The organism is Pseudomonas vranovensis (genome assembly GCF_040438935.1).
GTDB lineage: Bacteria > Pseudomonadota > Gammaproteobacteria > Pseudomonadales > Pseudomonadaceae > Aquipseudomonas > Aquipseudomonas vranovensis.
The window spans coordinates 2,575,889-2,804,265 of record NZ_CP159259.1 but is presented as its reverse complement, the minus strand read 5'-3'; the positions used below and the strand labels follow the sequence as shown (position 1 = coordinate 2,804,265).

The 228,377-nt window shown below is 63.6% G+C and carries 204 protein-coding genes, 4 pseudogenes and 1 riboswitch (1 of these 209 cut by a window edge); of the genes and pseudogenes, 111 read left to right on the top strand and 97 right to left on the bottom strand.

Annotation, left to right across the window (positions count from 1 at the left end; genetic code table 11):
- Positions 1-139 precede the first annotated feature (139 nt).
- Positions 140-1,042 (top strand): hypothetical protein, encoded by a 903-nt coding sequence (locus ABVN19_RS12880; protein WP_028944283.1) that lies wholly within the window; start codon positions 140-142, stop codon positions 1,040-1,042.
- A 63-nt stretch (positions 1,043-1,105) separates the two neighbouring features.
- Here ABVN19_RS12880 and ABVN19_RS12875 read toward each other — a convergent pair whose 3' ends face one another.
- From ABVN19_RS12875 to yghU, 5 genes are all read right to left on the bottom strand, one after another.
- On the bottom strand, positions 1,106-2,143 hold the full coding sequence (locus ABVN19_RS12875; protein ID WP_028944284.1) for an ABC transporter substrate-binding protein: 1,038 nt from the start codon (positions 2,141-2,143) through the stop codon (positions 1,106-1,108).
- Positions 2,144-2,496: 353 nt separating this feature from the next.
- Positions 2,497-2,721, bottom strand: coding sequence for a hypothetical protein (locus tag ABVN19_RS12870; protein ID WP_028944285.1), 225 nt, complete (start codon positions 2,719-2,721; stop codon positions 2,497-2,499).
- A gap of 26 nt (positions 2,722-2,747) precedes the next feature.
- Entirely contained in the window at positions 2,748-2,957 is a 210-nt protein-coding gene (locus ABVN19_RS12865) for a hypothetical protein (protein WP_028944286.1), read from the bottom strand.
- 29 nt (positions 2,958-2,986) lie between these two features.
- Positions 2,987-3,649 (bottom strand): histidine phosphatase family protein, encoded by a 663-nt coding sequence (locus tag ABVN19_RS12860; RefSeq protein WP_256585859.1) that lies wholly within the window; start codon positions 3,647-3,649, stop codon positions 2,987-2,989.
- A 4-nt stretch (positions 3,650-3,653) separates the two neighbouring features.
- Positions 3,654-4,493: a glutathione-dependent disulfide-bond oxidoreductase gene (gene yghU, locus ABVN19_RS12855; RefSeq protein ID WP_105642090.1), complete on the bottom strand. Its 840-nt coding sequence runs from the start codon at positions 4,491-4,493 to the stop codon at positions 3,654-3,656.
- Between the two features lie 224 nt (positions 4,494-4,717).
- On the opposite strand from yghU, the gene ABVN19_RS12850 reads away from it, so the two are divergent.
- Positions 4,718-6,166: an ATP-binding protein gene (locus ABVN19_RS12850; protein WP_105642089.1), complete on the top strand. Its 1,449-nt coding sequence runs from the start codon at positions 4,718-4,720 to the stop codon at positions 6,164-6,166.
- Positions 6,167-6,178: 12 nt separating this feature from the next.
- Here ABVN19_RS12850 and ABVN19_RS12845 read toward each other — a convergent pair whose 3' ends face one another.
- The 6 genes from ABVN19_RS12845 to ABVN19_RS12820 all read right to left on the bottom strand — a co-directional run bounded on the left by ABVN19_RS12845 (position 6,179) and on the right by ABVN19_RS12820 (position 11,613).
- Complete coding sequence (locus ABVN19_RS12845; protein ID WP_105642088.1) at positions 6,179-6,853, bottom strand: polysaccharide lyase family 7 protein; 675 nt, start codon at positions 6,851-6,853, stop codon at positions 6,179-6,181.
- A gap of 238 nt (positions 6,854-7,091) precedes the next feature.
- On the bottom strand, positions 7,092-8,444 hold the full coding sequence (locus ABVN19_RS12840) for a glutamine synthetase family protein (RefSeq protein WP_105642087.1): 1,353 nt from the start codon (positions 8,442-8,444) through the stop codon (positions 7,092-7,094).
- Positions 8,445-8,467: 23 nt separating this feature from the next.
- The gene (locus ABVN19_RS12835; protein ID WP_028944292.1) at positions 8,468-9,025 is read right to left on the bottom strand and encodes an XRE family transcriptional regulator; all 558 of its coding nucleotides are present in this window, start codon (positions 9,023-9,025) and stop codon (positions 8,468-8,470) included.
- 12 nt (positions 9,026-9,037) lie between these two features.
- Positions 9,038-10,327: an FAD-binding oxidoreductase gene (locus tag ABVN19_RS12830; RefSeq protein ID WP_028944293.1), complete on the bottom strand. Its 1,290-nt coding sequence runs from the start codon at positions 10,325-10,327 to the stop codon at positions 9,038-9,040.
- Positions 10,328-10,408: 81 nt separating this feature from the next.
- Entirely contained in the window at positions 10,409-11,092 is a 684-nt protein-coding gene (locus tag ABVN19_RS12825) for a S24 family peptidase (protein ID WP_028944294.1), read from the bottom strand.
- Between the two features lie 71 nt (positions 11,093-11,163).
- The gene (locus ABVN19_RS12820) at positions 11,164-11,613 is read right to left on the bottom strand and encodes a multidrug/biocide efflux PACE transporter (RefSeq protein ID WP_105642086.1); all 450 of its coding nucleotides are present in this window, start codon (positions 11,611-11,613) and stop codon (positions 11,164-11,166) included.
- Positions 11,614-11,706: 93 nt separating this feature from the next.
- On the opposite strand from ABVN19_RS12820, the gene ABVN19_RS12815 reads away from it, so the two are divergent.
- Entirely contained in the window at positions 11,707-12,594 is an 888-nt protein-coding gene (locus tag ABVN19_RS12815; RefSeq protein WP_028944296.1) for a LysR family transcriptional regulator, read from the top strand.
- Between the two features lie 116 nt (positions 12,595-12,710).
- Here the strand turns inward: ABVN19_RS12815 and ABVN19_RS12810 are convergent, their stop codons facing one another.
- Complete coding sequence (locus tag ABVN19_RS12810) at positions 12,711-13,877, bottom strand: GGDEF domain-containing protein (RefSeq protein ID WP_105642085.1); 1,167 nt, start codon at positions 13,875-13,877, stop codon at positions 12,711-12,713.
- Positions 13,878-14,014: 137 nt separating this feature from the next.
- On the opposite strand from ABVN19_RS12810, the gene ABVN19_RS12805 reads away from it, so the two are divergent.
- From ABVN19_RS12805 to ABVN19_RS12795, 3 genes are all read left to right on the top strand, one after another.
- A complete protein-coding gene (locus ABVN19_RS12805; protein ID WP_028944298.1) occupies positions 14,015-14,902 on the top strand; it encodes a LysR substrate-binding domain-containing protein in 888 nt (295 codons plus the stop codon).
- A 93-nt stretch (positions 14,903-14,995) separates the two neighbouring features.
- Positions 14,996-16,108 carry an agmatine deiminase gene (gene aguA / locus ABVN19_RS12800; protein WP_028944299.1) on the top strand — a complete coding sequence of 371 codons (1,113 nt, stop codon included), beginning with the start codon at positions 14,996-14,998 and terminating at the stop codon, positions 16,106-16,108.
- The gene (locus tag ABVN19_RS12795) at positions 16,105-17,199 is read left to right on the top strand and encodes an extracellular solute-binding protein (protein WP_028944300.1); all 1,095 of its coding nucleotides are present in this window, start codon (positions 16,105-16,107) and stop codon (positions 17,197-17,199) included. The genes aguA and ABVN19_RS12795 overlap by 4 nt, the downstream gene beginning before the upstream one ends.
- On the opposite strand, the gene ABVN19_RS12790 is transcribed toward ABVN19_RS12795, so the two are convergent.
- Positions 17,188-18,408 carry an amidohydrolase family protein gene (locus tag ABVN19_RS12790; RefSeq protein WP_105642084.1) on the bottom strand — a complete coding sequence of 407 codons (1,221 nt, stop codon included), beginning with the start codon at positions 18,406-18,408 and terminating at the stop codon, positions 17,188-17,190. The genes ABVN19_RS12795 and ABVN19_RS12790 overlap by 12 nt on opposite strands.
- 101 nt (positions 18,409-18,509) lie before the next feature.
- Entirely contained in the window at positions 18,510-19,199 is a 690-nt protein-coding gene (locus ABVN19_RS12785) for a GntR family transcriptional regulator (RefSeq protein WP_028944301.1), read from the bottom strand.
- A gap of 507 nt (positions 19,200-19,706) precedes the next feature.
- On the opposite strand from ABVN19_RS12785, the gene ABVN19_RS12780 reads away from it, so the two are divergent.
- Together ABVN19_RS12780 and ABVN19_RS12775 are read left to right on the top strand one after the other, a co-directional pair.
- On the top strand, positions 19,707-21,236 hold the full coding sequence (locus ABVN19_RS12780; protein WP_036989906.1) for an NCS1 family nucleobase:cation symporter-1: 1,530 nt from the start codon (positions 19,707-19,709) through the stop codon (positions 21,234-21,236).
- A gap of 24 nt (positions 21,237-21,260) precedes the next feature.
- A complete protein-coding gene (locus ABVN19_RS12775; protein WP_105642083.1) occupies positions 21,261-21,989 on the top strand; it encodes an aspartate/glutamate racemase family protein in 729 nt (242 codons plus the stop codon).
- Between the two features lie 90 nt (positions 21,990-22,079).
- Here ABVN19_RS12775 and ABVN19_RS12770 read toward each other — a convergent pair whose 3' ends face one another.
- Together ABVN19_RS12770 and ABVN19_RS12765 are read right to left on the bottom strand one after the other, a co-directional pair.
- The gene (locus ABVN19_RS12770; protein WP_028944304.1) at positions 22,080-22,499 is read right to left on the bottom strand and encodes a glycine zipper domain-containing protein; all 420 of its coding nucleotides are present in this window, start codon (positions 22,497-22,499) and stop codon (positions 22,080-22,082) included.
- Positions 22,500-22,552: 53 nt separating this feature from the next.
- Entirely contained in the window at positions 22,553-22,804 is a 252-nt protein-coding gene (locus ABVN19_RS12765) for a hypothetical protein (protein WP_105642082.1), read from the bottom strand.
- 264 nt (positions 22,805-23,068) lie between these two features.
- Here ABVN19_RS12765 and ABVN19_RS12760 point away from each other — a divergent pair, with 264 nt between their 5' ends.
- Entirely contained in the window at positions 23,069-23,242 is a 174-nt protein-coding gene (locus ABVN19_RS12760; protein ID WP_156905616.1) for a hypothetical protein, read from the top strand.
- On the opposite strand, the gene ABVN19_RS12755 is transcribed toward ABVN19_RS12760, so the two are convergent.
- Together ABVN19_RS12755 and ABVN19_RS12750 are read right to left on the bottom strand one after the other, a co-directional pair.
- Entirely contained in the window at positions 23,243-24,580 is a 1,338-nt protein-coding gene (locus ABVN19_RS12755) for an ATP-binding protein (RefSeq protein WP_028944306.1), read from the bottom strand.
- Positions 24,577-25,287, bottom strand: a complete 711-nt coding sequence (locus tag ABVN19_RS12750) for a response regulator (protein WP_105642081.1) — start codon at positions 25,285-25,287, stop codon at positions 24,577-24,579. Before ABVN19_RS12750 ends, ABVN19_RS12755 begins: the two co-directional genes overlap by 4 nt.
- A 164-nt stretch (positions 25,288-25,451) precedes the next feature.
- Between ABVN19_RS12750 and ABVN19_RS12745 the strand changes: the two genes are divergently transcribed.
- Together ABVN19_RS12745 and ABVN19_RS12740 are read left to right on the top strand one after the other, a co-directional pair.
- Complete coding sequence (locus tag ABVN19_RS12745; protein WP_051270552.1) at positions 25,452-25,775, top strand: hypothetical protein; 324 nt, start codon at positions 25,452-25,454, stop codon at positions 25,773-25,775.
- Positions 25,768-26,475 (top strand): DUF3313 domain-containing protein, encoded by a 708-nt coding sequence (locus ABVN19_RS12740; protein WP_028944309.1) that lies wholly within the window; start codon positions 25,768-25,770, stop codon positions 26,473-26,475. Before ABVN19_RS12745 ends, ABVN19_RS12740 begins: the two co-directional genes overlap by 8 nt.
- Here the strand turns inward: ABVN19_RS12740 and ABVN19_RS12735 are convergent.
- A complete protein-coding gene (locus ABVN19_RS12735; protein ID WP_028944310.1) occupies positions 26,447-28,276 on the bottom strand; it encodes an SLC13 family permease in 1,830 nt (609 codons plus the stop codon). The genes ABVN19_RS12740 and ABVN19_RS12735 overlap by 29 nt on opposite strands.
- 199 nt (positions 28,277-28,475) lie before the next feature.
- Here ABVN19_RS12735 and ABVN19_RS12730 point away from each other — a divergent pair, with 199 nt between their 5' ends.
- The gene (locus ABVN19_RS12730) at positions 28,476-28,826 is read left to right on the top strand and encodes a hypothetical protein (RefSeq protein WP_028944311.1); all 351 of its coding nucleotides are present in this window, start codon (positions 28,476-28,478) and stop codon (positions 28,824-28,826) included.
- Positions 28,827-28,829: 3 nt separating this feature from the next.
- Here ABVN19_RS12730 and ABVN19_RS12725 read toward each other — a convergent pair whose 3' ends face one another.
- The 7 genes from ABVN19_RS12725 to ABVN19_RS12695 all read right to left on the bottom strand — a co-directional run bounded on the left by ABVN19_RS12725 (position 28,830) and on the right by ABVN19_RS12695 (position 37,512).
- A complete protein-coding gene (locus ABVN19_RS12725) occupies positions 28,830-29,528 on the bottom strand; it encodes a YoaK family protein (RefSeq protein WP_028944312.1) in 699 nt (232 codons plus the stop codon).
- A 19-nt stretch (positions 29,529-29,547) separates the two neighbouring features.
- The gene (locus ABVN19_RS12720) at positions 29,548-30,633 is read right to left on the bottom strand and encodes a helix-turn-helix transcriptional regulator (RefSeq protein ID WP_105642080.1); all 1,086 of its coding nucleotides are present in this window, start codon (positions 30,631-30,633) and stop codon (positions 29,548-29,550) included.
- A 145-nt stretch (positions 30,634-30,778) separates the two neighbouring features.
- Positions 30,779-31,750 carry a PDR/VanB family oxidoreductase gene (locus ABVN19_RS12715; protein WP_028944314.1) on the bottom strand — a complete coding sequence of 324 codons (972 nt, stop codon included), beginning with the start codon at positions 31,748-31,750 and terminating at the stop codon, positions 30,779-30,781.
- A 59-nt stretch (positions 31,751-31,809) separates the two neighbouring features.
- Positions 31,810-33,258: an NAD-dependent succinate-semialdehyde dehydrogenase gene (locus tag ABVN19_RS12710; RefSeq protein ID WP_105642079.1), complete on the bottom strand. Its 1,449-nt coding sequence runs from the start codon at positions 33,256-33,258 to the stop codon at positions 31,810-31,812.
- 51 nt (positions 33,259-33,309) lie between these two features.
- Entirely contained in the window at positions 33,310-34,431 is a 1,122-nt protein-coding gene (locus ABVN19_RS12705; protein ID WP_028944316.1) for a ring-hydroxylating oxygenase subunit alpha, read from the bottom strand.
- Positions 34,432-34,626: 195 nt separating this feature from the next.
- Positions 34,627-36,225 (bottom strand): BCCT family transporter, encoded by a 1,599-nt coding sequence (locus ABVN19_RS12700; RefSeq protein WP_105642078.1) that lies wholly within the window; start codon positions 36,223-36,225, stop codon positions 34,627-34,629.
- Positions 36,226-36,420: 195 nt separating this feature from the next.
- Positions 36,421-37,512 carry a tartrate dehydrogenase gene (locus ABVN19_RS12695; protein WP_028944318.1) on the bottom strand — a complete coding sequence of 364 codons (1,092 nt, stop codon included), beginning with the start codon at positions 37,510-37,512 and terminating at the stop codon, positions 36,421-36,423.
- Positions 37,513-37,610: 98 nt separating this feature from the next.
- Between ABVN19_RS12695 and ABVN19_RS12690 the strand changes: the two genes are divergently transcribed.
- Positions 37,611-38,525 carry a LysR substrate-binding domain-containing protein gene (locus tag ABVN19_RS12690; RefSeq protein ID WP_028944319.1) on the top strand — a complete coding sequence of 305 codons (915 nt, stop codon included), beginning with the start codon at positions 37,611-37,613 and terminating at the stop codon, positions 38,523-38,525.
- A gap of 106 nt (positions 38,526-38,631) precedes the next feature.
- Here ABVN19_RS12690 and ABVN19_RS12685 read toward each other — a convergent pair whose 3' ends face one another.
- From ABVN19_RS12685 to lpxO, 4 genes are all read right to left on the bottom strand, one after another.
- A complete protein-coding gene (locus ABVN19_RS12685) occupies positions 38,632-40,773 on the bottom strand; it encodes a TonB-dependent receptor (protein ID WP_105642077.1) in 2,142 nt (713 codons plus the stop codon).
- Between the two features lie 106 nt (positions 40,774-40,879).
- Positions 40,880-41,086: riboswitch (cobalamin riboswitch) on the bottom strand.
- 85 nt (positions 41,087-41,171) lie between these two features.
- Entirely contained in the window at positions 41,172-41,729 is a 558-nt protein-coding gene (locus ABVN19_RS12680; RefSeq protein ID WP_105642076.1) for a GNAT family N-acetyltransferase, read from the bottom strand.
- 83 nt (positions 41,730-41,812) lie between these two features.
- Complete coding sequence (locus ABVN19_RS12675) at positions 41,813-42,157, bottom strand: carboxymuconolactone decarboxylase family protein (RefSeq protein WP_105642075.1); 345 nt, start codon at positions 42,155-42,157, stop codon at positions 41,813-41,815.
- A gap of 131 nt (positions 42,158-42,288) precedes the next feature.
- Entirely contained in the window at positions 42,289-43,188 is a 900-nt protein-coding gene (gene lpxO / locus ABVN19_RS12670) for a lipid A hydroxylase LpxO (protein ID WP_028944323.1), read from the bottom strand.
- A gap of 176 nt (positions 43,189-43,364) precedes the next feature.
- Here lpxO and thpR point away from each other — a divergent pair, with 176 nt between their 5' ends.
- Positions 43,365-43,913, top strand: coding sequence for an RNA 2',3'-cyclic phosphodiesterase (thpR, locus tag ABVN19_RS12665; RefSeq protein ID WP_105642074.1), 549 nt, complete (start codon positions 43,365-43,367; stop codon positions 43,911-43,913).
- A 141-nt stretch (positions 43,914-44,054) separates the two neighbouring features.
- Here the strand turns inward: thpR and ABVN19_RS12660 are convergent, their stop codons facing one another.
- From ABVN19_RS12660 to ABVN19_RS12645, 4 genes are all read right to left on the bottom strand, one after another.
- Positions 44,055-46,496 (bottom strand): TonB-dependent siderophore receptor, encoded by a 2,442-nt coding sequence (locus tag ABVN19_RS12660; RefSeq protein WP_105642073.1) that lies wholly within the window; start codon positions 46,494-46,496, stop codon positions 44,055-44,057.
- Between the two features lie 94 nt (positions 46,497-46,590).
- Positions 46,591-47,568, bottom strand: coding sequence for a FecR domain-containing protein (locus tag ABVN19_RS12655; protein ID WP_105642072.1), 978 nt, complete (start codon positions 47,566-47,568; stop codon positions 46,591-46,593).
- A complete protein-coding gene (locus tag ABVN19_RS12650; protein ID WP_028944327.1) occupies positions 47,565-48,071 on the bottom strand; it encodes a sigma-70 family RNA polymerase sigma factor in 507 nt (168 codons plus the stop codon). Before ABVN19_RS12650 ends, ABVN19_RS12655 begins: the two co-directional genes overlap by 4 nt.
- A 122-nt stretch (positions 48,072-48,193) precedes the next feature.
- Entirely contained in the window at positions 48,194-49,396 is a 1,203-nt protein-coding gene (locus ABVN19_RS12645; RefSeq protein ID WP_028944328.1) for an NAD(P)/FAD-dependent oxidoreductase, read from the bottom strand.
- 297 nt (positions 49,397-49,693) lie between these two features.
- Here ABVN19_RS12645 and ABVN19_RS12640 point away from each other — a divergent pair, with 297 nt between their 5' ends.
- A complete protein-coding gene (locus ABVN19_RS12640) occupies positions 49,694-50,236 on the top strand; it encodes an Rrf2 family transcriptional regulator (protein WP_105642071.1) in 543 nt (180 codons plus the stop codon).
- A gap of 30 nt (positions 50,237-50,266) precedes the next feature.
- Here ABVN19_RS12640 and ABVN19_RS12635 read toward each other — a convergent pair whose 3' ends face one another.
- On the bottom strand, positions 50,267-50,881 hold the full coding sequence (locus ABVN19_RS12635; protein WP_105642140.1) for a cell wall hydrolase: 615 nt from the start codon (positions 50,879-50,881) through the stop codon (positions 50,267-50,269).
- 137 nt (positions 50,882-51,018) lie between these two features.
- On the opposite strand from ABVN19_RS12635, the gene ABVN19_RS12630 reads away from it, so the two are divergent.
- Positions 51,019-51,870: a CAP domain-containing protein gene (locus ABVN19_RS12630; RefSeq protein ID WP_028944331.1), complete on the top strand. Its 852-nt coding sequence runs from the start codon at positions 51,019-51,021 to the stop codon at positions 51,868-51,870.
- A gap of 5 nt (positions 51,871-51,875) precedes the next feature.
- Here ABVN19_RS12630 and ABVN19_RS12625 read toward each other — a convergent pair whose 3' ends face one another.
- Positions 51,876-53,321: a SulP family inorganic anion transporter gene (locus ABVN19_RS12625; RefSeq protein WP_028944332.1), complete on the bottom strand. Its 1,446-nt coding sequence runs from the start codon at positions 53,319-53,321 to the stop codon at positions 51,876-51,878.
- Positions 53,322-53,422: 101 nt separating this feature from the next.
- Between ABVN19_RS12625 and ABVN19_RS12620 the strand changes: the two genes are divergently transcribed.
- Entirely contained in the window at positions 53,423-53,770 is a 348-nt protein-coding gene (locus ABVN19_RS12620) for an SH3 domain-containing protein (RefSeq protein ID WP_028944333.1), read from the top strand.
- A gap of 159 nt (positions 53,771-53,929) precedes the next feature.
- Here the strand turns inward: ABVN19_RS12620 and argC are convergent, their stop codons facing one another.
- A complete protein-coding gene (argC, locus tag ABVN19_RS12615; protein ID WP_028944334.1) occupies positions 53,930-54,856 on the bottom strand; it encodes an N-acetyl-gamma-glutamyl-phosphate reductase in 927 nt (308 codons plus the stop codon).
- 112 nt (positions 54,857-54,968) lie between these two features.
- Here argC and ABVN19_RS12610 point away from each other — a divergent pair, with 112 nt between their 5' ends.
- Positions 54,969-55,856: a LysR family transcriptional regulator gene (locus ABVN19_RS12610; RefSeq protein ID WP_028944335.1), complete on the top strand. Its 888-nt coding sequence runs from the start codon at positions 54,969-54,971 to the stop codon at positions 55,854-55,856.
- Here ABVN19_RS12610 and ABVN19_RS12605 read toward each other — a convergent pair.
- Complete coding sequence (locus ABVN19_RS12605) at positions 55,853-56,572, bottom strand: GNAT family N-acetyltransferase (protein WP_105642070.1); 720 nt, start codon at positions 56,570-56,572, stop codon at positions 55,853-55,855. The genes ABVN19_RS12610 and ABVN19_RS12605 overlap by 4 nt on opposite strands.
- Before the next feature lie 181 nt (positions 56,573-56,753).
- Between ABVN19_RS12605 and ABVN19_RS12600 the strand changes: the two genes are divergently transcribed.
- The 4 genes and pseudogenes from ABVN19_RS12600 to ABVN19_RS12585 all read left to right on the top strand — a co-directional run bounded on the left by ABVN19_RS12600 (position 56,754) and on the right by ABVN19_RS12585 (position 60,366).
- Complete coding sequence (locus ABVN19_RS12600; protein ID WP_028944337.1) at positions 56,754-56,951, top strand: hypothetical protein; 198 nt, start codon at positions 56,754-56,756, stop codon at positions 56,949-56,951.
- Positions 56,952-56,966: 15 nt separating this feature from the next.
- Positions 56,967-58,313, top strand: coding sequence for an iron-containing redox enzyme family protein (locus ABVN19_RS12595; RefSeq protein WP_028944338.1), 1,347 nt, complete (start codon positions 56,967-56,969; stop codon positions 58,311-58,313).
- A 10-nt stretch (positions 58,314-58,323) separates the two neighbouring features.
- Positions 58,324-59,275, top strand: a pseudogene (locus tag ABVN19_RS12590) (class I SAM-dependent methyltransferase).
- Positions 59,272-60,366 (top strand): carboxylate-amine ligase, encoded by a 1,095-nt coding sequence (locus tag ABVN19_RS12585; RefSeq protein ID WP_084167967.1) that lies wholly within the window; start codon positions 59,272-59,274, stop codon positions 60,364-60,366. Before ABVN19_RS12590 ends, ABVN19_RS12585 begins: the two are co-directional and overlap by 4 nt.
- 33 nt (positions 60,367-60,399) lie before the next feature.
- Here ABVN19_RS12585 and ABVN19_RS12580 read toward each other — a convergent pair whose 3' ends face one another.
- On the bottom strand, positions 60,400-60,582 hold the full coding sequence (locus ABVN19_RS12580) for a DUF1289 domain-containing protein (RefSeq protein WP_028944340.1): 183 nt from the start codon (positions 60,580-60,582) through the stop codon (positions 60,400-60,402).
- Between the two features lie 3 nt (positions 60,583-60,585).
- Positions 60,586-60,957: a hypothetical protein gene (locus tag ABVN19_RS12575; RefSeq protein ID WP_028944341.1), complete on the bottom strand. Its 372-nt coding sequence runs from the start codon at positions 60,955-60,957 to the stop codon at positions 60,586-60,588.
- Between the two features lie 129 nt (positions 60,958-61,086).
- Here ABVN19_RS12575 and yghX point away from each other — a divergent pair, with 129 nt between their 5' ends.
- Entirely contained in the window at positions 61,087-61,974 is an 888-nt protein-coding gene (gene yghX / locus ABVN19_RS12570; RefSeq protein ID WP_105642068.1) for a YghX family hydrolase, read from the top strand.
- Between the two features lie 101 nt (positions 61,975-62,075).
- Entirely contained in the window at positions 62,076-62,795 is a 720-nt protein-coding gene (locus tag ABVN19_RS12565) for an SDR family oxidoreductase (protein WP_105642067.1), read from the top strand.
- A 130-nt stretch (positions 62,796-62,925) separates the two neighbouring features.
- On the opposite strand, the gene ABVN19_RS12560 is transcribed toward ABVN19_RS12565, so the two are convergent.
- Both ABVN19_RS12560 and ABVN19_RS12555 read right to left on the bottom strand, forming a co-directional pair.
- The gene (locus ABVN19_RS12560; protein WP_028944344.1) at positions 62,926-64,230 is read right to left on the bottom strand and encodes an MFS transporter; all 1,305 of its coding nucleotides are present in this window, start codon (positions 64,228-64,230) and stop codon (positions 62,926-62,928) included.
- Positions 64,231-64,247: 17 nt separating this feature from the next.
- Positions 64,248-65,231 carry a flavin reductase family protein gene (locus ABVN19_RS12555; RefSeq protein ID WP_028944345.1) on the bottom strand — a complete coding sequence of 328 codons (984 nt, stop codon included), beginning with the start codon at positions 65,229-65,231 and terminating at the stop codon, positions 64,248-64,250.
- A 176-nt stretch (positions 65,232-65,407) separates the two neighbouring features.
- On the opposite strand from ABVN19_RS12555, the gene ABVN19_RS12550 reads away from it, so the two are divergent.
- Together ABVN19_RS12550 and ABVN19_RS12545 are read left to right on the top strand one after the other, a co-directional pair.
- Entirely contained in the window at positions 65,408-66,844 is a 1,437-nt protein-coding gene (locus ABVN19_RS12550) for a coniferyl aldehyde dehydrogenase (protein WP_028944346.1), read from the top strand.
- Between the two features lie 52 nt (positions 66,845-66,896).
- The gene (locus ABVN19_RS12545) at positions 66,897-68,477 is read left to right on the top strand and encodes an amidase family protein (protein WP_028944347.1); all 1,581 of its coding nucleotides are present in this window, start codon (positions 66,897-66,899) and stop codon (positions 68,475-68,477) included.
- A 12-nt stretch (positions 68,478-68,489) separates the two neighbouring features.
- Here the strand turns inward: ABVN19_RS12545 and ABVN19_RS12540 are convergent, their stop codons facing one another.
- The gene (locus ABVN19_RS12540; RefSeq protein ID WP_353632814.1) at positions 68,490-69,638 is read right to left on the bottom strand and encodes a DUF6708 domain-containing protein; all 1,149 of its coding nucleotides are present in this window, start codon (positions 69,636-69,638) and stop codon (positions 68,490-68,492) included.
- Complete coding sequence (locus ABVN19_RS12535) at positions 69,638-72,283, bottom strand: T6SS effector BTH_I2691 family protein (protein WP_353632813.1); 2,646 nt, start codon at positions 72,281-72,283, stop codon at positions 69,638-69,640. Before ABVN19_RS12535 ends, ABVN19_RS12540 begins: the two co-directional genes overlap by 1 nt.
- A gap of 261 nt (positions 72,284-72,544) precedes the next feature.
- On the opposite strand from ABVN19_RS12535, the gene ABVN19_RS12530 reads away from it, so the two are divergent.
- From ABVN19_RS12530 to ABVN19_RS12520, 3 genes are read left to right on the top strand one after another with little or no spacing between them, the layout of a single operon-like run.
- On the top strand, positions 72,545-74,254 hold the full coding sequence (locus tag ABVN19_RS12530) for an FAD-binding protein (protein WP_028944818.1): 1,710 nt from the start codon (positions 72,545-72,547) through the stop codon (positions 74,252-74,254).
- Between the two features lie 8 nt (positions 74,255-74,262).
- Entirely contained in the window at positions 74,263-75,984 is a 1,722-nt protein-coding gene (locus ABVN19_RS12525) for an FAD-binding protein (protein ID WP_105642774.1), read from the top strand.
- Positions 75,981-76,739: an SDR family oxidoreductase gene (locus ABVN19_RS12520; protein ID WP_105642773.1), complete on the top strand. Its 759-nt coding sequence runs from the start codon at positions 75,981-75,983 to the stop codon at positions 76,737-76,739. Before ABVN19_RS12525 ends, ABVN19_RS12520 begins: the two co-directional genes overlap by 4 nt.
- A gap of 76 nt (positions 76,740-76,815) precedes the next feature.
- Here the strand turns inward: ABVN19_RS12520 and ABVN19_RS12515 are convergent, their stop codons facing one another.
- Positions 76,816-77,601 carry an enoyl-CoA hydratase gene (locus ABVN19_RS12515; protein ID WP_028944820.1) on the bottom strand — a complete coding sequence of 262 codons (786 nt, stop codon included), beginning with the start codon at positions 77,599-77,601 and terminating at the stop codon, positions 76,816-76,818.
- 134 nt (positions 77,602-77,735) lie between these two features.
- On the opposite strand from ABVN19_RS12515, the gene ABVN19_RS12510 reads away from it, so the two are divergent.
- From ABVN19_RS12510 to ABVN19_RS12460, 11 genes are all read left to right on the top strand, one after another.
- Complete coding sequence (locus ABVN19_RS12510) at positions 77,736-78,521, top strand: SDR family oxidoreductase (protein ID WP_028944821.1); 786 nt, start codon at positions 77,736-77,738, stop codon at positions 78,519-78,521.
- A 56-nt stretch (positions 78,522-78,577) separates the two neighbouring features.
- A complete protein-coding gene (locus ABVN19_RS12505) occupies positions 78,578-79,558 on the top strand; it encodes an OB-fold domain-containing protein (RefSeq protein WP_028944822.1) in 981 nt (326 codons plus the stop codon).
- Positions 79,555-80,688 carry an acyl-CoA dehydrogenase family protein gene (locus ABVN19_RS12500; RefSeq protein ID WP_028944823.1) on the top strand — a complete coding sequence of 378 codons (1,134 nt, stop codon included), beginning with the start codon at positions 79,555-79,557 and terminating at the stop codon, positions 80,686-80,688. The genes ABVN19_RS12505 and ABVN19_RS12500 overlap by 4 nt, the downstream gene beginning before the upstream one ends.
- Positions 80,660-81,079, top strand: a complete 420-nt coding sequence (locus ABVN19_RS12495) for a MaoC family dehydratase (RefSeq protein ID WP_028944824.1) — start codon at positions 80,660-80,662, stop codon at positions 81,077-81,079. Before ABVN19_RS12500 ends, ABVN19_RS12495 begins: the two co-directional genes overlap by 29 nt.
- 17 nt (positions 81,080-81,096) lie before the next feature.
- Positions 81,097-82,275, top strand: a complete 1,179-nt coding sequence (locus ABVN19_RS12490) for a lipid-transfer protein (protein ID WP_028944825.1) — start codon at positions 81,097-81,099, stop codon at positions 82,273-82,275.
- Between the two features lie 10 nt (positions 82,276-82,285).
- Complete coding sequence (locus ABVN19_RS12485; protein ID WP_105642772.1) at positions 82,286-83,455, top strand: acyl-CoA dehydrogenase family protein; 1,170 nt, start codon at positions 82,286-82,288, stop codon at positions 83,453-83,455.
- A 39-nt stretch (positions 83,456-83,494) separates the two neighbouring features.
- Positions 83,495-84,700, top strand: coding sequence for an acyl-CoA dehydrogenase family protein (locus ABVN19_RS12480; protein WP_028944827.1), 1,206 nt, complete (start codon positions 83,495-83,497; stop codon positions 84,698-84,700).
- Positions 84,697-85,851 carry an acyl-CoA dehydrogenase family protein gene (locus ABVN19_RS12475; protein WP_105642771.1) on the top strand — a complete coding sequence of 385 codons (1,155 nt, stop codon included), beginning with the start codon at positions 84,697-84,699 and terminating at the stop codon, positions 85,849-85,851. The genes ABVN19_RS12480 and ABVN19_RS12475 overlap by 4 nt, the downstream gene beginning before the upstream one ends.
- 12 nt (positions 85,852-85,863) lie before the next feature.
- Positions 85,864-87,552, top strand: a complete 1,689-nt coding sequence (locus tag ABVN19_RS12470; protein ID WP_028944829.1) for a class I adenylate-forming enzyme family protein — start codon at positions 85,864-85,866, stop codon at positions 87,550-87,552.
- A gap of 80 nt (positions 87,553-87,632) precedes the next feature.
- The gene (locus ABVN19_RS12465) at positions 87,633-89,015 is read left to right on the top strand and encodes a DUF1329 domain-containing protein (RefSeq protein ID WP_028944830.1); all 1,383 of its coding nucleotides are present in this window, start codon (positions 87,633-87,635) and stop codon (positions 89,013-89,015) included.
- A gap of 627 nt (positions 89,016-89,642) precedes the next feature.
- Complete coding sequence (locus ABVN19_RS12460; RefSeq protein ID WP_028944831.1) at positions 89,643-90,353, top strand: TraX family protein; 711 nt, start codon at positions 89,643-89,645, stop codon at positions 90,351-90,353.
- A gap of 106 nt (positions 90,354-90,459) precedes the next feature.
- On the opposite strand, the gene ABVN19_RS12455 is transcribed toward ABVN19_RS12460, so the two are convergent.
- On the bottom strand, positions 90,460-91,800 hold the full coding sequence (locus tag ABVN19_RS12455) for an MFS transporter (RefSeq protein ID WP_028944832.1): 1,341 nt from the start codon (positions 91,798-91,800) through the stop codon (positions 90,460-90,462).
- A 242-nt stretch (positions 91,801-92,042) separates the two neighbouring features.
- Between ABVN19_RS12455 and ABVN19_RS12450 the strand changes: the two genes are divergently transcribed.
- The 6 genes from ABVN19_RS12450 to ABVN19_RS12425 all read left to right on the top strand — a co-directional run bounded on the left by ABVN19_RS12450 (position 92,043) and on the right by ABVN19_RS12425 (position 100,012).
- Positions 92,043-93,128: an alkene reductase gene (locus ABVN19_RS12450; protein ID WP_028944833.1), complete on the top strand. Its 1,086-nt coding sequence runs from the start codon at positions 92,043-92,045 to the stop codon at positions 93,126-93,128.
- On the top strand, positions 93,125-94,978 hold the full coding sequence (locus ABVN19_RS12445; RefSeq protein WP_028944834.1) for a long-chain-acyl-CoA synthetase: 1,854 nt from the start codon (positions 93,125-93,127) through the stop codon (positions 94,976-94,978). The genes ABVN19_RS12450 and ABVN19_RS12445 overlap by 4 nt, the downstream gene beginning before the upstream one ends.
- Positions 94,971-96,056, top strand: a complete 1,086-nt coding sequence (locus ABVN19_RS12440; protein WP_105642769.1) for an MBL fold metallo-hydrolase — start codon at positions 94,971-94,973, stop codon at positions 96,054-96,056. The genes ABVN19_RS12445 and ABVN19_RS12440 overlap by 8 nt, the downstream gene beginning before the upstream one ends.
- Before the next feature lie 69 nt (positions 96,057-96,125).
- A complete protein-coding gene (locus tag ABVN19_RS12435; protein ID WP_028944836.1) occupies positions 96,126-97,793 on the top strand; it encodes a DUF1302 family protein in 1,668 nt (555 codons plus the stop codon).
- A gap of 60 nt (positions 97,794-97,853) precedes the next feature.
- On the top strand, positions 97,854-99,065 hold the full coding sequence (locus ABVN19_RS12430; protein ID WP_105642768.1) for a thiolase family protein: 1,212 nt from the start codon (positions 97,854-97,856) through the stop codon (positions 99,063-99,065).
- Between the two features lie 5 nt (positions 99,066-99,070).
- The gene (locus ABVN19_RS12425) at positions 99,071-100,012 is read left to right on the top strand and encodes an OB-fold domain-containing protein (RefSeq protein ID WP_105642767.1); all 942 of its coding nucleotides are present in this window, start codon (positions 99,071-99,073) and stop codon (positions 100,010-100,012) included.
- Here ABVN19_RS12425 and ABVN19_RS12420 read toward each other — a convergent pair.
- Positions 99,981-100,475, bottom strand: coding sequence for a transposase (locus ABVN19_RS12420; protein ID WP_084167998.1), 495 nt, complete (start codon positions 100,473-100,475; stop codon positions 99,981-99,983). The two genes, ABVN19_RS12425 and ABVN19_RS12420, sit on opposite strands and share 32 nt — an antisense overlap.
- Before the next feature lie 535 nt (positions 100,476-101,010).
- Here ABVN19_RS12420 and ABVN19_RS12415 point away from each other — a divergent pair.
- The 5 genes from ABVN19_RS12415 to ABVN19_RS12395 all read left to right on the top strand — a co-directional run bounded on the left by ABVN19_RS12415 (position 101,011) and on the right by ABVN19_RS12395 (position 107,484).
- Complete coding sequence (locus tag ABVN19_RS12415; RefSeq protein WP_028944839.1) at positions 101,011-101,982, top strand: YCF48-related protein; 972 nt, start codon at positions 101,011-101,013, stop codon at positions 101,980-101,982.
- Between the two features lie 10 nt (positions 101,983-101,992).
- Entirely contained in the window at positions 101,993-104,410 is a 2,418-nt protein-coding gene (locus ABVN19_RS12410) for an efflux RND transporter permease subunit (protein WP_105642766.1), read from the top strand.
- A gap of 156 nt (positions 104,411-104,566) precedes the next feature.
- Entirely contained in the window at positions 104,567-105,802 is a 1,236-nt protein-coding gene (locus ABVN19_RS12405; RefSeq protein WP_028944841.1) for a helix-turn-helix transcriptional regulator, read from the top strand.
- Positions 105,803-105,871: 69 nt separating this feature from the next.
- Positions 105,872-106,639, top strand: a complete 768-nt coding sequence (locus ABVN19_RS12400) for an SDR family oxidoreductase (protein ID WP_028944842.1) — start codon at positions 105,872-105,874, stop codon at positions 106,637-106,639.
- Positions 106,640-106,650: 11 nt separating this feature from the next.
- Positions 106,651-107,484, top strand: a complete 834-nt coding sequence (locus ABVN19_RS12395) for an SDR family oxidoreductase (RefSeq protein ID WP_028944843.1) — start codon at positions 106,651-106,653, stop codon at positions 107,482-107,484.
- Between the two features lie 121 nt (positions 107,485-107,605).
- On the opposite strand, the gene ABVN19_RS12390 is transcribed toward ABVN19_RS12395, so the two are convergent.
- The 12 genes and pseudogenes from ABVN19_RS12390 to ABVN19_RS12335 all read right to left on the bottom strand — a co-directional run bounded on the left by ABVN19_RS12390 (position 107,606) and on the right by ABVN19_RS12335 (position 113,691).
- Entirely contained in the window at positions 107,606-107,761 is a 156-nt protein-coding gene (locus ABVN19_RS12390) for a hypothetical protein (RefSeq protein WP_353632812.1), read from the bottom strand.
- A 121-nt stretch (positions 107,762-107,882) separates the two neighbouring features.
- A pseudogene (locus ABVN19_RS12385) lies at positions 107,883-107,996 on the bottom strand (acetyltransferase); the annotation flags it as partial.
- Positions 107,997-108,159: 163 nt separating this feature from the next.
- Positions 108,160-108,315, bottom strand: coding sequence for a hypothetical protein (locus ABVN19_RS12380; RefSeq protein ID WP_353632812.1), 156 nt, complete (start codon positions 108,313-108,315; stop codon positions 108,160-108,162).
- A 121-nt stretch (positions 108,316-108,436) separates the two neighbouring features.
- Complete coding sequence (locus tag ABVN19_RS12375; protein WP_353632811.1) at positions 108,437-108,592, bottom strand: hypothetical protein; 156 nt, start codon at positions 108,590-108,592, stop codon at positions 108,437-108,439.
- Positions 108,593-108,713: 121 nt separating this feature from the next.
- On the bottom strand, positions 108,714-108,869 hold the full coding sequence (locus tag ABVN19_RS12370) for a hypothetical protein (protein ID WP_353632811.1): 156 nt from the start codon (positions 108,867-108,869) through the stop codon (positions 108,714-108,716).
- A gap of 121 nt (positions 108,870-108,990) precedes the next feature.
- Entirely contained in the window at positions 108,991-109,146 is a 156-nt protein-coding gene (locus tag ABVN19_RS12365; protein WP_353632811.1) for a hypothetical protein, read from the bottom strand.
- 121 nt (positions 109,147-109,267) lie between these two features.
- Positions 109,268-109,423: a hypothetical protein gene (locus tag ABVN19_RS12360; RefSeq protein ID WP_353632811.1), complete on the bottom strand. Its 156-nt coding sequence runs from the start codon at positions 109,421-109,423 to the stop codon at positions 109,268-109,270.
- A 121-nt stretch (positions 109,424-109,544) separates the two neighbouring features.
- Entirely contained in the window at positions 109,545-109,937 is a 393-nt protein-coding gene (locus ABVN19_RS12355) for an ACT domain-containing protein (RefSeq protein ID WP_105642765.1), read from the bottom strand.
- Between the two features lie 127 nt (positions 109,938-110,064).
- Positions 110,065-111,087 (bottom strand): 4-hydroxy-2-oxovalerate aldolase, encoded by a 1,023-nt coding sequence (gene dmpG, locus ABVN19_RS12350; RefSeq protein ID WP_028944921.1) that lies wholly within the window; start codon positions 111,085-111,087, stop codon positions 110,065-110,067.
- 10 nt (positions 111,088-111,097) lie between these two features.
- On the bottom strand, positions 111,098-112,024 hold the full coding sequence (locus tag ABVN19_RS12345; RefSeq protein ID WP_028944920.1) for an acetaldehyde dehydrogenase (acetylating): 927 nt from the start codon (positions 112,022-112,024) through the stop codon (positions 111,098-111,100).
- Positions 112,025-112,054: 30 nt separating this feature from the next.
- A complete protein-coding gene (locus ABVN19_RS12340) occupies positions 112,055-112,846 on the bottom strand; it encodes a fumarylacetoacetate hydrolase family protein (protein ID WP_028944919.1) in 792 nt (263 codons plus the stop codon).
- 71 nt (positions 112,847-112,917) lie between these two features.
- Positions 112,918-113,691 carry a glucose 1-dehydrogenase gene (locus tag ABVN19_RS12335; RefSeq protein ID WP_028944918.1) on the bottom strand — a complete coding sequence of 258 codons (774 nt, stop codon included), beginning with the start codon at positions 113,689-113,691 and terminating at the stop codon, positions 112,918-112,920.
- An 860-nt stretch (positions 113,692-114,551) separates the two neighbouring features.
- Between ABVN19_RS12335 and ABVN19_RS12330 the strand changes: the two genes are divergently transcribed.
- The 5 genes from ABVN19_RS12330 to ABVN19_RS12310 all read left to right on the top strand — a co-directional run bounded on the left by ABVN19_RS12330 (position 114,552) and on the right by ABVN19_RS12310 (position 121,434).
- On the top strand, positions 114,552-115,739 hold the full coding sequence (locus ABVN19_RS12330; protein WP_105642764.1) for an acyl-CoA dehydrogenase family protein: 1,188 nt from the start codon (positions 114,552-114,554) through the stop codon (positions 115,737-115,739).
- Positions 115,740-115,795: 56 nt separating this feature from the next.
- Positions 115,796-116,818, top strand: a complete 1,023-nt coding sequence (locus ABVN19_RS12325) for a ferredoxin--NADP reductase (RefSeq protein ID WP_028944916.1) — start codon at positions 115,796-115,798, stop codon at positions 116,816-116,818.
- Between the two features lie 5 nt (positions 116,819-116,823).
- A complete protein-coding gene (locus ABVN19_RS12320) occupies positions 116,824-118,422 on the top strand; it encodes a FadD3 family acyl-CoA ligase (RefSeq protein ID WP_028944915.1) in 1,599 nt (532 codons plus the stop codon).
- A 146-nt stretch (positions 118,423-118,568) separates the two neighbouring features.
- Positions 118,569-120,200, top strand: a complete 1,632-nt coding sequence (locus ABVN19_RS12315; protein ID WP_028944914.1) for a DUF1302 family protein — start codon at positions 118,569-118,571, stop codon at positions 120,198-120,200.
- Between the two features lie 16 nt (positions 120,201-120,216).
- Positions 120,217-121,434, top strand: a complete 1,218-nt coding sequence (locus ABVN19_RS12310; protein ID WP_028944913.1) for an NADH:flavin oxidoreductase — start codon at positions 120,217-120,219, stop codon at positions 121,432-121,434.
- Between the two features lie 679 nt (positions 121,435-122,113).
- On the opposite strand, the gene ABVN19_RS12305 is transcribed toward ABVN19_RS12310, so the two are convergent.
- A complete protein-coding gene (locus ABVN19_RS12305) occupies positions 122,114-122,947 on the bottom strand; it encodes an alpha/beta hydrolase (protein WP_105642763.1) in 834 nt (277 codons plus the stop codon).
- Positions 122,948-123,212: 265 nt separating this feature from the next.
- On the opposite strand from ABVN19_RS12305, the gene ABVN19_RS12300 reads away from it, so the two are divergent.
- Genes ABVN19_RS12300 through ABVN19_RS12290 form a run of 3 tightly spaced genes read left to right on the top strand, consistent with a single transcriptional unit; the run spans position 123,213 to position 125,369 of the window.
- Entirely contained in the window at positions 123,213-123,956 is a 744-nt protein-coding gene (locus tag ABVN19_RS12300) for an SDR family oxidoreductase (protein WP_028944911.1), read from the top strand.
- 10 nt (positions 123,957-123,966) lie between these two features.
- Entirely contained in the window at positions 123,967-124,740 is a 774-nt protein-coding gene (locus ABVN19_RS12295; RefSeq protein ID WP_028944910.1) for an SDR family NAD(P)-dependent oxidoreductase, read from the top strand.
- Positions 124,740-125,369, top strand: coding sequence for a nuclear transport factor 2 family protein (locus ABVN19_RS12290; protein ID WP_028944909.1), 630 nt, complete (start codon positions 124,740-124,742; stop codon positions 125,367-125,369). Before ABVN19_RS12295 ends, ABVN19_RS12290 begins: the two co-directional genes overlap by 1 nt.
- Positions 125,370-125,440: 71 nt before the next feature.
- Here ABVN19_RS12290 and ABVN19_RS12285 read toward each other — a convergent pair whose 3' ends face one another.
- Entirely contained in the window at positions 125,441-126,628 is a 1,188-nt protein-coding gene (locus ABVN19_RS12285; RefSeq protein WP_105642762.1) for an acyl-CoA dehydrogenase family protein, read from the bottom strand.
- Entirely contained in the window at positions 126,625-127,794 is a 1,170-nt protein-coding gene (locus ABVN19_RS12280) for an acyl-CoA dehydrogenase family protein (RefSeq protein WP_105642761.1), read from the bottom strand. Before ABVN19_RS12280 ends, ABVN19_RS12285 begins: the two co-directional genes overlap by 4 nt.
- A 185-nt stretch (positions 127,795-127,979) precedes the next feature.
- Between ABVN19_RS12280 and ABVN19_RS12275 the strand changes: the two genes are divergently transcribed.
- The 10 genes from ABVN19_RS12275 to ABVN19_RS12230 are packed head-to-tail and all read left to right on the top strand — an operon-like array spanning position 127,980 to position 137,665.
- On the top strand, positions 127,980-128,870 hold the full coding sequence (locus tag ABVN19_RS12275) for a VOC family protein (RefSeq protein WP_028944906.1): 891 nt from the start codon (positions 127,980-127,982) through the stop codon (positions 128,868-128,870).
- 11 nt (positions 128,871-128,881) lie between these two features.
- Positions 128,882-129,757: a CoA-transferase gene (locus ABVN19_RS12270; RefSeq protein ID WP_105642760.1), complete on the top strand. Its 876-nt coding sequence runs from the start codon at positions 128,882-128,884 to the stop codon at positions 129,755-129,757.
- 12 nt (positions 129,758-129,769) lie between these two features.
- The gene (locus ABVN19_RS12265) at positions 129,770-130,567 is read left to right on the top strand and encodes a ketoacid CoA transferase (RefSeq protein ID WP_028944904.1); all 798 of its coding nucleotides are present in this window, start codon (positions 129,770-129,772) and stop codon (positions 130,565-130,567) included.
- Positions 130,568-130,583: 16 nt separating this feature from the next.
- Positions 130,584-131,504, top strand: a complete 921-nt coding sequence (locus ABVN19_RS12260) for an enoyl-CoA hydratase (RefSeq protein WP_028944903.1) — start codon at positions 130,584-130,586, stop codon at positions 131,502-131,504.
- Positions 131,501-132,625 carry a nitronate monooxygenase gene (locus tag ABVN19_RS12255; protein ID WP_028944902.1) on the top strand — a complete coding sequence of 375 codons (1,125 nt, stop codon included), beginning with the start codon at positions 131,501-131,503 and terminating at the stop codon, positions 132,623-132,625. Before ABVN19_RS12260 ends, ABVN19_RS12255 begins: the two co-directional genes overlap by 4 nt.
- The gene (locus ABVN19_RS12250; protein ID WP_028944901.1) at positions 132,622-133,374 is read left to right on the top strand and encodes an enoyl-CoA hydratase family protein; all 753 of its coding nucleotides are present in this window, start codon (positions 132,622-132,624) and stop codon (positions 133,372-133,374) included. The genes ABVN19_RS12255 and ABVN19_RS12250 overlap by 4 nt, the downstream gene beginning before the upstream one ends.
- A 9-nt stretch (positions 133,375-133,383) precedes the next feature.
- Positions 133,384-134,547, top strand: coding sequence for an acyl-CoA dehydrogenase family protein (locus tag ABVN19_RS12245; protein ID WP_105642759.1), 1,164 nt, complete (start codon positions 133,384-133,386; stop codon positions 134,545-134,547).
- Between the two features lie 9 nt (positions 134,548-134,556).
- The gene (locus ABVN19_RS12240) at positions 134,557-135,615 is read left to right on the top strand and encodes an acyl-CoA dehydrogenase family protein (protein WP_105642758.1); all 1,059 of its coding nucleotides are present in this window, start codon (positions 134,557-134,559) and stop codon (positions 135,613-135,615) included.
- Between the two features lie 3 nt (positions 135,616-135,618).
- Positions 135,619-136,770 carry an acetyl-CoA C-acetyltransferase gene (locus ABVN19_RS12235; protein WP_028944898.1) on the top strand — a complete coding sequence of 384 codons (1,152 nt, stop codon included), beginning with the start codon at positions 135,619-135,621 and terminating at the stop codon, positions 136,768-136,770.
- 16 nt (positions 136,771-136,786) lie between these two features.
- Positions 136,787-137,665, top strand: coding sequence for an SDR family oxidoreductase (locus ABVN19_RS12230; RefSeq protein ID WP_028944897.1), 879 nt, complete (start codon positions 136,787-136,789; stop codon positions 137,663-137,665).
- An 880-nt stretch (positions 137,666-138,545) separates the two neighbouring features.
- On the opposite strand, the gene ABVN19_RS12225 is transcribed toward ABVN19_RS12230, so the two are convergent.
- The gene (locus tag ABVN19_RS12225; protein WP_028944784.1) at positions 138,546-138,851 is read right to left on the bottom strand and encodes a DUF3077 domain-containing protein; all 306 of its coding nucleotides are present in this window, start codon (positions 138,849-138,851) and stop codon (positions 138,546-138,548) included.
- A gap of 300 nt (positions 138,852-139,151) precedes the next feature.
- On the opposite strand from ABVN19_RS12225, the gene ABVN19_RS12220 reads away from it, so the two are divergent.
- The 8 genes and pseudogenes from ABVN19_RS12220 (at position 139,152) to ABVN19_RS12185 (ending at position 149,123) form a co-directional block, all read left to right on the top strand.
- On the top strand, positions 139,152-139,937 hold the full coding sequence (locus tag ABVN19_RS12220; protein ID WP_028944785.1) for an SDR family oxidoreductase: 786 nt from the start codon (positions 139,152-139,154) through the stop codon (positions 139,935-139,937).
- A 10-nt stretch (positions 139,938-139,947) separates the two neighbouring features.
- Positions 139,948-140,418 carry a MaoC family dehydratase gene (locus tag ABVN19_RS12215; protein ID WP_028944786.1) on the top strand — a complete coding sequence of 157 codons (471 nt, stop codon included), beginning with the start codon at positions 139,948-139,950 and terminating at the stop codon, positions 140,416-140,418.
- 8 nt (positions 140,419-140,426) lie between these two features.
- Positions 140,427-141,635 carry an acetyl-CoA C-acyltransferase gene (locus ABVN19_RS12210; RefSeq protein WP_028944787.1) on the top strand — a complete coding sequence of 403 codons (1,209 nt, stop codon included), beginning with the start codon at positions 140,427-140,429 and terminating at the stop codon, positions 141,633-141,635.
- 115 nt (positions 141,636-141,750) lie between these two features.
- Positions 141,751-142,725, top strand: coding sequence for a YCF48-related protein (locus tag ABVN19_RS12205; RefSeq protein ID WP_028944788.1), 975 nt, complete (start codon positions 141,751-141,753; stop codon positions 142,723-142,725).
- A gap of 7 nt (positions 142,726-142,732) precedes the next feature.
- On the top strand, positions 142,733-145,108 hold the full coding sequence (locus tag ABVN19_RS12200) for an efflux RND transporter permease subunit (RefSeq protein ID WP_028944789.1): 2,376 nt from the start codon (positions 142,733-142,735) through the stop codon (positions 145,106-145,108).
- A 139-nt stretch (positions 145,109-145,247) separates the two neighbouring features.
- Positions 145,248-146,456 (top strand): helix-turn-helix transcriptional regulator, encoded by a 1,209-nt coding sequence (locus ABVN19_RS12195; RefSeq protein WP_028944790.1) that lies wholly within the window; start codon positions 145,248-145,250, stop codon positions 146,454-146,456.
- A gap of 88 nt (positions 146,457-146,544) precedes the next feature.
- A complete protein-coding gene (locus ABVN19_RS12190; RefSeq protein WP_084167993.1) occupies positions 146,545-147,945 on the top strand; it encodes a DUF1329 domain-containing protein in 1,401 nt (466 codons plus the stop codon).
- A 136-nt stretch (positions 147,946-148,081) separates the two neighbouring features.
- A pseudogene (locus ABVN19_RS12185) lies at positions 148,082-149,123 on the top strand (Rieske 2Fe-2S domain-containing protein).
- A gap of 423 nt (positions 149,124-149,546) precedes the next feature.
- On the opposite strand, the gene ABVN19_RS12180 reads toward ABVN19_RS12185, so the two are convergent.
- The gene (locus ABVN19_RS12180) at positions 149,547-150,437 is read right to left on the bottom strand and encodes a LysR family transcriptional regulator (protein ID WP_105642756.1); all 891 of its coding nucleotides are present in this window, start codon (positions 150,435-150,437) and stop codon (positions 149,547-149,549) included.
- Positions 150,438-150,533: 96 nt separating this feature from the next.
- Here ABVN19_RS12180 and ABVN19_RS12175 point away from each other — a divergent pair, with 96 nt between their 5' ends.
- The 4 genes from ABVN19_RS12175 (at position 150,534) to ABVN19_RS12160 (ending at position 155,289) form a co-directional block, all read left to right on the top strand.
- Positions 150,534-151,772 carry a 3-hydroxyacyl-CoA dehydrogenase gene (locus tag ABVN19_RS12175; RefSeq protein ID WP_105642755.1) on the top strand — a complete coding sequence of 413 codons (1,239 nt, stop codon included), beginning with the start codon at positions 150,534-150,536 and terminating at the stop codon, positions 151,770-151,772.
- Positions 151,769-153,559 carry an acyl-CoA dehydrogenase C-terminal domain-containing protein gene (locus tag ABVN19_RS12170; protein WP_105642754.1) on the top strand — a complete coding sequence of 597 codons (1,791 nt, stop codon included), beginning with the start codon at positions 151,769-151,771 and terminating at the stop codon, positions 153,557-153,559. Before ABVN19_RS12175 ends, ABVN19_RS12170 begins: the two co-directional genes overlap by 4 nt.
- A gap of 99 nt (positions 153,560-153,658) precedes the next feature.
- Entirely contained in the window at positions 153,659-154,087 is a 429-nt protein-coding gene (locus ABVN19_RS12165) for a thioesterase family protein (RefSeq protein ID WP_105642753.1), read from the top strand.
- A gap of 17 nt (positions 154,088-154,104) precedes the next feature.
- On the top strand, positions 154,105-155,289 hold the full coding sequence (locus ABVN19_RS12160; RefSeq protein WP_028944797.1) for an acetyl-CoA C-acyltransferase: 1,185 nt from the start codon (positions 154,105-154,107) through the stop codon (positions 155,287-155,289).
- A 6-nt stretch (positions 155,290-155,295) separates the two neighbouring features.
- Here the strand turns inward: ABVN19_RS12160 and ABVN19_RS12155 are convergent, their stop codons facing one another.
- The gene (locus ABVN19_RS12155; protein WP_028944798.1) at positions 155,296-156,315 is read right to left on the bottom strand and encodes an AraC family transcriptional regulator; all 1,020 of its coding nucleotides are present in this window, start codon (positions 156,313-156,315) and stop codon (positions 155,296-155,298) included.
- Complete coding sequence (locus ABVN19_RS12150; RefSeq protein WP_105642775.1) at positions 156,312-157,232, bottom strand: LysR family transcriptional regulator; 921 nt, start codon at positions 157,230-157,232, stop codon at positions 156,312-156,314. Before ABVN19_RS12150 ends, ABVN19_RS12155 begins: the two co-directional genes overlap by 4 nt.
- A gap of 97 nt (positions 157,233-157,329) precedes the next feature.
- On the opposite strand from ABVN19_RS12150, the gene ABVN19_RS12145 reads away from it, so the two are divergent.
- Entirely contained in the window at positions 157,330-158,172 is an 843-nt protein-coding gene (locus tag ABVN19_RS12145) for an AraC family transcriptional regulator (RefSeq protein WP_105642752.1), read from the top strand.
- Between the two features lie 688 nt (positions 158,173-158,860).
- Here the strand turns inward: ABVN19_RS12145 and ABVN19_RS12140 are convergent.
- From ABVN19_RS12140 to ABVN19_RS12120, 5 genes are all read right to left on the bottom strand, one after another.
- On the bottom strand, positions 158,861-160,843 hold the full coding sequence (locus ABVN19_RS12140; protein WP_105642824.1) for an alkyl sulfatase dimerization domain-containing protein: 1,983 nt from the start codon (positions 160,841-160,843) through the stop codon (positions 158,861-158,863).
- 104 nt (positions 160,844-160,947) lie between these two features.
- On the bottom strand, positions 160,948-162,660 hold the full coding sequence (locus ABVN19_RS12135) for a diguanylate cyclase (protein WP_028944802.1): 1,713 nt from the start codon (positions 162,658-162,660) through the stop codon (positions 160,948-160,950).
- 88 nt (positions 162,661-162,748) lie between these two features.
- Positions 162,749-164,182: a coniferyl aldehyde dehydrogenase gene (locus ABVN19_RS12130; RefSeq protein WP_028944803.1), complete on the bottom strand. Its 1,434-nt coding sequence runs from the start codon at positions 164,180-164,182 to the stop codon at positions 162,749-162,751.
- Between the two features lie 3 nt (positions 164,183-164,185).
- Positions 164,186-165,805: a GMC family oxidoreductase N-terminal domain-containing protein gene (locus ABVN19_RS12125; protein WP_028944804.1), complete on the bottom strand. Its 1,620-nt coding sequence runs from the start codon at positions 165,803-165,805 to the stop codon at positions 164,186-164,188.
- 40 nt (positions 165,806-165,845) lie between these two features.
- Positions 165,846-166,532, bottom strand: a complete 687-nt coding sequence (locus tag ABVN19_RS12120; RefSeq protein ID WP_028944805.1) for an OmpW family outer membrane protein — start codon at positions 166,530-166,532, stop codon at positions 165,846-165,848.
- Positions 166,533-166,666: 134 nt separating this feature from the next.
- On the opposite strand from ABVN19_RS12120, the gene ABVN19_RS12115 reads away from it, so the two are divergent.
- Entirely contained in the window at positions 166,667-167,716 is a 1,050-nt protein-coding gene (locus tag ABVN19_RS12115) for an AraC family transcriptional regulator (protein ID WP_105642823.1), read from the top strand.
- A gap of 164 nt (positions 167,717-167,880) precedes the next feature.
- Here ABVN19_RS12115 and ABVN19_RS12110 read toward each other — a convergent pair whose 3' ends face one another.
- Genes ABVN19_RS12110 through pchA form a run of 4 tightly spaced genes read right to left on the bottom strand, consistent with a single transcriptional unit; the run spans position 167,881 to position 172,013 of the window.
- Entirely contained in the window at positions 167,881-169,449 is a 1,569-nt protein-coding gene (locus tag ABVN19_RS12110) for an FAD-binding oxidoreductase (protein WP_028944807.1), read from the bottom strand.
- Positions 169,450-169,460: 11 nt separating this feature from the next.
- Positions 169,461-170,153 (bottom strand): hypothetical protein, encoded by a 693-nt coding sequence (locus ABVN19_RS12105; protein WP_342418295.1) that lies wholly within the window; start codon positions 170,151-170,153, stop codon positions 169,461-169,463.
- Positions 170,154-170,163: 10 nt separating this feature from the next.
- Positions 170,164-170,499, bottom strand: a complete 336-nt coding sequence (locus tag ABVN19_RS12100; RefSeq protein ID WP_028944809.1) for a cytochrome c — start codon at positions 170,497-170,499, stop codon at positions 170,164-170,166.
- Between the two features lie 38 nt (positions 170,500-170,537).
- On the bottom strand, positions 170,538-172,013 hold the full coding sequence (pchA, locus tag ABVN19_RS12095; RefSeq protein ID WP_105642822.1) for a 4-hydroxybenzaldehyde dehydrogenase: 1,476 nt from the start codon (positions 172,011-172,013) through the stop codon (positions 170,538-170,540).
- 330 nt (positions 172,014-172,343) lie between these two features.
- On the opposite strand from pchA, the gene ABVN19_RS12090 reads away from it, so the two are divergent.
- Entirely contained in the window at positions 172,344-174,182 is a 1,839-nt protein-coding gene (locus ABVN19_RS12090) for a sigma-54-dependent Fis family transcriptional regulator (RefSeq protein WP_028944811.1), read from the top strand.
- 12 nt (positions 174,183-174,194) lie between these two features.
- Here ABVN19_RS12090 and ABVN19_RS12085 read toward each other — a convergent pair whose 3' ends face one another.
- A complete protein-coding gene (locus tag ABVN19_RS12085; protein WP_105642821.1) occupies positions 174,195-175,118 on the bottom strand; it encodes a transporter in 924 nt (307 codons plus the stop codon).
- Between the two features lie 522 nt (positions 175,119-175,640).
- On the bottom strand, positions 175,641-176,516 hold the full coding sequence (locus ABVN19_RS12080) for a helix-turn-helix domain-containing protein (RefSeq protein WP_028944813.1): 876 nt from the start codon (positions 176,514-176,516) through the stop codon (positions 175,641-175,643).
- Between the two features lie 187 nt (positions 176,517-176,703).
- Between ABVN19_RS12080 and pobA the strand changes: the two genes are divergently transcribed.
- Positions 176,704-177,891 carry a 4-hydroxybenzoate 3-monooxygenase gene (gene pobA / locus ABVN19_RS12075; RefSeq protein WP_028944814.1) on the top strand — a complete coding sequence of 396 codons (1,188 nt, stop codon included), beginning with the start codon at positions 176,704-176,706 and terminating at the stop codon, positions 177,889-177,891.
- 17 nt (positions 177,892-177,908) lie between these two features.
- A pseudogene (gene tatA / locus ABVN19_RS12070) lies at positions 177,909-178,052 on the top strand (twin-arginine translocase TatA/TatE family subunit); the annotation flags it as partial.
- A gap of 70 nt (positions 178,053-178,122) precedes the next feature.
- Here the strand turns inward: tatA and ABVN19_RS12065 are convergent.
- Positions 178,123-178,755: an ankyrin repeat domain-containing protein gene (locus ABVN19_RS12065; RefSeq protein WP_256585952.1), complete on the bottom strand. Its 633-nt coding sequence runs from the start codon at positions 178,753-178,755 to the stop codon at positions 178,123-178,125.
- Between the two features lie 123 nt (positions 178,756-178,878).
- Here ABVN19_RS12065 and ABVN19_RS12060 point away from each other — a divergent pair, with 123 nt between their 5' ends.
- Positions 178,879-179,760: a LysR family transcriptional regulator gene (locus ABVN19_RS12060; RefSeq protein WP_028944816.1), complete on the top strand. Its 882-nt coding sequence runs from the start codon at positions 178,879-178,881 to the stop codon at positions 179,758-179,760.
- On the opposite strand, the gene ABVN19_RS12055 is transcribed toward ABVN19_RS12060, so the two are convergent.
- The gene (locus tag ABVN19_RS12055) at positions 179,708-180,394 is read right to left on the bottom strand and encodes an START domain-containing protein (RefSeq protein ID WP_084167995.1); all 687 of its coding nucleotides are present in this window, start codon (positions 180,392-180,394) and stop codon (positions 179,708-179,710) included. The genes ABVN19_RS12060 and ABVN19_RS12055 overlap by 53 nt on opposite strands.
- Positions 180,395-180,582: 188 nt before the next feature.
- Between ABVN19_RS12055 and ABVN19_RS12050 the strand changes: the two genes are divergently transcribed.
- Both ABVN19_RS12050 and ABVN19_RS12045 read left to right on the top strand, forming a co-directional pair.
- Positions 180,583-182,007: a PAAR domain-containing protein gene (locus ABVN19_RS12050; RefSeq protein WP_264653036.1), complete on the top strand. Its 1,425-nt coding sequence runs from the start codon at positions 180,583-180,585 to the stop codon at positions 182,005-182,007.
- Positions 182,004-182,396: a hypothetical protein gene (locus tag ABVN19_RS12045; RefSeq protein WP_028944846.1), complete on the top strand. Its 393-nt coding sequence runs from the start codon at positions 182,004-182,006 to the stop codon at positions 182,394-182,396. The genes ABVN19_RS12050 and ABVN19_RS12045 overlap by 4 nt, the downstream gene beginning before the upstream one ends.
- 186 nt (positions 182,397-182,582) lie before the next feature.
- On the opposite strand, the gene ABVN19_RS12040 is transcribed toward ABVN19_RS12045, so the two are convergent.
- Positions 182,583-183,419 (bottom strand): bifunctional allantoicase/(S)-ureidoglycine aminohydrolase, encoded by an 837-nt coding sequence (locus ABVN19_RS12040; RefSeq protein ID WP_028944847.1) that lies wholly within the window; start codon positions 183,417-183,419, stop codon positions 182,583-182,585.
- A gap of 285 nt (positions 183,420-183,704) precedes the next feature.
- Here ABVN19_RS12040 and ABVN19_RS12035 point away from each other — a divergent pair, with 285 nt between their 5' ends.
- Together ABVN19_RS12035 and ABVN19_RS12030 are read left to right on the top strand one after the other, a co-directional pair.
- A complete protein-coding gene (locus tag ABVN19_RS12035; RefSeq protein WP_105642808.1) occupies positions 183,705-185,405 on the top strand; it encodes an amidase in 1,701 nt (566 codons plus the stop codon).
- A gap of 15 nt (positions 185,406-185,420) precedes the next feature.
- Positions 185,421-186,152 carry a phytanoyl-CoA dioxygenase family protein gene (locus tag ABVN19_RS12030; protein ID WP_028944849.1) on the top strand — a complete coding sequence of 244 codons (732 nt, stop codon included), beginning with the start codon at positions 185,421-185,423 and terminating at the stop codon, positions 186,150-186,152.
- 236 nt (positions 186,153-186,388) lie between these two features.
- Here the strand turns inward: ABVN19_RS12030 and ABVN19_RS12025 are convergent, their stop codons facing one another.
- From ABVN19_RS12025 to ABVN19_RS12005, 5 genes are all read right to left on the bottom strand, one after another.
- Positions 186,389-187,624, bottom strand: coding sequence for a saccharopine dehydrogenase family protein (locus tag ABVN19_RS12025; RefSeq protein WP_028944850.1), 1,236 nt, complete (start codon positions 187,622-187,624; stop codon positions 186,389-186,391).
- Between the two features lie 26 nt (positions 187,625-187,650).
- Positions 187,651-188,748 (bottom strand): carboxynorspermidine decarboxylase, encoded by a 1,098-nt coding sequence (locus ABVN19_RS12020; RefSeq protein WP_028944851.1) that lies wholly within the window; start codon positions 188,746-188,748, stop codon positions 187,651-187,653.
- Between the two features lie 193 nt (positions 188,749-188,941).
- Positions 188,942-190,729, bottom strand: coding sequence for an IlvD/Edd family dehydratase (locus tag ABVN19_RS12015; protein ID WP_105642809.1), 1,788 nt, complete (start codon positions 190,727-190,729; stop codon positions 188,942-188,944).
- A gap of 33 nt (positions 190,730-190,762) precedes the next feature.
- Positions 190,763-192,151 carry an MFS transporter gene (locus tag ABVN19_RS12010; protein ID WP_051270613.1) on the bottom strand — a complete coding sequence of 463 codons (1,389 nt, stop codon included), beginning with the start codon at positions 192,149-192,151 and terminating at the stop codon, positions 190,763-190,765.
- Between the two features lie 48 nt (positions 192,152-192,199).
- Complete coding sequence (locus ABVN19_RS12005; protein ID WP_105642810.1) at positions 192,200-193,381, bottom strand: fumarylacetoacetate hydrolase family protein; 1,182 nt, start codon at positions 193,379-193,381, stop codon at positions 192,200-192,202.
- Positions 193,382-193,496: 115 nt separating this feature from the next.
- Here ABVN19_RS12005 and ABVN19_RS12000 point away from each other — a divergent pair, with 115 nt between their 5' ends.
- From ABVN19_RS12000 to ABVN19_RS11975, 6 genes are all read left to right on the top strand, one after another.
- Entirely contained in the window at positions 193,497-194,456 is a 960-nt protein-coding gene (locus ABVN19_RS12000) for a LysR family transcriptional regulator (RefSeq protein WP_028944854.1), read from the top strand.
- A gap of 97 nt (positions 194,457-194,553) precedes the next feature.
- On the top strand, positions 194,554-196,137 hold the full coding sequence (locus ABVN19_RS11995) for an aldehyde dehydrogenase (NADP(+)) (protein WP_105642811.1): 1,584 nt from the start codon (positions 194,554-194,556) through the stop codon (positions 196,135-196,137).
- 85 nt (positions 196,138-196,222) lie between these two features.
- Positions 196,223-197,599: an MFS transporter gene (locus ABVN19_RS11990; RefSeq protein ID WP_028944856.1), complete on the top strand. Its 1,377-nt coding sequence runs from the start codon at positions 196,223-196,225 to the stop codon at positions 197,597-197,599.
- A complete protein-coding gene (locus ABVN19_RS11985; RefSeq protein WP_028944857.1) occupies positions 197,596-198,336 on the top strand; it encodes an SDR family oxidoreductase in 741 nt (246 codons plus the stop codon). The genes ABVN19_RS11990 and ABVN19_RS11985 overlap by 4 nt, the downstream gene beginning before the upstream one ends.
- A gap of 28 nt (positions 198,337-198,364) precedes the next feature.
- On the top strand, positions 198,365-199,213 hold the full coding sequence (locus tag ABVN19_RS11980; RefSeq protein ID WP_105642812.1) for an ureidoglycolate lyase: 849 nt from the start codon (positions 198,365-198,367) through the stop codon (positions 199,211-199,213).
- 9 nt (positions 199,214-199,222) lie between these two features.
- The gene (locus tag ABVN19_RS11975) at positions 199,223-200,131 is read left to right on the top strand and encodes a 2-hydroxyacid dehydrogenase (RefSeq protein WP_105642813.1); all 909 of its coding nucleotides are present in this window, start codon (positions 199,223-199,225) and stop codon (positions 200,129-200,131) included.
- Between the two features lie 32 nt (positions 200,132-200,163).
- On the opposite strand, the gene ABVN19_RS11970 is transcribed toward ABVN19_RS11975, so the two are convergent.
- Positions 200,164-200,715 (bottom strand): AAA family ATPase, encoded by a 552-nt coding sequence (locus ABVN19_RS11970; RefSeq protein ID WP_105642814.1) that lies wholly within the window; start codon positions 200,713-200,715, stop codon positions 200,164-200,166.
- A 261-nt stretch (positions 200,716-200,976) separates the two neighbouring features.
- Between ABVN19_RS11970 and ABVN19_RS11965 the strand changes: the two genes are divergently transcribed.
- Positions 200,977-201,711: an OmpA family protein gene (locus tag ABVN19_RS11965; protein WP_245219098.1), complete on the top strand. Its 735-nt coding sequence runs from the start codon at positions 200,977-200,979 to the stop codon at positions 201,709-201,711.
- Positions 201,712-201,735: 24 nt separating this feature from the next.
- On the opposite strand, the gene ABVN19_RS11960 is transcribed toward ABVN19_RS11965, so the two are convergent.
- Together ABVN19_RS11960 and ABVN19_RS11955 are read right to left on the bottom strand one after the other, a co-directional pair.
- The gene (locus ABVN19_RS11960; protein WP_028944862.1) at positions 201,736-203,112 is read right to left on the bottom strand and encodes an MmgE/PrpD family protein; all 1,377 of its coding nucleotides are present in this window, start codon (positions 203,110-203,112) and stop codon (positions 201,736-201,738) included.
- Positions 203,113-203,229: 117 nt separating this feature from the next.
- Positions 203,230-204,156, bottom strand: coding sequence for a LysR family transcriptional regulator (locus ABVN19_RS11955; protein ID WP_105642815.1), 927 nt, complete (start codon positions 204,154-204,156; stop codon positions 203,230-203,232).
- 127 nt (positions 204,157-204,283) lie between these two features.
- Here ABVN19_RS11955 and ABVN19_RS11950 point away from each other — a divergent pair, with 127 nt between their 5' ends.
- A complete protein-coding gene (locus ABVN19_RS11950) occupies positions 204,284-205,411 on the top strand; it encodes an alkene reductase (RefSeq protein ID WP_105642816.1) in 1,128 nt (375 codons plus the stop codon).
- Positions 205,412-205,463: 52 nt separating this feature from the next.
- On the opposite strand, the gene ABVN19_RS11945 is transcribed toward ABVN19_RS11950, so the two are convergent.
- The gene (locus ABVN19_RS11945) at positions 205,464-206,267 is read right to left on the bottom strand and encodes an alpha/beta hydrolase (RefSeq protein ID WP_028944865.1); all 804 of its coding nucleotides are present in this window, start codon (positions 206,265-206,267) and stop codon (positions 205,464-205,466) included.
- A gap of 178 nt (positions 206,268-206,445) precedes the next feature.
- On the opposite strand from ABVN19_RS11945, the gene ABVN19_RS11940 reads away from it, so the two are divergent.
- On the top strand, positions 206,446-207,060 hold the full coding sequence (locus ABVN19_RS11940) for a dihydrofolate reductase family protein (RefSeq protein WP_028944866.1): 615 nt from the start codon (positions 206,446-206,448) through the stop codon (positions 207,058-207,060).
- 221 nt (positions 207,061-207,281) lie between these two features.
- The gene (locus ABVN19_RS11935; protein WP_028944867.1) at positions 207,282-208,094 is read left to right on the top strand and encodes a class I SAM-dependent methyltransferase; all 813 of its coding nucleotides are present in this window, start codon (positions 207,282-207,284) and stop codon (positions 208,092-208,094) included.
- A 62-nt stretch (positions 208,095-208,156) separates the two neighbouring features.
- Here the strand turns inward: ABVN19_RS11935 and ABVN19_RS11930 are convergent, their stop codons facing one another.
- The 5 genes from ABVN19_RS11930 to ABVN19_RS11910 all read right to left on the bottom strand — a co-directional run bounded on the left by ABVN19_RS11930 (position 208,157) and on the right by ABVN19_RS11910 (position 213,730).
- On the bottom strand, positions 208,157-209,365 hold the full coding sequence (locus tag ABVN19_RS11930; RefSeq protein ID WP_028944868.1) for an MFS transporter: 1,209 nt from the start codon (positions 209,363-209,365) through the stop codon (positions 208,157-208,159).
- 70 nt (positions 209,366-209,435) lie between these two features.
- Positions 209,436-210,482: a DUF3445 domain-containing protein gene (locus tag ABVN19_RS11925; RefSeq protein ID WP_028944869.1), complete on the bottom strand. Its 1,047-nt coding sequence runs from the start codon at positions 210,480-210,482 to the stop codon at positions 209,436-209,438.
- Positions 210,483-210,499: 17 nt separating this feature from the next.
- Positions 210,500-211,465: a PDR/VanB family oxidoreductase gene (locus tag ABVN19_RS11920; RefSeq protein WP_105642817.1), complete on the bottom strand. Its 966-nt coding sequence runs from the start codon at positions 211,463-211,465 to the stop codon at positions 210,500-210,502.
- Entirely contained in the window at positions 211,462-212,067 is a 606-nt protein-coding gene (locus ABVN19_RS11915) for a dimethylamine monooxygenase subunit DmmA family protein (RefSeq protein ID WP_028944871.1), read from the bottom strand. Before ABVN19_RS11915 ends, ABVN19_RS11920 begins: the two co-directional genes overlap by 4 nt.
- Before the next feature lie 238 nt (positions 212,068-212,305).
- Positions 212,306-213,730: a gamma-aminobutyraldehyde dehydrogenase gene (locus ABVN19_RS11910; RefSeq protein WP_028944872.1), complete on the bottom strand. Its 1,425-nt coding sequence runs from the start codon at positions 213,728-213,730 to the stop codon at positions 212,306-212,308.
- A 252-nt stretch (positions 213,731-213,982) separates the two neighbouring features.
- On the opposite strand from ABVN19_RS11910, the gene ABVN19_RS11905 reads away from it, so the two are divergent.
- Both ABVN19_RS11905 and ABVN19_RS11900 read left to right on the top strand, forming a co-directional pair.
- Entirely contained in the window at positions 213,983-214,735 is a 753-nt protein-coding gene (locus ABVN19_RS11905) for an FCD domain-containing protein (RefSeq protein WP_028944873.1), read from the top strand.
- 57 nt (positions 214,736-214,792) lie between these two features.
- Positions 214,793-215,542, top strand: a complete 750-nt coding sequence (locus tag ABVN19_RS11900; RefSeq protein WP_028944874.1) for a cache domain-containing protein — start codon at positions 214,793-214,795, stop codon at positions 215,540-215,542.
- A 618-nt stretch (positions 215,543-216,160) separates the two neighbouring features.
- On the opposite strand, the gene ABVN19_RS11895 is transcribed toward ABVN19_RS11900, so the two are convergent.
- Positions 216,161-216,619 carry an NUDIX domain-containing protein gene (locus ABVN19_RS11895; protein WP_105641953.1) on the bottom strand — a complete coding sequence of 153 codons (459 nt, stop codon included), beginning with the start codon at positions 216,617-216,619 and terminating at the stop codon, positions 216,161-216,163.
- 109 nt (positions 216,620-216,728) lie between these two features.
- Here ABVN19_RS11895 and ABVN19_RS11890 point away from each other — a divergent pair, with 109 nt between their 5' ends.
- From ABVN19_RS11890 to ABVN19_RS11880, 3 genes are read left to right on the top strand one after another with little or no spacing between them, the layout of a single operon-like run.
- A complete protein-coding gene (locus ABVN19_RS11890) occupies positions 216,729-217,397 on the top strand; it encodes an ABC transporter ATP-binding protein (protein WP_028945983.1) in 669 nt (222 codons plus the stop codon).
- Complete coding sequence (locus ABVN19_RS11885; protein WP_105641954.1) at positions 217,394-219,856, top strand: FtsX-like permease family protein; 2,463 nt, start codon at positions 217,394-217,396, stop codon at positions 219,854-219,856. Before ABVN19_RS11890 ends, ABVN19_RS11885 begins: the two co-directional genes overlap by 4 nt.
- Complete coding sequence (locus tag ABVN19_RS11880; RefSeq protein WP_028945985.1) at positions 219,846-220,907, top strand: lipocalin-like domain-containing protein; 1,062 nt, start codon at positions 219,846-219,848, stop codon at positions 220,905-220,907. The genes ABVN19_RS11885 and ABVN19_RS11880 overlap by 11 nt, the downstream gene beginning before the upstream one ends.
- 405 nt (positions 220,908-221,312) lie before the next feature.
- Here ABVN19_RS11880 and ABVN19_RS11875 read toward each other — a convergent pair whose 3' ends face one another.
- Positions 221,313-222,338, bottom strand: a complete 1,026-nt coding sequence (locus ABVN19_RS11875) for a substrate-binding domain-containing protein (protein WP_028945986.1) — start codon at positions 222,336-222,338, stop codon at positions 221,313-221,315.
- Positions 222,339-222,592: 254 nt separating this feature from the next.
- Between ABVN19_RS11875 and ABVN19_RS11870 the strand changes: the two genes are divergently transcribed.
- From ABVN19_RS11870 to ABVN19_RS11850, 5 genes are all read left to right on the top strand, one after another.
- Entirely contained in the window at positions 222,593-223,942 is a 1,350-nt protein-coding gene (locus tag ABVN19_RS11870; protein ID WP_105641955.1) for a uracil-xanthine permease family protein, read from the top strand.
- A 21-nt stretch (positions 223,943-223,963) separates the two neighbouring features.
- Positions 223,964-225,361, top strand: a complete 1,398-nt coding sequence (locus tag ABVN19_RS11865) for an amidohydrolase family protein (protein WP_028945988.1) — start codon at positions 223,964-223,966, stop codon at positions 225,359-225,361.
- Between the two features lie 21 nt (positions 225,362-225,382).
- The gene (locus ABVN19_RS11860) at positions 225,383-226,096 is read left to right on the top strand and encodes a sulfite exporter TauE/SafE family protein (RefSeq protein WP_028945989.1); all 714 of its coding nucleotides are present in this window, start codon (positions 225,383-225,385) and stop codon (positions 226,094-226,096) included.
- Between the two features lie 47 nt (positions 226,097-226,143).
- Positions 226,144-227,400 carry an OprD family porin gene (locus ABVN19_RS11855; RefSeq protein WP_028945990.1) on the top strand — a complete coding sequence of 419 codons (1,257 nt, stop codon included), beginning with the start codon at positions 226,144-226,146 and terminating at the stop codon, positions 227,398-227,400.
- A 153-nt stretch (positions 227,401-227,553) separates the two neighbouring features.
- Entirely contained in the window at positions 227,554-227,985 is a 432-nt protein-coding gene (locus ABVN19_RS11850; protein ID WP_028945991.1) for a glycine zipper domain-containing protein, read from the top strand.
- A 25-nt stretch (positions 227,986-228,010) separates the two neighbouring features.
- Here the strand turns inward: ABVN19_RS11850 and ABVN19_RS11845 are convergent, their stop codons facing one another.
- On the bottom strand, positions 228,011-228,377 hold the 3' portion of the coding sequence (locus tag ABVN19_RS11845; protein WP_028945992.1) for an N-acetyltransferase. 140 nt of this gene lie beyond the right edge of the window; the window shows 367 of its 507 coding nt (coding positions 141-507); the start codon falls outside the window, past its right edge — the gene reads right to left on this strand; it ends in the stop codon at positions 228,011-228,013.

The window sequence follows — 228,377 nt, the reverse complement described above, 5'->3', positions numbered from 1 at the left end:
TTGAACTCCGGCAACGCTGCCTGGGACGGACGTTGCAACATGTATTAGGAATCGTCCTATATTCTGCATTGTTACAAGGTGCGGATAGACAGCCGAGGATGGAGATATAAGGATTTGGCCTTCATGCGCACAGGGATGGATGAAGGTGTTATCTGATAAAGAACGCTGGGCGGGTGAGTGGCTCAAGGAGAAATTCAGGCGTAACAGGGCAAAAAAAATCAACAATGCAATGATTAAGGAAGGTGCCCTGTGGTATCAGAATTTCATCACTAATCACTCGGCGCTGGATTTTCTCGCCGTATTGATTCCAGGGGTCAGGTTTGGAAATGGGCTAAGCGACTTCAGTGATTTGGCAAATAATAACTACGGCTCGCTTTTAAAGGCCCTTGGCCCGCTGGACTGCGAAGAATCGCTTTTTTTTGATGCCTTCATGCGGTCAAGTTTCTATGCGTGTCACTCCACCAACAGTCCAGCAGTCGTCAATGCTCAAGGCGACTTGGTCTTGTATTCAAGGCGTAAGTTGATTGAGGGTAATGTGGCCCTGGCGGTAGAGCATACGTGCCACAGCGATATTGTGGGTCTGGCCAATGATGATAATGTCTTTTTCTCTTTGGAATGCGGTGTATCGCCCAAGAAAAGTGTCGTCAATGGCAAGGGCAGCCGATTCGGTAGCACTGTCTATAAGGTTGCGTTTCAACACCCCGTTTTTTCATCGGCCTCCATGGTGCTGTTTGATCAACTTATAATGAATGTTCCGCCGTGCAGGCTGCCGGGGATTAGTGAAGAGGCGAAGACATTGATAAAGGGGCGGGCCTATACCCGGCGATCGATCTGTTTTTATGGGCGCAAGTCATTGCCCGCGCTGGCACTGTCGGTGATTTCTGTCGCCAGGCTACTTGCAGAAAAAGACAGGATGATCCTGCTGGGCTTCCGGTCGGAAGGCGACTTGAACGAGCTGGTCCGCAACCTGTTCAGGGTGGAGATCCGGGTTCCAAGAATGGTGGGGATCAGAGGCGGCGAGTATTACAAGTTCGAATGCTGATGGGCATAAAAGAGCCCGCGCAGAGGCGGGCTGGATTTCGATCATGAATCACCGTTCAGCGCATCAGCGTGAAGCCCAGGCATTGAAGCGTTGCTCCAGGTGCTCACCGTGGTCCGCCCAGAACAGCGCATCGACTGGAATCTGCTGGGCAAGGTTCTCGGGTGCGGTGGGCAGTTCGGCGATACGCGCCTTGTCGAGCAGCTCCATGGCCTGCAGGTTGGCAGCGCCGTAGTCGATGGCCTCGGCGAAGCTTTTCTGTTGCGTCGGTTCCAGCGAGAAGGCGATGAACTCGCGGGTTTTTTCCTGGCTGGAGGCGCCGCGCGGTATCGCCCATGAGTCGAACTCGTAGAGCCCGCCCGACCAGACGATCTTCAGGTCATAGGTTTTGCGCTGCTCGGCCGAGAGGCGACCGTTGTAGACCGAACTCATGACCACGTCGCCGGCAGCAAGGTACTGCGGAGGCTGCGCACCCGCCTCCCACCACTGGATGTGCGGCTTGATCTGGTCCAGTTTGGCGAAGGCGCGGTCTTGCCCGGCCTCGGTCGCCAGCAATGTGTAGACCTCTGCCGGTGCAACACCATCGGCGATCAGGGCGAATTCCAGGGTCGACTTGGCCAGCTTGCGCAAGCCGCGCTTGCCCGGGAATCGTTCGACGTCCCAAAAGTCTTTCCAGCCGGTAGGTGTTTCTTTCAATTTGCTGGCGTTGTAGGCCAGTACGGTCGAGTACACCAGGAAGCCGATGCCGCAGGGCTGGATAGCGCCGGGGACGAAGTGTTCGGTGTCGAGGCCGATCTGGGCGGGGTCGAGTGTCTCGAACATGCCTTCGTCACAGCCACGGGCAAGCTCGGCGGATTCAACCTCCACTGCGTCCCACGAGACGCTGCGCGTATCGACCATGGCTTTGACCTTGGCCATTTCACCGTTGTATTCCCCAGAAATGATCGTGCTGCCGCTGGCCTGCTGCCAGGGTTTGTAGAAGGCCTTGACCTGAGCCTCTTTGTTGGCGCCCCCGAAGGAGACAATGGTGAGGTCGGCCGCCAGGCCATGACTGGCAGCCATGATCCCCGTTGCCAGCGCTGCGAATTTCAGAGTGTTGATCATTATTGTTATCTCCTACTGTTCAAGGGTGATGACACATCACTCAAGACACCGGGGCTAACGCGGCCTTCCCAGGCGAGAGACATCCGGGTCTCGGTACGTCCGGCGCCGAATGGAGTGCGTGTACCACCCGGCAACGAACAATAGAGGTTTCCTATGGTCCATTTTCTTGCCGTGTAAAGTGGCATGGAACGAAAGGTAGAAAAATTCTACATTTTCTGATGTTTAGATCGGAACTGAATAAACTGATGCGGCGGGCGGGTGTGGCGGTTCACTGCATGCCAACAAGCAGCACAACAAAAAGCCCGCCGAAGCGGGCTGATGCCGGGCGGAAAAAGGGGAAAAGCCCAGCACGTTCAGTGTAGGTTGCTTTTCACCGCAGGCGAATGCATCGCGTCGGTCGACGCTTTGATCTCGACCAGCGCGGCTTCGATGTTCTCCATGGCTTCGGCGATATGCAGCAGTGCAGGCCCCGGATAGCCTTCAGTGCTCGGGGATACGCCCCTCATGCTGGTGGCCAGGGCCAGTTGGGCATCTGCAAGTCGGGAGAGCAGCGATAGGGTGCGTTTGTCTGAAACCATGGGCAGTCCTCCAGGCTTTCCAGGCCTCAATCATTCATCAATTTTGCAACGCCACGGGTGATGAACTCCAGGTTGTCGTCCAGCTTGGCCAAGGCGTTGCGTATCTTGATCGAGCCATCGGCAGGGCCGTGTAGCTGTTCGATCCGGTTGGAGAGTTCCTCGACCGCTTCGGCGATGGCGAGCTGATTCTCGTTGAGCTTGAAGATAATCGAAGGGATGAGGTTGTTGGTAGACATGGCCTGGTCCTCCTGAAGTAAGGGATAGCCTAGCAGGCAGCCAAACGCTCGCGTTGCCTTCCAAGCTGCCAGTCGCTGCCGTTTGTTGTCCTGTGGATCTGGTAACCCGAGCAATTGGCCACAGGGTTCGACAATTCATACGCCCGATAGTCGAGCATGCACCCCTGCGCAACAGATTCAGCCTTGCCCTCAAGCAACCAGGCAACGGCATTGATGAACTGTCCATGGGAAAACACGGCGACGTCGCGGGGGCAGCTTCCCAGTGCATCAAGAAAATCCCGGGCACGCTGGGTGAACTCCCTGAACGTTTCTGCGCCGGGGCCATCGCGGTAGTCGGGGTCGGCTGTGCGCCAATACGCTTGCACCCAGGCACGGCGCTCCTGGGCCGTGGTGTTTGCGCAGCGGCTGGGCTCCAGGTAGGTGAACTCGTGAATCGGCCACACCTGGACTGCCGTCTCGGGAAACAGGCCCGCGGTGGCTTGCGCCGTGCAATGCGCCCTGATGAAGGGCGACGTCACGATCAGCCCGGGGGCCTTCAGGAATGTCTGGGCAACGCGCCGGGCTTGCTCCACACCCTGTTCGGTCAAGGGAATGAGCGCAGGGTCGTCAGTGGCCGCTCCGATGTTGGCCGCGCTTTCGCCATGGCGAATGAGCCTGACGACCTGCTGCCGAGTGGTGTTCTCCGATGCCAAGGGGCTAGTCCAGGTCTGCTGCGTGATGCCGCTCTGGCACCTGGCTGGCGTCGTCTCCCCAGGTTCGGTTGACGCGCAAGCCACGGACAACCGCAGGTCGTTTGGCGATCTCCTGTGCCCAGCGTTGGACATGGGTGTATTCATGCACGCTCAAGAACTCGGCTGCCGAGTACACGTTGCCCAGCGCCAGTTGGCCATACCAGGCCCACACGGCAATATCGGCAATGGTGTAGCTGTCGCCGGCAAGGTAGGGGCTTTCGGCCAGGCGGCGGTCGAGCACGTCCAACTGGCGCTTGGCTTCCATGGTGAAGCGGTTGATCGGGTATTCGAATTTTTCCGGGGCGTAGGCATAGAAATGCCCGAAACCACCGCCCAGATAAGGAGCGGCGCCCATTTGCCAGAACAGCCAGTTCAGGGTTTCGGTGCGCCCGGCCAGGTCCTTGGGCAGGAAGCTGCCGAACTTCTCTGCCAGGTAAAGCAGGATCGAGCCGGACTCAAATACGCGGATGGGCGGGTTTTCACTGCGGTCCAGCAGGGCGGGGATCTTCGAGTTCGGGTTGACGGCAACAAAGCCGCTGGAAAACTGGTCGCCCTCGCCGATACGAATCAGCCAGGCATCGTAGTCGGCCGCGGTGTGCCCCAGTGCCAGCAGCTCTTCGAGCAGGATGGTGACCTTCACGCCATTGGGGGTCGCCATCGAATACAGCTGCAACGGATGCTTGCCCATCGGCAGGGCCTTGTCGTGGGTGGGGCCTGCGACGGGGCGGTTGATGTTGGCGAATTCGCCGCCATTGGGCGCCTCGTGTCGCCAGACCTTGGGGGGAGCATAGGGTGCCTTGCTCATGTGACGAACCTCCTGGTGGGCAATGCGAAGGGCAAAAGTGTGCGCTCGACAGCATACCTTCGGCAATGGCGACAGGGGCAAAATAGAGCGCGCGCGGTTTCTTTTCCGGGTTCGATGCAGGCCAAATGATGTCCAGCTAGAGTGTAGGAAAAAGGTGGGTACGGGCTTGGCCAACGTCAGCCACAACGCACGATCATTGCCGTTACAGTTGGCGAGCCGATTCCATGAATGCAGCGTCATCCTGGTTCAAGCACCTGCCGTTTCGAGCATTCACGCCCACTACAGCCCTGGGGCAGTTCAACCTGCTGCGCTGGTTCTCGGTGATCAGTTTTATCATCATTGGCGCCGTGGCTATTGGCCTGGGCTCACTGTCGACGCGCTTCTTGATGAACGAAAGCCTGGAGCGCGATGCGTTGCTGTCGGCCCAGTTTATCCAGGCGGTGGCCGTCGGCGAAATTCGCCATCACGATCTGACCGGCATGCAGATGGGCGCCATCCTGGTGTCGCCCATGTATGCCATGTTGAACGAGCAAACCCTGAGTAACCGGGCACGGTCGCGCTCGGAGTTCCTCGATCACCTTGCCCACCTTCCCGATTCGCTGCTGGCCACCATTTACTCGCCCCGGCGGGTGGTGGTGTGGTCGACCAATCCTGCGTTGATAGGGCGCAAGATCATTGATGATCCGGCCCTTGAGGCGGCATTCACGACCCGGGGCCAGGTGTCGGCCAAATACAACGAGGTCCAGCAGCAACGGCTTGACCAGCAGTTCATGCAACCACCCCGGGCGTTCTTCATCGAAAACTACATTCCGCTCCACGATGAGCAAGGCAATGTGTTGGCCATGGTCGAGATCTATAAAGAGCCGGTGGACCTGATCGAGCGGGTCAACCGCGGCTTTCGTCTGATCTGGATGGCCACCGCGCTTGGCGGCCTGGCCATTTACGTAGGGTTGTTCTGGATTGTCTGGCGCGCTTCCAAACTGTTGGCCTCGCAGCAAGACCAACTGGTGGCCAACAAGACCTACGGCGGGCTGGTCGAGATGTCGACCGCCGTGGCACACAGTATGCGCAACCCACTGGCGAGCATCCGCACCAGTGCCGAACTTGCCCAGGGTCTGCCAGGGCAGCCGGCGGGCAAGTACATCGACGACATCGTCAGCCAGGTCGACCGCATGTCGATCTGGGTACGGGACCTGTTGCTGTGTCTGCGACCGCTGCGCGGCGAATCAGAGCAGGTCGAGCTGATCGATGCGGTGCGAGGCACATTGAAGGGTTTTGAACAGCAAATCGAGCGGTCGAGAATCCAGCCGAGCTTTGATCTTGTGCCCGTGCCCCTGGTAGTCAGCCACCCGTTGCTGCTGGCGCAGGTGCTGAACAGCATTATCGCCAATGCCATCGAGGCGATGCCCGAAGGCGGCCGCTTGCACATGGCGACCTCCCTGTCTGCCGACGGGCACACGGTTTATCTGTTCATCAACGACACCGGCAAAGGCATGACACGACAGCAGGAAATGGCGGCCTTCAAGTCGTTCTATACCACCAAGCAAGGCGGGCTGGGCATCGGCCTGATCATGGTCCGGCAGATCATGGAGCGGTTCGGCGGAGAGGTTCAGCTCGACAGCCGCGAACAGGAAGGCACCCGCGTGTGCCTGTGCTTCAACGTCAGCGCGTGAACGCGGCGGGCCTTAGACGTGGCGTAGTTGCAGGGTGCTGAGGATGCACACCGAGGCGTCGTCGGAGGCGGTCGAGCTGGTGTAGTCGACCTGGTTGTAGACCCCGCCATGGAAGTTGAAGGTGCGCGCATTCCAGCTGCTGTCCATTTGCAGCACGCCGGTGCTGGCGCTCAGCCCATTGCACCGGGCCGTGAGGGTCAGGGCACCTTTTCCGGTCAGTTCCAGCGTCACCGTAAAAGCTGCCCCCAAAGGCACGTTGTTCAATAGCGTGATGCTGGCGGGCGCCGCCTGGTTGAAGCTTTGGCGAAAGCCGTAGCTGATCTTGCCCTTGTTCCAGAACACCTTGAGCGCGGGGCTGTCGTCGTTTTTGACGTGCAACTGCGAGATCACCACCTTTTGTGCGTGGTTGACCCGGGTCAGGGTCATGACCTGATGGTTGCGGTGCAGGTCGGCACTGTCGAGGGGCCAGTAGAGCGGTTCTTTCCATTCGCAGCGGGTACGGTGAGTGCTTTTGCTGGAGGCGCCTTTGGTGGGCGCAGTGAAGCGTACCGAACCGTCGGCGAGGGTGGCGAGTACTGCCGGGTAGCGTTCCAGGGCCTGGACGCCGGTGAGCTCCAGGGCGACGGGATCGGTGACGGATTTGGGAACGGGGAGGGTGATGGTGAGGGTGTTGATGTTTACGGACATGGTTTTTACTCCTGAATGCGCGACAGAATGCGTCGCGCTCAGGCATAAAACTAGCTTCAAGCTAAATATGCGTCAATGCATAAAGCTAAATTAATTTAGCCGTGATAGGTATCCGTACCACCACGTAGCCGCTGCCGCCAGGCTGCGATCGACTGCGTAGCAGTCGCCATCTACCGTCTAGGACCGCTTTGCGGTCGATCGCGGCCTGGCGGCAGCGGCTACGAAAGCGGCAGGGTCTTCAAAGAAACCACCGATACTCCCGCGCACTGATGTCATGCAAAAAGGCCAGGTGGTCCTGGCGCTTGTTCTCGCAATACACCATCACGAACTCGCTGCCCAAGCCTTCATTGACCGCCGGATGCTGGCGCATGGCGCTGACGGCGGTGAGCATGTCCTTGGGGAAGTCGATGCCACTGGCGCGGTCTTCATTGAGCGGGGCAATCGGCTCACGGCCGGCGTCCAGCCCGTGCTCCATGCCACACAGGATGGCTGCCAGGACCAGGTACGGATTGGCGTCGGCGCCGGCCAGGCGATGCTCGATACGCAGGTTGCGCGGGTCGGACTCGGGAATGCGGATGCACGCATCACGGTCTTCGTAACCCCAGCTGGCGCGGCTGGCAGCGTTGACCATGGCACCGTAGCGGCGCATGGCGTTGTGGTTGGCGGCGAAGATCGGCATGCAGTGCGGCAGCAGTTCCAGGCAGCCCGCCACGGCATGGCGCAAGGGTTGTTGGTCATTGGCGGCCAGCAGGTTGTTGCCATCCCGGTCGTACAGGCTGATATGCACGTGCATGCCGCTGCCCGGAGCCTGCAGGTAAGGTTTGCTCATGAAGCTTGCACGCATGCCGTGCTTGAGCGCCACGCCACGGGTGCTGCGGCAGAACAGGGCCGCCCAGTCGGCGGCACGAAGACCGTCGTCGCAATGACCGAAGTTGATCTCGAACTGGCCAGGGCCAAGCTCTGCGGTAATCACGTTGGCGTCCACGCCTTGCTCATTGGCTGCCTCGACCATCTCGCGCAGTACGTCGGAATAGCGCGACAGGCGCTCGATATGCATGTTCGGTTGATCGTCGGCGTCATCGCTGAACGGGTCGCGAGGGAACTGCGGCAGGCCGTCCTTGAGGCTGCGGTCGAACAGGTAGAACTCGAGCTCGAACGCTACCACTGGGCGAATGCCGCGCTGCTCAAGGCGCTGCAGCACCCGGGCGAGTACTTCCCGGGGCTCGAACTCGATGGGCGCGGGGGTGCCATCGGAACTGATCAGCATCTGCCCCAGGGGCTGGTTTTCCCAGCGCACCGGCTTGAGGGTGCCAGGGATCAGGCGGCGCGGCGCATCGGGGTCGCCGTCGTTGAAACAGTAGTCGCCAATCGGGAACAGCCCGCCCTGAACGCCCAGCAGCACGCAGTTCTGTGGCAGTTTCAGGGGGCTGCCGGCGGCGACTTTCTCGAGCATGTCGATGGGGTAGCGCTTGCCATAAAAATGCCCGGGAATGTCCAGGCTGATCAGGTCGACATAGCGCACCTCGGGGAATCGGGCGCGAAATTCACGGACTTCAGTGAGCAGATCGGGAAAGCTTTTTGTTGTTGTCATCGATTGCGATCCTGCAGCGTTGTTCAACGAAATACCCAGAGTACCCGGGTCGGTTGGTCGGTCAGGTTGGCGTAGCGGAACTGGCTGTGTGGCGGTAGCTGGAAGCTGTCGTTGGGGTTCAGGGTCACGGGTGCCTCGCTGTCGTCGAGCCACAGGCTCAATTGCCCTTCGAGGACGAAGCCGCCTTGCTCGGAGCTGTCGTCCAGGTGGCCCTCACCGCTGCTGGCACCCGGCGCCAGGTGGCTTTCGAGCATGGAGAAGCCGCCAGTGAGCTTGGGCGAGACCAGCACGTCGGTAATGCCGCCGGCGTAGTACAAGGTGCGGCGCTCACCGGGGCGGGTGACCCAGTCCAGCTCCCGAGGTTTGCTCAGGTTGTAGAAGTAGGTGGTGGGCACATCCAGGGTTTCGCTGATGGCAGTCAGGTCGGCCACGGTGGGGCGCGACAGGCCGCGTTCGACCTGGGACAGAAAGCCCACCGAGCGGTCGATACGCTGGGCCAGCTCGCCCAGGGTCAGGTTGCGGTGCTTGCGCAGGTCACGGATCAGGATCGCCAGGCCTTCGATTTCATCCTGCATGTCCATGGTGCTGTCCTCTCAAAGGTTGTCGCGCAGGCGGTACCAGGCCTTGGCTGCCGCTTCCAGCGGGGCGGCGAGCACGTCGCCGCCGGGGAAGCGGCCGTTGTCGATGGCCTGGTACAACGCCAGCAAGTCGGTGTCGCCGAGAATGGCATCGCTGACGGCGCGGGCGCCGGCCAGGGTCGGCAGTACGCCATGCCCGGAAAAGCCCTGCAACCAGTAGCGTTGGCCACTGTGACCGATATCCGGGGTACGCCGCAGGCTGCAGTCGATGTGCCCGCCCCAGGCGTGTTCGATGGCCACGCCACGCAGTTGCGGGAAGGCGCGCTCCAGCACCGGGCGGGTAGCGGCGGCCACATCTCGTGGAATGCCGCCCAGGTAGGTGCAGCCGCCGCCAAACAGCAGTCGGTGGTCGGGGGTCAGGCGAAAGTAGTCGGGTACGAACTGGTTGTCGATCACACAGCTGTTGCGCGGCAGCAACGAGTGGGCCAGTTGCGGATCAAGGGGTGCAGTGGCCACCTGGTATGAGCCCACCGGTAGCAGGCGGCGCGACAGTTGCCGGTCCAGGCCGTCGATGTAGGCGTTGCAAGCCAGCACCAGCACGTCGCTGCGCACCTCGCCGTGTTCGGTGCGGGCCACATAGCCTTTTGCGGTTTCGCGGTAGTCCAGTACCCGGGTCTGTTCGTACAGGCGCCCGCCGGCGGCCTCGATGGCAGCAGCCAGGCCCTGGGCCAGTTTCAGCGGGTTGAGATGGGCGCCCTCAGGGTCATACAGCGCGGCCTGGTAGCGGGGGCTGTCGATCCAGTCGGGTAACTCGCCGCGCTCGATCAGGCGTAGCTTGTCGTAACCCCACTTGTCTACGGCCTCGCGCTGGGCTTCACGCAGCATCCCGACCCGGCGTGGCAGTACGGCGGTCCACAGGCTGCCGGGACGGTAGTCGATATCAAAGCCGTGGCGCTGGGGCAGGGCGCGCATTTCACCGGCGGCCCAGCACATGCTGTCCCACAGGCGGCGGGCACGCTCATGGCCCAGGGCTTTTTCCAGTGGCGGCATGTCGCACGACCAGCCCAGCAATGCCTGCCCGCCATTACGCCCCGATGCCGCCCAGGCTACCCGGCTGGCTTCCAGTACCGTCACCCGCTTGCCGGCCAGGGCCAGGCGCAGCGCCGTGTGCAGGCCGCTGAAACCGGCGCCGATCACCAGCACCTCGGTGTCGAGGGATTCGTGCAGGGTGGCGCGCAGCGGGATGGCAGTGGGGAAGGTGCGGGCGTAGTAGCTGGCGACATGCTGGGCGGATTGCTTGAACATGGCGGGTCTCGTGAATTTTTATTGGTATATTTTCATGAAAAACTACCAGATAAATTTCACGTATCCAACCCCTATCGGGTTTTACAAGCGACGCGCGTTCCACACCAGCAGCACCCGTGCCTGGATATGCAGCTTCTCCAGGGCGGCGCCTTCGATCATCAGCGGTGGGTACAGGGGGTTATCGGAAATCATCCGCAAACCGCCGCCCGTCAGGCGCTGCAGGCGCTTGACGAACAAGTCGCCTTCGAGGCTGAAGACGTAAACGGCATCGGTGCGCACCTCATCGATGCCACGGTCCACCAGCAGTGCATCACCGTCGTTGAAGGTGCCAGCCATGCTGTCGCCTTCGCCGCTGATGATTGCCAGGTTGGCCAGGCTTGAATAGCTGATGCCCTGGCTGCGCAGCCAGTCCTGGTGCACGGTGAGGTCGCGGATCACCTCGATGTGGCTGGGTGGTGTATTACCGCTGCCCATGGAGCCGCAAATGTCGAGGTGGGAGATGGTGATAAAGCCTGGCGAAGGTGGCATCGGGATGGCTGGCTGCGTGGGCACCTGGTCCTGCAGCACATCCATCCAGCCAGGCGCCAGGCCCTCGGCGGCCTCGATGCGTCGTGCCACCTCGTCACCGAGGTTCTTTTCGGTTTTTTGCGAGAGAATCTGGCTCAAGTGCGCCGGGCTGATGCCCCAGCGTCCGGCGCAGGTCGCCTTGCGCTGGACGCCGATCAGCCGGAGCAGGTTGGTCTTGCGGATGTCGTGAATATTCATGGGCGCCGGCTGCCATCATTTAGCTGTGTGCTAAACAGGCTAAACCAAAAGGCGCCCACCGGCCAAACCGCTCACTGCGCCTGCAGGACTCCGGTCCGGGTTTTGACCAGGCGCTGGCGCAGCAGGTCGTAGGCCCAGTTGTAGGCCATGGTGTAGGGCAGCATGAAGACGAAAAAGCCGATCTCCAGCGTGTACGCCTGCAACAGCGACAGATTGAGCATCAGCGCCGCAATCGGCACGCCGATCACCACGAAGCCGATCTCGAAACCGCTGGCATGCAGGGCCCGGACCTTGACGGTACGGGTCACCCGGTCAGCAGGCCAGAAACGGTCGAACACTGCGTTGTAAAGCATGTTCCAGAGCATCGCCACGGTCGAGAGCACTACCGCCAGCGTACCGACCTCCAGCATCGAGCGGTTCAGCAACCAGCTGCCGATAGGCGCACAGATCAGCACGGCAATGGCCTCGAAGCCCACGGCATGAACAATTCGCTCGGCAAAGGATTTATGGGAGGCAATCATGACAGCACCTGAACGGTTGATTTCGATGGGGTGATTGTCATCGCTTTTTTGCGTATGTTAAAAATAGATTCCATCGATAAAAGCGATACAGCCATGCGTTACTCACCTGAAGCGTTGCAGGCCTTCGTCGAAGCGGTTGCCCTGGGGTCCTTTTCGGCGGCAGCGCGCAAATTGCGCAAGAGCCAATCCACCGTCAGCGCCGCCATTGCCAACCTTGAGGCCGATCTTGGCGTCAGCCTGTTTGATCGCCAGGCCCGCCACCCGGTGCTGACCGAGGCAGGGCGCAAGGTGTTGGGGCATGTGCAGGAAATCCTCGCCGCCAGCGAGCGGCTGGACGAGCTGAGCATCCGCCTGGCCGACAACGTCGAGCCGCGGCTGACGCTCGTGCTGTCCGACATGTATCAACTGAGCCCGGACAACCACGTGATGCGCCAGTTCGAGCAGCGTTATCAAGACATCGAACTCGAATGCATGATCGCCGAGGCGGGGGATGTGTTGAGCTTGCTGCAAAGCGGCCGGGCACATGTGGGGTTGCTGGCGGCGCAATCGAAGTATCCGCCGGACATTGCCGTGCGGCGTTTGCCGGGGCATGCCCAGATGGGAATTTTCGTTGCGCGCGAGCATCCGCTGGCGAGGCTTGAGAACCTGACCCAGGCCAACCTTGCCAGCCACCGCCAGCTGTACCTCAACACCTGGGCCGACAGCGAGAACAAGCCCCAGGGGCGGGTGTGGTCGGCGCCGGATTACCTGTTGCTGCTGGAGATGACCGAGGAGGGTTTTGGCTGGGCCGAACTGCCTCATGGGCTGGTGCAGCAGTATGGACATGGGCAGTTGGTGGAATTGCCCCTGGCTGGTTGGCCGCGACCTATTGCCGTGGACGCGGCGTGGTCGCGATTGACCCCGCCGGGGCCTGCCGGCTTGTGGTTGCTGGACTGGCTGACGCGGGATACCAACGGCAGGGGTGGGGATGCCCCGCGATGAGGCCGGTACCGCTGAACCTTCGACCGCCGGGCAAGCCCGCTCTTGGGCCTGCGCCGAACCGGTAGTCGCGGGCTTGCCCTGCGAGCAGTAGTTCTGACGACACCCATTTGGCAAGCTCACTGCGGCATAAGCCCACCCTCACCATACAACTCCACCCGATTACGCCCCTCATCCTTGGCTCGGTACAACGCACTGTCTGCCATCGACAGCAACCGCGCCAGGTCATGGCCGCCGCTACTGCCGACAATACCGATACTCACACTCAACAACCCTGGCTCCAGCAACGGCAATGCATGAAAGTGGCTGCAGATACGCTGCGCCACCCGCAACGCTTCCGATTCATCGGTGTTGGCCAGCAAACAGGCAAACTCCTCGCCACCAATACGGCCGAACACATCACCTCGACGAATGCACTGGCTGGTCACCCGGCTGAAGGCAATCAACGCCTGGTCGCCCGTCTGGTGCCCATAGTTGTCGTTGAGCCGCTTGAAATGATCCAGATCGCACAAAAGCAGCGCCACCGGCTCACCTCGGCGAGTGCAATCGGCCAACAATTGCGCGCCGTGGGCCAGAAACGCACGACGGTTGCCGATACCGGTCAGCGGGTCGGAGAAGGCCGCCGCCTTGAGCTTGAGCTCGGTGCGCTCACGCACCATCGCCAGCGTCACATAGGCAATGCCGATGGCATACAGCATGGACTCGAACAGCATGAAGGCGAAAAAAGTTGCCGTGGTGCCAGCACCAGAAATGGCATGCTCCAGGGAAATGCCCGGGTCATAGAATGCTCGCACGCCATAGAAACTGGTGTGCATCAACGTCAGCAGCAAGGCGGGCAGGTAGGAGACTTCCATACGCTTGCGGTTGCGCCACAACTCGAACACCGTCAGAGCGCTGTAGCCGCCCACCATCAGCGAATACAGCATTACCCGTTGGGTCAGTTCGTCAAAGAAGCCTGGGGTAGTGCTCCAGGCTATCCAGAGCAACGCTCCGGCCACGATTCCGGGTACATGCGCGGGGCGCCCGCCAAACACGCGCATGGCCGTCCAGTTGAAGGCGGCGCTCAGCAACAGGACGATGTTGCCCAGCACCAGGGCGATGAAATCCAGCCCCATGCCGCGCAGGCTCAGCAGGATCGCGCCAAGGGCTGCGAGCAACAGCATCAGGCCCAGGTAGCCCAGGGTGCATTCGCGTACACCGTGGCGCCAGGCATGCAAGGTCAGTACACCCATCAAGGCAAAGATGAAAGTGGCAACCAGCATCAGGGTCGGGATGCTCAACAGCACGTGTAACGCTCTCCATGCGGCCCCGGCGGGCAATTCAGCGGCATGCTAGCGGAGCAGGTAGTACTTTGCCAGCATTGGGGCGCCTGCTTTAGACCATTGGCTTGCGCTATGCTGCCTGCCGATCCCGGAGCCTGCCCATGCGTCGATTGCCATCACTGACTGCCCTGCGAACGTTCGAGTGTGCTGCCCGCCACGGGCATTTCGGGCGTGCCGCCGCCGAGCTGTGTGTCACCGACAGTGCCGTGAGCCATCAGATTCGCCAGCTTGAAGAACAACTGGGCGTCGAGCTGTTCGTGCGCCAGGGCCGTCAGGTGCGCTTGAGTGCCGAGGCGGGGCGACTGTTGCAGCAGGTGCAGCAGGCGTTCGAGTTGATCGGCAAGGCGTGCGACGAACTACGTGACCCAGCGTCCCAGGCCGTGCTGCGCCTGGCGGTCACCACCGAGCTTGCGCAAAAGTGGCTGGTGGCGCGGCTGGCCGATTTCAGCAACCGCTACCCGCACATCACCCTGCACCTGCACGAGCAGCCCATTGATGCCGGCGCTCCCGCTGCCAATATCGATATCGCCATTACGTATGGCACCAGTGCGCTGGATGCCAGCACTCACTTCGTCCGGCCCTTGCCGTTGCTGCAGTTTTTCCCGGTGTGCAGCCCGGGGCTTTTCAACCTCGGCGGGCTGAAGCGTCCGCGCGACCTGGTGCGTCACTGCCTGCTGCATGACGATCAGGACGGCAAGACCTGGACTACCTGGCTCGCCACCCATGCCGAAGACGCCCAACCCGGACGCCAGCTGTATTTCCCCCACGCAGCACTGGCACAGGAGGCCGCGGCGCTGGGGCAGGGCATGGCCATGGGCGATAACCTGACTTGCCAGGCCGAACTGGTCAGCGGCCGCCTGGTGCGCCCGTTCACTGCCAGTGTCACGGCCCAGGGCCAATATGCGCTGGTGTGCGAACGCCTGCGCCTGGAGCGCGGGGCGGTGGCCGACTTCATCGAATGGTTCACCACTCAAATAGCCGACCCCTGAATTCAATTCATCAATCCGCAAGTTTTCATCGTTGGAAGCCCGGGCGGCGCCGGCGTAGCGTGCAGCTACTCCCACCCGACACAGAGGTCGCTCATGGCTCGTTCCCTCACCACTACCCCCAAGGCCGATGGTTTCCGCTTGCCCGGCGAATTCGAGCACAAGGCCGGCTGCTGGCTCGGCTGGCCGGAACGTCCGGATGTATGGCGCAACGGCGCCAAGCCTGCGCAAAAGGTCTGGGTCGAGATCGTCACGGCCATTGCCTCCAGCGAGCCGGTCACCGTGTGTGCCTCGGCGGCCCAGTACGCCAACGCCCGGCGATTGCTGCCGCCTCAGGTGCGGGTGGTGGAGATGACTTGCAACGACACCTGGTTCCGTGACAGCGGCGCCTGCTTCGTGGTCAACGATGCCAGTGGCGAAGTGCGCGGTGTCGATTTCGAGTTCAACGCCTACGGCGGGCTCGACGGCGGCTTGTACTACCCCTGGGACAAGGATGACCAGATCGCCCAGAAGATCCTCGAAATCGAACACCTCGACCGCTACCGCGCGCCCCTGATCGCCGAGATGGGCGGTATCCAGAGCGACGGCCAGGGCAGCGTGCTGACCACCGAACAATGCCTGCTCAACCGCAACCGCAACGCGCACCTGGGCAAGGAGGAAGTGACCCGCCGCCTGCAGGACTACCTGGGCGCCGAGCAGGTGATCTGGCTACCACGCGGTTGCAAGTTCGACGAGACCGATGGCCACATCGACGACCTGGCCTGCTTCGTGCGCCCCGGCGAAGTGGTGCTGCAATGGACCGACAACCGCGACGACCCGCAGTGGGAAATCTACCAGGAGGCCTACGACATCCTGCGCAGCACCCGCGACAGCCGCGGTCGCACCCTCAAGGTACACAAGCTGCCACAGCCCGATGTGCTGGAGTGGACGGCCGAGGAAGCGGCCGGGCTTGATCAGGTCGACGGCACTCACCTGCGCCAGGCCGGTACGAAAATCTGCGCCTCGTACATCAACTACTATGCCGGCAATTCGGCCATCGTCCTGCCGTTGTTTGGCGATCGCAACGACACCATCGCCCAGGCCACACTGGCTGAACTGTTCCCCGGCCACCGCATCATCGGCATTGAAAATTCCCGCGAGATTCTCCTGGGCGGTGGCAATGTCGCCTGCATCACCATGCCTCAATATTCAGGAGCAAAAGCCTCATGAACCTGCGCGCCTGTGGTCTGGCCCTCGCGCTGGCATGCAGTGCGCAGGCGCAGGCCGCCGACAACCGGCAAGCGACGGTCAACCTGTATATCTGGGGCGAGTACCTGGCCCCGGACACCCTGGCCAACTTTGAAAAAAGCACCGGCATCCGAGTGGTGGCCGATCACTTCGATTCGCTGGAAACCGTAGAGACCAAGTTGCTCACCGGCCGCAGTGGCTACGACTTGGTGCTGACGGCCGGCCAGCACTTGTCGCGGGCGATCAGCAGCGGCGCTTTGCAGCCGCTGGACAAGACCCGGTTGCCGCACCTGGCCGGAGTCGGCGAGGAGTTCCGCCAGCACATGGCGGTGTTCGACCCCGGCAACCGCTATGCCGGCACCTACGCCTGGGGCACCACGGGCGTGGGCTACCAGCAGCAGGCCGTGGAGGCCAGGCTGCCATCGGCACCCACCGACAGCTGGGCGATGCTGTTCGAGCCCGAGGTGGTGTCGAAGTTTGCCAGTTGCGGGGTAAGTCTGCTCAACGACCCCAACGAGGTGTTCGCTGCCGCCATGCGCTACCTGGGCCTGGACATCAACCGGCAGCGCATTGAAGACCTGCAGCAGGCCGAGGCCCTGTTGCAGAAGGTGCGCCCGTACATCCGCTACTTTGACAACGACCGCAACATCAATGACCTGGCCAACGGCGAAACCTGCTTGGCGATGTCCTGGAACGGCAACGTCGCCATTGCCCAGCAGCAGGCGCAACAGGCCAGCAAGGCCGTCACCTTGAACTTCAGCATTCCCCGTGAAGGCACACTGATCTGGCTCGATGCGCTGGTGATCCCCAAGGACGCGCCGCACCCTGAAGCGGCCCTGGCCTTGATGGACTACTTGATGCGCCCGGAGGTGATCGCCCCGATCACCGACAACATCCAGTACGCCAACGCCATTACGGCCGCCGATGCCTTGGTGGACCCGGCGATCCGCAGTGCGCCCGCCACTTATCCGCCTGCCGAAGTACGGGCGCGGCTGTACAGCAAGAACGACAACAGCAAGGCGTTCAACCGGGCGCTGACCCGAGCATTCAGTCGGCTGAAGTCAGGTACCTGAACCCATTGCCTGCGCCGGTTGCACCTCGAACTGCAGTCCGACCGGCGCCGGGCACAGTTGACCACGGCGCACCAGGCGTCGCTCGGAGGGGGCGGCGGCAACCGCTGCAGCTGCATTCGGTGCCTTGATAATGACGAAGGTCGCCTCGTTGCCGACCTTCAGCCCGTAGTCGCGCTTGTCCATGACCGTGGCGCTGGCGGTAGTGGCCATCGCCAGTGCCACATTCAGGTCTTCGTCGCTGTAGAAGCCGGAGCGATAGCCGATGAGCATCGCGCGCTGGAGCATGTCGGCGTTGCCGTAGGGCCACCAGGCGTCCTGGATGTTGTCGTTGCCGGTGAACACGTTCACCCCGGCATTACGCAGTTGCAGTACAGGCGGGAAGGGGTGGTCGCCCGGGGCGTTGGTCATGATCGAGATGCCGGCCTGGGCCAGCGTTGCCGCCGTGCGCTGCACGACGTCCAGCTCCACCTGACCCAGGGCGTAGGCATGGCTGACGCTCACGCGCCCCTGCAAGCCGACTGCGCAGGTGCGTGCGGCGATGCGCTGCAATTGCTCGATGCCCTGCAGGCCAGGCTCATGCAGGTGGATATCGACCTTCACGCCACGGCGTTCGGCAATCCCGAACACCACGTCCAATTGACCCTCGGCGTCACCGTCCAGCGCGGTGGGGTCGATACCGCCAATGACTTCGGCGCCGTCGGTGATGGCCGCTTCAAGCACGTCGGCGGTACCCGGGCACGACATCACCCCGGCCTGGGGGAAGGCCACCAGCTCGATGTCGACGATGCCGCGCCACTGTTCCCGAGCGTGCATCACCGCATGCAGATTGCTCAGGCCTGTGGAGGCATCGACATCAACATGGCAGCGCATCGCCACGGTGCCGAACGACACCGCCTGGCGGATCAGGGCATCGGCGCGTTCGACAATCGGCGGCGCCAGGGCCAGTTCGCGCTTTTCCACGGCCAGACGTTCACGCAGGCTGCCAACGGGTTGGTGCGGGTGCCAGCGGTCGCCGACAAAGCTTTTATCCAGGTGGATATGGCCGTCGACAAAGCCGGGCAGCACCAGGTGTCCGCCAAGGTCGATGCGCTCTACACCTTCAAGGGGGCCAGGGTTTGCGTCGAGGCGAGCGATACGGCCATCGGTGACGGCCAGGGAGAGGGGGCTGCCGTCGGCGGCGACGGCATTGATGAAAACACGATCAAACATTTCAGGACCTCTATGGGGGCCCTCCCACCCTATAAAAAGCCCTGATGCATTTACCAATTAAATATCGGGATCGATATCAGTTGGGTCGTGAATGGCGGGTTTCAGCCACCCAGCAGGTGCTTGAGCGGGTGGTAGTCGGCCTTCAAGGTTTGGGTGGCCTTGAGTATGGCTTCTTCGATGCCCCGCAGGTGCGTACACACCAGCTCGATGGCCGCCGACTGGTCGCCCGCTTCGAGGAACTCGATCAGGCGCAGGTGCTCGTTGCCACGGCAGGCTTCGTGGCGTTCGTCGTCCAGTGTCGAGGCGTACAGCGAGCCGCGTTCGATCAGCTTGCGGAACCAGTCCAGCAACACCGGGTTGTCCAGCACCTCGGCCAGGCGCAGGTGGAACTCACCCAGCAGGTTGACGTAGCGGGCATGGTCGCCTGCATCGGCGGCGGCTTCCTCTGCGGCTACATGCAGGCGCAGGGGGTGCAGCACGCTCTTGTCGGCGCGCCGGCACAGCTCGGTGACGATGCCGATCTCAATCAGGCGCCGGGTTTCGAACACCGAACGAATGTCATCGTCGCTGGGCAGTGACACCCATGCGCCCTTGTTCAGTTCGGTGGAGACCAGGCCGTCGCCTTCGAGTTGCTTGAGCGCCGCGCGCACCGAAGTGCGGCTGACCTTGAAAAGCTCCGCAAGCGACGACTCGCCCAGTTTCATGCCGGGGCGCAGGGTGCGCTTGCGGATCGCCTCGTGGACCCCCAGGTAGACACGCTCTACGGTCGATGCGGGGTGTTTTTCCGTCATTACCAGCTCCGATATTCCTTGACCGCCCCAGCATGCCGTAAATGTGCCTAGACAAAAAGTTGCAGCGTGAAATTGTGCGCCATCGCGGGGCAAGTCGAGGCGTCGCACCGCCCCTCCCACCGGGTGTAGGAGTGGGCTTGCCCGCGATCTCCAGATTGTGTACCGGCGTAGCAGTCTTATGGATACATGTTACGGGTTGTCGTTACGACAATTCACATTTTTGTCACCTGGTCATTTGACCGTTCGATCAGGTAAATGGCTTCTCGGCAGCCTCTTATGAAAGTTTTTAAATAATAAAAATCAATTGTTTATGTGCTCAGAGCGGTAGGCGGCGAATTCCATTTCAACCCCTTTTGGCATACATATTGTTCCGCAAAAATCGTAATACAAAAATTGTATGCAATATTTGTATGCATGGCGCCAAGGCGCCCGACAGCGGTCCCAACTCTGCAAATCCAACAATAATGTGCTGTAGCACTCCTGTGCTGCAGCAGGAGCCCGGGGAACATGCAATTGGATACTTCCAAACATCTGGACAGTGCGTACCTGCCGTCCGACGCTGCCGCCTCTGCACCTGCCTCCGGGCACAGTGCCCTGAGTCCGAAGCTGCACAACGCTGACCTTGCTCCCACCAAAGCCGCAGGCCGGCGCTGGGGCGGGTATAGCATCTTCGCCCTGTGGACCAACGATGTGCACAACATCGCCAACTATTCATTTGCCATGGGCCTGTTCGCCCTCGGCCTGTCGGGCTGGCAGATGCTGGCGGCCCTGGCAGTGGGGGCGGCGCTGGTGTACTTCTTCATGAACCTGTCCGGCTACATGGGCCAGAAAACCGGGGTGCCGTTCCCGGTGATCAGCCGCATGAGCTTTGGCATTTACGGCGCACAGTTGCCGGCTATCGTCCGTGCGGTGATTGCCATTGCCTGGTTCGGTATCCAGACGTACCTCGCCTCGGTGGTGTTGCGGGTGCTGCTGGTGGCCATCTGGCCAGCCTTGGCCAGTTACGACCATAACGCCATTCTCGGGCTGTCCAGCCTGGGCTGGGCCAGCTTCGTCGCCATCTGGTTCGTGCAACTGGTGATCCTGACCTTCGGCATGGAGATGGTGCGCAAGTACGAGTCCTTTGCCGGCCCTGTGATTCTCTCTACGGTGCTGGTGCTGGCGGTGTGGATGTACCTGCGGGTCGACGGCAACCTGGCCTGGTCGGTGGGTGAACCGCTGACCGGCGTCAAGATGTGGACCCAGGTGTTTGCCGGCGGCGCGCTGTGGCTGGCCATCTACGGCACGCTGATCCTCAACTTCTGCGACTTCGCCCGTTCCTCGCCGTGCCGCAAGACCATCCGCGTCGGCAACTTCTGGGGCCTGCCGGTGAACATCCTGGTGTTCGCGGTGATCAGCTTCGTGCTGTCCGGGGCGCAGTTCAGCATCGATGGCACAGTGATCGACAGCCCGACCCAGATCATTGCCGCGATTCCCGACAAAACCTTCCTGGTCCTGGGCTGCCTGGCGTTCCTGATCGTCACCGTGGCGGTGAACATCATGGCCAACTTCGTCGCCCCGGCCTTCGTGCTCTCAAGCCTTGCACCGAGCCGCCTGAACTTTCGCCGTGCCGGCATGATCAGCGCCACCCTGGCGGTACTGATCCTGCCCTGGAACCTCTACAACAGCCCGCTGGTGATCGTCTACTTCCTCTCGGGGCTGGGCGCGCTGCTGGGCCCACTGTACGGGATCATCATGGTCGACTACTGGCTGATCCGCAAAGCCCAGGTCCATGTCCCGGACCTGTACAGCGAATGCGCCAGCGGCACCTACCACTACACCCGCGGGGTCAACTACAAGGCCATCGCTGCCCTGGTGCCCTCGGCCATCGCCGCGGTGATGCTGGCCCTGGTACCGGCCTTCAGCGACCTGACGCCGTTCTCCTGGCTGTTCGGCGCGGCCATCGCCGGTGGCGTGTACTACCTGATCTCCGATCGCAATAAACATTACGTGGACTGTTCTGGTGAGCATTTTGCCGTCGACAGCGCCCACCACTGAGCGTCACGCACAAGGAAATGAGTCATGAGAATACTGGTAGTCAACGTCAACACCACCGCGTCCATTACCGACGCCATTGCTCGGCAGGCACGCAGCGTGGCGTCGCCGGGCACCGAGATCGTCGGGCTGACGCCCCGCTTTGGTGCAGAGTCGGTGGAAGGCAACTTTGAAAGCTACCTGGCGGCCATTGCCGTCATGGAACGGGTGCTCAGCTACGACCAGCCCTACGACGCCGTGATCCAGGCCGGGTACGGCGAGCACGGTCGCGAAGGCTTGCAGGAGCTGCTCAACGTGCCGGTGGTGGATATCACCGAGGCAGCCGCCAGTGTGGCGATGCTGCTGGGCCATCGCTACTCGGTGGTCACCACCCTGGATCGCACCGTGCCGCTGATCGAGGACCGCCTCAAGCTTGCCGGACTGGAGAGCCGCTGTGCGTCGGTGCGGGCCAGTGGCCTTGCGGTGCTGGAGCTGGAGGAAGACCCGGAGCGGGCCATCGAGTCGGTGGTGCGGGAGGCGGAGGAGGCGGTGCGGGTCGACAAGGCCGAAGTGATTTGCCTGGGCTGCGGTGGAATGGTCGGGCTGGATGAGCGTATCCAGGCGCGTACCGGGGTGCCGGTAGTTGACGGGGTGACGGCGGCGGTGGCGTTGGCCGAGTCGCTGGTGCGTTTGAAGCTCAGTACCTCGAAGGTGCGTACCTATGCGCCACCGCGCCCCAAGCAGATTCTGGGCTGGCCGCGGGCGCTGTTGGGCTGACAAGCCAACGGCCGATCGCAGGCTGTCGCCAGCGGCTACATGGGATGATCTGTAGCCGCTGCCAAGGAACGAGGCTGTGATCGATGTGAATCAGCGATGCTTATGCTTGTGTTTATGCTTGTGCTTGTGACCGCCGCCGGAGTCATGGCGGTCATCGTCGGCGATGTTGTTGCCCAGGGCGCCACCTGCGGCGCCACCCAGGCCGGCACCGATGGTCGAGCCGGTCTTGCCGCCCACCTGGTTGCCGATCACCGAGCCACCGGCCGATCCCAGGCCACCGCCAATGGCCGCTTCTGTGCGGTTGCCCTTGCGGGCTCCCACCGCACTGCCGGCCGCGCCGCCAACACCGGCACCAATGGCCGCGCCGGTGCTGCCACCGATCTGTTGGCCAACCACGTTACCCAGCGCGCCACCCAAGCCGCCACCCATGGCAGCGGTGCCGTCACCGGCAGCCAGGACACCTTGGGAGAGCACAAGGCCCAACGTCAGAACAGAAAGTGAAACACGCATGATGTAATCCTCAGGCAATACGGTTGTCAGTCAGGTGAACAGGCAGCTGGCGATCAATCGTCATCGTCGTCGTCATCATCGTCACGGCCGCGGCGGCGGTCATTGTCGTAGTAGCGGGAGCGGTCGTCGTCGCGGTAGCGTTTGTCGTACTTGCGGTGGTCACGGTCACGGTCATCGTCCCAGTCGCGGGAGTAGCGGTGGTCGCGGTCATAACGGTGATCGTCGCGGTCGTAATCGTGGTAGTAGCAACCGGCCGTGGACAGCACGGTGGCGATTACGGCAAAGCGGGCGAAGTGTTTCAGCACTGTGGATCCTTTATCCGCACAGCGGAGGGAAGTTAATGGATCAGACCTGAATTTCAAACTTTTGTTTCAGACCGCCCACAGGCAAAAAAAAGGCTCACGCAAAGTGAGCCAAACAACGTTCTGAAGGGAAGAGCCTGTACCGTAACGCGCCACCGTTAAGTCAGCGTTAAGCCGCGCATTGCTTGTCCAGCAGGAACCCTCAGTGCTCGCTGGCCTCACAGCTTTAGGACTTGCACAACGGCAAGCGCCATGAAGGAGGCTTTCATGAGCAAGCAAAAGACTTCCGACGCCCAGGGCGACTCCACCGAGCCGGTCAAGGCGCCGAACAACCCCCGGCATGACCGCACCGCACGGGACAACGACTACAGCCCGGACTTCAAGTCAGAGCCGGAGAAAAAGCCCAACCGTGACGCCGACATCGACACCGACGGCGGTTGATCACTGGTCGCGTGGCAGCTCGATACGCGCCCGCAAGCCGCCACCCGGCTGGTTGCCCAGGGTCAGCTCGCCGCCTTGTTCGCGGATTACCGTGCGTGCCGCCGGCAGCCCCAGGCCGACGCCACCGGTGTCGCGGTTGCGTGAGCTTTCCAGGCGAAAGAAGGGCACGAACACCTCTTCCAGCGCCGCGCCAGGGATGCCCGGGCCCTGGTCGCTGACGTCGATGAACAGGCTGTGGGCGGTGCTGCTCAAACGGATGGTGGGCGGGGTGGCATATTTGACGGCGTTTTCTATCAAGTTTGTTACTGCGCGTTTCAGGGCCAGCGGGCGCCCGAGGTAAACGAGGTTTTTCGGGCCCTCGAAAGGGATATCAATGTGCTGGTCGCCGTAATCGTCCACCAGGGTTTGCAGCAATTCGGCCAGATCAAACGGGGTGGCGGTTTCCAGGCGGGTCTCGTCGCGAAAGAAGTTCAACGCGGCGTTGATCATGCTCTGCATCTCATCGACATCGCGAAACAGCTTGCGCTGTTGCTCGGCATCTTCAATGAACTCGCCGCGCAGGCGCATGCGCGTCAGCGGTGCGCGCAGGTCATGGGAGATTGCTGCCAACATCTGCGTGCGTTCGGCAATAAAGTGCTGGATCTGCGCCTGCATGGTGTTGAATGCGGTGATTGTCTGGCGCAGCTCATGGGGGCCTTCCAGGCGGATCGGCGGCGCCCGCAGGTCGCTGCCAAAGCGCCGCGCGGCGCGGGCAAAGCGCTGCAGCGGGCCGGCCAGCTGGCGGGTGCCGATCCAGGCCACCAGCAAGGCGGCTATCAGCGCCAGGATGCCAATGATGGTGAAGCGCATCCCCAGGCTCAGGCCCCAGCTACGGTAGGGCGGGGTGAAGGCCAGCCAACTGTTGTCACCCAGTTGCAGGACCAGTTTGTAGTGTGCATCCGGGTCGCCTTCGGGCCAGTCGTCGGGCTTGTAGACCGCCAGTTGGCGCGGCCGGGTGGCCAGCAGTTGCTGCAGCTCCGGTGAGTCTTCAAGGGCCAGCGTTTCACCGCTGTCGGGCAGGTTCAGGGATTCACGTTGGGGGCTCCAGCGCACATGCAGCATCGGATTGCTGGCGGCTTGGGCCAAGTGCTCACGCTGACCCGGCGGGGCTGCCTCGAGTACCCGGGTAACCACCGCCATTTGCTCGATCAGGCCGATCTGGCTCAAGGGCGGGCGCGCCCATACGCCAGCCAGTTGCACAAAGAGGATATTCAATGCCACCGAGGTCAGCATGGCGGCAATGATGGTCAGGGCAATGCGCCGGCTGATGCTGTCGCGGCGCAGGTCCAGGCGGATCACGAGCGGCTGACCTTGGCGTCGAACAAGTAGCCGCCATTGCGCACCGTTCGGATCAGTGCCGGACGCTTGCTGTCGGGTTCGATCTTGCGGCGCAGGCGGCTCACCTGCACGTCGATGCTGCGGTCGTACGCTTCATGGCCCTGGCCCCGTGCCAGATCGATCAACTGCTCGCGGCTGAGGATGCGCTGCGGGTGTTCGAGAAATACCAACAGCAGGTCGAACTCGCCTGCCGAGAGCGGCACCATCACCCCTTGCGGCGTACGCAACTCGCGGCGGGTCACATCCAGTTGCCAGTCGTCGAAGCGGATCAGTGGCCGGGTTTCTTCGCTCTGTGCGCGTAACTGCTCACCGGCGCGGCGCTGAACCGCGCGCAGGCGCGCCAGCAGTTCGCGGGCATCGAAGGGTTTGCCCACGTAATCGTCGGCACCCAGTTCAAGGCCGACGATACGGTCACTCAACTCGTCCATGGCGGTGAGCATGATGATCGGGATGCCGGTGTTGGCGCGTAGTTTCTGGCACAGGTTCAGGCCGCTTTCACCCGGCAGCATCAGGTCGAGGATGATGGTATCCGGGCGCTGCTGTTCGATGGCCGTCCACATCGCCGTGCCATTGGCGGCAAGGTCGACTTCGTAGCCGTGCATCACAAAGAACTTCTTCAGCAGGGCACAAATTTCCACATCGTCATCGACGATCAGCAGTCTGCTCACGTTTGGGTCCAGAGGGGCCTGAAAAGTGCGTATCTAAAACCATTCTGCGCTGCCGGTCATTTATTTCAATCGCGCAACAAAGCTGCAATGGCGATACAAAGCGGACATTTGCCAGCAAAAGCCCTGAGAGATCCTTTGCGCCGTCCATAACAAGGGAATTTTTCATGTCGGCACAACACCCGATCGACGGCCTCGACTGCAGCCAGTCTCTGACCCTTGACCTGCGCACCCAGGATTTGTGGCGCAATGCGCTGCTCAATTACCAGGATTCGCGCCTGGAACTGTGCAGTGAAGGGACCCACGTGATCCTCAGCCATTACTTCGAGCGTTTCAGCCCCGCCAGCAGTCAGTGGATGGAGTACAGCTACAAGGTCCCGCTGGCGGAGCTGGTGCACTGGATCATGGCCAGCGGGCAATTGAACGTCGAGCGCTCGGGCACCGCGTCGCGGCCTGGAAAAAAACACAGTGGGAGTCCACGCCATGCGTAAACAAATGATCGCGCCAGCACTGTGCCTGTCGCTGTTGATGGTGGGTTGCAGCCAGAACAAGGTATCGCCCAAGGAGTATTCCGGCTTCTTGCGCAACTATGATCAGTTGCGCGAGCTCAAGACGGCCTCCGGGGATTCGGTGTTGCGCTGGGTCAGCCCCAACTTGCATATCGAGCGCTACAACCAGGTCTACATCGCCCCCAGCCGGTTCTACCCGCCCCCCAAGCCCAGCGAGCGGATTCCGGCCTCGACCCTGGCGGCAGTAACGACCTACTACGATGCAGCACTCAAGCGAGAGCTGGGCAAGGTGTTGACGCTGGTCGAGCAACCGGGCCCCAACACCTTGATCATTCGCCCGGCGATTACCTCGGTTGGCGCCCACACCCAATCGCTGCATTTCTATGAATACCTGCCGGTGACATTGGTGGCCGCCGGGGTGAGCAGCGCCGTGGGCATCCGCGACCTGGACAGCGAGATCGCCACCGAAGCCGCGTTTCTTGATGGCGGGACCCGCGCGGTGGTAGCCGAAGTGGTCCGCAAGGGCACCGGCCTGCCGCTTGAGAACGACGATCAGGTGATGACCGCCGATAACCTCAAGGTGGTGCTCGATGGCTGGGCGCAGGACTGGCGCCAGGCTGCCGAAATGCTCAAACAGCAGAAAATCGCTGCCCTCACAGCGGAAACACCCATGGCACCATGAATACGCTGACTACCATCACCAGCACGGTAAAGGGCACCCCGACCTTGACGAAGTCGGCAAAGCGGTACTGGCCGGGGCCCAGTACCAGGGTATTCACCGGTGATGAGACGGGTGTCATGAACGCCGCCGAGGCCGCCAGGGCAACGATCATCGCAAAGGGGTAGGGCGAGGCGCCCAATTGCTCGGCGGTACTGATCGCCACCGGCGCCATCAGCACCGCGGTGGCAGTGTTGGAGATGAACAGACCGATGATCGCGGTGATGGCGAACAGGCAGGCCAGGATCATGTAGGGCCCGGCCTCGCCAAGTACCTGCACCAGTCCGTTCACCGCCAGGGTGATACCGCCGGTTTTCTGCAGGGCCAGGGCAAAGGGCAGCATGCCGACAATCAGCACCAGGCTCTGCCAGTGAATGGCTTTGTAGGCGCTGTTCATGTCGATGCAACGCCCGGCGCCCATCAGCAGGCAACCGATCAGCGCGGCGATGACATTGGGCACCACGCCGCTGATCATCAGGCCGACCATCACCCCCAGGCTGATCAAGGCATAGGGTGCCTGGTTCAGGGCCGGGGCCACGTTGTCGACTTCTGCGGGCAGGCTCAATACCAGGAAGTCCTTGGGCTGGGCTTGCAGTTGGCGCACCGCCTTCCACGGGCCAATCACCAGCAGGGTGTCGCCAAGTTTGAGTTTTTCTTCCACCAGTTGTTCTTCGATGGCCGTCTGGCCGCGGCGCAAACCAACCACGTTCAGGTCCCAGCGGCTGCGGAAGTTAAGATCCAGCACACTTTGACCGATCAACTGCGAGCCGGGCACCACTGCCACCTCGGCCATACCCACGGCATGGGACTGGTCGATGAAGTAGGCAGCCTTGAAGTGCAGGGGTTCGAGCTTCATGGTCTGGCACAGGCTGCGCAGGTCGTCGCGCGGGGCGAACAGGTCGAGCAGCAGCACATCACCTTCATGCACGGTGGTGCTGGAGTCGGGGCTGATCACTCGGGTGGTGAACTTGTGCTGGCGCTCGATACCGACCACGTTGGCGCCATGCACGGTGCGCAGCTTCAGTTCGCTCAGGCTGTGGCCGATCAGCGGTGAGCCGGGGCGCACGCGCAGGCGCCGTTCACGGCCGGCCAACTTGTAGTCGATGACCAGGTCAAGCAGGGTACGGCGCGTTTGCGGGCTGCCGTCCTTGCGTACTTCGCCGCTGAGCCAGTGGCGGGTCAGGAGCATATAGCCCACGCCCAGCACGAGTATCACCAGGCCGAACGGGGTGAAGCTGAAAAAGCTGAAGCCCGGCTCACCGTGGCGCACCAGTTCGCTGTGTACCACCACGTTGGGCGGTGTGGCCACCAGGCTGAGCATGCCGCTGATCAAACCGGCGAAACTGAGCGGCATCATCAGGCGGCTGGGCGAGACCTTCATGCGCGCGGCAATACTCAACACCACCGGAATGAAAATCGCCACCACCCCGGTGGAACTCATCACCGACCCCAGGCCGGCCACACAGACCATCAACAGCACCAGCAGGCGCACCTCGCTGTTGCCGGCCCGGTCGGCCATCCACTCGCCAATGCGGTAGGCAATGCCGGTGCGCACCAGGCCTTCGCCAATGACAAACAACGCCGCGATCAACACCACGTTGGGGTCGCTGAAGCCTGCCAGGGCTTCTTGAACGCTGAGAATGCCGGTCAGTGGCAGCGCCACGATCACCAGCAGGGCAACCACGTCCATGCGCGGGCGGTTGGCGATGAACAGGGCCACGCAGGTAAACAGCAACCCCAGCACCCAGAGCAGTTCGTCGTTCATGCAATCTTCCTGATACGTGAAGCTGCAAAGTCTGGCAGAAACTGCGTTTCGGTTTGTTGATTTGTTGCAGGCGCCTGTGGGAACGGCAGTCCAACGTCTCGACTTGCCCCGCGATAGCTATCTCACAGACACATCGCATCGCGGGGCAAGCCTGCTCCCACAGTGGTACAGTCGGCGTTTTTTACGACAGGGGTGTTTCATGCGGGTAGTTATCGCGGTGGTTGCTGCAGCGTTGTTGGCCGGGTGTGCGTCTTCGACCATGGAGGCGGCGCGGGCCAAGGCGCCGACCAAGAGCTTCAGCTCAGCCAAGCCCGCCGACCGCGTGGCCCAGTGCATCCAGTTCGGCTGGCAGGACGAGGCGGTGTTCGGCGTCGACGCCAGCGGCTACCTGGAGCCCAACAAGCAGGGCGGTTTCACCGTCTACACCCGTGAGGCCGAATCGTTCGCCGATATTCAGTCCCAGGGTGCAACCAGTGCTGTCAGCTACTACGCCCAGAAAAACGACAGCGTCGCCCTGCGCCGGATGGCGGCCCTGGCAACTTGCCTGTAAGGCTCAACGCGGCATGTAGCGCAGTTGCCAGCGCCGGGGAATCTTCAACGAGACCAATCCCAGCGCGGCAGCAAGCCCTGCGCTGAACAGCAGGGCGGCAAGGTCGAAGGCCTGCTCCAGCAATACACCGGCGATGGCGCCAACGAACATTCCGGTCCAGGGAATCAGTTGCACCCGCCAGCCTTGCCGGCGCTCGCCCAACAACGCCCGGCCCAGGCCACGGCCGAAACGCGACAGCGCGCCGGTAACGTAGGTCAGGCCGATCGGCAGGCCGTTCACTTCCTCGACCACCGCATTGATCATGCCCATGGCCGTCACTGCCGTGACCAGCGCCGGCAATGGCCAGGCCAGCGGCAGCAGCCCGGCCACCGCCAGCAGGATGGCGATCATCGACAGCAGCGGCCAGGGCCGGCGGCCACTCAAGCGGGCAATCACCACGCCCAGGGCGTTGCCCAGCACGAAGGCCAGCAACAGCGCGCCAATGCGCAGCACCATGCCCCACTCACCTTCACCCAGCGAGACCGCCAGGCGCGTGGTGTTGCCGCTCATGAACGAGACAAAATCGCCGGTGGCCATGAAGCCGATGGCGTCGGTCATGCCCGCCAGCACCGACAGCGCGGCGACGAAGTACAGCCCGACCTTGCCGCGCAGCCTGGCCGTGTGCAACGCCCGGGCTGAGGTGTACGAGGTTCCCGGAAGCATCCGCTGTCCTCCGTGCGGGTCAAACGTTCTGTTGGGCCAGGCGTGCTTCGAGGCTGGTGATGTGTGCTTCGAGGCGCTCGTGTTCGCGGCGTTCGGCACTGATGTCTTCAAACACGCTGATCAGGTGATCCGGTTCGCCATCGGGGCGGCGCTGCAACGACGTGCGGGCGCGGACCCAGATGTAGCGGCCATCCTTGTGGCGAACGCGTTTTTGTACCTCATAGCGGTTGATCTCACCGGCCAGCAGACGCTGCAGCAGTTGCAGGTTGGCGTCCAGGTCGTCGGGGTGGGTCAGTAACTGGAAGGTCAGGCCGTACAGTTCTTCGGCTCGGTAGCCGAGCAACTCGCACAGGCTGTTGTTGACCCGCAGCCAGGTGCCATCGGGGTCGATGTAGGCCAGGGCGCCCCAGGCCAGCTCGAAGATGGCCCGAAAGCGCTCCTCGCTGTTGCGCAGCTTGGCTTCGGCGACCATGCGCTCGGTGTTGTCCATGCTGATGCCGACCATCTTCACCGAGCGGCCGGCGCTGTCACGCACCACGGTCGCGCGGGAAGAAATCCAGCGCTGCTCGCCGTCGGGACGGGTAATGCGAAAATCACATTCGCAGCCGGTACCTTCGGCCACGGCCTGGGCGTACAGCTGTTGCATGTGGGTGATGTCTTCTTCGGGCAGGTGCGCCCAGAAGTCTTCGTTGCGGGTGACCGGCCAGCCGTACACCTGTTCGACGTTGGGCGAGTAGGTGACCTCGTCGCTGATCAGGTTCCACTCCCAGGTGACGATCCGCGCGCCTTCCTGGGCCAGCTTCATGCGGGTTTCGCTCTCCATGATCTCGGCGGTGTAGCGCCGGCGCAGGTCGGTCATTGGCAGCTCGACCACCTGATGCTGCTGGACGTTCTGCAGCGCTTCTTCGCCGTAGCGCAACCAGATCCAGTTGACCTTGAGGAACTCGGCCAGCTTGCGCAGGTTGTCGTAGTCGATTTCGCCGCCACGGGTCCATTTGTGTACTGCCGTGCGGGAGATTCCCAAGGCTGTTCCCACGGCTTGCAGGGTCAGCTTGTGATACTCGAGCAGTTCCTTGAGGCGGAAGGCGAAACTGTTTTCCATCATGGGGCAGGGTGTCCTGATCGGGGCCAAGAGCCTGCCAGTATACCTAAGCTGTAAACTTTGGGTTGACGGTCAAGCTATCGCGGGGCAAGCCTGATCCTGTTGTAGGAGCGGCGGTGCGACGTCTCGACTTGCCCCGCGATAACGATCAAAGATCCAGCACCAAACGCGCCGAACGAGCACGGGAAACACAGAGCATCATGCTCTGCTGCGCCGCTTTTTCTTCATCGCTCAGGTACTGGTCATAGTGCTCGGCTTCACCTTCCAGGATCGCCGTCTCGCAGGTGCCGCACACGCCTTCACGGCACAGACACTCGACCTTGGCAGCCTTGGACTTTTCGATGGCCTGGAGAATGCTCATGCCTTCTTCAACCTGCAGTTCGGTGCCGGAACGGGCCAGCACCAGGGTGAAGGCGCCGCCGGTGACCGGGGCGGCGGCGAACTGTTCCCAGTGTACGCGTTGCTCGGCGATGCCGGCCTTGGCGGCCGTGGCGATCACCGCATCGATCAGCGGCTTGGGGCCGCATACATACAAGTGAGCATCGTCGGCCAGGCCGGCGCACAGGGCAGTGAGGTCCAGCTTGCGCTCGAGGCTGTCGATGTAGAAACGGGTATTGCCTGCATGGGGGCCGCTTTCCAGCTGGTCCTGGAACGCACCGTGCTCGGGGGCGCGGAAGGCGTAGTGCAACTCGTAGTCGGTGCTGCCGCCTTCGAGCTCGTGCAGCTGGGCCATGAACGGGGTGATGCCAATGCCACCGGCGATCATGACGTGGCGACCGGCGCTGGCGTCCAGGGCGAACAGGTTGTTGGGCGTCGAGATGGTCAATTGCGTGCCGACTTCCACGTGCTGGTGCATGAACGCCGAGCCGCCCTTGGACTGCTCTTCCAGGCGCACGCCGATCTGGTAGCTGCGGGTGTCGCGCGGGTCGCTCATCAGCGAGTAGGCGTTGCTGTACTGGCTGCCGTCGGCACCCTGCATCTGCACAATGACGTGGCTGCCACCGGTAAAGGCGGGCATCGCTGCGCCGTCTTCGCGGGCCAGGGTGAAGCGCTTGATCAGCGGGGTTGCCTGCTGTACGTCGGTGACCCGCACGCTGAACATTTCATATTTGTTGGCCATGATTCACCTCGACTTCAGGGGCACGCGGCAGGCCCTGCCGCGTCCCGGAACCGGTGCGCTCAGATGGCGAGGCACAGGTATTTGATTTCCAGATAATCTTCGATGCCGTACTTGGAGCCTTCACGGCCCAGGCCCGATTGCTTGATGCCACCGAACGGCGCGACCTCGTTGGAGATCAGGCCGGTGTTGACGCCGACCATGCCGTACTCCAGCTGTTCGGCCACCTTGAATACCCGGGCGATGTCGCGGCTGTAGAAGTAGGCTGCCAGGCCGTACTGGGTAGCATTGGCCAGGGTAACGACTTCCTCGTCGGTGCTGAAACGCACCAGGGCTGCCACCGGACCGAAGATCTCTTCCTCCAGCAGCTCCATGCCGGGGCCGACATTGGCCAGCACGGTGGGCTCGAAGAAGTTGCCGCCCAGGGCGTGGGCCTGGCCGCCGAGCACCAGCTCGGCACCTTTGCCGACTGCGTCGTCGATCAGGCTGCGTACTTTTGCCACCGCCTTGTCGCTGATCAGCGGGCCGATCTGCGTGCCTTCGACGCTGCCGTGGCCGACGCCCAGCTGGCGTACGCGCTCGATGAAGCGTTCGCTGAACTGTGCATAGACGCTGTCATGGATATAGAAGCGGTTGACGCACACGCAGGTTTGCCCGGCATTGCGATATTTGGCGATCAGCGCGCCTTCGACGGCGGCGTCGATGTCGGCATCACCGAACACAATGAACGGCGCATTACCGCCCAACTCCAGGCTGACCTTCTTGATGGTTTCGGCACACTGGCCCATCAGCAGGCGACCCACCGGGGTGGAGCCGGTAAAGCTCAGTTTGCGCACCGAAGGGTGGCCGGTGAACTGCGCGCCAATGGCCGGAGCATCGCCGGTGACCACGCTGAACACGCCCGCAGGTACGCCAGCACGTTCAGCCAGCTCGGCCAGGGCCAGGGCGCAGAACGGGGTTTCGTTGGCCGGCTTGACCACCATGGTGCAGCCCGCGGCCAGGGCCGGGGCGACCTTGCGGGTGATCATCGCCGCCGGGAAGTTCCACGGGGTGATGGCGGTGCATACGCCGATGCCTTGCTTGATTACCAGCAGTCGCTTGTCGCTGGAGGGGCTAGGGATCACGTCGCCATACACGCGTTTGCCTTCTTCGGCGAACCACTCGACGAAAGAGGCGGCGTAGCGGATTTCGCCCAGGGCCTCGTGCAGCGGCTTGCCTTGTTCGAAGGTCATCAGGCGGGCCAGGTCCTGCTCGTGTTCGAGCAGCAGTTCGAACCAGCGGCGCAGGATCTGCGCGCGGTCCTTGGCAGTGCGCCCGCGCCAGTCGGCCAGGGCGGCTTCGGCGGCCTCGATGGCGCGCACCGCTTCGGCGCCGCCCATCAGCGGCACGTTGCCCAGCAGGTTGCCGTTGGCAGGGTCGGTCACCGCCAGGCTGCGACCGTCATCGGCGTCGCACCAGTGCCCGGCAATGTAGGCCTGCTGGCGGAACAGCTTGTTGTCGTTGAGATTCACGCAAGGTACTCCGAAGCGCGCGGCAGGCTCCGAGGCCTGCCGCGCCGGTTGTCAGTCGTCGAGGTGGGCAACGGCGATCAGGTTGTGGAAGTGGGCGATGCCGTGCTCGCTCATGCCGCTGCGTTCGCGGTCGGCCATGATCCGGCCCTGGCCGCGATACCCGCGGGACTTCAGGCCTTTTTGCACGCTCTCTACCAGGCGCAGGTCTTCAGGGCGGAACACTTCGCGGTACCAGTCGATCAGCTTCTGCTGTTCTTCGGTGATGTCCTTGTTGAGGAAGTAGACGTCGTAGTGCTGCAGCGTGGTTTCGGCATCGACCGGGAACTCGTAGATCACGGTCATGAAGTTCGCTCCTGGCGGCACGTTGAACATGGTGCACGGCCAGGCCCAGAAGCCGGCGAACGAGGGGTCCTTCACCGACTCGTCGAACTTGAACGATTGCTCCGACGGTTTGGCCAGGCCGTACTGCAGGGTCCAGTTGCCGTGCATGCTGTGGCTGTACTGGCCGACGTCCACCGAGTCGGAGAAGCCTGGGTGGGCCGGGGCGCAGTGGTAGCACTCCAGGTAGTTGTCGACGATCGACTTCCAGTTGGCCGGGGTGTCGCTGACGAAGCGCGCGGCCAGGTGCAGGTCGTCGATCACGCCGCAGGCTTCACGCATGCGCGCTTGCAGGCCTGGCAACTGGTCTTCGACGGTGCCGGCGTCCATGTCCATATTGATGAAGATGAAGCCTGCGTATTCTTCGACGCGCAGTTGCACCAGGGTCGAATTCTCTTTGTCGAAGTTCACCACGTTGTCGCAGTTGCGCGCGTGGGCCAGCTCGCCGTCGAGCTTGAAGGTCCAGGCGTGGTACGGGCAGGTGATGACGTTCTTGGCCTTGCCGCTGCCGCTGAGCAACTGGTGGCCACGGTGCGGGCAGACGTTGTAGAAGGCGCGCAGCACGCTGTCGCGGCCACGGACCACGATGATGCTTTCGCCGATCACTTCACGGGTGATGTAGGCATTGTTCTCGGCGACTTCGCTGCGATGGCCGACACAGATCCAGCTACGGGCGAAGATGGCTTCTTTCTCGTGCTCGAATACCGAGGCCTGGGTGTAGAAGTTGGCCGGGATGGTGAACGCCTCTTCGGCGTTGGCGCAGAAATCGGCGGGCAGGCGTTTGAAGTCATTCATGGTTGGGGTCTCACAAGCTCGGTTTTTTAGTTATCAGTTAACGCGTATCTGTCAGTTAACAAGCAAGGCAAAAAAATTTACCTGCCTTTCTACCTGTTAGGAGCGGCGGTGCGACGTCTCGACGTGCCCCGCGATCGGGTCATCACTGACCCATCGCATCGCGGGGCAAGCCCTCTCCCACATCAGGGATGTTTTCTAGTGAACGGCAGCGGCACTGCGTGGCGCTTTCTCGGCAGGTTCCTCACCAGCCATGCGCGCCGCTTCTTCTTCGATGCGGAAGGCCGGCATCTGGCCGTAGTCTTCGAACATCCATTTGAAGAAGCCGTAGATCTTCACCAGCAGGATCACCATGAACGGGATCGCGGTCAGTACCACGGCAGTTTTCATGGTCGACAGCGAAGCCTTGGCAAACAGCATGGCCAGCGGCACCAGGGTCAGCACCACGCACCAGAACAGGCGATGGGTGGGCGTCGGGTCGTCGCCTTCACGCAGGTTGCGGGTGCTGGTGGCCGCCACCGCATAGGCCGCGGCGTCCATGTGCGAGGCGCAGAAGATCGCCATGATGAACAGGTACACGCCCAGGAACACCTGGCCCCACGGCAATGCCAGCAGCAGGTGGGTCACCGCCGATTCGCCGCCTTGCTCGCTGAGCATTTTCGGCACATCCACGGCACCGGTGATGAACTGGTGCATGCTGTAGCTTTCCAACGCGCCGAAGAAGAACCAGCAACCGAAGCTGCCGCCCATCAGCAGGGCCAGGACCACTTCCTTGATCTGCCGGCCACGCGACACGCGGGTCACGAACATGGCCACGCCGGGTGCGTAGGACACCCACCACAGCCAGTAGAACACCGTCCAGTTGCGGGTGAAGGCGCCGTCACCGGCAGGGTCGGTGAACAGGCTCATGTGAACGTAGTTCTGGATCATCAGGCCAATGGAGTTGGCGGTGTTGTTGATGGTGAACTGGGTCGGACCGACCAGCAGTACCACCAGCGCAAACACCAGCGCACCGATGCAGACCATCTTGCTCAGGCGCTGCAGGCCACCGTCGATACCGATGTAGGAACTGAGCGAGAACATCACCGCCACGCCGCCGATCACCATCAACTGCACGGTGAAGGTGTCCGGGGTGCCGGCCAGGTCATGCAGGCCGCGGGTCAGGGTCGAGGCGGTGAGGGCCAGGGATACGGTCAAGGCGCCCATCATGGTCAGCAGGAAGATCAGGTCGACGCTGCGACCCACAGGGCCGGTGGCCTTGAAGCCGGTCACTGCTTCGACGATCGAAGCCAGGTTCAGGCCGCTCTTCTTGCGCACGTGGAAGTGGTAGGCCATGGCCAGCGAGGCGAGGGCATAGATCGACCACGCACTGATGCCCCAATGGAAGAACGAGTAGCTGATGCTGTACTCGAGCGCCTTGGGGGTGGCTGCGGCGATGTTCAGGCCTGGGGTCTGGTAGTAGTAGGCCCACTCCATCACACCCCAGTAGAGGGTCGAGGACCCCATGCCGGCGCAGATGAACATGAACACCCAGGTGGCGGTGGCGTATTCGGGCTTGCCACTGCCCAGGCGGATGTTGCCGTATTTGCTGAAGGCCAGGTACAGCACGGCCAGGGAGCTACCGAACACCAGTACCTGGACGCTGGTACCGAAGGTGCGGGTAGACAGCTCGAACAACTGGTTTGCCGCGCTTTCGGCCTGGCCCGGGAAGGCTGCAAGGCCAATCACGGTGAGCAGCACGGCTATCAGGCTCACGGTGATCAGGAACACATCAATCTTTTTATTCTTGTGCGACATCATCGTCTCCTGGACGTTGGCGTACTTATATACCCGGCAGGCAACCGGGGTGTTGCGGTCTCGCTCCTTCCTTGGCCGTTAACTAAAAGTTAACGTGAATCTTCTGGTTAACAGATTTTGCATTCAATCCACGCCGCTCGCAAGAGGGGCCGGGGCGTTTTGTCAGACAATTCTGATAATCGGCCCCGGCGGACATCACGCCTGGACCAGATCGGTGATCGCCTGACCCACCTGCTGGGTGGATTTCTGGCCGCCCATGTCGCGGGTGGTGTCACCGGCGGCGATGACCTGCTCGATGGCCTTGAGGATGTCGTCGTGGGCGGCGCGGTAGCGCGGGTCGCTGCCGTCGTTGCCGAGGAAGTCGAGCATCAGCGCACCGGACCAGATCATCGCGATCGGGTTGGCGATGTTCTTGCCGTAGATGTCCGGGGCCGAACCGTGGACCGGCTCGAACAGCGACGGGAACTTGCGCTCGGGGTTGAGGTTGGCCGATGGCGCGATACCGATGGTGCCGGCGCAGGCCGGGCCAAGGTCGGAGAGGATGTCGCCGAACAGGTTGGAGGCTACCACCACGTCGAAGCGGTCCGGCTGCAGCACGAAGCGGGCGCAGAGGATATCAATGTGCTGTTTGTCCCAGCTGATATCCGGATAATTGGCAGCCATGGCGGCGGTGCGCTCGTCCCAGTAGGGCATGCTCACGGCCATGCCGTTGGACTTGGTTGCCGAGGTGACGTGCTTGCGCTCGCGGGTCTGGGCCACGTCGAAAGCGTACTTGAGGATGCGGTCCACGCCGCGGCGGGTGAACACCGACTCTTGCAGCACGAACTCGTTCTCGGTGTTCTCGAACATCCGCCCGCCCAGGGACGAGTATTCGCCTTCGGTGTTTTCGCGGATCACCACGAAATCGATGTCGCCTGGCTCACGGCCGGCCAGTGGGCACGGTACACCCGGGAACAGGCGCACCGGGCGGATGTTCACGTACTGGTCGAAGTCGCGACGGAACTTGAGCAGCGAGCCCCACAGCGAGATGTGGTCCGGAACCTTGTCGGGCCAGCCGACGGCGCCGAAGTACAGGGCGTCGAAGTCCTTCAATTGTTCAAACCAGTCGTCTGGCATCATCTTGCCGTGGGCCAGGTAGTAGTCGCAGCTGGCCCACTCGAAGAATTCGAAGCTGATGTCCAGGCCGTGCTTGCGGGCAGCGGCCTCGACCACGCGGATACCTTCGGGAAGAACTTCGTTGCCGATACCGTCGCCTGGGATGGCTGCGATTCTGAACGTCTTGCTCATGGGGGCGCACTCGTTGTCTAGGGAACAGATGCGAGCCATGCTATAAGGGCTTTAATCAGAGATAATCTCGCCTTTCATGGATTCTTAGTGTACGAAACGTGAATAATCTTCCTAGCCTCGACGACCTCAATATCTTTATCCAGGTGGCCAAGCGCGCCAGCTTCGCGGCAGTGGCCGAAGCGCTGGGCATGTCGCCGGCATTCATCAGCAAGCGCATCCGCGTACTCGAACAGGACCTTGACGTGCGCCTGCTGCACCGCACCACCCGACGGGTGACGGTGAGCGAGGAGGGCGAGCGGGTGTACCAATGGGCGCAGCAGATCTTCGACGCGGTGCAACGCATGGGCGACGACATCAGCGCCCAGCACCGCGAGCCGGCGGGCCAGTTGCGTATCGCCAGCAGCCTGGGCCTGGGTCGTCGCTTCGTGGCGCCGGCCCTGTCGGAGCTGGCCGAGCGCTACCCGCGCCTGGATATCCGCCTGGATGTGCATGATCGCCTGGTGGACCTGATCGAGGAGGGCGTTGACCTGGATATTCGTGTCGGCAACGTGATTGCGCCGAACCTGATCGCCAAGCCACTGGCGAAGAATCGACGCGTGCTGTGTGCTTCCCCCGCCTACCTGGCGCGGCGGGGCACGCCAAAGGTGCTGGCCGAGCTTGCCAGCCACGATTGCCTGGTGATCAAGGAGCGCGATCATCCCTTCGGCATCTGGCAGCTGGAAGGGCCCAATGGCGAGGAAAGCGTACGGGTGACTGGCAGCCTGTCGAGCAACCATGGCGAAGTGGCGCACCAATGGTGCCTGGACGGGCGGGGAATCTTGCTGCGCTCATGGTGGGATGTGCATGACAGCCTGGCCGATGGGCGGCTGGTGCAGGTGCTGGGGGAGTATCACCAGCCAGCGGATATCTGGGCGGTGTACACCTCGCCCTTGGCCAGTTCGGCCAAGGTGCGGGTAGCGGTGGAGTTTTTTCGCCAGTACTTCGCCGAGCGGTACAGCCTGCCGTCACTGTAGTGCGGTGTTTGTACGAGCGCTGCGCGGCCACAGGAGCCTGGTCGGCAATCTGTGGCCGCTGCCGAGGAACGAGGTGGCGATGGGCTGCGCAGCAGTCCCGATCAACTCAGAAGCTGTAGTCCAGGGTCGCAAAGTACGACCGAGGCTCACCCATGATCCACTGCTCGCTGCTGTGCGCGACGGCCGCATAACGCCGGTCGAGCAGGTTGTTCAGCTGCAACCCAAGGCGCACATCCGGCAGCACCTGCCACCCCAGGTTGGCATCGACCACGGTAAAGCCTGGTACGGTCTGGGAGTTGGCGGTGTCGGCATAACGCTCATCGACATAACGCAGGCCCATGCCGGCATCCACGCCATGGCCCAACCCTTTGTTCACCCACAGGTTGGCAGTGCGCCGTGGTACGTTGCTCGGGTGGTTGCCGGCGCGTGAAACCGTCTGGCCGCCCACGGTCTGGTCGAAGTCGTCATACTTGGCGCGTACCACCGAGGCATTGGCCGAGACCTGCCACTGGTTGGCCAGGGCCAGTTCCAGGGTGGCTTCCAGACCCTCCGAGGTCTGCTGTCCGGCCTGTTCCTTGAGGTGGGTGACTGGGTTATCGACCAGCAGCTTTTTCTTGACGATATGGTAGGCCGCGAGGGTCCATTCGCCACGGCCGTCCCAGAACAGTTGCTTGAGGCCGAACTCGGTCTGCTTGGCTTCAGTCAGGTCGAAGTTCTGCTGGGTCGGGCTCAAGGTAATCAGGTCGCTGACGCCGTCCTCACTGGTGGAGTACTGACCGTACAGCGACAGTTCGTCCGTAACGGCAAACACCAGGCCGGCGCGCCAGTTGCCACCGCCCAGGCTGCGGTCGCTGCGGGTGTCGTTGACCAGGTTGTCGCGGTCGATGTGGTTCTGGTCGCGGCGGATGCCGGTTACCAGCGACCAGCGCTCCGACAGTTGGGTGCGGTTCTCGGCGAACAGGGCGAAGGTGCGGGTGGTGCTTCGGGTTTGCGGGCGGGTCGGGTCCTGGCTGTGGAAGTAGCCCGGTGCCGGGTTCCACGGGTCGATGTAGTCGCCGCCGATGTCGTTATACGGTGAGTTGCTGTCGATGCCGAAGCGGATGCGGTTGTATTCGGCGCCGACCACGGTCTTGCTGGCCAGGCCGAACAGCGCGTGGTCGAAGGTGAAGCTCTGGCGGTCGCCGATCTGCTCCTGGTGGTGCTTGATCTCCAGGTAACTGCCACGCTCCAGTTGCCCCAGGTCGCTGTGCCAGGTGTAGTCCTCGGCATTGCGCCAGTGGCGACGGCTCTTGATGTAGTACAGCTGGTTGCTGGCGCTGATTGACTCGCTGATGGCCCAGTCGGTGTTCAGGCGGGTCCATTCGTCGTGGTAGCGCTGCACGTCATCGCGCACGTTGTAGTTCTTCTTGCGCAGGCTGTCGCGGGAGTGGCCGTCGATCAGCGGCGTGCCGAAGTCGTTCATCGGCTCGGCATCGCCGCGCTCGTGGGCCAGGGTAAAGCTCAGGTCGTCGCTGGCATCGAAGCGCAACGCTGCGCTCATGGCGCGGCTTTTGGAGTCACCACGGTCGACCCAGCCATTGCCGTGCTGGTCATTGAGGGTGATCCGGTAACTCAGGCGCTCGCTCAGCGAGCCGCCGCTGTCCAGGCCCAGTTGCTGACGGTCGTCGCTGCCGTAGCCCAGGCGCAGGTGGTTGCGGATGTCGCCGGCAAAGGGTTTTTTCGGGATCACGTTGACCACCGCACCCGTAGCACCTTCGCCGTACAGCACAGAAGCCGGCCCCCGGATGATGTCGATACGCTCGACCATCCACGGGTCGACCGGGAAGGTCTGGGTGCCGGCGCCGGTGTACATGCGCGAACCGTCGAACAGGGTCATCACCGAACCGTGGCCGGTGAAGCCGCGCGCCGACAACGCGGTGTTGCCGTTGCCCGGCGTGCCCACAGAGGTGATGCCGGGGGAGCGAGTGACGGCAGCTTGCACGGTGCTGTTGTTGCGACCGTCAATGGCCTCGGCGCCCAGGCTGCTGGTGCTGGCCGGCGTGTCCATGGCGCTCAGGTTCAGGCGTGAACCGGCGGGCAGGGGCGTGGCCAGGCTGATCGGGTCGTTGTCGCTGGTGCTGGTGATGGCCGTTGAAGGCAGGGCCAGGGCAGAAGGACTGTGTTCTTCAGCGAAGGCCGGCAGCGAGAGTGCCAGGCAGGGGGCCAGGGCATTGGCCGCCAGGGAGTGAAGCTTGGAGTTACGGGACATGTCGTTCCACAATCAACAGGAATGAATGAATCCCGGAGGGAACAACGCATGGAGGAATTGCGCGCGCAGGCGAACGCAACCCGGCCTGCGCCCGCCCACCGCGGGGTTGCCAAACAAAGCTTCAGGCCGGTCTCCGGGCTTGCGAGGGTCATGAAGGCCTTCACCTTCCCATGCCGAGGCACAGTGGTGTTTCGAAGGCTTCGCTCGCTTACCGTTGCGGGGGCAGCGCCGGACTAGTCACGAAAGTGACGCACCGGCTTCCCGTTTCACCCTGCGCACGGCGGCGCAGGACACCTGAAACTGGCGCGCATGGGAACATCGAATGCCTTTGCAGTCAATGCGTTACGCGCAAATGCATCGCGGGGCAAGTCGAGACGTCGCCCCACGAAAAATGAGGGTCAGCGTCCGCGCTTTCGCGACACCACCGCCTCGATGTTCTTGCGCCCGATCAGTTTCGGCTGTGCAGGCTCTTCCAGCCACTTGTACATCACCAGGCTGTCCACCAGCCCGAGCCGGGCATGGCGATACGCCCTCGGCAGGCGCCCGACGATTTCAAAACCCAGCTTCTGCCACAAGGCCACGGCCGCTTCATTGCTCGACACCACCGAGTTGAACTGCATGGCCAAAAAGCCCTGCTGGCGTGCCAACTGCTGGGAGTGTTCGCACATCAGGCGTGCCACGCCACGACCGCGGGCGGCCTCGCAGACCATGTAGCCGCAATTGCTCACGTGGCTGCCGGGGCCGGCGGCATTGGCCTTTAGGTAGTAGGAACCAAGTAGTTCGCCATCCTCCTCGGCCACCAGGGTGTGCAGCGGGGACTCCAGCCACAAATGACGCGCCTGTTCCTGGCTCAGGGCCGGTTCGAAGGCATAGGTTTCGCGGGCGCTGACGATGGCCTGGAAGGTCGGCCAGAAGTGTTCGAAATCAGCGGCGGTCATGGGGCGGAGGGTAATCATGGCGGTTCCTGGCAACGTGAACCGCGAGTCTGAAAGTGTTGGAGCCGGCATGCAACTGTTTGTGCAGGCCGGCTCCCATACGTTCAGATGTCGACCTTGCCTACCGCATCCATCGCCCGCGCCGAATACACCAGCGCCGCACCGGCATTCATGGCCACGGCCACGCCCAGTGCCTCGGCGATTTCTTCACGGGTAGCGCCTTGCTTGACCGCCTGCGCCGAGTGTACGGCAATGCAGCCGTCGCAGCGGGTAGTCACGGCCACGGCCAGCGAGATCAACTCACGGGTCTTGGCATCCAGGTGGTTGGTCTTGGCCCCGGCGCCGCTGGCGGTCATATAGCCGTTGACCGTGTCGGGGGACAGTTGCTTGAGGTCGCCGATACCGGCCATCAACTGCTTACGGTAGGCGTCCCAGTCCATCATGCTCATCGTCTTCACCTTGTGCTGTTGGCAACATGAACAGTGAAGCTAGTTTTTCAATCGACGGGGCGCCGTTGGTCGATGGGCCTGAAACGGTAGGACTTTGGTAGGAGACGACGCACCGCCGCTCCTACAGGCCATCAGATGTAGATGAACACCAGCACCAGCGCAGCCACTACCGCCCATTTCTCCAGGTAGTAGCGGGTACGGTTGCGCTTTTTCATCGCCTTGCCACGCTCACGGATCTTGTAGATACGGGTGAACAGGCGGTTGATGCCCCCGGTCTTGTCACCGGCATCGTTGGGGGCTGCCGCAGCAGCCATCACCTTGCGGCTGAACCAGCGGTTGAACGCGGTCGCCCAGCGGTACTTGAGGGGGCGCTCGACATCGCAGAACAGAATGATGCGGTTGTGCTCCGTCTGGTTGCTGGCGTAGTGGATGTAGGTCTCATCGAACACCACCGCCTCGCCGTCGCGCCAGGCATAGTTCTCGCCGTCCACGCAGATATAGCAGGCGTCATCGTTGGGGGTATCCAGGCCCAGGTGGTAGCGGTAGGAGCCGGCATACGGGTCACGGTGGCGAACCAGCTTGGAACCGGGCGGCAGGGTGGCAAACATGGCTGCCTTGACCGTACCGATGCCTTGCAGCAGTTCGGTGGTGCGCGGGCACAGCTTCATGGCCGACGGATGGCTCTCGCCGTACCACTTCAGGTAAAAACGCTTCCAGCCACTCTTGAAGAACGAGTTGAAGCCGACGTCGTCGTAGTTCTTCGAACTCTTGATCTCGCCCACATGCAGCAACTGCTGGGCCTCGGCGCGAATCTCTTGCCAGTTGTCCTGCAACGGCTTGAGTTCGGGAAAGCTTTCGACCGGCAGGTAGGGTTTGGCCGGGAGCTTGGAAAACAAGTAGAGGAAGACGTTTACCGGCGCCAGGAAGCTTGAGTGATCGCCCAGCTGACGGGTGACTTTGTGCCGCACACGACCACGAAAGTGGACGTAGGCAATCGAGAATACAAACAACAGAACAAGAAAAATTTTCATGGGCGGATACTTGTCGATGTGGCGATGCGCCATGGCATAAGCCAGCCAGCATAAACAATCGGGCCTGTAGTTTGTACTAAATGTTACTGATCCAGCGCCCGACATTAGTCCCACACGCAAAGGTTTGCTGTAGCGATTAAGCTCAAGGTTCGAGGCAAACAGGGAGAGAAGAGGTAATGGTAGAAACACTGGAATCCGGCGAACCATTCAAGCGTTTGTTCTTCGCCTTGGCGTGCGAGCCCGCGCAGCGCCGGGACATCGCCCGCTGGCGCAATGAACTGGGCAGCGGCCTTGGGCGGCCGGTTCCATCGGTCAATTTTCACCTGACCCTGATGTTTCTGGGCTCGGTCGCCACGGCGCAATTGCCGGCGATCCTGGCGGCCGCCGCTCAGGTCAAGGTGCCGCAAAAGCCGTTGACGGTGATGCTCGACCGGCTGGAAGTGTGGCGCCCAGCCAAAGCCCTGGTGCTGGTACCAACACAGCCACCTGCCGCCTTGCGCCAATTGGCATACGCCCTGCAGCAGGCCATGTTACCCCTGGGTTTTACCGATGCTCCGCGAGAGTACCGGCCACACCTTACCCTGGCCCGCGACTACCACGGCCCGGTGCCGGAGGCGCAGATCGCGGCAGACTTCATTTTGCGTGCACGGCACTTCACCCTGTACGAGTCGCGCAGGGGTCGCTACCTGCCGCTGGCGCAATGGCCGCTGGAGGTTCAGGCCTGAAGAATGGTTGCCTGAACTGCGACCGTTGCACGGCCGGTCGCAGGCTGTCGCCAGCGGCTACAGGCGCTTGTAGCCGCTGCCGAGGAACGCGGCCGCGATCGGCCGCGCGGCGGTCGTGGTGACGTCTCCCCTCGATGCGATCTAGAACTGCGGGGTGTACTTCACGGTAAACATGAAATTGCGCGGCTCACCGAAGTTGTTGTTGCCATTGAGCTGGTTGTAGGCCGCCACGTAGTAGCGTTTGTCGAACAGGTTCTTGCCGTTGACCGCCAGGCTTACTTCAGGTGTCAGCTGATACGCCACACGCGCATCCCACACGGCATAGCCGGCTACATCGTAGGTGTGCTCGTAGCCCAGGGTGTGGGTTTGCGCGGTAAAACCAAGGCCGGCACTGACCTTGCTCCAGTCGCCCGGCAACTGGTAGTCGCTCCACACCCGCAGCATGTGCTTGGGCGTCCAGGTGCTGAACACCTTGCCTTCGTTGTCCGGGTCATCCAGGTATTTGGTGGTGTTGTAGGTGTAGCCGGCAAACAGTTGCAAGCCGGTCAGTACTTCGCCGCTGATCTCTGCCTCGATGCCCTGGCTGCGGACCTTGCCGGAGGCGGTGGAGCAGTACCAGTCGTCGCAGGCAAAGCCGGACGCGAGGTCCTGGGTCGCGCGGTTTTCCTGGTCGAGGTGGAACACCGCCAGCGAGGTGTTGACCCGTCCGTCGAACAGCTCGCCCTTGATACCCATCTCGTAGTTGCTGCCAATGATCGGCTTGAGCACCGAGCCCGAGGCGTCACGCTCCGATTGCGGCACGAACACGTCGGTGTAGCTGGCGTACGCCGCCCACTCGCGGCTCAGGTCATAGACAATGCCCACGTACGGAGTGACTTCGCCGGACTCCGTGAGGGTGCTTGGTGCGTTGACCGTGGCGGCATGGGTGAAGGGGGCGTAGTTGGTCGATTCGTAGGTCTGGTCGAACCAGCTCACCCGTGTGCCCAGCACCAGCGTCAATGGCTCGGCCAGCTTGACCCGCCAGCTGCCATACAGGCCTTTCTGGCGAACGTCATAGGCACTGCCGATGCCGCGACCACCTGCGTTGGCCAGCAGGCTGTCGTAGTCGATGTCAGGGCGGTGGTGATCGATATCGAAGAGGGTGTCGTCGCTTTCATTGAACGTGCGCGCCATCAGGTCATCGGTGGTCAGCTTGGAGTAGTTGCCGCCCAGGGTGACTTCCTGCTCCAGGCCGAAACCTTCGAAGCGACCGACCACGTTCATGTCCACGCCGACTTTGGTGGAGTCGAAGTCAGTCACCCAGTCGGCGTAGGTGATGCCGCTTCCGTCGAACTCCAGGCCCTCGCCGGTGGTTTGCACACGCTGGTGAGCCGAGGTGTTGGTCTCGCTCATGCGCAGGGCGGCAACACGAAACTTCCAGTCGTCGTTGAAGCGGTGCTCGAGGTCGGCGTACAGGGTGGTGACGTCGATTTCCGAATGGTTCCAGCGCGAACCACTGAAGGTGGAGCGCGATACGTCCAGGGGGCTGCCGTCGGTATAACGCGGCAGGCCGCGCAGCATGGGGCGCGACTCGGCGTCGGAGCGGCTGACAGCCAGGCCCAGGGTAGTGTCTTCACGCACGTCGAAGTCCAGGGCGCCGTAGAGCGAGTGGGTCTTGCTCCACTCGTAGTCGATGAACGAATCGCTCTGGTCTTCATCGGCCACAAAGCGTCCGCGCACGGTACCGGCGTCGTTCAGCGGGCCGCCGGCATCCAGTTGCAGGCCGTAGTGGTCCCAGCTGCCGGCCTTGCCGGTGAGTGTGACGGTCGGGGCGCTCTGGCCGCGCTTGCGCACCAGGTTGACTGCACCACCCGGGCTGCCGGTGCCTTGCAGCAGGCCGGAGGCGCCGCGCAGCACTTCCATGCGGTCGAAGAAGATCAGGTCCTGGGTGGCCCAGTTGCCCAACGAGTAAGTGTTGCGCGGAATCGGTACGCCGTCGTATTGCCAGTCATCGATCTGGAAACCGCGCGAGGAGATGATCAAGCCCGGGCCCACGCCCTGCAGGCCGACCAGACCGGTGGTTTTGTTGACGGCGTCCTTGAGGTCGACGATGTCCTGGTCGTCCATCTGCTTGCGGGTCATCACCGAGACTGACTGGGGAATTTCCTTGAGGCTGTGGCTGCCCTTGCCAATGGTGGTCGCCCGTGCGGCGTAGGAGCCCGAGCCCTCGGTGGTGGCGTCCAGGTTACTGTCGTTGATGCTGGTAGCGCCCAGTTCCAGGGCATCGCCGGTATCAATAGCGGGCAACACACTGAAGTTGCCCTGTTCGGTCACCAGCAACTGCAGGCCGCTGCCGGCCAGGGCTGTTTGCATGGCCTGGGCGGCACTCATACGGCCGCTGACGGCAGGCGCTCGCTTGCCCTGCACCAGCGCCGGGTCGAGCGACACGATGCGCCCGCTCTGGCTGGCGATGGCGTTCAGGGTGCTGGCCAGTGAAGCGACGGGCAAGTTGAAGCTCAGGGTCTGTTCCTGGGCGTGGGTAGCGCTGGCCAGCGTGGCCAGGGCCACGGCGACAGGCAGGGCGTGGGACCAAGGGTTGAGCACGGATTTCTCCCGATTATGTTGGCGTTGTCAGGAGATAGGTGCGACGAGAAATGAAAACCGGACACAAATACGAGTGATTTTCATAAATAGTTGTTCAAGACGGATTTTTCGACCGAATCAACGTTAGCCACGGACTGTAGTGATCGATGCGTACCGGCAGGGTTTCGGCAAGCGCTGCGAAGGCGCGCTGCGGCTCGTCCAGCGGGAATACACCTTGCACCCGCAGCCCGCGTACCTCGGGTTCGACCCGGACAAAGCCCCGGTAATAGGGGCGCAGCGCCTCGACCACCGCGTCGAGTGAGTCATGGAGCACATTCAAGCGCCCATTGAGCCAGTCGGCGCGATAGCCCTCGCCATCGCCCAGTGCTTCGATTCGCTGAGGCAGCAGCAGGGCGGCCTGGCCTTCCTGCACATCGCGCTCGGCGCCATTGAACAGGCTGGCCCGCACACTGTGTTCAAGTACCACCAAGCGGGTCGCCCCAGCTTCCTGATTGACCAGAAAGCGGGTGCCCAGCGCACGCATTTCGCCTTGGGCGGTGCGCACGCGCAGCGGCCGTCGAGGGTCGCTGGCGACCTGGATCACCAGCTCACCCTGGCGCAGAATCAGCAGCCGCTGCCGGTCATCGAATTGCAGGTCGACGGCGCTGTTGGCATTGAGGCTCAGACGGCTGCCATCGGACAGGTTGAAGCTGCGTCGTTCACCACGGACGGTACGCATGTCGGCCAACAGCGATTCGCCCATCTGGCTGCGTGCGCCCAGCCATAATCCGCCACCCAACACCCCGAGGGCGGCAACGCTGCGCAGCACGTCACGGCGTGTCGTGGTGGGTTGCAGCAACACCCGGCGTGCTTCCCCGGCCTGGCCCGGTGCGCGGCGGTCGAGGCTGCGCACGGTCTGGCAGGCACCGCCCAGGCGGTCTTGCAGGCGCTTCCAAGCCAAGGCGTGGCCGGGGTCGCTGGCCAGCCACTGATCGAACTGCGCCTGTAACGTGGCGTCGGTGTTGCCGGCGCTCAGGCGCACCATCCAGTCGATGGCACCTTCGGCGGCCGAGTCCAGGCGCGGTTGGTTCATGGTGCCAGTTCGCTCAGGTAGCACTGCTGCAGGGCCTGCTTCATGTAGCGGCTCACCGTGCGTTCGGAGAGTTCGAGCTTGCGCGCGATGTCTACATAGCTCAGGCCGTCCAGCTGGCTGTAGAGGAAGGTAGCCTTGACGATCATCGGCAAGCCATCGAGCAGCTGGTCGATGGTCACCAGCGCTTCGATCAGCAGCAATTGCTCTTCCGGGGACGGTGCCAGCGGCTCAGGCAGTGCCAACAAGCGTTCAAGGTAGGCCAGCTCCAGTTGCCGGCGGCGGTGACGGTCGAAGATCAGGCGCCGGGCGATGGTCGAGAGGTAGGCGCGCGGCTGCTGGATGCTCTCCGGGTCGACCCGGGCAGCGAGCATCTGGCAGAACGTTTCGGCGGCGGTGTCTTCGGCGTCGGCGCGATTGCGCAGGCGTTTGTGGATGTGCTGCAGGAGCCACCGGTGATGGTCGCTGAAGAAAAAGCCCAGCTTGCGGGTAGACGGGGTTTGCACCGGTTGGTTGTCCAGACGTTAGTGTGAATCGTTCTCAATGCTACCTGTCTCCGGTCTGACAGCGCAATTACTCGATTCCCACAAATGTGAAGGGCCGCATGTGCGGCCCCTCGGCAAGTACTTCAGGCAATCGGGATCAGCGGGTCGGCAGCGGCCAGTGCGGCGGTGCGGTCGGCGGCGGGCGGGTAGATCCAGGTGGTATTGATCTGGGTCTTGAGCTCCTTGGCCTCCTGTTGCAGCAATTTGACCTGTCGGTCCCAGCCTTCGGTATACACCGCGCCCCAGGCGCCCAGGTCGAGGCAGGTGACGTATTTGGGTTGGCTGTACGGGGTTGGGGCCACACCGAGCAGGTCGGCCGCTACGTTGTTGCCGCTGTGGCGGCCCAGGACAATGGCGTGCTGGCACGACATCACGGCGAAATTGCCCTGGTCGTCGGTGGCTGCGTAGGCCACGTCACCGGCGGCATAGACGTGGTCCTGCCCCTTGACCTTGAGGTTGCGGTCCACATGCAGGCGGCCCTGAGGGTCGCGTTCGGCGGGTACTTGTGCAGTCAGGGCGCTGGCCCGTACACCCACCGTCCAGATCACGGTCCTGGCGTCGATGCGCTGGCCGTCGGCAAGGGTGACGCCATCGGCATCCACCGACGCCACCGAGGCATTGACCCGCCATTCCACGCCCAGCGCCTCACAGGCTTCGATGATCGTCGGGCTGATGCCTTCACCCAGCGCCGCGCCGATCTTCGCGCCACGGTCGACGATGATCACCCGTACAGCGGCGTCGGCGCCGAGGATTGCCCGCAGGCGGCCTGGCAGCTCGGTCGCGGTTTCAATGCCGGTGAAGCCGCCACCGGCGACCACCACCGTGTTGCGTGCCGGCGAGTCGGGCAGGCTGGCCAGGGATTTGAGGTGTTGCTCAAGGCGCGCCGCCGACTCGATCTGGTCGACGTCGAAGGCATGCTCATGGATGCCGTCAAGATCGGGGCGCAACACCTTGCTGCCAGCCGCCATCACCAGACGGTCGTAGGCGAGGCTGCTGCGCTGGCCGCTGGCGTCGGTGTAGCGCACGCGCTTGCCGGCCACGTCGATCTCATCGGCCGCGCCCTGGATGAAGTTGACGCCGACGGCGTTGAACAGGTCGATCAGCGGGGCTTTCATCTGGTGCACTTGCGGCTCGTAGAAGCGTGGACGAATGCGCAGTTCCGCTTGTGGCGCCAGGACGCTGATGGCGACATCGCTGCGGCCGTGTTGATCCAGCAGGCGGGCTGCGCTCAAGGCGCTCCAGACGCCACCAAACCCTGCGCCGACAATCAGAATGTGCTGTTTCATTTGCTGCTCCACATAAAAGAGATTGTTGTTTGCGGCCTTGAGGGGAGGCTCCATCAGCGCCGAATAACTACGACTCTATTGATCGTAGTTTGTGCGTGCAAGGATTTTTTCCTGTCGATTCACCGAACGATCCGGGTAACCTTGCCTGCGGACCGCTCTGTTTCTGGTATCTTGCGCAGAATATAGGGCTTTGGCGCGGGGCTGGAAGCCGATGGACGGTCGTTGTGGTAGACGGCTGGATCCCGTTGAGGCGCTAATCGCTGTTAGAATATGCGACAAAGTTAGTCGGAGATTGTCATGTCACTGTACAGCGCTGGGGTGGAGTACGGCATCCACTGCCTGGCTTTTTTGGTCGATGAGCGGGGCGACAGCCGGGAAGCCAGCGTGCGTGACCTGGCCGAGTTGCAAGGCGTACCCCAGGAATACCTGGCCAAGGTTTTCACCAAACTGGCCAAGGCCGGACTGGTGGTCGCCACCGAAGGCGTACGTGGCGGCTTCAGGCTCGCCCGGCCTGCCGATGAAGTCACCGTACTGGACATCGTCACCGCCATCGACGGGCGCAAGATGATTTTCGAGTGCCGGGATGTGCGTGATCGTTGTGCGTTGTTTGAAGGCTCGCCGCCGAGCTGGGCGCAGGAAGGGACGTGCTCCATTCATGCGGTGATGCTCACGGCGCAGAAGCGGATGGAAGAAGCGCTGGCCCAGCAGACCATCCTCGACATCGCCCGGCGTGTGGGGCGCAAGGCGCCGGTGGCGTTTTCCGAGCAACTGGCCAACTGGATGAGTGACCGTCGTGCGGGCAAGGCGGGGGATATCCCGCTGCTGGATGTGTCTGACTGATGCCCAAAGCGGCTTTCCAGGATGCCAAGGCTATCGCGCCGTCCCGTTACGCGGTTTGTAGAACAGAAAATCCCCCGTCTCGGTCGTCTTCACATACGCCCGCGCCCAATCCGGTTTTACATTGCGGTCATGAAAATACAGCGCCCCCTGGGTGCGATCCTCCAGCTGCCGGTTCAGCGCCTTGCGTGCAATCTCCTTGGCAATGGCGTAGCGGGTCTCTTCCAGGACCGAGTCGGAGCGCCCGTCACACCACCAGGAAAATTGGCAGTTGCCGGTTTCCGAGCCCTGCTTGACCATCCCGCACACCGTATCCGGAAACCCTTCATGGCCCAGGCGGTTCATCACCACACTGGCCACCGCTTCCATGTCCCGTGCCTGACCGCCCTTGGATTCCCAGTAGATGCTGCGCGCCATGCAGGTGATGGCGTCGTCCAGTGCTGCCTGACCTGCCGGGTCCACGGCCTGGACTTCGGTCTGGGTAATGGCCTTGCCCTTGGGCGCTGGCGGCGCATCGGGTTGTACAGCCGCCTTGTGCTCCAGCACTTGCGCTTTGTCTTCGGCTACCTCGGCCTTGGGTTCGCTGGCCAGCGCCAAGGGCCCGGCGAGGGCCAGGAAAAGGCAGGTTACAATCGTTATAAGGCGCATGGTCGTGCCCTTGGGTGGCGGTGGAGGGTCAAGACTTCCCGTTACAAGGTCGACCGCACGGCGCTCAAAACATTCCAGCTGTTCGACGACGGGCAACATCGCGCATCATGGGCGTCGTCCGTTCAAGGGAGATTTGCATGCGCGTCCTGCCATCCGTTTTGCGTCTATCCGGCCTGGGCCTGGCCCTGGCGATCGCCACCGCGGTACAGGCCAGCGAGCCGTCGCAATTGATCGATTCGATCAACAGTTACCGTAGCCAGGCCCAGCGCTGTGGCGGCCAGGCCTCGTTGGAGTTGCCGCCGCTGGCCAGCGACCCGCGCCTGGTACTGTCGGCCAGCGGTACCGTGGATCTGCGCGAGGCGCTGGCGCAGGCCACCTACCCGATGGTCAATGTTCAGGCCATCACCCTCAACGGCCCTCGGGATGCCCAGGTCGCGATGCAGGCCGTGCAGGAGAGCTTCTGCCACGTGGTGCTCGACCCGCAGTTCGTCGATATCGGTGTGAGCCAGCAAGGCCGCGATTGGCGCATCGTGCTGGCCCGCCCATTGCTGGCCGGACGGCTGGGCGACTGGCAGGCCGAAGGCCAGAAGCTGCTGCAGTTGATCAACGCGGCCCGCGGCCAACAGCGCCAATGTGGTACCCAGGCCTTTGCCGCCACCTCGCCGCTGGCCTGGAACCCGACGCTGGCCGGCGCCGCCGAATCCCATACCCGGGCCATGGCCAACCAGAACTTCCTCGACCATGTGGACCGAGATGGCCGTACCCCGGGCGACCGGGCCGAGCTTGCCGGCTATGCCGGGCAGCAGACCGGCGAGAACATCGCTGCGGGCCAGGACACTCCGCGCAAGGTGGTCGATGGTTGGCTGGCCAGCCCCGGCCACTGCGCCAACCTGATGAACCCGCAGTACAGCGAGCTGGGCGCCGCCTATGCGGTCGACCCCAAGAGCGATGCTGGGATCTACTGGACCGCGATGTTCGGCGCCCCGTAGCGCCCTTAGCCGTAGTGCAGGTCGGTGCGCTTGAGCAACTGCTTGCAGCGGTCGGAGAGGTGTACCACGCGCAGGTGCTTGCCGTTGTTGCTGTAGCGCTCACGCAGGGTCTTGAGCGCAGCAATGGCTGAATAGTCGACGAAATTCAGGTGCTGGCAGTCCAGGGTGACCTGGTTCGGGTCGTTGGCAGGGTCGAACTGGTTGAGAAACGGCGTGGTCGAGGCAAAGAACAGGGTGCCGTGGACGCGGTACAGTTTGCTGCCGTCGCTCTCCAGGTGGCTGTCGGCGTACAGCTCTCGGGCTTGTTGCCAGGCAAAGTTGATCGCGGCGATGACAATGCCGATCAGCACCGCTGTGGCGAGGTCGGTGAACACGGTCACTACCGTCACTGCGATGATCGCCAGCATGTCGTGGGTCGGCACCTTGTGCAGTACCCGCAGCGAAGCCCACGAGAAAGTCTGCTGCGACACCACGAACATCACCCCCACCAGCGCTGCCAGCGGAATGCGCTCGATCAGCGGTGAGAGAAACAACACGAATAGCAGAATCATCACCCCGGCCACCACGCCCGAGAGCCGGCCACGGCCGCCGGAGCTGAGGTTGATCGCCGTCTGGCCGATCATCGCGCAGCCGCCCATGCCGCCGAACATGCCCGAGGTCATGTTGGCTACGCCCAGTGCCATGCACTCGCGGTTGGGGTAGCCGCGAGTCTCGGTGATTTCGTCGGTGAGGTTGAGGGTCAGCAGGGTTTCCAGCAAGCCTACCAGGGCCATGAGCAGCGCGTAGGGCGCGATGATGCGCAGGGTGTCGAGGTCCCACGGGATGTCCGGCCAGCTCAGCTGCGGCAGGCCACCGGCGATATGCGCCAGGTCTCCCAGGGTGCGGGTGGGCAGGTCGAGCAGGTACACCCCGGCACCGACCGCCAGGATGGCAACCAGCGCTGGCGGCACACTGCGGGTCAGGCGTGGCAGCAGGTAGACCACCGTCATGGTCAGCACCACCAGGCCGATCATCATGTACAGCGGCGAGCCGCTGAGCCAGGCGCCGTCGTGCTTGAAGTGCTCGAGCTGGGCCAGGGCAATGATGATCGCCAGACCGTTGACGAAACCCAGCATCACCGAATACGGCACCATGCGTACCAGCTTGCCCAGGCGCAGCACGCCGAAGGCAATCATGATCAGGCCGCCCAGCAGCACCGTGGCCAGCAGGTACTGCACCCCGTGCTGCACCACCAGCGCGACGATGACCACCGCCATCGACCCCGCCGCTCCGGAAATCATCCCCGGCCGTCCGCCGAGCAAGGCGGTGAGGGTGCAGATGATGAACGCGCCATACAACCCCATCAATGGATTGAGGTGCGCCACCAGGGCAAAGGCGATGCACTCGGGCACCAGGGCAAACGAGGTGGTGAGGCCTGCCAGGACATCGGCGCGGATAGAGCGTGTTTTCATGGGCTACCTGACGAACGGACCGGCAGGGCAGCCGGCGCAAAAAAGCTAGGATGCTACGTAAAATCACGGACGCAGACCAGCGCAAATGGAGGTGCAAACCAATGAAGTACATCGTGACCGAGCAGCATCGCAGCGAGTATCCCGAGCCCATCAGCTTTTCCAAAGGTGCTGTTTTGGCCATTGGCGAGCGCTACGAAGGTAAAGAGGGCTGGGACAACTGGTACTTCTGCACGACACCGGGACACGCGGGCGGCTGGGTGCCGGGGCAGGTGATCGAGCGGCTGCCCGGGGAGGGCGGCAGGGCCCTTGAGGATTACTGTGCGCGGGAGCTGGATGTCGATCCGGGGGAATTGCTGGAGGGTGGTCGGCAACTCAATGGCTGGGTGTGGTGTCACAAGGGTGATCTGGCAGGGTGGGTGCCGTTGGCGGTGGTGCGAAAACAGGATTGATCGCGGGTGTAGAACCGCAGGCACCTTTACACAGTAAACCGGAGACATGGTTTACACATTCAGCCTGTAAACCATGTCCCCGGTTTGTACCGGGGCAAGCCCGCTCCCACCGATGCAAACAATGCCGGTGGGAGCGAGCTTGCCCCGCGATGCCTGCGATCAGCTCAGCGTCGCCAGCATCAAGTCCAGGTTCTGCACCGCCGCCCCCGAGGCGCCTTTGCCCAGGTTGTCGAACACCGCCGTCAACAGTACTTGCCCCTGGTTGGCAAACAGCGCCAGGCGCAGGTCATTGCTGTCATTGAGCGCCTGCGGATCAAGCTGGGTCGTACTGCCGCCTTGCTCCAGCGCTGCCACCTGCACATGGCGGGCACCGTGGTAGTGCTGCTCCAGGCATGCCTGCAACCGTTCGGCAGTCACGCCGGCAGGCAGCAGCCGTTCTTGCAGGGCAATGGTCAGCACGATGCCCTGGCGGTAACTGCCATAGCTGGGCACGAACACCGGCCGCTGCGCCAGACCGGCATGCTGCTGGATCTCCGGCACGTGCTTGTGGTCCAGGTTCAGCCCATACACCAGCAGGCTGTGCGCCGCCTGCACCCCAGCGGCTTCATGACGCTCCACCGCCGCCCGCCCGCCACCGGAATACCCCGACACTGCGTTGATGGTCAGTGGGTAGTCGGTGGGCACCAGCCCCGCCTGCACCAGGGGTTGCAGCAAGGCAATGGCACCGGTGGGGTAGCAACCCGGGTTGCTTACACGCTTGGCCTGGGCAATGCGCTGGGCCTGTTCGTCGTTAAGCTCCGGCAGGCCGTAGACCCAACCCGGCGTGGTGCGATGGGCAGAGCTTGCGTCGATCACCCGTACATTCGGGTTGACGATGGTAGCGGCCGCTTCGCGCGCAGCCTCGTCGGGCAGGCACAGAATGGCCACGTCGGCACTGTTGATCGCCTCGGCGCGGCGCTGCGGGTCCTTGCGCTCGGCCGCTGGCAGGGTCAGCAGGCGCAGGTCGCTGCGACCGTTCAGGCGGGCATGGATCTGCAGGCCGGTGGTGCCTTGGTCGCCATCGATAAAAACAACAGGCTGATGCATGGGGCTCTCAATCAATCAGGTCAGGGAAGTGCTTATCCTCGCGCCGATCTGGACGAAAGAAAATTTGAATATCATGATGCTGACATTCATCAATTCTGAATGTACGGCCTCCATGCGCGAAATCAGCCTCGATCGCCTGCGGACCTTGGTAGTGATTGCCGACCTGGGTTCGTTTGCCCGGGCGGCCCGGGTCCTCAACCTCGCCCCGCCCACGGTAAGCCTGCACATTGCCGACCTCGAGGCGCGCATCGGTGCGCCGCTGCTGTCGCGCAAGCGCGGGCAGATCCACCCCACGGCCATTGGCGAAACCCTGCTCGAACGTGCCCGGCGCCTGCTGGCCGATGCCGAACAGGCGCTCGATGAGGTGCAGCGCCAGGTCCAGGGCCTGAGCGGTCGGGTGCGCCTGGGCGCCTCCACTGGCGCCATTGCCCATTTGCTGCCGCAGGCGCTGGACATCCTCGGTGTGCGACACCCGGGCATCGACGTGCAGGTACAGGTTCTGACCTCGCGGGAGTCCCTGGCCCGCCTGCAGGACGGCACCCTCGACCTGGGACTGGTGGCCTTGCCGCAAGCAGCGGCCAAAGGCGTGCAGATCCGGCCTTGGCGCCGCGATCCGATCATGGCATTCATCCCGACGAGCTGGCAGCCGCCTGCACGTATCACCCCGGCATGGCTGGCCAGCCATGCGCTGATCCTCAACGACAGCACCACCCAGCTGTCACGGGTGACCGGCGAATGGTTCGCCACCGCCGGCCTGCAACCGCAGGCGCGTATCCAGCTCAACTACAACGATGCGATCAAGAGCCTGGTGGCAGCCGGTTATGGCGCAACCCTGCTGCCCCACGAAGCCAGCTCGCCCGAGCCCGACCCACGCCTGTGCATGCGCCCGCTGCGGCCGGGATTGTGGCGTCACCTGGGGATTGCCAGTCGTGAAGGCCAGGTGGAGCAAAGCACCGGCCATGTGTTGCAGGTGCTGATGGCGCTGGCAGGGCAGGCCTAGACCAGGTGAACCCGGGTGCCCGGTTGCAGGGCCGCCGGGTCAAGACGCTCAAGCACGAACGCCTCGGTTTTGCGCTGCAATTGGTCCAGGTGTCGATCCCGCTGCTTCTCGGCATCGACCATGGCCCGCTTGCCATGTTGTTGCAGCAGGTAGGTATGAATCTGCCGCACCTCCAGGGTACGGTAGATCGGCGCCACATCCAGCATCGCCACCTGGCCGTCGCTGGCGTGATCGCGGGTGTTCATCAGCACCTGCGGCCCCCGTAAGCCGATCACCCGGAAACCCAGCGCCTCGAAACACGCGACCTTGCTCACCGCACACGCCAGTTCGGCGTGGGGATAGCGCGCGGTCATCTGTTGCACCAAGGCCCTGGCGATGCCCTGGCGGCGGTAGTCCTGGTCTACGGCGATATACGCCAGGGTGCAGGCGTCGGGGTCACCTTGCACCGGCAGGTAGAGGGCAAAGCCGGTGACCGTCTGCGGGTCGTCCAGGTCGGTGGCGATCAGCAGCTCGACCCTCAATTCGCCGTTGGCCTTCATCGCCTCCAGGTACAGGTGAACCTCAAAGCCGATGCCGTACTGGTACAGGTTGTAGAGCGGGTTGCTCGGCGTGATGCCGATGGCGCTGATGTCGGTCAGGTTATCGACCACCAACTGCAGGACCTGGCTTTTGGTCGCCTCCTCGGGTGGGGCGACAACGTGGTGGGTGACGGGCATCGGGGCACACTCCAAACAGTAAAAGGCCGGTGACTTGGCGCGGGGTGCAAGTCTACAGGTCTGCGCGGGCGCCTGCTTGCGACCTTCCATCCTGCGTCGGCGCAATTGCGCTGAACTTCAGCGCGCGACCGGCCTCATCTGCATAACAGGGCATCTTTGCCCGGCAACCGAGACGGCCGTCATGAAACTACGTTACCTGCTTGGCCTGCTGTGCAGCCTGTTCCTCCTCCAAGGCTGCTTCGACCGACCCGATCACGCCGCAACCGATGCGGACCAGAGCAAACCCTCGCTGCAAATGCAGAAATCCGATGTGCCTGCACCGGACCCACAGCCGGGGCCCGAGCCAAAGCCGCAACCCAACCCCGAACAGGACAACTGACGGCAGGAGCTCGCCATGACTGCGTTGACTGCCTCGACTGCGCCCACTTCAATCGCCTTCACCGGCCGCTCGCCCATGGAACAGCGTTATCACACCTTGCTGCAGGGGCGCCCCGGCGAGGGGCTGGAGTGGCTGCAGGAGCAATTACAACTGGCCGACGCGCTGCCTGATGACCTGCCCGGCGATCCCGCCCAGTTGGGCCCGTGGTCAAGCTATCGTGCAGGCGAAGTGGCCCGCTGTTATGCCGCCTACCTTGAAGGGCGCAAGGCCGGCGCGTCCCGGCGCTACTTCAGCAATCGCGCCCACGCCCTGTATTTTCTCCAGCACGTGGCGCCGACCAAGGCGGTGGACGGTGCCTGGTTGGCTGGCACATTGCGCCATTGGCCCGACCCGCGCTTTCATGGCCTGATCCGTACCTACCTGGAGGAACTCGGTGACGGCGACCCGGCGTGCAACCACGTACTGATCTTCCAGCGCCTGCTCAGCGAGCTGGGCTGTCACGAGCAACTGCCCCTGGGTGCCGACCGCTATCTGCAGGGCTGCGTGCAGCTGGCCCTGGGGTTGAATACCGAAGCGCTGCTGCCCGAGGTGATCGGCTACAACCTGGGCTACGAGCAACCGCCGTTGCACCTGTTGATCACGGCCTTCGAACTCGATGAACTGGGGATCGACCCGCAGTATTTCCGCCTGCATGTCACCATCGACAACGCCAGCAGCGGGCATGCCTGCAAGGCATTGCACGCGCTGCAGCACGTGTGGCCCGAACACGGCAGCACAGCGTTCTACCAGCGCGTATCGCGCGGCTACCGGCTCAACGACCTGGGGCCGGGGGCGCTGGCGATCATCGACAGTTTCGACCTTGAAGCCGAACTGCTCGCTGCCCTTGAGCGCAAGCGCAGTTTCGGCCAGCACATGCACTCCGATTACTGCCGCTTCGAAGGGAAAACCGTCAACCAATGGCTGGCCGAGACCAACCTGTTGTCGGGTTTTCTCGCGGTGTTGCAGCGCAAGGGCTGGATCAAACGCCATCAGGACCCGGCGCACAGTCGCTTCTGGCAACTGATCGACGGGCCGGCCGCGGCTATGTTCGGTGTGTTCAGCCCGTATGAGAAACAGCTGCTGCAAGACTGGATTGCCGGTAACTGGAAACCTGCTGCAGGCCAGCGCCATGCCCTTCTGGTCAAGGCCGAGCCACTGCACGACGAAGCGCAAGGCCAGGCGCTGGAGGCCGTATTGCAGACCCTGCCACCCGAAGCCCGCGTCGACCTGTTGATTGAAGAAATGGCTGGCAACCGCCATGCCTTGCCCCGTGGTCTGTGGGCAACGCGGCGTTTTGCCCGGATGACCGGCCTCAACCGCTAAGGAGTACCGGATGCAATTGAGCCAGACACAACGCCAGGCCGATCAGGCCTTGTTGCAACTGGGGCAGCGGCTGCAGGCCGACGGCTACCGCTTCACCTGCGTCACGCCGCTGACCCAGGCGCGTAACAACGCCCGGCCGGGCGCCGAGCAGGCGAGCACGCTGCGCGATATCTTCGGCTGGAACCGTCCTTTCGAGGCATCGCTGTTGTCGCCTGACGAACTGGAGCAATTGCAACGGGCCGGGTTAGTCGACCGCGAAGGTAAACGGCTGCGCAGCCGGGTGCGCTGGTCGAGCCTGGATGATGCGTTGTTCGTGCATTCAAGCTTCCCCACCGACAGCGTCGACGCGGTGTTCTTCGGCCCCGACACCTATCGTTTTGCCCGGCTGATCCAAGCGCACCTGCAAGACAGCACCGCGCCTATCAATCACGCCGTGGACATCGGTTGCGGCGCAGGTGTGGGGGCGGTATTGATCGCCAGGGCGCGCCCGGCACGCACAGGTCAGTGCCGTGGATATCAATGACCAGGCCCTGCGCATGACGGCCATCAACGTCGCTCTGGCCGGGCTTGCCAATGTCTCGGTGGAGCACAGTGATGTGCTCCAGGGCATCACCGGCCAGTTCGACCTGATCGTGGCCAACCCTCCCTACATGCTGGATGCCCGCGAACGCGCCTACCGTCATGGTGGCGGGGCGCTCGGCGAGCAGTTGTCGTTGCGGATGGTCGAAGAGGCGCTGCCACGTCTCGCGCCGGGCGGCACATTGTTGCTGTACACCGGTGTGGCGATGGTCGAAGGCCGTGATCCGTTCCTGGCGGCCCTGCACAAACCCCTCGCCGATACCCGTTGGGCCTGGCGTTACCAGGAGCTTGACCCGGATGTGTTCGGCGAGCAGCTACTGGAACCGGGATACCAACAGGTCGAACGCATTGCCGCGGTGGCGCTGAGCGTCAGCCGCCGATGAACAGCGCCTGCACGTTCGGCATCGAGGAGGAGTACCTGCTGGTAAGCCTGGACAGTGGACAGGTGCTGGCCAGGCCAACCTCGGCGGTCATCGACCTGTGCCGCCAGGTACTCGGCGCCCACTTCGCCCAGGAAATGTTCCAGAGCCAGATAGAAGTCGCCTCGCCTGTATTCAGCAACCTGGCCCAGGCTGGCGAGTTTTTGCGCCAGAGTCGGCAACGGTTGTTGCAGGTGCTGGCTGGGGAAGGTGTCGGTGTGATCGCGGTGGGCAGTCACCCGATGGGAGGCTGGCACCAGCAGTTGCCCGCCGACGAGGAGCATTTTCGTCAATTGTTCGAGGACTACCAGCAGGTGGCCCGACGCAGCCTGTTGTGTGGCTTGCATGTGCATGTCGGCGTCGCGCCAGGGCACGATCGGATCAAGCTGATCAACCAGCTGCTGCCGTGGATACCGCTGCTGTTGGCGTTGAGTGCCTCGTCACCGTTCTGGGAGGGCCAACCCACCGGCTACCAGAGTTACCGCCAGGTGGCGTGTGGTGAATGGCCGCACATGGGCCTGCCGCAACGGCTGGGCGACTGGCAGGCCTACGAGCGTTACCTGGCGTTGCTCAAACGCACCGGTTCGTTGCGCGAGGGCAACGATTGCTGGTGGGTGATCCGCCCATCGCGTCACTACCCAACGGTGGAACTGCGCATCGCCGATGCCTGCCCGCGGCTCGAGGATGGCCTGTGCATTGCCGGACTGTTTCGCTGCATGGTCGAGCATTGCCTGCGTCACCCGCAGAGCGCACCGTTGACGCGCGAGCAATACTGGATCACTGAGCAGAATTACTGGCGGGCCATGCGCTATGGGCGGCATGGGCAGTACATCTGCCAGGGGAACCAGGGGCAGGGGAGCGCCTTGCAATGGCTGGCCCAGGCACGGGCCTTGTTCGAGGTTGCCCCCTGCGACAGCGAGCGCAGTTTCGAGTGGGCTGAAGTGATCTTGCGTGACGGCACCAGCGCGGATCAGCAGTTGGCGGACTATGCGCGGTGTCGGCAGCGGCCGGAGCAGGCGGTGGTGAAGGGGCTGCTGGGAGCGATGGCAGTGTGATCCAGAGCAAGACCGTTGCTCTGGCCCGCACCCTCAGGATTTCTTCTTCTGCACGCTTTTCATGCGTACTCGCGCGCGTTGCACCGCAGCCATTTTTTCTGGTCGCTTCATGCGTTTCCACTGGCGGATGTCCTCTTTGCTGCGCCCGCAACTCAGGCACAGGTCGCCGCTTAGCTGGCACACGGCAATGCAGGGGTTTTCGATGTCCTTGGCCATGGGTCAACCTCGCGAGGCGTACACGCGTGCCAGACGCTGGGGCCAATTGCCGGCGTTGGCGCGCTGGCACTGCTGTTCGGAATCAAAGTGTACAAGCGCGTCCACCCGTTCGAGGGTCAGGTCGCAGGCCTGCAGGGCCATGGCTGTCAGCTCGACCATGTAGCGGTCCTGGCCAGCGGCCAGGGCGCGATCCTGGTCTGCCTGGGTCTCGAATACCCAGATCACCTTGAGGCTGGTGGGGAAGCGTGCATAGTCGACCACGTGCGTCAGCCAGGAAAACCCGATGACCTGTGCCTTGGCCGTCTCGCAGGCCTCGGTCAGGGTCGCTACCAGGCGTCGCTCAAGCTGTGCCTGTTCGCGCTTGCTCATCTGCATGGGGGCCTTCAATCGTTCGTGGGGCAGGGCGCGCATCATACGCGATCGCGGCGCCTGGGCCAGGGTGCGCCTGGCCTGCTTTAATGAATCAGGCTTGTTTCCTTGTCACATCCGACAGAGTGCGCATCCATGGAACGTCTGACTGCCAAAGACTTTGCCCCTGAACTGCTCGAACTCTACGACTACTATGCCCATGGCCGGATCGACCGCCGCGAGTTTCTTGACCGGGCGGCGGCGTTTGCCTTTGCCGGCATGACCGCCGGGGCCTTGCTGGCATCCCTGAGCCCAGACTATGCCTTGGCCGAGCAGGTGTCTTTCACCGACCCGGACATCGTCGCCGACTACATCCTGTATCCCTCGCCCAAGGGCCACGGCCAGGTTCGCGGTTACCTGGTGCGTCCAGCCAAGGCCCAGGGCAAGGTACCCGGGGTTGTGGTGGTGCATGAGAACCGTGGCCTGAACCCCTACATCGAGGATGTCGCCCGGCGCCTGGCCAAGGCAGGCTTCGTGGCCCTGGCACCCGATGGCCTGACGTCGGTGGGTGGCTACCCTGGCAATGACGACAAGGGCCGCGCGTTGCAAGAGAAGGTCAATCCGGAAAAGCTCATGAATGACTTCTTCGCCGCCATCGAATGGCTGATGAAGCAGGACATCATCACCGGCAAGGTCGGCATCACCGGCTTCTGCTATGGCGGCGGCGTGGCCAATGCCGCCGCCGTGGCGTACCCCGAACTGGGCGCGGCAGTCCCGTTTTATGGTCGCCAGGCCGATGCCAGGGATGTGCCGAAAATCAAGGCCCCCTTGCTGTTGCACTACGGCGAACTGGACACCCGTATCAACGAAGGCTGGCCCCCCTACGAACAGGCGCTCAAGGCTGCGGGCAAGACCTACGAGGCCTACTTCTACCCCGGCGCCAACCACGGTTTTCACAACGACTCCACGCCGCGCTACGACGAAGCGGCGGCGAACCTGGCCTGGGAGCGGACTCTGGCCTGGTTCCGGCGTTACCTGGCATAGGCTGAACAGGCACACATCCTGATACAAGCTCCGATTTGCCAAGTCATCAATGCCCTGTTTGCATGCCGGGTCTTTCAGCAAGCCACGTAAGGAAACAGGCGATGAAGATCATGGTGGTAGGTGCCAGCAAAGGATTGGGCAGGGCATTGGTCGAGGGCCTGGGAGGGGCAGGCGATACCTTGATTGGCGTGTCGCGCAGCCAGCCTCAGGGGCTGGTGATGCAAGCCGGCGTACAGGTGCAGTGGGTCGAGGCTGACCTGGCCCATCCGCGCGACGCCGCGCAGCGCCTGGAGCAGGCCGTGGCCGGGCAAGGGCTGGACACGCTGATCTACAACCTGGGCATCTGGGAAGAACAGGCCTTCTCGCCGGCGTATGACTTTCAGGGCGATGACGACGGGCAGATCGAGGCCATTGTCAGCTGCAACATTACCTCGCCCCTGGTCCTGATCAAGCGCCTGTTGCCCACCCTGCTGCAAAGTGCCCGTCCGCGCATCATCCTCACCGGTTCAACCTCTGGCCTGACCCAGAGCGGTCGGCCCGAAGTCACCTTCAGTGCCTCCAAGTTTGCCCTGCGTGGCATGGCCGATGCCTTGCGCGAAGGCTATCGAGAGCAGCAGTTGGGCGTGACCTGCCTCAACCTGGGCTACTTGAATACCGACGACCCACTGGCGACCCCGCGCGAGCTGGCCGAGCAGCGAGGCGGCGGGCAGTTGATCCCGGTGCATGATGTGGTCCAGGTGGTGCGCCTGGCCCTGAGCCTGTCGGCGGCCAGCTTCGTCAAGGAGCTGACCCTGCCGTCGATAGGAGATGAGCGGTTCTAGCCTCATGTAGCCGCTGCCGCCAGGCTGCGATCGGCCGCAAAGCGGCCGTAAACCCTGAGCGCCTGCTGCGCAGTCGATCGCAGCCTGGCGGCAGCGGCTACACCGTATGCTGTCTGTGAAGGCCGCTGTTTCAAAGCCCCCGGCCATAGCCATGTTTGCCCGCATGCATCGCCGTACGCCCCAGCAACGCCACCGATCCGAGCAACGGCAAACTCACCAGCACCAGTGCATAACGCAGTGACTGCTCGGCAAACTGCGTCACCAGCAGATCACTGAACAGCCCGGTCAACAGTGGCCCGATCCCCACGCCGAGCAAGGTGCTGACAATGGTCTGCAAGGCCATCGCAGTACCACGGCGGCTGGCGGGCACCAGTTGGGTCACCAGGTTGTACGAAGGTGCCACCCACCACACCACAAAGAAGCTGTACAACGCACACCAGAGCATGGCGACAGGAATGGGCACGCCCGCGAAGTGGGTCAGCACGCCTGCCGGCCACAACAGGTAGATGATCAACGCCGTCAGGGCAATCAGGTTGCCCAGCACCGGGATGAGGATCTGCCAATGTGGGCTGCGGTGGCTCAGGCGGTCGTTGAGCCAGCCGGCGAACAGGCCGCCGATACCGGCCGCTACGCCGCAGATCACGCCCGCGAGCATGCCGGCGTGCTGCAGCGACAGGTCATGGGAGCGAATCAGGAAACTGGTGTTCCACATACCGATGGCATAAGAGCTCAAGGTGGTCAGGCCGCCAGCCAGGATCAGGCAACGGTAGGCGGGTAGGGCCCAGAGCTTGCGCGCCTCGCTGCCCAGGCCCAGTACGGGCGTGGCGGGGGCGCTGCTGGCCAGGTCCCAGCGACCGCGCAAGGGATCGCGCACCAGCGCCAACAATGCGCAGAACAGCAGCGCCGGTACGCCCAGGGCTATGAATGCACTGCGCCAGCCATAGTGTTCCACCACCCAGGCGCCGATGCTCAAGCCGATGATCGAGGAAAACGTCGGCGCAGCGGTAAAACAACTGATGGCGAACGAGCGCCGGTGCGGCGGATAAAGGTCGGCGATCAGCGAAAGCGAAGCCGAGGTGGTGGGCGACTCGCTCACCGCCACCAGCATGCGCGCAATCGCCAGCACCATGAAGCTGCCAGCCAGGCCGCAGGCCATCGTCGCCAGTGCCCACAGCAGGCACGACACCGCCAGCAGGCGGGTACGCGGCAAACGGTCGACCAGGCGCCCGGCCGGCAGGCCGAGCACCGCGTACACGGCGGCGAACGCCAGGCCGGAGATCAGCCCCATGGCGGTATCGCCGACGCCGAACTCGGCCTTGATCGGGTCGATCATCACCGCCAGGATCTGCCGGCCGACAAAGTTGTCGGCAAACACCATCGCCAACAACAGCAACAAGCCGTGGCTGCGCCAGCCGACAGCGGCGGACGTCGGCATGCCCCGCGCGTCGGCGGTCAACGCGGTGCCCACAAATCCGGCAAACCGGGGTCACTGACCACGATCAGGCGCTTGAGCAGCACCTTCAGCGCCTGGGCATCGGCAGGACCGAGCTTGGCCGACAGTTCTTCTTCCACCACCTTGGCCAAGGCCAGTTGCTGTAACGACGCCTCGCGGCCGTTGGCGGTGAGCACGAAGCGCAGTTGCCCTACCTCGCCTTCGATGGCCACCAGGTTCTGGCGCTCCAGAAAACGCATGCTCGCCAGCGTCACTGCGTGGCCGGTGTAATTGACGAAGGTGTTGATCTCGTCAAGGGTGAGGTTGTCGCGGATGCACAACACCGAGAGGATGAAGAACGCCTGCTCGTCCAGTTGCTGGTTGTTCAGCAGCAAGCGCAGGGCATTGAGCAACTGGTAATGCGCGCGTCCCAGCAGGTAGCCGAGCAGGTCCTCGGTGTAGCTGCACTCGGGCGGCGGCGGGGTGGTGGCCAGGCGCAATTCACTGCGCGGCTTGCGCGTGGCCAAGGCGTACTGGCCGCTCTGGAAGGCCAGCGGTGCGCGTTCGCTGTGATCGAACGCCAGCACTTCGCCGACAAAAATCACATGGTCGCCGCCTTCATACTGGAACGCGGTGCGGCACTGAAAACGTGCGGTGCAGTCTTGCAGCAGGGGCGCTTCGCTGATCCCGTTGTCGAACTGGATCTCGGCGAACTTGTCTTCGCCCTGGGTGGCGAAACGCCCGGACAACTGCTCCTGCTCGGTCGACAGCACATGCACGTTCCAGTGCTTGCCGCTGCTGAAAATTGGCAGGCTGCGGGCCTTTTTCGACAGGCTCCAGAGTACCAGCGGCGGGTTGAGCGATACCGAGTTGAAACTGTTGGCGGTGATGCCCACTGGCGAGCCGTCTTCGGCCTGGGTGGTAATGATAGTGACCCCGGTGGTGAAGGTGCCGAGCGCGGTGCGAAAGGCCTGGGGGTCGAAACCGATGTTTGGCGTTGCCATGACTGACCTCATGGGGTGGGATTTTCGTGTTGCCAGTATCGATCGCAGGCCTTGTGCAGACATCGTCTTAACGGACTAACGCAATTGCCGGGTTCTCGTCCGATCGGACGAGGCGCAGGCCCTTGTGCCTCGCTAGTGTGGCGCCAGCCGCCACCCACGTGAGCAAGGGGAAATCGATGACTTCAGCACACCCATCCGTAGACCAACTGACCCGCCTGCTGGCGCGCCAGAAGGACGCTTTCAATGCCGCCGGCGCCGTGAGCGCCACCGCCCGCCGCCAGCGCCTGCAGCAGGTGATCGAACTGTTGGTGCGCCACCACGGCGAACTGACCGAGGCTATCGACCTGGACTTTGGCGGACGACCTGCCGGCTTCTCGCTGATGAACGATGTGGTGGGTTCCCTGTCTTCGCTCAAGCACGCCCGCGATCACCTCGAACATTGGATGCAGGACGAGCAGCGGCCGCCGTTTGCCCCCTATGACCAGATGGGCGCCCAGGCCTGGGTGATGCACCAGCCCAAGGGCAGTGTCGGCATCATCGGCACCTGGAATGCGCCGCTGTACACCTTGCTCAGCCCACTGGCCTCGGCCTTGGCGGCAGGCAACCGGGCGATCCTCAAACCGTCGGACGTACTGCCGCGTACTGCGCAACTGCTCGAAAACCTGTTCGCCGAATACATCGACCCGCTGGAGGTGGCCGTGATCACCGGTGACTCTTCGGTGGCCAAGGTATTTTCCGGCCAGGCGTTCGATCACCTGGTCTTTACCGGCAGCACCGAGGTGGGCAAGTCGGTGATGCGCAACGCGTCCCAGCACCTGGTGCCGGTGACCCTGGAACTGGGCGGCAAGTCGCCGGTGATCGTTTCTTCCAGCGCCGACGTTGCCCGCGCCGCCTTCAGTATCGCCGTGGCCAAGGCCAGCAACGGCGGGCAGATCTGCATCAACCCGGACCTGGTCTATGTGCCCGAGGCGAGACTCGAAAATTTCCTCGCCGCGTTGCGCAGCACCTACTGCGAACTCAATCCCACCGTGGCCGGCAATCCGGACGTGGTGGCGGTGGTCAACCAGCGCCATGTGGAGCGGGTCGAAAGCTATGTGCGCGAAGCGCGCGAACTGGGTGCCCGGGTCGAATGCCTGCCTGAAGCCGTGCCACTGGATGCGCGGGATCGCCGGCGTCCCTTGCAGGTGGTGGTCAACCCGCCGCAAGACTGCCTGATCATGCGCGAGGAAATCTTCGGCCCGGCACTGGTGGTGTTGACCTATCAGCACATCGATCAGGTGCTGGCCGAAATCAACGCTCGCCCACGGCCGCTGGCCCTGTACTACTTCGGTACCGACCTCAATGAGCAGCGCCATGTACTGGAGCACAGCCTGTCGGGCGGGGTGACCATCAACGATGTGATGATGCACGCCGCCATGCACGATGCACCGTTCGGCGGTGTGGGTGCCTCCGGCCTTGGGCATTATCACGGGCGCGAGGGGTTCCTTGAATTCAGCCACATGCGTACCGTGTTCAAAGCCCCGGCCCACGACCCACGCCGCGAGTGGGGATTGCTGCCGCCCTATGGCGAGCATTACCTGGCAGCGATGACCGCACTGGTAACCGCCGATTGACCCTGACCGTCCCTTGATGCACGCCTTCAGACCAGCACAGGAAGTAGCACTCATGACCGAGCACAGCACCGCCCCAACGCCTTCGACTCCTGAAGGGCCTGCCACCTGGCCCCGGCGCAGCGTTCTCAAGGCCGGCGCCCTGGCCGCGGGCGTCGGCTTGCTCGGTCGCTTTGCCGATGCACGCGCTGCGGGCCTCTCGGACCGTGAGTACCAGGGCCTGGATGCCTGGGCCATGAGCGAGGCGGTGCGCAAGGGCGAGCTCAGCGGCGAGGACCTGCTCGCCGCGGCGCTGGCCCGCTGCAGTGCTGTCAATGGCAAGGTCAAGGCAGTCAACATGCTGCACGAGGACTACGCCCGCGCCTTGCTGGCCCAACGCCGCCAGGCCGGTACCCTGGCCCAGGGGGCGCTGGCCGGCGTGCCGATCCTGATCAAGGACTTGAACACCTACCTCAAGGGCACCACCACCACCAATGGCAGCCGCCTGTTCAAGGATGCGCCGGCGGCGGCCAGCACAAGCACCCTGATCACCCGCTACGAGCAGGCCGGCGCGGTGCCGTTCGGCAAGACCACATGCCCTGAATTCGGCCTGACCACCACCACCGAGTCGCTGCTCTGGGGCCAGACCCGCAACCCCTGGAACCTGGAACACAGTGCGGGTGGTTCCTCCGGTGGTGCTGCCAGTGCGGTAGCGGCCGGCATCGTACCGGTGGCCCATGCTACCGATGGTGGGGGGTCGATTCGTATACCGGCATCCTATTGCGGGCTGATCGGGCTCAAGCCCAGTCGCTACCGCACACCCAGTGGTCCTGCGCATTTCGAGGGCTGGTTTGGTGCCAGCGTGGGCAACGTGGTTTCGCGCAGCGTGCGCGACATGGCCTTGTTCCTCGACGCAGGTCAGGGGCACGAGGCCGGCAGCCCCTATTGGAGTGCGCCGCTGGCGCGGCCGTATGTCGATGAGCTGGCCCGTGAACCGGGCAAGCTGCGCATTGCCGTGGTGCGCCAATCATTGACTGGGGCGCCGCTGGAGCCGGCCATTGCCGCGACTCTGGAGCAGACCATCAAGCAATTGACCGGCTTGGGGCATGAACTTGAAGAGCTGACACTGGGGGTCGATCCCCGGCAGATGTTCGGGGCACACGGTACGGTGATTGGCACGGCCCTGACCACGTTGGTGAAGGACCGTGAGCAGGCACTGGGCAGAGCGGCCACGGCCCAGGACCTGGAGAAAATCACCCAAGTGGTGCTTGAGCGAGCGCGGGGCACTACCGGCGAAGGGCTGTATCGGGCTCGACAGTCGTTCGAGACCATTGGAGCGTTGATGGAGCGCCATTTCGAGCGGTTTGACCTGATCCTCTCGCCGGTCACCACCAACCTCACCCCACGCATTGGCCTGCTGTCGCTCGACCAACCCTGGGACAGCTATGCCCAGCACGCCATGGGCAGTGCCGGGTTTACCGCGCTGGCCAACGTCAGTGGCCAGCCAGCGATCTCGTTGCCGCTTGGCTGGAGCGAAAAGGGATTACCGGTAGGGATGATGTTCACGGCACGTCTGGGGGGCGAGGATGGGTTGTTGCGCATGGCGCGGCAGTTGGAACAGGCGCAGCCTTGGGCGGGTAAGCGGGCAGCACTTTGAAGAAGCGATAGTTCAAGAGGGCTCAGCCTCGGATTTTCCGCGTCTGCGCCGAGGCTTCTTTTCGGGGCGCTTGCCCGGCCGCATTGCCCACAGGTGCGCGTTGGCCCGCAAGCGTTCCTGGATATGCGGAGGGCGATCGGCGAGAGTGGTCAGCGGTGGGATGGGTTTGCCAGGCAGCCCGGCCTGGCGGATCAGTTTCGGCCAGCGCGGTTTCCAGCACAGCAGCAGGCTTAGCCAATGGCCGAGACCGATGATCAGGAAGGCAGGGCAGATCAGCAGCAGCCCTACCTTGGTTGTTCGGGAGGCACGACGAAAATAGTGGGTGAGCCCTTCGAACTGTGGGGTGAAGGCTTGCCAGGGCCAGGGGAAATGCGAGGTGATGCGGGGCCGCGGCAGGCCTTGGGGGCCTTCGTCCATGAAGCGGCGGATGAACTCCCATTCGTCACGCAGCTCGGTCTGGTTGTTACCGGCCTTGCCGACCCAGGCGCCTTCAGGGTGAAGGGTGCCGGTGACGCGCGGTGACCAGTAGAGTAGAAGTGGCACGCCGATGCCGTCGGCAATTGCGGTGTTTTCACTGGACCCTGAGGAGGTCACGCCTTTCCAGGGCAAGGTCACGATGCCACCGCAGTAGCTGGGGCGGTGTAGATAGACTTGCTGGGTTTTTCGATTGAATCGAATCAACAAGTGGCGGGAGGTGAGCATTTCTAGTCGAGTAAAACGAAAGCCATACTTGAAGTAGAACCAGGAAATCAAAGAAGCCAAGCTGGTAAACAATACAGCAAGGTACAAATGATGACCATAAGGCTCGCTCTGGCCACGAAGCAGTAACAAAACTAATGACTTGGCCTCTACTGCGGCACCTAAGAATCCAAGCGACAACATAGTAATTGCTGTGATGGAAAAAATGCTTACAAGTCCGCGTTTGGCCTCCAGCATTCCGCATCGTATTTCCAGGATGTTTTCATCAAGTGCATAAACCGGTCCTCGAGTCCTCGGTGTTTCGCTGGCGCGCTGCTGCGCTTCTTTCTGACTTTCATCGTCTTCATATTCATAGGCGACTATTTCTTTTAAACCGTATTTTTTTTCTATTTCTTTGTCGCTCTTGCGGTCTTCATCTGTTTCCAGCATGGCCTGCCAGAAGCCCCATTCTGCGAAATTCATTATAGGGTCCCTTCAATGGCATCGAAAAATGCGCTTAATTCATCTTCGGCACTGTTGTAACGGTTGGTCTCTCGACTGCGGCTGAAGCAGCATTCGTCACACCATTTTTCCAGCGCACTCTCATCGAGTATCAGCAATACAATGGTGGCAGTCAGCACGATAAGGCCTCCCACCCAAGCCATACGACCAAGTAGCAGCATGGCAGTCTGGTTGACTGCTAAGCGTGTGGCCCAATGGGACAATACATCTAACAAAACGCCGGGAATAAAGCGGCCACCCTTCAGCGCTAGCCAACGGAAATACGCACCTGCTTGGGAAAAGGCGATCCCACCCTGTCCAGCCATGAGTGCTAATGTTGCAGTCGCTCGAATGGAGTAGGCGCTGGCAAGTGTGGCTCGGCTATTCGGTGTGCCTGTTGATTGTTTCAGCGCCTTGATAGCGTCATTCGCATCCCACCCGATACTCACCAATCCCCCCGCAGCCGCCATCCCCGCCCCCCACAACCGATACCGCCCCAGGCTGATCTGCGCCCCCCGTGCGGTGGCGCTGTTCGGCCCGACATTCGCCAGCGCCTGCCCGGTACCCACTGCCAGCAGTTCCAGTCCTGCCGCCACACTGGTCAACCCCGCCGCAGCCACTTCACTCCAGAAGCGCCGATCCTTGTCGTCACGTCGCCCTTGCAACAGCAACAGGCTGGCCTCCAGCAACAGCAGGCCGCTAGCCACCCGCAGTCGGTAGAACGAGTTGCTGTGGGCATTCTGCAGGCTGGTGGCATAGGCGCTGTCCAGGCGTCGCAGGATTGGGGCGGAAACGCGACCGGAAGATGGCGCCTGGCCCGCTTGGGCAAGTTCGGCCAGGCGCAGGGCCACGGCTTGCTCACCGAGCGAGGCGGTGAGGTAGCTGGCCAGGCGCCGGTGCATCGCCCGATCCAGGCTGTTGGGGGCGCCGGCCCTTGCGGCTTCACGGCCCAGTTGGCCGAGCCAGGCCAGGGCCCCGGCGGCGTTGATATGGCCGTGTCGGGCGATCAGGTCCAGCTGGCCGTCCACCTGGCTGAACAGCGCGGCCAACGCCTTGCTCAGTTTCAGCGCGTTCTCGAACTGCTTCAGGTCGTCGCCCTCAAGGGGCTGGTATTTCAACTGTGTGCGGGTTTGCTCCAGGGCTTCGGCAATGCTGCGCTGGTTGTAGGTGAAGCTGCGCAGGGCCAGGTTGTCGGGGGTCACGCTGTCGGCGCGCCACCAGCGGCTGAGCAGGTCGGCGCCGGCCGGTACGCCCTCCATGCCGATTACGCAGAGGCCGGTCTGGTGGGCGAAGCACAGGCCGTTGATGAGGTCGTCGGGGTCGTAGAGGGCCAGGGCGTCCTGCAGTCGTGGGTGCTGCAGCCAGCTCAGGTGATCCGCCGCCCGGGCTTCGGCCGCGGCCTGGGCCTTGTTACTCTCAATCTCGAACCAGGCCAGTTGTTGCTGCATGGCCGCAAGGTCCACCCGTGGCAGGTAGCGTTCGTCGAACAGCCTGGAAAACTCGCCGGTCTGCGCGCGGGCTTCAAGGTCGCGACGGTGGAGCTCGCTGGTGGCTTCGAGAATCTGTTCCTTGGTGTCTTGCCACCGCTGCGGATCAAGACGCGCCGTCATGGTGTTGTTGCTTTCGTCGAGCCGTTCGCGGATTGCCTGGGTACGTTTGCGTACATGGGCGGCAACCTTGCGCTCACTGAAGTTCCTGTGCAGTTCGGTGAAGGCCTGGGCCACCAGCACCTTGCGCTCGTTGCTGGGCCCGGGGTTGCCCTTGGCGTCGGGAGCCGGGGTGTTTTCCAGCCAGTCCTTCAACTGTTCCAGCCCGGCATTGCGCCAGGCGTTGAGTTCCTGGGTGATGCCGATGGCGTCCTCGACCACGATGGCGATACCGCGGGGGTTGGCCTTGCCGGCAGCGGGTTGGAGCATTTGCTGCGAGGCAACCCTGGAGATCACCTGCGGGCCGCCGAAGAGCTGGGCGTCGAGCAGTTTGCGCAGGGCCGGGTCGCTTTCGGCGGCGAAGTCGACCACCGTGTCGAGCTGGTCGTGGGTCAGCACATGGGGGGCGGGGACGGCGCAGGAGGGAGCGGCGTACTTGCGGATGTCGAGGGCGGGCAGGCTGTCGCGCCGGCGCAGCAGCTGTTGCTGCGCTGCCAGGGTCAGCGGGTCGGGGCTGTAGAACAGCCGCAGTTCGTGCAGGTCGTCGAGGTCGTGGACATTGAACGCCCAGGCGATCTGGCGTCCTGCATCCTGGGCACTGAAGGCCGGGGGTGGTGGGGCATGGGGGAGGCCGGGCTCGGTCAGGGACAGCAAGCCGTTGGCGGCGATGCGGTAGGGCGGGTGCCAGGTGTAGCGGCCGGTGGTCTTGCGTTTTTCGAGGACATAGAGAAAGCCCTCGCGCAGGGTGCGGATGGCATAGCTGGCGTGCTGCAGTTCGCCGACCTGGTGCGGGTGGTGCAGGTGCGCTGGCAGCTCGGGCAGTTGCTGGCGCTGGCCGTGGTTGCCACCGACGACGGCGTAGCGCAGGGGCAGGAGGGTGAAAGTGCGGGTGCAGGTGACGGCGGGGCTGTTGTCGAAGGGTTCGCTCAGCTGTTCACAGAACTTGCGATTGATGGCGAAGATTTCATCCAGGCTGAACATAGGGCGTCCTTGAGCATGCGTGGCACAAGGCACGAACCTTAAATGGCAGGGCGGGGGCAAGTCGTTCCCAGGTGGTCCCAAAAGAATGTAGGAAAGTTCTCTTCTGGCTTGTTCCCCTCTACCAAACACTGTCCTTCCACATCTAGTCCGCTTTGACGATGAGTCCGAATAGGGGGGCGCTGATCATGGAGCACACCCGCCGGTCGCCGTGCGAGGGCGCCGGTAAAACCTCACTGACTCTCAGCCAATGGCATAACAATAATGACAGCTCAAGTTCAGACTCAAAGTGCCTACGACGTGATCGTCGTCGGTTCGGGCGCCGGTGCCATGACTTCAGCCGTGTTCCTTGCCGATCAGGGGTTCAGCGTGCTGATCGTCGAGAAGAGCGACAAGTACGGTGGCACTTCGGCGATCTCCGGCGGCGGTATCTGGATTCCCAACAATCACTACTTCGCCCGCAAAGGCGGTAACGATACGGTCGATCAGGCCCTGACCTACCTCAAGGCCGCTGCGGGCGATCATGTGGACGAAGCGCGCCTGCGTGCCTACCTCGACAACGCGCCGAAGATGATCGAAACCCTCACCCGCACCAGCCGTGTGCGCTACGCAGTGGCGGAGAAGTACCCCGACTACTATCCGCACCTGCCAGGGGCCTTGCCGGGCGGCCGCACGCTGGACCCCGAGTTGTTCGACACCAGCCTGCTGGGCGAAGAGCTGGACAATCTGCGCAAACCTTCACCCTCGACCCTGTTGATGGGCCGCATTGCCTGGACCGCCCGCCACGCCCACAAGGCCATGGCCCGGGGCTTTGGTTGGCAACTGCTGATTCTGCGCCTGATGCTGCGCTACAAGCTGGACTTCAAGTGGCGGCGCAAGAGCAAGTACGACCGCCGCGCCGCCCTGGGCAGTTCGCTGGTGGCATCGCTGCGCCGTTCGTTGATGGATCGCAATGTGCCGCTGTGGCTGAACACCGATTTCTCCGGCCTGGTCAGTGAGCAGGGCCGCGTGACGGGTGTGACGGTGGTGCGTGACGGGCGCGAGATGACGCTCAAGGCACGCCATGGGGTGATACTCGGCTCCGGCGGCTTCGAGCAGAACCAGGCGCTGCGCGAGCAGTATCTGCCGCAGCCCACGCGCATGGACTGGAGTGCCACGCCGCCGGGCAACAACACTGGCGCCGCGCTGCAGGCCGGCCTGGCCCAGGGGGCAGCCACGGCGTTGATGGACTGGGCCTGGTGGGCACCGACCATCGCTGTACCGGGTGAAGAGAAACCCCGTGGCATCTTTGCCGAACGCGCATTCCCCGGTGCCATCGTGGTCAATAGCCTGGGCAAGCGTTTTATCAACGAGGCCGCGCCGTATCTTGAATTCGTTGACGCCATGTACCGCGACAACGAAGTCACCGGCGGCAAGAGCGTGCCGGCCTGGGTGATTTTCGACGGGCACTTCCGTCACAACTACGCCATGGGCCCGCTGATGCCGGCCCAGGTCATGCCCGACAGCCGCCTGCGCAAGGAGTGGCTCAACACCCTGTACTGGAAGGCCGACACCCTGGCCGAGCTGGCGCAGATGATCGGCGTCGACGCCGCCGGTCTGGAAAACACCGTGACCGACGTCAACGATTATGCCCGCACCGGTATCGATCCCGACTTCGGCCGCGGCGGCAATGTGTTCGACCGCTACTACGGCGACAGCAACGTCAAACCCAACCCGTGCCTGGCGCCGCTGCGCAAGGGGCCGTACTACGCCATGCGCATGGACGCTGGTGATATCGGCACCAAGGGGGGCCTGCTGACCAACGCCGATGCCCAAGTGGTGCGCGAGGATGGCCAGCCGATTGCCGGGCTGTACGCCATCGGCAACTGCTCGGCCTCGGTGATGGGCACCAGCTACCCCGGTGCCGGTGGCACCCTGGGGCCGGCCATGACCTTTGCCTACGTGGCTGCCAATCACCTCGCCAGCCAACGCTAGGAGCCGCCATGCAGACGTCCGATACGGTTTCAAGTTGCAGCGCCATCCTGGCGCCGTTACGGGTCAGCGACAGCAAGACGCTGAAATGGGATGAACAGTGCGATGTGCTGGTCATCGGCTGGGGCGCGGCCGGTGCCTGCGCAGCCCTGGAGGCCCGCGCCAGTGGCGCCGATGTGCTGGTCGCCGACCGCTTTACCGGCGGGGGGGCCAGTGCCAAGAGTGGCGGGGTGGTGTATGCCGGCGGCGGTACTCGCCAGCAGCAGGCCGCCGGTGTCACCGACAGTCCGCAAGCCATGTTCGATTACCTCAAGCATGAAACCAGCGGTGTGGTCAGCGATACCACCCTGCGGCGCTTCTGCGACCAGAGCGTTGCCAACCTTGAATGGCTGCAAGGCCACGGCGCGCCCTATGGCCACCAGATGCCACCGGGTGGCAAGACCTCGTACCCGGCCGATGGCTATTTTCTCTACTACTCCGGCAACGAGCTGGTGCCTTCACACACTGACACCTTGCCACCTGCGCCGCGAGGCCATCGTACCGTGGGCAAGGGGCAGGGCGGTGCTGTGCTGTATGGCCACCTCCAGGCCGCGTGCCTGAAGGCAGGTGTGCGCCCGTTGCTGCAAGCGGCGGCGCGGCGGCTGGTGCTCGACGGTCAGGGCCGGGTGATCGGTGCCGAGTTGTGGCGCCTGCCACCGGGCAGTGAGGCGGCCAAGACCCACGCGCGCCTCGCTGCCCGCGCCGAGCGCTGGCAGAACCTGGCGCCAGGGTACTGCGACACGCTGCGCCAGCGCGTCAGCAAGCTTGAGCGCGAGCATGCGCAGCCTTACCGGGTACACGCCCGTCAGGGGGTGGTGCTCAGCACTGGCGGCTTTATCTTCAACCGTGAGTTGATGCGCGAACATGCGCCGGGCTATCGGCGCAACTTCAAGGTGGGGGCCACGGGTTGTGACGGCAGCGGCCTGCGCCTGGGCCAGAGCGCCGGGGCAGCCAGCGGCGGGCTTGAGCGGGTGTCGGCCTGGCGCTTCATCAACCCGCCGCACTGCTGGCCCAAGGGCATTGTGGTCAACCGCGACGGCAAGCGCTTTTGCAACGAGGAAGTGTATGGCGCCACCCTCGGCCAGCCGCTGATGGAAGAGCAGGGTGGCCGTGCCTGGCTGGTGCTCGATGCCCGCTTGCGGGCCAAGGCCATACGCCAGGCGCTGTTCGGCGGCTACTGGTGGTTCCAGACCGTACCGGCACTGGCGCTGATGCTGATCAAGCCACGCAAGGGCAAGACCCCGGCGCAGCTCGCCCAGGCCGCCGGCATGCAGGTCGAGGCGCTGAAGCAGGCGCTGCAGCGCAACAATGCGGCGGCCAGGGGCGAAGCCGAGGACGACTTTGGCAAGTCGTCGGGTAGTCGTCAGGTGCTGGACCAAGGCCCGTTCTATGCCTGTGACATCTCCGTGGGTAATCCTGTTTTTCCGCTGGGGGCGCTGACCCTGGGTGGCCTGAAGGTGGATGAAGACAGCGGCGCCGTGCTCGACGCCCAGGGGCAGGCGATTGCCGGCTTGTATGCCGCAGGGCGCACAGCGTTGGGTATTCCTTCGCACCTGTACATCAGTGGTCTGTCGCTGGCGGACTGCGTGTTTTCCGGGCGTCGTGCGGGGGCCGCCATTGCGGGGCAGACCCACAGCCAGGTAGGAGCGGGCGTGCCCCGCGAAGAACCGCAAACAATAAAAGGTGAAATATGAGCGCACGCGTACAAGGTAAAGTCGCCCTCGTCACTGGTGGCGCCAACGGTATCGGTCGCGCCTGCGCGCGCCTGCTGGCGGCAGAAGGCGCGCAGGTACTGATCAGTGATGTCGATGAACAAGCGGGCCAGGCCCTGGCTGCCGAGATCGGCGCAGCGGCTGCGTTCATCCGTCACGATGCCAGCAGCGAAAGCGACTGGCAGCACGTCATGGCGTTGCTGCGCGACCGTTACGGGCGCCTGGACATCCTGTTCAATAACGCCGGTATCCTGCGCAGCGGCTCGGTGGAAGACACCACGCTGGACACCTGGCACCAGGTCCTGCGGGTCAATAGCGACAGTGTGTTCATCGGCTGTCGCGAGGCCATTTCGTTGATGAAGGCCACGGGTGGCTCGATCATCAACATGTCATCGATTGCGGCGTTGGGCGGACGCGGGGACTACCTGGCCTACAGTGCCTCCAAAGGTGCGGTGGCAGCGTTGTCGCGGTCGGTGGCGGTGCATTGTCGTCAGCGCAAGTACCGGATTCGCTGCAATACCTTGCACCCGGACAGTGTGCTCACCGCCATGACCCGCGGTAGTTACCCAGCGGGGATGGACCCGGAGCGCATGACCATCGACAGTGATCCGATGCAGCGGATGTGCCTGCCTGAGGACGTGGCGGCCAGTGTGCTGTTCTTGGCCAGCGAGGAGTCACGGGCGATCAATGGGGTGGAGTTGCGGGTCGATAGTGGGCAGTTGTTGATGAGTATCTGATGGGTACGCGACGGTCGCGGGGCAAGCGTGCTCTTACCGGGCGGTAGGAGCGGGCTTGCCCCGCGACCGGGTGTGCTCAATGTCCCTCGAACCGCGCCGCCCGTTTTTCAATGAACGCCTGCATGCCTTCCTTCTGGTCCCTCGACGCAAACAGCAGCGCATTGGCCTTGCGCTCCAGTGCCAGGCCTGCCTCCAATGGCGCATCCATGCCATTGAGGATCACTTCCTTGATCTGTTCGGCTGCCAGCGCCGGCATCGCGGCAATCACCCCGGCCAGCTCCAACGCCTTGGCCTGCACCTGGTCATCGTCTACCAGGTCGCTCACCAACCCTGCCACCCACGCCTCTTCGGCACTGATCGGCTGCCCGGTCAGGGCCATACGCATGGCTTTGACCTTGCCCACTGCGCGCACCAGGCGCTGGGTGCCGCCGATGCCGGGCATGATGCCAATGCGGATTTCCGGCTGGCAGAAGCGCGCGCCACGGCCCGCGACGATCAGGTCGGCGAGCATCGCCAATTCGCAGCCGCCGCCATAGGCGTAGCCGCACACTGCGGCGATCACCGGCTTTGGGCAATGCTGGATCGGTGCCCACACCCGTTCGGTATGGCGTTTGTAGATGTCGATGGGCCCGACCCCGGCCATGCTGTTGATGTCGCCCCCGGCGGCAAACACTTTGTCGCCGCCGGTGAGCAGTATGCAGCGCACTCCAGGGTCATCGGCCAGGGTGGTGAAGTGTTGCGACAGCAGCGCCTGCAGTTCAAGGCTCAGGGCATTGGTGGCCTGGGGACGGTTCAGGCGCAGCAGGGCGACGCCGGGCAGCGGGTGTTCGAGCAGAACCGGTGGGGTGGTGGAGTCGTCCATGGGCATCCTTGTGCGCGTAGTCGTTGACCTCCAGTGTCGTGAGCCACCCGGTGCAATTCATCGTCCGTTCAGACGAAGTACGCCTGCGCGGTTGCCCCTAGAGTGACCCTTGTCAAACGAACAAGGAGCACGACATGGGTCAGCACGCGGGGTTGGATTACAGCGGCAAGGTGGTGCTCGTCACGGGCGGCACCAAGGGTATCGGCGCAGGCATCGCCAGCGAGTTTCTCGCCGCCGGGGCCAAGGTGATTGTCTGTGCCCGGCATGCGCCATTGCAGGTACCGACGCATGGCAACAACAGTGCGGCGTTCATGCCGGCGGATGTGCGTGACAGCGATTCGCTACAAGCGCTGTTCGATGCGATCCACCACGAATACGGCCGCCTCGATGTACTCGTCAACAACGCCGGCGGCAGCCCGCGGGCACCGGCTGCCGAAGCATCGCCACGGTTTCACGAGAGCATCATCCGCCTCAACCTGATCGCCCCCTTCAATGTCGCCCAGCACGCCAACCGGCTGATGCAGGGGCAGGCCGAAGGAGGCTGCATTGTCTTTATCGGCAGTATCAGTGCCCTGCGTTCTTCGCCGGGTACCGCCGCCTATGGCGCGGCCAAGGCCGGTGTACTGGCGCTGGTGCAGTCGCTGGCAGTGGAGTGGGCACCGAAGGTGCGGGTGGTGGCCGTCAGCCCGGGGCTGGTGCTGACCGAGCAGGCGCACCTGCACTACGGCACCGACGCCGGGATCGCCGCAGTGAGCGCCGGCATTCCTGCCGGGCGCATGGCTGTGGCCCAGGACATCGCCAACGCCTGCCTGTACATCGCTTCGCCACTGGCCGCTTACGCCAGCGGCTGCAACCTGCTGCTGCACGGCGGTGGCGAGCGTCCGGCGTTTCTGGATGCGGCCGAGGTGCTGCCGACCTGATCGACCCCGGCAGCGCCGGCGTGCCGGTCGCTGCCCTCACTTTGCAGGAGACGACTGTGGCAGATCCACAATTGCTGTCCAATGTGAGCGCCCTGGTGGGGCGCCAATACGGGCGGGTGTATGCCTGGGATGAGGTAAACGCACCGATGATTCGCCAATGGTGCGAGATCATGGGCGTGGACAACCCGCTCTACACCGATCCATGCGCTGCCCTTGAAAGTGTTCACGAAGGCCTGATCGCCCCCCCGGGGATGCTTCAGGTGTGGACGATGGAGGGTTTTCACGCCAACAACTATCCACCCGGTTCCACCGACGAGAACCCCTACGAAGTACTCAAGCTGTTTGAAGCGCACGGCTACAACTCAGTGGTGGCGGTGAACTCCGAACTGAGCTTCAACCGGCCCGTGCGCCTGGGCGAAAAACTCTACTACACCACCCGCCTGGAGTCGGTTGGCGAGGAAAAAACCACCGGCCTCGGCACCGGCTTTTTCGTCACCCTGGTGATGAGCCACTTTGTCGAGAAAACCGGTGGCGATGAGCCGGTGGGCGAATTGCTGTTCCGTGTGTTCAAGTTCCGTCCGGCGGCCCAGGCCCCGGCAGCGCCTGCCAATGAGGCGCCAGTAGTGGCCAAGCGGCCGCTGCCGGGTGTCAGCGACGACACCCGGTTCTTCTGGGAAGGCTGCGCCAAGGGCCAGTTGCTGATCCAGCGCTGCACCGCCTGCTCGACGCTGCGTCACCCGCCAGCGCCGGTGTGCATCCAGTGCCACAGCTTTGACTGGGATACCGTGCAGGCCAGTGGCCGGGGCAGCCTGTATTCCTTCGTGGTCATGCACTACCCGGTGGTGGCGCCATTCGAGCACCCCAACCCCATCGGCCTGATCGAGCTGGAGGAGGGCGTACGCCTGATCGCCGGCCTGGTGGGCGTGGCGCCTGGCCAATTGCAGATCGGCCAGCGCCTGCAGGTGGAGTTCCAAGTCTTCGATGAGCAGCAGACCTTACCGCTGTTCCGACCGGTTGCCGGGCAGGAGGCGTCATGAACTTCGAGCTGAGCGAAGACCAGCGCGCCATCGCCCAAATGGCCGACAGCTTGTTCGCCGATCACTGTGACGACGATGCCCTGCGCCAATGGGACAGCAGTGGCGAAGCGATGATGAGCGATCTCTGGGGCCTGTGCGTGGAAACCGGGCTGCATGCCCTGGCGATTCCCGAGCAGGCCGGTGGCAGCGACCTGGGCCTGACCGAGCTGATGCTGGTGCTCCAGGCCCAGGGCCGCAGCCTGGGCCAGGTACCGCTGTGGCGCCATCAACTGGCAGCGGCAACCCTGGCGAACTTTGCCCTGGGCCAGGCGGCGAGCTGGGCTGAACGGGCCGCATCGGCCGAGGTGATCCTGACCTTGTCCATCGACGCCCGTGCCGGTGCCTGCGGTATCGAACTCAAGGCGCAGCCTTGTGAAGGCGGCTGGTTGCTCGATGGCAGGGTCTCGGCGCTCGCCTTCGGCCAGCAGGCCCAGGCCGCGCTGGTACTGGCCGAGGCCGAGGGCCAGCCACGGCTGGTGCTGCTGGACCTCGGTGCTGCCCAAGTGCGCCGTGTACCGGGCGTACTGACCCATGGCGAGCCGGTGGCCGAAGTCGAGGTCCAGGGCCTGCGCATCGGTGCCGAGCAACTGCTGCCGGGGCCGGCGCTGGACTGGCTGGAGCCGCGTGCCCAGGCGGCCCTGGCCGCCCTGCAACTGGGCGTCAGTGCCGAGCACATCCGCCGCACCGTGGCCTACGTCAGCGAGCGCGAGCAGTTCGGCCGGCCGATCGGCAGCTTCCAGGCTGTGCAAATGAGCATGGCCGATGCCCACATCGCCCTCGAAGCCCTGCGCAGCAGCCTCTGGCAGTTGTGCTACCGACTCGATGCCGGCCTGGGCACTAGCGCCCAAGCCCTGGCCACGGCGTACCTGGCCTGCGAGGCCGGGCACCGCATTGGCCATAACGCGCAGCACGTGCATGGCGGTATCGGCGTGGACCTTACCTACCCGATCCACCGTTTTCTCTATTGGAGCCGCGCCCTGGGCCTTGCCCTGGGGGGATCGGCGGCAAGCCTGGAACGCCTTGGCGACTGGCTGGGCGATAACGACAAGCTGGGATGGAAATATGACCTCGAAGAACACTTTGCGCTTTGAAGACGTGCACCCCGGCGACGCGCTGCCGGAGCTGGTGATCCCGATCACCGTGGGCCTGATCGCGGGCGGTGCGATTGCCACCCGTGACTACTTCCCGGGGCACCACGACCTGGAGGCGGCCAAGGCACTGGGTTCACCGCACATCTTCATGAACATTCTCACCACCAACGGCCTGGTGCAGCGCTTTGTCGAAGGCTGGGCAGGGCCACTGGCGCAGTTCCTGTCGCTGAAGATCAAGCTGGGCGCGCCCAATTACCCCGGCGACAGCATGACCTTCAACGGTAGCGTCGCCAGCAAGGATGCCGACACCGGCACCGTGCAGGTGACCTTGAGCGGCAAGAATTCCATGGGCAATCACGTGACCGGTACGGTCGCGCTGATCCTGCCCTGACAGGCGGAGACACTCAGATGACCGATTCATCGCTAAGCGGGCGCGCCGCCATTGTTGGCCTGGGCGCCACCGAATTTTCCAAGAACTCCGGGCGCACCGAACTGCGCCTGGCCCTGGAAGCCACCTTGAGCGCACTCAAGGATGCCGGTATCGACCCCTCCGAAGTAGAGGGCTTCAGCTCTTACTCGGTCGACAAGGTGCCCGAGTACGAAATCGCCCGCCTGCTCGGTTGCAAGGACGTCAAGTTCTTCTCCCAGGTGCCTCACGGCGGCGGCGCTGCCTGCGGGCCGGTGATGCATGCGGCCATGGCCGTGGCCACCGGCGTTGCCAAGGTGGTGGTGGTCTACCGGGCCATGAACGAGCGATCCTGGTACCGCTTCGGCACCGGCACCTACGGCTTTGCCTCGACACCGATCTTCGAGAACGTCAACTACGGCTGGTACATGCCCCACGGCTTTCACACGCCGGCCGCCTGGGTAGGCATGTTCGCCCAGCGCTACATGCATACCTACGGCGCCACCTCCGAAGATTTCGGCCGGGTAGCGGTAGCGGTGCGCGACTTTGCCGCGACCAACCCGGCAGCGTTCTTCCATGGCAAGCCGATCACCCTGGAAGAGCATCAGGCCTCGCGCTGGATCTGCGAGCCCCTGCACCTGCTCGACTGCTGCCAGGAGTCCGATGGCGCGGTGGCCATGGTCATCACTTCGGCCGAGCGTGCCCGCGACCTGCCGCAAAAGCCGGTGATCATCAAGGCCGGGTCCCAGGGCATCACCGATGGCCAGCAGATCATGACCTCGTTCTACCGCGACGACATCACCGGTCTGCCGGAGATGGGCGTGGTGGCCCGCGAGCTGTACCGCCAGTCGAAGCTGGGCCCGGACGACCTGCAGACCGCAGTGATCTACGACCACTTCACCCCGTTCGTGCTGCCGCAACTTGAAGAATTCGGCTTTGCCCGTCGCGGCGAGGCCAAGGAATTCATTCGCGCCGGTCATCACGCCCGTGGCGGCAAGTTGCCGATCAACACCCACGGCGGTCAGTTGGGCGAGGCCTACATCCACGGCATGAACGGCGTGGCCGAAGCGGTGCGCCAGGTGCGCGGCACGGCGGTCAACCAGGTGGAGGATGTCCACAACGTGCTGGTGACCGCCGGTACCGGCGTGCCCACCAGCGGCCTGATTCTCGGCGCGGCCTAAGGAGCAGCACATGTTCGTCGACCTCACCCCCGAACAACAGGCACTGCGCCACAAGGTGCGCGACTACTTCCAGGCCCTGATGACCCCACAACTGCGCGAGCAACTGCGCGGCCAGGAAGGCGGCGAGCTGTTTCGCCAGACGGTACGCCAGATGGGCCGCGACGGCTGGCTGGCCGTAGGCTGGCCCAAGGAGCACGGTGGCCAGGGTTATGCCGCCACCGAGCAGTTGATCTTCTTCGAAGAGGCCAACATTGCCGGTGCGCCATTGCCGTTCGTGACCATCAGCACCGTAGGCCCGGCCCTGATCGCCCATGGCAGCGCGCAGCAGAAGGAGCGCTTCTTGCCAGGCATTGCCGGCGGCGAAATCATGTTCGCCATCGGCTACTCAGAGCCCGGTGCCGGCAGCGACCTGGCGGTACTCAAGACCACTGCGCGGCCCGAAGACGACCACTTTGTGGTCAACGGCAACAAGCTGTGGACCTCGGGCGCGGAGTCGGCCGACTACATCTGGCTGGCAGCGCGTACCGATCCCACTCAGGCGCGGCACAAGGGTGTGTCGATCCTGATTCTCGACACCCAGTTGCCGGGCTTTTCCAGCACCCTGATCCCGACCACCAGCAACCCCACCACGGCCACCTACTACGACAACGTGCGGGTGCCCAGGGACATGTTGGTCGGCGAGCTGCACGGCGGCTGGAAGCTGATCACCGCCCAGCTCAACCACGAGCGCCTGGGCCTGGGCTCCTGGTCGGACAAGATCGCCGGGCTGTTCCGCCGCGTCTACCTGTGGGCCCGCAGCCAGGATGAACAGGGCCGCCGGGCGATGGACAAGGCCTGGGTGCGCACCTCGCTGGCCGAGTGCTATGCGCGCCTTGAAGCCATGCGCCTGACCAACTTTCGCATTGCTGCCGACCTTGAGAACGACCGTGTGGACGTGGCCCTGGCCTCGACCACCAAGGTCTACGGCTCGGAGTCGGCCATCGAGATCCTGCGCCGGCTGGCGGCCATTGTCGGCGCCAACGGCTCGCTGCGCAGTGGCTCGGCGGCGGCCTTGCTGCATGGCGACCTGGAGTACGAGGTGCGCGCCTCGGTGACCGTGACCTTCGGTGGCGGTACCAACGAGATCCAGCGCGAACTGATCGCCCAGTTCGGCCTTGGCATGCCCCGTCCACAACGGTAGGCCTGGCGGTGTAACCCAACAACAATAAAGGTCAATCTCATGAGCACCATCGAGCAATTTCGGCACGACACCCGGGCGTGGCTTGAGGCCAACTGCCCGCCCTCCATGCGCACCGCCATGGGTGAGGGCGACGTGGTCTGGGGCGCGCAGCGGCCACAGTTCCCGAGCGCCGACGCGCAGTTGTGGTTCGAGCGCATGCGCGACAAGGGCTGGTTCTGCCCCGAGTGGCCCGAGGCGTATGGCGGTGCAGGCCTGAGCGCCGAGCAACTGGCGGTGCTGGAAAGCGAAATGCGCCGCCTCAAGTGCCGACCGCCACAGATCAACCTGGGCGTATGGATGCTCGGACCCGTGCTGCTGGAGTTCGGCAGCGAGGAGCAAAAGCGCGCCTTGCTGCCGCCGATGGCGCGCGGCGAAGTGCGCTGGTGCCAGGGCTTTTCCGAGCCCAACGCCGGCTCCGACCTCGCCAGCCTGAAGATGAGCGCCCGCGATGCGGGTGATCACTTCGTGGTCGATGGCAGCAAGATCTGGACCTCCTATGGCGACAAGTCCGACTGGATGTACGCGCTGGTGCGTACGGATACGGCCGCGCCCAAGCACGAGGGCATCAGCCTGATCGTGCTCGACATGCGCAGCCCCGGCGTGAACCCGGTGCCGATTGACCTGATCAGTGGCAAGTCGGCGTTCTGCCAAGTGTTCTTCGACGGCGTCAAAGTGCCCAAGCACCAATTGATCGGCCCGCTCAACGGCGGTTGGAACCTGGCCAAGCGGCTGCTGCAACACGAGCGCAAGGCCATGTCCAAGTTCGGCGAGATCAGCCTGCCATCCCATGTCGACCTGCTGGCGTTGCTGCGCGAGTACCTGCCGCAACCGCGCAGCCAGAGTGAACTGGTGCTGCAGGGCCGCGCCGTGGCCTGCGCGATGAACGAGCGTGCCTACGACCTCACGGTGCAGCGCATGGGGCAAGCGGCGCAGGCGGGCGACGACATCAGTGGCCTGATGGCGATCATGAAGCTGGTACACACCGAGCAGGAACGCGACAAGTTCGAAGTGCTGCTCGACCTCATGGGTGGCTACGCCATGGGCTGGCAGTCCGAGGCCTTCAACGATCCGCAGTTGAACATTACTCGCAGCTGGCTCAACAGCTATGCCCTGACCATCTCCGGCGGCGCGTCGGAGGTGCAGCTCAACGTAATTGCCAAGCGCGTGCTTGGCCTGCCCGATGCCAAGAAAGGAGTGACGCCATGAACCTGGTCTATAGCGACGAGCAGCGTTTGCTGGCCGACAGCGCGCGGGACTTTCTCGCCGCCCGCAGCCCGGTCAGCGCCCAGCGTCGGTTGCGTGACGAGGCCGGCGGCATGGGTTTCGACCCGCAGCTGTGGCGCGATGCCGTGGCGCTGGGCTGGAGCGCGATTCCGTTTCCCGAGCAACTGGGGGGCCTGGATTTCGGCTGCATGGGCCTGGGACCGATCTTCGAGTCCATCGGTCGCAATCTTGCGGCCACGCCATTGTTGTCCAGCGTGGTGCTGGGTGGCTCGCTGCTGCACCTGGCCGGTAGCGCCGCGCAGCAGGACCGCTGGCTGGCACCGCTGATCGCAGGTGACCTGCGCCTGGCCCTGGCCCTGGACGAACAGGCCCGGCATGCGCCGCAAGGCACGGGGCTGGAAGCCCGTGCCGATGGCGATGGTTATTGCCTTGATGGCGACAAGTACTGGGTGCTCGATGGCCTGGGCGCCGATGCCTACCTGGTGGCGGCACGCGTGGCCGGCATCGCCGGGGACGCGCAGGGCATCAGCCTGTTCCTGCTGCCGGCCAATACGCCGGGGCTGCAGTGCAGCGCCTTGCCGCTGATCGATGCACGCAATTGCGCACGCTTGCGCCTGGAGCAGGTACGGGTGGGGCGCGAGGCGTTGCTGGGTGAGCCGGGGCAGGGCTGGGCCAGCCTGGACCTTGCCCTGGACCGGGGGCGGGCGTGCCTGGCAGCCGAGATGCTGGGCGCTGCCGAGCAGCTGTTCGAGACCACCCTGGACTACCTCAAGACGCGGGTGCAGTTCGACACGCCAATTGGCAGCTTCCAGGCCCTGCAGCACCGCACCGCCCAGCTCTATGTCGACCTGGCCTTGAGCCGCAGCGCGGTTATGGCGGCCTTGTCGGCACTCGATGACCATAGCCTGGACGCCGCCGCTCGTGGCCGCCTGGTCAGCCTGGCCAAGTGGAAGGTCGGCGATACCGCGCTCAAGGTCAGCAATGAGGCGGTGCAGATGCATGGCGGCATCGGTGTCACCGATGAGCTGGATGTGGGCCTGTACCTGAAGCGGGTGCGGGTGGCCCAGGCCTGCCTGGGTGATCGCGACTTTCATTGCGAGCGCTACGCGGCCCTGGCCACGGCGAGCGCCTGAGCGGAGAACACTATGATCGAGCAACGCTGGCAAAGCGCCTGGGAGCAACTGATTGCGCCGGGCTCGCCGTTTGAAGTGGTGACCCCGGCCGACGGCGGCCCGCGCCACTTTCGCCACGCCGCTACCGACCTGCTGCAACTCATCGACGCTGCGCGGGTGCATGGCAACCGCGAATTCGTGGTGTGGCAGGAACAGCGCCTGACGTTCGACCAGTACTTTGACCAGGTCGATCGCCTGGCCGGGCAACTGATCGGCAGTTTCAACGTCAAGCCCGGTGAGCGCGTGGCCATCGCCATGCGCAACCAGCCGGCCTGGCTGGTGGCCTTTGCCGCCATCCAGCGCTGCGGTGCAGTGTGTGTGCCGCTCAACAGCTGGGGCCTGCGCGACGAGTTGCTGCACGGTGTGCAGGACAGCGGCGCCTGCCTGCTGCTGTGCGATGACGCCCGCTTGCAGGTGGTCGCCCAGGACCTGGCCGCGATCAACCTGCCAACCATTGTGGTCGGCGCCACGCCAGGGCTGGCACTGCCCGATCACTGTCGCCGCTACGAGTACCTGCTGGCGGCGCCACCGTTGCCGGTGCCGGCGCTGCAGCCGGACCCGGATGCCGCGGCATTGATCCTCTACACCTCGGGTACCACCAGCCGCGCCAAAGGGGTGTTGTCCAGTCACCGGGCGATCTGCCAGGCGCTGACAGCGCTGGAGTTCCAGGGTGCTCACTGCGCCATGAGCTCGCCTGAGCGCATCGGTGCGGTGATCGACAGCGGCTTTGCCCCGACCAGCCTGATTGCCGTGCCGTTGTTCCATGTCAGTGGCCTGCATGCGCAGTTCTTGTTGGCCCTGCGCACCGGCCGGCGCCTGGTGCTGATGTACAAGTGGGATGTGGAGCGCGCGCTGGACCTGATTCGCGACGAGCACTGCACCCAGTTCAACGGCGCACCGGTGATGATGCAGCAGTTGGTGGACTCGCCGCGCTTTGGCGGCGAGCACACCGCCAGCCTGTTCGGCCTTGGCTTGGGGGGTGGCGCCTCGACGACGGGCTTGCTCGCCAGCATGATCGAGCGCAAACCCGATGCCATTGGCGGCAGCGGCTACGGCCTGACCGAAAGCAACGGCATCGGCGCGGCAGTGGGGGGCGACCAGTTCGTCTACAAACCGACCAGCTGTGGCTGGCCCTTGCCGATCGTCGATGTGCGTATCGGCGACGACCCCCACCAGCCGTTGCCCACCGGCAGCAGCGGCCTGATCTGGCTGCGCTCGCCGACCTTGATGAACGGCTACTGGAACCTGCCAGGCGAAAGCGCCGCCACCTTGCGCGATGGCTGGCTCGATACCGGCGACACCGGCTACCTCGATGAAGAAGGCTTTCTGTGCATCAGTGGACGGATCAAGGATCTGATCAACCGGGGCGGCGAGAAGATCTCGGCGGCCGAGATCGAAGCCTGCATCGGTGACATGCCGGGGGTGGAGGAGGCGGCCGCGTTCGCCATACCGCATCCGCAGCTGGGCGAGGCGGTGGCACTGGCCGTTCGTGCCGTGCAGCACCTCGATGCCCAGGCGATCTGCGCCTACATCGGCGAACGCCTGGCGGCCTACAAGGTACCGGCGCAGGTGTTCCTGCACAGCACACCGTTGCCGCGCAATGCCACCGGCAAAGTGATCAAGAGCGAGCTGCAAAAAACTGCCGCGCAGGCCGATTTTTAGTCTTTGTGGACGATGAATGCTGCGCCAGAACGCGAAGAATGAGCTGTACCCGAAAGCCTTATAAGCGAAGGAGGCAATACATGAAAATAACAACAACAGGTGTCGTGCTCGCGACCGCGATGGTGGTCAATACCGGCCTGATCGGTAGCGCACTGGCACAGGTGTCGCCCCAGGAAGCAGAAAAATTGGGCAAGGAGCTGACCTGCGTCGGCGCCGAGCAGGCTGGCAACGCCGCGGGCACCATCCCGCCTTACACCGGCAAATACCTGGGTGAAGTACCGGGCTGGAACCATGTGAAATTCTCCGGCGACCAGCCGGTGGACCCGTACGCCGCTGAAAAGCCGATTGTGGTGATCACCGCGCAGAACATGGCCCAGTACGAAGCCAACCTTACCGACGGCCAGAAAGCCCTGCTGAAGAAATACCCCACCAGCTACAAGATGAACATCTACCCGGGCCATCGGGACTTCCGCTACCCCGACTACGTCTGCAACCGGGCCAAGTACAACGCCTTGAACGCCAAGCTGGTCAACGACGGGCTGGGTATCGAAGGCCTGGGGCAGATACCGTTCCCGATTCCCAAGAACGGCATGGAGGTGATGTGGAACCACCAGTTGCCAGCGCGGGCCTACACCGAGGAAAAAATCAGCGACCTGGCGTCGGTATTGCCCAACGGCAGCATCGGCTGGGGCCGTGCCCACGCGCGCAACCTGTCCCAGGCCAACTCGCCGACGGTCGAGCCCAAGACCGAGGGCCGGATCCAGGCCATGAGCTACAACACCACGCTCAAGCCCGCACGTGACAACGGCGTGATCAGCATCTCCCACGAACCCTACAACTTCGCCACCGATGCACGTCAGGCCTGGAACTACAGCCCCTCCACCCGTCGTGTGCGGCAGCTGCCGGGCTATGGCTACGACCAACCGATGATCGGCACCAACGGCACCATGATTGTCGACGAGGACCGCCTGTTCAACGGCGGGCCGGAGCGCTACACCTGGAAGCTGATCGGCAAGCGCGAGATCTACAGCCCGGCCAACGCCTTCAAGGCCAACGCTGCCAACGTCAAATACGCCGAACTGCTGACGCCCAACCATCCCAATCCCGAGTACATGCGTTATGAACTGCGCCGGGTATGGGTGGTGGAGGCCGACTTGAAGGAAGGCTATCGCCATGTGTATGGCAAGCGTGTGCTGTTCATCGACGAAGACACCTGGAACGCGGTGATGGCTGACAACTACGATGCCCGCGGGCAACTGTGGAAGCACGCCATGATCAACTATTACTACCACCCGGACATGAGTGGCTGGCAGGCGGGGTCGCAGTTCTTCATGGACCTGAACTCAGGGCAGTACACCGGCTATGGCATGACCAACGAGGCAAAGAAGGGGCCGATTCTCAACGAGTCGAAGTTCACCCCGGACATGTACACCGCGGATGCGGCGCGGGCTATCGGGCGCTGATCCAGTGATATGCCTGCTCCCACCACGGTGTTGTGGTGGGGGTGGGGTTGTTTTGCGATATGCGCCCTTGTGGCGCATTTTTTTTGGGCTTTGAGTCCTGGTGGTGTTGCGGCTGTGGGCTTATCCATTTCATGCGGTGACGCTGCCGGCCCCTTCCGCCTTTACGGCGGCCTACTTTTTTCTTGGAAAAAGTAGGCAAAACCGCCTGCCCCACCAGGGGCCCTACGCTGCGCTTCGGGTCCCCTCACTGCGGTGTCGCTACGGGGCATTGCGAGCTACGCGTTGCAAGCAACGCTACGCTTCGCATCTTCGGCATTCGCCGAAGGCGCTGCGCGCTAGCCCCTCCACGACACCTCCGTTCGGCCCTTCTGGTTAACGGGGGCAGAAGATCAAGATCAAAAGCAAGATCAAGATCAAAAGCACAATTCGCTGCGCTCTTGCTGGCCTGCGCTGGCTGTAGGAGCGGGCCCGCACCCACCGGCAATTTGTTGGTAGCCGCTGCCGAGGAACGAGGCTGCGATCGGCCGCAAGGCGGCCGTAATCCGGAGCACTCCAGATTCCCGCACTTGCGCTGGCCGAGGGTTTTCGATTTGCTGTGGGTTCCACGGTGATCGCTCAAAGGTATTCATGCCCCCCTTCAACCAACGCTCGGCAGGCCTCGATCTGGTCAAGTGGCTGGCCATGGTCACGATGGTGGCCGATCATCTGCGGTTTATCTGGCCCTCGGCCGAATGGCTGTTCGTTGTCGGCCGACTCGCATTCCCGCTGTTCTGCCTGGCCATCGCCGCCAACGTCGCGCGTTCGGTGGTGGGGCAGGTGTTCACCACCGCCAATGGTCGTTACCTGGGCTGGATGCTGGTGTTCTCGGTGCTTTCGGAGTGGCCGTATCACGTGCTGGATGTCGGTACCCGCACGTTCAGCATCATGCCGACGCTGACGTTGGGGTTGCTGCTGGCCTGGGGCGTTCACCACCGTACCCGGCGCATGCGGCTGCTTGCCCTGGGTACGCTGCTGGTGTCGCTGCTGGCGTCGGATGTGCTGATGTACGGCTGGCCAGGCGTGGCGTTGCCGTCGGCATTCCTGCTGGCGTTGAGGGGCGGCCGCGGCACTTGGCTGGTACCGGGGTTTGTGGCGGTGATGGCCAACCTGAGCAACGACTGGCTGCGGGTCAACCTGGGCGAGCCGATCACCCTGATGACGATGACGGCGGCGCTGTTGTCGGCGCCGTTGGGGATAGGGATCTTGCGTGGGCAGTATTCGCTGCGGATCTGGCGGGTAGGGCGCTGGGGGTACGGGTTCTACCCCCTGCACCTGATGCTCATCAAATGTGTGTCGTAGCCGCTGCCGCGAGGCGGCGATTGGGCGCGAAGCGGCCCTGACAGCTGTACATACGGTTTACGCCAGGGCAACTGCTGCGCAGTCGATCGCGGCCTGGCGGCAGCGGCTACGGAGCGGGAGCAAGACCGGTTGTACCAGGGGTCGCTTCGATCACCGGGGCTTTCAATTGGCGGCGATACCCCGGCAGCGCCAACGTCAGGAATATTGCCGCCAACACCAGCATCGACACCGATGCCGCCAGTGCATAGCGCAGTGACTCAGCTCCCAGGGTGGGCAGGAAGAAGTCGCTGAGCATGCCGATCAACAAGGGGCCAACCCCTACCCCGAGCAAGGTCATCGACATCACGAAGATCGCGGTTGCCTGGGCCAGGCGCGTGGCCGGGAACAGGTGGGTGATTGCACCCAGGCACGGTGTTGCCCACCACACGCCAAAGAAGCCGAACACGCTGTAGAACAGGAAGGCCGTCGGAACGTCGATACCGCCGATCTGGAAGGCCGTGCCCTGGGGCCAGAGGAAGTAGGCCAGGGCAAACGGAATGCTGACCAGCGTGCCCAGCAGCGGTACACCGATCTGCCAGCCAACATCGCGTCGGGCCATGCGGTCGGTGACGATGCCGCACACCAGGGTACCCAGGGTCGAGCCGGTGCCCCCGACCACGCCGACCAGAAAGCCGGCCTGCTGGATGTTCAAGCCGTGGGAGCGAATCAGGAAGCTCGGGCTCCAGGTGCCGATGGCGTAGCCGGCAATCGCCGCGGCGCCGCCGGTCAGCACCAGCCACAGGAATGACGGTGTTTTCATCAGTTCCTGCAGGGTCTTCAACCAACCTTCATGTTGCGTGGCCACCAGGTGCGCAGGCACCGGCGCGGTTTTCGGCGTGCGCACGGTAAACAGCAACAGCAGGCCGAGGAAGATCCCCGGCGCGCCGATCAGCAAAAAGGCCAGGCGCCAGCCGTGGTGCTGGGCAATCCAGCCGCCCAGGCCCAGGCCGACGATGGCGCCCAGGCTGGAACCGAGCATCAACACTGCCAGGGCCGTGGAGCGGCGCCGGGCGGGGTAAAGGTCAGAGACCATCGCCACCGAAGGCGCCGTGCCGCCAGCCTCGCCAACCGCCACGCCGATACGCGCCAGCACCAGCATCAGGAAGCTGCCGGCCACTCCGCAGAGCATGGTCATCAGGCTCCAGGCAATGCAGCTCAGAGCAATCACCGGCTTGCGCCCGATGCGGTCGGACAGACGCCCCAGGGGGAAGCCGAACAGGGTGTAGAACACCGCGAATGTCACCCCCGACAGCAGGCCGATGCCGGTGTCGGAAATGCCGAATTCGAGCTTCACCGGCTCGATCAGAATCGCCATCAATTGGCGGTCGATGTAGTTGAACACGTAGATCGCGGCGAGCACGAACAACGCATAGTGCGTGCGCCATGTAACAGGGGTCGAGGTCGTCACAGCGGGTGCTCCCGGTCTTGTTCTAGTCGGCAGATCGTCGGGGGTTGTGCAGGGCATTTCATCGTCCGTTCAGACCAGTTCCGCAGACTTCCAGCCTGTCGGCAAATCTAGTCTCGACGGACGATGTTTCGTCTCGGCCGTGGGTCAATCATTCAACCCATCTTCGGCGTTTCACCAATCCCTGCCGCCGTGCAGCGCGATTCTGGCACAGCCGGAAAATTCCAAGAAGTGAAGGAGCTGACATGAGCATCTTGTTCGAGCCACTGCGCCTGGGCGACCTGCAACTGGCCAACCGCATCGTCATGGCGCCGATGACCCGCAGCCGTGCCGGCAGTGATGCATTGCCGGGCGCCGAGATGGTCGAGTACTACCGCCAGCGCGCCACTGCCGGGCTGATCGTGGCCGAGGGCACCGCGCCTTCGGCCAGTGGCCTGGGTTACTGCCGCACGCCGGCGATCTACAGCACTGAGCAGATTGCTGCCTGGCGCCGGGTGACCGATGCGGTGCATGAGCGCGGCGGCCAGATCGTGCTGCAACTGATGCATGTGGGCCGTGCCGCCAGCCATCACAACAAGCCCGGTGGCGCGGCCACCGTGGCGCCGTCGGCGCTGCGCGCACAAACCCGGTTGTTTACCGACGCCGCTGGAATGGTGGACACCGACACGCCCCAGGCCCTGACCCTGGACGGCATCAACACGGTGATCGGCGAATACCGACAGGCGGCGCTAAACGCCCGTGAAGCAGGGTTTGACGGCGTCGAACTGCATTGCACCAGCGGTTATCTGCCGATGCAGTTCATGGCCTCGGGCAGCAACCAGCGCGAGGACGCCTACGGCGGCAGCGCTGCCAACCGGGTCAGGTTCGTCAAGGAAGTGCTCGAGACCATGGCCGCTGCCATCGGTGCCGGCCGGGTGGGCTATCGCCAGTGCCCGGGCAACCCGTACAACGACATCAGCGACGCCAACCCGGCGGAAACCGCCATTGCCCTGTGTACCGCCGTAGCGCCACTGCGCCTGGCCTACCTGCACATCATGCGCTCGCCAGCGGCACGTCTCGACGCCTTTGCCCTGGCCCGCGAGCACAGTGACTGCGGCCTGATTCTCAATGACGGCTTCGATGGGCCGTCGGCCCAGGCGGCGCTGGAGGCGGGTGAGGGCGATGCGGTGTCGTTCGGTCGCCATTTCATCGCCAACCCGGACCTTGTCGAGCGCCTCCAACATGGCTTGCCGCTGGCCGGCTTCGACCGCCACACCCTCTACACCCCAGGCGTAAAAGGCTACTCGGATTACCCCGCTTATCAGGCCGCCACCCTGGAGGTGACGCCATGAGCCTGGCACAACGGGCGAGCCTGCCGGTCACAGCGCCGGTACCCCGCGAGCACACCCAGGCACTGCTCGACCGCCGCGCCATCGCCAGTGCGCAGATCAAGCCACGGGACCTCTACACCCTGGCCGACCGCTTTGAAGAGCAGGTGCGCGAGCATGGCCAGCGGCCCTTTCTGATTTATGCCGGGCAATCCCTGAGCTACGCCCAGGTCGATGCCCAGGCCAACCAGATGGCCCATACCTTCTACGCCAAGGGCCTGCGCGCCGGCGATGTGTGCGCGCTGGCGATGGAGAACCGTCCGGCGTTTTTCTGCACCTGGTTCGGCCTGGTCAAGCTGGGGGTGGTGGTGGCGTTCATCAACACCCAGGTCAGCGGCCGGGCGCTGTTGCATGCCCTGGACACCACGGCCGCCAAGGCGATGGTGGTGGGCGAAGAATGCCTGGCCAACCTGCAGGCCACCGACAACCTGCCCAATTTGGCCTACTGGCTGCTGCCCGATGCCGAGACCCCCTGGTCCGGCCCGCTGCCCAAGGGCGTGGATGGCCATTTTGCTGCGCGCCTGCACAGCGCGCCGGCCACCACCTTCCCCCGGGAAATGCGGGCCGCAATCGAGGCCCAGGCCACGACCTTGCTGATCTTTACCTCCGGCACCACCGGCTTGCCCAAGGCGGCGCGCTACAGCCACATGCGCTGGATGTCGTCCGGCGATGTGATGGAAGTGACACTGCCGGCCACCTGCGAAGACGTGTTCTATTGCTGCCTGCCGCTGTACCACGGTGCTGCGGCCACGTCGGTGACCTCTACCGCGTTGCGCGCCGGTGCCAGCATCGTGGTGCGGCGCAAGTTCAGTGTGCGCGAGTTCTGGAAGGACGTGCGCCAGCACCGCATCAGCGTGTTCCAGTACATCGGTGAGATCTGCCGCTACCTGCTCAATCAGCCGGTGGTTGCAGGCGAGCGCGAACACAGCCTGCGCTGCATGCTCGGCGCCGGCCTCACGCCCGAGTCGTGGCAGCGCTGGGTCGAACGTTTCGGGCCGATCCAGATCTTCGAGGGCTGGGGCGCCACCGAGGCCAACGCCAACCTGATCAACGTCGACAATTACCCCGGCTCCTGCGGCCGGGTGCCGGACTGGAAGCGCACCAACCTGCGCCTGGTACGCTACGACGTCGAGAACGACTGCCACCCGCGTGACGAACATGGTTTCTACCAGCTGTGCGAAGTGGGCGAGGTGGGCGAGGCCATGGGCTTCATCGTCGATCACCCCGATATCGGCGGTGGGCGGTTCGAGGGCTATACCTCGGCCGAGGCCAGCGAAAGCAAGATCCGCCGCAATGTACTGCGCGAAGGTGATGCCTACTGGAGCTCGGGCGACCTGCTGCGCCAGGATGCCGATGGCTACTGCTACTTCGTCGACCGCATCGGCGACACCTACCGGTGGAAGAGCGAGAACGTCTCGACCCAGGAGGTGGCTGATGCCCTGGGAGACTTCCCCGGCCTTGAACTGATCAATATCTATGGCGTACTGGTGCCTGGTCACGAAGGCCGCGCCGGCATGGCGGCGGTGTTGATGCAGGCGGGGCAGGGCTTCGATCCCGAGGCCTTCTACGCCCTGACCGACAGTTGCCTGCCGCGCTACGCCGCCCCGGTGTTCGTGCGGGTCAGTGCCGCAGCCGACCTCACCAGCACCTTCAAGCTGCGCAAGGTCGACCTGCAACGCCAGGGCTATTGCCCCGATGCCTGCAAGGACCCGCTGTTCATCCGCGACGAGCAGGCGCGTACCTATCTGCCGTATTCGGCCGAGGTGCTGCAACGTGCAGGCCTTGCACCCTTTGCAGGTGCCCATCATGGCTGACCTGGACGCCAGCGGCGCTGAACTGCGCGACGGCCTGCGCTACCCCTGGCCACAACCACCGGCCAATGGCCAGGTGTGCGAAGTGGCCAGCGGGGTGTTCTGGCTGCGCATGCCGCTGCCGTTTCGCCTCGACCACATCAACCTCTACTTGCTTCAGCACCAGGACGGTTGGGTGGTGGTCGACACCGGCATGAACACCGCGCAGACCTTCGAGGTGTGGGAGCAGGTATTCAGCGAGGTGTTCCAGGGACAACCGGTGCAGGCGGTGATCTGCACCCACTTTCATAGCGACCACGCCGGTGTCGCGGCCTGGCTTACCGAGCGCTTCGAGTGCCCGCTGTACATGACTGCCGCGGAGTTCCAGTGGCTGCACGTCCAGGTGCCCTTGGATCAACCGCCAGCCTGGGCTTTTGTCGACTTCTACCGCAAGGCCGGGTTCAGCACCGAGCAGGCCGGCGAGTTTTTTGCCGCCGTGCAGAATAAGCATTTTCATCCCTTGCCTTGCACCGGCTTTCGCCGCCTGCACCAGGACAGTGAGCTGCGCATCGGCGGCCGCACCTGGCAGGTGCTGATCGGCAACGGTCACTCGCCCGAGCACGCCTGCCTGTACAGCGCCGCGGACGGCCTGTTGATTTCCGGCGACCAGGTGCTGCCACGCATCACCTCCACGGTCGGTGTCCAGGCCACCGAACCCGAGGCCAATCCGTTGCGTGACTGGCTGCAGTCGATCGAACGGCTGCGGGCACTGCCCGACACCGTGCTGGTGCTGCCGGCCCACGAGCGTCCGTTTTTCAACCTGCATACGCGCCTGGATCAACTGGCGGCCCATCACCAGGGCCATTTGGCGCGAATGCTCGACAGCTGTGAGGCGCCGCGCGGCGCGCTCGAGCTGATGGCGGTGTTGTTTCCCAGGCTGTCAGGTCGTTTCGACGAGCTGATGGCGCTGGGTGAAACCTTGGCGCATGCCAATTACCTCATGGCCGAAGGTGCCCTGGTGCGCGAGGAACACGGGGGGCTGCTGCGGTACCGGCAACCCCCTGCGGGGGCCACGGCGCCCGACCCGCAACGGGTGTTCTGAGCAATCCGGCGTAGCGGTCATGGTGAACAGTCCAAGGCGGCCTTGGGGTTGCCCTTCAGGAGAGTCAGTGTGAATTACAAGAACAACAATAACTGTACTGGCCCAGGCGCACACGGTGTCCAGGCCGCCAGCCTGGCGATGGCCGTGGCGCTGGCATCAATGCCTGCATGGTCGGGGGAAACCATCGAATTCGACAACGGCGCCACCATCGACTGGTCGGTCACCACCAGCTACGGCCTGGGCGTGCGAGTGGGCAAGCCCAGCGACCGGCTGATGGGTATCAACGCCGACGATGCCAACCGCAACTTCAACCAGGGCAGCCTGACCACCAACCGCATCGGCGCGCTGGGCGAGATGATCCTGCGCAAGGACAACTACGGCGCCGTGGTACGCGCCAGTACCTTCTACGATGATGTCTACCACCAGGACAACGACAACGACTCGCCGCAGACCGTGAACAAGGACGGGCGCAACGACGAGTTCACCAGCCGCACCAAGTACTACAGCGGCGGTCGCACCCGCTTGCTCGATGCCTACGTGTTCGGTGGCTGGCGCTTCGACAACGACACCATGCTCGATGCCAAGGCAGGCCGGCACATCGAGTCATGGGGAGAGAGCCTGTACTACCCCGGCGTCAACGGTGTGCAGAACCCTTCCGATGCGGTCAAGGCGGCCCAGCCTGGGGTCGAGGTCAAGGAGGTCCTCCTGCCCGTGGGGCAGTTCTCGGCGTCATACCGGATCAACCCGCAGATCACCTTTGGCGCCTACGTGCAGTACGAGTGGAAGGGCACCGAACTGCCGCCGGTGGGCAGCTACCTGTCGGGCAGTGACGTGATCGGCCCGGGCCGCGAGTTCATCCGTACCGCCAACGGCAACGTGCGCTACCAGGGCACCGACGAGCCGCGCGACGATGGCCAGTGGGGCGTGCAGGTGCGCTACCGCCCGGTGCCGGCCATCGAATTGTCGCTGTTTCACGTCAACTACCACGACAAAAACCCGGCCACTGCCCTGGTGGGCTACAACGCCGTGCCACTGGGCAATGGCCAGTTCGCCTTCGCCACCAACGGCTATCGCGTCGAGTACTTCGAAGACATCAAGCTCACCGGCCTGAGCTTGTCGACCAAGCTGGGCGATACCCAGATCGGTGCCGAATGGTCGTACCGCGACGGTGCCCCGGTGATGGTCAATACCGGGCTGGGCCCGGTGCCGGCCAAGGGCAAGGGCCAGCAGATGCAACTGTCGGCCATGCGCATCCTCGGTGACCGGCCATGGGCCAGCCAGACCACATTGACCGCAGAGATCATTCACGTACGCGCCGACAGCGTCGACTCGGCCTCGGCCGCCCCGAACCTGCAAGGCGTCAACCTGCTGCCGTCCCTGGCGCCCATGGTTGGAGAATCCGATGACTACACCTACAAGAGCAGCTCAGCCTGGCGAAGCAAAGACTCCAGCGCCTACACCGTCGGTGCCTCGTTCAGTTATCCGGGGGTTTTCCAGGGCTGGGATCTGGAAGTGCCACTGCGATTCTCCAACGTGTTCAGTGGCTCATCACCCATGGCCGGCAGCATCGCCGGCGTTCAGGGCGACCGCCGCTACAGCGTCGGTACCACCTTCAAATACCTGAGCAACCTGGAGGTGGCGCTGACCATGATCGGCTACCTGGGCTCGCCAGACCCGGTAAAGCGGCCGATGGCTGACCGCGACTACGCCACCTTCTCAATGAAATACACCTTCTAACCCTCTGTAGGGGCGGCAGTGCGACGTATCGCCGCCCCTACCTTCACAACTGGGGCACTTATGGGACTCAAAGGACACGCCGCGATTGTCGGCACCGCACAGTACAAACCGGAAAAATACGCCACCGCACCGCGTATGTTCCACCTCGAACAGGTCGCTGACCTGGCAGCCCAGGCCCTGCGTGATGCCGGCCTGCGCGCCGGGGACATCGACGGGCTGGTGATCAACGGCCCGCACTTTCACGAAGCGTCGGTGTTCGTACCGGCCATGGCCGCCGAATACCTGGGACTGCAGCTGAACTTCGCCGAAGTGGTGGACCTGGGCGGCTGCACTGCAGCCGGCATGGTCTGGCGGGCGGCGGCGGCCATCGAGCTGGGGCTGTGCCAGGCGGTGCTCTGTGTGCTGCCGGCACGCATGGCGCCACTGGGCCCGGATGAAGACCCCGCCTGGATGGCCCGGGCCATGCGCTTTGGCGGACACAGCACTGCCTATGGGGCACCGGAGGCCGAGTTCGACCTGCCGTATGGGCACATGGGCCAGAACACCGGCTACGCCATGATCGCCCAGCGCTACGCGGCCCAGTACGGCTACGACCCGCGGGCCATGGCCAAGATCGCCGTGGACCAGCGCACCAACGCCCAGTCCAACGACCAGGCGATGTTCTTCGGCCAGCCCCTGACCATCGAGCAGGTACTGGCGAGCAAGAAAGTCGCCGACCCGTTGCATGTGCTGGAGATCGTCATGCCGGTGGCCGGTGGTGCTGCGCTGATCATCACCTCCCGCGAAGTGGCGGCGCGTGCGCGCAAGCGCCCGGCGTACATCACAGGCTTTGGCGAACACCTGACGTTCAAGTCGCCGTCCTATGCCAAGGACATGGTCCATACTCCCGTCGGCCCGGCCTCGCAACGGGCCTTCGCCATGGCCGGGCTCAAGCCGCAGGACATGCATGCGGCGCAGATCTATGACTGCTACACCATCACCACCTTGCTCACCCTGGAAGACGCAGGCTTCTGCGCCAAGGGCGAAGGCATGGCTTTTGTCCGCGAACATGACCTGACCTGGCGCGGCGATTTCCCCATGAACACCCACGGTGGCCAACTCAGCTTCGGCCAGGCCGGATCGGCCGGGGGCATGTCCCAGGTGATCGAAGCGGTCACCCAGATTGCCGGCACGGCCGGTGAACGCCAGCTATCGCGCTGCGACAACGTCTACGTCTCCGGCACCGGCGGCGTGATGAGCGAGCAGGGCGCATTGATTCTCCAGGGAGCCTGACGACCATGTCCAACAACAAACCCATGCCGCTGGCCACTGAAATTTCCACGCCGTTCTGGGAAGGGCTCAAGGCCCGCAGCGTACTGATCCAGCAGTGCAACGCCTGCAGCCAGTGGATCTTCTACCCGCGTCGGCACTGCCCGGCGTGCCTGGCTCACGACCTGAGCTGGCGTGCAGTGAGTGGCGGCGCGACGCTGTACAGCTACACCGTGACGCGCATTGCCACCTTGCCTGACTTTGCCGACGAAATGCCGCAGAAACTGGCGGTGGTGGAGCTGGACGAAGGCGTGCGGATCAATACCAACCTGGTGGGCCTGGACGAGGACGAAATCCACATCGGCATGCGCCTGCAGCCGGTGTTCGCCGAAGTCGATGCCAAGGGCAATCGGCTGCTGCGCTTTACCGGTACCGACAAGGATGCGGTGGCGTTCGAGTCGTTCGCGGTGGACGACAGCGCGCCGAGTGTGGCGCCTTCAGACGCGCGGCAGATTGCCGTGGATGATGCCGAACGTTTGCAGGCACTGGTCAGTGAGCAGTTCAGTGACTGGAGCAATAGCGTGCTGGTGGACCAGGCCTTGATCGACGCGTTTGCCCAGTTGTCGGGGGATGACTACTGGATTCACACCGATCCGCAGAGGGCCCGCTTGCAGAGCCCGTTTGGCGGCACCATTGCCCATGGCGCACTGGTGCAGGTGCTGCAGTCGCGGATGAAACTGGCGCTGGGGTTCGAGATCACCGGGTTCACTACCCAGATCAACTATGGCTCTGACCGCTTGCGCTTCCCGGCGCCGGTGCCGGCGGGGGCGCGGATCCATGCGCGCGCGCGGGTCAAGGCGGTGCAGGTGCAGCCTCGGGGTACGCAGTTGACGCTGGAGCTGCATACCCACGTAGTGGGGCAGGAACGGCCGTCGGTGATCAATGACCTGGTGATTTTGTACCAGGCTTGATTGCACCTCCTATCCAGGTGGCATCCCAGAGTGGATAGTCACCTGCCTTGCGAACCAACCCCGCCCGAATGGGGTTGGCGACGATGTAGCGGGCGATGTCCTGCACCTCTTCTGTACGAACCGCCCTGTCGTAAAATCCCTTTTGCCACATTCGCCCATGGCCGTTGGTCAATCGGTTGATGGACAGGCTACTTCTGGACTTTACCGTGCATATGACTTGGGAAAGACAGGGGGCCTGTAGCGTGAACAGCCAGTGGAAATGGTCCGGCATCACCACCCATGCCAACGAGCAGACCCATTGCTCTTCATGCGCCCGCCGCAGCTCCCTGACGAGCAAACGACCCGACGGGAATTCGCCCAGAACGGGTCGACGTCGATGGGTTACAACCGTTACCGAGTAGATCTGTCCTGGTTCCGAGTGACGTCCTGCCAACAGCCGATAACCGTTTGAATGAACAAGCATTCCATTGCCCTCAATTCACGTAATTGCACCTAATCACCGTAGGTCGCCGAATCACGCCTCGTTGCGTCGAACCGTGAGCGAGTATTTCCAAAGGAAGGGGTAGCCGCTGCCGAGGCATGAGGCTGCGATCGGCTGCGCAGCAGCCGCAAGAGGGTCGATACACAATCAAATGCCGTGGCCGCTACGCGCCCAATCGCAGCCTGTCGGCAGCGGCTACGGGGTGTAGCCGCTGCCGAGGCATGAGGCTGCGATCGGCTGCGCAGCAGTCGCAAAGGGGTCGATACGCATTCAAGAACCCATGGCCGCTACGCGCCCAATCGCAGCCTGCCGGCAGCGGCTACGGGGTAGGCCATAGGGCATTCATGCCTTTTTGTAAGCCGTTTGGACGATGTTTCCAAGCCGCCTTGCCGCGAGTATCGAGTGCAGGCAATGCCCCCTTCACGCCCCGCGCAGCCCGCGCGGGAGCGGAGCAGAACAAGAGGATTGGCCGCATGAATGTCCGCGTGTACCTGTGTCATGAAACGGAGCGACGTCTATGCGCTCGTTGATCGGTTACCTGGTGTGCCTGGTGGTCGCCGCCACTATCGCCTTCGCCTTCGCTCCCCGTACTGCCCCTGAATCGGTAGATGAACCCTTGCGCACCGACCGCGTGCAGATCAATGCCTTGCTCAAGCAAGGCGATCATGTGCTGGCAGTGGGTGAGCGCGGCAGCATTCTGCGTAGTGTCGACCAGGGCGTGAGCTGGCAAGCGGTCACCGTCCAGCCCCAACGCAATGCGGCCCTGACGGCATTGGTCGATCTCGGCCAGCAGCGCTTATTGGCCGTGGGTCACGACGGCTGGATCCTGCGCTCCACCGATGGCGGCAGCCACTGGCAAGAGGTTCGCCACGACGACAGCCTCGGCGAGCCGTTGCTGGGCGCCTGGTCGGCCGGTGGCGAGCGGGTGCTGGCCTACGGCAGCTTCGGCAAGTTCTATCAGTCCGACGATGCCGGGCTCACCTGGCAGGCGCTGGCGCTGGATGTCGACAGCGCTCACCTCAATAGCATGGACGGCGGTGCAGACGGCCGGCGCATGCTGGTCGGCGAGCAGGGCCTGGTGCTTCGCAGCCGCGATGACGGCCAGCACTGGCAGACGCTGCCCGCCTTCTACAACGGCTCGCTGTTCGGCGTGGTGCGCCTGAGCGCCGATCAGTGGATCAGTTACGGCATGCGCGGCCATGTGTTCGTCAGCCATGACTTCGGCGACAGCTGGACCCAGGTCAAAGTCGGCAATCAACTGCCGCTGTACGGCCATGTCCGCCTGCCCGACCAGGGTGGCCTGCTGATTGTCGGCGCCGGTGGTTCACTGGTGAGGCTGGATGGTCGTGGCCAGCTGGTCAGTGTCGGCCGCCTGGCCGGGCTCGGTACGTTGACCTCGGCGGTCATGATCGGTTCGCGCCTGCTGGTGGGCGGTGAGCGCGGGGTGTTCCAGGATTCCGGTGGCAGCGTTGCCGCCCTTGGCAAGTGAGAGGCGGGCAATGAATCAAGCTAAAAGCTGGACGACGCGCAGTGTCGAGCGTATCGCCGATTACCTGATGGCATGGCGCAAGGGCCTGTTGCTGCTGTTCGTGGTGCTGACCCTGGGCCTTGGCTACAGCGCCACCCACACCCACCTGGACCCGGGCTTCAGCAAGCAGATCCCGGTACGCCATGAGTTCATGGTCAACTTCCTGCGGTTCAGCCAGTACTTCACCGGCGCCAACCGCTTTCTGGTCAGCGTTCACTGGAAGGGCGAGGGCGACATCTATAACACACAGTTCCTCGATACCCTGCGCAAGGTCAGTGACGAGGTGTTCTTCATTTCCGGGGTCAACCGCGCCAGCGTCACGTCGTTGTTCACTGCCAATGTGCGCTATATCGAAATCACCGAAGAGGGGTTTTTCGGTGACGTGGTGGTGCCGCCGCGCTTCGACGGTTCGGCCCGCGACCTTGCCCAGGTGCGCAGCAACGCTGCGGCCTCCGGGCAGATCGGTCGGTTGGTGGCCAACGACCTGAAATCGGCAATGGTACGCGCCGACCTGCAAGACCTCGACCCGCAAACCGGCAAGCCGGTGGATTACGCCTTGGTCGCCCAACGCCTGGAAGACATCCGCGCCAAGTACGGCAGCGACCAGGTCGAGATCAACATCGTCGGCTTCGCCAAGTTGGTGGGCGATGTGGTGGAAGGGCTGATGACGGTGATCGGCTTCTTCGTGGTGGCGTTTGTGATCACCGGTGCGCTGCTGTGGATTTACTCGCGCTCGTTGCGCCTGACCGTGGTGGCCCTGGTGGTGGCGTTGCTGCCGGTGGTCTGGCTGTTGGGCCTGCTGCCGTTGCTGGGCTTGGGCATCGACCCGATGTCGATCCTGGTACCGTTCCTGATTTTTTCCATCGGCGTCTCCCACGCCGTGCAGATGACCAATGCCTGGAAGCAGGAGGTGATGGCCGGGCGCAACTCGGTGCAGGCGGCCCACGGGGCGTTCTGCAAGATCTTCATACCCGGCTCCCTGGCCCTGCTGATGAATGCCCTGGGTTTTGCCGTGATCATGTTGATTGACATCCCGATCGTTCACGAACTTGGGGTCACCGCCTGCATCGGGGTGATGCTGATGATCGCGACCAACAAACTGATGTTGCCGGTGATCATCGCCTACCTGCGCCTGGAACCTTCGGTGCTGGCCCGGGCCAAGGCCGACGACGGCACTCGCCATCGCCTGTGGTGGCGCCTGTCGGCGTTGGCCGAGCCCAAGCCGGCGCTGGGTGTGTTCGCCCTGAGCCTGCTGTTGCTGGCGGCGGGTGCGTACAAGTCCCGTGATCTGGCGGTGGGCGATATCGGTACCGGTGCGCCGGAGTTGCGTGCCGATTCGCGCTACAACCTCGATAACCAGAAGATCGTCAACAGCTACTCCATTGGCCTGGACGTGCTTTCGGTGTTTGTCGAGGTCAATGGTATCGAGGAGGGCTGCCTGTCGCCTGCGGTGATGCGTGCAGTGGAAGCGTTCGATTTTCGCATGCGCGCGGTCAATGGCGTGCAGTCGGTGCAGAGTGTGGCCGGCAAGGGCAAGATCGTGATCGCCGGCAACAACGAAGGCAATCCGCGCTGGGCGGCCATCCCGGGCTCGGCCCGTGGCTTGAGTCAGGGTGCCCGTGCCTACATGCCCGACGACGGCATGGTGACCGACGGTTGCCAGCAGATGGAGATCCTGGTGTTTCTTGCCGATCATGAAGGCACCACCATCAGCCATGTGCTGGGCGAAGCGCAACGCATCATCAAGCAGGTCAGCACCCCGGAGCTCACCTTCTACCTGGCCGGTGGCAATGTCGGGGTGATGGCGGCTTCCAACGAGGCGGTCAAGCATGCCGAGGTGTTCATGCTCGCGGCGCTGTTCGGTTCGGTGGCGCTGTTCTGCTGGCTGACCTTTCGCTCCTTCCGTGCCGTGCTGTGCATCCTGGTGCCGCTGGCAATCGTCGCGATCCTGTGCAATGCGCTGATGGCGCTGCTGGGCATCGGCCTCAAGGTCGCCACCCTGCCGGTGATGGCTCTGGGGGTCGGCGTAGGGGTCGACTACGGCATCTACCTGTACGAGCGTATCGAGCACGAGATGGCCGGCGGTGCCAGTCTGCGCGAGGCCTTCTACCAGGCTATGTGCCAGCGTGGCACGGCGGCGGTATTCACCGCCCTGACCATGTCCATCGGGGTGATCACCTGGGCCTTCGCGCCGCTCAAGTTCCAGGCCGACATGGGCGTGCTGCTGTCGTTCATGTTCCTGGTCAACGTGCTGGGGGCGATCTTCCTGTTGCCTGCACTGGCAGCCTGGTTCAACCGTGGCCGTCGGTTGGTCGCGGCCAGGCCGACAGCGAAGCAAGCGCCGCAAGGGGAGTACTGCCTGAAATCGAGCCCGGCAGCGCGAAAATAAACCTCGCGTGCCTACTTGTGGAGATGTTGGCGCCACTGGAGACTGGCGTGAGCCTCTTCGCGGGGTGGTGGGAGCGGGCTTGCCCCGCGATCTCAGCCGAAATAATAAAAATAACAAGGGAAGGCCACAGGGCCTTACCCGAGCAAGGAGACGACTGTGGAAAATCCCGTGTTGACTCACGATGCACTGGCCGACCTGGGCCTGGACCTTGCCGGCTACGACCGGCTGGTGGGCGACATCTATGATGGCACCCTCGATCCCAGGCCCATGGCACACACCCTGGAGAACCTGCGCCAGGCGTTCCAGGCCAACTACGTCACCCTGATTCTGCGGGTGCCCGACCAGCCCGACATGGGCGTGATGATCGTCGCTGGCGACATCGAGGGCGAAGGCGAGGTCATCTACATGGCCTACCCCCAGGCCCACACACCCTTCAGTGGTCAACCGCTGGACCAGGTGGTCACCATCGACGACATCATGACCTCGACGCAGTGGGAGCAGGACCCTTACTTCAAGATGTACTGCAGCCAGCAGAACGTGTACCACGTCATGGGCGTCGATATCTCTACCCCTGATAGCGGAAAACTGCGTTTTCGCGTTACCCGGCCCAAGTCTTCCCCCAACTTCTCGGTGAGTGATCGCGCACTGTGCGCAAGCTTCATTCCGCACCTTCGCCGAGCCCTGAACATCCACAACCTGCTCGATCGCAGCGAGTCGATCAGTGAGCTGTATGCCCAGGCCATCAGCCGCCTGTCGGTGGCCACCCTGGTGCTGGACGAGAGCGGCAGCGTGCTGCGGGTAAATCCGGTGGCGCAGAACATCCTGGCCAGCGGCGATGGCTTGAAACTGGTGGGCGGCCGCCTGGAGGCCACCTACCCAAGCGACAACCGCGAACTGCAGCGTCTGATCCGCTCGGCCTTCGCCGAAGACACCACCAAGACTGCCGAAGCCATGTCGGTGACCCGGCCTTCGGGGCAAGTGAACCTGGGGCTGGTAGTCGAACCCATTCCGTCCATGGACTGGGCCGACGAGAAGGGCAAGCCGGCGGCGCTGGTGTACATCCGCGATGCGGCGAGCAAGTCGCTGGCCAGCGAAGTGGTGACCAAGCAGCTGTTCAACCTGACCAAGGCCGAAACTGCCCTGGCCATGGAACTGGCCAACGGCCTGTCGCTGGAGGAGGCCGCCGAGCTCCTCAACATCCGCCGCAACACGGCCCGCGCGCACCTGCGCTCAATCTTCTCCAAGACCGGCGTGCGTCGCCAGACAGAACTGGTGCGCATCCTGCTCAACAGCGTGGTGGCGCTGGGTAAGCCACAACCGACCCTTAAGGTCGCGGCAAAACCCAAGGTCCAGGTACCACCCTTGACCCTGGCCACCCGTCGCCAGGCGTAGTCCGCACGGACGATGCCGGCACGGGCCAGGGCTTTGGATACTGCTTGCACCCCTCATGGAGATTGATCTATGCCAGTTACAGCTATCACCGGCAGCGCCTCGGGTATCGGCGCTGCCGTCAGCGCCGCGCTGCGCGCCGCCGGCCACCGGGTTATCGGTATCGACCGGGGCAACGCCGAGGTGCATGCCGACCTGTCCACCGCCAGCGGCCGTGAAGCGGCCATCGCCGCCGTGCTGGCGCAGAGCGAAGGCGTACTCGACGGCCTGGTGTGCTGCGCAGGCGTTGGCGTCACGGCGCCGTCGTGCAGCTTGATCCTGTCGGTCAACTACTTCGGTGTCAGCCAGTTGCTCGACGGCCTGGCCGGCGCGCTGGCCAAGGGTAGCCAACCGGCGGCGCTGGTGATCGGCTCGGTGGCCTCCACCCAGCCAGGTGCCGACCAGCAACCGATGACCGAGGCGCAGTTGGCCGGTAACGAAGCCGACGCTTGCGCCCTGGCCGATAGCCTTGGCCAGCCTCATGTGGCCTATGCCAGCTCCAAGTACGCCATTACCCAGCACGTACGCCGCCTGGCCAAACCGTGGGCGGGGCAAGGCATCCGCCTCAACGTGGTCGCGCCCGGCGCGGTACAGACCCCCCTGCACCAGGCCTCGCTGGACGACGCCCGCTTCGGCAAGGCGGTACGCGATTTCGTCGCGCCGCTGGGGCGGTCCGGTACCCCTGAAGAAATCGCCAGCCTGGTGGCCTTTCTGCAATCGTCGCAGGCGGCTTTTATCCACGGCAGCGTGGTGTTCATCGACGGCGGCATGGATGCCATGGTCCGCCCGCAACGCTTCTAGAAGGAAACCCCATGAACAAGGTGGCATTCATCACCGGCGCCAGCCGTGGCATCGGCCGTGAGGCAGCGCTGGCGTTCGCCCGTGCAGGCTTTGACCTGGCGATCAGTGCGCGCACCGTCGACGAGGGCGAGCAGCATGAACACGCCCTGCGCGATGCGGCGGGCGAACCGCTGGCGGGCAGCCTCAACAGCACCGCCGCCGCCATTCGCGCGCTGGGCCGGCGAGTGTTGGTGGTGCCCATGGACTTGCTCGACAGCGCCTCGGCCCTGACGGCCTGTACACAGGTCATCGCCGAGTTCGGCCGCATCGATGTGCTGGTCAACAACGCGATCTACCAGGGGCGTGACTTGAACAGCGGGTTCCTGGCTTTGCAACCGCAGACCCTGGAACGGGTGTTCCAGGGCTATATCCTCACCCCCTTCCTGCTCACGCGGGCGGTGGTGGAAAACATGCTGGAGCAGGGCGGCGGGGTGGTCATCAACGTCACCTCCGGTGCTGGCGAGAGTGACCCACCGGTGGCGGCCGAAAAGGGTGGCTGGGGTTATGCCTATGGTGCAGGCAAGGCGGCGGTGTCGCGGCTGGCCGGGGTAATGGCGGCGGAGTTGGGTGACCGAGGCATTTGCGCCTACACGATCAACCCGGGCGTGGTGAGCACCGAGGCGTTGAAGGCGACCATCGGCGATAAAGGCGTCATTGCCTTGCGGGCGGGGATTGCACCGCCACAGGTACCGGCGCAGGTGATGCTGTGGCTGGCGACCTCACCCGAGGCGCCGCGCTATCAGAAACGCACCATCGCCGCCCAGCCGTTTGCCCTGGAGCAGCAGATAGTTGCCGACTGGCGTTAACCACCGTAGCCGCTGTCGAGGCACGAGGCTGCGATCGACTGCTCAGCAGTCGCCCTAGGGTCGATGCGTCTGCTGAAGTGGTGTGGCCGCTGCGCGCCCAATCGCAGCCTGTCGGCAGCGGCTACGTCGAGGCGAGTGCCTGCAACACCTCGACGGCCCGCTGGGCATCCTCTTCAGCTACAGAAATAGGGTCATGGTAATAAGCGGCGATCACATTGCAGCTAGCGCCGCCCAGTCGTTTGCCCTGGAGCAGCAGGTAGTTGCCGACTGGCGTCAACCACCGTAGCCGCTGTCGAGGCACGAGGCTGCGATCGACTGCGCAGCAGTCGCCCTAGGGTCGATGCGTCTGCTGAAGTGGTGTGGCCGCCGCGCGCCCAATCGCAGCCTGTCGGCAGCGGCTACGTCGAGGCAAGCGCCTGCAACACTTCGACGGCCTGCCGGGCATCCTCTTTAGCCACAAAAATAGGGTCATGGTAATAAGCGGCGATCACATTGCAGCTAGCGCCGCCCAGTCGTTTGCCCTGGAGCAGCAGGTAGTTGCCGACTGGCGTCAACCACCGTAGCCGCTGTCGAGGCACGAGGCTGCGATCGACTGCGCAGCAGTCGCCCTAGGGTCGATGCGTCTGCTGAAGTGGTGTGGCCGCTGCGCGCCCAATCGCAGCCTGTCGGCAGCGGCTACGTCGAGGCGAGTGCCTGCAACACCTCGACGGCCCGCTGGGCATCCTCTTCAGCTACAGAAATAGGGTCATGGTAATAAGCGGCGATCACATTGCAGCTAGCGCCGCCCAGTCGTTTGCCCTGGAGCAGCAGGTAGTTGCCGACTGGCGTCAACCACCGTAGCCGCTGTCGAGGCACGAGGCTGCGATCGACTGCTCAGCAGTCGCCCTAGGGTCGATGCGTCTGCTGAAGTGGTGTGGCCGCTGCGCGCCCAATCGCAGCCTGTCGGCAGCGGCTACGTCGAGGCAAGCGCCTGCAACACCTCGACGGCCTGCCGGGCATCCTCTTCAGCTACAGAAATAGGGTCATGGTAATAAGCGGCGATCACATTGCAGCTAGCGCCGCCCAGTCGTTTGCCCTGGAGCAGCAGGTAGTTGCCGACTGGCGTCAACCACCGTAGCCGCTGTCGAGGCACGAGGCTGCGATCGACTGCGCAGCAGTCGCCCTAGGGTCGATGCGTCTGCTGAAGTGGTGTGGCCGCTGCGCGCCCAATCGCAGCCTGTCGGCAGCGGCTACGTCGAGGCGAGTGCCTGCAACACCTCGACGGCCTGCCGGGCATCCTCTTCAGCTACAGAAATAGGGTCATGGTAATAAGCGGCGATCACATTGCAGCTAGCGCCGCCCAGTCGTTTGCCCTGGAGCAGCAGGTAGTTGCCGACTGGCGTCAACCACCGTAGCCGCTGTCGAGGCACGAGGCTGCGATCGACTGCGCAGCAGTCGCCCTAGGGTCGATGCGTCTGCTGAAGTGGTGTGGCCGCTGCGCGCCCAATCGCAGCCTGTCGGCAGCGGCTACGTCGAGGCAAGCGCCTGCAACACCTCGACGGCCTGCCGGGCATCCTCTTCAGCTACAGAAATAGGGTCATGGTAATAAGCGGCGATCACATTGCAGCTAGCGCCGCCCAGTCGTTTGCCCTGGAGCAGCAGGTAGTTGCCGACTGGCGTCAACCACCGTAGCCGCTGTCGAGGCACGAGGCTGCGATCGACTGCTCAGCAGTCGCCCTAGGGTCGATGCGTCTGCTGAAGTGGTGTGGCCGCTGCGCGCCCAATCGCAGCCTGTCGGCAGCGGCTACGTCGAGGCGAGTGCCTGCAACACCTCGACGGCCTGCCGGGCATCCTCTTCAGCTACAGAAATAGGGTCATGGTAATAAGCGGCGATCACATTGCAGCTAGCGCCGCCCAGTCGTTTGCCCTGGAGCAGCAGGTAGTTGCCGACTGGCGTCAACCACCGTAGCCGCTGTCGAGGCACGAGGCTGCGATCGACTGCGCAGCAGTCGCCCTAGGGTCGATGCGTCTGCTGAAGTGGTGTGGCCGCTGCGCGCCCAATCGCAGCCTGTCGGCAGCGGCTACGTCGAGGCAAGCGCCTGCAACACCTCGACGGCCTGCCGGGCATCCTCTTTAGCCACAAAAATATGGTCATGGTAATAAGCGGCGATCACATTGCAGCTGATCCCCGCATTGCCAAGTGCCGTGGCAAATGCAGCCGTCAGGCCGACAGCGTCCAGGGCCGAATGAACGGTCAGTGTGATCCAGGCGGCCACGTAGCTGTACTGCAAGCCCAGCGCCTGGGCCTGGCTTCGCTCCAGAATGACCGTCAGCCCCTCTTTTTCGCGGAAACTGCCCAGCACCTCTACATCCAGGCGCATGCCCGGTGCAAGCGTGCAGAACACGTAGTCGCCGTCGTTGAGCTCAGGCTTCATGCCGCTCAGCAGTTTGGACAAGGATTTTTCGCCGGGCATTGGCGCGCCTCAGAAGTAGAATGAGGCAAGAGTGTGGCGCAAATTCGCCATAAGCCCAGTTAATTTTGGTGATGGTTGATTAGCTGGGCTTATTGAGGTGTCGGCCTCTCGCGGGGCGAGGTCGCTCCTACGCGCGCAAGCGCGCCAGGGTCATCGCGGTATCTTCGATCATGTCTTCCTGGCCGCCGACCATACCGCGTCGACCCATTTCCACCAGTATCTCCCGCGCGGGTACGCCGTACTTCTGCTCGGCACGCTTGGCAAACAGCAGGAACGAGCCGTAGACCCCGGCATAGCCCATGGTCAACGCGTCGCGGTCGCTGCGGATCGGGAAGTCCATGATCGGTACCACCAGGTCTTCGGCCACATCCTGGATACCGAACACGCTGACGCCGGTCTCGATACCCATGCGGTCGCACACCGCTACCAGTACTTCCATCGGCGTGTTGCCGGCACCGGCACCCAGGCCCGCGCAGGCGGCATCGATACGGTTGGCGCCTGCGGCGATGGCGGCGATGGAGTTGGCCACGCCCATGGACAGGTTGTGGTGGCCATGAAAGCCGATCTCGGTTTCAGGCTTGAGCGCCGCGCGCATGGCCGCCACCCGGGCGCTGACATCATGGGGCAACAGGTAGCCGGCCGAGTCGGTCAGGTAGATGCAGTTGGCCCCGTAGCTCTCCATCAGCAACCCCTGTTTGACCAGGCCCTCGGGGCTGTTCATGTGCGCCATCATCAGAAAGCCGACGGTGTCCATGCCCAGGTGGCGGGCGTGGGCAATGTGTTGTTCGCTGACATCCGCCTCGGTGCAGTGGGTGGCCACGCGAATGGTATTGACCCCAAGCTCGAAGGCCATTTTCAGGTGGTCGACGGTGCCGATACCCGGCAGCAGCAGGGCCGAGACCTTGGCGTTGGTCATCAGCGGGATCACCGCCGACAGGTATTCCTCGTCGCTGTGCGCCGGAAAACCGTAGTTCACCGAGCTGCCGCCCAGGCCATCGCCGTGGGTGACTTCGATCAGCGGCACGCCCGCCTGGTCCAGGCCGCAGGCGATGTCTTTCATCTGCTGCAGGCTGATGCGGTGGCGCTTGGGGTGCATGCCGTCGCGCAGGCACATGTCGTGGACGGTGATTTTCTTGCCGTTAAGTTCCATGGGCCGTTCCTCAGGCAATGGCAGATTCGGGGGTAGCACGCAGCACCCGTTCGCCCTTGAGAATTTCCTCGGCGAACATCTCGGCGGTACGGGCGGCGGCGGCGGTCATGATGTCGAGATTGCCGGCGTACTTGGGCAGGTAGTCGCCCAGGCCTTCGACCTCCATGAAGATCGACACCCGATTGCCGTCGAACACCGGTCCGTTGACCAGCTTGTAGCCAGGTACATAGCGCTGTACCTGCTCGATCATCGCGTCGATGGCAGCGCGGATGGCCGGCTCGTCCGGGGTGTCGGCGGTCAGGCAGTGCACGGTGTCGCGCATGATCAGCGGCGGTTCGGCGGGATTGACGATGATGATCGCCTTGCCCTGCCTGGCGCCGCCCACCTGTTCCACCGCGCGGGCAGTGGTGCGGGTGAATTCGTCGATGTTCTTGCGGGTGCCCGGGCCCACCGACTTCGACGCGGCGGTGGCGATGATCTCGGCGTAGTCCACTGGCTGCACGCTGGACACTGCTGCCACCAGCGGGATGGTCGCCTGGCCGCCACAGGTGACCATGTTGACGTTCATCGCACCGCGGGAAAGGTTGGCCTTGAGGTTGACCGGCGGCACGCAGTAGGGACCGATGGCGCAGGGGGTGAGGTCGATCATCAGCACACCCAGGGCGTTGAGTTTGCGCGAGTTCTCGGCATGGACGTAGGCGGAGGTGGCGTCGAAGGCAATCTGCACCTGGTCTTCCAGCACATGGGGCAGCAACCCGTCGACCCCCTCGGCGGTGGTCTTGAGGCCCAGTTCACGGGCGCGTTGCAGGCCTTCGGAGCCGGCCTCGATGCCGACCATCCAGACCGGCTCCAGCACCTCGCTGCGCATCAGTTTGTAGAGCAGGTCGGTGCCGATGTTGCCCGGTCCGATCAGCGCACATTTGATCTTCTTGCTCATGGTTCATCGCTCCTGGGAAGGGGGAAGACGTCAGGCGACAAAACGCAGGCTGGCGTTGCCCAGGCCGCTCATCGACAGGTTGATGCGATCGCCTGGCACCAGCGGTACCAGCGGCGCCAGTGCGCCGGAAAGAATGATTTCGCCGCGGCGGAACGGAATGCCCAGTTCGCCCAGGGTGTTGGCCAGCCAGGCCACCGCTTCGCAGGGATGGCCCTGTACCGCCGAGCCCAAGCCGCTGCCGGCCGGCTGGCCGTTCTTGAGCATGTGCATTTCGACCCGGGCCAGGTCCAGGTCGCGGGGATCGATACGTTGCTCGCCCAGGGCGAAAACCCCACACGAGGCGTTGTCGGCCACGGTGTCCTGGATGCGGATCTGCCAGTTGTCGATCCGCGAGTCGACGATCTCGAAGCAGGGCGCCACGGCCTTGCTCGCTGCCAGCACGTCTTCGGCACGGATACCGGGGCCTTTGAGGTCTTCGCCGAGGATAAAAGCGATTTCGCCTTCGGCCCGAGGCTGGATCAACTGATACTGGGCAAAGCTGACTTCGCTACCGTCGGCTACCTGCATGGCATCGGTGAGAAAGCCGAAGTCGGGCTGGTGAACGTCGAGCATCTGTTGCACAGCGCGGCTGGTGACGCCGATCTTTTTGCCAATGACGCGCTCGCCCAGGGCCTCGCGGCGCTGCAGAAAACGCAGGGAGATCCGGTAGGCCTGGTCCAGGCTGATGGCTGGGTGGCGCTGGGTCAGCGGGGCGAGGGTGGTGCGCCCGCGCAGGGCGTTGAACAGTTCATCGCCCAGGGCGGTGATCAGAGAGGCATCCATGGTGGTTTCGCTCTGTGCAGGGTAATAAAAAGCCGGTCCCAAGGGTCCAGGGTACCGGCAAAAAGGGGGTGTCAGCCGGGCCAGACGCTGCTGTCGGCACCGCCATCGACGTCGATGATCTTGCCAGTGACCCAGCCCGATGCCGGGCTTGCCAGGTACAGCGCGGCGGCGGCGATGTCTTCAGGGCTGCCCAGGCATTTGAGCGGGGTGTTGGCCTCCATCGCTTCGCGCATGGCAGTGGGCATGACCTTGTTCAGGGCTTCGGTCAGGGTCGGGCCGGGGGCCACGGCATTGACGCGTACCTGGGGGGCGAAGTCCTGGGCCAGCAGGCGGGTCAGGTGGCTCAACGCGGCCTTGGCGGTACCGTAGGCGCTGAAGTGGCGCTGGGCATAGCGTGCCGCTACCGAGCTTACGTTGATGATGTTGCCGCCGCCGGCCTCGCGCATCAGGGGCACACACAGCTGGCACAGGGCGTAGGCGCTGGAGACGTTGAAGCGCAGGATGTCCTCGAACTGTTCCGGGGTCATGCCCAACGCGTCGTTGGGGCCGCCACCACCGGCGTTGTTGACCAGGTGGGTGATGCGGCCGAAGTGTTCCTGGCTCTGGCGAACCAGGGCCTGGCGTTGTTCGCTGTCGTTGACGTCGCAGGTAATCGCCAGGGCGCGGCGGCCGAGGCTGCGCACTTCGTCGGCGACGCGTTCGATGTCTTCAGGGCTGCGTGCGCTGCAGATGACATCGGCGCCGGCTTCGGCGTAGGCCAGGGCGATGGCACGTCCAATGCCACGGCCGCTGCCGGTGACGATGGCGACGCTGCCAGGGAGCTGGAATCGTTGCAGGATACTCATTGGCTGATTTTCCTTGAGCGTGAGTGGGCGCATGGCCGCAGTATTTCTCTGTGCCTGATGGAGGGCATCGTCTCAATGGACTACGGGGTTTGTGGGCATATCCATGGGCTGAGGTGGTGCTGATTCACCTTTGCGCCCTTACGGCGCCTTACTTTTTCAGTCGAGAAAAGGTAAGCAGAACTCTTGGGCCTCCAGGGGCCCTGCGCTGCGCTGCGAGTCCCTTCATTTCGGCGCCGCTCGGCACTTCTGGTTGACTGGGCCGGAAGATCAAGATCAAAAGCACAGTTCGCTGCGCTCTTGCCGGCCTGCGGTGTTTTTGGGGGAGGGGGCTTGTCCCGCAATTCGGTCTTGTGGGTTGATCCGTTATTTAGGGTGATGCGCAGTCACCTTTGCGCCCTTACGGCGCCTTACTTCTTCAGTCGAAAAAAAGTAAGCAAAATTCTTGCCCCACCAGGGGCCCTACGCTGCGCTTCGGGTCCCCTCACTGCGGTGTCGCTACGGGGCATTGCGAGCTACGCGTTGCAAGCAACGCTACGCTTCGCATCTTCGGCATTCGCCGAAGGCGCTGCGCGCTAGCCCCTCCACGACACCTCCGTTCGGCCCTTCTGGTTAACGGGGCCGGAAGATCAAAAGCAAAAGCAAGAGCAGAGCAAGAGCAAGAGCACAATTCGCTGCGCTCTTGCTGGTCTGCGGTGTTCTCTTTGGGGGCAACGGTCATTTAGGCAAAACCGAATGTACTGGCCATCCTGAGGCAAGGCCGCTGTGCTCTAGTCCGCTTTGACGATGAAGCAACATCTGTGCAATCCGATCATCAATCACGGCTCGCGCATTGGCGCTACGAGATTGGGAGAACAAGAAGGATGCACAGCATGCGAGAAAAGACCCAGGACGAAATCGAACTGCTGGAACGGGCGCGGCGCCTGGTGCCAGTGTTGCGCGAGCGTTCGGCGCAAGGGGATCGCGATCTCAAGGTCGTCGATGAGAGCATTGCCGATCTCAAGTCGGCCGGGCTGTTGCGCGCCCTGCAGCCGCGGGCATTCGGCGGCTACGAGGTAGACCCGCGCACGTTCTTCGAGATCCAGATGACGCTCGCTGAAGGTTGCATGTCTACCGCCTGGGTCTACGGCGTGATGGGTGTCCACCCTTGGCAGTTGGCCCGCTACCCGATCGAGACCCAGCGCGAGGTGTGGAGCGAGGATCACGACACCCTGGTGTCGTCCACTTATATGCCAACCGCCAAGGTGACGGTGGTCGAAGGCGGCTACCGCATCAGCGGTCGCTGGGGATTCTCGAGCGGCAGCGAGCACTGCCAATGGGTGCTGCTGGGCGGGATCCTGCCACCCGACGGTGAGCTGGCGGCCGAGCACGGTACTTTCCTGTTGCCGCGCAGCGACTACCAGATCCAGCGCAACTGGGACGTGCTGGGCCTGCGCGGCACCGGCAGCCACGACATCGTTGTGGAGGACGCTTTTGTGCCGGCGCACCGGGTGCAGCGCACCAATAACTGTACGTTGGAAGCCACACCAGGCCGCCTGGTCAACACCAACCCGATCTACGCCATTCCTTTCGCCCAGGTGTTCTCCCGTGCGGTATCTACCTCGGCCATCGGGGCGCTGCAAGGGGCCATCGATCTGTTCCGTGCCAACGCTGCGCAGCATATCGGCAAGCACGGTGCCCGCACGGCAGACGACCCAGCGGCGCAGACCGCAGTGGCCGAGGCCACGCTCACGGCCGACAGCCTCAGGCTGGTGCTGGAGCGCAACTACGAGCACCTGATGCAACTGGCCAGGGCCGGTGAATACCCGGATGTGGAAACCCGCCTGCTGTACCGCTACCAGTCGGCCTACGTCACCAACCTGTGCGCCGAGAAGGTCAACGAGCTGCTGCGCTGCATGGCCGCCTCAGGGTTGTACAACAGCAACCCGGTGGCTCGGCTGTTCCGCGACCTGCACCAGGCCCGCGGGCATATCGCCAACAACTACCAGGCCTATGGCCGCACGCTGGGCGCGGTGCAACTGGGCCTGCCCAACCCGGACCCTTACGTCTGAAGCCATCGCCCGTCCACCTGCCCGCACGCCGGGCAGGGGACTTTGAGAGTTGAGCCATGAATGACTTTGTTGCCTTGCGCGTGGCGCGGGTGGTCGAGGAAACGGCCGATGCCCGTTCACTGATCTTCGATGTGCCCGAGCACCTGGCCGAACGCTTTCGCTACCAGCCCGGGCAGTTTCTGACCCTGCGCATTCCCTACGGCGACGACTGGCTGCCGCGTTGTTATTCGCTGTCGAGCACGCCGCTGCTGGACGAGCCACTGCGGGTGACGGTCAAGCGCGTGCGCGACGGGCGCGCCTCGAACTGGTTGTGCGCCGACCTGCAGGAAGGCCAGACCCTGCAGGTGCTGCCACCGGCCGGGGTGTTCGTGCCGCGTACTCTGGACGGCGATCTGTTGCTGTTCGGCGGCGGCAGCGGGGTGACGCCGGTGCTGTCGATCCTGCGCTCGGCCTTGCTGGCCGGCCAGGGCCGTATCCTGCTGATCTATGCCAACCGCGACGAAAACTCGGTGATCTTTCGCGACGAGTTGCGTTTCCTCGCCAATGCCCACCCGGAGCGTTTGCAGATCGTCCACTGGCTGGACTCGGTCCAGGGCATACCGGCGGCTGCGCAACTGGCGGTACTGGCGCAACCGTTCGTGGATGCCCAGGCCTTTATCTGCGGCCCGGGCCCGTTCATGGACACCGCCGTCAGTGCCCTGAAAAGCCTGGGCCTGCCCAGTGAGCGTGTGCATGTCGAGCGTTTCGTCTCGCTGCCCGGTGAACGTGAAGTGCCCCAGGTGGTCGCCAGCGAGGCAGCCGTGGCCGCGCAGTTGGCGGTACGCCTGGACGGCGAGGACCACACCCTGGCCTGCGACAGTGGCGAAACCCTGCTGGCGGCCATGGAGCGTGCCGGCCTCAAGCCACCCAGTGCCTGCCGTGTCGGGGGCTGTGCTTCGTGCATGTGTACCCTGGAAAGCGGCGATATCGAGCTGTTGATCAACGATGCGCTGGATGCCGACGAACTGGCCGAGGGCTGGATTCTGGCCTGCCAGGCCGTGCCCACCAGCGCGAACCTGCGAATCCGTTTTCCTGAGTGATGCCGATGAACGAAATGACTTCACCGCGGGTCGATGCACCCACCACCATCGCCCGGCTGTTGTTCGACAGTGCCCGGCGTTTTGCCGGGCGCACGGCCATTGAAGACGCAGGCGTTTGCACCGACTACGCCGAGCTGCCGGCCCTGGCCTTGACCGTCACCCGTGGCCTCATGGCCCTGGGTATCCAGCCCGGTGACCGGGTGGCGGTGTGGGCGCCCAATGGCCGCGACTGGATCATTGCCGCCCTGGGCATTCAATGTGCAGGCGCCGTGCTGGTACCGATCAATACCCGCATGAAAGGCACTGAGGCGGCCGATGTATTGGCGCGCAGTGGTTGCCGCGTGTTGTTCGTGCAGCAACGTTTTCTGGACGTGGATTACCCCTCGATGCTTGAGGCCCATCGCCCCGACACCCTCGAACACCTGGTGGTGTTTGCCAGCGACTCGCCACGCGCGGCCTGCGACCTGGGCTACGAGCAGTTTGTCGCCGGGGCGGCGACCGTCGAGGTGGTCAAGGCCGAGCGCCGGGCCCTGGCCGTGCAGTCAGAGGCGGTGTGCGACCTGTTGTTTACCTCAGGCACCACTGGCAAGCCCAAGGGCGTGATGAGCGGCCACGGGCAGTGCCTGCGCGCCTTCAGTGAATACGTGCGGGTGATCGGCCTGGTGCCGGGCGACCGCTACCTGATCGTCAACCCGTTCTTCCATGCCTTTGGCTACAAGGCCGGCTGGCTGACGTGCCTGATCGCCGGGGCGACCATCCTGCCCCATGCGGTGTTCGATGCCGAGGCGGTGTTCCAGCGTATCGCCAATGAACGCATCAGCGTGTTGCCGGGGGCGCCGACTTTGTACCTGTCGCTGCTGGCTCACCCGCGCCTGCGCCAGACCGACCTGTCGAGCCTGCGCATTGCCGTGACCGGCTCGGCCAGTATTCCCCCCAGCCTGATCGAACGCATGCGTAACGAATTGGGGTTCAGTTGCGTGACCACGGCCTATGGCCTGACCGAATGTGGCGGCCTGGCTACCCTGTGCGATCCACAGGATTCGGTCGAAGTGATCGCCGGCACCAGTGGCCGGCCGCTTGCCGGCACGGAGGTGAGCATCCGCGATCCGTATAACCAGGCACTGGCCACCGGCGAGACGGGGGAAATCTGCCTGCGTGGTTTTCATGTCATGCAGGGCTATTTCCAGAACCCCGAGGCCACGGCCGAAGCCATCGACCAGGCCGGCTGGCTGCACACCGGCGATGTGGGACGGCTGGATGCGGCGGGCAATCTGACAATCACCGACCGGCTCAAGGACCTGTTCATTGTTGGCGGCTTCAACTGCTACCCGGCCGAGATCGAAGCGGCACTGATTGCCCATCCGGCCATTGCCCAGGTGGCGGTAGTAGGGGTGGCTGACGAACGCATGGGCGAGGTGGGGTGTGCCTGTGTGGTGTTGCGCGAGGGAGAGCAATTGCAGGCGCAGGAACTGATCGCCTGGAGCCGTGAGCGCATGGCCAATTACAAAGTGCCGCGCCAGGTGCGGTTCATGGACGCGCTGCCGCTGAACCCGTCGGCCAAGGTGGCCAAGAACGAATTGCGGGCGCTGGTGGACGCGAGGTAGGCGGGGAGGCGACGTGGTGGGGGGATTGCTGTCGCGGGGCAAGCCCGCTCATACACCGATGGCCTAGGCCAAATGGATGATGTTCACACCGCCGCCGCGTTTCACTCTGCGCACGTCAACCACAACAACAAGAAAAGGATTGCTGCATGTCTAGGTTCAACGCGACTCATGGCGGGCTGTTGCTGTCTCTTTCCGTGGCCTGTGCCTACGCCAACGCCGGCCCACGGATCGAGCTGGGCGAGGACACCACCCTCGACTCATCGCTGACCGTCAACTACACCGCCTCGATGCGGACCGCCAAGCCTGCCCACCAGTACCTCAACGACATCAACAACGACGATGGCACGCGCAACTTCGACCGCGGTGCGCTGATCACCAACCGGGTCAGCCTGTTCGGCGAGCTGCTGCTCAAACACAACAACCTCGGCGCGGTGCTGCGCGGCAGCCATTTCTACGATGACGTCTACCACAACCGCAACGACAACGACTCACCAGGCACGGTGAACAAGATCGGCCGTGCCGATGGTTTCACCGAAGACACCCGGCGCCTGAGCGGCAGCAAGGCGCGCTTGCTCGATGCCTATGTGTACGGCAACTTCGACGTCGCCGAAAGCCAGTACCTGTCGATCAAGGCCGGTCGCCACCTGGTGGCCTGGGGCGAGAGCCTGTTCTGGGCCAACATCAGCCAGGGCCAGGCGCCGGTGGATGCCACCAAGTTCAACGTACCCGGTACCGAAGCCAAGGACTCCTACCTGCCTGTGGGGCAGGTCTCGGCCTCCTGGTCGCTGAACGAAGACCTGGCCCTGGTCGGCTTCTACCAGTACGAGTGGGAGAAGACCCAGCTCAACCCGGTCGGCGACTATTTCGGCAGCGACACCTTCGGCCCGGGCGCCGAGTTCTATCGCCTGGGTGCTGGGGTGATCGACAGCCTGCCGGACAACAGTTTCACCGGTGTGACCTACGCCGGTGACGTCGAGCCCCGCGACAGCGGCCAGTGGGGCCTGGGCGTGCGTTACCGGGTTACCGAGAACACCGAGGTCGGCCTGTTTCACTATCGCTACCACGAGCGCGTCGGCGCACTGTTCTTCGACTTCAGCGGCCAGACCCAGTACTCCTCGCTGCACGGCATCGGCAACTATGCAGTGGCTGGCGGCGGCCCGGTCTACCGCCTGGGCTATTTCGACGATGTCGAGCTGACCGGGGCGAGCTTCAGCTCCAAGGTGGGGGATTCGGTGCAGTTCGCCGGTGACCTCAGCTACCGCGATGGCGCTGCCGTGTACCTGGACAACGGTGCCCCGGCCCGTGGCCAGATCTGGCAGGGCAACCTCAACGGCAGCTACATGATCGGCCCCAGCTTCCTGGCCCACCAGACCACGTTCATGGCCGAAGTGGTCCACCAGCACATCGAAGGCGTCGACACCTTGCACATCACCGGTGGCGGACCGGGCGTCGATGGCAGCTTCAACAACTTCGAGTCCGACACCCAGACCCGTGGCCAGACCCTGCTCGGCATCGGCGCCTACATGGATTACCTGGGCATCGCCGACGGCCTGGACCTGAACACCCGCGTGGTGTGGACCCAGAACGTCGACGGCAGTGCCTACCAGGGCCTGGGCCGTGACGAAAAACGCCTGACCGTGGGCGGCGACTTCAAGTACCTGGGCAACTTCCAGGTCGGCCTGACCTACGTTGCCTACCTCAGCTCACCGGACATCGCCCAGGGCCGCATGCTGGCCGACCGTGATTACCTGTCGTTCAACGCCAAATACACTTTCTGATCAAAAGGGCCCTGCCATGCACACGTCTCCCTTCAGCCCGATCCAGATCGGCCCGCTGACCCTGAAGAACCGCTTTATCAAGGCGGCCACCAACGAAGGCATGAGCACCCAGGGCCTGCCTTCCAAGCAGTTGGTCAAGCTGCACGCCGGGCTTGCCCGGGGTGCGGTGGCGCTGACCACCGTGGCCTATTGCGCGGTCAGCAAGGATGGGCGCACCTTGCCCAACCAACTGACACTCACACGCGAAAGCCTGCCGCACTTCAAGGCCCTGACCGATGAGGTACACCGTGAAGGCGGGTTGGTCAGTGCGCAGATCACTCATGGTGGCTGCTTCACCTTTTTGCGCGAACGCGCCACCCGCTACCCGCTGTCGGCCAGTGGCGGCTTCAACAAGATCGGCATGATGAGCGGCATGTTCTTCAAACAGGCCATGACCGAGACCGACATGCGCCAAGTGGTCGAGGACTTCGCCCAGGGCGCGCGGCTTGCCCGCGAGGCTGGCTTCGATGCGGTGGAGATCCATATGGGCCACGGCTACCTGCTCAGCCAGTTCATCTCGCCGATGTACAACAAGCGCCGTGACCAGTACGGCGGCACGTTGGAGAACCGCCTGCGCTTTCCCCGCCGGGTGCTGCGCGCGGTGCTCGACGCAGTGGGTCGCGACCTGGCGGTGGTCTGCAAATACAGCGTTACCGAGGGTGCGCGTGCTGGCAACAGTGCCGAGGATGGTGCCCGCATCGCGCGCATGCTGGAGCAGGAGGGCGCCCACCTGTTGGTGCTCAGCGCGGGCATGAACGTCGAGTCGATCACCACCATGTTCGGGTCTTCCTTCCCCAAGGAGAACCGTGTGCAGCAGAAGAACCCGATCATCGCCCTGGCCATGAAGATCCAGCGCCTGCGCGACCCGGTAGTGGAGTTCCACGAACTGTACCTGCTCGAACATGCCCGCAAGGTGCGGGCGGCGGTGAAAATGCCGCTGGCCTACCTGGGCGGCGCCAAGAGCCTGGAGAGCATCGAACAGGTAATGGCCGAGGGCTTTGACCTGGTGGCCATGGGGCGGGTACTGGTAGCTGAATCGGACTACGTCGAAAAGCTGGCTACCGGTGCCAGCACCGACTCCATCTGCACCGCCTGCAACCGCTGCGTGGCCATGATGTACACCCCGGGTGGCACCTCGTGCGTACTGGGCAAGCCTGGCAACGCCGAACTCAACCAGCTTCCAGCGGCGTCCTAGGCGTGGCGGGTTAGCGACTGCTGCGCAGTCGATCGCAGCCTCGTTCCTCGGCAGTGGCTACAGATTGCCGGTGTAGCCGCTGGCGACAGCCTGCGATCGACCGCGTAGCGGTCGCGGTTCTGCACTGCCTGCAACCGCTGCGTGGCCATGATGTACACCCCGGGTGGCACCTCGTGCGTACTGGGCAAGCCTGGCAACGCCGAACTCAACCAGCTTCCAGCGGCGTCCTAGGCGTGGCGGGTTAGCGACTGCTGCGCAGTCGATCGCAGCCTCGTTCCTCGACAGTGGCTACAGATTGCCGGTGTAGCCGCTGGCGCCAGCCTGCGATCGACCGCGTAGCGGTCGTGGTTCAAGACAGTTGCTCACACGGACACCGCTGTACAGCAAGAGCGCAGCGAATTGTGCTCTTGATCTTCTGCCCCGTTAACCAGAAGGGCCGAGCGGAGGTGTCGTGGAGGGGCTGGCGCGAAGCGCCTTCGGCCTTGGCCGAAGACCCGAAGCGCAGCGTAGGGCACCTAGTGGTGCAGGCGGTTTTGCCTACTTTTTCCAAGAAAAAAGTAGGGCGCCGTAAGGGCGCAAGGGTGACTCAGCACCACCCCAGATAATGGATAAACACACACATCCAAATCGCGGGGCAAGCCCGCCCCTACCGGCCCCAGCCGGCGGGAGCGAACCTCATTCAACCGTGCTGCAAGAACTCCAGGCAACTACGGTTGAACAACGCTCGATGCTCAACCTGCACCCAATGCCCACACCGGTTCAGCACGATAAACCGCGCAATGGGCGCTCCATCGATGATTCGCTGCGCACCACTGACCGGGTTGAAGTTGTCATTGCTGCCCCAGAACCCGAAGATCGGGCACTGCAGCTCGCCCAGACGCGATTCCATGTTCGGCACCTGCATGGTGCTGAACAAGTTCTTGGGCTGTATAACCGCCACTGCCACCCGCTCCAGCAACAGACTCTCGGGCAGGATCGAATCATCGAACAACTGCAGACGCATCATGCTGCGCATCTCCTCCAGGCCAATGGGCCCGGCGTTGAACAGGCTGACCATGCGCACGATGCCTTCCATCTTGAAGTAGGCCTCACGCTCCTCGACGCCGCCCGGCGCCAGCAGGATCAAACGCTCCACCCGCGTAGGCAGTCGCAGCGCCAGGCCCAGGGCAATGGCACCCCCCAGCGAATTGCCCAGCAACGTGCAGCGCTCGATGTCCAGGCCATCGAGCAGCGCGGCGACGTTGTCGATGAAAAAGTCCAGGTGGTACTGCACATCCTCGGGCTTGTCCGAGCGGCCAAAACCCGGCAGGTCGAGGACGATGTTGCGGTAGCCGGCCTCGACAAACTGCGGGTAGTTGCCCTTGAAGTTGCTGAAACCACTGGCGCCCGGGCCGCTGCCATGCAGCCAGACCACCACCGGGCCGCTGCCTTCATCCATGTAGTGCAGGCGCAGGCCGCTGGGTGTGGTGAAGTAGTGGCCGGTAGGTAGCGGCAGGTCGGTGGTTGAGGTCATGGCGAGTCTCCAGTGTCGACGAAGGGGTGGGGCGCGAGCGCCAGGCCGTGGCAGGCCTGAAGGGGCGAAGGTGCCGGGCCTGGTTCGCGCAGGGTCGATCCTCTATCGCCGCCACCGCTGCGGCATCGTCCATTCAGACCACCCCCCTGCGGCTGCCGGTAGTCCTATCGGACGATGCCTGCCAAGGGCCCCGGCCCAATCATGCAGGTGACCGGCCTGCTGTGTTGTCAGTGGGCTTTTACGCACTGCACGGCAGGAGAACGCTATGAAATTGCTGAACAAAGTCGCCTTTGTCACAGGCGCGGGGCAGGGAATGGGCCAGGCCATGGTGCGCCGTTTCGTTGCCGAGGGCGCCAAGGTAGTGGCGGTGGACCTCAACCAGGAGGCCCTGGCCAACAGCCTGGCCGATCTGACCGACCTGGATGACCGGGTACTGGCGCTGGCCTGCAATGTTGCCGACGCCGCCTCGGTGGCCGATGCCATGGGCCAGGTCGAGGCGCGCTTTGGTGGGCTCGACATCCTGGTCAACAACGCCGGTGTCGGCGCTTTCGACAGCTTCCTCGAGACCCCGGACGAGAACTGGGCACGGGTGATCGGGGTGAACCTGGGCGGCACCTTCCTGTGCTGCCGCGAAGGCGCGAAGCTGATGGTCAAGGGCGCACGCAACGGGGTGATCATCAACCTCTCCAGCACCGCCGCACTCACGGGTGAAGGTCCAAGCCACTACTGTGCCTCCAAAGCCGGGGTCATGGGTTTGACCCGCTCCATCGCCCGCGAACTGGCCCCCAGCGGCATCCGCGTCAACAGCCTGGTACCGGGGCCTACCAACACCCCGATGATGGCCGGCGTTGCCGATGAACACATGCAGGCGATGCTCAAGAACGTGCCCCTGGGCCGCCTGTGCGAAACCGACGAAATCGCCGGGGTCGCGGTGTTCCTGGCGGGCGACGACGCCAGCTTCATCACCGGCCAGAACATCGCGGTCAACGGCGGCATGGCCTTTATCTGAGGGGAATTCGATGAGCAAACGATTAGCAGGCAAGATTGCCTTTATCACCGGGGCCGGCTCCGGCATTGGCCAGGCCACCGCGCTGCGCTTTGCCGAGGAAGGCGCCACGGTGGTGCTCTGCGGGCGACGCGAGCAGCCCTTGCAGCAGGTGCTGGAACTGATCCAGGCCGCCGGCGGGCAGGGCGACATCGCCGTGGCCGATGTGAGCAACGAGCAGGCCTATGTCGGCGCCCTGGAAGACGCCGCCCGGCGTCACGGGCGCCTGGACATCCTGGTCAACAACGCCATGGCCTACACCTGGGGCGGTGTCGATACGCTGTCGACCGCCGACTGGCACGCCAATTTCAGCACCACCGTCGATGGCACCTTCTTCGGCACCCGCACCGCCATGCGCCTGATGAAAGATCAGGGCGGCGGTGCCATCGTCAACATCGCCTCGATCTGCGGCCTGTTCGGTACCGCCTGGATGGCCGGCTACTCGGCGGCGAAGGCGGCGGTGATCAACTTCAGCCGCGCCGTGGCCAGCGAAGGCGCGGCGCACAACATCCGTTGCAACGTGGTGATCCCGGGCGTGGTCGACACCCCGGCCACCGCGGGCATGCTCAGCGACGCGAAAACCCGTCGCAACACCGAAAAGGTCATTCCGATGCAACGGGTGGGCTTGCCGGTGGAGCTGGCCAACGCGATCCTGTTCCTGGCCAGTGACGAAGCCTCCTATGTAACGGGTGCAAGCCTGGCGGTGGACGGCGGGCGCAGCGCGGACCTGTACACGGTGCTGGAGTGATGGGCATGGACGCGCTGCACGCGCGCATCGACCGTCTGGAGTCGCTGGATGCGATTCGCCAGCTGGCCGGCAAGTACGCCCTGGCCCTGGACATGCGCGACATGGACGCCATGGCCAACTGCTTTGTGCCGGACGTCAAAGTCGGCCGTGACAAGCAGGGGCGCGCGCACTTCAAGGCCTGGCTGGACGACACCATGCGCCGCCAGTTCCACGGCACCTCCCATCACCTGGGCCAGCACATCATCGAGTTCAGCGATGCCGACCATGCCACGGGCGTGGTCTATTCCAAGAACGAGCACGAGACCGGTGCAGAATGGGTGATCATGCAGATGCTGTACTGGGACGACTATCAGCGGGTAGACGGGCGCTGGTGCTTCCGTCGGCGCCTGCCGTGCTACTGGTACGCCAGCGACCTGAACAAGCCGCCGATTGGCGGCATGAAAATGCGCTGGCCGGGGCGTGAGCCTTATGCCGGCAGCTTTCATGAACTGTTCCCGTCGTGGGATACCTTCTGGGCGCAGCGTCCGGACAAAGACGCCTTGCCGCAGATTGCCGAGCCTGCACCGTTGGAGGAATTCCTGCGGACCATGCGCCGTGGGGCGGGTGAGCCGAGGATTCGGGTTCGCTGAGAGGACCATCGCGGGGCAAGCCCGCTCCTACACCGACGGTAGGAGCGGGCTTGCCCCGCGATGACGAGCTGTCAGGCCCGCGCTTCGCGCGGCATGCCCAGCGCCCGCTCGGCAATGATGTTGCGCTGGATCTCGTTGCTGCCGCCGTACACCGTGTCAGCGCGGCTGAACAAAAACAGTGCCTGCAACCGGCTCAACTGATACGGCTTGCCTTCCAGTACCTCTGCCTCATCCCCCAGCACATCCATCGCCAGCTTGCCCAACGCGGCATGCCAGGTGGACCATGCCAGTTTGTAGATCATCGCTTCACGCCGCAGGCTGCCGTCCTGGGCCCCGGAGAGCATGCGCAGCGAGTTGTAGCGCAGTACTTTCAACCCCGCCCAGGCCTGGGCAATGCGCTGGCGCATCAGTGGGTCGCGTGCCGCACCATTGCGTTTGGCCACGGCAATTACCTCCGCCAGCTCGTTGTGAAACTGCATCTGTTGCCCCAGAGTCGAGGCGCCACGTTCAAAGCCCAGCAGGGCCATGGCGATTTTCCAGCCTTCGCCCGGTTGGCCGATCATGTTGTCCACCGAGGTACGGGCCTGGTCGAAGAACACTTCGTTGAACTCGCTGCTACCGGTCAACTGCTCGATCGGTTGCACGCGAATCTGCGCCTGGTCCATCGGTACCAGCAGGAATGACAGGCCATGATGCCCACGGCTGCCCGGCTCGGTGCGCGCCAGTACAAAGCACCAGTCCGACTCATGGGCCAGGGACGTCCAGACTTTTTGCCCGCTGATCAGCCAGTGCCCGCTGCTGTCGTCCAGGCGCGCGCGGGTCTGTACGTTGGCAAGGTCGGACCCTGCACCGGGCTCAGAGTAACCCTGGCACCAGAACTGGGTACCGTTGAGGATGCCCGGCAGGAAGCGCTGTTTTTGCGCCGGGCTGCCAAAGGCGGCCAGGGTCGGGCCGACCAGGCCTTCGCCGATGTGGCCCATGCGGCCCGGTCCACCAGCACGGGCGTATTCCTCATGAAAGATCACCTGGCGGGTAAGGCTCAGGCCGCGCCCACCGTCTTCCTCGGCCCAGCCCACGCCGATCCAGCCACCCGAGGCCAGTTCGCGCTCCCAGGCTTTGCGTTGTTCAGGAAAACTGTGCTCGTCGCCCGGCCCGCCGCGAAAGCGCAAGGCCGCAAACTTACCCTGCAGGTGGTCAGCCAGCCACTGGGCGACCTGGGCGCGGAAGGCTTCATCTTCGGTACTGAATCCGATTTTCATAGGGTTTCTCCAAGAAGCTGCGCCGCCAGGCGTTCGCGGTGCAGGGCAGGGCTGCCCAGTAACTGTTCGCTGGCGCGGGCGCGTTTGAAATACAGGTGGGGGTCGTATTCCCAGGTAAAGCCCACGCCGCCGTGAAGCTGGATCGACTCGGCGGCGCACGTGAAGAACGCTTCGCTGGCATGGATCTGCGCGGTGGCAGCCGCTTCCAGCAACTCGCTCGCCACCCCCACGTCACCGGTTGGATCAAGGCGCTCCTGGGCCACGCAGGCGGCGTACCAGGCGGCGGAACGGGCGCATTCCAGTTGCTGCATGAGGTCGGCGCAGCGGTGCTTGATTGCCTGGAAACTGGCAATGGCGCGGCCGAACTGATGCCGCTCGCCGATGTAGGCCAAGGTCAGGTCGAGGGTCTGTTGCGCGCCACCGGTCTGTTCGGCGGCAAGGCCGATGGCCGCGATCAGCAGCACGTCGCGCAGCAACGGCCAAGCCTGGCCGGCGTCAGTGAGCAATTGCGCCGACCCTGCGATCACATCATTCAGCTCGATGCGCGCCAGGCGGCGGGTCTGGTCGAGGGTGGGCAAGGTGTGGCGGGTGATGCCGGGGCTGTCTGCCGGCACGGCAAACAGGCTGATGCCCGTGTCACCCTGGCTGCCCGGTGAGCGGGCCGCGACGATCAGCAACTGGGCCTGGGCACCATCGATCACCTGCAGGTACTGGCCATTCAAGCGGTAACCGTTGCCTGTCGGCTCGGCCACGGCCTGTACGTTGTCGGCCTCGAGCCCTGGCGTACCGGCAAAGGCCAGGGTGGCAGTGGCGCCGCTGGCAATCGCGTCCAGCCACTGGTCCTGCACCGCAGGGTTGCTGGCCAGCAACAGGGCAGGGGTGGCAAGGCAGGTGGTGGCAAACAGGGGCGCGCACAGCAGGTGGCGACCGCTCTGCTCCAGCAGGATCGCCAGTTCCACAAACCCGAGCCCCAGCCCGCCGAAGCGCTCCGGGATCATCAGGGCCGGCCAGTACAGCTCTTCACCGATGCGCTGCCACAGGGCCGGATCGTAGCCTTCGGGGCGGGCCATGGCGGTACGCACCGCCTGGGAATCGCTGACCTGGGCCAGAAAGCGTGCGGCGCTGTCCTGGATCATCAATTGTTCTTCGTTGAATGCGAACTCCATAAGCGTCGACTCGGTCAAGGCGGGTAGAGGCCCGAGTCTAGGAGGGGGGCTTTTGCCGACGAATCATTGAAACGGACTAGTCCGCCCGCCGCACCGAGGGGCGTAGTCTCAACGGACGATGAGGGCGATCAGCGCGCTTCGCACAATGGCAGCCAGTACCGGATTTGCCATTCAGGAGCAGCGGCATGATCGAGATTCGCGGTTTGAGCTATTTCGTCGCCATGAGCGAGAACCTCAGCCAGTGGCAGCGCTATGCCGAGGACGTGCTGGGCATGCAAGTGCAACCGGCGCCCGCAGGTGGGCTGTACGTGAAGATGGATGAGCGTCCGTTTCGCATGCTGATTGTGGAAGGCAGCGAACAACGCTATGTGGCTTCGGGCTGGGAGCTGGCTTCGGAGCCGGCGTTCGAAGCCGCCCTGGAGCACTTGAGCAGCCTGGGCATCGAATGGCAGCGCGGCAGCGCCGAGCAGGTCGAGCAGCGCGGCGTGCAAGCGCTGGTCAGCCTGGTCGACCCCTCGGGTAACTGCCACGAACTGAGCTGGGGCCATCGCTCCGACTGCCAGCCGTTCGTCTCGCCCCAGGGCGTGCCGCGCTTTATTACCGGTGACATGGGCCTGGGCCACACCGTGCTGCCGGCACCGAATTTCGACGCCACTCTGGCCTTTGCCAAGGATGTGCTGGGCTTCGAACTGTCGGACATCTTCAACTTCCGTCCTGACCCGTCGGCGCCGCCGATCCGCATCCACTTCCTGCATTGCCGCAATGCCCGTCACCACAGCCTGGCCCTGGCCGAGTACCCGGTGCCTTCGGGCTGCGTGCATGTGATGGTCGAGGTCGACTCGATGACCGAAGTCGGCCGCGCCCATGACCGTCTGCTGGCCCACGACGTGCGCCTGTCGGCGACCCTCGGCCAGCACCTGAACGACCGCATGACCAGCTTCTACATGAAGACGCCGTCGGCCTTTGACCTGGAATACGGCTTTGGCGGCCTGCAGGTCGACTGGGCCGAGCATTCGGCGTTCGAATTCACCCGCGTGAGCATCTGGGGGCACGACTTCTCGGTCGGCCAACAGTAAGGAACCTGCACATGAACAAACAACTGACGGCGGCCGATGCGGTCGCACAACTGCGCGATGGCATGACCATCGGCTTCGGTGGCTGGGGGCCGCGGCGCAAGCCCATGGCCATTGTCCGCGAGATCCTGCGCTCACCGGTCAAGGACCTCACCGTGGTCGCCTACGGCGGCCCGGAAGTCGGCATGCTGTGCGCCGCCGGCAAGGTGCGCAAGCTGATCTTCGGCTTTGTCACCCTCGACGCCATTCCACTGGAACCCTACTACCGCAAGGCCCGCGAAGCCGGTGAGCTGGAGCTGCTGGAGCTGGACGAAGGCATGTTCCAGTGGGGCCTGCGCGCCGCCGGCATGCGCCTGCCGTTCCTGCCGACCCGCTGCGGCCTGGCCACCGATGTGACGGCGCTCAACCCCGCGCTCAGGACCATCGCCTCACCCTACGCCGATGGCGAGGTGTTGCTGGCCATGCCGGCGCTGGAGCTGGACGTGGCCTTCCTGCACGTCAACGTTGCCGACCGCCTGGGCAATTGCCTGGTGACCGGGCCCGACCCGTATTTCGATCACCTGTTCGCCCGCGCCGCCCAGCAGTGCTTCGTCTCGTGCGAGCGCCTGGAAGAGCGCCTGTCGCTGGATGCCGAGCAAGCCCGCTTCAACACCTTCGAGCGTTACCTGGTGACCGGTGTGGTGCACGCGCCGCTGGGCGCCCACCCCACCTCGTGCCCGTCGGACTACGGCTGGGACCTGCAGCACCTGAAGGGCTACGTCGCCAGCAGCCAGCAGGAACAGGGTTGGGAGCAGTACGTCAGCACCTATGTGGCAGGTGGTGAGCAGGCTTATCAAGACGCCAACGGCGGCGCCGCACGCATGGGCACCTTGCCCCTGCCTGTGTTCTGAGGAGGATGAAAAATGTCTGCAACCTGTGAGTTCACCCTCGCCGAACTGATGATCGTCGCTGCGTCCGAAGCCTGGCGTGGCGACGGCGAAGTGATTGCCTCGGGCCTTGGCGTGATCCCGCGCCTGGGCGCGAGCCTGGCCAAACTGACCCATAGCCCGCAGCTGCTGATGACCGACAGCGAAGCGTTCCTGGTCGAAGAACCGGTGCCGCTGGGGCCACGGGATGGCTATCAGCCACGCTACTCGGGCTATCTGTCGTTCGAGCGGGTGTTCGAGTGTGTGTGGGGTGGCCGCCGCCACGCCATGATCGGCCCGACCCAGATCGACCGCTGGGGCCAGACCAACCTGTCGTGCATCGGCGATTACCACAAGCCCAAGAGCGCGATCCTCGGTGTGCGCGGCTTGCCGGGCAACAGTATCAATCACCTCAACTCGTTCTTCGTGCCCCATCACAACAACCGCGTGTTCGTCAGCGCTGAAGTGGACATGGTCTCGGGCGTGGGCTTCAAGGCCGAGCGCTGGCCCGAGGGCGTGCGCCGCGACTTGATGGACATCCGCCGGGTGGTCACCGACCTCTGCACCCTGGATTTCGATGGCCCCGATCGCGCCGCTCAGGTGCGCACCCTGCACCCGGGAGTGAGTTTCGATGAGGTCCAGGACAAGACCGGCTTCCCATTGCTCAAGTCGCCACTGCTGCAGGAAACCGCGCACCCCACGGCCGAACAACTGGCCGTGATCCGCCGGCTTGATCCGCACGATTACCGCGCCGCGGCAATCAAGGGCAACCCGCCCGGCATTCGTACCGCCTGATCCGAGGAGCGCCAACATGCACAGCAGCGACAGCCAGTTCGTGGAACGTGAAGACCGTGCCGTCTACGAGACCGAGGCGCCCGTGCTCTATAGCGTGGTCGAGCACATCGCCACGCTGACGCTGAACCGGCCGACCTTCAACAATGCGCAGAACTCGCAGATGACCTACGCGCTGGATGCTGCACTGCGCCAGGCGGTGGACGATGACCAGGTCAAGGTCATCGTGCTGCGCGGGGCCGGCAAGCATTTCTCTGCCGGTCACGACATCGGTACGCCGGGGCGCGATATCAACAAGCCCTTCGAGCGCGCACACCTGTGGTGGGACCACACCAACAAACCCGGTGGCGAGCAGTTGTATGCCCGCGAGCAGGAGGTGTACCTGGGCATGTGCCGGCGCTGGCGCGAGTTGCCCAAGCCGACCATCGCCATGGTCCACGGCGCCTGCATTGCCGGCGGCCTGATGCTGGCCTGGGTGTGCGACCTGATCGTCGCCAGCGACGATGCCTTCTTCCAGGACCCGGTGGTACGCATGGGCATTCCTGGGGTGGAGTATTTTGCCCACCCTTACGAGCTCAACCCGCGCATCGCCAAGGAATTCCTGTTCACTGGCGACCGCATGACGGCAACCCGTGCCTATGAGATGGGCATGGTCAACCGCGTGCTGCCGGCCGCCGAGCTGGAGCAGGCCACCTACGCCCTGGCCGCCAACATTGCCCGCCAGCCGCGCATGGGCCTGGCCCTGACCAAGCAGGCGATCAACCACGTCGAAGACCTGCAAGGCAAGCGCACGGCCATGGACGCGGCGTTCGCCTGGCACCACTTTGCCCATGCCCACAACGAACTGCTGTCGGGCGATAAATTGGGCGGCTTCGACGCCAAGGGCATGGCCAACGCCAATCGCCAGGAGCACGCCAACCGCCAGGAGCAGTCGTCATGAGCACCTGGATGAACACGGCGCTGACCGAGGCCCTGGGCTGCCGCTACCCGATCGTGCAGACGGCGATGGGTTGGGTGGCCGACGCCAATCTGGTGATCGCCACCAGCCGTGCCGGAGGCTTTGGCTTCCTGGCCGGAGCGACCATTGCCGGCAAGGACCTCGAAGGCGAGATCCGCAAGGTGATCGATGCCACCGGTGGCAGCAACTTCGGCCTGAATTTCCATATGTTCCAGGACAACGCTGCCCAATGCGTGGACCTGGCCATTCGTTACCGCCTGCGTGCCGTCAGTTACGGACGCGGCCCGGATGCGCAGACCATCGCCCGCTTCAAGGCGGCCAACGTGCTGTGCATTCCCACCGTCGGTGCCGTCAAGCATGCGCAGAAGGCCCAGGCCCTGGGCGCCGACCTGATCACCATCCAGGGTGGCGAGGGCGGTGGCCACACTGGCGGCGTGCCCAGTTCGATCCTGCTGCCGCAAGTGTTGGACGCAGTCAGCGTGCCGGTGATCGCCGCGGGTGGCTTTGCCACCGGGCGCGGCCTGGCCTCGGCCCTGGCGGCTGGCGCCAGTGGCATTGCCATGGGCACGCGGTTCCTGATGACCCGTGAATCACCAACGCCATCTGCGACGCTGGCCCGTTACCTGAAGGTCAACGACCCACAGCAGGTGAGGGTGACCACCGCCGTGGACGGCATGCGTCACCGCATGATCGAAAACCCCTTTATCAACCGCCTGGAGCAGGCCGGGCCGTTCGGCCGACTGCGCATTGCCCTGGGCAGCGCCTGGCAGTGGAAGCAACACACCGGCATGAGCCTTGGGCACATGCTCGGGGTGTTCATGCGCGGCCTGCGTGAAGACCCGGCGGCGTTGTCGCAGGTGGTGATGGCCGCCAATCAGCCGGTGCTGTTGCAACGCTCGATGGTCGATGGTCTGCCGGACGAGGGCATCCTGCCCAGCGGCCAGGTGGCCGCCGCCATAGATGAATTGCTCAGCTGCCGCGAGGTCATCGAAGGCATCGCCGAGGAAGCCGAGCGCTGCCTGAACGCTTTACTGGCCCGGCGTGCGCCGGACGTGGAATCTGCCCGCTCAATTCGCCTGGCGAACACTGGAGAAGCCCTGTGAATCCTGCCTTTACCTCTGAACTCAATGCCGGGATCGCAGAACTTGTGATCGCCAACCCACCGGTCAATGCCCTGGACAGCCAGCAATGGCAGGGCCTGGCCGAGCACATCGAAGCGCTGGGGGCCAACCCCGAGGTGCGCGTGATCGTCATCCGCGCCGAGGGCCGGGGCTTTTGCGCCGGTGTCGACATCAAGGAACTGGACGCCCATCCCGAGCGCATCGTTGCGGTCAATGCCGGCAACTACGCCACCTTCAAGGCCGTACACCGCAGCCCGGTACCGGTGATCGCGGCGGTACATGGTTACGTGCTCGGTGGGGGTATCGGCATTACCGGTGCGGCCGACATTGTCGTGGCCGCCGAGTGCGCAAGCTTTGCCCTGCCGGAAGTCGACCGTGGCGCCATGGGCGGCGGCGCCCACCTGCAGCGCCTGTTCGGGTTGCAGAAGGTGCGCTACCTGTTCTTTACCGGCGACAGCATCGGTGCGCGCGAGGCCAGCCAGTACGGCTTCATCGAGCGGGTGGTGCCACGCGAGCAACTGCGCGAAACCGCCCTGGAAATTGCCGGCCGTATCGCCAGCAAGAGCCCGCACATGATCCGCATCGCCAAAGAGGCGCTCAACGGTATCGAAGACGGCAACCTGGAAGACAAGTACCGCTGGGAGCAAGGCTTCACCCTGCAGGCCTACAACAGCCCGGACTCGGCCGAAACGCGCCGGGCCTTCGTCGAAAAACGCGACGCCAAGTTCTGAGGGAATGCCATGGAGCTTACCTATACACCTGAACAGATCGCCTTTCGCGCCGAAGTGCGCGCCTGGCTCAAGCACAACCTGCCGCCAGCGCCGCTGGCCAGCTACGACACTCGCGAAGGCTTCGAGCAGCACCGCGCCTGGGAGGCCAGGCTGTTCGACAGCCGCCTGTCGATGGTGATGTGGCCGGCCGAGCTCGGCGGGCGCGGTTGCGGCCTGATCGAGTGGCTGATTTTCGAAGAGGAATACTACGGTGCCGGCGCGCCGATGCGGGTCAACCAGAACGGCCAATTGCTGCTCGGCCCGACCCTGATGGAATTCGGCACCGAGCAACAGAAGAAGCACTTTTTGCCACGCATGGCGGCCAGCACCGACATGTGGGCCCAGGGCTGGTCGGAGCCCAATGCCGGTTCCGACATGGCGGCGATCACCAGCAAGGCACTGCTCGACGGCGATCACTACATGCTCAACGGCCAGAAGACCTGGTCGACCCGGGCGATCTACGCCGACTGGCTGTTCGGCCTGTTCCGCAGCGAACCGGGTTCTACCCGTCACCATGGCCTGTCGTTCCTGATGGTGCCGTTGAACGCGCCCGGCGTCAGCATTCGTCCGATCAAGGCGCTGAACGGCAAGGACGCCTTTGCCGAAGTGTTCTTTGACGACGTACGGGTGCCGGTGGCCAACCGCATCGGCGCCCAGGGCGAGGGCTGGCACGTGGCAATGGCCACTGCCGGTTTCGAGCGCGGCCTGTTGCTGCGCTCGCCAGCGCGCTTCCAGTACACCGCACGCAAGCTGGTGGAACTGTACCTGGCCCACCAGGCCAGCGCCGACCGCGACCCGGGCCTGCGCGACGCCGTGCAGGACTGCTGGATGGGTGCCGAGGCCTATGCGCTGTCGGCCTACCACACGGTCGGGCGCCTGAGCCAGGGTGCGCAGATCGGGGCCGAGTCGAGCATCAACAAGATCATATGGTCGGAACTGGACCTGAAGATGCACGACACCGCCATGCGCCTGCTCGGCGCCCGTGGCGAGCTGTTGGCCAGCGCCCCGGCCGCAGGCGATGCCGGCGGCTGGCTGGAAGGCTTCCTGTTTGCCCAGTCCGGGCCGATCTATGCCGGCACCAACGAAATCCAGCGCAACATCATTGCCGAGCGGATGCTCGGTTTGCCGAAGTAGGAGCAGGCCATGGACTTCACCTTTAGCGATGACCAGCTGACGTTCCGCGAGGCCATCAGCCGTTTTCTGATGACCGAAGCGGCACCGGAAATGCTCCGGGAGATCTGGGACACCGATGCCGGGCGCTCACCGGACTTGCGCAGCAAGATTGCCTCCCAGGGCCTTACCGCCTTGTCGGTGCCCGAGGCCGAAGGCGGCCTGGGCATGGACGATGTGGCCTGGGCCTTGATGACCCAGGAGCTGGGTTACTACGCCATTCCCGATTCGCTGGCCGACACCGCCTATGTGGCGGCTGGTCTGCTGGCAGGCTTGCCGGCCGGTCACCCGGCCCGTATCGGCTTGCTGCCGCGGATTGCCGAGGGCAGCGTGCGCCTGGCCATCGGTCATCCGGTCAACCCGCTGGTCAGTGATGCGCAGCTGGCAGAAGTACTGATCCTGTGCGACGGCGATACCATCCATGCTGTACCACGCGCCGACGTGGACGTGGAGGCCAACCCCAGCATCGATGCCTCGCGGCGCCTGGGCCGGGTCAGCTGGCGTGCCACGCCGGCAACCTTGCTGATCGACGGCGAGCAGGGCCGCACCCTGCAAGCGCAGTTGCTCGACCGCGGTGCGCTGTCGGTGGCCGGGCAACTGCTGGGCCTGGCCCAGCGCATGCTCGACCTGTCGGTGGACTACGTGGCCCAGCGCAAGCAGTTCGGCAAACCGATCGGCAGCTTCCAGGCGGTCAAGCATCACCTGGCCGATGTTGCCCGCCAGATCGAACAGGCCAAGCCTGTGCTGTACCGCGCCGCCCACGGCCTGGCCCGGGGCGATGCCAGCGCTGGGCGCTGGGTGTCCCAGGCGCGCCTGGCCTGCTGTGAAGCCAGCTGGCTGGCGGCGCGCAAGGGCATCCAGGTTCACGGCGCCATGGGGTACACCTGGGAAGTCGACCTACAAATGTTCATGAAACGTGCCTGGTCGCTGGATGCGGCCTGGGGCGACCGTGGCTTTCACAAATCCCGCGTCGGCGACTATCTGTTCGCCGCCGGTGCCCGGCTGGGTCCGGGCCTCACTTTCGAGGACTGAACAATGCCCCAGGCTTATATCGTTGATGCCCTGCGCAGCCCGACTGGCAAGCGCAAGGGCGCGCTGTCGGAGGTTCACGCCATCGACCTGGGCGCCCATGTGCTCAAGGCGCTGGTGCATCGCAACACCATTCCCGCCGAGGATTACGACGATGTGATTTTCGGCTGTGTCGACACCGTCGGCGCGCAAGCGGGCGACATCGCCCGCACCAGTTGGTTGGCCGCCGGCCTGCCGTTGTGTGTGCCGGGCACTACGGTGGACCGCCAGTGCGGTTCGTCCCAGCAGGCCGTGCATTTTGCCGCCCAGGCGGTAATGAGTGGCACCCAGGACGTGGTCGCGGTGGGCGGCGTGCAGACCATGACGCGGATTCCCATCAGTTCGGCGATGCTGGCAGGCCAGCCGCTGGGCTTTCCTGACCCGTTCAGTGGCAGCATCGGCTGGCGCAAGCGTTTTGGTGACCAGCCGGTGAACCAGTTTTACGCAGCCCAACGCATTGCCGAGCACTGGCAGCTGAGCCGCGAGCAGATGGAGGCGTTTGCGCTGCAAAGCCACCAGCGCGCCTTGGCGGCAATTGAAAGTGGCCGGTTCGACCGTGAGACCGTGGCTTTTGGCGAGCTGCGCCAGGACGAAACCCCGCGCCAGACCAGCCTGGAGAAAATGGCCAGCCTGGAGCCGGTGGACCCCCAGTTCCCATCGATCACCGCAGCCGTTTCCAGCCAGACCTGCGACGCGTCGGCGGCACTGCTGGTGGTGTCGGAGGCGGCGCTCAAGCGTTATGACCTGACGCCCAGGGCGCGTATCCATCACCTCACGGTCATGGGGGATGACCCGATCTGGCACCTTACCGCGCCTATCGCCGCGACCCGCAAGGCCCTGCAAAAGGCTGGGCTGCGCATGGCCGACATCGACCGAGTGGAAATCAACGAGGCCTTTGCTTCGGTGGTCATGGCCTGGGCCAAGGAACTGGACTACGACCCGGCGCGCACCAACGTCAACGGCGGTGCCATCGCCCTGGGCCACCCGTTGGGTGCCACTGGCGCGCGGCTGATGACCACGCTGCTCAACGAGCTGGAATGCACCGGTGGCCGTTATGGCCTGCAGACCATGTGCGAAGGCGGTGGCCAGGCCAACGTCACCATTATCGAACGTCTCTGAATGCTGGGAGTGCCTCATGGCAATGTGTAGCGGTCGTACCGTAATTATCACCGGCGCAGGTGGCGGCCTGGGCCGCGCCTACGCCCTGGCGTTTGCTGCCGAGGGCGCGAATGTCGTGGTCAACGATATTCGCGATGAAGCGGCGCGTGATGTGGTCGGGCAGATCCAGGCGGCCGGTGGCCAGGCCATCGCCAACAGCGATGACATCACCACCCTGGACAGCGCCCAGCGCATCGTCGATGCCGCATTGGCGGCGTTTGGCGAGGTGCATGTGGTGGTGAACAATGCCGGGGTGCTGCGCGACCGATTATTCCTGAGCTTGTCGGAAGACGACTGGGACACGGTGATGCGCGTGCATCTGAAGGGCCATTACTGCCTGGCCAATGTGCTGGCACGGCGTTGGCGCGACCTGGCCAAGGCCGGTACGCCGGTGGCTGGGCGGATCATCAACACCAGTTCCGGGGCGGGCTTGCAGGGGTCGATCGGGCAGTCCAATTATTCGGCAGCCAAGGGCGGGATTGCTTCGCTGACCTTGGTGCAGGCGGCGGAGCTGGGGCGCTATGGGGTGACGGCCAATGCGCTGGCGCCGGCGGCGCGCACGGCAATGACCGAGGGGGCGATGCCGGAGTTGGTGAAGAAGCCGGAGGATGGCAGTTTCGATGCCTGGGCACCGGAAAACGTCGCACCGTTGGTGGTGTGGCTGGGCAGTGAGCAGTCCGGGCATGTCAGCGGGCAGGTGTTCGAAAGCCAGGGTGGGCGGATTTCGCTCGGCGATGGCTGGCGCACCGGGGTTACCCGGGACAAGGGTGCTGCCTGGCGGGTGGAGGAGGTGGGGGCTGTCGTGGATCAGATTCTTGCCGAGGCACCGCGGGGGCAGAAGGTGTGGGGTAGCTGATAGCTTGGTTTTGCGTGTTTTTCCGTTATTGAGGGTGATGCTGAGTCACCCTCGATAGCTCCTGCTCGACACTTCCTGCGATCTGGTCTTGTGTGTTGATCCGTTATTTAGGGTGATGCGCAGTCAGCTTTGCGCCCTTACGGCGCCTTACTTTTTTTCAGTCGAAAAAAAGTAAGCAAAATTCTTGCCCCACCATGGGCTCTACGCTGCGCTGCGAGTCCCCTCACTTCGGTGTCGCTCGGCCCTTCTGGTTGACTGGACCGGAAGATCAAGATCAAGAGCACAATTCGCTGCGCTCTTGCGGGCCTGCGGTGTTTTTGTGGGAGCGGGCTTGTCCCGCGATTCGGTCTTGTGTGTTGATCCGTTATTTAGGGTGATGCGCAGTCAGCTTTGCGCCCTTACGGCGCCTTACTTTTTCAGTCGAAAAAAAGTAAGCAAAATTCTTGCCCCACCAGGGGCCCTACGCTGCGCTTCGGGTCCCCTCACTGCGGTGTCGCTACGGGGCATTGCGAGCTACGCGTTGCAAGCAACGCTACGCTTCGCATCTTCGGCATTCGCCGAAGGCGCTGCGCGCTAGCCCCTCCACAACACCTCCGTTCGGCCCTTCTGGTTAACGGGGCCTGAAGATCAAAGGCAAGATCAAGATCAAGATCAAGATCAAGATCAAGATCAAGATCAAGATCAAGATCAAGATCAAGATCAAGAGCACAATTCGCTGCGCTCTTGCTGGCCTGCGGTGTTTGCGCAATCTCTGGGGGAGCGGAGTTATCCGCAATCGGTCGCAAAACGGCGGTGATTTGGCAATTTCTGATGGGCTGGCTGGATCGGCCTCTCGCGGGGCAAGCCCGTTCCTACGGGTGGGAACAGGCTTGCCCCGCGATTATGCTTTGACTTCCTGGTGCTGCTCGATGCCGTCGAGCAAGGCATCGATCAAGGCTCTGGCCATTTCCACCGAATGTTGGGTCGACCACGCAAACCCACGACCTGCTTCGCTGGTGTGCTGCACCGCCTGGGCGATGGTGGTGCTGGCGCATCTGAGGTACAGCAAGGCATGTACCAGTGCATCTTCGGCACTGACGCCTGCGCGGACGCTGAAAAGTGGAGGGTGTTCCGGGCAACTGTCGACGCTGGTTTCAACAGTTTTGGCGAGGTGTAGAGGCGGGGGGGCGGGGACGAGCTTTTTCATGGTCAACTCCTAACTTATGGAGCTACCACGCCATCGTCGCCAAACAAATTGGGTGGCAGCTGTGCGCGGGTTGGCGAACCGGTAAGTTATCCGCGATCGGTCGCAAAACGGCGGTGATTTGGCAATTTCTGATGGGCTGGCTGGATCGGCCTCTCGCGGGGCAAGCCCGCTCCTACGGGTGGGAGCGGGTTTGCCCCGCGATGCGTTCGACCCGCCAACCCATACCCCGTTTTGACGATGCTCCCTCCAGGGCAAGGCTTTATACCTGTCTGCGTTTAGTGCCCCCTGGAGATTACCGCTGTGAAACAAGCTCCCCCTTATGTGCCCGGCCACCAGTTGCTGGCCGGCAAGTCTGTGCTGATCACTGCCGCCGCCGGCGCCGGTATCGGCTATGCCGCCGCCCGGCGCAGCGCCGAGGAGGGCTGCCGGGCGTTGATGATTTCTGATGTTCACCCACGCCGGCTGGAGGAGGCGGTCGAACGGCTCAAGGCCGAAACCGGTCTGCAGGCCGTGTACGGCCAGTTGTGCGACGTAACGTGCGAGGAGCAGGTCCAGGCCCTGGTGGCCAGTGCCGATAATGCGCTGCGCGGGGTCGATGTGTTGATCAATAACGCAGGCTTGGGCGGGCAGAAGCGGGTAGTCGAGATGACCGACCAAGAGTGGTCCAAGGTGCTCGATGTGACCCTCACCGGCACTTTCCGCATGACGCGCGCGATGCTCGCGCATATGCAGCCACGTGGTACCGGGGTGATCGTCAACAATGCATCCGTGCTCGGCTGGCGCGCGCAGAAGGAGCAGGCCCATTACGCCGCCGCCAAGGCCGGGGTCATGGCGCTGACCCGTTGCAGTGCGCTGGAAGCCGCCGAGTTCGGCGTGCGCATCAATGCCGTGTCGCCGTCGATTGCCCTGCATGACTTCCTCAAGAAGGCTTCCAGCGAAGAGCTGCTGGCCAACCTTGCCGGGCGCGAGGCCTTTGGCCGCGCCGCCGAGGTCTGGGAGGTGGCCAATGTGATGATGTTCCTGGCCAGCGACTATGCCTCCTATATGGTCGGCGAAGTGTTGTCGGTCAGTTCCCAACAAGCCTGAGGCCACGCCGATGACCCATGTATTCACCAGCGCCCAGGCGCTGCTCGATGCCCAGGGCATGGACCTGGGCTGCACCGAATGGCTGACCATCAGCCAGGAACGAATCAACCTGTTCGCCGAGGCCACGGGCGATCACCAGTGGATTCATGTCGATCCCGAACGCGCCGCCAGCGGTCCGTTTGGCACCTGTATCGCCCACGGCTACCTGACCCAGGCCCTGGCCAATCTGTTTCTGCCGCAGTTGATGCGCGTCGACAACCTGGCCATGGGCGTGAACTACGGCTGCGATCGGGTGCGCTTCCCCGCGCCGGTGCCGGTGGGTTCGCGAGTGCGAGGGCGCGCTGAAGTGCTGCGCAGTGAGGCCGTCGGTACCGCCGTGCAGCAAGTGGTGCGCGTGAGCGTTGAGATCGAGGGCCAGGGGCGCCCCGGCTGTGTGGTCGACACCATCAGCCGCTACACCTTCAACCCAGTCAGCGAGTGAACCCATCCATGGACCAGCAAGAAGTAGTTATCGTCGCCACTGCCCGTACGGCGCTGGCCAAATCCTTTCGGGGTTCGTTCAACGACACCGAGGCACCGGTACTGGGTGGCCATGTGGTGCGCGCGGTGCTTGAGCGCGCCGGGATCGAGGCCGATGCCGTCGAGGATGTGATCATGGGCGCCGCGGTGCAGCAGGGCACCCAGGGCTACAACATCGGGCGCTTGTGTGCCTATACCGCCGGCTTGCCCAACAGCGTGCCGGGCATGGCCCTGGACCGCATGTGCGCCTCGGGCCTGATGAGTATCGGCGTGGCCGCCAAGGGCATCCTGGCCGGTGAGATGAACGTCGCCATTGGCGGCGGCGTGGAGTCGCTGTCGCTGACCCAGACCAAGCACAAGAACAGCTACCGGGCCCGCTCCGAGGCGGTGCTGGAGGTGATGCCCAGTGCTTATATCCCGATGATCGAGACTGCCGAGATTGTCTCGCGGCGCTACAACATCAGCCGCGCCGCCCAGGATGAGTACAGCCTGCAGAGCCAGCAACGCACGGCGGCAGCGCAGCAGACCGGGCTGTTCGATGATGAGATCGTCGGTTTGACGGTCAACAAGCTACTGCTGGACAAAGAAGGCAAACCGGCCGGTCATGAGTCGATCTGGGTCGACCGCGATGAATGCAATCGCCCGAGCACCCGCCTGGAAGACCTGGCTGCGCTCAAACCGGTGTGGAAGGACGGCCAGTGGGTCGAACAGGGCGAGTTTGTCACTGCCGGCAATGCTTCGCAGTTTTCCGATGGTGCCGCTGCCAGCCTGCTGATGAGTCGCGCCGAAGCTCGCCGTCGGGGGCTGACGCCGCTGGGTATCTACCGCGGGATCGCCGTGGCCGGCTGCGCACCGGAGGAAATGGGCATCGGCCCGGTGCTGGCGGTACCCAAGTTGCTCAAGCGCTTTGGCCTGACGGTGGCCGACATCGGCCTGTGGGAAATCAACGAGGCGTTCGCCTGCCAGGTGCTGCATTGCCGTGACGCCCTTGGCATCCCGCCTGAGCGCTTGAACGTCAACGGTGGCGCCATTGCCATCGGCCATCCGTTCGGTATGTCGGGGGCGCGCATGGTCGGTCATGCCTTGCTCGAAGGCCGTCGTCGCGGCGCGCGCTATGTGGTGGTGGCCATGTGCATTGGTGGTGGCATGGGCGCGGCAGGGCTGTTCGAGCTGGACTGACTAAGCCATTTGGACGATGTTGGGTGCGTGGGGCGAGCTGATGATCCTGTCAACAATAACAACAGGATCAACGCCCCATGTGCCTCCCTTCACGACTCAATTCCCGGAGCCCGGTATGCGCCAGCTGATCGGATACGCTGTCAGCGGCGTGATCCTGGCCGCCGTGGCTTTTGCCTTCGCCCCACGCAATCCCGTCCCGCTGGCCGCGACTCAGTTGCAGGTCGACCGGGTGCAGGTCAATGCCCTGTTGATCAACGGCCCGCAACTGCTGGCGGCAGGCGAGCGCGGTACATTGCTCAGCAGTCTCGACAGTGGCCGTTCGTGGCAGGCCGCACGGGTTTCGGCCGAACGCGAGGCGACTCTTACCGGGCTGATCGCTCTGAGCCCCGAGGTGCTGGTGGCGGTCGGTCACGACGGCTGGATCCTGCGCTCGGACGACAGTGGCAACAGCTGGCAGGAAAGCCGTTATGACGCCGAGCTGGGCGAGCCCTTGCTGGGCGTCTGGAGTGGCGACGGCCAGCAGGTCGTGGCTTACGGCAGCTACGGCAAGTACCTGGAGTCCAGCGATGCCGGCCAGCATTGGCAGGCACGCGAGTTGCCGGGCGATGGCGCGCACTTCAACGGCATGGACGGCGACCGCCAGGGCCGGCGCATGCTGGTGGGCGAGCAGGGCCTGGTGTTGCGCTCGGACGATGGCGGGGCTACCTGGCAGCAGCTGCCGGCGTTCTACAACGGTTCCTTGTTTGGCGTGGTCAGCCTCTCGGGTTCGCACTGGTTAGCCTATGGCATGCGTGGCCAGGTGTTCCGCACCGAGGATTTTGGCGAGCGCTGGCAACATGTCGAGCTCGACAGTGCCCAGCCGATCTACGGTCATGCGCGTCTGCCGGGCGAGGCCGGGGTGGTGCTGGTGGGCGCCGGCAGTCAGCTGGTCCACCTCGATGCGCAGGGGCAACTGCTCGACAGCACTCGACGCAGCGGCCTGGGGACCTTGACCTCGGCCGTGGCCCTCAATGCCCGGCACCTGCTGGTGGCCGGTGAGCGCGGTGTTTCCCAGGGACCGGATAGCGGCCTTGCCGCCCATGTACAGTGAGTTTTCCATGACTTCGACTACTTCCCGGCTGCAGCGCTGCGTGCAGGGCTGCGCCGATCTGTTGCTCAACCACCGCCGTGCCTGGCTGGCACTGTTCCTGCTGCTCAGCCTGGGCCTGGGCTACAGCGCTACCCAGGTGCGTCTGGACCCCGGCTTCAACAAACAGATTCCGGTGCGCCATGAGTACATGCTCAACTTCCTCGACTTCAGCCGGGTGTTCACCGGCGCCAACCGCTTGCTGGTGAATGTGCATTGGAAAGGCGAGGGCGATATCTACAACCCTGAGTTTCTCGAGGTGCTGCAGAAGGTCACCGACGATGTGTTCTTCATTTCCGGTGTCAGCCGTCCCAGCGTGACCTCGCTGTTCACCCCCAACGTGCGCTATGTGGAAATCACCGAAGAGGGCTACGTGGGTGATCTGGTGGTGCCGCCGCAGTACGCCGGCACCGCCGAGGACCTGGCCAAGGTGCGCAGTAACGCCGCCCGCGCGGGGCAGGTCGGAAGGCTATTGGCCAACGACCAGCGCTCGGCGCTGGTGCGCGCCGACCTGCAGGACACCGATCCCAAGACCGGCCAGCCGGTGTCGTATGTGGAGATTGCCCAGCGCCTGGAAGACATCCGGGCCCGCTACAACAGTGACACCATCGACATCAACGTGGTGGGCTTTGCCAAGCTGGTGGGCGATGTGGTCGAGGGGCTGAACACGGTGCTGATGTTCTTTGCCGTGGCCTTTGTGATCACCGCCGCGCTGTTGTGGCTGTACACCCGTTCCCTGGCCCTGACCCTGGTGGCCCTGGTGGTGGCGCTGCTGCCGGTGGTGTGGCTGCTCGGGCTGCTGCCGTTGCTGGGCCTGGGCATCGACCCGATGTCGGTGCTGGTGCCGTTTCTGATTTTCTCCATCGGGGTTTCCCACGCGGTGCAGATGAGCAATGCCTGGCGCCAGGAGGTGCTGGCCGGCAGCGGCTCGCACCAGGCGGCGCACAAGGCGTTCTGTGCGATCTTCATTCCCGGCGCCCTGGCATTGCTGATGAACGCCCTGGGCTTTGCCGTGATCATGCTGATCGATATTCCCATCGTTCATGAACTGGGCGTGACCGCCTGCATCGGCGTGATGCTGATGATTGTCACCAACAAAATGCTCCTGCCGCTGATCCTGGCCGGGTTGAAACTGCCATCCCCCAAGCGCACAGCCACTGTACAGACCCGTCGGCACGCGCTGTGGTGGCGCCTGTCGTCCCTGGCCGAGCCACGGCCGGCGCTGGCGGTGTTCGTGGTCAGCCTGGTGCTGCTGGGCGCCGGCGTGCTCAAGGCGCGCCAGCTGGAGGTCGGTGATATCGGAGTGGGAGCGCCGGAGTTGCGCGCCGATTCGCGCTACAACCAGGACAACCAGCGCATCATCAGCAGCTATTCCATCGGCCTGGATGTGCTGTCGGTGTTCGTGCAGACCAACGCCGGCACCGAGGCGTGCCTCAATCCGCAGGTGATGCGCGCCGTGGAGGCCTTTGACTTCCAGATGCGCGCGGTGGCCGGGGTGCAGTCGGTACAGAGCGTGGCCGGCATGGGCAAGGAGATGATCGCCGGCAACAACGAAGGCAACCCGCGCTGGTCGGCCATTCCGGGGTCGTCGCGGGGCCTGCAGCAGGGCTCGCTGGCCTATTCACCGGATTCAGGACTGGTGACCGAAGGCTGCCAACGCATGCAGATCCTGGTGTTTCTCAATGATCACGAAGGGGCGACGGTGTTCCATGTGGTCAACGAGGCCAAGCGCATCATTGCCAGGATCAAGGCGCCGGAGGTGGCCTTCAAGCTGGCGGGTGGCAACGTCGGGGTGATGGCAGCGTCCAACGAGGCGGTCAAGCATGCCGAGGTCATCATGCTGGCGGCGCTGTTCTGTTCGGTGGCGTTGTTCTGCCTGCTGACCTTCCGCTCGCTGCGGGCAGTGCTGTGCATCCTGGTGCCGCTGGGGGGGGTGGCGATCCTGTGCAATGCGCTGATGGCCATGCTCGGCATCGGCCTGAAGGTCGCCACCTTGCCGGTCATGGCCCTTGGGGTGGGTGTGGGGGTTGACTACGGCATCTACCTGTACGAGCGCATCCAGCATGAAATGGCCGAGGGCGCCGAGTTGCGCGAGGCGTTCTACCGGGCCATGTGCCAACGGGGTACGGCGGCGGTGTTCACGGCCTTGACCATGGCCATCGGCGTTGGTACCTGGGCCTTTGCGCCGCTCAAATTGCAGGCCGACATGGGCATCCTGTTGGCGTTCATGTTCCTGGTCAACGTGCTCGGTGCGATATTCCTGCTGCCGGCCCTGGCGGCCTGGTTCAACCAGGGCCGGCCACTGGTCGCCAGGAGCGGGCTGATAGGGAAGCCATTGACGTCGTAGCCGCTGCCGCCAGGCTGCGATCGACTGCGCAGCAGTCGCCATGAACGTTGTGCGGCCGCTTTGCGGCCGATCGCAGCCTGGCGGCAGCGGCTACGAACAAGAACAACAATAATTCCAACGCAGTGCCATGGGGGTGCCTATGCAAAGCCGTATGTCCAATTCGCAGGTTCTGGCGCAGATGGGGCTGGACATGGAGACGTATGAGCAGTTGATCGGCGAGCTGTACGATGGCGCCCTGGATACCCGCCGGGTGGCCGAGTCGCTGCGCAAGCTGCAGCTGTTGTTCCAGGCCAATATCGTCACGTTGATCCTGCGCGCAGTGGATGAACCCTACCTGTCGCCGATGCTGGCGGTGGGGGAGGTCAGCGGCGCCGGTGAGATTCAGCACTATGCCTATTACAGCAAGTCGACGCCCTTCAATAACCTGCCGCTGGACCAGGTGTTCACCATCGACGACCTGATGAGCGAAGCCGAGTGGCTGGGCTCTTCGTTCTACCTGTTGTACTGCCAGCCTTACGGCTGCTTCCAGATGCTCGGCGCCGATATCAGCATGCCCGACGGCGGCAAGCTGCGTATCCGCATCAACCGCCGCCGCGACCAGCCCCGGTTCAACGATTGCGAGCGGGCACTGTGCGCGATGTTGCTGCCGCACTTGCGTCGGGCCCTGCACCTGCATGCGCAGCTGGACCGCAGCGAGTCGTTGGGCAGCCTGTACTTCCAGGCCATCAGCCGCTTGTCGGTGGCCACCATCGTGCTCGATGAGAGCGGCAGTGTGCTGCAACTCAACCCGGTAGCGCGGGACATCCTCGACAGCAACGATGGCCTGAAACTGGTAGGCGGGCGCCTGGAGGCCACTTATCCCAGTGACAACCGCGAGCTCACACGCCTGGTACGCGACGCCTTCCAGCGCGCACGGCTGGGCGATGTCGGCCATTGCAATGCCGCCGCGCTGTCGATTTCAAGGCCTTCCGGGCAGGTCAACCTGGGGGTGGTGGTGGAGTTGATCCCGTCCCAGGAATGGGTCGAAGGCAAGGGCCAGCCGACCGTGGTGGTGTATGTGCGCGATGCGGTGGGCAAGTCGTTGGTCAGCAACCTGGCGACTGCGCAGCTGTACAACCTGACCCCGGCGGAAACCGGCCTGGCCATGGAACTGGCGAACGGCCTGTCGCTGGAGGAAGCCTCCGAGGTGTTGAACATTCGCCGCAACACGGCGCGCGCGCATTTGCGCTCGATCTTCTCCAAGACCGGCGTGCGCCGCCAGACCGAACTGGTGCGCATTTTGCTCAACAGCGTGGTCGCCCTGGGGCCGCCCGGGGCCTTGCCGCCGGTGGTGAAGGCCGTGGGGTAAAAATGCGTTAGTCCGAGCAGACGATGTCCGGGCTTGGACCCACTGCCAATACTGGGCCACCGCTATCGGAAAACCACGGAGAACAACAATGACCGAGCGTAATCCATCCCACTTCAAGGCCCCTGGCAATCGCCCGCGCTGGCTGCTGGCAGCAGTGCTTGGCGCTGCCTGTGTGGGTGCTGTTCAAGCAGCCCCGGAAGACGCCGCACGCCTGGGCAGCGAGCTGACCTGTGTTGGCGCCGACAAGAGCGGCAACGCCGATGGCAGCATTCCGCCCTACAGCGGCAAGTGGTTGGGGGTACCGCCACAGGTGCAGTTCAAGGGCACCGGCAATCATCCGGTTGACCCGTACCCGGACGAAAAGCCGCTGTTCGTGATTACCTCCGCCAACCTTGCCCAGTACACCGAGTACCTGTCCGACGGGCAGAAGGCCCTGTTCAAACTGTACCCGCAGACCTACAAGATGCCGGTCTACCCCACTCACCGGGATTTCCGCTTTGCCGACTCGGTGTGCGAGGCGACCCGCGAGAACGCCAGTGTCGCGCGCCTGGTGGATGACGGCGAAGGGGTAGTGGGCAAGACCGGTGGCACGCCGTTCCCGGTGCCGCGCAGCGGCCTGGAACTGCTGAAAAACGCCTCCACCTTCACCCTGCGGGCCTGGACCGAGGAATACGTCTCCGACAACGCCTACGTGCTCAAGGACGGCAACATCAACTGGGGCCGGGTGCATTCACGCAACCTGGCGCCGGCGCTGCAACCGGGCAAGGTCGGCGACACCGTGGGCAACTCCTCGTTCTACCTCAACGAAACCCTGCTGCCTCAGCGTGACAAGGGCGAGATCAACACCGGCACAGAGTTCTGGAACGACAAGACCGAGCCGCGCCAGAGCTGGCGCTACGACCCGGGCACCCGCCGGGTACGCCAGTCGCCGGGCTATGGCTTCGACATGGCCTTCCCGGGCTCCGGTGGTTCGATCACCGTGGACGAGGTGCGTCTGTTCAACGGCTCGGGCCAGCGCTACGACTGGAAGATCGTCGGCAAGCGCGAGATGTTCATTCCCTACAACACCTACCGCCTGCACGCGGCCAACCTCAAGTACGCCGACCTGCTGACGCCGGGGCACATCAACCCCGAGGCCATGCGCTACGAGCGTCATCGGGTGTGGGAGCTTGAAGGCACCCTCAAGCCGGGTTATCGCCACTTGTACGGCAAGCGCAAGCTGTACATCGACGAAGACACCTGGTTCCCGATGCTGGCCGACAACTACGACAACCGTGGCGAGCTGTGGCGCACGTCGATGGTCAACTACTTCTACGCCTACGAATCCCAGGTGCCCCAGGCCGGGGTTGGCCTGTACCACGACCTCAACGCCGGCAGCTACCTGGCGTTCAACCTGATCAACGAACAGCGCAACGGCTACATGCTCAACAAGGGCGGTTTCAGCCCGCGTGACTTCGGCCCGGAGGCTGCGCGTCGGGCCGGGCAGTAGCGGGGGGTTGTCGATCTAGTCCGTTTGAACGATGAGCTGCCCGCAAGGGCTGCTCAATGATGTCGGGTAGGGAATGTGCCGGCTGCCTGGTCCGGTATGGCTTACCCGGAGTTTCCACCAGAGGAAGAACAAGAACATGACGAAACTCGCTGAACTGAGCATCGAGAATACCCAGCGCACCCACCGCTATGCGCGTGGCTGGCACTGCCTGGGCGATGCTGCTGACTACCGTGATGGCAAGCTGCACACCCTGAACATCTTCGGCACCCGCCTGGTGGCCTTCGCCAACAGCGAGGGCAAGATCAGCATTCTTGATGCCCATTGCCCGCACATGGGCGCCGACCTGTCCCAGGGCACCATCGAAAACGACACCGTGGTCTGCCCCTTCCACCACTGGAAGTACGACACCACCGGCAAGTGCGTGGAGATCCCGTACTGCAAACGCATCCCGCCCAAGGCCAAGACCCGCAGTTGGTTGACCTGCGAAGAGAACAACCTGCTGTTCGTGTGGAACAACCCCGAGGGCCTGGCCACCCAAAGAGGGTGTGGTGATCCCGCACCTGGAGGAGATGGACAGCGACGATTGGATTCATGAGTGGAACATCGACACCATGCTCATCGAGACCAACCCGCGCGAGCTGGTCGACAACCTGGTCGATGCCCAGCACTTCGGCCCGGTGCATGGCACACCGACCAAGTACTTTGCCAACGTCTTCGAAGGCCATATTGGCCGGCAGATCTTCCATGGTGACTCCGAGCGCCTGGGGGGTGACCTGATCGCACCGTCGGCCTACTACGGCCCGGCCACCCACTTCACTCACCTGAGTTCGATGTTCGGCGACGTGCGGGTGCATGCAATCCTGCTCAACAGTCATGTGCCGGTGACGCCAGACAGCTTCCAGCTGCGCTTTGGCTGCATGGTCAAGCGTGTGCCGGGCTGGAGCGAGGAGCAGAACCGCGAAGTGGCCCAGGCGTATGTGATGGGTAACCGGGCCTCGTTCTACCAGGACGTGGACATCTGGAAGCACAAGATCCGTATCGACAAGCCGGTACTGGCCGAGAATGACGGCCCCGTGTACCAGCTGCGCGAGTGGTACCAGCAGTTCTTCACCGACGAAGACCTGGTGCCGGCGAGCATGGCCGAGCGTCGCGAGATCGTGACAGTCGACGAGCGTTGAGTGGCGACCGGCCTCGGGGCAGCCTGGGGCCGGTGTGTTGCATTTGCCTGGTTGCGGGAGTGCCGACAATGAAAATAAAAAGCCTTCGAGCCTACTGTGTACCGCTGTTGAGTGTTGTGATCGTGGTGTATGCAGTGTTGACGGTGACGCCGCCCAAGGACCGCAGTTGTCCGGCGTGTGTGATGATGCCGAGTTTTCAGGGGTTGCAGACGTTGCGATAGTGGTAAGCGCAACTGACTTGAACCACGGCCGATCGCAGGCTGGCGCGATCATCTGTAGCCGCTGCCGAGGCACGAGGCTGCGATCGGCTGCGCAGCAGTCGCCAGGCAGGTGCGATGGTCTTGAAGCACGACCGCAGCGCGCTCGATCGCAGGCTGTCGCCAGCGGCTACGTCGGTTTCTGTATGCGCCTGGAACAATCGGCTCAAACGCTGAGGATCTCGTTCACCAGCCACTCCAGCGCCCGCTCGCGCCCGCGCTGGGCCAGGTACACCACTTCCAGCTCGAATGGCTCCAGCGCAAAGGGCAGGTCGAACAGTTGCAGTGGCAACAGCGCCGCGAACTGGCGTGCCACCTGGGTGGGCAAGACCACGCACAGGTCCGTCGCCGCCACCAGGTGGGCGGCCTGCAGGTAGTTGGGCGTGGTGTAGACGATCTGCCGCGTCAGTCCTTGTTCGCCCAGCCACTGATCGACCATGCCGCGTGTCTGCCCGCCATACACCCACAAGTGCCGCAGCCCGAGAAAGGTGTCCAGGTCGAGCGCGCCATGCACCCGTGGGTGATCCCGCCTCACTGCTACCTGCAAGGTTTCGCTGCGCCAGTGATGACGGGCAAAGCGCGCCGGTATTTCGTCGAAACGCCCCACCAGCAGGTCGAGGCTGCCACGGTCCAGCGCATCCACCGGCAGGCTCGGGGCCAGCGGCATCATGTCCAGGCGTACATGGGGGGCTTGTTCCTGCAACTGGCACAACAAGCTGGGCATGCACAGCTGTTCGACAAAGTCGGTCATGGCCAGGCGAAAGTGCTGGCGGCTGTGCAGCGGGTCGAAGCTGTCGCCCACGCTGAGGGTCTGCTCGATCTGCAACAGGGCGGCACGAATCGGGCCTTCCAGTGCCAGGGCCCGAGGGGTTGGCTGCATGCGCCGGCCAACGCGCACCAGCAACGGGTCGTCGAGCAGTTCGCGCAGGCGCGCCAGGGCGTTGCTGACGGTGGGCTGGCTCAGGGCCAGGCGCTCGGCGGCGCGCGAGACGTTTTGCTCGCGCAGGAGTACGTCGAGGATGCGCAGCAGGTTGAGATCGAAGTTGGATATATTCATCTAACCAATATCAGGCATATGAAAATGAAATTTCTCAAATAGTAGGCAGCTGCTTAGGGTGTCGGCAATCCTTCTTTCTGATTGGGAGTGCCAGGTGTGAGTAACGGATTCGATGTGCAGCAGGCAGCAGTGGTTGGGGCCGGAACCATGGGCCGGGGTATCGTGATCAGTCTGGCCAGTGCCGGCATCCCGGTGTTGTGGCTCGACAGCAATGCAAAGATGGTCACTGCAGGCCGGAAGGTGGCCGCCGACACCTGGGCCCAGCAAGTGGTCAAGGGGCGTATCAGCGAAGCCCAGGCCGAGGAAAACCTGGCCCGGGTCCAGGCGGTGGACAGCTATGCGGCACTGGCCGATGTCGATCTGGTGATCGAGGCGGTGTACGAGAACCTCGAACTCAAGCAAAGCATTTTCAGCGTTCTGGACAACACCCTGAAACCCGGCGCGATTCTGGCGAGCAACACATCGGCCCTGGATATCGATGCCATCGCCGCGGTCACCTCGCGCCCCGATCATGTACTGGGTCTGCATTTCTTCAGCCCAGCACACATCATGAAGTTGCTTGAAGTCGTTCGCGGTGCGCACACCGCGCCTGCCGTGCTGGACGCTGCACTTGCCCTGGGCAAACGCCTGGGCAAGGTCGCGGTGGTGGCCGGCAACTGCCATGGTTTTATCGGCAACCGCATGCTCAAGACCTATGTCGACGAGGCGCGCAAGATGCTGCTCGAAGGCGCCTTGCCGCGTCAGGTGGACGGGGCACTGCAAGCCTTCGGTTTCGCCATGGGGCCATTTCGCATGTACGACGTGGTCGGTATCGACCTGGAATGGCGTGCCCGCCAGTTGGCCGGGCAGGGCATGGACAGTCCGCTGGTGCAGATTGATAACGCCCTGTGTGACCTGGGCCGCTTTGGCCAGAAGTCCGGTCGCGGTTTCTACTGCTATGCCGAGGGCAGCCGTGAAGCGCTGCACGATGCCGAGGTCGATGCCCTGGTGGAAGAAATCGCCAAGGGCCTTGGGCTGCGTCGGCGCGTCATCAGCGACCAGGAAATTATCGAGCGCTGCCTGCTGGCCCTGGTCAATGAAGGCGCGAAGATCCTGCAAGAGCATATCGCCGCCAACAGCCATGACGTCGACCGGGTCTACCTCAATGGCTACGGTTTTCCGGCTGCCGTCGGCGGGCCGATGGCTTGGGCCGATGGCCAGGGCCTGGCGTCGATCCAGGAGCGTCTGGAGCGCTTGCAGCGCATGCTTGGTGAACACTGGAAACCCGCGCCCCTGATTGTTCGACTGGTAGCCGCAGGCAAGGGCTTTGCCGATGTGCAGGAGGGCCGGGTATGAGCTACCAGGCACCGCTGCGTGACATGCGCTTTGTGCTTCATGAGCTGTTCGATGTGCAGGGGCACTGCGAGCATCTGGGTAAGGGCCTGGACCGCGAAACCATTGATGGCGTGCTGGAAGAAGCGGCGCGCTTTGCCGCTCAGGTGGTGGCGCCGCTCAACCGTAACAGCGACGAGCAGGGCTGCCGGCTGCAGGACGGCAAGGTAACCACCCCGGACGGCTTTGGCGAGGCCTATCGGCTGTATGTCGAGCAGGGCTGGGCGAGCATGACCGGGCCGCTGGACTTTGGGGGCCAGGGTTTCCCGCAGATGGTCTCGGCCAGCTTCCACGAGATGCTGATGGGGGCGTCGCTGTCGTTCCGGGCCTATTCGGGATTGACCGAAGGCACGGTGCTGGCGCTGGACCGGCACGGCAGTCCGGAACTCAAGCGGGCCTATCTGGCGCAGCTGGTCAGCGGCGCGTGGAGCGGCACCATGTGCCTGACCGAACCCCAGGCCGGCACCGACCTGGCGCTGCTGCGCACCCGGGCCCAGCCCCAGGCCGATGGCAGCTACCGGCTAGAGGGCAGCAAGATTTTCATTACCGGCGGCGATCAGGACTTGAGCGACAACATTGTTCACCTGGTGCTCGCCCGGTTGCCCGACGCGCCACCCGGGGTCAAGGGCATCAGCCTGTTCCTGGTGCCCAAGCGCCTGCTGGCGGCTGATGGCAGGCCGGGTGAGGGCAATGCGCTGGGTTGCGGCGCCCTGGAACACAAGATGGGCCTCAAGGGGGCATCCACCTGCGTGATGAATTTCGATGGCGCCACCGGCTGGCTGGTGGGTGAGCCGAACCAGGGCCTGGCCTGCATGTTCACCATGATGAACGATGCGCGCTTCCAGGTCGGCTTGCAGGGCCTGGGGATTGCCGAGGCGGCGTTCCAGGGTGGCCTGGCCTATGCCCGCGAGCGTTTGCAGTCGCGCGGGTTGGCGGGCCCCGTGGCGCCGGACAAACCGGCCGACCCGATCATCGTCCACCCGGATGTGCGACGCATGCTGCTGACCCAGAAAACCCTCAGCGAGGGGTGCCGCATGCTCGGCGCCTACACCGCCCGCCAGCTCGACCTTGAGCACGGTGCCAGCGATCCGGCCGAGCGCAAGGCCGCTGCACGGCGTGCGGCCTTGTTGATTCCCATTGTCAAAGCATTTTTCACCGATGTCGGCCAGGAGGTCGCAAGCCTCGGGGTGCAGCTGTATGGCGGTCACGGATTCATTCGTGAGTGGGGCATGGAGCAATTGATGCGCGACAGCCGTATCACCCAGCTGTACGAGGGTACCAATGGTATCCAGGCGCTGGACCTGATCCGGCGCAAGGTGCTGGGCGACGGCGCTGCCGAGCTCAACGGCATGATCGAAGAACTGGCTGCGCAGGTTGAGCAGGCAGCGCAGGACCCGGTGCTGGCAGCGATGGCCGCCAGGGTTCGGGCTCAGTTGGAACAGTGGCGAGCGCTGGGCGACTCGGTAGTGGCCGCGTGCGCCCGCAACCCTCAGGAAATCGGCGCGGTGTCGGTGGATTTCCTCGCGTACTCGGCCTATGTGCTGTTGGCTGCCCTGTGGCTGCAGGCGGCGACCAAGGCCCGTGCCGCCCTGGTCGGCGGCAGCGATGAGGCGGCGTTCTACCAGGCCAAGCTGCAGTCGGCGGACTTCTACCTGCGTCGGGTGCTGCCACGGGCCGGTGCTCATCGCGAGGCGCTGCTGGCCGGTGCCGATTGCCTGATGGCCATGGCAGAGGCGGATTTCGCTTTTTGATACCGTTTCCACACCCATGTGGAGGTCTCGACGTCATGGTCCACGCCATCGAGGCCTTTACCCACCCGTACAAAGGCCGCCCATCGAGATGAACCTGTGATGAACCCACTGCTGCGCGAAGCGTTCAGCCATTTCCAGCCGATCAGCACGCGCTGGCACGACAACGATGTGTATGGCCACGTCAACAACGTCGTCTACTACAGCTTTTTCGACAGTGCGGTGAACACCTACCTGATCGATGCTGGCGGCCTGGATATCCACCAGGGCGAGGTTGTTGCCTATGTGGTCAGCTCCAGCTGCGACTACTTCGCCGCCATCGCCTTTCCCGAGCATATCGAGGTGGGGGTGGCGGTCAGCAAGCTGGGTAACAGCTCAGTGCATTACGCACTGGGCATTTTCAAGGCCGGGGAGCAGCAGGCATGCGCGGCGGGGCGGTTTGTCCACGTCTTCGTCGAACGCGCCAGCAATCGCCCTGTGCCCATTCCTGAACCTGTGCGGGCGGCATTGGGCCGTTTGCTGTGTGACTGACCCTGGAGTGCTTTGCCATGCAAGATGCCGTGATTGTCTCGACCGCCCGCACACCGATAGCCAAGGCCTTTCGCGGGGCCTTCAACGATTTCAAGTCGCCGTCGATGAGCGCCGTGGCCATTCGTGCCGCCGTGCAGCGGGTAGCGATCGAACCTGGGCAGATCGATGACCTGGTGATGGGCACCGCGATGCAAAGCGGAACTGCCTCCACCAACCTCGGGCGGCTGTCGGCATTGGCGGCGGGCCTGCCGTTGTCGGTCAGCGGCCAGACCATCGATCGTCAATGCGCCTCGGGGTTGATGGCCATCGCCATCGCCGCCAAACAGATCATGGTCGATGGCATGCAAGTCGCCATCGGCGCAGGCCAGGAGCAGATCAGCCTGGTGCAGAACGCGCACATGAAGGCGGCAGGCACCGAGATGGACGAGACCGTGATACGCATGGCCGAACACGCCTACATGCCGATGCTGCAGACGGCCGAGATCGTCGCCAAGCGCTACGGCATCAGCCGCGAAGCCCAGGACGCCTATAGCCTGCAGTCCCAGCAGCGTACCGCTGCAGCCCAGGCGGCAGGGCTGTTCGCCGAAGAGATCGCGCCGGTGACAGTGCGCAAGAAAATCGTCGACAAGCACACCGGTGCCATCAGCCACGAAGAGGTCCAACTGGCCCGCGACGAAGGCAACCGTCCGCAGACTACCCTGGCCGACTTGCAGGCCCTGGCGCCAGTGCTCGAGGGCGGCTGCATCACGGCCGGCAACGCCAGCCAGTTGTCTGACGGTGCCAGTGCCAGCGTGCTGATGAGTGGCACCCTGGCCGCGCAACTGGGTATCCAGCCGCTGGGCCTGTACCGCGGCATCACCGTGGCGGGCCTGGCACCGGAGGAGATGGGCATCGGCCCGGTGCTGGCGATCCCCAAGCTGCTGCGCCAGCACGGCCTGACGGTGGATGACATCGGCCTGTGGGAAATCAACGAAGCCTTCGCCTGCCAGGTGCTGTATTGCGCCCAGGCCATGGGCATCGACATGGCCCGGCTCAACGTCAACGGCGGTGCCATTTCCATTGGTCACCCGTACGGTATGAGTGGGGCGCGCATGGTCGGCCACGCCTTGCTCGAAGGCCGGCGCCGTGGGGTCAAGTACGTGGTGGTGAGCATGTGCGTGGGCGGCGGCATGGGTGCCGCCGGGCTGTTTGAAGTGCTCTAGCGCCGCTCAGCGCGTCCGGTAGGTGCCGGGCGCGCAGTCGAACCAGCGCAGGCAGGCGCGGTGAAAGCTCTGCACGTCGCTGTAGCCGAGCTGGTCGGCAATCTGCACCCGTTCAAGGTCACTGCCGCGGAGCAAATCTTCGGCACGGTAGCGGCGGTACTCATCCACCAGCTCGGTAAAGCTCCAGCCCAGCGCCTTCAGGCGCCGGGCTGCAGTGCGTTCGAGCAGGTGCTGGCGCTGGCAGAAGCGTGTCCAGCGCTCGCTGTCGGCCAGGTGTACGGCGAGGTGATCGCAGGCAAGCTCCAGCAGGGTCGGGCGGCTGTTGTGCAAAGTTTGTTGCAGCAGATCCACCAGCATCTGTTCCAGGGCCTGGTTGCCAGGCGTCAAGGGCTGGCCGAACAACTGCGGGTTCAGCTCGATGCCGTGCTCGGCATGGCCCCAGCTCACGGGTGCTCGCCATGCCTGTGGGTGCGCGACCGTGTTGGCTGGCGGTGGGTGGGCCAGGCGGATGGCGACGATTGGGTCCTGCTCCACGCCACTGGCCAACAGCTTGCGCCGCAACATGCTGAGCAGGCTGGTGAGGATATAGTCGCTGATCGGCGCACTGGCTTTGAGGCTGCCGCAATCGTGCAGGCGCAGGGTGATGCACTGGTCGCTACGGTCGATACTTGCGCGAAAGTGGCCGTTGAAGAATGGAAAGTATTCGACAAAGTAGTTGCAGGCACTGTCAAGCGAGGCAGCCGCATCGAACAGGTAGGTCAGGCCGTTGGTGGCCGTGGAGACAAAACGCCGGCCTGCCGCCAGGCCGATCAGCGGGTCGCCGGTATGCGCCAGGGCCAGGGCCCAGAAGCGCCGTGACATCACCAGCGGCACGCGCAGAAAAGGCGTGCGCAACTCGAACAGGCTGCGGCGAAATATCGCTTCGATCAGTTCCAGAGGCAGGCTCCGGGCCTGCAGCTCTTCGATGGCCGGCAACAGCGTGGGGGCGTAGAAGGCATTGGGCGGTGAGGCAGGGTGTCGAGTCATGGATGGCTCGTGAGCAGTTGCTGGTCCACGCGCAGGATCGTGTCGATCATAGCGCGCGCCGCCGGTGTCAGGGAGTCGCCGGCGCGGCTGACGATGCCATAGCGCAGCAGCAAGTCTTCCTCGCGGGTGTCCATGTCGGTAAAGCTCAGCAGTTTGATTTCGCCCGACGCCACCCACTCCGCCAGTGACTCTTCGGTGGCCAGGCCGACGGCGTCGGAGCGCGCTACCACCCGGCGGATGGCATCGAACTGGGCACACTCCACCGTGGTGACAAAGTCCTCGACACCCTGGGTGCGGGCGAGGATCTTGCGGATCATCGGCGGGATACGCGTACCGGCGACGGGGTAGTCGAGCAGGGTGCTGAGCGCGAGCGAGCCCAGGTCGGCCAGGGGGTGGCCGGCACGGCAGAAGAATCGACCGCGACGACGGCGTAGCAGTTGTACCTGGTAGCGTGGGTCGTCGACAAAGTAGCGCGAGTCGGCAACGAAGAATTCGATCTGCTGTTCCTTGAGCCAGATGCCCAGTTGCTCCCAGTCTGCCAGGTGAAAGCGCGTGCGGATCAACGGGTGATCGTTGATGAACTGAGCCAGGGCCTCGGGCACCAGCAATTGGGCCGGGTAGGGGCCACTGCCAAAGCTCAGCTCACCGCCTTCAAGGCCGTTGTACTGCAGCAGTTCGCTGTGCAGGGTCTGGCTGCCAGCCAGCAGGCGTCGGGCGTGCTGCAGCACCAGTTGGCCTTGGCCCGTAAGGCGGAACTCGCGGCTGCCACGCTCGACCAGCGTGCAGTCAAGGTCGCGCTCCAGGGTCTGGATGCTGCGGCTGAAGGCCGGTTGGCTGAGATTGACGGCATCGGCGGCGCGCACGAAACCACGGTAATCGGCCAGGGCCACGAAGTGACGCAGTTGTCGAAGGTCCACCATGCACCTCTTGCATGTTGCAGATACTTATTATGCATTTGATCGATAGGTTAGCGGCTGGCATAAGTCAAGGCCAGATTCACTTTTGTGACATGCCATGCTTGCTTGTGCCTTTGTCTCCAGTGCCTTTACCTACACCTTGGTTGCCCATGCCAAGGGCTTTGGCCTGCCTGTCGAACAGTTGTTGCAACGGGCCGGTATCGACCCTGCCTGGCTCAACGAAAATCGCCAGATACCGGCGTTGCAGGTCGAGCAATTGCTGCTTGAGTGCGAGGTCGCGGGTGCCGGTCCGACCTTTGGTTGTGAGCTGGTGCCTGGCATGGCCACCAGTTCCTTGCAAGGCCTGAATATTCTGCTGGACTCGGCCGCCACGGTGCGTGCCAGCCTCGAGTGCTTCATCCGTTACCTGCCGCGGGTGACCAACTGTGTGCTGGTCACCCTGGACGATTCGGACCCCGAGGCGGTACTGCATGTGCGCAAGTTCCAGCACCAACCCCATCACTACATGCTCGATGCCGCTGTGCTGAGTCTGGTGCGCAACATCGCCCGGCGTGCTGGCAGGCCCCCCGCGCAGATGTTCACCCAGGTCCGGTTGCTGGCGCAGCAAGCGGCGGGGGCGTGCTTGCGCGACTGGGGCGTGGACACCGCCGAGGGGCAATGGTTGAGCCTGCACCTGGCGCCCCGGGCGCTGGAGCTGCCGTTGCCCGGGGCGAATGCCTTTCTGCACCAGAGCATGTTGCGCCAGTGGCAAGGCGGGGCGTTCGACGATGGCCGCAAGGACAGCCTGCAACTGGCCCGGCACTGGCTGGCGGCGGGGGACCAGTCGATCGAGCGGATTGCCGAGCGCTTGGGGTATCGGCAGCCGAGCAACTTCATACGCGCCTTTCGCAAGCAGTTCGGGATTACACCCAAGCAATATCGCGTAGGCGCAGCCCGATAGACCCGGTGGAGCAACTGTCTTGAGCCACGACCGCTACGCGGTCGATCGCAGGCTGGCGCCAGCGGCTACACCGGTTTCTGTAGCCGCTGCCGAGGCACGAGGCTGCGATCGGCTGCGCAGCAGTCGCAACCCGGTCAGCAGATTGACCTCGGCATTGTCAGGCCCAAAGGCGGTTCGCTCCCGCCGGCTTGGGCCGGTAGGGGTGGGCTTGCCCCGCGATTTGGCTGTGTGTGTTTATCCATTATCTGGGGGGGGGGCTGAGTCACCCTTGCGCCCTTACGGCGCCCTACTTTTTTCTTGGAAAAGTAGGCAAAACCGCCTGCACCACTAGGTGCCCTACGCTGCGCTTCGGGTCCCCTCGCTCCGGTGTCGCTACGGGGCAATGCGAGCTACGCGTTGCAAGCCACTCTACGCTTCGCATCTTCGGCCAAGGCCGAAGGCGCTTCGCGCCAGCCCCTCCACGACACCTCCGCTCGGCCCTTCTGGTTAACGGGGCAGAAGATCAAGAGCACAATTCGCTGCGCTCTTGCTGTACAGCGGTGTCCGTGTGAGCAACTGTCTTGAACCACGACCGCTACGCGGTCGATCGCAGGCTGGCGCCAGCGGCTACACCGGCAATTTGTAGCCGCTGCCGAGGAAACGAGGCTGCGATCGGCTGCGCAGCAGTCGCCATGTCCCGCAAGGGGTATCAGGGGGTCACGATGTTGAACTGCGGGCTGAAGGTGTCCAGTGTCCCCAGCAACTCGGCAAATTTCTGCCCGTTGCCTTCCAGTTTGATCAGGCCTTTTTGCATGGCTGTCGGGAAGTCCAGTTGCTTGAGGCTGATCTGTTCCAGGGTCGCCTTGCTCATGGTCAGGCCCGCATCGGCCTTGGGGTTGAGGCCTTCGCGATGGGTCAGGACGCCGTTGCGCAAGGTCAGGTTGAAGGCCTGGTCCGGTTCACTGAAGCGCCAGTTGAGGTTCATGTCGTGGCCCACGGCTTTGTCGACATCCACGCGCACGGCCATGAAGTCGAAGAACATCTGCGGGGTCAGCGCGCGCACCATGTCCACTGAAACCGAGCTGCCCGGGTTTCTCGGAACGCCGTTACGCAGTTCCATGGCACCGGTCAGGTAGATGTTGCGCCAGTTGGCGTTCTCGCTCTGGTAGCCCAACTGGTCCAGGGCTTCGGCCTGGAGGGTACGGGCGCCGGCGTTCTCGGGCTCGGCAAACAGCAATTGGTTGCCCAGTTGCGCCGCCCATCGGTACTCGCCTTTGTCCATGGCAGCACGGATCTTGCCCAGTACGGCATCGGCGCCGCCGATGGCCTCGACGGTCAGGCGTGCGCTTTCCACCGGTGGCAGCGGGTTGAGGTTGGCCGGATTGCCGTCGTAGAAACCCATGTAGCGCTGGTACACGGCCCGTGAGTTGTGGCTGAGCGAGCCGTAGTAGCCCTGGGTATACCATTTGTTCTGTAGCTCTCCCGGCAGCTTTTGCATGTTCTGGGCAATTTCCATGGGCGTCAGGCCCTGGTTGAGCAGGTGCAGGGTGCGGTCGTTGAGGAAGGCATACATGTCGCGCTGGTCGGCCAGCAGGGTACGGACCGATTCGGCGCCCCAGGTCGGCCAGTTGTGCTGGCCGAACAGCACGTCGGTCTTGTCGCCATAGCGCCCGAGGCTGGCATCCAGGTACTGCGACCAGGCCTTGGCATCACGCACCTGGGCACCGCGCGGGGTGAGGATGTTGTGCATGGTCTGCGAGGCGTTTTCGGCAATGCCCAGGGCCTTGAACTTGGGCAGGTACAGGTTCATCTCCGACGGTGCTTCGGTACCAGGCGTGAGCTGGAACTCCAGGTCGATTCCGGCGATGCGGCGGGTCTCGTAAGGCTGGCTGATCAGGTCGGTGGGCGGGATCAGGGTGATGGTGCCGCTGATGGCCACGGCCTTGCCGATGGCTGCATCCACCTGGCCCTGTTCACCGCGCGGCAGGTACAGGCCGAACTGGTACTGGGCGCGGCGGCTCATGGCGTTGCCGGCGTAGACGTTCTCGCTCATCACGTGTTCCATGAACCCGGAAGGCGCCAGTACCTTGACCTTGCCGGCCTTGACGTCGGCCTCGTCGATCACCCCGCGTACACCACCGAAATGGTCGGTGTGGGTGTGGCTGTAGATCACCGCCACCACCGGTTTGTGCGGGCGGTTCCGGTAGTAGAGGTCGAGGGCGGCGCGGGCGGTTTCAGCGGCGGTGAGCGGGTCGATGATGATCAGGCCATCGTCGCCTTCGATGATGGTCATGTTGGCCAGGTCCATGCCGCGCACCTGGTACAGGCCTGGTGTCACCTCGAACAGTCCGGCGTGGGTGTTGAGCTGGGCCAGGCGCCAGAGGCTGGGGTTGACGGTGGCGGGACTGTCTTTTTTGTTCAGGAATTCATAGCTCGCCAGGTTCCACACGGGCTTGCCCTGGGCGTCGAGCACCTGGCCTGTGAACGGTGCGACCAGCCCGCGGGTAACGGCGGCGTAGTCGGCATCGTTGCTGAACGGCCGCTGCTGGAGCACGGCGGCGTTGCTGCTGGTGGTCTGGGCGCTGGCCGGGCTTGGGTTGGCTTCAGGTGCGGCGTAGACAGCCTGGCTCAGGCAGGCGAGGGCAATCAGGGTCGCCAGGCGAGCCCGTGGGAACAGGGTGGAAAGGGGCATGGTGTCTCCGTTTTATTGTCGTTATGGCACACCCGGCCGAGCTTAAGGCTCGGGTTTTGCGGCCCAGCAAGCCGCAGACGACAAAAAACATGCAGGCGCGTGGCTCAGTCGTGATTGACCACGCGGTTGCGGCCACTTTTCTTGGCCGTGTACAGGCGCCGGTCGGCGCTGGCGATCAGGTCTTCCAGGCCCTGGCAAGCATCGATGCGCAATTCGGCCACGCCAATGGACACCGTCAGGTGGATCTCCAGGGACGGCGCACTGGCCAGCAGGGTGCTGGCGTCTGGCACACACACCGACTGGGCGGTGGCGCTGCGCAGTTGTTCGGCCACTTGGGTGGCTTCTGCCAGGGACGTTTCGGGCATCACCACGCAGAACTCCTCGCCGCCGTAGCGCACCACCAGGTCCTTGTTGCGTACCAGGGCGCGCAGCAGGGTGGCCAGGTGCTTGATCACTTCGTCGCCGGCGCTGTGGCCCCAGCTGTCGTTGATGTTCTTGAAGTGGTCGATGTCGAGCATCCACAGGGCCACCGGTTGATTGTCCTGCAGGCGCTGGAGCAAACCGCCGAAGTCGGCCTGCAGGCGCCTGCGGTTGGCCAACTGGGTCAGGCTGTCGACCAGGCCTATCTCGCGCAGTTGCCGGTTCAGGCGCAACTGGCCCTTGAACAACCGGTCGACGATGTACAGGGTCAGCGCCATCAACAGGGCCAGCAGGGCCCACACACCGAGGAACAGGATGTCCATCTGGCCGTTGACCGCTGTGCGTAAATCGGCGGCGCTGATGTAGTTGACCAGCATCAGGTCGATGCCTTCGAGCTCACGGTATTGCAGGTAGCCCTGGTCGAGCTCCACTGTGCCGTGGTCGCGCTGGAACAAGGTCGGCAACGCCAGGGGCCTGGGGCTGGCCGGCAGGGTTTTCAGCCAGTTGCCCTCATGGGGCGAGAAAACCTCGTCGCTGGAGGCGATCAGGTTGCCCTGGTTATCGATCAGGGCATGGTGTTCGTCTTCCTCGGTGGTCTGGTACAGGTACTCCTGCACCTTGTTCTGCGGCAGGTCGTAGATCAGTGCCCCGCGCATCACCGCGTTGAGGTACACCGGGGAGCTGAGCAGCAGGTGCGGGATCTTGCCGAAGTCGCCACCGGGCAAGGGGTAGAAGGTGATGTCCAGGTCTTCGGTGTAGGCACGCCCCAGGTGCATCAGCGGCGAGCTGGTGAACTTGCGCAGTACTGCTTCCAGTTGATCGTCTTCGACCCCGGGGTAGGCAATGACGATGCCGGAGGTGGTCAGGAACAGGATTCGCTCAAGGTTGCCGCCGCTCTGGAACTGCGCCGGCAGCACCTGGCTCATGGCCCGCGACAGGTGCAGGTCTTCGACCAGTTGCTCGTGGTCGCGGCTCAGGCCATGAATGGTCGCTACCTGGGCATCGCCGATGGCGCGGATCGGTGCATCCGACTTGGGGACCGGCAAGCCCCAGACCGGCTGGTGGCTGTTGCGAATGGCCAGGTCGATTGCATCATTGCGGCGCATCGACGGCTGGTTCTGGGCCTCCACCAGCACGCGCTCGGCGATGCTGCGCAAAAACTGCAGCTGGCTCTTGCCGTGGTACACCACCGTTTCAATAGCCAGTGCCTGCAAATGCAGGTTGTGCTGGCGGTCTTCCAGTTCACGCTGGTGCAGCTGCCAGTACTGGCGCCCGGCAAGCACCAGGGTGATGACGAAGGCCGCCAGAAAACACAGGATTACCGTGCGCCGGGGACGTGCGCAGGCCAGGGGCAGGAACAGGCGGGAACGCGACGCGGTCGATGGCTTGGGCTGCATCGGGTACATCCACTGCTGAGGAAGCTGTGATTATAGATCGAAGCCGCCCACCTGCCGGGTGCCCCACAGCCAGGCTGTGGGGCATGTCTCACGGTTTGCCCAGATAGAGCCTGACGGCCAGGCGTTGTACCCAGCGGCCATAAGGCGGGTAGAACAATTGGGTGGGGAACCAGCGCTGGCGCTTGAGCACGGCCTTGCCATGGGACAAGGCGCGGAAGCCTTCTTCACCGTGGTAGGAACCCATGCCGGAGTTGCCGATGCCACCGAAGGGCAGGTCGTGCTGGAAGGCATGCCAGGCCCAATCGTCCAGGGTCACGCCGCCGCTGTGGGTCTGTTCCAGCACGCGCTCGGTTTGCCGCGCTTCGAGGCCGAAGGGGTAGAGCGCCAAAGGCCGGGGTCGGGCACGGATGTAGGCAATGGCCTGGTCGAGATCGCGGTACTCGATGATCGGCAGCAACGGCCCGAAGATTTCTTCCTGGGCCACGCGCATCTCATCGCTGACCCCGGTGATCACTTGCAGCGCCAGGCGCCGAGGCGAGCTGGAGGTGTTTCGGCAACTGATGACCTTCGCGCCCTTGCTCCGGGCGTCGTCCAGCAAGCCCTGCAGGCGCAGGGCGTGACGCTCGCTGATGATGCTGGTGTAGTCGGCGCTGTTGGCAGGGTCGGGGTAAAGGCCCTCGAACGCCTGCTTGAGCGCTTCGGCAAACCCCCGGGCCTTACCCTGGGGTACCAGTACGTAGTCTGGGGCAACGCACACCTGGCCCGCGTTGAAACCTTTGCCGTGGGCGATGCGCAAGGCGGCATCCTCAAGGTTGGCGTGCTCGCCGACCAGCGCTGGCGACTTGCCACCCAGTTCCAGGGTGACCGGCACCAGGTGCTCGGCTGCGGCGCGCATCACGTGGTGCCCCACCTGCGGCGCACCGGTGAACACCAGGTGATCGAGCGGCAAGGCGGTGAACGCCTGGGCGCTGGCCAACTGGCCGCCGAACACGGCCACTTCGTCTTCATCGAACACCTCGGCGAGCATCGTCTGCAGCAGCTGGCGGCTGTGCGGAGCGAATTCCGAGACCTTGATCATCGCCCGATTGCCGGCGGCCAGGGCGGTCACCAGCGGCCCCAGGGTCAGGTACAGAGGGAAGTTCCAGGTGCCGACGATGCCCACCACGCCCTTGGGCTGGTATTGCACCCAGGCCTTGTTGCCGAGAAACAGCAGTTCGGTCTTGCGCCGCTCAGGCTTCATCCAGCGCCGCAGGTGGGCAATGGCGTGGCGTGCATGCAGCACTGGGCCGAGCACTTCGATCTGCAGGGTCTCGAATGCGGCGCGGCCACCGAAGTCGGCATCAACGGCTTCGACGATGCGCTGCTGGTAGCGGCGCAACACAGCAATCAGGCGCTTGAGGTTGTTCAGGCGAACGTTCAGCGGGGCGTGGGGCTGCGCGTCGAAGGCCTGGCGCTGGCGTTGCAGCATCGGGTGCATGCGTGCGATTTCTTCGGTGTCGGGTGCGTGTGACAGATCATTCATGGTTTATCCCTCCTGGCGGCTGCGCAGCAGCAGGTCGGCGGCTTTTTCACCGATCATGATGCTCGGGGCATTGGTATTGCCGCCGATCAGTGTCGGCATGATTGACGCATCGGCTACGCGCAGGCCGGCGATGCCGTGTACGCGCAGTTGATCGTCGACTACGGCCAGTGGGTCGTGGCCCATCTTGCAGGTGCCTACCGGGTGGTACTGGGTGTCGGCGCGGTTGCGGATGTCCTGCTCCACGGCCTGGCGATCCTGTTGGGCCAGCGGGTACAGCGGCTTGCCGCGGTAGGGGGCCAGGGGCGAGGCGTCGAGAATGGCGCGCTGGATGTCGGCGCCGCGCATCAACACCTCAAGGTCCTGCGGCTCGCTGAAAAAGCACGGGTCGATCAGCGGTGCTGCGCTGGGGTCGGTGCTGGCGAGGCTGACCGTGCCGCGGCTCTTGGGGCGCAGCAGGGTCAGGTGGCAACTGAAACCATGCCCCGGGCGCATCTTGCGCGCATGGTCATCGACGATGGCGGGGACGAAGATCAGTTGCAGGTCGGGCATTTCAAGCGCGGGGTGGCTTTTGAAGAAGGCCCCGGACTCGGCGAAGGGCGAGGTGACCAGGCCCTTGCGTTCGCGCTTCCACTGGGCCATGGCCTTGAGCATCTTCCAGCTGAAGGTGGGCGAGAAGCCGAAGGTTTCGCTTTTGTTGCGGCTGCGGTAGGTGAACACGTAGTCGATGTGGTCCTGCAGGTTCTGGCCGACGCCGGGCAGCTCATGGGCGACCTTGATGCCGTGCTTTTGCAGTTCATGGCGCGGTCCGATACCCGAGAGCATCAGCACCTGGGGCGAGCCGAAGCTGCCGGCGCTGAGCACCACCTCGTGGCGCACCTTGAGCACGATGCGTTCGCTGCCCTGGCGCAGTTGCACACCTGTGGCACGGGCACCTTCCAGCAGAATCCGTTCGACTGTGGCACCGGTCAGCACCTTGAGGTTGCGGCGATCGAGATTGGGGGTGAGAAACGCCTTGGCCGCGCTGCAGCGCTCGCCATTGCGCTGAGTGACCTGGTACATGAACGCGCCTTCCTGCTCGACGCCGTTGTAGTCCGGGGTACGGCCAATGCCGTTGAGCTTGGCGGCTTGGAGAAATGCCGCGTTCAAGGCGCTGGGGCAGGTCACTTCGGTGACGCTGAGCGGGCCGTGCTGGCCGTGGTAGTCATCGTTGAGGCTGTGGTTCTGTTCGGACTTGATGAAGTAGGGCAGCACCTCATCATAGGACCAGCCCTTGTTGCCCAGCGCCGCCCACTGGTCGTAGTCCTGGCGATGGCCGCGCACATACAGCATGGCGTTGATCGAACTGGAACCGCCAAGGGTCTTGCCCCGTGGCTGGTAGCCGCGACGGCCGTTGAGGCCCTGCTGGGGCACGGTCTGGAACGCCCAGTTGTTGATCCGCGTGGGCAGCATGGCAACCATGCCCACCGGGGCGTGGATCAGCACGCTGGTGTCGGCACCGCCGGCTTCGAGCAGGCAGACGCTGATGGCTGGGTCTTCGCTCAAGCGGCTGGCAATCACGCAACCTGCCGAGCCGCCACCGATCACGATGTAGTCGAAGGTGCTGTTGATGTGTTCAGTGGTCATGTGTGGCGCTCCGTGAGTGCGCAGGCAATAGGCAGAGGGGTCAGAAGCGGTAGCCGACGGTCAGCGAATAGACGTCGGGGTCGGCCTCGACGTCGATCTTGCGGGTGACCTGGCCCAGGCCCGGGGTCTGGGTCTTGATGGTGGCGGTGGTGTCGATCCAGTAGCGGGCGTAGGAGAAACCGGCCGTCCAGTTGCCGATAAGGGGCACTTCCACGCCGACCTTGGCCACGGCCCCGAACGAGTCATCCAGCTTTGAACTGGACGGGCCGCCGAAGGCGGCGTTGTAGGCGGCGGTCATTTTCTCTTCGCTGAACCAGGTGTAATTGACCCCCAGGGCGATGTAGGGCTGGACGCCAAACACGTCGAAGTTGTAGGCCAGCAGCACCGCCGGGAACCAGGCCCGGGCGCTGCCGACCTTGCCCAGGGGCGCGGCAGAGCCTGCGCCATCGAAGTCGATGACCGGCGGTGCGCCGGCCTGCATCACCAGCGACCAGGGGCCGCCGAGGCTACGCTCATACACCAGTGCCAGGGTGCCGGTGTCGCGCACGGTGGCCTGGATGTAGTCTGGGGTGGTGCCGGGCATGCCGGTCATGTCGCCCGAGTCGGTGTTGAACTGGATGTCGGCATAGCCGATACGCACGATATTGAGCGGTGCGTCGCTTGCCAGCGACGGCAGTGAAATCAGCGGCACGCACGCGGCCAGCGTGGTAGCAAGCAGTCGTTTCATGAAAGCCTCAGGTTTTATTATTGTTGTCGAGTGGTTCAACGGTGCTGATGCTGCAACGCTGCGTTGCACGGCGGGAGGTTGTAATACGCCAGTGCGGGGGTTAATTTCTGCCACCGGAAAAGGGAGACCCTGTGATGACTCAGCTAATCGTTGGCGCCTATGGCACGTCCCTGGATATTCCGCAGCACAACATGCTCGGCTTGCCGGCCCTGGTGGCCGAGCTGCAGAGCCAGGGCGTAGACCCGGTCGGCCTGCTGCAGGGCACCGAGCTTTCGCCCGAGCAGATGCTCGACCCCAATACCCGCATCTCGCACCGCCAGAAGCTGGTGATCTTCGCCAACATGAAGCGCCTGATGCACCATGCCGACAGCGGCCTGCGCGCCGGTGGGCGGCAGCGCCTGAGTGATTTCGGCATCTTTGGCTACGCCATGATGAGCAGCGAGACCTTTGGCCAGGCGGTCGATTTCGGTATCCGTCATATCCGCCTGCTGGGGCCGATTTTCGAGAAGTCATTTCGCCTGGAAGGCAGCGAAGGGGTGTTCAGCGGCCAGGGTTTTTTCGCCCTGGGCGAGCTGATGCCCCTGGCAACGGAGTTCTGGTTTGCCTCCATTCACTCACTGGTGCAGTGCGTGCTGGAAAAGCCCTTTCCCTCGGTACGGCTGTTGTTGCCCTATCCTGCGCCGGACTACTGGCAGTGTTATGAGGCGGTATTTCGCTGCCCGGTGGTGTTCAACAGCGAGGTGATGGAGTGGCGTTTCGACGCGAGCGTGCTGCAACTGCCTTGTCCGAATGCCAACCCGATTACCTCGGCGATGACCATGGGGTTCTGCCAGCAACTGGTGGCCAGCCTGCCGGATGAATCCGACCTGATCGAGTCGGTGCGCATGGTCTGCCTGAGCCGCAGCGGGCGTTTTCCGGGGGTGGACGCGGTGGCCGAGACCCTGGGGCTGTCGACCCGCACACTGCACCGGCGCCTGGCCGAACAGCAGCGCACCTACCAGAGTGTGCTCGATGAAGTGCGCTGCGCCCTGGCCATCGAGTTTTTGCAGCAGAGTGACATGCCCATGGATGAGCTGGCCGCCCAGGTCGGTTTTTCCGAAGCGGCCAACTTTCGCAAGGCCTTCAGGAAGTGGACCGGGCGGTCGCCGGGGGACTACCGCAAGGCTTTGCGCAGCACCGTGTGAAGGAGGCTGTGGGAGCGAGCTTGCCCCCGCGAAGGCCCTTGCATCCTGCGCATCTGGATACGGCCCCTGTGCGGCCGATCGCAGCCTCGTTGCTCGGCAGCGGCTACAGATGATGGTGTAGCCGCTGGCGACAGCCTGCGATCGGCCGCGCAACGGTCGTGGTTCTAGAACGGGTTGGCCAGGTCGATGCCGGACTTGCCCGGGGCAAGGATGTTGTTCGGGTCCAGGGCGCGCTTGAGGGTGTGTTCAAGTTTGCGCTTGACCGTCCCATAGCTCTGCGCCACCCGCTCCTGGAAGGCGGTGTTGACCCGGTACACGGCGTAGCCTTCCTGCTCGAAGACATCCAGCAATTCGGCGAAGCAGGCATTGGCGCGCTGGGTTTCCTCGGGGCTGCTGCGGTCGTACAGCACGTCAATCACATGGTGCATGTCACGCCAGCCGACGATGAACTCACCGACATAGTCCAGGCCGTGCTTGTTGAGGATTTTCTTGGCCAGCGCCTGCTGTTTGTCGCACTCGCTGCCACGCGCCTGGCTGACAGGGGCGAACCACATCGAACCGCCACCGCCGCGCCAGTTGTACAGGCCGAACTCCTGCAGGTTGGGTACCCCGGACATCAACTGGGCGCGGTATTTGAACGGCTGGGTATCGCCGGCCTCTTCCTGGGTGACGATACGGCCCTTGCCCAATTGCTTGAGGGCGCCGGTGACGATGTTCCAGTTCACGTCGACCTGTTCCTGGGTGCCGTACAGGGCGGCATAGACGTTCCAGGCTCCGAGGTTCTTGTCTTTCTGGATCTGCTTGAGGATGGCGTCGGGGGTAGCGCCGGGTTCCAGGGTGTAGTCGCTGCGGCGGGTGTTGCAGGTGGAGGCTTCCCACAGCACGCCGGCAATCACCACGGAGTTGGGGATGACCTGGGCGATGCGCAGCGGGCGGATGAATTCGACGATTTCGGCAATGTCCGACTGGTTGTCGAACTTGATCTCGAACGGCTTGAACACCGGCGGCTTGGGCATCAGCCAGAACCCCATCTTGGTGCAGATGCCATAGTTGGCCTGGGTGAACATGCCGTCCAGAGTCGGGCCGTAGCCCCACTTGAACACCTGCCAGGCGTTGTCGCCTTTGACCCCGCCCATGCCCGTGCGATACAGGTCGCCGTTGGCCAGCACCACTTCCATGCCGCACTGCATGAGGAAGTGCTCGCCGTAGGGGGTGTAGCCCACGCCGCGGTCCATGGTGTTGCCCAGGGGACCGGCAATGGCGGAGGGTGCCGAGAACGACAGCATCAGCGGCAGGTTGTGCTCCTGGATGTAGTCGTAGAGCTGCTGGTAGGTGACGCCGGGTTCGACCAGGGCGGTGCACAGCTCTGGGTCCACGTGCAGGATCTTGTTCATCTTTTTCAGATCCAGGATCACCTGGCCACGTTGGCCGGGGGCGGCCGAGCCGTAGCCGAAGTTGCGGCCGGTGGAGATGGTCCAGACCGGCACCTTGAACTGGTTGCAGATCTTCACCACGCCTTGCACCTGCTCGACGGTGGTGGCGGTGACGGCGGCCGACGGCGCATGTTCGGCGTTGTCCACGGCCATCATGATCTTGTTGTAGGGAATCAGTTGCTCGTCCTTGACCAGGACATTCTCATCGCCCAGCAAGGCGCGGAACTGGGCGATGGCTTGCTGGAAATTGGCGTCGTTGACGCCACGGGGCAGCAGGGTGTTGGCGGTTGCTTGGCTCATGTTGGAATCCTTCAGACTGCGATCGAGAACGACACGTAGGTGCCGGCCAGTGCCGAGGGGCGGCTGGCAATCAGCGGCGCCTGGCCAGTGTCGGTGCTGCCCAGTACAGCCAGGGCGTAACCCAGGGTGGCGGCCCATTGATCACCGCCCCGGGTGCGACTGGCGGTTGCCACCTCCAGGGTTGGCGCCGGGCTGTGCAGGCGTTGTTCGTGCAGCCTGAAACCCTGGCCGCAGGCATTGAGATGTTGGCCCAGTTGCAGGGCGCAGCCATGCGAGACCTGGGCGCTGAGCAAGCGGTGCGCAGTGCGCTCTGATGTGGCGCTGTGCTGGCCCAGCCACTGCACCCGGGCGCCTGCGCTGCGGGCCAGGTCGATGAGCAGAGCGGCGCTGGCGTCGTCGAGCAGGCCGATCAGGCGCTGGGCCTGGCCGCTGGCAAGGTGCTGCTGCACTTGCATCAGCACGCCCAGTTCCGGGGCAATGGGCATCACCTGCACCTGAGGTGCAATCGGGCTGGCCTGGATACCCTGGACAAATGCCGAGCCGGCCACCTCGGGACTGACCAGCACCCGCGTGGGCACCTGGCCCGAAGTGGAACGGCCCAGCACGGTGTTGGCCAGGCCCAGGCCGGAGCTGGCCATGGCGATGCCGGCCACCCCACCCACGGCCATGCCCTTGAGCAATGCGCGACGTTCGATAGTCATCATGGGCGGGCCCTCACGGTTTGGCTGCAGGGGCAGGGGACTTGGCCAGGTACTCGCCCACTTGTTGCAGGGCGTTGTCGTCGATGAACGAGGCCGGGAATGCCGGCATGGCGCGAAAGCCATTGCGCACGATGGCGCTGATGTAGGCTGGCGGCAGTTGCCGGCCCTTGATCTGCGGGCCGACCTGGCCTTCGTGGCAGTGGCCGCAGACTTTGGCGTAGACGTCCTCGCCGCTTTTGAATGCACCGTCGCCACTGGCGGCGGCGCTGCCGGCAAGCAGGATCAGGGGCAGGGCAAGGCAGGCATTGACGGTCCGTCGCACAGCCGGGTGGTTGGGCAGTAGGGACATAGCGGACTCCTTATTGTTATGGGGTTGGGGCAAGGCAATCAGAATGGGTAGGCCCGTGGACGGTGCTGCACGGTGATCCAGTGGTCGGTGGTGAACTCCTCGATGGCCCAGTCGCCGTTGAAGCGCCCAAGCCCTGAGTTTTTCTCGCCACCGAACGGGGCGTTGGGCTCGTCGTTGACCGGGATGTCGTTGATATGGGTCATGCCGGCCTGGATCCGCTGGGCGAACTGCACGCCACGTTCGAGGCTGGCAGTGAACACCGCGCTCGACAGCCCGTACTCGCTGCGGTTGGCCAGTTCCAGGGCATGCTCGGCATCGCGTGCAGCCTGGATACCCACCAGCGGGCCGAAGATTTCTTCGTGGGCAATGTCCATGTCGGCGGTGACGTTGCCGAACACATGGGGGGGCAACACGTTGCCTTGGGCCAGGCCACCGGTCAGCAGTTGGGCGCCCTCAGCCTGGGCGGTGGCGATCTTGTCTTGCAGGCCGGCCAGTTGCCGTTCGTTGATGACCGGGCCGATCACCGTGCCGGGCAGGCTCGGGTCGCCACAGGGCAGGGCCTTGACCCGCTCGACGAAACGCTCGGTGAAGGCCGCCAGCAGCGGTTGCTCGACAATGATGCGGTTGACCGCCATGCAGATCTGCCCCTGGTGCAGGAACTTGCCCACCACGGCGGCATTGACCGCTTGCTCAAGGTCGGCATCGGCCAGCACCACGAACGGGCTATTGCCGCCCAGCTCAAGGGCCAGGTGCTTGAGGTGTTCGCCACCGCTGGCGATACGGCCGATGTTGCGGCCCACCTGGGTGGAGCCTGTGAAAGAAATGAACGCCGGCACCGGGTGCTCGACGAAGGCGTCACCGATCTCGGCACCGGCACCGACCACCACGTTCAGGGCACCTGCCGGTAACCCGGCTTCCTCGAAAATGCGCGCCAGCAGCAGGCCGCCAGTGACCGGCGTGTCGCTGGCCGGCTTGACCACCACGGTGTTGCCCAGGGCCAGGGCAGGGGCCAGGGAGCGGGCGGTCAGGTGCAGGGGGAAGTTCCACGGGCTGATCACCCCGATTACGCCCAGGGGCTTGCGGTACACGCGGCTTTCCTTGCCGGGAATGTTCGAGGCGACGATGCGCCCATGTACGCGGCTGGGCAGGCTGGCCGATTCGAGGATGATGGCGCGGGCGGCGCCCCATTCGATCTGGGCCTTGATCCGGGTGCTGCCGGACTCGCGGATGATCCAGTCGATGATCTCTTCGCGGCGCTCATCAAAAATGCGCGCCGCTGCCAGCATCACCTGGCTGCGGGCGGCGGGCGCCTGCACGGCCCACTCGGCCTGTACCTGCCGGGCGCCACGGTAGGCGGCGTCGAGGTCATCGCGGTTGGCCAGGGGAATGAGCAGCAAGGCCTGCTGGTTGAAAGGGTCGGTCACCGTCAGCGAGCGCTCGGCACTGCCGGCGCGCCACTGGCCGGCCAAGGGCTGCAGATGAAGGTTCTGGTAGGCAGGGCGGGAGGGTGTCATCGGCTTCTCTCTTTTGTTGTGACATTGCGATGAACAGCCCTTAACAACTATCGTGCCAGCTCGTGTTAATTGCTAAAAAACCAATAAAAACAGTGTGTTAAGTGTGTGATTGAACATTCATTAGCACGGCGGCAGTCGCTGGGGTGCGAAAATTTATGCAGAGAATCCGGCATTTGCAGAAAGCTCGGCAACGCGGGTGAAGGGGGAAGAATCTGTGCGGTTATCGGACGTTTACCCGCGTTGAAGGCGCCCCGCGACTGACTGCCGATTGACCCGGCCGGGGCGGGGGGCATACTGAAGGCCTTACCTTCTGCCTTGCACTTATTGCCTATGACTCCTACAACACCTGGCAAATCGGGTCGGCCCGTGGACGAAGCGTTTTTCAAGCAGCTGCTCGGCCGTCACAAGCGCCTGATCGTCGATCGCACCAATCAATTTGGCAGCACAGGCCTGCCTTCGGCTGAGCAACTGGCCGAGTCGGTGGCCTTTGCGCCCCAGGACGGCAGCATCTGGCTGTGCGGCCAGCGCATGATGCTGCTGCAAGGCTCGGCCTTTGGTGCCATTCGCCGCGAGCTGATCGACGCCCTGGGCCTGGACAAGGCCCGTGGCCTGCTCACCCGCATTGGCTGGCAAGCCGGAGCCCGCGATGCCGCCCAGGTCAGCGAGCAATGGCCCGAGGGCGATCACGCCAGCCTCTACAGCGCAGGCCCGCGGCTGCACATGCTCGAGGGCATGGTCAATGTCGAGGTAGTGCGCTTCGAGATCGATTCGAGCATTGGTCATTTCTATTCCGAGTTTCTCTGGCACAACTCCCTGGAGGTCGATGAGCACATCGCCGCCTACGGCCTGGGCGGGGAGCCGGCGTGCTGGATGGAGATCGGCTACGCCAGCGGCTATGCCTCCTCGTTGCTCGGACGCCTGGTAGTGTTTCGCGAGCACCAGTGCCGGGCCATGGGCCACGGCGCCTGCCGGATCGTCGGCAAGCCTGCCGAGCAGTGGGACGATATCGACATCGACCTGGCTTACCTGGACCCGGGGGACTTTCTCAGCCGCAGCGCCTATCACAGCGGTGTCGAAACACCGGTGGCGGAGCTTGAAGTGCCTGCCGACGGCAAGCCGCTGGTGGGGATCTCGGCAAGTTTCGTGGCGGCCAGCCAGTTGCTCCAACGGGTAGCGCCAACCCAGGCCACGGTGTTGCTTACCGGTGAGTCGGGAGTGGGCAAGGAGTTGTTCGCCCGTACCTTGCATCAGGCCAGCAGTCGTCAGCACATCCCGATGGTGGCGCTCAATTGCGCGACCCTGCCGGAGAACCTGGTGGAGGCCGAGTTGTTCGGGGTCGAGCGTGGTGCCTACACCGGGGCCGAACGTTCGCGGCCAGGGCGCTTTGAACGGGCCCACGGCGGCACGCTGTTCCTCGATGAAATCGGCACCTTGAGCCTGCATGCGCAAAGCAAGATCCTGCGCGCCCTGCAAGAAGGCGAGATCGAGCGCGTGGGCGGCAGTGCGCCGATCCAGGTGGATGTACGGGTGATTGCCGCCACCAACCTGGACCTGCGCCGTGAGGTGGAGGCGGGGCGCTTCCGCGAAGACCTGTTCTACCGTCTGAACGTGTTTCCCATTCACTTGCCGCCGTTGCGTGAGCGGCGCGAAGACATCCCGCTGCTGATGAGCTATTTCCTGCGCACCTTCAGCCAGCGTCATGGCCGCCAGTTGGCGGGCTTCAGCATGCGCCTGGTCAATGCGCTGCTGACCTACCGTTTTCCCGGCAACATTCGCGAATTGCAGAACCTGGTCGAGCGTGGCGTGATCGCGGCCAGTGACGGCGAAGTGATGGACGTGGTGCACCTGGCCGAAGCCGGTGCACCGTTGATGGAGGCAGCCATAGGCCTGACCACGGAAGGGCGCTTGGCCATGGGCAAGGTGCCGTCTGCGCCGATGCCGGCCTGCGAGGGCGACGCGGCGCAATCGGCCGATGGCGGGGCGCCGGAACTGGCCAGCCTGCAGGCGTTTTTCAGCGGCCAGCAGCGGGTGCTGGGTACGTCGCTGGAGGAGATCGAGCGGCGCCTGGTGCAACTGGCACTGGAGCGCTCCGGTGGCAATGTCACCGCCGCTGCGCAGATGCTCGGCATGAGCCGTGCCCAGGTCAGCTACCGGCTCAAGGGCAGCTGACCGGGCGCTGGGTCAGAGCGCAGTGGTGAACTTGAACCAGTAGGTCTGACCTTCGGCGCGGTTGCGCACCCCGGACTCATCCTGCCATTTGGCGCTGAACATCCAGCCCTGCTTGCTGCTGTACTGCACGGCAGGGCCGATGGAGAACGAGCGTCCGCGGTTGCCGCCGCTGGCATCGACCAGGGCGGCGGCGTCGCAGTCGCTGGCGCTGCATTTATCGTCGCTGATCTGCTGGTAGGCATGCCCGCCAACGCCCAGCACCCAACCATTGCCAAGGCCCCAGCCGAGGGTGTAGTCGGCGTGCAGCTCGCGCCCGGACTGATAGTTTGTGGCGCGGTTCTCGAAGTTGTAGTCGTGCATCAGGCGGATGTCGGCATTCAGGCCGTCGGGGTCCAGGTAGGTCATGGCCAGTACGGCTTGCACGGTGTAGTAATTGTTGCCCAGGTTGATCAGGTCGTCTTCGTCGTATTCGCTGGCGGTGGGCAGGACGAAATCGACGCCGGTCGCGATGTGCAATTTTTCGCTGGGGTGAAAACCGATCACCGGGCCCAGGTGAGCATCGCCGATGCCGCGCTTGTGGTCATGAGGGCCGTTCTTGACGTTCAGGCGCATATCGTTCAGCGGCAACAGGGCGTGAAAACCCAGGTCGCCGCCGAACACCTTCTGCTCGGTGACCCAGACGAAGCGAGGGGCGAGGGTTGTAACGCGCAGGTCGATGTCGGCGGCCTTGTCACCGCTGTTGTCGCGCAGAGTGTCGGCCAGGTAGTTGCCGGCGAACAGTTGGCCGTAGGTGCCTGGGGGCGGGAGGATGCCCATGCCGTAGATTTCGATGCCATTGGGCCAGGAGGAGATACCGCCTTCGGAAGCGTGGGCGTGCAAGGCGCAGGTGGTCAGGAGCAGGCCGGCGGTGAGGTGGCGGGGAGAGTGTTTGAGCATGAGAGGTCAGCCTTATTGTTATGTGTGATTCGCTCGGGACCCTCTCAAGATGTGTGCCAGGTTTAATTACTTTAAATATCAATAGGTTAGGTTTTTCAATGGGTTTTACTTGGCGGGATTTATTAAGAAAATTCAGCGGGGTGAATAAAAGTCTCGGCAGGCGCGGCGGTGCGAGGTCTCGACTTGCTCCGCGATAGCGGTGTGGCAGTCGGATTGCTATCGCGGGGCAAGCTCGCTCCTACCGTAGAATACCTGGTCACCCAGTATTGTAATTCCCTTGGCTTTGGCGCCCTTTGTGATGGGTTTGGGATCTGGCGGTGATGCCAAGCACTGTGCAGCCGCTGCCGTCAGGCTGCGATCGGGCGCGAAGCGGCCGCAATCTTTTCAATCCGATGAAGCGCGAGATAGGCGACTGCCTTGCAGTCGATCGCAGCCTCGTACCTCGGCAGCGGCTACTCCAAATCAGGCAATAGCACCTGGATTGTGCCGGTGGTACCTGCTGTGCGCGGGGCAAGCCCGCTCCTACAGTGCAGACTGGCGGAAGGCGTTGGGCGTCTGCCCGCACAGTCGCCTGAAGAATCGCGAGAAATAGGTGGGGTCGCTGAAGCCCAGGCTGTCGGAAAGCTGGCTGATGCTCATGTTGGTGTAGATCAGGTTGCGCCGTGCTTCGAGCAGCAGGCGCTGGTGGATGATTTGCAAAGCGGTCTGCCCGGCAAGCTCGCGACAGAGGATGTTCAGGTGCACGCTGGAGATACCCAGGCGGTGGGCGAAGTGCTCCACCGACAGGTGCTCGCGGTAATGCTGCTCCACCAATTTGATGTAGCGCCCCAGTAATTGCTGGTTGCGCTCGTCGCGGTTACCCGGGTGTGTGTTGTGCTGGCGTTGGCGGCTGATCCATACCATCAGGCTGGTAATCAGTGAGTGCAGCAGTAGATCGCGTGCCGGGGCGCTGCCTTCGTACTCCTGGTGCAACACATGGATCAAGGTGTGCAGGGCCTGGCGGTCGCGGCCCAGCGGGTAGCAGCCGATCGAAGCCAGGACGGTCAGGGGCGCGCCCAGTTGGGCCTCCAGTTGCGCCACCAGCGGGGCACCGAGGGTGAGTACGTAGCCATCGATGTCGGCGGAAAACTGAAAGCCATGTACGGTCATTGGCGGGATCACCTGGATCGCCGCCTCATGCACATCGCTGCGCTTGCCTTCGATCTCCAGCCGGGCGTGGCCGCGACGCACATACAGCAACTGGAACAGGTCGGCGTGACGGTGCGGTTTGATCTCCCAATGGTGCAGGCTGCTGCGCTTGGGGATGGATTCGCAGTGCAGCAGATCGGGAGTCGGCCAGGCCTGGTTTTCACCGTACAGCTTGAACACGGGGATTCTGGGAAGGCTGGATCTTGTCATTGTGGGCAACCTGCCGGGTAGCTTAGCGTTGTTCGATAATCGAACTGATTGTTCAAAAGTGCAATTAACCGGAGCAATATCACCTTTTCTGGCGGTTTTTGTCAGCAAAAATGCAGGGGTCAATAACAACAAAAGCTCCAAGGTGCTGCCCAGGCGGCGTGTGGAGCCCCCACGCGAGACAAGAACAATGAAGACTCAGGTAGCCATTATCGGTGCAGGCCCTTCCGGGTTGTTACTCGGCCAGTTGCTGCACAAGGCCGGTATCGACACCGTGATTCTCGAACGCCAGACCCCGGACTACGTGCTGGGCCGCATCCGTGCCGGGGTGCTCGAGCAGGGCACGGTCGATCTGCTGCGCGAAGCCGGTGTCTCCGAGCGCATGGACGCCGAAGGCCTGGTACACGACGGCGTCGAACTGCTGGTCGGCGGCAAGCGCATCCGCGTCGACCTCAAGGCTCTCACCGAAGGCAAGACGGTGATGGTCTACGGCCAGACCGAAGTCACCCGTGACCTGATGCAGGCCCGCGAAGCCTGCGGCGCACCGATCATCTATTCGGCCAACAACGTCCAACCCCATGAAATGAAGGGTGAGCAGCCCTACGTCACCTACGAGAAAGACGGCCAGACCCACCGCATCGATTGCGACTACATTGCCGGCTGCGACGGTTTCCACGGTGTCGCGCGCAAGAGCATTCCCGAGTCGGTGCTGACCCATTACGAGCGTGTCTATCCCTTCGGCTGGCTCGGCCTGCTGTCGGACACCCCGCCGGTCAATCATGAACTGATCTATGCCCATCACGACCGTGGCTTCGTGCTGTGCAGCCAGCGCTCGCTGACCCGCAGCCGCTACTACCTGCAAGTGCCGCTGACCGACCATGTCGATGACTGGTCCGATGAGCGCTTCTGGGATGAGCTCAAGGCGCGTTTGCCCGAGGAAGTCGGTGAGCGACTGGTTACCGGGCCGTCGTTGGAAAAAAGCATCGCGCCACTGCGCAGCTACGTGGTGGAGCCGATGCAGTACGGCAAGCTGTTCCTGGTGGGCGATGCCGCGCATATCGTTCCGCCTACCGGTGCCAAGGGCCTGAACCTGGCGGCCTCCGACGTGTGCTACCTGTACCGGATCCTGGTCAAGGTATATGGCGAGGGACGCACCGACTTGCTCGAAAAGTACTCGGAACTGGCCTTGCGCCGGGTGTGGAAGGGTGAGCGCTTCAGCTGGTTCATGACCAACCTGCTGCATGACTTTGGCGAGCACAAGGACGCCTGGGACCACAAGATGCAACAGGCCGACCGCGAGTACTTCTTCAACTCTCACGCCGGTCTGGTCAACATCGCCGAAAACTACGTGGGCCTGCCCTACGAAGCCATCGAGTAAGTGAAGGAGGGTGGATCATGGGTGTGTTCGACTGGAAGCACTGGGCGGTTCTGTTGGTGGTGGTGCTGTTGGTGTTCGGCAGTAAACGCTTGAAAACCCTGGGTGCCGACCTGGGCGAGTCGATCAAGGGCTTTCGCCGCTCGGTGAACAGCGACGAGGAGGCGACGCCGCCAGTGGCGGTGGAGCGCCAGCCTCGCCAGGACTAGCGCTCCAGGGGGTGGTGCCCGCCGATCAGGCGCGGGCGCCCGCCGCCAGCAGTATCTTTTCCATCGCCGTGTACCCGCGCTGGCGCGCATGGGCCAGCGGGGTCACGCCATCCTTGTCGGCAATGTTCACGTCGGCCCCGGCCTTGACCAGCAACTCGACGATCTCGACATGCCGGGCGCCGCCATCGCCGAGTACGATGGCCTCCATCAGCGCGGTCCAGTGCAGGCGGTTGATATGGTTCACATCGACGCCGGCCTCGATCAGCGTACGGACCGTCTCGACATGCCCGCGCTCGGCCGCCGGGATCAGTGCCGTGCCGCCGTAGCGGTTGGTGCTCTTGAGGTCGGCACCGTGGCTCAGGGTCAGTTGCAGGATCTGCTTGAGGCCACGGGCACCGGCGTACAGGTACGGGCTATCTTCGATGGTGTCCTTGGCATTGACGTCGGCGCCGGCTTCGATCAACACCTTGGCCGCCTCTATCTGGTTACCGTGGGTGGCGAGCAGCAGCGGGGTGCGGCCCTGTTTGTCGCGGGCCTCGATGTTGACGCCCTGGTCGAGCAGGTTTTTTACCTGTGTGGCATTGCCACGCTCGGCAGCTTCGCGCAGTTGGTTTTCGAGCACGCCACCTTCGGCGTTGGCCGTGAGCGAAGTGAGCATGGCCAGCAGCATGGCGAAGAAAATGTTGAGGTGTTCCAGGCGCATTCGGCGGCCTCCGTGTGTTGTTCTATGAATGGGCGCATGATAGAAATCGAGTCACCCATTTAGAAGTTAAATATTCGTATGAATATCAGTGTAAAACCGAATAGGTCCTTGTTCGACCTGGACTTGTTACGCGCTATTGTCGTGGTGGCGGACTGCGGCAGCTTTACAACAGCGGCGGCCCGGCTGCACTCCACTCAATCGACGGTGAGCCAGAAGGTCCGGCGCCTGGAAGACATGGTCGGCCACCGCTTGCTGGTGCGTGGTAACCGTGACGTGTTGCCCACGGATGCTGGCCAGACGCTACTGGGCTATGCCCGGCATATGCTCGCGCTGAACGACCAGATGCTCGAGGCGCTGGCGGGCGCCACGGTAGGGGTGACGGTGCGACTGGGAGTGCCCGAGGATTTTGTCGGCGGGCGCACTACCAATGCCTTGTCGGCGTTCAATCGCAAGTACCAGCAGATCAAGCTGGAGGTCACCAGTGGCCTGTGCCGTGACCTGAGCCAGAGCTACGACAACGGCGAACTCGACCTGGTACTGCTCAAACAGCGGCGCAACAGTCGTGAAGGCGTGGCCTGCTGGCCGGAAGAACTGCAATGGATTGACAGCGCCAGCATCCCTTCGATCGACCTGGACCCGATCCCGCTGGTGACCTTCCCGCCCCGTGGCCTTTACCGCGATGACATGATCAACGCCATCGAGAGCATGGGCAGGCGCTGGCGCATCAGCTTTACCAGCTCGAGCCTGAGCGGCATCCAGGCCGCAGTAGCCGATGGCATGGGCATCAGCCTGCTGCCCCCGCGTGCGGCCACTCGCGAGCATGTGGTGCTGGGGCAACAGAATGGGCTGCCGGAGATCGACAGTTATGAAATCGTCATCGTCCATCGGCCCACGGCCGACCCGATGGTCAAGGAACTGGCAGGGGTGTTGGCGGGGTTGCTTGAGGCGCATGAGGTTTGAGTTCGCCAAGGTCGGTGTGCTGTTCACGCACCCCCTGACGCTCGGCAACTGCCCGCAAGGTGCGCAGCGACACCATCGGTGCGTCGATCACGAACTGGTTGGCCAGCCATGACGGGATGTCGCCGGCAGGCTCGGCCTCCAACTGGTAGGTCACTTCGGTCAATTGGTCGCCTTTGGGCACCAGGATCCACTGGCCCTTGAGCTGGGTGACGCGAATCAGCCCCGGCACCTGTTCGGCTTTATCAGCCTCGGCGCTGAGTCGGCGGACCATCCCGCCGTCGTCGGTGCGCTCGGTTTGCACCCGGATCACTATGTCGCGGGGGCTGGCCGGCCAGGGCAGGTCGGTGGTCAGGTAGACCCAGGTGCTATCACCCTCGACCTCCAGCAGACGCATCGAAGCGCAGCCGTAGAGCCATTTGCACGCCACCCGCAGGTTTTCCTGCAGATCGCTCAGGGTTCGCACACTGGCCTTGATCAGCGCCACGCCGCGAAAGCGCTGGTAGTGCGAGCCTGCAACGTCATCCAGATACACCCGGATGCCATCTTCATCCCTGGCCAGATGCCAGGAATCGGCCTGGACGCTGCTGCAGAGCAGCAACGTCAGCAGCGCGCCGCACAAGAGGCTGGGTTTCATGTGGGCTCCACGGCGCTTGAATGACCGGTTGAAGCATAGGTCAGCCGGGTGTTTTTACCGCTGTGGTGGTGCTGGTTGCAGATTGGGTCTGAAAAGTTTGTAGGGTTTTTCCCTTTCCAAGCGGGCTGCGCGGAATGCCAATGCTGCCGTGCTAGGTTCCGGGCTCCATTTGCCCAAGGAATCTCCCCATGTCGGTCCATCGCATGAACATCAATGGCCGCGGTGCAGGGCAGCACGGCGACCAGACCACCAGCGGCGCCACCTGCTTGAGCAGCCAGTCTCATTCCACCCAGAGTGGCGTTCCCCATTTGCGCCTGGGGGATGCCACCACGCCGTGCCCGTTATGCGGCGTGTCCGGGGAAATCGCTGAAGGTGAAACGGGCTGGACGATTGATGGCCGACCCATGGCGGTGGATGAGGTGTTGATCCAGTGCGGTTGCCCGCCCGGCAGCAACCGCCTGGTTGCACCGTTGGTTGCAACGCGTGTTGCCAGTGCCCCGGCCCCAGCCAAGGTCGCCGAGCAGGTGGGGCACATCCGTACCGCGTTGCCATCGGGGCCAGCCTCGGGTTTTGCACCTGCAAGCCGCTCCATGCCCGTCATGACCGCCACCCCCGGCACGCTGGAGCCGGGCTTCTACATCGTCCCCCGCAGCATGTCCGGCCCGCAGGTACTGGCGCAGTTGGGCAACCCCTACCTGCCAGCTCGCCTGCAACGGCTCAACCCGACCTTCGCCCAGGGCTTCAAGGCGGGTGAACTGTTCATCCTCGGCGACCCGGACAACGGAACGGCGTGTACCCGCGAAGAAGCCCAGCTGATGGACGCCGCTGCGCAGGTGCGCGATGCGCTGGCGGGGCTTAGCGAGGAAGAGGCCAACTTCATGGCCGATTACCAAGGCGAGATTGCCGGGTTGCTGGGGAGCGCGAGCCTGTCGATGGGGGTCAGCACGGTGATGCTGGGTCAAGGACTGAGGCAGGTGGAAGGTACCTTGCGTGCGCTGGAGGAATTGCATCAACGCTCGTTCAGTCTCCACGGTCATTTGAACAGCCGGGATTTCTTTGCGGCGCGTCGTGAGTTGTACAAGACCCTTGATGCCCAGTTGAAGAGTGCCTTTCTCAACAAACAACTGAATCTGGGGAGCTATGAAATGTTGCGCCGTGACCTGGGCATTTCCACCCAAAGCGTGGTGCATCACTGGAGCCGTGCCGGTGGAGCGGGGCAGATTCCGGGGTATGCCACGCATTTGGAGCAGGTAGCGAAAACGGCGAAGTATCTTAAATATGGTGGTTATGTAGGTATTGCGTTGGGTGGTGGGGCGTCGGCACTCAAGGTGCAGGAAGTCTGCCGGGCCGGAGAGACGGAAGCGTGCAAAAAGGTGCGACTCATTGAAGCCGGGAGTTTTTCTGGTGGGTTGGGTGGTGCAACAGCTGGAGCGGCTATCGGTGGTTATGCCGCCTACTCGCTCTGTGGTGTCTTCACAGTATTTACCGGTGGAGTAGGCGGAGCTGTATGCGGAATTGTCCTGGTCGGCGGAGGAGGACTCGCAGGTGGGTTAGGCGGTGGGGCCGGTGGTGAGTGGTTTGGTGAGTTTGTTTATGAGCAGACTAAACCATGACCGACTTCTGGAGTTCCTGGTGGGCATTCGCTTTTATGATGACCCCTTTTGCTCTTTGCTTTTCAGGTGTGGCCTTGAGTATGTATATCGCTTTCGGTCGTGACTTTGATGTCATGCTTGCACGCTTTGAGGGCAGCAACTGGCTTAAACAACAGATACCGATCTGGGGGACGAGGCACATCCCGTCCCGGTTCTATTTGGTCAATACACTATGCGCCGCAATGCTACACCCGCCTTTTGGTATCAAAAGAGGATTGATCGATGCGGATGAGGTTCGGAAGTTTCCGAGGTACCTAAAGTGTCGAATGGTTGCCTCGGCATGGTTAACGATCATAGGCTTTGTATGGTTGATGTTGGCCGTCGGGCTGCTGAAACTCACCAAAGGCTGATTTCCTGGAGGTGTAGCCGCTGCCGTGAGGCTGCGATCGGGCGCGAAGCGGCCGCAGTTGTTCCATTACTGCAAATGCGACTGCTGTGCAGTCGATCGCAGCCTTGCGCTTCGGCAGCGGCTACTCCTTCGAAAACACAAAAAAGCCCGCCAGTAATGGCGGGCTTTTTATGCATCGAGCCTGGACTTAACGCTGTGGATTCAGCACCAGGTTCATGTGACGGTTCACATCTTTGTACAGCAGGTAGCGGAACGGGCCTGGGCCGCCGGAGTAGCAGGCTTGCGGGCAGAAGGCACGCAGCCACATGAAGTCACCGGCTTCAACTTCAACCCAGTCCTGGTTCAGGCGGTACACCGCTTTACCTTCCAGTACGTACAGGCCGTGTTCCATCACGTGGGTTTCAGCGAACGGAATAACGCCGCCCGGCTGGAAGGTCACGATGTTGACGTGCATGTCGTGGCGCATGTCGGCCATGTCGACGAAGCGAGTGGTGACCCACGCGCCGTCGGTGCCCGGCATCGGGATCGGCTCGATGTCTTTTTCGTTGGTCACGAACGCTTCTGGCAGCGCCAGGCCTTCAACCACCTGGTAGTGCTTGCGGATCCAGTGGAAGGTAACGTTCTTGCCGCTGGTGTTGCGCAGGCTCCAGTCGGCCGCCGGCGGAATGAAGGCGTAGCCGCCTTCTTTCAGGGTGTACGGCTTGCCTTGCAGGGTGATGTCGACTTCGCCTTCGACGACGAACAATACTGCTTCGGCGTTCTTGTCCAGCTCAGGACGCTCGCTGCCGCCTTCTGGCGCCAGTTCGACGATGTACTGCGAAAAGGTTTCCGAGAAGCCGGTCAGCGGGCGGGCGATGACCCACATGCGCATCTTGTCCCAGAAGGGCAGGTGGCTGGTGACGATGTCACGCATCACGCCTTTGGGGATCACGGCATAGGCTTCGGTGAACATGGCACGGTCTGTCAGCAGCTCGGTCTGAGCCGGGTGCCCACCGTGAGGGGCGTAGTAAGAAGATTTCGACATGGACAGTCTCGACTTGTTGTTGTGTCCCCGTGCCTGGCAGCGCAGGCCGGCGCTGCGTTGGGGATGCATTCACACGATATAGACAAGGCTGCACTATCCACAAATTAAATGTTGAAATACCCGGTATTTGATTGCTGAATGCCTATTGGGCGAATGAATACGTCGCAGGGGCGAGGGCCAGGGCAGGGAGCAATCCGTTACACTGGCGCCCTGCGCCTGGCCCGGTCCTGAGTCGCATTGCAGAGCAACAAGAACTGATATGAACAGCCATTTTGAGATAACAGCATGATCGAGGTCACCGAGGTTTCCATTGCCGAGTTGCGCGCAGCACTCGAATCTGGCCAGACAACGGCAGTAGAGTTGGTCCAGGCCTACCTTGCCCGGATCGACGCCTACGATGGCCCAGACACTGCCACTGCCCTGAACGCGGTAGTAGTACGCAACCCCGAGGCGCTCAACGAAGCCCGGGCCAGTGATGAGCGTCGTGCCAAGGGCCAGGCTCTGGGCCCGCTCGACGGCATCCCGTACACCGCCAAGGACAGCTACCTGGTCAAGGGCCTGACCGCAGCGTCCGGCAGCCCGGCCTTTGCCAACCTGATTGCCTATCGCGATGCTTTTACCATCGAACGCCTGCGCGCCGGCGGAGCCATCTGCCTGGGCAAGACCAACATGCCGCCGATGGCCAATGGCGGCATGCAGCGGGGCGTTTATGGCCGGGCAGAGAGCCCCTATAACGCCGACTACCTCACCGCGCCCTTTGCCTCGGGTTCATCCAATGGCGCTGGCACGGCCACGGCGGCCAGCTTTGCCGCCTTCGGCCTGGCGGAGGAGACCTGGTCGAGCGGACGAGGCCCGGCCTCCAACAATGGCCTGTGTGCCTATACGCCTTCGCGCGGGGTGATCTCGGTGCGTGGCAACTGGCCGCTGACGCCGACGATGGACGTGGTGGTGCCGTTTGCCCGCACCATGAGCGACCTGCTGGAAGTCCTCGACATCGTCGTGGCCCACGACCCTGACACCCGTGGTGACCTGTGGCGCCTGCAACCCTGGGTGCCGATTCCGAGTGTCGACTCGGTGCGTCCGGTCTCCTACCTGGAGCTGGCCGCAGGCGCCGAGTCGCTGGCGGGCAAGCGCCTGGGCATTCCAAAGATGTACATCAATGCCGACCCTGAAGCCGGAACGTCCGAGGCGCCAGGTATCGGTGGCCCGACTGGCCAGCGCATCCATACCCGCCCTTCGGTGATAGAGCTCTGGGTGCAGGCGCGCAAGGCACTTGAGGCTGCTGGAGCCGAAGTGATCGAAGTGGACTTCCCGCTGGTGTCCAACTGTGAGGGTGACCGTCCGGGCGCACCGACGGTGTTCAACCGCGGCCTGGTGTCCAAAGAGTTCCTCCACCATGAACTGTGGGACCTGACCGCCTGGGCGTTCGACGACTTCCTTCAGGCCAATGGCGATCCCAAGCTCAACCGCCTGGTGGATGTCGACGGCCCGCTGATTTTCCCTCACGACCCGGGCACGCTGCCCAATCGTGAAGGTGACCTGGCCGCCGGCATGGACGAATACGTGAAGATGGCTGAACGTGGGATTGCCCCGTGGGACCAGATCAGCACCGTGCCCGATGGCCTGCGCGGGCTGGAGAAGACGCGTCAGATCGACCTGGAAGACTGGATGGACCAGTTGGGCCTGGACGCGGTGCTGTTCCCGACCGTTGCCGATGTGGGCCCGGCCGATGCCGACGTCAACCCGGCATCGGCCGATATTGCCTGGAGCAATGGTGTGTGGGTGGCCAACGGCAACCTCGCCATCCGCCACCTGGGCGTGCCGACCGTCACCGTGCCGATGGGGGTGATGGCGGACATCGGCATGCCGGTGGGGCTGACCTTTGCCGGGCGTGCCTACGAAGATTCGACCTTGCTGCGCCTGGCGTCGGCCTTCGAGTCGACTGGCAGCAAGCGGATGATCCCGCCACGTACACCGGCCTTGTAGGCGCGGGAACGTTGTATGGATTTTGCCTCTCAAGGCTATGCCGTGATCGACGGGCTGCTGGATGACAGCAGCCTGACTGCAGCGCGGGCGTTGGTCGATCGGGTGGTGCGTCAGCATCGCGCTGGCGCTGCAGCACCTCTGGCATGCGGCATAAGCATTACCGATGTCACCCGCCAGCATCCCCGGCGCAATCCGGATATTGACCCACAGCAATGGGCCAATGAGCCGTTCATCATTGGCGATCTCATTGCGCTGGATAGTCGTTTTGCGGCCGTGTTCTGCAGCGAGGCCCTCTGGCAATGTGCAGCCGCGTTGCTTGCGTGCACGCCGGACGAAGTGGTTTTTCACTTCTGCAATCTGACCCGCAAACCCAACGGCATTGGCCCGGCTGTAGGGTGGCATCGGGACGCGAGCAATCAGTATTTCGCGAGCGAAGACAACCGGACCATGCGGCTGTTGCTGCCGCTTCAGGGCATGAGCGCAGCCAACGGCGCAACGGCGGTGGTGCCGGCTTCTCATCTTGATCCAGGTGCGGACATCGACACGGCGTTGATTCCCGATGTGCCAGCCGGTGCAGGGCTTGCACTGCATGCAGCCGTACTGCACGGAGGCTCGCCCAATCGCAGCGCGCTGGAACGGGACGTTATCGTGATTCAGTTTGGTGTGCGTGGCTCGACGCTTCGCCACCATGCCGATGAGACGCTGGCGCTGGCGGGGCGAGAGACATTTCTGGCGTTCTGCCGGTAGGAACTGCTGACTTGAACCACGACCGCTGCGCGGTCGACGCAGGCTGTCGCCAGCGGCTACACCGGCAATCTGTAGCCGCTGCCCGGGGACCAGGTTGCGATCGACTGCGCAGCAGTCGCCAGGTGGAGCGGCGGTGTGGTCTTCCAGTGGCATCGCTATCGCGGGGCAAGCTCGCTCCCAGACAGCAAAATGCGCCCATCAGGGCGCATTTTGTTTTTACCGGAACTCAATACAACTCAGTTCCAGGGACGATCACCGTTCTCGTCTTTGACGCGGGTCGGCAGGCCCATCACGTCCAGCGCCTTGAGGAACGGCTCGGCCGGCAGCTCCTCGACGTTGACCATGCGCTGTACATCCCACTCGCCACGGGCGACCAGCAGGGCAGCCGCCACCGGTGGCACGCCTGCGGTGTAGGAGATGCCCTGGCTGTCGGTTTCGGCGTAGGCTTCTTCGTGGTCGGCCACGTTGTAGATGAAGACCTCACGTGGCTGGCCATCCTTGATGCCTTTGACCAGGTCGCCGATGCAGGTCTTGCCGGTGTAGCCCGGTGCCAGCGAGGCAGGGTCGGGCAGCACGGCCTTGACCACTTTGAGCGGCACCACTTCCAGGCCTTCGGCTGTCTTGACCGGTTGCTCGGAGAGCAGGCCAAGGTTCTTCAGCACCGTGAAGACGTTGATGTAGTGTTCGCCAAAGCTCATCCAGAAACGCACGTTCGGCACGTCGAGGTTCTTCGACAGCGAATGCACTTCGTCGTGGCCGGTCAGGTACAGGTTTTGCGAGCCTACAACCGGCAGGTCGTCGGTACGCTTGACCTCGAACATGGTGTTGCTGGTCCACTGGCTGTTCTGCCAGCTCCACACCTGTCCGGTGAACTCGCGGAAGTTGATTTCCGGGTCGAAGTTGGTGGCGAAATACTTGCCATGAGAGCCCGCATTGACATCGAGAATGTCGATCGAATCAATGCGGTCGAAATACTGTTGTTTGGCCAGGGCCGCATAGGCGTTGACGACGCCCGGGTCGAAACCCACGCCCAGGATGGCGGTAACGTTCTTTTGTTGGCATTCCTCGAGGTGTTTCCACTCGTAGTTGCCATACCAGGGCGGCGTCTCGCAAATCTTGCCCGGTTCTTCGTGAATGGCGGTGTCCAGGTAGGCCACGCCGGTATCGATGCAGGCACGCAGCACCGACATGTTGAGGAAGGCGGAACCGACGTTGATGACGATCTGCGATTCAGTTTCGCGGATCAGCGCCTTGGTCGCCTCGACATCCAGGGCGTTCAGCGAGAAGGCCTTGATGTCGGCGGGCTGCTTGAGGCTGCCCTTGGCCTTGACGCTGTCGATGATGGCCTGGCATTTGGAGATGTTGCGCGACGCGATAGCAATACGACCGAGTTCGTCGTTGTGCTGCGCGCACTTGTGGGCCACCACCTTGGCGACACCTCCTGCACCAATGATAAGAACGTTCTTCTTCAATTTCTCTATCTCTCCTTTCTGTCCGCTTACGAGAGGCTGGACAGGTAGTCTTCGAACCCAAATTCACGAACCACCTCGACTGTACCGTCGAGTTGTTTCACTACGATGGACGGCATTTTCAGGCCGTTGAACCAGTTTTTCTTGACCATGGTGTAGCCCGCTGCGTCAACAAACGACAGCCGATCGCCGATGGCCAGCGGACGATCAAATGGGTACTCGCCGAAAATATCGCCGGCAAGGCAGGACTTGCCGCACACCATGTAGGTGTGTTCGCCCGCGCTTGGCGCCAGTTTGGCGTTGAGGCGATAGATCAGCAGGTCGAGCATGTGTGCCTCGATGGAGCTGTCGACCACGGCCAGGTGCTTGCCGTTGTAGAGGGTGTCGAGCACGGTGACTTCCAGCGAGGCGCTCTGGGTGATGGCTGCTTCGCCCGGCTCCAGGTAGACCTGTACGCCGTATTTTTCCGAGAAGGCCTTGAGGCGCGCGCAGAAGGCGTCCAGCGCATAGTCTTCACCGGTGAAGTGGATACCGCCACCCAGGCTGACCCACTCGACCTTGTGCAGCAGGTGGCCGAAACGTTCCTCGATGGTGCACAGCATCTGGTCGAACAGGCCGAAGTCGCCGTTCTCGCAGTTGTTGTGGAACATGAAGCCGGAGATCTGTTCGATGACCTGCTCGACCTTGACCGGGTCCCATTCGCCCAGGCGGCTGAACGGGCGGGCCGGGTCGGCCAGCAGATAGTCGGAGCTGCTGACTTGCGGGTTGACCCGCAGGCCGCGGACCTTGCCTTCAGACTGTTCGGCAAAACGCTGCAGCTGGCCGATGGAGTTGAAGATGATCTTGTCGCAGTTCTCGAGCATCTCTTCGATTTCGTCGTCGGCCCAGGCCACGCTGTAGGCGTGGGCTTCACCCGCGAATTTCTGGCGGCCGAGCTTGAGCTCGTAGAGCGACGAGGAGGTGGTGCCGTCCATGTACTGTTCCATCAGGTCGAATACCGACCAGGTGGCGAAGCACTTGAGGGCCAGCAGGGCCTTGGCCCCGGACTGCTCGCGCACGTAGGCGATCTTCTCCATGTTGCGCAGCAGCTTGGTTTTGTCGATGAGGTAGTACGGCGTTTTGATCATTTCGAGGCCTCCGGCAAGGCCGGCCAAAAAAAGGACACGCATTGTGCCTTCACTTGGCCTGAATCGAAAGGTCAGAGAGCGGATTTCGTCTGGTTCGGGGCCGGTGCAAGAGCAAGAGCACAAATCGTTGTGCTCTTGCTGGCCTACGGCGAACCTGTGGGCGTGGCGGTGCGACGTCTCGCCCCGCGATGATTCAGTGCGAATGCCGCGGCATGCCACCTTCGCGGGCGATGATGTTCATGTGCAGGGTCGCAGGCTCCAGGCAACCACCGGTAGACAGTTGCCCCACCAATTGCCGGTACAGCTCTTGCCACGGCGTCTGCGAAGGCTTGATGTTCGGCTGCCAGGCCGCACGTCGGCGGGCGACTTCTTCTTCGTCCACCAGCAGGTCGACGCGGCGGGCGTTGAGGTCGACGCGCAGCCGGTCGTTGGTCTGCAACAATGCCAGGCCTCCCCCCACCGCCGCCTCTGGTGACATGTTGAGGATCGACGGGCTGGCAGAGGTGCCGCTCTGGCGGCCGTCACCCAGGCACGGCAACGAGTCGATGCCGCGTTTGATCAGCGCCGCCGGTGGCGCCATATTCACCACTTCAGCGCTGCCGGGGTAGCCGACGGTACCGGCGCCGCGAATGACCAGGATGCAACGTTCATCGATATCCAGGGCCGGATCGTCGATCCGTGCGTGGTAGTCCTCCGGCCCTTCGAAGACGATGGCCCGTGCCTCGAAGCTGTTCTCGGCGCCAGGCTCCGAGAGGTAGGTCTTGCGAAACGCATCGCCCACCACCGACATCTTCATGATCGCGCTGTCGAAAAAGTTGCCGCTCAGGACGATGAAGCCGGCACGGTGCTTGAGCGGCGCCTCGAACGGCAGGATCACCTCGGCATTGCTGGTGACAGTGTCGCGCACCACTTCACCGATGGTCTTGCCGCTGACCGTGGCGCAGTGGTCGTGCAGTTGCCCGGCCTTTTGCAGCTCATGCATCACCGCAGGCACTCCACCTGCGCGGTGGAAGCCTTCGCCCAGGTATTTGCCGGCCGGCATGCAGTTGACCAGCAGCGGTACGTTTTCACCGACCCGCTGCCAGTCATCCAGCGACAGTTCGATACCCATGTGTCTAGCGATGGCGATCAGGTGCGGCGGGCAGTTGCTCGAAGCGCCCAGGGCCGAGGCCACGGCGATGGCGTTCTCGAAGCTGTTGCGGGTCATGATGTGCGAGGGGCGGACATCCTGCAGCACCAGCTCGCAGATACGCTTGCCGGTGGCATAGGCCATCTGCCCGCGCTCGCGGTAAGGCGCAGGAATACTGGCGCAGCCTGGCAGGGACATGCCCAGGGCCTCGGCCAGGGCGTTCATCGACAGCGCCGTGCCCATGGTGTTGCAGTGGCCTACCGACGGCGATGCCGCGGTGGTCATCTCCATGAACCCTTCGTAGTCGATTTCACCCGCCGCCAGCAGGTTGCGGGCATGCCACAGCACGGTGCCGGAGCCGATTAATTGGCCCTTGTGATGACCGTCGAGCATCGGCCCGCCAGACAGCACGATGGCCGGCAGGTCGGTGGTGGCAGCGGCCATCAGGCAAGCAGGGGTGGTTTTGTCGCAGCCGGTGGTCAGCACTACGCCGTCCAGCGGGTAGCCGTGGAGAATCTCCACCAGGCCCAGGTACGCCAGGTTGCGGTCCAGGGCCGCGGTGGGGCGGCGGCTCTGTTCGGCGATGGGATGGACCGGGAACTCCATGGGAATGCCGCCGGCATCGCGGATCCCGGCCTTGACCCGTTGGGCCAGTTCGATGTGGTGGCGGTTGCACGGGGTCAGGTCGCTGCCGGTCTGGGCAATACCGATGATCGGACGGCCGGACTGCAGTTCGTCACGGGTCAGGCCGTAGTTCATGTAGCGCTCCACATACAGGGCGGTCATGTCGGCGTGGCTCGGGTCGTCGAACCATTGTTGGCTGCGCAGGTGGCGTTTGGGCGTATGGCTCATGGGGTATCTCTCTTGTAATTGAAGGACGCAGCTTCAGCGCTGCCAGGCCGGGGTACGGGCGCATTGCGCAAGGGTGGCGCCACGGCCAACGGCGTCATTGAGGTCGGTCAGGTCACGGCCACGGGTTTCGGTCGACAGCAGGGTGCCCAGCAGGGTCAGGCAGGCTAGCACCATTGTGTACAGCGCCAGTACCCAGTAGGCGCCTCCGGCGAGCCCGACCAGGAAAATCCCCAGGATCGGCGCCAGGCCACCGGAGAGCATGGCGCCGACTTCCCGCGCCAGGGCCACACCGGAGTAGCGATAGCGGTTGCCGAACAGTTCGGTGAAGTGCGCGCACTGGGCCCCGAGCATGCTGTTGGCACCGAAGGCAAAGCCACCGACCACGGCGATACACACCAGCAGCGGCTCGCCGCTGTCGATCATCCACCACGACGGGAATGCCCACAACGCGCAGAACAACGCACCCCCGCGGTACACCGCCAGGCGCCCGAAACGGTCCGACAGGGCGCCGAACAGCGGCGTGGTGAGCACACTCAGGATGCTCGCCGCCAACACCGCATTGGTACCGATACTGGTGAGGTTGCCCCCGCCGTTGCTCAGATGGCTGCTGGCGAAGCCGGTGAGGAAGGCGATGGACACCGTGGCATAGAGCGTCGAGCAACCGGTTTCAGCCATGCGCATCAGGGTGGTGGCGGCCAGCGGGCGACGGGCGTTGCGCAGTACTTCGCGCATGGGTGATTCGATTACGTGCTGGCTCTGGCTGAGCTGCTGGAACACCGGGCTCTCCTTGAGCTTGAGGCGTATCCACACAGCCATGCCGATCAGCACCACGCTGGCCAGGAAAGGCAGGCGCCAGCCCCAGTCCAGTAGCTGCTCGCGGGTCAGCGAGGCATCCAGCACCCGGAAGGTGATGGTCGCCAGGGCCAGGCCGCTGAACACCCCGATGAAGGGCAGGGCGGCATAGAAACCACGACGCTTGCGCGGGGCCAGTTCGGCCATCAGGGTGGCGGCACCGGTTTGTTCGGCGCCGGCGCCAAAGCCCTGCAGCAGGCGCAGCAGCACCAGCAGCACGGCACCGACGGGGCCGGTTGGCAGCAGGCCGATCAGGGTGGTGGCGGTGCCCATCAGGGCGATGGTCAGCAGCAGTACCAGCTTGCGCCCCTTGCGGTCACCCAGCGAGCCGAAGAACAAGCCGCCGAACGGTCGTGCCAGAAAACCTGCGCCATAGGTGGCGAAGCTTGCCAGCAGCGCGCCGGTGGTACCCAGCGACGGGAAGAAGATGTGCCCGAAGACCAGCGCCGAAGCCAGCCCGTAGATGGCGAAGTCGTAGTACTCCAGGGCACTGCCAATGGCGCCGGTGTAGATCGCCCGGCGCAGTTGGCGCGGATCGGGCGTGGGGGAGACCTTGGCCTCGGTAGTCATATCAAGCCTCGCTTTTATTGTTATGAGTGAGTCTCGCCGGTGGAGCAATCAGCGTTGCAGCAGCCCCCGCTCGGCCAGGTTGCGCATTAGCGCACCGACCCCGAAGGTCCAGGGCGCGGCCTGGTCGCTGCCGGTGACCTGGTTGTGCAGCGCACCCAGCAGTGGGCTGCTGATGCTCACCCGGTCGCCCGATTTGTGGGTGAAGCCGGCGCCTGGGTGGTCGCGGTCTTCGGTGGGGGCGAACAGGGTGCCGAGAAACAGCAGGAAGCCGTCGGGGTACTGGTGGTTGGCGTTGAGGGTCTGTTGCACGATGTCCTGCGGGTCGCGGCTGATCTGGTCCATCGAGCTGGTACCGGCCAGTACAAAGCCGTCGGCGCCTTGCACCCTGAGGTCGACCACGCACTGGCGTACCGCGTCGAGGTCAAAGCCTTCGTCGAACAGGCGGATGAACGGGCCGATGGCGCAGGAGGCGTTGTTGTCTTTGGCCTTGCTCAGCAGCAGCGCACTGCGGCCCTCGAAATCGCGCAGGTTGACGTCGTTGCCCAGGGTGGCACCGTGGATGCGACCGCGGCTGTCGACCGCCAGCACCACTTCAGGCTCGGGGTTGTTCCACTGCGAGCCTGGGTGGACACCAATCAGGTTGCCGCTGCCCACTGCTGCCAGGATCGGCGCCTTGGTGAACACCTCGGCATCCGGGCCGATGCCCACTTCCAGGTATTGCGACCACATGCCTTGCTCGATCAACAGGGCCTTGAGGGCCATGGCCTGTTCCGAGCCCGGCTTGACCGTGCGCAGGTTGTCGCCGATTACTGCGCGCACGGTGGCCCGCACCGCTTCGGCGCGAGCTGCATCGCCGCCGGCCTGTTCCTCGATCACCCGCTCGATCATGCTGGCGGCAAAGGTCACGCCCGCGGCCTTGATCACTTGCAGGTCGAGCGGTGCGAGCAGGTAGGGCTGTTCAGGGTTGGCATGGGCACCGGAGTTGGCCAGCAGTGCCTCGACGCTGCACACGAACGCGCCGGGGCTGGCGCGCAGCGCTTGCAGCGGGTGGTCTTGCTCCAGCAACTCGCTCAGGGTGGCAAAGTGTCGGGACAGGTCGAACACGCCGTCGGCGCGCAGCACGATAGGCGAGGGGCCGGCTACCTGTCCGGGAATCCAGGCGCGGCCGATCAGCGTGCCGGCAAGGCCGTCGGTGGGCAGGGTGTTTGCTGGGGTCAGGGTTAGCGGCATGGCAGGGCATCTCTGGGCTGTAGAAAGCTGCACGCTAGGTAAGAGTGGCGATAAACTCCAATGGCATATTCTCACCATCCGATAACAACAGGTTATTGCACTAAAGGCGGATTCCATGACGGACCTTTCCTTCTCGCACTTTTGCAACTGGCTCAAGTTCCGCCACCTGGTACTGATCGACACCCTCGGGCGCACCCGCAACATGCACGTCGCCGCGCAGCAGATGAACCTCAGCCAGCCGGCGATCAGCAAGATGCTCAAGGAGATCGAGCACCTGCTCGGTTTTGCCCTGTTCGAGCGCCAGCCGCGCAGCATGCCGCCCACCGCACTGGGTGAGCAGGTGGTGCGCTACGCCCAGGTGGCCTTGAACGATGCGCGCAACTTCGTCGACCAGATCGGCAGCCTGCGCGAGGGCGGGCATGGGCATTTGAAGGTCGGCGGGATTTTTGCCGCCACCGCCGTGGCCCTGCCGGACGCCATCGTGCAAATCAAGCAGCGCTGGCCGCTGCTGTCGATCGAGGTGGTGGAGCAGACCAGCGACCACCTGATGGCCATGCTCGATGAAAAGATCCTGCACCTGGCCGTGGCACGCTTTACCGATGAAGCGCAGCGCCAGCGTTTCGACTTCCAGCCGCTGGCCCCGGAGCCGTTCTGTTTTGTGGTCAATCATCAGCACCCGCTGGCCGAAGCGGGTGCGGTGACCCTGCAGCAACTGCTGGAATGGCCGTGGATTCTCTACCCCAAGGGCACGCCGATCCGCGGGCGCATGGAGCGGGCCTTTGCCGAGGCCGGGGTGGCGGTGCCGCGCAACACCATCGACACCATCTCGATGCAGACCTTCCTCAAGGTGCTCCAGGGCGGCCCCATGATCGGCATGCTGCCCCAGGCCATGGTCGAGCCGCACCTGCACAGTGGCGTGTTGCGCACCCTCGAAACGCCCTTGCACCTGGCACCCCAGGACTACGGCATCCTCACTCGCAAAGGTGAACCGCTGGTCGGCCCGGCCCTGGAGTTCGGCCAGATTCTCATGGCCGACGCACGCAAGGCCCGAGAGCGGTTGGAGGCGACCCGATAACCTTGGGTTATCAATCGATCCACAAATGCCATTGGGAAAGAATCGCTCGCCTGCCTAGATTAGCGCCCAGTCTCTTCAACAGGCTTCAGGAGCGTTCATGACTCAACATGCCGGCCACAACTTCATTGGCGGTGCCCGTAGCGCCGCCGGCCACCTGACCTTGCACAGTGTCGACGCCAGCACCGGCGAGCCGTTGCCCATCGATTTTCACCAGGCCACCCCTGACGAGGTCGATGCTGCTGCCCGCGCTGCCGCCGCCGCGTATCCTGCCTTCCGGAGCCTGGCGCCGCAGCGCCGTGCCGAGTTTCTCGACGCCATTGCCTGCGAGCTCGATGCACTGGGCGACGATTTCATCGCCACCGTTTGCCGCGAAACCGCGTTGGCCAGTGCCCGTATCCTGGGTGAACGGGCGCGTACCAGTGGGCAACTGCGCCTGTTTGCCCAGGTGCTGCGCCGTGGCGACTTCTTTGCCGCGCGTATCGACCGGGCCCAGCCAGACCGCCAGCCACAGCCGCGGCTGGATATCCGCCAGTGCCGCCTGGGCCTGGGGCCAGTGGCGGTATTCGGGGCCAGCAACTTCCCCTTGGCGTTCTCCACTGCCGGTGGCGACACGGCCGCCGCATTGGCGGCCGGTTGCCCGGTGGTGTTCAAGGCCCATAGCGGCCATATGGCCACGGCCGAGCAGGTGGCCTCGGCCATTGTGCGCGCCGCCGAGCGCTGCGCGATGCCAGCCGGGGTGTTCAACATGATCTTTGGCGCAGGCGTCGGTGAAGCGCTGGTCAAGCACCCGGCGATCCAGGCGGTGGGCTTTACCGGTTCGCTCAAGGGCGGCCGGGCCCTGTGCGACCTGGCTGCCGCTCGGCCACAACCGATTCCGGTGTTTGCCGAGATGAGCAGCATCAACCCGGTGATCGTCCTGCCCCAGGCTTTGCAAGCACGCGGTGATGCCATCGGGCGCGAGCTTGCCGCCTCGGTGGTGATGGGCTGCGGGCAGTTCTGCACCAATCCGGGCCTGGTGCTGGGGGTGCGCTCGCCGGCGTTCAGCGCCTTCATCGAGCAACTCCAGGCACAGATCGCCGATCAGCCACCACAAACCATGCTCAACGCCGGCACCTTGCGCAGCTACAGCCACGGTGTCGCCGAACTCAAGGCGCACCCTGGCATCCGGCACCTGGCAGGTGCCGAACAACAGGGCAAGCAAGCCTGTGCGCAACTGTTCCAGGCCGACGCCCGGTTGCTGCTGACGGCCGACCCGCTGCTGCAGGAAGAGGTGTTCGGCCCCGCCACCGTGGTAGTGGAACTGGCCGACCATGGGCAACTGCTCCAAGCCTTGCATGCACTGGGTGGCCAGCTCACCGCAACGCTTGTGGGCGAAGCGGACGAGCTGGCCGGGGCTGCGGACCTTGTGGCAGTGCTGGAGCACAAGGCCGGACGCTTGTTGATCAACGGCTACCCGACGGGTGTCGAGGTGTGCGAAGCGATGGTGCATGGCGGCCCTTATCCGGCCACTTCCGACAGCCGTGGCACCTCGGTGGGCAGTCTGTCGATCGACCGCTTCCTGCGCCCGGTGTGCTACCAGAACTTCCACCAGGCGTTGCTGCCGCAGGCCCTGCAGGATGCCAACCCGCTGGGACTGCTGCGCCTGGTCGACGGCCAGCCGAGCCGCGAACCGATCTGCTAATGGCTGCAGCACCGGGCGCCTGGCGCCCGGTGACCCGATCCATAACAACAATCAGGCATGCCCAATATGCCCAGGGGTCACACCGATGCACACATCAACCGAGCACCTTGCCTCAACGGCCCGCGACCCGGGTTTCGAGGACCGTACCTACCGCAAAGTCATTCTGCGTATCCTGCCGATTCTGCTGCTGTGCTACATGGCCGCGTACCTTGACCGGGTCAATATCGGCTTCGCCAAGCTCGATATGCTCAATGACCTGCAGTTCAGCAACACCGTCTATGCCCTGGGCGCAAGCATGTTCTTCTGGGGCTACTTCTTGTTCGAGGTGCCGAGCAACCTGCTGCTGCACCGGTACGGCGCGCGCTTTTGGATAGCGCGGATCATGGCCAGCTGGGCAATCATCTCGATGGCCGTGGCCTTCACCGTGCCGCTGGCCAAGCTGTTTCATGTCGAAGCCAGCACCATGTTCTACGTGCTGCGCTTCTTGCTCGGGATCTGCGAAGCCGGGTTCTTTCCAGGCGTGATCCTCTACCTCAACTACTGGTTCCCCACCCATCGCCAGAGCCGGGTGATGTCGGGCTTCTTGATCGCCATGCCGATCAGCCTGACCCTGGGCGGCGTGCTCTCCGGCTGGCTGATGACCAGCCTCAACGGCTGGCACGGCATGGCCGGCTGGCAGTGGATGCTGCTGATCGAAGGCATTCCCTCGGTGCTCATGGCCGTGGTGGTGTTCACCTGCCTGTGCGACAACATCGACAAGGCCGCCTGGCTGTCGAGCGACGAGAAGCAGATGCTCAAGGCCAACCTGCAGCAGGATAACCACGGCAAGGCCACCCGCCTGAGCGAGGTGTTCTTCAACAAGCGGGTATGGCTGCTGGTGTTCATCCTGCTGACTTTCAACACTGGCTTCTACGGCCTGGCCTTCTGGATGCCGTCGATCATCAAGAGCGCCGGGATCACCAGCAGCCTCGAGATCGGGCTGCTCACGGCCATCCCCTATGGCGTGGCGGTGGTCGCCATGCTGCTCAATGCACGCCACTCCAACCGCACCGGCGAGCGCCGGCTGCATGCGGCAGTCCCGGCGTTCATTGGCGGTTGCGGGCTGATCCTCAGCGCCTTCTTCGCCAACAACCTGGTGCTCTCGGTGCTGTTCCTGAGTGTCGCCGCCTCGGGCATCCTCAGCCTGATGCCGATCTTCTGGACCTTGCCGGGCAGCGTGCTCTCCGGAGTTGCCGCCGCCGCGGGCATCGGCATGATCAACGCCATCGGCAATCTCTCGGGCTTTACCGGGTCGATGATCACCGCCGTGGCCGAGACCCTCACCGGCAACATCAACAATGGCACCTACGTGCTGGGCCTGTGTTTGTTTGCCAGCGGCCTGTTGATCCTCTCGATCCCGGCTTCGATGCTGGGGCGCCAAGGCAGTGAGACTGCCACCGACCTCAAGCTGGAGACCGCATGAACACAACGCCCCGGCGCGTACTGATCACCGCTGCCGGCCAGGGCATTGGCCTGGCCAGCGCAAGGGCCTTTGCCGAAGCCGGGTTCGAGGTCATTGCCAGCGACATCCGCATCGATGCCCTGGCTGGTCAACCCGGCATCCAGGCGCGGGTGCTGGATGTCACGGATGCGCAAGCCATCGAGGCGCTGAGCGAGGAGGTGGGGGGGATCGACGTACTGTTCAACTGTGCAGGCTACGTACACAGCGGCAGCATCCTGGGCTGTGACGAAGCTGCCTGGGAGCGTTCGCTGGCAATCAATGTCACCGCCATGTACCGGACCATCCGTGCTTTTCTGCCGAGTATGCTCGCCCGTGGCGGCGGCTCAATCATCAACATGTCGTCGGTGGTATCAAGCGTCAAGGCTGTGCCCAACCGTTTTGCCTATGCGGCAAGCAAGGCGGCGGTGATCGGCCTGACCAAGGCCGTGGCCGCCGACTACATTGCCCAGGGTATTCGCTGCAATGCCATTTGCCCTGGCACGGTGGAATCGCCCTCGCTGCAACAGCGCATCGCCGAACAGGCCGCTGCCCAGGGCCTGGGTGCCGACCAGGTGTACCAGCAGTTCGTCGCCCGCCAGCCCATGGGGCGGCTGGGCAGCGCCGAGGAAATCGCTCGGCTGGCCCTGTACCTGGGCAGCGACGCGGCGGCCTATACCACCGGTGGCGTGCACCTGATCGATGGCGGCATGAGCCTCTGAATTTCATTGAATCAAGCGGGAGACCTTTATGAAACTGTTGCGTTATGGCGACAAGGGCGCCGAAAAGCCTGGCCTGCTGGATGCCGACCAGCATATCCGCGACCTGTCTGGGGTGATCACCGACATCGCCGGCGTGGCCCTGGCACCCGAGAGCCTCGCCAGGCTTGCCGGCCTCGATCCGCACAGCCTGCCACGGGTGCCGGGCAACCCGCGCATCGGCCCGTGCGTGGGCAACATCGGCAAGTTCGTCTGCATCGGCCTGAACTACGCCGACCACGCCGCCGAGGCCGGCATGCCGGTACCGGCAGAACCGATCATTTTCAATAAATGGACCAGCGCCATCTGTGGCCCCAATGACAACGTCGAGATTCCCCGCGGCTCGCGCAAGACCGACTGGGAAGTGGAGCTGGGGGTGGTGATTGGCAAGGGCGGGCGTTACATCGATGAAGCCAACGCCATGGACCATGTAGCGGGCTACTGCGTGATCAACGATGTGTCGGAACGCGAGTGGCAACTGGAGCGTGGCGGCACCTGGGACAAGGGCAAGGGCTTCGACACGTTCGGCCCGATCGGCCCGTGGCTGGTGACCCGTGATGAAATTGCCGACCCCCATGCCCTGGACATGTGGCTGGAAGTGGACGGTCATCGCTACCAGGACGGTAACACCCGCACCCTGATCTTCCGCATTGAGCAACTGATTGCTTATTTGAGCCGCTGCATGAGCCTGCAACCGGGCGATGTCATTTCCACTGGCACGCCGCCCGGTGTGGGCATGGGGATCAAGCCTTCCCCAGTATTCCTGCGTGCCGGCCAGACAATGCGCCTGGGCATCCAGGGCCTGGGAGAGCAACGTCAAATCACCGTCCAGGCCGACTGAGGAGCCACGATGAAAGCCGATTTGCTGATGCTGGCGCCGCTGCTGCCAGAGTATGAGGCGCAACTGGCCGAACATTTTCACCTGATCCGCGCTCACACGGATGCCGAGCAACAGGCGTTGCTGGCCGATCGCTCCCAGCGCATAAGGGTGTTGGTCACCAACGGCGGGGAGGGCGTCAGCCCGCAACTGATGGCCGCGCTGCCCAGCCTCGCGCTGATTGCCGTCAACGGTGTGGGCCTGGACAAGGTCGACCTGGAACAAGCCCGCGCCCGGGGTATTCGCATTGCCACCACTGATGACATTCTCACCGATGCAGTGGCCGACCAGGCCGTGGCGCTGTTGCTGGCGCTGCTGCGCCAGGTGTGCCAGGCCGACCGTTTTGTGCGTGAAGGCCAATGGCTTGAGGGCGGCTTCACGCGGTTGGGCACCCGCCTGCGCGGGCAGCGGGTGGGCATACTCGGGCTGGGCAAGATTGGCGCAGCCATCGCCGAGCGCTTGCAGCCCTTCGGCGTCGACCTGGCGTACCATAATCGCCGGCCTGTGCCCGGTTGCCTGTACACCTACCACGCTGATCTTTGCGCACTGGCGCAGGTCAGTGACATCCTCATCGTGGCGGCGGCAGGCGGCCTGGCATCGCGTCACCTGGTTGACGCCCGGGTGCTTGACGCACTGGGGCCTGACGGGGTGATCGTCAACGTCGCCCGTGGCAGCGTGATCGATGAAGCGCAGTTGGTGGCACGGTTGGCAGACGGGCGTCTGGGAGGGGCGGCGCTGGATGTGTTCGAATATGAACCGCAGGTGCCAGAAGCCCTGCTGGTGCTGGACAACGTAGTGCTGCAACCGCACCTGGGCAGCGCAACGCTGCAAACCCGCCGGGCCATGGCCGAGAGTGTGGTGCGGGCAGTGCTGGCGGGGTAACGGCACGGGAGGGCTGAGCGTCCCTCCCTGATTCACACGTGCTGGCTTGCCTGGGCGCCTTCATCGCGGCTTTTTGGCAGTGCCTGCAGGAACTGGTCTATTTGGCGCTCGTTGTGCAGGTGAACTACCGGTACCAGCGCGCCCACCCTCAACCGCATTGCCTCGATGGAGGGGCGATAGTCGCGATCAAATCCCCAGACAAACTTCAGAAAGGTCAGGAACGCCTTGTCCAGCCGCTCGCTGCAGCCGGCGGGCAGGTCCGGGCGTGGCTTGTTCAATACGCTGCGCATGATCACCCGTCGCAGGCAGGTGAACCGCGAGGTGTCCAGCCAGATCACCAATTCGGCACGCGGCAGGCGCAGGTCGAAGGTGCGCCGCGAATAATTGCCTTCGCAGACCCAGGCGTCTGACGCGACCGCCTCCTTGACCCGGGTACGAAACGCCTCGGCGTCGGGCTCGACCCAACCGGGCTCCCAGAACAGTTTGTCCAGGTGTACCACGGGTATATCCAGGCGCTTGCCGAGGGTGCGCGCCAGGGTCGACTTGCCGCTGCCGGCGTTGCCCAGGATGACGATGCGTTGCATGGGTGGAGGCCTCCTTGGCGGATAGCCGGGCATTGTGCAGCACTACCCAAGGTGCTGGAAAGCGCATCGTAACGAGCCCCATTGCGACTGCTGCGCAGTGAATCGCAGCCTAGCGACAGCGGCGACCGCCCTCTGCATGTTGTTAGACGTTTTACGTAACTTCCAGACAATATTTTTAGTGTTTGTTGAGATACTTGTTTAGGAATTACTTAGTTTGCATCCGAAAAGCTTGTAGGGAATTTCGATTGACCCCTTTTGTGGGTGGAATTATTTGCAGGTGCGCTGGTCAACCTCAATACCGCCCTGGTGCGGCTGAACGCTGCGCTCGGACGTCAGGTTCACTCGCCGCTGAGCGTATTGCAGGCGCTTCGCCAGCAGGTAGCCGGCTTCATCCAGAGGGTGCAGCGACAAAGCGCAATCGGCGAAACACTGCCGGTAGCGATGAGCCTGCTTGCGCCGAGCAGGGTGCCGCCAGTGGTGATCATGCCCCCCACGCACCTGCCACCCTTGACGCCGCGTAAAAGTAGGAAAGGTCGGTGGTTGCTCGCACTTGGGGCCGTACTGGCGCTAGGTATGACTGCGGGGTGGTGGGGGCTACCCCATCCCTTTAGGCCCGAGCCGATTCCCGAGCCGGTGCATCTCGACAGCCTGACCCTGTTTGATGCTGGCAGTGCTGTACTCAACCCGGCCTCGACCAGGGTGCTGGTCAAGGCGCTGGTAGACATCAAGGCCCGCCCGGGCTGGTTGATTGTCATCTCTGGTCATACCGACACCACGGGCAGCACCGCGCAGAACCAGCAACTTTCCCATGCCCGTGCCACCGCAGTGCGCGACTGGATGCAGCGTATGGGCGACATTCCCGACAACTGCTTTGCCGTCCAGGGCGGTGCCGCCAATCAGCCGATTGCCAGCAATGAAACGTTCGAAGGTCGCTCGGCCAACCGCCGTGTCGATATCCAACTGGTGCCACAGGCGGGGGCATGTGGCAGCGGTTGATTTTTTCGCGGGGCCAGCCCGCGACTAGCGGGCGTGGTCGATTGCTGTAAACACCAGCAGGTCCTTGAGCTCGGTACTGCTGCGCAGCCCCCACGCACGCTCGATCAAGGCCTCGACGCTATTCCCATCCAGCGCCCCGGAAAACGCCACCAGACGACGGAATTTATCCTCAAGCTCCCGGCGCGACAGGCTGTTGTCCGGATCGCCCTTGGGCGAGTCGATGGCACCCTGGTAGCGGCGCCCATCGTTGCCCAGCACCTCGACCCGGCCCAGCCAACGCTGTGGGTAGGCTGCATCGACCTGGTCATCCAGCTGCATGCTGACCTTGTCGCGAAATGCCGCTACGCGCGGATCACTCAGGGCGTGCTGCTGGAACTCGGTCAGTCCGGCCTTGCCATGCACTGCGATCAAGCCCAGTACCGTGCCCATGGAGAACTTGGCCTGATGCACGCTCTGTGGCACCTCGACCCGCCCCAGCACATCGATGGCACCCTGGTGAACACGGGTGACGACGCTGGCAATGTCGTCATGGCGCAGGCCCTCGTCTCGCATCAACGCCAGCAAGGCATCGGCCGCCGGATGGGTATGGCGGCAGGAGGCGTGAAACTTGAACGAGGTTTCCAGCAGCGCCCAGCGGCTGCCCAGGCGATCGGACAGGCACGCTGGCCTGGCGTCACTGGACATGCCCGCGGCCATGCCCTGGTCACCTTCAAGAATGTTGCGGGCGCCGGTCAGGCCGTCAGCAGTGAGGTAAGCCGCCAGCAAGCCATCAGCCGCGGCCTTGGCGGTATGCAATTGCTTGGAGTCGGCGGCATCGCGCAAGAACTCCCACAGGCCGGCGGCCTGGGTGCCGGCGCTGCCGAGCAGGTTGATGAACGCTTCCTCGTCGAAGTCCATCAGCTTGCCGACCGACACCGCCGCGGCGAGGGTGCCAACGGTGGCGGTGGTGTGGAAGGTGCGGTAATGGGAACGCCCCAGGAATTCACCGATACGGATGCCGGCTTCGTAGCCTGCCACCGTTGCCAGCAGCAGTTGGCTGCCCGACTTGCCCAGGTCCTGCGCCGCTGCCAGTACGGCAGGGAAGACAACGGTGGCCGGGTGCAGCACCGAGCTGTTGTGCAGGTCGTCCTGCTCCACCAGGTGCGAGGAGGCGCCATTGACCAGCGCTGCGAAGTACGGCGAACTGCGCAGGCCATTGACCAGGAGGGTGGACGGGCCGTCGGCCGGTCCCATTCTCGCGGCGTAGCGCTCGAACAACGGGATCGGGTGCGAGCCTTGGCTGGCCAGGGCTGAACCCAGCCAGTCAAGGAACAGGTCTTCGCTACGCGAAAGCACCTCGTTGGGCAAGTCTGAGTATTTCAGGCTCGCTAGAAATGCGGCCAGGTGGCGGGTATGGCTCATGCGTTCGATCCTTGGGTTGTCCCGTTTTTCGCAGCGCACTCGGCGCAAGCGCTGGGCATAAAGTTAGCAAGCTAACAAAATTCCCGGCCACCACCTGAAATGGGGGGCAAGGTGGCCTCACGTCAAATTGTCCCAATACGGCGGTGAGCCGATGGCGTCGAGAAAGTAGTCCCATACCCGTCGTACTTTTTGCGAGCGAAGGCGGTTTTCCGGGGAGATCAAGTGGATCTGACTGGGCGTTGCATCCACCGAGCCTTCCCAGTCAGGCAACAACTGGACCAAGGTCTTGTTCCTGAAGTGCTCGTTGTCAAACAGCCAGGAAGGAAACAGTACAATGCCCCGGCCTGCCAGCGCCGCTTCCACCAGTACCTGAGCGTTGTTGCTGCGCAGCGGGCCTTGCACGTCGATGATCGTAGTCGCCTCGGTGCCCGGGCGGCGGAAATGCCAGCGTTGGGCGCCACCGGTTCCTTTGTAGACCAGGCAGCAGTGCTGTTGCAGGTCCTCGGGAACGGCAGGTTTACCGTAGCGCTGCACATACTCGGCGCTGGCGCACAGGACGAATCGCTGGTCGCAGAGTGTGCGCCCGATCAGCCCTGAATCCTGCAGGTGGCCCACCCGGAAGGTGAGGTCGGCGCCTTCCTGCACCGGATCGATAAAGGCATCGGTGACCGTCAGCTCGACGGTCAGGTCGGGGTATTGCCGGTACAAGCCATCAAGCAGCTTGACGATATGCAGGTGGCCGAACGCGACCGGCGCATTGATGCGCACCAGGCCGCGAACGTCGCCGACCTTGCCACTGATGTCTTCATTGGCGGTGTCGAGCAGCTCCAGCACTTCGCGGATCTGCACGTAGTAGCGCTGGCCGGCGTCGGTCAGTTTCACCGCACGGGTGTTGCGGTACAGCAGTTGCTGCCCCACCTCGCGTTCAAGCGCGGCAATGAAGCGCGACACCGACGAGGCAGGTACCTGGAAGTGGCGGGCGGTGGCGGAAAAGCTCCCGGTTACCGCCACCATCGCGAAGAAACGGTGGGCCTTGAGATGCATTGAAGGGACTCTGGTTGCTGCAATGGCAATAATGTTTTGCGTTTTGGCTTGATTGTGGCTGCTTTGGCAAGACCCTACCATGGCCTCATCACTCCCCAGGCGCAAGCCTATTCAAGAGGCCCCCTACATGATTGACCTGTTTGCTCCTTGCAACCTTGCCGGATTGGCGCTGAACAACCGTTTCGTCATGGCCCCGATGACCCGCTCACGGGCACCGCACGATATCGCCACCGAACAGGTGGCGCTGCATTACACCCAGCGCGGCACGGCAGGCCTGATCGTTTCGGAAGGTACGCCGATCTCCCGTGAAGGGCAGGGCTACCTGTTCAATCCGGGCATCTACACCCCGGAGCAGATCCAGGGCTGGAAGCTGGTGACTGACTCCGTTCACAGCGTCGGCGGCAAAATGTTTGCCCAGTTGTGGCATGTGGGGCGCGTGTCGCATACCTCGATCCAGCTCGACGGCAAAGCACCTGTGAGTGCCACGAGCAAGGCCGCCCAGGGGGCAGTAGCCTTCGGCTATACCCCCGAGGGTGAACCCGGTTTTGTCGCCACTTCGACGCCTCGCCCGTTGACCACCGAGGAAGTCGCCCGGGTGGTCGAGGACTTCGCCCAGGCCGCGCACAATGCCATTGAAGCCGGTTTCGATGGCGTTGAAGTCCATGGCGCCAACGGCTATCTCATCGAGCAGTTCCTCAACCCCCTGGTCAATGACCGCTCCGATCGTTATAGCGCCGACACCCTGGAAGGTCGCCTGCGCTTTGTCTTCGAAGTGATCGATGCAGTCATTGCCAGGATTGGCGCCCATCGGGTGGGTATTCGCATCTCGCCCTATGGGCAGCTGTTCGACATGCCGCTCTACCCTGAGATCGATGAGACCTATGCGGCACTGTGTGCAGGCATGGGCGCTCGTGGCATCGCCTATGTACACGTCATGGACCAGACCCACTTCTTCCTCGCCAGTGAGAGCGCCACCGCCCGGGATCAGGCATTGCGCAGCTTGCTTGAGCACTGCAAGGCGCAGTTGGGGCACACGGCGTTGATCCTGGCCGGTGACATGACCCTGGAGCGTGCCCAGGACCTGGTAGACGCCGGGCTGATCGACCTGGCCGGCTTTGGCCAGCCGTTCATTGCCAACCCTGACCTGGTCGCCCGCCTGAAAAATGGCTGGCCCCTGGCTGTTCCGGACCGTGCCAGCTATTACGGCGGTTCGGGCACGGGGTATGTGGACTACTCGCCGTACGTGTCAGCCTGAAGGCCGGGACGGTGTGCCCGCTTTGCGCCCAATCGCAGCCTGGCGGCAGCGGCTACGGATGGGCGTCGAGAAAACGTCCCACGGCCTTGAGTACCACATCCGGTGCCTCGCGATGGGGAACGTGATAGCAATCGTCCAGGATCAGGCATTCACTCGGCGCACTCGACAGCGTGGCCAATTGCTGCGGGTGCGCCACTGAACCGTATTCGTCGTGCTCGCCATGGAGGACCAGCAGGGGGCAATGAATGGCATCGACCGAGTGTTCGATGGTCCAGTGACGGTAATTTTCCCCCAGCCAGGTTTGCGTCCAGGCATTGAACACCCAGGGCGCCTTGGTGCCATGGTATCGCTCCAGGCGGGCCATTTGCCCAGGTTGGGCAAACTGCACCTGTGCTTCGCGGATGCCTTGCAGGGTGCGGTCTTCGACAAATGCCTGGGCTGCGACGGTGATCAATGCCGCGCACTGTTGGTGAAAGCGCGAGGCACAGGCTGCGGCCATTGCGCCGCCGACGCTATGGCCCAGGGCGACAAAGCGCTCAATCTGCAAGGCCGTTTCAAGGTAGGGGAAGAAGCGCTCGGCCTCGTCGCGAATGAACGTCAGTGGCAGTGGCCCCGGATATACATCCGATTGGCCAAAGCCGAGGCGGTCATAGGCGATCACTTCACGGCCAGTGGCCTGGCACAGTTGCTGGGGAAAATCCCGCCACAGCGTGACGCAGCCCAGTGAGTCGTGAAAGAGGATGATCGGCGGCTTTTGCCCGTTGTCCGGGCTTTGGGCGGGGTACCAGCGGCTACAGAACAGCCGCCCGTGCGGTGTGTCGATCCAAAGGGTTTCGGTGTGGCTGGACAATGGCATGCAAGACCTCGGCAGACGGCGCGGCGTATTCGCAGAAGACGCAGGGTAGCAGAGCCGGGCCAGCGTCCAGAAGGACGATGGCGGTTGACCAGGTGTTTGTGACCGGTATCGCGCTGTCGATTTGGCTGCTCGGTGTTCGACTACCTGTACCTGCACATGCACCCATGAGGAGAACACCATGCGCAAGCTTACCGTTGCCGCGTTCACCAGCCTGGACAGTGTCATCCAGGGGCCTGGCGGGCCTGAAGAAGACACCCGTGGCGGATTCTGTTTGGGCGGCTGGATCGTGCCTTATGCAGACGAGGTATTTGGCCAGGCCATCGACGCACTGTTTGCGCAGCCCTTCGAGTTGCTGCTGGGGCGGCGCACCTACGACATCTTTGCGGGTTACTGGCCGCACCAGACTGCACCCGAGAACCAGTTCATCGCCGATGTGTTCAATCGCGTGCCCAAGCACGTCGCCACCCATCATGCCGATACGCTTGAGTGGCATAACAGCCATGGGCTGCAGGGCGATCTGGTCGAGGCGATCCATGCACTCAAGCAACAACCGGGCGCCGACCTGTTGACCCAGGGTAGCGGTGACCTGGTACGCCAGTTGCTGGCTGCCGGGCTGGTGGATGAGCTGCGCTTGATGATCTTTCCGCTCTTGCTGGGGCAGGGTAAGCGCTTGTTCGATGACAACGCCCAGCCAGCCTCCTTTACCTTGGCAGACTCGATCTGCACGCCAGGCGGGGCGCTGATTGCCCACTACGTGCGCAGTGGCGAGGTGCGTACTGGATCATTCGAGTAGCAGCAGGGGTGCCTTCACCGCTATATGCGTGAAGGCTATAGGGATGTACCAAAGAGATCTTGCCTGGCAAGCACCCGTGCTTGCCGGCTCGCGGGGATAGCGTTTAGCTGGTCGGTGGCGTTGGTCCAAGCCACCGCCATGGCTTGAAAACCCCCAATGACAACAAGTGGCGCGTTGATCGACTCAGGGTGAGGCGCGCGCCGATGACGAAGGTGCATGCCATGAGCACACCCCTGGATTTGAATGCGTTGAAAGCACGTCAGCAGGCTGCCTGGGCCAGCGGCGACTACGCGGTGATCGGCACAACCTTGCAACTGGTTGGCGAGCGCTTGGCCGAAGCCTGCGATTTGCGCTGGGATGAGCAGGTACTCGATGTGGCGGCCGGCAATGGCAACGCCACGCTGGCTGCAGCGCGGCGCGGCTGTCGGGTCATATCGACGGATTATGTGCCCGAGTTATTGAAACGAGGTGAAGCGCGCGCGCAGGCAGAACATTTGAACGTCGAGTTTCAAGTAGCCGATGTCGAGGCGTTGCCGTTTGGCGATGGCGCTTTCGATGCGGTGGTCTCCACGTTTGGGGTGATGTTCGCCCCCGACCAGGCTCAAGCGGCGCAAGAGCTTGGCCGTGTCTGTCGCTCGGGCGGCCGGATTGGCCTGGCCAACTGGACACCACAAGGTTTTATCGGGCAAATGTTCAAGACCCTCGGGCGCCATGTGCCGCCACCTGCCGGTGCGCAGCCGCCGTCACGCTGGGGAGATGAAGAACAGCTGCGCAGTCTGTTCGCCGACACCCTTGGCAACATCACGGTGAGCCGCCAACAGTTCAACTTTCGCTATCGCTCGGCGGCGCATTTCATCGACGTGTTCAGGACCTGGTACGGCCCGGTACATAAAGCCTTTGCGTCATTGGAAGCGGTCAGCGCCAGCGCCCTGGAAACCGACCTGACTCAATTGCTGAACGACCACAACGTGGCAGGCGCCTCGTCACTGGTGGTGCCCAGCGAATACCTGGAGGTCGTGATCAGCCGGCGCTAGCGGCTACAGGCCCGGTGCTTGTAGCCGCTGGCGACGGCGCGTAGCGGTGGTGTTTCTGGCGCCTAGAGCGCTACTGCGGGCGCCAGGGTGGAAGGTTCACGGCGGATGCTGCCCAGCGGGACGATCACCAGCAGCAAGGTCAGTATCACGGTCACGGCAATGCCCCAGGCTGCCAGAGTGAAGCCACCCAACGAGATCAAGCCGCCGGAGATCGCCGGGCCCACGGCCAGGCCCAGGCTCAGGAAGCTACTGGCGGCAGCCACCACGCGACCCTCGCGGTCCAGGGCTGCAGCCAGGCCGGTCAGGTAGCTCAGGGCATAGAAGTAGGTAATGCAGATGGTCATTACACCGGCGGTGTACAGGGTCTTGGAGTGTTCGCCCAGGACATAGCTGAGGCTGGTGCCGCCGGTCAGCAGGATTGCCAGGATCACCGGGGTGCTCATGCCGAAGCGCTTGCCGACCATGGCCGCGATCAGCGGTCCGATCAAGCCGACAAACGACTGGAACGACAGCAGCATGCCCAACTCGTCACCGCTGTAGCCGACCATGGTGCCGATACGCTCGACAAATGCCCAGCCCATGGTGTCGCGGGCCTGGAACACGAACATCGCCAGCATCATGCAGATCGCCGGCAGACTCAGCAGGATATTGCCCGAGCCTTTACCGGCAGCGTGTGCCAACGGGCAGGGTTCGGCAGCGGGCGCACGTTGGGCCATGGCCGGAATAGCCAGCAGCATCACCGCCATGGTTGCGGCCATCGCGTAGTACAGGCCTGACAAGCCATACAAGGCCATGACCTTGGCGTAGCCGAGCATCACCACGATCATCAACAGCACCGACAGCACGTTCATGTGCCCGGCAATACGGTCCGGGTGTTTGGCGCTGGACACTGCAGCGTTGCCGCAGGCCAGGGCCAGGCCGGCACCCAGGCCCGCCAGGCAGCGCACGGCGGCCAGGGTGTAGATGTCCTGGATGTTGGCGCTGGCAAGGTTGGCGGCAATCGCCAGCACGGTGCCGACCAGCGCCAGGGTACGTCGGGGCGCGCGGCCCATGAATGGCGCGATCAGCAAGGAGGCCAGCATGGTGAAACCAAATTCGGCCGACATCAGCAGCCCGGCCTGGGCTTCATTGAGTTGCAGGTCGTGGATGATCGCGCTGATCAGAAAGGGCAAGGCCCACAGGCCCAGCAAGCCGACACCATAGGCGGAACCGGCGGCGGAGAACACCAGACTCCAGCTCTCGGGCAGGAAGTTTCGTATTGTTGTTTTCATGAGGTGATCCGTGAGTGGCAAGGCTTGTCGTGGTTGGAAGCGCGCCCTCGGGGCGCGCTCGCAAGGTGTGTTATTGCTGGCTTTCGTCGACTGGGGTGCCGTCGTCGAACTGTGACAAGTAGCTGACCATGGCGTCGCGATAACGGGTAAAGCCCTTGTAGTCGACCAACTCCTGATCCAGGTCGCGGATTACCCGGTGCATGCGCTTGGCCCATTGCGGGGCGAACTCGGCCAGTTGCTGGAGGCTGACCAGGTAGGTGCGCACCGGAAACAGCACGGCGTTGCTGCGCGGCAGGCGGTGCAGCGGCTGCAGTTCGATGCGCAGGTTGACCAGCTCGCCGGCGTTTTCCGGGGTGACGATGGTGCGCTCCGGTGCCCAGTCCGGCAGGGTCTCGGCCGAGGTCTCAAGGCGCGGGTTGACGGTGATCGACCAGTTGGTACGGCGCACCGGGTGACCGGGGCGAAGGCGCAGGAGGAACTTCAGGGCGCGTTGCAGGATGCCCATTTCATGCAGTTTGGGCACCGGGCCGTGGAACTCCATGAAGCTCATGCCCAGGTTGAAGCGCAGCGAGTAATCCGCCCGCTGGGTGGCCATGCCGGCACCCATTACCAGGGTTTCGTCGCGCTCTTCGAGGAGGATGAACTCGCCTTGGGCCTGACGGGTGATGTACTCCATCGGGTCCATCGGCAAGGTGCTGGCGTCACCGAAGGTGAAGGTGTCGTCGATTTGCAGCGGGCGGTTGATCCAGTGCCACTGGCTGCCGTTCTTCTCCAGGGTGAAGTGCTCGGGGAAGTCGCGCGAGTACGACTCCATCAGCAGTTCGAGCAGGTCCCACTGGGCTTCCATCATGTGCGGCAGCGCGGCGTAGTGAACACCGGGCGCGCTGTCCAGGGTCTGGGCGCGGTGGTGACACTCGGAGATGTAGTGCTCGTCGATGTCGAACTGCGCCCGCAGCGCGCCTTGGCCGAACGGCACATGGGGCTCGACGTTCATCGAGTACATGTACTGGTCTTCCGGGTAAGGGAAGGGCAGGCGCACGATCGCTTCGCGGCTGTTGCTGTAGGTGTGGTCGCTGCCGGCGTCGGCGTAGGTTTCGATGGGCTTGAATGCGGTCATTTTGTTGTTGTCCTGTATCAGAGGTCTACGACCAGGCGGCTGCAGTTGGCGCGGGAGACGCACGGCATGAATTTGCGCTTGCTCAGCTTGTCGTCCTCGCTGAGCCAGTCATCGCGATGGTCGAGTTCACCATCGACTTCCAGTACTTCGGTTTCGCAATAGCCACAGGCTCCGCCCCGACACAGGTACGGCACTTTGTAGCCAGCCTGTTCGGCAGCTTCGAGCAGCGATTGCTCGGCCGGCACCTCGATCGTTACACCCTGGCGCGCAAGGGTGACGCTAAAGGGCTGGCCTGTGGAGCCTTGCTCGACGAAACGCTCGTAATGGATATGGCTGTCGGTCCAGCCCAGGGCGTGAGCGCTGTCGAGGGTGTCGTCGATCATGCTGTCGGGGCCGCAGACGTAGACGTGGCTGCCCAGCGGCCTGCCGGCCAGTACGCTGCGGATGTCCAGGCGCTGCTGGCCCTGTATGTAAAGGTGGATGCACTGGCCGTAGCGGGCCTGCAGTTCTTGGCCCAGGGCGGTGTGCTCGGGGCCGCGCACAGCCAGGTGCAGCTCGAAGGTGGACTGCTTGACGTGCAGCTCCTCGAGTTGCGAGTACACCGGGGTGATACCGACACCGCCTGCAATGAACACATGCTGGCGGGCGTGCTTGGCCAATGGGAACAGGTTGGCCGGCTGCAGGATTTGCAGCAGGTCGCCTTCGCCGACCTTGTCATGCATCAGGCGCGAGCCGCCGCGACCGTCACTGACCCGGCGCACGGCGATCTGGTAGGCGCTGGAGTCGTAGGGCGAGCTCATCAGCGAGTAGGCGTTGCGGTGAGTCTTGTCGCCGTCTTCCAGTACCACCACCACATGGCTGCCACCGGAGAAGGCGGGCAGGTGCTTGCCGTCGGGGTCGACCAGGGTGAAGCGCTTGATTTCCGGGGTCAGTTGCTCGATGCGGGTGACGCGCACGCTCAAGGTGCCGTTGTGGGTATTCATGTGTCGAGCTCCTCGGCAGGTGGCAGTTCGCCTGGGACTTCGCCATCGGCCTTGATGCCCTGGAACGCGGCCAGGCGACGGGAGTAGTGATCGCGCACCACCAGGTTGAGCTGGCAACCGGGGCAGATGAACACGCGTTGGGTGACGTTTTCGGTGTACGTGTCGCAGTGCGCGCACCAGACCCGGCGCACCAGGGTGCCGCTGTGTTCACGCAACACTTCGTCGCGGTTGAGGTCGACGGCGTTGGCAGCTTGCATGGCGGTGCCGATGAAGCTTTCCGAGCCGCTCAGGTACAAGCGGGTGCCCATGTGGGCATCACCCAGGCGCTCGCGCAGGGCGTCGATCAGGGCCTGGTTGCTGGCGAACACTTCAAGGCCCGCGGCGTCTGCGTCTTGCAGGGCCTGCAGATGGCTGTGGCCAGAGAACGACTCGGTGGAATACAGCAGGGTGCTGTTGTGGCGCTGGTTCTCGGACATGTCCGCGAGCAGTCGCAGCATGGCCGCGCCGCCGCTGCCCTGGCCCGCGATCAGGTGGCGCAGGCCGCCTGTCATGGGTTGCAGCCGGTCGTAGACCGGGCGGCTCTTGATGCCGGTGATAAGCATGGTGGTACACCTCGTAAGCCGTTACCGCCGCTGTGCCGAACGGTAACAATGACGGCTGGTTTCAGACGCAGGCAGGAGTGAAAGCAGAACCCATGCCATATTGCCTATGGTTTTATATGTTTTATGTCGAGGGCCCGTTTTCGGGCGGTTTCATCAGGCGCTACTGTGCAATCGGTGCTGCTGCCAATGCCTTGGCGTGGTGCGCGGCGCCCCGATCAGGTGCGCCACGCGCCGGGATTCAATGCTTGAACATGACGTGGCGCACGCAGGTGTAGTCTTCGAGCCCGTACATGGACATGTCCTTGCCGTAACCGGACTGCTTCATGCCCCCGTGGGGCATTTCACTGATCAGCATGAAATGGGTGTTTACCCAGGTGCAGCCGTACTGCAGGCGGGCGGCCAGGCGGTTGGCGCGGCCCACATCGTTGGTCCACACCGATGAAGCCAGGCCGTAGTCCGAGTCGTTGGCATAGGCCAGGGCTTGGGCCTCGTCGGTGAAGGGGGTGATGCTGACCACCGGGCCGAACACTTCCCGCTGGACGATTTCGTCATCCTGGCGGGCGTCGGCCAGCACCGTCGGCTCAAAGAAGAAGCCTGGCCCTTCGGCGCGCTTGCCACCGGTGATTACGCGGATGTGCGGCAGGGCCTTGGCGCGTTCGACGAAGCCTTCCACGCGTTCCAGGTGATCGCGGGTGATCAGCGGGCCGAGTTCGGTCTGCGGATCATCCTGCAGGCCCATGCGCAGGCTGCCCACTGCGTCGCCGAGTTTGCTGACAAAGGCATCGTATACGCCTTGCTGTACATACAGGCGGCAAGCGGCGGTGCAGTCCTGGCCGGCATTGTAGAAGCCGAAGGCGCGGATGCCTTCGACAGCGGCATCGATATCGGCATCGTCGAAAATCAGCACCGGCGCCTTGCCGCCCAGTTCCATGTGCGTGCGTTTCACGCTGCTGGCAGTGCTGGAAATGATGCGTGCGCCGGTGGCCACCGAGCCCGTGAGCGAGACCAGGCGCACCTTGGGGTGGTTGACCAAAGGCTCGCCCACGCTTGGGCCACGACCGAAGAGGATGTTGACCACACCGGCCGGGAACAGGTCGGCCATCATGCGCCCCAGCTCCAGAGCGGTGAGCGGGGTTTGTTCCGATGGCTTGAGGACCACGCAGTTGCCGGCGGCGAGGGCAGGCGCGAGCTTCCAGGCAACCATCATCAGCGGGTAGTTCCAGGGAGCGATGGAGGCCACCACGCCCAGCGGGTCGCGGCGGATCATCGAAGTGTGGCCCGGTAGGTATTCACCTCCGGCAGAGCCGGACAGGCAGCGGCTGGCACCGGCGAAGAAGCGGAACACGTCGGCAATCGCCGGGATTTCATCGTTCAGGGCGGCCTGATAGGGCTTGCCGCAGTTCTGCGACTCCAGGCGGGCCAGCGTCTGCGCCTGGGCCTCGATGCGATCGGCCAGCTTGAGCAGCAGCTGGGCGCGCTCCTTGGGAGGCGTCTGTGACCATGCATCAAACGCCTGGTCGGCGGCGTGAACGGCGGCATCGACCTGTTCGCTGCTGGCCTCGGCGATGTTCACCAGCACCGCCCCCTCGCTGGGGTTGTAGACGGCGTACGGGCTGCCTTGGCCTTCGACCAGTTGGCCGTTGATCAGGAGTTTGGTTTGCATGGCGTATTCCTTGGTCGTTTTGTAATTGGAAAATCGCTGGGCAGGCGCAGCAGTGTCCGTGTCGGCCTGCTATACATATGAAACCATATCTTAAAGTTTGATGTTTGCCAACTGCCCTGAAAATGACCCTTCGTGCCAAAAAATGGGCAATTAATCGGTATCGGACGACTGGCTGTTCGCTATAAGATGCAAAAATGAATCTTTTAGCCCAGGCATGCGCCACGTCTGGCAACGGCTTGATAGGGAGAGGCAATGACTGCCCTGAATACTGCACGTAATACCGCCTTCATCAGGTTGCGCCAGGAAGGGCGTACCGATGAGGTGGCGCGAAGGCTGGTGGAGGCCATTGAGCTGGGCCTGTTTGCCGAGGGGCAGCAGTTGCCGAGCGAATCGGAATTGGCACTGCAGTTGGGGGTCGCCACGGTAACCTTGCGTGAAGCGCTGGTGGTGCTGCGCCAGCGCGGCCTGATCGAGACTCGGCGTGGCCGCAACGGCGGCAGTTTTGTCTGCGCGCCGGTGGAGTTGCCCGAAGCGTTGCTGCTGCAAAAGCTGCGTGACATGAGTGGCCCGGACCTGCGCGACCTGGGCGATGAGCAGACCGCGATTTCCGGTACTGCCGCGCGCCTGGCGGCCAAGCGCAGCTCGCCCGAGCAGCATGCACGCATCGCCCAGCACATCGAGACACTCAAGCAGGCCGGCTCGCGCCTGGCCCGGCACCGGGCCGATGCGCGCTTTCACATCGAAGTGGCGGCCGCTGCGCAATCGTTGCGCCTGACCCACACCGAGATGCGCCTGCAGTCCGAAGTGGGTGAACTGTTGTGGCTCGAGGCGGCCGGTGGTGGCGAGGTAGCGGTGGTCGAACAGGAACACCGGGCCATACACCAGGCCCTGGTCGCAGGCGATTCGGTGTTGGCCGGCGCCCTCGCCGAGGCCCATGTGAGTCGCGGCATCAAGCGCCTGATCAGCTTGCGGCTGGAGCTGCTGGCCGAAACGGAAGTGGTCTGAACAGCATTGCGTTGCAGCGTCCATAAGAAGAAAGCCGAACCTGCGTGAGGAAATGCCATGTTTGCCCTGAGCGATAACGACCCCCTGTCTGTCTGCGCCGAGCAGTTGGACAGCACCCTGGGGACCATCTTCAGTCAGGTCCGCCAGTTGGTGGAAGAAACCCGAAATCTATGGGAGCGGATCTTGAGCGAGGGGCGCCAGCCTTCTGCTCGTGACTTGGCCTCGCTGCGTCCGGCCATCGACCAGCAACTGCTTGCCACCGGGGCCTTTGGCTGTGGTGGTGGGGTGATCGTCGAGCCCAACTGCCTGACCGACCGGGAAATGCACCTGGAGTGGTGGTACCTGGCCGATGGCGGCAAGACCCTGCCGTTGCGCCCCAACTTCGACCGCCGCCGCGAGAACTACTACGACTACACCGAAATGCCCTGGTACCGGCGGCCTCGCGATACCGGCAAGAGTGCGGTCGAGGGGCCCTATGTGGACCTCTATGGCACCAACATGTACGTGCTGACTTTCACCATGCCGATCTACGTGCAGGAGCGCTTCATTGGCGTGGCAGGGCTGGACCTGTCGCTGCACAACGTCGAGCGCCTGCTGGTGCGCAGCCTGATGCGCTTGGAGCATCAGGCGGTACTGGTGTCGGCCGACGGTCGAGTGATTGCCTCCAATACCGCCAATTGGATGGTGGGCGACCTGGCCCAGGCCCTGCTCAATACCTTGCCGGTCGACGGTGTTCGCCTGGCCCTGGCGGAGTCCGAGGCGGGCTGGTCGCTGGTGCGGTTGCCGGCGTTGCGCAAGGTGGTTTGATAGATGCTCGGACTGCGAAGCGATTGCTGTGCAAGTGCCTCGGCAGCGGCTACGGCAAACCGATGTAGCCGCTGGCGCCAGCCTGCGATCGAGCGCGCAGCGGTCGTGCATTCATGACCATTGCGCCATCTGGCGACTGCTGCGCAGCCGATCGCAGCCTCGTGCCTCGGCAGCGGTTACGGCAAACCGATGTAGCCGCTGGCGCCAGCCTGCGATCGGCCGCGCAGCGGTCGTGCATTCATGACCATTGCGCCATCTGGCGACTGCTGCGCAGCCGATCGCAGCCTCGTGCCTCGGCAGCGGCTACGGATTGCCGGTGTAGCCGCTGGCGCCAGCCTGCGATCGAGCGCGCAGCGGTCGTGCATTCATGACCATTGCGCCATCTGGCGACTGCTGCGCAGCCGATCGCAGCCTCGTGCCTCGGCAGCGGTTACGGCAAACCGATGTAGCCGCTGGCGCCAGCCTGGGATCGAGCGCGCAGCGGTCGTGCATTCATGACCATTGCGCCATCTGGCGACTGCTGCGCAGCCGATCGCAGCCTCGTGCCTCGGCAGCGGTTACGGCAAACCGATGTAGCCGCTGGCGCCAGCCTGGGATCGAGCGCGCAGCGGTCGTGATTCAGGGCCGTGCATCACCGTAAACAGGCCGCAGCATCTCCAGCAGCGCTTCAGGCCACACCGTCTGTTCAGTACACCGCAGCTCCTCCACCGACCACCAGTGGTGCTCGGCCATCACTTTCAGCTCATGCGCGGTCCAGTCGGCGCGGGACAGTGTCGGGTCTGCTACCTGCACGACAAAGTACTGCTCGACCGAGAACACCCACTCGCCACTGGGCAGCAGCATTTCAAACCGGCGTTCAGCAACCGGCTCGGCAACCGAGCTGATCTGGATGCCCGTCTCCTCGCGCAGTTCACGTATCGCCGCCGCCTGGAAGGTTTCGCCTTCCTCAAGCCCACCGCCCGGCGTCGCCCAGTGTTCGCTACCAGCCAGTGCATCGTCCTTGTGGACGAACTTGAACAGCAGCACCTGCTGATCGGGGTTGATGACCAGCAATCGCGCCGATTTACGTTCACGCATTCAAAAAACCTTCCCTGGGGTGTGTAAGGTAAGCGGGGCGCGTACTTTCACTGCGTTTGGCTGGCTTGGCAACTACGCTGTGAAGCACACCGGGTAAGGGTCGCCGTAGATGCTGGTCATCGAACAATTGCGCAAGTCATACACCACCGCCCAGGGCCTGCTGCCAGTATTGCAGGGCGTCGACCTGTACCTGGCACGCGGTAGCAGCCTGGCGCTGATGGGCGAGTCGGGCAGTGGCAAAAGCACGTTGCTGCACCTGGTGGCGGGCCTTGATCGGGCTGATAGCGGGCGCATCCTGATCGACGATCAACCCCTCGACAATCGCTCGGAACCGGCGCTCGCGCGCTGGCGCCGGGAGGGCATAGGGCTGGTGTTCCAGCAGTACAACTTGATCAGCAGCCTGGATGTGGGCGCCAACCTTGCGTTTCAGGCACGCCTGGCCGGCCGGCATGATCCGCCGTGGGTGGCGTACCTCGCGGGGCGCCTGGGCCTCTTGGACGTGCTGCAGCGTTATCCGGAGCAACTGTCAGGCGGCCAGCAACAGCGGGTTGCGATCGGTCGCGCATTGGCCGGGCGCCCCGCGCTTTTATTGGCCGACGAGCCCACCGGCAGCCTTGATGAGGCCAGCAGCGATGCGGTGTTGAGCCTGATGTTGCAACTGGTCGGCGAGGTGGGCAGCAGCCTGTTGATGGTGACCCACAGTCACCGCCTGGCGGCGCACCTGCAGCAGCGCTGTGTCCTGCAGGCCGGTCGCGTGCAACCCGAGCCACGCCGGTGAGCACCTTGCTGATTGCCCTGCAGGCGTTGCTGAGCCACTGGCGGCGCCATCGCCTGCAGTGTTTCAGCATCCTGACCGGGCTGTGGCTGGCCACGGCACTGTGGACTGGCGTCCAGGCGCTGAACAGCCAGGCACGCAATGACTATGCCCGCGCCAGTGCAGTGATGGCGGGGCCGCTGCACGCGCAACTGGTGCCGCGTGACGGTGAGCGGTTCGACCAATCGCTCTACCTGCAGCTGCGCCAGCTGGGCTGGCAGGCTTCGCCGGTACTGGAGGGCCGCTTGCGCTTCGCCGGCGAGCAGCCACGCAGTGTTCGCGTGCTGGGTATCGAGCCACTGAGCCTGCCACCGGCAACGGCTGTTGCCGGCGCGCACCCGGAGGACTTCGACCTGCAGGCGTTCGTCGGTACACCGGGGCAGGCCTGGATCGGTCCGGACACCCTGCAGCAACTGGGCATGAGCGCCACCGATCACGCGGTCAGCAGTGAAGGGCTGAGGTTGCCGCCCTTTGTCCTCATGCCAGACTTGGCGCCGGGCGTGATCGTGGTGGATATCGGCCATGCCCAGGTGTTGTTGCAGGCGCCCGGGCAGTTGTCGCGGTTGCTGCTGGCGGGGCCGCCAGGGCCATTGCCCGCGTCCCTTGCCGCGCGCCTTGAGCTGCAACCCCCCGGCGACGACGGCGGCCTGCAGCGGCTGACCGACAGCTTTCACCTCAACCTCACCGCCCTGGGCCTGTTGGCCTTCGTCGTCGGGTTGTTTATCGCCCATGCCGCCATTGGCCTGGCCCTAGAGCAGCGGCGCGGGCTGATCCGCACGCTTCGCGCCTGTGGCGTCAGTTTGCCCATCGTGCTGGCCGGGCTGGCGCTGGAATTGGGGGTATTCGCCGTGTTGGGCGGTCTGCTCGGCGCGGCCAGCGGCTATGCGCTGGCCGCGATGTTGCTGCCCGACGTTGCAGCCAGCCTGCGAGGTTTGTATGGCGCCCAGGTCGCGGGGCAGTTGAGTTTGCCGGCCTGGTGGTGGTTGGCGGGGGTGCTCGTGAGTGTGCTGGGGGCGCTGCTGGCCGGCATCGGCAGCGTGCTGCGCGCCGCCCGTTTGCCGCTGCTGGCCCTGGCGCAACCCCAGGCATGGCGCCTGGCACAAGGCCCCTGGCTGAAGCGCCAGGCGTTGGCGTCGGGGCTTTTGCTGCTGGTGGTGCTTGGTTGTTGGCAACTGGGCAATAGCCTGGCCAGCGCCTTTGTCCTGCTGGCAGCACTGTTGCTGGCGTCGGCGCTGTTGTTGCCTGCCGTGCTCGACGCTGCGCTGGCCTGGCTGGCGCGTATTTGCCAGCGGCCTTTGAGCCAGTGGTTCATCGCCGACAGCCGCCAGCAACTGCCGGCGCTGAACCTGGCGCTGATGGCCTTGCTGCTCGCGCTGGCCGCCAGTGTGGGCGTGGGTAGCATGACCGAAGGCTTTCGCAAGACCTTCATCGGCTGGCTTGACCAACGACTGTCCGCCGACCTCTACATCACACCCAGGGACACCGCCCAGGCCCTCGACGTACGTGACTGGCTCGAACAGCAACCGCAGGTCAGCGCTGTGCTGCCAAGCTGGCGGGTCGAGCTGCGCTTGCAGCAGTGGCCGGTGCAGGTCCAGGGCATCATCGCCCACCCCGGCTATCGCACGCGCTGGCCGTTGCTGGAACAAAGCCCGGACGCCTGGGCGCAACTGGCCAGCGGTCGGGCGCTGATGCTCAGCGAACAGTTGGCCCGGCGACTGGGTGTGACGGTGGGCGACGCTCTTGAACTGCCTGCAGGTTCTGCACCGGCCATGACTGTGGTCGGGGTATACGCCGACTATGGCAACCCCAAGGGGCATGTGCTGGTCAATGCCGATTGGCTGCGCCGACACTGGCCACGCGCAAACTTGAGCGGCCTGAGCCTGGACCTCGCGCCCGAGCACCTCTCGGCGCTCAAAGCAGCGTTGCAGCAGCGCTTTGCCCTGGGCGACAGCCGCGTGGTCGAGCAGTCGCGCTTGAAGCGCTGGTCGACAGGCGTCTTCAACCGCACCTTTGCCGCCACTGCCGCGCTCAACAGCCTCACGCTCGGGGTTGCCGGCGTCGCCTTGTTCATCAGCCTGCTGACCCTGGGCCAAAGTCGCCTGGGCCAACTGGCGCCGCTCTGGGCGCTGGGCGTGCAGCGCACGCAACTGGTGTGGTTGACCCTGGGCCAGACCTTGATGCTCAGCACCCTCACCGTGCTGCTGGCGATCCCCTTGGGGTTGCTGCTGGCCTGGTGCCTGGTGGCCGTGGTGAATGTTCAGGCGTTTGGCTGGCGTTTGCCGCTGTACGTGTTTCCCGGCCAGTTGTTACAGCTGGGGTTGCTCGGCGTGTTCACCAGCCTGTTGGCCAGCGCCTGGCCGTTGTGGCAGCTGATGCGATGCCAGCCGGGCGCGTTGTTGAGGCAATTTGCCGATGAAGCGTGAAGCGTGGGCGGTGATGTTCCTGCTGCTGTGCGGGTGTGACCAGCCTGCGCCCGCGCCCAAGGGCTATGCCGGGCTGGGGCAGGACGCCGGTGCATTCAAACAGGTGATCCGTGACCATGCACTGGTCTTTCCCCGTGACCACGGTGCCCACGACGGTTTTCGCATCGAGTGGTGGTACATCACCGCCAACCTCGAGGATGCGCAAGGGCAGGCGTGGGGGGCGCAGTGGACCTTGTTTCGCTCGGCCCTGCGCCCCGGGCCGGAGGCTGCCGGCTGGACCAGCCCGAACCTGTGGATGGGGCATGCGGCACTGACCGGGCCGGGAGGGCATCAGTCCGCTGAAACCCTTGCCCGGGGTGGCATTGGCCAGGCAGGTGTGGAGGTTCGGCCATTTCGGGCGTGGATCAACGATTGGTCGTTGCAGGGCGCCGATGACCTCGGGCAGTTGCAAATGCATGCACGCGGTCAGGGTTTTGCCTACCGCCTGGACCTGGTCAGTAGGGGCCCGCTGGTGCTGCATGGCGTCAAGGGCTACAGCGAAAAGTCCGGCAAAGGGCAAGCCTCGTACTACTACAGCCAGCCGTTTTTCCGGGTCACTGGCGAGGTGGAGCGTGAAGGTCGGCATGTCGCGGTTACCGGCCGTGCCTGGCTGGACCGCGAGTGGAGCAGTCAACCCCTGGCGGCCGGGCAATCCGGGTGGGACTGGTTTTCCCTGCACCTGGACAGCGGTGCCAAGCTGATGCTGTTCCAGGTGCGTGAACAACAGGGCCAGCCTTACCGCGCAGGCACGTGGATCACTACCGAGGGGCAGGCGCAGGCACTGCAAGGCGAGCAGGTCCAGCTTGAGGCGCTGACCTGGACGCTGCAGGAAAACGGCAAGCAGGTGCCAACGCGCTGGCGGGTAAGGGTGCCCGGGCGGGGTGTGGATGTAGAGGTCGAGGCGTTGGAGCCCAGGGCCTGGATGCACACCCGCTTTGCATACTGGGAGGGGCCGGTGCGATTGAAGGGAAGCGAGGGGGGCAGTGGTTACCTGGAGATGACCGGGTATTAGGGGGGGCTCCGTGGTTGCGTCGTTGCAACTACGACTGCTGCGCAGCCGATCGCAGCCTCGTACCTCGGCAGCGGCTACGGCAAACCGCTGTAGCCGCTGGCGCCAGCCTGCGCTCGAGCGCGCAGCGGTCGTGTCTTCGGGACCATTGCGCCCACCTGACGACTGCTGTGCAGTCGATCGCAGCCTCGTGCCTCGGCAGCGGCTACGGCAAACCGCTGTAGCCGCTGGCGCCAGCCTGCGCTCGAGCGCGCAGCGGTCGTGTCTTCGGGACCATTGCGCCCACCTGACGACTGCTGTGCAGTCGATCGCAGCCTCGTACCTCGGCAGCGGCTACGGCAAACCGCTGTAGCCGCTGGCGCCAGCCTGCGATCGAGCGCGCAGCGGTCATGACACGCTGGCTGGCGGCTATGTTTTCAAACTGGATTCGCGTGCGACCAGGGTCGCCAGGGGCGCATCGATGCGTTGGCGTTGTCCAGTATCGTTGATCTGTTCAAAAAGCAACTCGATGGCCAGTGCCGCCACTTCTTCAAGGTGCATGTTCAATGCCGTCAACGGTGGGGCGCATTCCCGGGCGCGCAATCCGTCATAGCGCGTCACCACTTTCATATCCTCGGGAACCTTGAGTCCCCGCTCCTGCAATGCCCTCACCGCGCCTGTTGCAAAGGCATCGACCGGAACACACAGGCCGTCCATGTCGGGATGCTCGTCCAGCAGTTGCAGGCACGCTGCAGCGCCAGCCATTTCACCGCCCCCTTCGTCCGCCCGAACGATCGCCGGGGCCAGCTGGTTGGCCTCGCAATAGGCCCGGTAGGCAGCCTCCATGTCCAGGTACGAGTGGCGAGATTGAACCCCGATCAGCAGGCCCACGCGCTTGGCGCCTTGCTCGCGCAAGTGCTCCAGCAGCAGCCTGCCAGCGATTTCACCGTGCATGTCGATATACGGCAAGGCGGCTTGCGCTTCAGGTTGGCGACCGATGGACACCAGCTTCACACCGCGTTTGCGCAAGCGTGCTACATGCGGGTCATTGGCGATTGGCTCGATGATCACGGCACCGTCGATATCGAGGGTGTCGAGCAGGGTCTGTGCTTCATCCATGGGCGGAACCAGCACCAGGGCTACGCCCCGGCGCAACGCCGCCTCTGTCGCCGTGGCGGCAATTTCCATCATAAAACCCAGGCGGGACGATCCACCTGCGACCGCAAAGGGCATGGAGGAGAGCAGGGCAATGGCGTTGGCGCGCCCTGTGCGCAGTCGTTGGGCGCGCAGGTTGGGGCTGTAGCCAAGGCGCTCAGCGACTTCCTTCACCAATGCTCGTGTCGCAGGGTCGACTTGTCCGCGGTCGTTCAGCGCATGGGAAACAGTGGTGCGCGACACCCCGGCAGCATTGGCGACATCGGCAATGGTGAGGCGGCGAGAGGGGCTGTTGGGCATAGATAAGTTGGCTCTTTAAGCGATGAGCGGAGTTATACGCTGCCTGGAGGCTACCAGCTACTCGCACTCAGGGGGCAGATCGACCACGTTGACAGGTTGCAGGAACAGGAATACATTCTGCCCAAATCGATTTGGGCTTAATAAAAAATCGATTTGGGTGAGGAAATGTCTGCACATTCCCACCAAGGCTACATCCAGATCCAAATAACAATAATTTCAATGGGCCACGTGGCTGGCCCAGGTCGAGGTGGGATATGCCGGATAACGCAAACAACCCTGTTTCACCCGTGGACGAGCGCTTGCCGTGGCGCCAGCTACTGATTTTTGGTGCCCAGCATGTACTGGTGATGGCTGCATCACCCATTGCATCGGTGTTTCTGATGGCCACGGCGCTGGGCTTTACCAGCGAGCTGACGCTGCAGTTGCTCAGCGCCACCTTCCTGGTCTGTGGCCTGGGCACGCTCTTGCAGTCGTTGGGTCTGCGCGGCTGCGGGGCACGCTTGCCCTTCATCATGCTGCCAGGGGGCGCCCCGATCATGCTGTTCATCTTGATCGCCCAGCAAAATGGCGTGGCCACTGCCTCGGGGGCGGTGATACTGACGGGCGTGTTCTACTTTCTGGTGCTACCGGTCTTTCGGCGGCTGTTGCGGTTTTTTCCCTCGGTGGTGGTGGGCACCATGCTCTTGCTGGTGGCAGTCAACCTGGTCAAGCTGTCCGGCCAGTTGATTGTCGGCCAGCCCGGTAGCGCCCATTTCGCCGCGCCCCAGCAATTGCTACTGGCATTTTTCACCATTGCCATCACGGTGCTGTGCGCACGCCTGTTGCGCGGTACGCTGGGCCAGTTGTCGATCTTGCTTGGGTTGGTGGGCGGCAGCTTGCTGGCGGTGGCCATTGGCGCATTCGATAGCACCGGCTTCAGTGTGTACCCGTTGTTGAGCCTGCCTACTTTCATGCCCTTCGGCGTGCCGCACTTCGATGTGTTCGCCTCGATTCCCCTGATGTTGTTCTGCCTGGTCTCCATGGTGGAGGCTACCGGCCAGACCGTGGCCATCAGCGAGGCAGTCGACAAACCCCTGGATGTCAACCGGGATGTGGTACGCACCATCCGAGGGGACGCGCTGACGTCGATTCTCGGTGGGTTCATGGGCACTTCGCTGATTATCACCAGCGGGGAAAACATCGGCGTTATCCGCGCCACACACGTTCGCTCACGTTATGTCACGGCCGTTTCCGGTGTGCTGCTACTGCTGTTTGCATTGCTTGCGCCGTTGTCCCGCCTGATCGAGGGCGTACCGGAAGCGGTGGTTGGCGGTACCAGCCTGATTGTGTTCGCCATTGTCGGCACCATGGGCATCGACATGCTGCGAAAGGTGGATTTGCGCAACCACGGCAACATGTACGTGGTGTCGATTGCCTTGGCAGTCGGGTTGCTGCCGATTCTCGTTCCCGGCGTCTACAGCCAGTTCCCCAGCGGTGTTGCCGGCCTGCTCGGCAATGGCGTGGCCATGGGCGCCCTCACGGCGGCGGTCATGAACTTCGTGTTCCATTGCGTTGGTCGCCAGCCCACCCCGGTTGACGCCAAGCCCACGCTGATCAACTCCTGACTCGCACATTAAGGCTTCTATATGAATTGCACTGTTTCCGATCACCTGGCGATTTCGCCTGAACACCTTGTCGCGCCGAATCAGCTGCTGGCACCCGAGTGGTTGATGCTGCCCGAAGGGCCTCGTCGCGACCACGCTGTGCTGGTGCATGACGGCCACTTCGTCGATGTCGGCCCTTTGCAGCTATTACAAACTCGCTACCCAGGCCATGCGGTGCTCCGCCTTGAAAACCAGCTGTTGATGCCCGGTTTCATCGACACCCACCACCACCTCAGTCAGAGTTTTGGCAAAGGCCTGGTGTTTGGCGAACCGTCGGAGATTTTTCGCCGCGTGTGGATTCCTTTGGAAGGCTCGCTCGATACCGAGCTGCTGTATCTAACCAGCAAGCTGGCGGCATTCGAGTCGCTGCGCGGTGGGTTCACCACGGTGTGCGATGCCGGAACGCGTTCAAAGGAAGGTGTCGAAGCGATTGCCCAAGCGGTCCATGAGGTTGGCATACGCTGTGTGCTGGCCAAAACCTGCAACGACCTTGAAGGGGCGCGCGTGCTTGATGCGCGCCAGGTCCTCGCCATGGGCGAACAGCACTTGTCGCAATGGGACAACGATGCGTTGATCACGCCCTCCCTGGCGATCCCGATCCCGGAGATTGCCACCGACAACACCCTGGGCGCTGTGTACCACTTGTGCCATGAGGCGGGAAGAGTGTTCCAGAGTCACGTCAACGAGCATCTGGTGGCGGTCGAGCGCTCGCTGGAGCGTTATGGGGTTCGACCGCTGGAACATCTGCACCGGGCTGGCGCGCTTGGCCCCGGAGCACTGCTTGCCCACGCCACGCTGCTGACCTCGAACGAAATCTGCCTGTTGCGCGATAGCGGCGCTGCCGTGAGCTACAACCCGGTAGCGAGTGCCTGGAAGGGCAATGCCGTGGCCCAGGCGCACTTGATGCATTGTCTGGGCATTCCCCTCGGCCTCGGAACCGACGGCACTCGCGGCGACGGCTTTCGCCTGCTCGATTACGCCGAGGCCGCTCAGCGCTTTGCCCACGGCTTGCCGGTAGGCGACTCGGTGTGTGGTGGTGGCCAGCTGTGGCTCGACATGGGTACCCAGCACGCTGCCGGTGTGCTCGGGCTAGGCGAGGTGACCGGCAGGATTGCGCCGGGCAAGGCTGCGGATTTCTTGCTGGTGGACCTGGCAGTGCCGGAGTTGCTGCCATCCTGGAACCTGACCTGGGACTTGGTGCGGCTGGCCAATCGGGACCAGATCCAGGCCGTGGTAGTCCAGGGCAAGGTGTGCTTGTGGCAAGGCTGGCCCACGGACTGGGATGCACGCTCTTTGATGCGTCAAGTGGATGCGCTGGCCAGGAGCGTCGTCGACCAGGCCCCGATCCATAAAGTGCACCCCTTGCCGACTGTGGCTTAATCGACCAGGAACGAGTGAACGATGAATCTACCCTTCGACCCCCTGTACATCATTGCTGTCGCCGTCGCGTGCGGTGCGCTCATCCAGGGCACAACGGGAATGGGTTTCGCATTGATCGTGGCGCCGGTAATGGGATTGCTGGCGCCTGAGTCCTTGCCCATCAGCCTGTTGATACTGATGTTGCCACTCAATGCCGTGGTGGCCTGGCGCGAGCGTGGTGCTATCGATTTCAGGGGCAGTTCGTGGATTACCCTGGGACGCTTTGCCGGCACGTTTGGCGGCGTCTGGATACTGCTCTGGTTGCCGCTCTCGCAACTCAATCTGTTGATCGGGTTGTCAACCATAGCGGCGTGCCTGGCTACCTGGATGGCACCGTCTTTCGTGCCCGGACGCCGGGCGCTGATCTCGACCGGGGTGATCACCGGCATCACCGAAACCGCTACCGGGGTGGGCGGCCCGCCGCTGGCCCTGGTGTATCAGCACTCGCCCGTCGCCACATTGAGAGGGTCTGTCGCCTTGTGCTTTCTGGTGGGTGAAGTGATCTCGCTGGTGGTCCTGGCCTTGGGTGGGCATTTGCACGCCGAGCAGGTCTCACCGGTGCTGGCCCTGTGCGTTCCGCTCGCTCTGGGTGTGGCCGCCAGTTACTGGGCCCGAGACCTGGTGAACGAGACGCGCCTGCGCCGTTTCGTGCTGGTCTTCGCCTTCGTCTCCGGGGCGCTCTTGCTGGTGCAATAAGCAACAAACCATCGCATTCCACAAAAAGTACAACAAAGGAATTCGCTATGTCCGTCTTGAAAACTCCCACTGCCTGGGCGGCACTGCTGTGCGCGTCTGCCGGGCCGGTTATTGCTCAAGCAGGTGTCATCGACGACAGCAAGGCAACGCTGACGTTGCGCAACTATTACTTCGACCGTGACTACAGTGACGCGGATGCTCCGCAAAGCCAGCGTCAGGAATGGGCCCAGGGGTTCATCTTCAAAGCCACTTCGGGTTACACCCCAGGGGTTGTCGGAGCAGGCCTGGATGTTCTGGGCCTGGTGGGCGTCAAGCTCGACAGCAGCCCGGACCGTACCGGCACCGAACTGCTGCCCTATGACCACGACGATGGCCGCGCACCCGGCAGTTATGGCCGACTGGGCCTGACTGCCAAGCTTCGCCTGTCTCGCAGCGAACTGCGCCTGGGTGAGCTGTTGCCAGACATCCCCGTTTTGCGCTTCAACGACGGTCGGTTGCTGCCCCAGACCTTTCAAGGCGCCATGTTCACCTCGAGAGAGTTCGAGCACCTCACGCTGCATGCCGGTCGGATTCATTCCTTCAGCCCGCGCAGTGCTGCCGATAGCGAAGATCTCTACCCGTCAATGGGTGGCCGCACCGTTGCAACCGCAACCTCCGACCGTTTCACCTATGCCGGCGGCGAGTACAGCCTGGGCAAGGATTCAGCACTGGGTCTTTGGACGGCAGAGCTGCAGAACGTCTATCACCAGGACTACTACAGCATCACCCATTACCAACCCGTGGGCGGCTGGACCGTCGGCGGTGTGCTGGGGGCATTCGATACCCGCGACACGGGGCGCTCGGTCGCGGGAACGTTGGATAACCAGGCGGCGTCTTTGCTGCTCTCGGCCGCGCATGGCGGCCATCGGTTCTACCTGGGCCTGCAGCGCATGTACGGGGAGGATGGTTGGGTCACGATCGACCGCTCGCTGGGCAGCACGATGGCAAACGACCTGTTCGCCAATACCTTCGTCTCCGCTCAGGAGCGGTCGTGGCAACTGCGCTACGACTACAACTTTGCCGCCCTTGGCATACCGGGATTGACGATGTTGATGCGCTATGCGCACGGCGACCACATCCACACTGCCGAGACATCGAACGGACGCGAGTGGGAGCGTGACCTGGGGCTGACCTATACCTTTCAGCTTCGCCAGTTCCAGGGGCTTAGCGTTCGCTGGATCAACGCAGAAGTGGGTCGTGATTTTGGCGTGAATGATTTCACTGAAAATCGCCTGATCGTCAGTGTGCCGATCGAGCTTTTCTAGCGTTGCTGCACGGCATTTCGTCAAATGGAGCGATGGATGGTCGAGTTAGTCACCCATCCATTGACCTGCATTCATGAACAGCCGGATCTGCATTGACCCGGTTGTTTTGCATCCAACAGACTTAATCCTTCGATGAATCTGGAGGTAAGTACGATGCGTAGAACATTCCCCTTGTTTGCAGTCATCCTGCTGGCATCGCCTTATTCCATCGCGTCGGAAGGCACCACCACCGCTATAGGCGGCGGTGTCGGCGGGGCGTTGGGTAGTGTGGTGGGGCAGGCGGTCGGCGGCAGTACCGGTGCCGCCATCGGAGCCGGGTTGGGCGGTGCTGCCGGAGGCGCCATGACGGCCAAGGACGGCAAGAAAACCGAAACAGCCCTGGGTGGCGGCCTCGGTGCCGCGGGCGGGCAGGTGATTGGTAACAGCGTAGGCGGTTCGACCGGCGGCGCCATCGGTGCTGGCCTGGGCGGTGCGGCGGGCAGTGCGGTGGGTAACAACCTGGCCGATGACAACGATCACCACCACAACAACGATCACCACAACGGCCATTCCAAGCACAAGCATAAACACAAGCATCACGACTGAAGCAGCAGCACCCGGCGCTACTCGTTCACTCGGTGGCTTCAAAGGCCTCGTGGTACTTCACCGCCGCTGTCGGCACATCGCTGCCAAACGACAGCGCCTGGAAGTACTCGGGTGGAACCCCCGCCAGTTCGAGGCCAGGGTGGGCATGAAAGCCGAAGCGACCGTAATAGCCAGGGTCGCCCAATACCACGCAGCCGGCACCGCCGAGTTGCTGTAGCTGCACCAGCGCAGCCTTCATCAACGCCGAACCGATGCCTTGCCCCTGGTGATCCGGCCATACGCTGATAGGCCCAAGGCCGTGCCACCCGGTTTCTCCAGTGCTGAGCGCGACGGGGGAAAGGGCAACGTGGCCGATGATCGCGTCATTGTCCACGGCCACCAGCGACACGCTG

Coding starts and splice junctions, on each gene's coding strand:
- ABVN19_RS12880 (WP_028944283.1), top strand. CDS start 140: ATGAAGGTGTTATCTGATAAAGAACGCTGGGCGGGTGAGTGGCTCAAG.
- ABVN19_RS12875 (WP_028944284.1), bottom strand. CDS start 2,143: ATGATCAACACTCTGAAATTCGCAGCGCTGGCAACGGGGATCATGGCT.
- ABVN19_RS12870 (WP_028944285.1), bottom strand. CDS start 2,721: ATGGTTTCAGACAAACGCACCCTATCGCTGCTCTCCCGACTTGCAGAT.
- ABVN19_RS12865 (WP_028944286.1), bottom strand. CDS start 2,957: ATGTCTACCAACAACCTCATCCCTTCGATTATCTTCAAGCTCAACGAG.
- yghU (WP_105642090.1), bottom strand. CDS start 4,493: ATGAGCAAGGCACCCTATGCTCCCCCCAAGGTCTGGCGACACGAGGCG.
- ABVN19_RS12850 (WP_105642089.1), top strand. CDS start 4,718: ATGAATGCAGCGTCATCCTGGTTCAAGCACCTGCCGTTTCGAGCATTC.
- ABVN19_RS12845 (WP_105642088.1), bottom strand. CDS start 6,853: ATGTCCGTAAACATCAACACCCTCACCATCACCCTCCCCGTTCCCAAA.
- ABVN19_RS12840 (WP_105642087.1), bottom strand. CDS start 8,444: ATGACAACAACAAAAAGCTTTCCCGATCTGCTCACTGAAGTCCGTGAA.
- ABVN19_RS12835 (WP_028944292.1), bottom strand. CDS start 9,025: ATGGACATGCAGGATGAAATCGAAGGCCTGGCGATCCTGATCCGTGAC.
- ABVN19_RS12830 (WP_028944293.1), bottom strand. CDS start 10,327: ATGTTCAAGCAATCCGCCCAGCATGTCGCCAGCTACTACGCCCGCACC.
- ABVN19_RS12825 (WP_028944294.1), bottom strand. CDS start 11,092: ATGAATATTCACGACATCCGCAAGACCAACCTGCTCCGGCTGATCGGC.
- ABVN19_RS12820 (WP_105642086.1), bottom strand. CDS start 11,613: ATGATTGCCTCCCATAAATCCTTTGCCGAGCGAATTGTTCATGCCGTG.
- ABVN19_RS12815 (WP_028944296.1), top strand. CDS start 11,707: ATGCGTTACTCACCTGAAGCGTTGCAGGCCTTCGTCGAAGCGGTTGCC.
- ABVN19_RS12805 (WP_028944298.1), top strand. CDS start 14,015: ATGCGTCGATTGCCATCACTGACTGCCCTGCGAACGTTCGAGTGTGCT.
- aguA (WP_028944299.1), top strand. CDS start 14,996: ATGGCTCGTTCCCTCACCACTACCCCCAAGGCCGATGGTTTCCGCTTG.
- ABVN19_RS12795 (WP_028944300.1), top strand. CDS start 16,105: ATGAACCTGCGCGCCTGTGGTCTGGCCCTCGCGCTGGCATGCAGTGCG.
- ABVN19_RS12790 (WP_105642084.1), bottom strand. CDS start 18,408: ATGTTTGATCGTGTTTTCATCAATGCCGTCGCCGCCGACGGCAGCCCC.
- ABVN19_RS12785 (WP_028944301.1), bottom strand. CDS start 19,199: ATGACGGAAAAACACCCCGCATCGACCGTAGAGCGTGTCTACCTGGGG.
- ABVN19_RS12780 (WP_036989906.1), top strand. CDS start 19,707: ATGCAATTGGATACTTCCAAACATCTGGACAGTGCGTACCTGCCGTCC.
- ABVN19_RS12775 (WP_105642083.1), top strand. CDS start 21,261: ATGAGAATACTGGTAGTCAACGTCAACACCACCGCGTCCATTACCGAC.
- ABVN19_RS12770 (WP_028944304.1), bottom strand. CDS start 22,499: ATGCGTGTTTCACTTTCTGTTCTGACGTTGGGCCTTGTGCTCTCCCAA.
- ABVN19_RS12760 (WP_156905616.1), top strand. CDS start 23,069: ATGAGCAAGCAAAAGACTTCCGACGCCCAGGGCGACTCCACCGAGCCG.
- ABVN19_RS12745 (WP_051270552.1), top strand. CDS start 25,452: ATGTCGGCACAACACCCGATCGACGGCCTCGACTGCAGCCAGTCTCTG.
- ABVN19_RS12740 (WP_028944309.1), top strand. CDS start 25,768: ATGCGTAAACAAATGATCGCGCCAGCACTGTGCCTGTCGCTGTTGATG.
- ABVN19_RS12735 (WP_028944310.1), bottom strand. CDS start 28,276: ATGAACGACGAACTGCTCTGGGTGCTGGGGTTGCTGTTTACCTGCGTG.
- ABVN19_RS12730 (WP_028944311.1), top strand. CDS start 28,476: ATGCGGGTAGTTATCGCGGTGGTTGCTGCAGCGTTGTTGGCCGGGTGT.
- ABVN19_RS12725 (WP_028944312.1), bottom strand. CDS start 29,528: ATGCTTCCGGGAACCTCGTACACCTCAGCCCGGGCGTTGCACACGGCC.
- ABVN19_RS12720 (WP_105642080.1), bottom strand. CDS start 30,633: ATGATGGAAAACAGTTTCGCCTTCCGCCTCAAGGAACTGCTCGAGTAT.
- ABVN19_RS12715 (WP_028944314.1), bottom strand. CDS start 31,750: ATGGCCAACAAATATGAAATGTTCAGCGTGCGGGTCACCGACGTACAG.
- ABVN19_RS12705 (WP_028944316.1), bottom strand. CDS start 34,431: ATGAATGACTTCAAACGCCTGCCCGCCGATTTCTGCGCCAACGCCGAA.
- ABVN19_RS12700 (WP_105642078.1), bottom strand. CDS start 36,225: ATGTCGCACAAGAATAAAAAGATTGATGTGTTCCTGATCACCGTGAGC.
- ABVN19_RS12695 (WP_028944318.1), bottom strand. CDS start 37,512: ATGAGCAAGACGTTCAGAATCGCAGCCATCCCAGGCGACGGTATCGGC.
- ABVN19_RS12685 (WP_105642077.1), bottom strand. CDS start 40,773: ATGTCCCGTAACTCCAAGCTTCACTCCCTGGCGGCCAATGCCCTGGCC.
- ABVN19_RS12680 (WP_105642076.1), bottom strand. CDS start 41,729: ATGATTACCCTCCGCCCCATGACCGCCGCTGATTTCGAACACTTCTGG.
- ABVN19_RS12675 (WP_105642075.1), bottom strand. CDS start 42,157: ATGAGCATGATGGACTGGGACGCCTACCGTAAGCAGTTGATGGCCGGT.
- lpxO (WP_028944323.1), bottom strand. CDS start 43,188: ATGAAAATTTTTCTTGTTCTGTTGTTTGTATTCTCGATTGCCTACGTC.
- thpR (WP_105642074.1), top strand. CDS start 43,365: ATGGTAGAAACACTGGAATCCGGCGAACCATTCAAGCGTTTGTTCTTC.
- ABVN19_RS12655 (WP_105642072.1), bottom strand. CDS start 47,568: ATGAACCAACCGCGCCTGGACTCGGCCGCCGAAGGTGCCATCGACTGG.
- ABVN19_RS12645 (WP_028944328.1), bottom strand. CDS start 49,396: ATGAAACAGCACATTCTGATTGTCGGCGCAGGGTTTGGTGGCGTCTGG.
- ABVN19_RS12640 (WP_105642071.1), top strand. CDS start 49,694: ATGTCACTGTACAGCGCTGGGGTGGAGTACGGCATCCACTGCCTGGCT.
- ABVN19_RS12635 (WP_105642140.1), bottom strand. CDS start 50,881: ATGCGCCTTATAACGATTGTAACCTGCCTTTTCCTGGCCCTCGCCGGG.
- ABVN19_RS12630 (WP_028944331.1), top strand. CDS start 51,019: ATGCGCGTCCTGCCATCCGTTTTGCGTCTATCCGGCCTGGGCCTGGCC.
- ABVN19_RS12625 (WP_028944332.1), bottom strand. CDS start 53,321: ATGAAAACACGCTCTATCCGCGCCGATGTCCTGGCAGGCCTCACCACC.
- ABVN19_RS12620 (WP_028944333.1), top strand. CDS start 53,423: ATGAAGTACATCGTGACCGAGCAGCATCGCAGCGAGTATCCCGAGCCC.
- argC (WP_028944334.1), bottom strand. CDS start 54,856: ATGCATCAGCCTGTTGTTTTTATCGATGGCGACCAAGGCACCACCGGC.
- ABVN19_RS12610 (WP_028944335.1), top strand. CDS start 54,969: ATGCGCGAAATCAGCCTCGATCGCCTGCGGACCTTGGTAGTGATTGCC.
- ABVN19_RS12605 (WP_105642070.1), bottom strand. CDS start 56,572: ATGCCCGTCACCCACCACGTTGTCGCCCCACCCGAGGAGGCGACCAAA.
- ABVN19_RS12600 (WP_028944337.1), top strand. CDS start 56,754: ATGAAACTACGTTACCTGCTTGGCCTGCTGTGCAGCCTGTTCCTCCTC.
- ABVN19_RS12595 (WP_028944338.1), top strand. CDS start 56,967: ATGACTGCGTTGACTGCCTCGACTGCGCCCACTTCAATCGCCTTCACC.
- ABVN19_RS12585 (WP_084167967.1), top strand. CDS start 59,272: ATGAACAGCGCCTGCACGTTCGGCATCGAGGAGGAGTACCTGCTGGTA.
- ABVN19_RS12580 (WP_028944340.1), bottom strand. CDS start 60,582: ATGGCCAAGGACATCGAAAACCCCTGCATTGCCGTGTGCCAGCTAAGC.
- ABVN19_RS12575 (WP_028944341.1), bottom strand. CDS start 60,957: ATGCAGATGAGCAAGCGCGAACAGGCACAGCTTGAGCGACGCCTGGTA.
- yghX (WP_105642068.1), top strand. CDS start 61,087: ATGGAACGTCTGACTGCCAAAGACTTTGCCCCTGAACTGCTCGAACTC.
- ABVN19_RS12565 (WP_105642067.1), top strand. CDS start 62,076: ATGAAGATCATGGTGGTAGGTGCCAGCAAAGGATTGGGCAGGGCATTG.
- ABVN19_RS12560 (WP_028944344.1), bottom strand. CDS start 64,230: ATGCCGACGTCCGCCGCTGTCGGCTGGCGCAGCCACGGCTTGTTGCTG.
- ABVN19_RS12555 (WP_028944345.1), bottom strand. CDS start 65,231: ATGGCAACGCCAAACATCGGTTTCGACCCCCAGGCCTTTCGCACCGCG.
- ABVN19_RS12550 (WP_028944346.1), top strand. CDS start 65,408: ATGACTTCAGCACACCCATCCGTAGACCAACTGACCCGCCTGCTGGCG.
- ABVN19_RS12545 (WP_028944347.1), top strand. CDS start 66,897: ATGACCGAGCACAGCACCGCCCCAACGCCTTCGACTCCTGAAGGGCCT.
- ABVN19_RS12540 (WP_353632814.1), bottom strand. CDS start 69,638: ATGAATTTCGCAGAATGGGGCTTCTGGCAGGCCATGCTGGAAACAGAT.
- ABVN19_RS12535 (WP_353632813.1), bottom strand. CDS start 72,283: ATGTTCAGCCTGGATGAAATCTTCGCCATCAATCGCAAGTTCTGTGAA.
- ABVN19_RS12530 (WP_028944818.1), top strand. CDS start 72,545: ATGACAGCTCAAGTTCAGACTCAAAGTGCCTACGACGTGATCGTCGTC.
- ABVN19_RS12525 (WP_105642774.1), top strand. CDS start 74,263: ATGCAGACGTCCGATACGGTTTCAAGTTGCAGCGCCATCCTGGCGCCG.
- ABVN19_RS12520 (WP_105642773.1), top strand. CDS start 75,981: ATGAGCGCACGCGTACAAGGTAAAGTCGCCCTCGTCACTGGTGGCGCC.
- ABVN19_RS12515 (WP_028944820.1), bottom strand. CDS start 77,601: ATGGACGACTCCACCACCCCACCGGTTCTGCTCGAACACCCGCTGCCC.
- ABVN19_RS12510 (WP_028944821.1), top strand. CDS start 77,736: ATGGGTCAGCACGCGGGGTTGGATTACAGCGGCAAGGTGGTGCTCGTC.
- ABVN19_RS12500 (WP_028944823.1), top strand. CDS start 79,555: ATGAACTTCGAGCTGAGCGAAGACCAGCGCGCCATCGCCCAAATGGCC.
- ABVN19_RS12495 (WP_028944824.1), top strand. CDS start 80,660: ATGACCTCGAAGAACACTTTGCGCTTTGAAGACGTGCACCCCGGCGAC.
- ABVN19_RS12490 (WP_028944825.1), top strand. CDS start 81,097: ATGACCGATTCATCGCTAAGCGGGCGCGCCGCCATTGTTGGCCTGGGC.
- ABVN19_RS12485 (WP_105642772.1), top strand. CDS start 82,286: ATGTTCGTCGACCTCACCCCCGAACAACAGGCACTGCGCCACAAGGTG.
- ABVN19_RS12480 (WP_028944827.1), top strand. CDS start 83,495: ATGAGCACCATCGAGCAATTTCGGCACGACACCCGGGCGTGGCTTGAG.
- ABVN19_RS12475 (WP_105642771.1), top strand. CDS start 84,697: ATGAACCTGGTCTATAGCGACGAGCAGCGTTTGCTGGCCGACAGCGCG.
- ABVN19_RS12470 (WP_028944829.1), top strand. CDS start 85,864: ATGATCGAGCAACGCTGGCAAAGCGCCTGGGAGCAACTGATTGCGCCG.
- ABVN19_RS12465 (WP_028944830.1), top strand. CDS start 87,633: ATGAAAATAACAACAACAGGTGTCGTGCTCGCGACCGCGATGGTGGTC.
- ABVN19_RS12460 (WP_028944831.1), top strand. CDS start 89,643: ATGCCCCCCTTCAACCAACGCTCGGCAGGCCTCGATCTGGTCAAGTGG.
- ABVN19_RS12450 (WP_028944833.1), top strand. CDS start 92,043: ATGAGCATCTTGTTCGAGCCACTGCGCCTGGGCGACCTGCAACTGGCC.
- ABVN19_RS12445 (WP_028944834.1), top strand. CDS start 93,125: ATGAGCCTGGCACAACGGGCGAGCCTGCCGGTCACAGCGCCGGTACCC.
- ABVN19_RS12440 (WP_105642769.1), top strand. CDS start 94,971: ATGGCTGACCTGGACGCCAGCGGCGCTGAACTGCGCGACGGCCTGCGC.
- ABVN19_RS12430 (WP_105642768.1), top strand. CDS start 97,854: ATGGGACTCAAAGGACACGCCGCGATTGTCGGCACCGCACAGTACAAA.
- ABVN19_RS12425 (WP_105642767.1), top strand. CDS start 99,071: ATGTCCAACAACAAACCCATGCCGCTGGCCACTGAAATTTCCACGCCG.
- ABVN19_RS12420 (WP_084167998.1), bottom strand. CDS start 100,475: ATGCTTGTTCATTCAAACGGTTATCGGCTGTTGGCAGGACGTCACTCG.
- ABVN19_RS12415 (WP_028944839.1), top strand. CDS start 101,011: ATGCGCTCGTTGATCGGTTACCTGGTGTGCCTGGTGGTCGCCGCCACT.
- ABVN19_RS12410 (WP_105642766.1), top strand. CDS start 101,993: ATGAATCAAGCTAAAAGCTGGACGACGCGCAGTGTCGAGCGTATCGCC.
- ABVN19_RS12400 (WP_028944842.1), top strand. CDS start 105,872: ATGCCAGTTACAGCTATCACCGGCAGCGCCTCGGGTATCGGCGCTGCC.
- ABVN19_RS12395 (WP_028944843.1), top strand. CDS start 106,651: ATGAACAAGGTGGCATTCATCACCGGCGCCAGCCGTGGCATCGGCCGT.
- ABVN19_RS12355 (WP_105642765.1), bottom strand. CDS start 109,937: ATGCCCGGCGAAAAATCCTTGTCCAAACTGCTGAGCGGCATGAAGCCT.
- dmpG (WP_028944921.1), bottom strand. CDS start 111,087: ATGGAACTTAACGGCAAGAAAATCACCGTCCACGACATGTGCCTGCGC.
- ABVN19_RS12345 (WP_028944920.1), bottom strand. CDS start 112,024: ATGAGCAAGAAGATCAAATGTGCGCTGATCGGACCGGGCAACATCGGC.
- ABVN19_RS12340 (WP_028944919.1), bottom strand. CDS start 112,846: ATGGATGCCTCTCTGATCACCGCCCTGGGCGATGAACTGTTCAACGCC.
- ABVN19_RS12335 (WP_028944918.1), bottom strand. CDS start 113,691: ATGAGTATCCTGCAACGATTCCAGCTCCCTGGCAGCGTCGCCATCGTC.
- ABVN19_RS12330 (WP_105642764.1), top strand. CDS start 114,552: ATGCACAGCATGCGAGAAAAGACCCAGGACGAAATCGAACTGCTGGAA.
- ABVN19_RS12325 (WP_028944916.1), top strand. CDS start 115,796: ATGAATGACTTTGTTGCCTTGCGCGTGGCGCGGGTGGTCGAGGAAACG.
- ABVN19_RS12320 (WP_028944915.1), top strand. CDS start 116,824: ATGAACGAAATGACTTCACCGCGGGTCGATGCACCCACCACCATCGCC.
- ABVN19_RS12315 (WP_028944914.1), top strand. CDS start 118,569: ATGTCTAGGTTCAACGCGACTCATGGCGGGCTGTTGCTGTCTCTTTCC.
- ABVN19_RS12310 (WP_028944913.1), top strand. CDS start 120,217: ATGCACACGTCTCCCTTCAGCCCGATCCAGATCGGCCCGCTGACCCTG.
- ABVN19_RS12305 (WP_105642763.1), bottom strand. CDS start 122,947: ATGACCTCAACCACCGACCTGCCGCTACCTACCGGCCACTACTTCACC.
- ABVN19_RS12300 (WP_028944911.1), top strand. CDS start 123,213: ATGAAATTGCTGAACAAAGTCGCCTTTGTCACAGGCGCGGGGCAGGGA.
- ABVN19_RS12295 (WP_028944910.1), top strand. CDS start 123,967: ATGAGCAAACGATTAGCAGGCAAGATTGCCTTTATCACCGGGGCCGGC.
- ABVN19_RS12290 (WP_028944909.1), top strand. CDS start 124,740: ATGGGCATGGACGCGCTGCACGCGCGCATCGACCGTCTGGAGTCGCTG.
- ABVN19_RS12285 (WP_105642762.1), bottom strand. CDS start 126,628: ATGAAAATCGGATTCAGTACCGAAGATGAAGCCTTCCGCGCCCAGGTC.
- ABVN19_RS12280 (WP_105642761.1), bottom strand. CDS start 127,794: ATGGAGTTCGCATTCAACGAAGAACAATTGATGATCCAGGACAGCGCC.
- ABVN19_RS12275 (WP_028944906.1), top strand. CDS start 127,980: ATGATCGAGATTCGCGGTTTGAGCTATTTCGTCGCCATGAGCGAGAAC.
- ABVN19_RS12270 (WP_105642760.1), top strand. CDS start 128,882: ATGAACAAACAACTGACGGCGGCCGATGCGGTCGCACAACTGCGCGAT.
- ABVN19_RS12265 (WP_028944904.1), top strand. CDS start 129,770: ATGTCTGCAACCTGTGAGTTCACCCTCGCCGAACTGATGATCGTCGCT.
- ABVN19_RS12260 (WP_028944903.1), top strand. CDS start 130,584: ATGCACAGCAGCGACAGCCAGTTCGTGGAACGTGAAGACCGTGCCGTC.
- ABVN19_RS12255 (WP_028944902.1), top strand. CDS start 131,501: ATGAGCACCTGGATGAACACGGCGCTGACCGAGGCCCTGGGCTGCCGC.
- ABVN19_RS12245 (WP_105642759.1), top strand. CDS start 133,384: ATGGAGCTTACCTATACACCTGAACAGATCGCCTTTCGCGCCGAAGTG.
- ABVN19_RS12240 (WP_105642758.1), top strand. CDS start 134,557: ATGGACTTCACCTTTAGCGATGACCAGCTGACGTTCCGCGAGGCCATC.
- ABVN19_RS12235 (WP_028944898.1), top strand. CDS start 135,619: ATGCCCCAGGCTTATATCGTTGATGCCCTGCGCAGCCCGACTGGCAAG.
- ABVN19_RS12230 (WP_028944897.1), top strand. CDS start 136,787: ATGGCAATGTGTAGCGGTCGTACCGTAATTATCACCGGCGCAGGTGGC.
- ABVN19_RS12225 (WP_028944784.1), bottom strand. CDS start 138,851: ATGAAAAAGCTCGTCCCCGCCCCCCCGCCTCTACACCTCGCCAAAACT.
- ABVN19_RS12215 (WP_028944786.1), top strand. CDS start 139,948: ATGACCCATGTATTCACCAGCGCCCAGGCGCTGCTCGATGCCCAGGGC.
- ABVN19_RS12210 (WP_028944787.1), top strand. CDS start 140,427: ATGGACCAGCAAGAAGTAGTTATCGTCGCCACTGCCCGTACGGCGCTG.
- ABVN19_RS12205 (WP_028944788.1), top strand. CDS start 141,751: ATGCGCCAGCTGATCGGATACGCTGTCAGCGGCGTGATCCTGGCCGCC.
- ABVN19_RS12200 (WP_028944789.1), top strand. CDS start 142,733: ATGACTTCGACTACTTCCCGGCTGCAGCGCTGCGTGCAGGGCTGCGCC.
- ABVN19_RS12195 (WP_028944790.1), top strand. CDS start 145,248: ATGCAAAGCCGTATGTCCAATTCGCAGGTTCTGGCGCAGATGGGGCTG.
- ABVN19_RS12190 (WP_084167993.1), top strand. CDS start 146,545: ATGACCGAGCGTAATCCATCCCACTTCAAGGCCCCTGGCAATCGCCCG.
- ABVN19_RS12180 (WP_105642756.1), bottom strand. CDS start 150,437: ATGAATATATCCAACTTCGATCTCAACCTGCTGCGCATCCTCGACGTA.
- ABVN19_RS12170 (WP_105642754.1), top strand. CDS start 151,769: ATGAGCTACCAGGCACCGCTGCGTGACATGCGCTTTGTGCTTCATGAG.
- ABVN19_RS12165 (WP_105642753.1), top strand. CDS start 153,659: ATGAACCCACTGCTGCGCGAAGCGTTCAGCCATTTCCAGCCGATCAGC.
- ABVN19_RS12160 (WP_028944797.1), top strand. CDS start 154,105: ATGCAAGATGCCGTGATTGTCTCGACCGCCCGCACACCGATAGCCAAG.
- ABVN19_RS12155 (WP_028944798.1), bottom strand. CDS start 156,315: ATGACTCGACACCCTGCCTCACCGCCCAATGCCTTCTACGCCCCCACG.
- ABVN19_RS12145 (WP_105642752.1), top strand. CDS start 157,330: ATGCTTGCTTGTGCCTTTGTCTCCAGTGCCTTTACCTACACCTTGGTT.
- ABVN19_RS12140 (WP_105642824.1), bottom strand. CDS start 160,843: ATGCCCCTTTCCACCCTGTTCCCACGGGCTCGCCTGGCGACCCTGATT.
- ABVN19_RS12135 (WP_028944802.1), bottom strand. CDS start 162,660: ATGCAGCCCAAGCCATCGACCGCGTCGCGTTCCCGCCTGTTCCTGCCC.
- ABVN19_RS12130 (WP_028944803.1), bottom strand. CDS start 164,182: ATGAATGATCTGTCACACGCACCCGACACCGAAGAAATCGCACGCATG.
- ABVN19_RS12125 (WP_028944804.1), bottom strand. CDS start 165,805: ATGACCACTGAACACATCAACAGCACCTTCGACTACATCGTGATCGGT.
- ABVN19_RS12120 (WP_028944805.1), bottom strand. CDS start 166,532: ATGAAACGACTGCTTGCTACCACGCTGGCCGCGTGCGTGCCGCTGATT.
- ABVN19_RS12115 (WP_105642823.1), top strand. CDS start 166,667: ATGACTCAGCTAATCGTTGGCGCCTATGGCACGTCCCTGGATATTCCG.
- ABVN19_RS12110 (WP_028944807.1), bottom strand. CDS start 169,449: ATGAGCCAAGCAACCGCCAACACCCTGCTGCCCCGTGGCGTCAACGAC.
- ABVN19_RS12105 (WP_342418295.1), bottom strand. CDS start 170,153: ATGATGACTATCGAACGTCGCGCATTGCTCAAGGGCATGGCCGTGGGT.
- ABVN19_RS12100 (WP_028944809.1), bottom strand. CDS start 170,499: ATGTCCCTACTGCCCAACCACCCGGCTGTGCGACGGACCGTCAATGCC.
- pchA (WP_105642822.1), bottom strand. CDS start 172,013: ATGACACCCTCCCGCCCTGCCTACCAGAACCTTCATCTGCAGCCCTTG.
- ABVN19_RS12090 (WP_028944811.1), top strand. CDS start 172,344: ATGACTCCTACAACACCTGGCAAATCGGGTCGGCCCGTGGACGAAGCG.
- ABVN19_RS12085 (WP_105642821.1), bottom strand. CDS start 175,118: ATGCTCAAACACTCTCCCCGCCACCTCACCGCCGGCCTGCTCCTGACC.
- ABVN19_RS12080 (WP_028944813.1), bottom strand. CDS start 176,516: ATGACAAGATCCAGCCTTCCCAGAATCCCCGTGTTCAAGCTGTACGGT.
- pobA (WP_028944814.1), top strand. CDS start 176,704: ATGAAGACTCAGGTAGCCATTATCGGTGCAGGCCCTTCCGGGTTGTTA.
- ABVN19_RS12065 (WP_256585952.1), bottom strand. CDS start 178,755: ATGCTCACTTCGCTCACGGCCAACGCCGAAGGTGGCGTGCTCGAAAAC.
- ABVN19_RS12060 (WP_028944816.1), top strand. CDS start 178,879: ATGAATATCAGTGTAAAACCGAATAGGTCCTTGTTCGACCTGGACTTG.
- ABVN19_RS12055 (WP_084167995.1), bottom strand. CDS start 180,394: ATGAAACCCAGCCTCTTGTGCGGCGCGCTGCTGACGTTGCTGCTCTGC.
- ABVN19_RS12050 (WP_264653036.1), top strand. CDS start 180,583: ATGTCGGTCCATCGCATGAACATCAATGGCCGCGGTGCAGGGCAGCAC.
- ABVN19_RS12045 (WP_028944846.1), top strand. CDS start 182,004: ATGACCGACTTCTGGAGTTCCTGGTGGGCATTCGCTTTTATGATGACC.
- ABVN19_RS12040 (WP_028944847.1), bottom strand. CDS start 183,419: ATGTCGAAATCTTCTTACTACGCCCCTCACGGTGGGCACCCGGCTCAG.
- ABVN19_RS12035 (WP_105642808.1), top strand. CDS start 183,705: ATGATCGAGGTCACCGAGGTTTCCATTGCCGAGTTGCGCGCAGCACTC.
- ABVN19_RS12030 (WP_028944849.1), top strand. CDS start 185,421: ATGGATTTTGCCTCTCAAGGCTATGCCGTGATCGACGGGCTGCTGGAT.
- ABVN19_RS12020 (WP_028944851.1), bottom strand. CDS start 188,748: ATGATCAAAACGCCGTACTACCTCATCGACAAAACCAAGCTGCTGCGC.
- ABVN19_RS12015 (WP_105642809.1), bottom strand. CDS start 190,729: ATGAGCCATACGCCCAAACGCCACCTGCGCAGCCAACAATGGTTCGAC.
- ABVN19_RS12010 (WP_051270613.1), bottom strand. CDS start 192,151: ATGACTACCGAGGCCAAGGTCTCCCCCACGCCCGATCCGCGCCAACTG.
- ABVN19_RS12005 (WP_105642810.1), bottom strand. CDS start 193,381: ATGCCGCTAACCCTGACCCCAGCAAACACCCTGCCCACCGACGGCCTT.
- ABVN19_RS12000 (WP_028944854.1), top strand. CDS start 193,497: ATGACGGACCTTTCCTTCTCGCACTTTTGCAACTGGCTCAAGTTCCGC.
- ABVN19_RS11995 (WP_105642811.1), top strand. CDS start 194,554: ATGACTCAACATGCCGGCCACAACTTCATTGGCGGTGCCCGTAGCGCC.
- ABVN19_RS11990 (WP_028944856.1), top strand. CDS start 196,223: ATGCACACATCAACCGAGCACCTTGCCTCAACGGCCCGCGACCCGGGT.
- ABVN19_RS11985 (WP_028944857.1), top strand. CDS start 197,596: ATGAACACAACGCCCCGGCGCGTACTGATCACCGCTGCCGGCCAGGGC.
- ABVN19_RS11980 (WP_105642812.1), top strand. CDS start 198,365: ATGAAACTGTTGCGTTATGGCGACAAGGGCGCCGAAAAGCCTGGCCTG.
- ABVN19_RS11975 (WP_105642813.1), top strand. CDS start 199,223: ATGAAAGCCGATTTGCTGATGCTGGCGCCGCTGCTGCCAGAGTATGAG.
- ABVN19_RS11970 (WP_105642814.1), bottom strand. CDS start 200,715: ATGCAACGCATCGTCATCCTGGGCAACGCCGGCAGCGGCAAGTCGACC.
- ABVN19_RS11960 (WP_028944862.1), bottom strand. CDS start 203,112: ATGAGCCATACCCGCCACCTGGCCGCATTTCTAGCGAGCCTGAAATAC.
- ABVN19_RS11955 (WP_105642815.1), bottom strand. CDS start 204,156: ATGCATCTCAAGGCCCACCGTTTCTTCGCGATGGTGGCGGTAACCGGG.
- ABVN19_RS11950 (WP_105642816.1), top strand. CDS start 204,284: ATGATTGACCTGTTTGCTCCTTGCAACCTTGCCGGATTGGCGCTGAAC.
- ABVN19_RS11945 (WP_028944865.1), bottom strand. CDS start 206,267: ATGCCATTGTCCAGCCACACCGAAACCCTTTGGATCGACACACCGCAC.
- ABVN19_RS11940 (WP_028944866.1), top strand. CDS start 206,446: ATGCGCAAGCTTACCGTTGCCGCGTTCACCAGCCTGGACAGTGTCATC.
- ABVN19_RS11935 (WP_028944867.1), top strand. CDS start 207,282: ATGAGCACACCCCTGGATTTGAATGCGTTGAAAGCACGTCAGCAGGCT.
- ABVN19_RS11930 (WP_028944868.1), bottom strand. CDS start 209,365: ATGAAAACAACAATACGAAACTTCCTGCCCGAGAGCTGGAGTCTGGTG.
- ABVN19_RS11925 (WP_028944869.1), bottom strand. CDS start 210,482: ATGACCGCATTCAAGCCCATCGAAACCTACGCCGACGCCGGCAGCGAC.
- ABVN19_RS11920 (WP_105642817.1), bottom strand. CDS start 211,465: ATGAATACCCACAACGGCACCTTGAGCGTGCGCGTCACCCGCATCGAG.
- ABVN19_RS11915 (WP_028944871.1), bottom strand. CDS start 212,067: ATGCTTATCACCGGCATCAAGAGCCGCCCGGTCTACGACCGGCTGCAA.
- ABVN19_RS11910 (WP_028944872.1), bottom strand. CDS start 213,730: ATGCAAACCAAACTCCTGATCAACGGCCAACTGGTCGAAGGCCAAGGC.
- ABVN19_RS11905 (WP_028944873.1), top strand. CDS start 213,983: ATGACTGCCCTGAATACTGCACGTAATACCGCCTTCATCAGGTTGCGC.
- ABVN19_RS11900 (WP_028944874.1), top strand. CDS start 214,793: ATGTTTGCCCTGAGCGATAACGACCCCCTGTCTGTCTGCGCCGAGCAG.
- ABVN19_RS11895 (WP_105641953.1), bottom strand. CDS start 216,619: ATGCGTGAACGTAAATCGGCGCGATTGCTGGTCATCAACCCCGATCAG.
- ABVN19_RS11890 (WP_028945983.1), top strand. CDS start 216,729: ATGCTGGTCATCGAACAATTGCGCAAGTCATACACCACCGCCCAGGGC.
- ABVN19_RS11880 (WP_028945985.1), top strand. CDS start 219,846: ATGAAGCGTGAAGCGTGGGCGGTGATGTTCCTGCTGCTGTGCGGGTGT.
- ABVN19_RS11875 (WP_028945986.1), bottom strand. CDS start 222,338: ATGCCCAACAGCCCCTCTCGCCGCCTCACCATTGCCGATGTCGCCAAT.
- ABVN19_RS11870 (WP_105641955.1), top strand. CDS start 222,593: ATGCCGGATAACGCAAACAACCCTGTTTCACCCGTGGACGAGCGCTTG.
- ABVN19_RS11865 (WP_028945988.1), top strand. CDS start 223,964: ATGAATTGCACTGTTTCCGATCACCTGGCGATTTCGCCTGAACACCTT.
- ABVN19_RS11860 (WP_028945989.1), top strand. CDS start 225,383: ATGAATCTACCCTTCGACCCCCTGTACATCATTGCTGTCGCCGTCGCG.
- ABVN19_RS11855 (WP_028945990.1), top strand. CDS start 226,144: ATGTCCGTCTTGAAAACTCCCACTGCCTGGGCGGCACTGCTGTGCGCG.
- ABVN19_RS11850 (WP_028945991.1), top strand. CDS start 227,554: ATGCGTAGAACATTCCCCTTGTTTGCAGTCATCCTGCTGGCATCGCCT.